This window comes from Geomonas anaerohicana (assembly GCF_016458305.1).
Taxonomy (GTDB): Bacteria; Desulfobacterota; Desulfuromonadia; order Geobacterales; family Geobacteraceae; genus Geomonas; species Geomonas anaerohicana.
The window spans coordinates 1-165226 of sequence record NZ_JAEMHL010000010.1 but is presented as its reverse complement, the minus strand read 5'-3'; the positions used below and the strand labels follow the sequence as shown (position 1 = coordinate 165226).

General features: G+C 61.5%; 161 protein-coding genes and 5 tRNA genes. 31 read left to right on the top strand and 135 right to left on the bottom strand.

Going from position 1 to position 165226, the window contains the following annotated elements; translation table 11 throughout:
• Positions 1-575: 575 nt before the first annotated feature.
• The 58 genes from tyrS to JFN91_RS17320 all read right to left on the bottom strand — a co-directional run bounded on the left by tyrS (position 576) and on the right by JFN91_RS17320 (position 44409).
• The gene (gene tyrS, locus JFN91_RS17605; RefSeq protein WP_199390468.1) at positions 576-1787 is read right to left on the bottom strand and encodes a tyrosine--tRNA ligase; all 1212 of its coding nucleotides are present in this window, start codon (positions 1785-1787) and stop codon (positions 576-578) included.
• Positions 1788-1891: 104 nt separating this feature from the next.
• Positions 1892-2680 (bottom strand): TIGR00282 family metallophosphoesterase, encoded by a 789-nt coding sequence (locus JFN91_RS17600; RefSeq protein ID WP_199390467.1) that lies wholly within the window; start codon positions 2678-2680, stop codon positions 1892-1894.
• Positions 2670-4265 carry a ribonuclease Y gene (gene rny / locus JFN91_RS17595; RefSeq protein ID WP_407932184.1) on the bottom strand — a complete coding sequence of 532 codons (1596 nt, stop codon included), beginning with the start codon at positions 4263-4265 and terminating at the stop codon, positions 2670-2672. Before rny ends, JFN91_RS17600 begins: the two co-directional genes overlap by 11 nt.
• 2 nt (positions 4266-4267) lie before the next feature.
• On the bottom strand, positions 4268-4849 hold the full coding sequence (locus JFN91_RS17590) for a 5-formyltetrahydrofolate cyclo-ligase (RefSeq protein ID WP_199390465.1): 582 nt from the start codon (positions 4847-4849) through the stop codon (positions 4268-4270).
• A 318-nt stretch (positions 4850-5167) separates the two neighbouring features.
• Positions 5168-5449, bottom strand: coding sequence for a cell division protein ZapA (locus JFN91_RS17585; protein WP_199390464.1), 282 nt, complete (start codon positions 5447-5449; stop codon positions 5168-5170).
• Positions 5450-5453: 4 nt separating this feature from the next.
• Entirely contained in the window at positions 5454-5630 is a 177-nt protein-coding gene (zapB, locus tag JFN91_RS17580; protein ID WP_199390463.1) for a cell division protein ZapB, read from the bottom strand.
• Positions 5631-5685: 55 nt separating this feature from the next.
• The gene (gene ftsY / locus JFN91_RS17575; protein WP_199390462.1) at positions 5686-6894 is read right to left on the bottom strand and encodes a signal recognition particle-docking protein FtsY; all 1209 of its coding nucleotides are present in this window, start codon (positions 6892-6894) and stop codon (positions 5686-5688) included.
• The gene (locus tag JFN91_RS17570) at positions 6894-7253 is read right to left on the bottom strand and encodes a roadblock/LC7 domain-containing protein (RefSeq protein ID WP_199390461.1); all 360 of its coding nucleotides are present in this window, start codon (positions 7251-7253) and stop codon (positions 6894-6896) included. Before JFN91_RS17570 ends, ftsY begins: the two co-directional genes overlap by 1 nt.
• 140 nt (positions 7254-7393) lie before the next feature.
• Positions 7394-10927 carry a chromosome segregation protein SMC gene (smc, locus tag JFN91_RS17565; RefSeq protein ID WP_199390460.1) on the bottom strand — a complete coding sequence of 1178 codons (3534 nt, stop codon included), beginning with the start codon at positions 10925-10927 and terminating at the stop codon, positions 7394-7396.
• Between the two features lie 277 nt (positions 10928-11204).
• Entirely contained in the window at positions 11205-11738 is a 534-nt protein-coding gene (gene rplQ / locus JFN91_RS17560) for a 50S ribosomal protein L17 (protein WP_199390459.1), read from the bottom strand.
• Between the two features lie 42 nt (positions 11739-11780).
• Positions 11781-12800: a DNA-directed RNA polymerase subunit alpha gene (locus JFN91_RS17555; protein WP_129128519.1), complete on the bottom strand. Its 1020-nt coding sequence runs from the start codon at positions 12798-12800 to the stop codon at positions 11781-11783.
• A gap of 33 nt (positions 12801-12833) precedes the next feature.
• The gene (gene rpsD / locus JFN91_RS17550; protein ID WP_183351005.1) at positions 12834-13460 is read right to left on the bottom strand and encodes a 30S ribosomal protein S4; all 627 of its coding nucleotides are present in this window, start codon (positions 13458-13460) and stop codon (positions 12834-12836) included.
• Positions 13461-13519: 59 nt separating this feature from the next.
• Positions 13520-13915, bottom strand: coding sequence for a 30S ribosomal protein S11 (gene rpsK, locus JFN91_RS17545; RefSeq protein ID WP_183351003.1), 396 nt, complete (start codon positions 13913-13915; stop codon positions 13520-13522).
• A 15-nt stretch (positions 13916-13930) separates the two neighbouring features.
• Positions 13931-14299, bottom strand: a complete 369-nt coding sequence (gene rpsM, locus JFN91_RS17540) for a 30S ribosomal protein S13 (protein WP_183351001.1) — start codon at positions 14297-14299, stop codon at positions 13931-13933.
• Between the two features lie 15 nt (positions 14300-14314).
• Positions 14315-14428 carry a 50S ribosomal protein L36 gene (gene rpmJ, locus JFN91_RS17535; RefSeq protein ID WP_012529389.1) on the bottom strand — a complete coding sequence of 38 codons (114 nt, stop codon included), beginning with the start codon at positions 14426-14428 and terminating at the stop codon, positions 14315-14317.
• Between the two features lie 32 nt (positions 14429-14460).
• Entirely contained in the window at positions 14461-15207 is a 747-nt protein-coding gene (gene map, locus JFN91_RS17530) for a type I methionyl aminopeptidase (RefSeq protein WP_199390458.1), read from the bottom strand.
• Positions 15204-15854 carry an adenylate kinase gene (locus JFN91_RS17525; RefSeq protein ID WP_199390457.1) on the bottom strand — a complete coding sequence of 217 codons (651 nt, stop codon included), beginning with the start codon at positions 15852-15854 and terminating at the stop codon, positions 15204-15206. The genes map and JFN91_RS17525 overlap by 4 nt, the downstream gene beginning before the upstream one ends.
• Positions 15855-15863: 9 nt before the next feature.
• Complete coding sequence (gene secY, locus JFN91_RS17520; RefSeq protein ID WP_199390456.1) at positions 15864-17171, bottom strand: preprotein translocase subunit SecY; 1308 nt, start codon at positions 17169-17171, stop codon at positions 15864-15866.
• Between the two features lie 2 nt (positions 17172-17173).
• A complete protein-coding gene (gene rplO, locus JFN91_RS17515; RefSeq protein ID WP_199390455.1) occupies positions 17174-17614 on the bottom strand; it encodes a 50S ribosomal protein L15 in 441 nt (146 codons plus the stop codon).
• A gap of 21 nt (positions 17615-17635) precedes the next feature.
• Complete coding sequence (rpmD, locus tag JFN91_RS17510) at positions 17636-17812, bottom strand: 50S ribosomal protein L30 (RefSeq protein ID WP_199390454.1); 177 nt, start codon at positions 17810-17812, stop codon at positions 17636-17638.
• A 17-nt stretch (positions 17813-17829) separates the two neighbouring features.
• Entirely contained in the window at positions 17830-18318 is a 489-nt protein-coding gene (gene rpsE / locus JFN91_RS17505) for a 30S ribosomal protein S5 (protein ID WP_183350990.1), read from the bottom strand.
• Between the two features lie 21 nt (positions 18319-18339).
• A complete protein-coding gene (gene rplR, locus JFN91_RS17500; protein WP_183350988.1) occupies positions 18340-18708 on the bottom strand; it encodes a 50S ribosomal protein L18 in 369 nt (122 codons plus the stop codon).
• A 21-nt stretch (positions 18709-18729) separates the two neighbouring features.
• Positions 18730-19272: a 50S ribosomal protein L6 gene (rplF, locus tag JFN91_RS17495; RefSeq protein WP_199390453.1), complete on the bottom strand. Its 543-nt coding sequence runs from the start codon at positions 19270-19272 to the stop codon at positions 18730-18732.
• 25 nt (positions 19273-19297) lie between these two features.
• Complete coding sequence (gene rpsH, locus JFN91_RS17490; protein WP_183350984.1) at positions 19298-19696, bottom strand: 30S ribosomal protein S8; 399 nt, start codon at positions 19694-19696, stop codon at positions 19298-19300.
• A gap of 35 nt (positions 19697-19731) precedes the next feature.
• Complete coding sequence (locus tag JFN91_RS17485; RefSeq protein ID WP_183350982.1) at positions 19732-19914, bottom strand: type Z 30S ribosomal protein S14; 183 nt, start codon at positions 19912-19914, stop codon at positions 19732-19734.
• A gap of 21 nt (positions 19915-19935) precedes the next feature.
• Positions 19936-20475 carry a 50S ribosomal protein L5 gene (rplE, locus tag JFN91_RS17480; RefSeq protein ID WP_183350980.1) on the bottom strand — a complete coding sequence of 180 codons (540 nt, stop codon included), beginning with the start codon at positions 20473-20475 and terminating at the stop codon, positions 19936-19938.
• Positions 20476-20489: 14 nt separating this feature from the next.
• Complete coding sequence (gene rplX, locus JFN91_RS17475) at positions 20490-20816, bottom strand: 50S ribosomal protein L24 (protein WP_183350978.1); 327 nt, start codon at positions 20814-20816, stop codon at positions 20490-20492.
• Positions 20817-20838: 22 nt separating this feature from the next.
• The gene (gene rplN, locus JFN91_RS17470; RefSeq protein ID WP_129128535.1) at positions 20839-21207 is read right to left on the bottom strand and encodes a 50S ribosomal protein L14; all 369 of its coding nucleotides are present in this window, start codon (positions 21205-21207) and stop codon (positions 20839-20841) included.
• A gap of 21 nt (positions 21208-21228) precedes the next feature.
• The gene (gene rpsQ, locus JFN91_RS17465) at positions 21229-21486 is read right to left on the bottom strand and encodes a 30S ribosomal protein S17 (protein ID WP_183350975.1); all 258 of its coding nucleotides are present in this window, start codon (positions 21484-21486) and stop codon (positions 21229-21231) included.
• Between the two features lie 9 nt (positions 21487-21495).
• Complete coding sequence (rpmC, locus tag JFN91_RS17460; protein WP_183350973.1) at positions 21496-21684, bottom strand: 50S ribosomal protein L29; 189 nt, start codon at positions 21682-21684, stop codon at positions 21496-21498.
• A complete protein-coding gene (rplP, locus tag JFN91_RS17455) occupies positions 21674-22096 on the bottom strand; it encodes a 50S ribosomal protein L16 (protein ID WP_183350971.1) in 423 nt (140 codons plus the stop codon). The genes rpmC and rplP overlap by 11 nt, the downstream gene beginning before the upstream one ends.
• A gap of 18 nt (positions 22097-22114) precedes the next feature.
• Entirely contained in the window at positions 22115-22750 is a 636-nt protein-coding gene (gene rpsC / locus JFN91_RS17450) for a 30S ribosomal protein S3 (RefSeq protein WP_012529372.1), read from the bottom strand.
• Between the two features lie 21 nt (positions 22751-22771).
• Entirely contained in the window at positions 22772-23107 is a 336-nt protein-coding gene (rplV, locus tag JFN91_RS17445) for a 50S ribosomal protein L22 (protein WP_012529371.1), read from the bottom strand.
• Between the two features lie 20 nt (positions 23108-23127).
• Positions 23128-23409 carry a 30S ribosomal protein S19 gene (gene rpsS, locus JFN91_RS17440; RefSeq protein ID WP_129128539.1) on the bottom strand — a complete coding sequence of 94 codons (282 nt, stop codon included), beginning with the start codon at positions 23407-23409 and terminating at the stop codon, positions 23128-23130.
• A gap of 26 nt (positions 23410-23435) precedes the next feature.
• Entirely contained in the window at positions 23436-24260 is an 825-nt protein-coding gene (gene rplB / locus JFN91_RS17435; protein ID WP_183350969.1) for a 50S ribosomal protein L2, read from the bottom strand.
• A 22-nt stretch (positions 24261-24282) separates the two neighbouring features.
• Positions 24283-24567: a 50S ribosomal protein L23 gene (locus JFN91_RS17430; protein WP_129128541.1), complete on the bottom strand. Its 285-nt coding sequence runs from the start codon at positions 24565-24567 to the stop codon at positions 24283-24285.
• On the bottom strand, positions 24564-25187 hold the full coding sequence (gene rplD, locus JFN91_RS17425) for a 50S ribosomal protein L4 (RefSeq protein WP_199390452.1): 624 nt from the start codon (positions 25185-25187) through the stop codon (positions 24564-24566). The genes JFN91_RS17430 and rplD overlap by 4 nt, the downstream gene beginning before the upstream one ends.
• A gap of 18 nt (positions 25188-25205) precedes the next feature.
• Positions 25206-25841 (bottom strand): 50S ribosomal protein L3, encoded by a 636-nt coding sequence (gene rplC / locus JFN91_RS17420; RefSeq protein WP_183350963.1) that lies wholly within the window; start codon positions 25839-25841, stop codon positions 25206-25208.
• Between the two features lie 21 nt (positions 25842-25862).
• Positions 25863-26171, bottom strand: coding sequence for a 30S ribosomal protein S10 (gene rpsJ, locus JFN91_RS17415; protein WP_012529365.1), 309 nt, complete (start codon positions 26169-26171; stop codon positions 25863-25865).
• A 111-nt stretch (positions 26172-26282) separates the two neighbouring features.
• A complete protein-coding gene (gene tuf / locus JFN91_RS17410; RefSeq protein ID WP_199390445.1) occupies positions 26283-27473 on the bottom strand; it encodes an elongation factor Tu in 1191 nt (396 codons plus the stop codon).
• A gap of 34 nt (positions 27474-27507) precedes the next feature.
• Complete coding sequence (gene fusA / locus JFN91_RS17405) at positions 27508-29586, bottom strand: elongation factor G (protein ID WP_199390451.1); 2079 nt, start codon at positions 29584-29586, stop codon at positions 27508-27510.
• Between the two features lie 50 nt (positions 29587-29636).
• On the bottom strand, positions 29637-30107 hold the full coding sequence (gene rpsG / locus JFN91_RS17400; protein WP_129128342.1) for a 30S ribosomal protein S7: 471 nt from the start codon (positions 30105-30107) through the stop codon (positions 29637-29639).
• 52 nt (positions 30108-30159) lie between these two features.
• The gene (gene rpsL, locus JFN91_RS17395; RefSeq protein ID WP_015719175.1) at positions 30160-30531 is read right to left on the bottom strand and encodes a 30S ribosomal protein S12; all 372 of its coding nucleotides are present in this window, start codon (positions 30529-30531) and stop codon (positions 30160-30162) included.
• A gap of 158 nt (positions 30532-30689) precedes the next feature.
• Positions 30690-34835: a DNA-directed RNA polymerase subunit beta' gene (gene rpoC / locus JFN91_RS17390; RefSeq protein WP_199390450.1), complete on the bottom strand. Its 4146-nt coding sequence runs from the start codon at positions 34833-34835 to the stop codon at positions 30690-30692.
• A gap of 122 nt (positions 34836-34957) precedes the next feature.
• Positions 34958-39073: a DNA-directed RNA polymerase subunit beta gene (gene rpoB / locus JFN91_RS17385; protein WP_199390449.1), complete on the bottom strand. Its 4116-nt coding sequence runs from the start codon at positions 39071-39073 to the stop codon at positions 34958-34960.
• A 162-nt stretch (positions 39074-39235) separates the two neighbouring features.
• Positions 39236-39616 (bottom strand): 50S ribosomal protein L7/L12, encoded by a 381-nt coding sequence (gene rplL, locus JFN91_RS17380; protein ID WP_183350953.1) that lies wholly within the window; start codon positions 39614-39616, stop codon positions 39236-39238.
• A gap of 60 nt (positions 39617-39676) precedes the next feature.
• Positions 39677-40198, bottom strand: coding sequence for a 50S ribosomal protein L10 (gene rplJ, locus JFN91_RS17375; RefSeq protein WP_199390448.1), 522 nt, complete (start codon positions 40196-40198; stop codon positions 39677-39679).
• 183 nt (positions 40199-40381) lie between these two features.
• Positions 40382-41083: a 50S ribosomal protein L1 gene (rplA, locus tag JFN91_RS17370; RefSeq protein WP_199390447.1), complete on the bottom strand. Its 702-nt coding sequence runs from the start codon at positions 41081-41083 to the stop codon at positions 40382-40384.
• 22 nt (positions 41084-41105) lie between these two features.
• A complete protein-coding gene (rplK, locus tag JFN91_RS17365) occupies positions 41106-41528 on the bottom strand; it encodes a 50S ribosomal protein L11 (protein ID WP_183350948.1) in 423 nt (140 codons plus the stop codon).
• Positions 41529-41592: 64 nt separating this feature from the next.
• A complete protein-coding gene (nusG, locus tag JFN91_RS17360) occupies positions 41593-42120 on the bottom strand; it encodes a transcription termination/antitermination protein NusG (RefSeq protein ID WP_183350946.1) in 528 nt (175 codons plus the stop codon).
• A 12-nt stretch (positions 42121-42132) separates the two neighbouring features.
• Positions 42133-42318 carry a preprotein translocase subunit SecE gene (gene secE, locus JFN91_RS17355; protein WP_199390446.1) on the bottom strand — a complete coding sequence of 62 codons (186 nt, stop codon included), beginning with the start codon at positions 42316-42318 and terminating at the stop codon, positions 42133-42135.
• 33 nt (positions 42319-42351) lie between these two features.
• Positions 42352-42428, bottom strand: a tRNA-Trp gene (locus JFN91_RS17350).
• A gap of 42 nt (positions 42429-42470) precedes the next feature.
• On the bottom strand, positions 42471-42623 hold the full coding sequence (gene rpmG / locus JFN91_RS17345; RefSeq protein ID WP_183350942.1) for a 50S ribosomal protein L33: 153 nt from the start codon (positions 42621-42623) through the stop codon (positions 42471-42473).
• A gap of 68 nt (positions 42624-42691) precedes the next feature.
• Positions 42692-43882: an elongation factor Tu gene (tuf, locus tag JFN91_RS17340; protein WP_199390445.1), complete on the bottom strand. Its 1191-nt coding sequence runs from the start codon at positions 43880-43882 to the stop codon at positions 42692-42694.
• 61 nt (positions 43883-43943) lie between these two features.
• A tRNA-Thr gene (locus JFN91_RS17335) sits at positions 43944-44019 on the bottom strand.
• 11 nt (positions 44020-44030) lie between these two features.
• A tRNA-Gly gene (locus JFN91_RS17330) sits at positions 44031-44107 on the bottom strand.
• Positions 44108-44217: 110 nt separating this feature from the next.
• A tRNA-Tyr gene (locus JFN91_RS17325) sits at positions 44218-44302 on the bottom strand.
• Positions 44303-44333: 31 nt separating this feature from the next.
• Positions 44334-44409: transfer RNA gene (locus JFN91_RS17320), tRNA-Thr, on the bottom strand.
• Between the two features lie 431 nt (positions 44410-44840).
• Between JFN91_RS17320 and JFN91_RS17315 the strand changes: the two genes are divergently transcribed.
• Positions 44841-45122 carry a DUF2917 domain-containing protein gene (locus JFN91_RS17315; protein WP_199390444.1) on the top strand — a complete coding sequence of 94 codons (282 nt, stop codon included), beginning with the start codon at positions 44841-44843 and terminating at the stop codon, positions 45120-45122.
• Between the two features lie 8 nt (positions 45123-45130).
• Here the strand turns inward: JFN91_RS17315 and JFN91_RS17310 are convergent, their stop codons facing one another.
• From JFN91_RS17310 to leuB, 9 genes are all read right to left on the bottom strand, one after another.
• Positions 45131-45430 carry a YciI-like protein gene (locus JFN91_RS17310; protein ID WP_199390443.1) on the bottom strand — a complete coding sequence of 100 codons (300 nt, stop codon included), beginning with the start codon at positions 45428-45430 and terminating at the stop codon, positions 45131-45133.
• Between the two features lie 2 nt (positions 45431-45432).
• Positions 45433-47238 (bottom strand): YgiQ family radical SAM protein, encoded by a 1806-nt coding sequence (locus tag JFN91_RS17305; RefSeq protein WP_199390442.1) that lies wholly within the window; start codon positions 47236-47238, stop codon positions 45433-45435.
• Between the two features lie 126 nt (positions 47239-47364).
• Positions 47365-48405: an N-acetyl-gamma-glutamyl-phosphate reductase gene (argC, locus tag JFN91_RS17300; RefSeq protein ID WP_199390441.1), complete on the bottom strand. Its 1041-nt coding sequence runs from the start codon at positions 48403-48405 to the stop codon at positions 47365-47367.
• 277 nt (positions 48406-48682) lie between these two features.
• The gene (rpsI, locus tag JFN91_RS17295) at positions 48683-49072 is read right to left on the bottom strand and encodes a 30S ribosomal protein S9 (protein WP_183349858.1); all 390 of its coding nucleotides are present in this window, start codon (positions 49070-49072) and stop codon (positions 48683-48685) included.
• Between the two features lie 22 nt (positions 49073-49094).
• On the bottom strand, positions 49095-49523 hold the full coding sequence (rplM, locus tag JFN91_RS17290) for a 50S ribosomal protein L13 (protein WP_183349856.1): 429 nt from the start codon (positions 49521-49523) through the stop codon (positions 49095-49097).
• Between the two features lie 123 nt (positions 49524-49646).
• The gene (gene truA / locus JFN91_RS17285; protein ID WP_199390440.1) at positions 49647-50399 is read right to left on the bottom strand and encodes a tRNA pseudouridine(38-40) synthase TruA; all 753 of its coding nucleotides are present in this window, start codon (positions 50397-50399) and stop codon (positions 49647-49649) included.
• Position 50400: 1 nt separating this feature from the next.
• The gene (locus tag JFN91_RS17280) at positions 50401-51420 is read right to left on the bottom strand and encodes an aspartate-semialdehyde dehydrogenase (RefSeq protein ID WP_199390439.1); all 1020 of its coding nucleotides are present in this window, start codon (positions 51418-51420) and stop codon (positions 50401-50403) included.
• 332 nt (positions 51421-51752) lie between these two features.
• Positions 51753-52850: an aspartate-semialdehyde dehydrogenase gene (gene asd, locus JFN91_RS17275; RefSeq protein ID WP_199390438.1), complete on the bottom strand. Its 1098-nt coding sequence runs from the start codon at positions 52848-52850 to the stop codon at positions 51753-51755.
• A gap of 198 nt (positions 52851-53048) precedes the next feature.
• Complete coding sequence (gene leuB, locus JFN91_RS17270) at positions 53049-54137, bottom strand: 3-isopropylmalate dehydrogenase (RefSeq protein WP_199390437.1); 1089 nt, start codon at positions 54135-54137, stop codon at positions 53049-53051.
• Between the two features lie 492 nt (positions 54138-54629).
• Here leuB and JFN91_RS17265 point away from each other — a divergent pair, with 492 nt between their 5' ends.
• The 3 genes from JFN91_RS17265 (at position 54630) to JFN91_RS17255 (ending at position 59405) form a co-directional block, all read left to right on the top strand.
• Positions 54630-55889 carry a ChaN family lipoprotein gene (locus JFN91_RS17265; protein ID WP_199390436.1) on the top strand — a complete coding sequence of 420 codons (1260 nt, stop codon included), beginning with the start codon at positions 54630-54632 and terminating at the stop codon, positions 55887-55889.
• A 47-nt stretch (positions 55890-55936) separates the two neighbouring features.
• Positions 55937-57178: a glucose-1-phosphate adenylyltransferase gene (gene glgC / locus JFN91_RS17260; RefSeq protein ID WP_199390435.1), complete on the top strand. Its 1242-nt coding sequence runs from the start codon at positions 55937-55939 to the stop codon at positions 57176-57178.
• 88 nt (positions 57179-57266) lie between these two features.
• Positions 57267-59405: a hybrid sensor histidine kinase/response regulator gene (locus JFN91_RS17255; protein WP_199390434.1), complete on the top strand. Its 2139-nt coding sequence runs from the start codon at positions 57267-57269 to the stop codon at positions 59403-59405.
• Between the two features lie 16 nt (positions 59406-59421).
• On the opposite strand, the gene msrA is transcribed toward JFN91_RS17255, so the two are convergent.
• Positions 59422-59976: a peptide-methionine (S)-S-oxide reductase MsrA gene (msrA, locus tag JFN91_RS17250; RefSeq protein WP_199390433.1), complete on the bottom strand. Its 555-nt coding sequence runs from the start codon at positions 59974-59976 to the stop codon at positions 59422-59424.
• Between the two features lie 99 nt (positions 59977-60075).
• Complete coding sequence (locus tag JFN91_RS17245) at positions 60076-61863, bottom strand: GspE/PulE family protein (RefSeq protein WP_199390432.1); 1788 nt, start codon at positions 61861-61863, stop codon at positions 60076-60078.
• A gap of 155 nt (positions 61864-62018) precedes the next feature.
• Here JFN91_RS17245 and JFN91_RS17240 point away from each other — a divergent pair, with 155 nt between their 5' ends.
• The 6 genes from JFN91_RS17240 (at position 62019) to JFN91_RS17215 (ending at position 71330) form a co-directional block, all read left to right on the top strand.
• Entirely contained in the window at positions 62019-62351 is a 333-nt protein-coding gene (locus tag JFN91_RS17240; RefSeq protein WP_199390431.1) for a phasin family protein, read from the top strand.
• Positions 62339-64024 (top strand): ABC1 kinase family protein, encoded by a 1686-nt coding sequence (locus JFN91_RS17235; RefSeq protein ID WP_199390430.1) that lies wholly within the window; start codon positions 62339-62341, stop codon positions 64022-64024. The genes JFN91_RS17240 and JFN91_RS17235 overlap by 13 nt, the downstream gene beginning before the upstream one ends.
• A 192-nt stretch (positions 64025-64216) precedes the next feature.
• On the top strand, positions 64217-65134 hold the full coding sequence (gene lpxC / locus JFN91_RS17230) for a UDP-3-O-acyl-N-acetylglucosamine deacetylase (RefSeq protein ID WP_199390429.1): 918 nt from the start codon (positions 64217-64219) through the stop codon (positions 65132-65134).
• A gap of 128 nt (positions 65135-65262) precedes the next feature.
• Positions 65263-67524, top strand: coding sequence for a sensor histidine kinase (locus JFN91_RS17225; protein ID WP_199390428.1), 2262 nt, complete (start codon positions 65263-65265; stop codon positions 67522-67524).
• Positions 67525-67616: 92 nt separating this feature from the next.
• The gene (locus JFN91_RS17220; protein ID WP_199390427.1) at positions 67617-70796 is read left to right on the top strand and encodes a DUF3971 domain-containing protein; all 3180 of its coding nucleotides are present in this window, start codon (positions 67617-67619) and stop codon (positions 70794-70796) included.
• A gap of 114 nt (positions 70797-70910) precedes the next feature.
• Complete coding sequence (locus tag JFN91_RS17215) at positions 70911-71330, top strand: hypothetical protein (RefSeq protein WP_199390426.1); 420 nt, start codon at positions 70911-70913, stop codon at positions 71328-71330.
• Positions 71331-71675: 345 nt separating this feature from the next.
• Here the strand turns inward: JFN91_RS17215 and JFN91_RS17210 are convergent, their stop codons facing one another.
• The 3 genes from JFN91_RS17210 to cdaA all read right to left on the bottom strand — a co-directional run bounded on the left by JFN91_RS17210 (position 71676) and on the right by cdaA (position 75776).
• Positions 71676-73391 (bottom strand): B12-binding domain-containing radical SAM protein, encoded by a 1716-nt coding sequence (locus JFN91_RS17210; protein ID WP_199390425.1) that lies wholly within the window; start codon positions 73389-73391, stop codon positions 71676-71678.
• 64 nt (positions 73392-73455) lie between these two features.
• Positions 73456-74478, bottom strand: coding sequence for a C40 family peptidase (locus tag JFN91_RS17205; protein ID WP_199390424.1), 1023 nt, complete (start codon positions 74476-74478; stop codon positions 73456-73458).
• A 128-nt stretch (positions 74479-74606) separates the two neighbouring features.
• Positions 74607-75776, bottom strand: a complete 1170-nt coding sequence (gene cdaA / locus JFN91_RS17200; protein ID WP_199390423.1) for a diadenylate cyclase CdaA — start codon at positions 75774-75776, stop codon at positions 74607-74609.
• Between the two features lie 186 nt (positions 75777-75962).
• Here cdaA and ubiE point away from each other — a divergent pair, with 186 nt between their 5' ends.
• On the top strand, positions 75963-76670 hold the full coding sequence (gene ubiE / locus JFN91_RS17195; protein WP_199390422.1) for a bifunctional demethylmenaquinone methyltransferase/2-methoxy-6-polyprenyl-1,4-benzoquinol methylase UbiE: 708 nt from the start codon (positions 75963-75965) through the stop codon (positions 76668-76670).
• A gap of 117 nt (positions 76671-76787) precedes the next feature.
• Here ubiE and JFN91_RS17190 read toward each other — a convergent pair whose 3' ends face one another.
• Positions 76788-77363, bottom strand: coding sequence for a class I SAM-dependent methyltransferase (locus tag JFN91_RS17190; RefSeq protein WP_199390421.1), 576 nt, complete (start codon positions 77361-77363; stop codon positions 76788-76790).
• Between the two features lie 309 nt (positions 77364-77672).
• Here JFN91_RS17190 and JFN91_RS17185 point away from each other — a divergent pair, with 309 nt between their 5' ends.
• The 4 genes from JFN91_RS17185 (at position 77673) to JFN91_RS17170 (ending at position 83856) form a co-directional block, all read left to right on the top strand.
• Positions 77673-77936, top strand: a complete 264-nt coding sequence (locus JFN91_RS17185) for a hypothetical protein (protein ID WP_199390420.1) — start codon at positions 77673-77675, stop codon at positions 77934-77936.
• Between the two features lie 208 nt (positions 77937-78144).
• Positions 78145-79506: an OmpP1/FadL family transporter gene (locus JFN91_RS17180; protein WP_199390419.1), complete on the top strand. Its 1362-nt coding sequence runs from the start codon at positions 78145-78147 to the stop codon at positions 79504-79506.
• 26 nt (positions 79507-79532) lie between these two features.
• Entirely contained in the window at positions 79533-81998 is a 2466-nt protein-coding gene (locus JFN91_RS17175) for an Ig-like domain-containing protein (protein WP_199390418.1), read from the top strand.
• A 232-nt stretch (positions 81999-82230) separates the two neighbouring features.
• Positions 82231-83856, top strand: a complete 1626-nt coding sequence (locus tag JFN91_RS17170; RefSeq protein WP_199390417.1) for a fumarate hydratase — start codon at positions 82231-82233, stop codon at positions 83854-83856.
• 175 nt (positions 83857-84031) lie between these two features.
• Here JFN91_RS17170 and JFN91_RS17165 read toward each other — a convergent pair whose 3' ends face one another.
• The gene (locus tag JFN91_RS17165) at positions 84032-84535 is read right to left on the bottom strand and encodes a chemotaxis protein CheX (RefSeq protein WP_224984964.1); all 504 of its coding nucleotides are present in this window, start codon (positions 84533-84535) and stop codon (positions 84032-84034) included.
• 129 nt (positions 84536-84664) lie between these two features.
• The gene (locus JFN91_RS17160) at positions 84665-84847 is read right to left on the bottom strand and encodes a helix-turn-helix domain-containing protein (RefSeq protein WP_199390416.1); all 183 of its coding nucleotides are present in this window, start codon (positions 84845-84847) and stop codon (positions 84665-84667) included.
• A gap of 257 nt (positions 84848-85104) precedes the next feature.
• Between JFN91_RS17160 and JFN91_RS17155 the strand changes: the two genes are divergently transcribed.
• Positions 85105-86082, top strand: coding sequence for an HD-GYP domain-containing protein (locus tag JFN91_RS17155; RefSeq protein ID WP_199390415.1), 978 nt, complete (start codon positions 85105-85107; stop codon positions 86080-86082).
• A gap of 400 nt (positions 86083-86482) precedes the next feature.
• Here JFN91_RS17155 and JFN91_RS17150 read toward each other — a convergent pair whose 3' ends face one another.
• Entirely contained in the window at positions 86483-86851 is a 369-nt protein-coding gene (locus JFN91_RS17150; RefSeq protein ID WP_199390414.1) for a glutaredoxin domain-containing protein, read from the bottom strand.
• Positions 86852-86853: 2 nt separating this feature from the next.
• Positions 86854-87237: a S41 family peptidase gene (locus JFN91_RS17145; RefSeq protein WP_199390413.1), complete on the bottom strand. Its 384-nt coding sequence runs from the start codon at positions 87235-87237 to the stop codon at positions 86854-86856.
• 107 nt (positions 87238-87344) lie between these two features.
• Between JFN91_RS17145 and asnS the strand changes: the two genes are divergently transcribed.
• Positions 87345-88730, top strand: coding sequence for an asparagine--tRNA ligase (asnS, locus tag JFN91_RS17140; protein WP_199390412.1), 1386 nt, complete (start codon positions 87345-87347; stop codon positions 88728-88730).
• Positions 88731-88847: 117 nt separating this feature from the next.
• Here the strand turns inward: asnS and JFN91_RS17135 are convergent, their stop codons facing one another.
• The 4 genes from JFN91_RS17135 to hpnJ all read right to left on the bottom strand — a co-directional run bounded on the left by JFN91_RS17135 (position 88848) and on the right by hpnJ (position 92557).
• Positions 88848-89603, bottom strand: coding sequence for a DUF3108 domain-containing protein (locus tag JFN91_RS17135; RefSeq protein ID WP_199390411.1), 756 nt, complete (start codon positions 89601-89603; stop codon positions 88848-88850).
• 179 nt (positions 89604-89782) lie between these two features.
• A complete protein-coding gene (locus JFN91_RS17130) occupies positions 89783-90163 on the bottom strand; it encodes an EamA family transporter (RefSeq protein ID WP_199390410.1) in 381 nt (126 codons plus the stop codon).
• On the bottom strand, positions 90156-91022 hold the full coding sequence (gene hpnK / locus JFN91_RS17125) for a hopanoid biosynthesis-associated protein HpnK (RefSeq protein ID WP_199390409.1): 867 nt from the start codon (positions 91020-91022) through the stop codon (positions 90156-90158). Before hpnK ends, JFN91_RS17130 begins: the two co-directional genes overlap by 8 nt.
• Before the next feature lie 113 nt (positions 91023-91135).
• Positions 91136-92557: a hopanoid biosynthesis associated radical SAM protein HpnJ gene (hpnJ, locus tag JFN91_RS17120; protein WP_199390408.1), complete on the bottom strand. Its 1422-nt coding sequence runs from the start codon at positions 92555-92557 to the stop codon at positions 91136-91138.
• A 154-nt stretch (positions 92558-92711) separates the two neighbouring features.
• Between hpnJ and JFN91_RS17115 the strand changes: the two genes are divergently transcribed.
• A complete protein-coding gene (locus JFN91_RS17115) occupies positions 92712-93491 on the top strand; it encodes a phosphorylase family protein (RefSeq protein ID WP_199390407.1) in 780 nt (259 codons plus the stop codon).
• Here JFN91_RS17115 and ptsP read toward each other — a convergent pair.
• From ptsP to JFN91_RS16915, 40 genes are all read right to left on the bottom strand, one after another.
• On the bottom strand, positions 93488-95248 hold the full coding sequence (gene ptsP / locus JFN91_RS17110) for a phosphoenolpyruvate--protein phosphotransferase (protein WP_199390406.1): 1761 nt from the start codon (positions 95246-95248) through the stop codon (positions 93488-93490). The two genes, JFN91_RS17115 and ptsP, sit on opposite strands and share 4 nt — an antisense overlap.
• Positions 95229-95495: an HPr family phosphocarrier protein gene (locus tag JFN91_RS17105; protein ID WP_183349776.1), complete on the bottom strand. Its 267-nt coding sequence runs from the start codon at positions 95493-95495 to the stop codon at positions 95229-95231. Before JFN91_RS17105 ends, ptsP begins: the two co-directional genes overlap by 20 nt.
• A gap of 53 nt (positions 95496-95548) precedes the next feature.
• Positions 95549-95944, bottom strand: coding sequence for a PTS sugar transporter subunit IIA (locus tag JFN91_RS17100; RefSeq protein WP_199390405.1), 396 nt, complete (start codon positions 95942-95944; stop codon positions 95549-95551).
• Positions 95941-96804, bottom strand: a complete 864-nt coding sequence (gene rapZ / locus JFN91_RS17095) for an RNase adapter RapZ (RefSeq protein WP_199390404.1) — start codon at positions 96802-96804, stop codon at positions 95941-95943. The genes JFN91_RS17100 and rapZ overlap by 4 nt, the downstream gene beginning before the upstream one ends.
• A 1-nt stretch (position 96805) precedes the next feature.
• Entirely contained in the window at positions 96806-97756 is a 951-nt protein-coding gene (gene hprK / locus JFN91_RS17090; protein WP_183349771.1) for an HPr(Ser) kinase/phosphatase, read from the bottom strand.
• A gap of 149 nt (positions 97757-97905) precedes the next feature.
• The gene (gene hpf / locus JFN91_RS17085; RefSeq protein WP_183349769.1) at positions 97906-98454 is read right to left on the bottom strand and encodes a ribosome hibernation-promoting factor, HPF/YfiA family; all 549 of its coding nucleotides are present in this window, start codon (positions 98452-98454) and stop codon (positions 97906-97908) included.
• Between the two features lie 62 nt (positions 98455-98516).
• The gene (gene rpoN, locus JFN91_RS17080; protein WP_199390403.1) at positions 98517-100064 is read right to left on the bottom strand and encodes an RNA polymerase factor sigma-54; all 1548 of its coding nucleotides are present in this window, start codon (positions 100062-100064) and stop codon (positions 98517-98519) included.
• 283 nt (positions 100065-100347) lie between these two features.
• Positions 100348-101085, bottom strand: a complete 738-nt coding sequence (gene lptB / locus JFN91_RS17075) for an LPS export ABC transporter ATP-binding protein (protein ID WP_199390402.1) — start codon at positions 101083-101085, stop codon at positions 100348-100350.
• A complete protein-coding gene (gene lptA / locus JFN91_RS17070; protein WP_199390401.1) occupies positions 101066-101557 on the bottom strand; it encodes a lipopolysaccharide transport periplasmic protein LptA in 492 nt (163 codons plus the stop codon). Before lptA ends, lptB begins: the two co-directional genes overlap by 20 nt.
• Complete coding sequence (gene lptC, locus JFN91_RS17065) at positions 101557-102129, bottom strand: LPS export ABC transporter periplasmic protein LptC (RefSeq protein WP_199390400.1); 573 nt, start codon at positions 102127-102129, stop codon at positions 101557-101559. The genes lptA and lptC overlap by 1 nt, the downstream gene beginning before the upstream one ends.
• A gap of 205 nt (positions 102130-102334) precedes the next feature.
• A complete protein-coding gene (fcl, locus tag JFN91_RS17060) occupies positions 102335-103264 on the bottom strand; it encodes a GDP-L-fucose synthase (RefSeq protein WP_199390399.1) in 930 nt (309 codons plus the stop codon).
• On the bottom strand, positions 103254-104306 hold the full coding sequence (gene gmd / locus JFN91_RS17055) for a GDP-mannose 4,6-dehydratase (protein ID WP_199390398.1): 1053 nt from the start codon (positions 104304-104306) through the stop codon (positions 103254-103256). The genes fcl and gmd overlap by 11 nt, the downstream gene beginning before the upstream one ends.
• A 73-nt stretch (positions 104307-104379) precedes the next feature.
• Positions 104380-105843, bottom strand: coding sequence for a bifunctional D-glycero-beta-D-manno-heptose-7-phosphate kinase/D-glycero-beta-D-manno-heptose 1-phosphate adenylyltransferase HldE (hldE, locus tag JFN91_RS17050; protein ID WP_199390397.1), 1464 nt, complete (start codon positions 105841-105843; stop codon positions 104380-104382).
• Between the two features lie 110 nt (positions 105844-105953).
• Positions 105954-106286, bottom strand: a complete 333-nt coding sequence (locus tag JFN91_RS17045; RefSeq protein ID WP_328747379.1) for a four helix bundle protein — start codon at positions 106284-106286, stop codon at positions 105954-105956.
• A 91-nt stretch (positions 106287-106377) separates the two neighbouring features.
• Positions 106378-107322, bottom strand: a complete 945-nt coding sequence (locus JFN91_RS17040) for a hypothetical protein (protein WP_199390396.1) — start codon at positions 107320-107322, stop codon at positions 106378-106380.
• 149 nt (positions 107323-107471) lie between these two features.
• Complete coding sequence (locus tag JFN91_RS17035; protein WP_199390395.1) at positions 107472-108482, bottom strand: NAD-dependent epimerase; 1011 nt, start codon at positions 108480-108482, stop codon at positions 107472-107474.
• A 135-nt stretch (positions 108483-108617) separates the two neighbouring features.
• Positions 108618-110096 (bottom strand): capsular polysaccharide export protein, LipB/KpsS family, encoded by a 1479-nt coding sequence (locus JFN91_RS17030; RefSeq protein WP_199390394.1) that lies wholly within the window; start codon positions 110094-110096, stop codon positions 108618-108620.
• A gap of 69 nt (positions 110097-110165) precedes the next feature.
• Positions 110166-111224, bottom strand: coding sequence for a pseudaminic acid synthase (pseI, locus tag JFN91_RS17025; RefSeq protein WP_199390393.1), 1059 nt, complete (start codon positions 111222-111224; stop codon positions 110166-110168).
• Positions 111221-111781 (bottom strand): UDP-4-amino-4,6-dideoxy-N-acetyl-beta-L-altrosamine N-acetyltransferase, encoded by a 561-nt coding sequence (pseH, locus tag JFN91_RS17020; RefSeq protein ID WP_183349744.1) that lies wholly within the window; start codon positions 111779-111781, stop codon positions 111221-111223. The genes pseI and pseH overlap by 4 nt, the downstream gene beginning before the upstream one ends.
• Before the next feature lie 17 nt (positions 111782-111798).
• The gene (gene pseF / locus JFN91_RS17015; RefSeq protein ID WP_199390392.1) at positions 111799-112494 is read right to left on the bottom strand and encodes a pseudaminic acid cytidylyltransferase; all 696 of its coding nucleotides are present in this window, start codon (positions 112492-112494) and stop codon (positions 111799-111801) included.
• The gene (gene pseC, locus JFN91_RS17010) at positions 112491-113660 is read right to left on the bottom strand and encodes a UDP-4-amino-4,6-dideoxy-N-acetyl-beta-L-altrosamine transaminase (protein WP_199390391.1); all 1170 of its coding nucleotides are present in this window, start codon (positions 113658-113660) and stop codon (positions 112491-112493) included. The genes pseF and pseC overlap by 4 nt, the downstream gene beginning before the upstream one ends.
• Before the next feature lie 10 nt (positions 113661-113670).
• Entirely contained in the window at positions 113671-114681 is a 1011-nt protein-coding gene (gene pseB / locus JFN91_RS17005; protein WP_199390390.1) for a UDP-N-acetylglucosamine 4,6-dehydratase (inverting), read from the bottom strand.
• A gap of 203 nt (positions 114682-114884) precedes the next feature.
• Positions 114885-116066, bottom strand: coding sequence for a hypothetical protein (locus tag JFN91_RS17000; RefSeq protein ID WP_199390389.1), 1182 nt, complete (start codon positions 116064-116066; stop codon positions 114885-114887).
• Positions 116067-116079: 13 nt separating this feature from the next.
• A complete protein-coding gene (locus tag JFN91_RS16995; RefSeq protein WP_199390388.1) occupies positions 116080-117531 on the bottom strand; it encodes an MBOAT family O-acyltransferase in 1452 nt (483 codons plus the stop codon).
• 5 nt (positions 117532-117536) lie between these two features.
• Positions 117537-117770 (bottom strand): acyl carrier protein, encoded by a 234-nt coding sequence (locus tag JFN91_RS16990; protein ID WP_199390387.1) that lies wholly within the window; start codon positions 117768-117770, stop codon positions 117537-117539.
• A 220-nt stretch (positions 117771-117990) separates the two neighbouring features.
• A complete protein-coding gene (gene waaC, locus JFN91_RS16985) occupies positions 117991-119061 on the bottom strand; it encodes a lipopolysaccharide heptosyltransferase I (RefSeq protein ID WP_328747371.1) in 1071 nt (356 codons plus the stop codon).
• A 97-nt stretch (positions 119062-119158) separates the two neighbouring features.
• A complete protein-coding gene (gene lpxK / locus JFN91_RS16980) occupies positions 119159-120199 on the bottom strand; it encodes a tetraacyldisaccharide 4'-kinase (protein WP_215907433.1) in 1041 nt (346 codons plus the stop codon).
• Positions 120200-120224: 25 nt separating this feature from the next.
• Complete coding sequence (locus JFN91_RS16975; RefSeq protein WP_199390385.1) at positions 120225-121532, bottom strand: 3-deoxy-D-manno-octulosonic acid transferase; 1308 nt, start codon at positions 121530-121532, stop codon at positions 120225-120227.
• Positions 121533-121594: 62 nt separating this feature from the next.
• Positions 121595-122521 (bottom strand): lysophospholipid acyltransferase family protein, encoded by a 927-nt coding sequence (locus JFN91_RS16970; RefSeq protein WP_199390384.1) that lies wholly within the window; start codon positions 122519-122521, stop codon positions 121595-121597.
• A gap of 12 nt (positions 122522-122533) precedes the next feature.
• A complete protein-coding gene (gene msbA / locus JFN91_RS16965; RefSeq protein ID WP_199390383.1) occupies positions 122534-124276 on the bottom strand; it encodes a lipid A export permease/ATP-binding protein MsbA in 1743 nt (580 codons plus the stop codon).
• The gene (gene lpxB / locus JFN91_RS16960) at positions 124273-125391 is read right to left on the bottom strand and encodes a lipid-A-disaccharide synthase (protein WP_199390470.1); all 1119 of its coding nucleotides are present in this window, start codon (positions 125389-125391) and stop codon (positions 124273-124275) included. Before lpxB ends, msbA begins: the two co-directional genes overlap by 4 nt.
• 114 nt (positions 125392-125505) lie before the next feature.
• Positions 125506-126282, bottom strand: coding sequence for an acyl-ACP--UDP-N-acetylglucosamine O-acyltransferase (gene lpxA, locus JFN91_RS16955; protein ID WP_199390382.1), 777 nt, complete (start codon positions 126280-126282; stop codon positions 125506-125508).
• Between the two features lie 15 nt (positions 126283-126297).
• Positions 126298-126732: a 3-hydroxyacyl-ACP dehydratase FabZ gene (fabZ, locus tag JFN91_RS16950; RefSeq protein ID WP_199390381.1), complete on the bottom strand. Its 435-nt coding sequence runs from the start codon at positions 126730-126732 to the stop codon at positions 126298-126300.
• 96 nt (positions 126733-126828) lie between these two features.
• Positions 126829-127869 (bottom strand): UDP-3-O-(3-hydroxymyristoyl)glucosamine N-acyltransferase, encoded by a 1041-nt coding sequence (lpxD, locus tag JFN91_RS16945; RefSeq protein WP_199390380.1) that lies wholly within the window; start codon positions 127867-127869, stop codon positions 126829-126831.
• 219 nt (positions 127870-128088) lie between these two features.
• The gene (locus JFN91_RS16940; protein ID WP_199390379.1) at positions 128089-128604 is read right to left on the bottom strand and encodes an OmpH family outer membrane protein; all 516 of its coding nucleotides are present in this window, start codon (positions 128602-128604) and stop codon (positions 128089-128091) included.
• Positions 128605-128629: 25 nt separating this feature from the next.
• The gene (bamA, locus tag JFN91_RS16935) at positions 128630-131026 is read right to left on the bottom strand and encodes an outer membrane protein assembly factor BamA (protein ID WP_236015228.1); all 2397 of its coding nucleotides are present in this window, start codon (positions 131024-131026) and stop codon (positions 128630-128632) included.
• Between the two features lie 54 nt (positions 131027-131080).
• Positions 131081-131761 (bottom strand): ABC transporter ATP-binding protein, encoded by a 681-nt coding sequence (locus JFN91_RS16930; RefSeq protein WP_199390378.1) that lies wholly within the window; start codon positions 131759-131761, stop codon positions 131081-131083.
• Positions 131754-133004, bottom strand: a complete 1251-nt coding sequence (locus tag JFN91_RS16925; RefSeq protein ID WP_199390377.1) for a lipoprotein-releasing ABC transporter permease subunit — start codon at positions 133002-133004, stop codon at positions 131754-131756. Before JFN91_RS16925 ends, JFN91_RS16930 begins: the two co-directional genes overlap by 8 nt.
• On the bottom strand, positions 133004-134482 hold the full coding sequence (gene lysS, locus JFN91_RS16920) for a lysine--tRNA ligase (RefSeq protein WP_199390376.1): 1479 nt from the start codon (positions 134480-134482) through the stop codon (positions 133004-133006). Before lysS ends, JFN91_RS16925 begins: the two co-directional genes overlap by 1 nt.
• Before the next feature lie 143 nt (positions 134483-134625).
• On the bottom strand, positions 134626-135993 hold the full coding sequence (locus JFN91_RS16915; RefSeq protein WP_199390375.1) for an RCC1 domain-containing protein: 1368 nt from the start codon (positions 135991-135993) through the stop codon (positions 134626-134628).
• Between the two features lie 170 nt (positions 135994-136163).
• Here JFN91_RS16915 and ettA point away from each other — a divergent pair, with 170 nt between their 5' ends.
• Positions 136164-137849 carry an energy-dependent translational throttle protein EttA gene (gene ettA, locus JFN91_RS16910; protein WP_199390374.1) on the top strand — a complete coding sequence of 562 codons (1686 nt, stop codon included), beginning with the start codon at positions 136164-136166 and terminating at the stop codon, positions 137847-137849.
• Between the two features lie 117 nt (positions 137850-137966).
• Here ettA and JFN91_RS16905 read toward each other — a convergent pair whose 3' ends face one another.
• The 3 genes from JFN91_RS16905 to bioF form a co-directional block, all read right to left on the bottom strand.
• Complete coding sequence (locus JFN91_RS16905) at positions 137967-138794, bottom strand: methyltransferase domain-containing protein (protein WP_199390373.1); 828 nt, start codon at positions 138792-138794, stop codon at positions 137967-137969.
• A 74-nt stretch (positions 138795-138868) separates the two neighbouring features.
• Complete coding sequence (locus tag JFN91_RS16900; RefSeq protein ID WP_199390372.1) at positions 138869-139648, bottom strand: alpha/beta fold hydrolase; 780 nt, start codon at positions 139646-139648, stop codon at positions 138869-138871.
• A gap of 36 nt (positions 139649-139684) precedes the next feature.
• Entirely contained in the window at positions 139685-140854 is a 1170-nt protein-coding gene (gene bioF, locus JFN91_RS16895; protein WP_199390371.1) for an 8-amino-7-oxononanoate synthase, read from the bottom strand.
• Positions 140855-141128: 274 nt separating this feature from the next.
• Between bioF and JFN91_RS16890 the strand changes: the two genes are divergently transcribed.
• The 3 genes from JFN91_RS16890 to JFN91_RS16880 all read left to right on the top strand — a co-directional run bounded on the left by JFN91_RS16890 (position 141129) and on the right by JFN91_RS16880 (position 143352).
• Positions 141129-142436, top strand: coding sequence for a 4Fe-4S dicluster domain-containing protein (locus tag JFN91_RS16890; RefSeq protein WP_199390370.1), 1308 nt, complete (start codon positions 141129-141131; stop codon positions 142434-142436).
• Between the two features lie 81 nt (positions 142437-142517).
• A complete protein-coding gene (locus JFN91_RS16885; RefSeq protein ID WP_199390369.1) occupies positions 142518-143030 on the top strand; it encodes a M48 metallopeptidase family protein in 513 nt (170 codons plus the stop codon).
• Positions 143031-143166: 136 nt separating this feature from the next.
• Positions 143167-143352, top strand: coding sequence for a hypothetical protein (locus JFN91_RS16880; RefSeq protein WP_199390368.1), 186 nt, complete (start codon positions 143167-143169; stop codon positions 143350-143352).
• 83 nt (positions 143353-143435) lie between these two features.
• Here JFN91_RS16880 and JFN91_RS16875 read toward each other — a convergent pair whose 3' ends face one another.
• On the bottom strand, positions 143436-144302 hold the full coding sequence (locus JFN91_RS16875; RefSeq protein ID WP_199390367.1) for a sterol desaturase family protein: 867 nt from the start codon (positions 144300-144302) through the stop codon (positions 143436-143438).
• Positions 144303-144553: 251 nt separating this feature from the next.
• On the opposite strand from JFN91_RS16875, the gene JFN91_RS16870 reads away from it, so the two are divergent.
• Together JFN91_RS16870 and JFN91_RS16865 are read left to right on the top strand one after the other, a co-directional pair.
• Positions 144554-145003, top strand: a complete 450-nt coding sequence (locus JFN91_RS16870; protein ID WP_199390366.1) for an AtaL-like protein — start codon at positions 144554-144556, stop codon at positions 145001-145003.
• Between the two features lie 3 nt (positions 145004-145006).
• Positions 145007-145435, top strand: a complete 429-nt coding sequence (locus JFN91_RS16865) for a hypothetical protein (protein ID WP_199390365.1) — start codon at positions 145007-145009, stop codon at positions 145433-145435.
• A 7-nt stretch (positions 145436-145442) separates the two neighbouring features.
• Here the strand turns inward: JFN91_RS16865 and aroC are convergent, their stop codons facing one another.
• The 5 genes from aroC to JFN91_RS16840 all read right to left on the bottom strand — a co-directional run bounded on the left by aroC (position 145443) and on the right by JFN91_RS16840 (position 151533).
• Positions 145443-146525, bottom strand: a complete 1083-nt coding sequence (gene aroC / locus JFN91_RS16860; protein ID WP_199390364.1) for a chorismate synthase — start codon at positions 146523-146525, stop codon at positions 145443-145445.
• A gap of 15 nt (positions 146526-146540) precedes the next feature.
• A complete protein-coding gene (gene glgX, locus JFN91_RS16855) occupies positions 146541-148673 on the bottom strand; it encodes a glycogen debranching protein GlgX (RefSeq protein ID WP_199390363.1) in 2133 nt (710 codons plus the stop codon).
• Positions 148674-148782: 109 nt separating this feature from the next.
• Positions 148783-150327, bottom strand: a complete 1545-nt coding sequence (gene lnt / locus JFN91_RS16850; RefSeq protein ID WP_199390362.1) for an apolipoprotein N-acyltransferase — start codon at positions 150325-150327, stop codon at positions 148783-148785.
• 278 nt (positions 150328-150605) lie between these two features.
• Entirely contained in the window at positions 150606-151133 is a 528-nt protein-coding gene (locus tag JFN91_RS16845; protein ID WP_199390361.1) for a glycine zipper family protein, read from the bottom strand.
• A gap of 1 nt (position 151134) precedes the next feature.
• Positions 151135-151533, bottom strand: coding sequence for a hypothetical protein (locus JFN91_RS16840; protein ID WP_236015227.1), 399 nt, complete (start codon positions 151531-151533; stop codon positions 151135-151137).
• A gap of 375 nt (positions 151534-151908) precedes the next feature.
• Here JFN91_RS16840 and JFN91_RS16835 point away from each other — a divergent pair, with 375 nt between their 5' ends.
• Both JFN91_RS16835 and JFN91_RS16830 read left to right on the top strand, forming a co-directional pair.
• A complete protein-coding gene (locus tag JFN91_RS16835; protein WP_199390359.1) occupies positions 151909-153447 on the top strand; it encodes a cytochrome B6 in 1539 nt (512 codons plus the stop codon).
• 235 nt (positions 153448-153682) lie between these two features.
• Positions 153683-153898: a 4-alpha-glucanotransferase gene (locus JFN91_RS16830; protein WP_328747452.1), complete on the top strand. Its 216-nt coding sequence runs from the start codon at positions 153683-153685 to the stop codon at positions 153896-153898.
• Between the two features lie 73 nt (positions 153899-153971).
• Here JFN91_RS16830 and JFN91_RS16825 read toward each other — a convergent pair whose 3' ends face one another.
• From JFN91_RS16825 to JFN91_RS16815, 3 genes are all read right to left on the bottom strand, one after another.
• Entirely contained in the window at positions 153972-154499 is a 528-nt protein-coding gene (locus JFN91_RS16825; RefSeq protein ID WP_199390357.1) for a DUF4142 domain-containing protein, read from the bottom strand.
• A 320-nt stretch (positions 154500-154819) separates the two neighbouring features.
• On the bottom strand, positions 154820-155605 hold the full coding sequence (locus tag JFN91_RS16820; protein WP_199390356.1) for a DNA-formamidopyrimidine glycosylase family protein: 786 nt from the start codon (positions 155603-155605) through the stop codon (positions 154820-154822).
• A 78-nt stretch (positions 155606-155683) separates the two neighbouring features.
• On the bottom strand, positions 155684-156610 hold the full coding sequence (locus JFN91_RS16815) for a DMT family transporter (RefSeq protein ID WP_199390355.1): 927 nt from the start codon (positions 156608-156610) through the stop codon (positions 155684-155686).
• A 218-nt stretch (positions 156611-156828) separates the two neighbouring features.
• Here JFN91_RS16815 and JFN91_RS16810 point away from each other — a divergent pair, with 218 nt between their 5' ends.
• The 3 genes from JFN91_RS16810 to JFN91_RS16800 are packed head-to-tail and all read left to right on the top strand — an operon-like array spanning position 156829 to position 160214.
• Positions 156829-157170 carry a hypothetical protein gene (locus tag JFN91_RS16810; protein WP_199390354.1) on the top strand — a complete coding sequence of 114 codons (342 nt, stop codon included), beginning with the start codon at positions 156829-156831 and terminating at the stop codon, positions 157168-157170.
• Positions 157160-158035: an HDOD domain-containing protein gene (locus JFN91_RS16805; protein ID WP_199390353.1), complete on the top strand. Its 876-nt coding sequence runs from the start codon at positions 157160-157162 to the stop codon at positions 158033-158035. Before JFN91_RS16810 ends, JFN91_RS16805 begins: the two co-directional genes overlap by 11 nt.
• Complete coding sequence (locus JFN91_RS16800) at positions 158022-160214, top strand: ATP-binding protein (RefSeq protein WP_199390352.1); 2193 nt, start codon at positions 158022-158024, stop codon at positions 160212-160214. Before JFN91_RS16805 ends, JFN91_RS16800 begins: the two co-directional genes overlap by 14 nt.
• Positions 160215-160263: 49 nt before the next feature.
• On the opposite strand, the gene JFN91_RS16795 is transcribed toward JFN91_RS16800, so the two are convergent.
• Entirely contained in the window at positions 160264-160566 is a 303-nt protein-coding gene (locus JFN91_RS16795; RefSeq protein ID WP_199390351.1) for a hypothetical protein, read from the bottom strand.
• Positions 160567-160867: 301 nt separating this feature from the next.
• On the opposite strand from JFN91_RS16795, the gene JFN91_RS16790 reads away from it, so the two are divergent.
• Positions 160868-162466: a methyl-accepting chemotaxis protein gene (locus tag JFN91_RS16790; RefSeq protein ID WP_199390350.1), complete on the top strand. Its 1599-nt coding sequence runs from the start codon at positions 160868-160870 to the stop codon at positions 162464-162466.
• Between the two features lie 82 nt (positions 162467-162548).
• Here JFN91_RS16790 and ung read toward each other — a convergent pair whose 3' ends face one another.
• Positions 162549-163241 (bottom strand): uracil-DNA glycosylase, encoded by a 693-nt coding sequence (gene ung / locus JFN91_RS16785; RefSeq protein ID WP_199390349.1) that lies wholly within the window; start codon positions 163239-163241, stop codon positions 162549-162551.
• Positions 163242-163487: 246 nt separating this feature from the next.
• On the opposite strand from ung, the gene JFN91_RS16780 reads away from it, so the two are divergent.
• Complete coding sequence (locus tag JFN91_RS16780) at positions 163488-165014, top strand: radical SAM protein (RefSeq protein WP_199390348.1); 1527 nt, start codon at positions 163488-163490, stop codon at positions 165012-165014.
• Positions 165015-165226 lie beyond the last annotated feature (212 nt).

Genomic DNA, 165226 nt, shown 5'->3' with positions numbered 1-165226 from the left:
CTCTCCAGTTTAAAATGAAACCGGAAAATCCGATTCTAGTTTGAAACAACTGACTTGTTACATTTTGAAACTCGCAATTGCTGTTTCGTCTACTATTTAGTTTTCAAAGACCAAGCCGCCGTTTGCGACAGACTCAGCACCTTACCTGAACCGTTGCTGCCTGTCAAGATTTTCTTTTCTTAAATCTTTCTCAGGTTTGCAGCGCCAGAGACTTGCGTCCACTGATACTGCCGGCTCAACTATTTGGTTGCAAAGATCGTCGTTACTGCGAAGCTCAACTTTATAGCAAAGGCCGTTTCGGCTGTCAATGCTTTTCTTGTTGGCCGCCGCCGAACAAAAGTGCCGTTCGTCAGCGGAGGGTGGTTATAGCAAATGACTTTGACTGCGTCAACGGGTTTGTTGTTTGTTTTTGTTAACAGTGACCGAAGCAGCGGCAAACGCTGAAGGTTTGGCTCTTTGGTGGACACTGTGGACCCAATGGACCTGGTGGACAAAGGTGGACCGGCGACAGTCACAAAGAAAAAAGGCGATGCATTCGCATCGCCCCCTCTTTATCGGTGTCGGCTTGTGAAACTTTAGGCGAAAGATACTTTGGCAAAACGACGCTTGCCTACCTGGATGATGTACTCGCCGTTGCAGGCAATCTCCAGGTTCTCATCAGAGATCTTCTCGCCGTTGACTTTGACGCCACCGCCCTGGATGGAACGACGGCCTTCGCTGTTGGACTTCACGAGCTGCGCCTCTGCCAGAACCCTGCAAAGCAGAACCTTCTCCCCTTCTGCCTTGAGCGCAAACTCAGGCATCTCATCCGGGGTCTCGTTGTTCTTGAAGCGCTTGACGAAGTTTTCGTCTGCCTGAGTTGCAGCCTCGGCGCCATGGTAACGGGTGACCATCTCCCGGGCCAACTGCTTCTTGGCTTCCATCGGATGCACCGCCCCGCTCTTCAGGTCGGCCTTAAGCTTCTCAAAGTCGGCCATAGTGAGGTCGCTCAGGAGCTCGTAGTAACGAATCATCAGTTCATCGGAGATGGACATCACCTTGCCATAGATCTCGTCAGCGGGCTCGTTGATGCCAATGTAGTTGCCAAGAGACTTGCTCATCTTGTTGACGCCGTCGAGACCTTCGAGGAGCGGGACGGTGACAACGCACTGCGGCGCCTGCCCCCACTCCCTCTGCAGCTCACGCCCGACCAGGAGGTTGAACTTCTGGTCGGTGCCGCCCAACTCGACGTCCGCCTTGAGCGCCACGGAGTCGTAGCCCTGCACCAGCGGGTACATGAACTCGTGGATGCTGATCGGCAACTGGTTGGAGAAGCGGTTGCTGAAGTCTTCGCGCTCGAGCATACGCGCAACGGTGTACTTGGAGGCAAGACCGATCATGTCAGATGCGGTCATTTTCCCGAGCCACTCCGAGTTGAAAACAACCTTGGTGAGCTTCGGATCGAGAACCTTGAAGACCTGCTCTTTATAGGTCTCGGCATTCTTGAGGACGTCTTCGCGGGTGAGAACCTTGCGGGTCTCGGACTTGCCGGTGGGGTCGCCGATCATGCCGGTGAAGTCGCCGATGAGAAAGTACACCTCGTGGCCGAGCTTCTGGAATTGACGCATCTTGTGCAGCAGCACGGTGTGCCCCAGATGCAGGTCCGGCGCGGTCGGATCGAAACCGGCCTTGATCTTGAGCGGTACGCCGGTCTTGGCGGATTTCTCGAGCTTCTCAACCAGCTCTTTCTCCACCAGGATTTCTACGGCGCCCCTCTTGATGATTTCCATCTGCTCTGCAACAGTCATCACTTTCCCTCCAGATTGTATTTCACAAAACAACCCTCACCCTGTCCCTCTCCCAGAGGGCGAGGGGACGCGTTGATCACGTGTCCGGAGAGGGCACCTGCGACCTAGCCGCAGGCGATATTGATTCTTTCGATGTTCAGCGCGAGCCCTGTCTTTTCGTCCACCTCGATAGCAACCGCATTGATGCGGATATCCTTTTTCGCCACCTCGAACTTCGAGGGGCGCTGGGTGACGAACTTCAGGATCGCTTCTTCCTTTTTGACGCCGATGACGGAATCGAAAGATCCGGTCATGCCGGCATCGGTCATGTAGGCGGTGCCGGCGGTCAGGATGCGCTCGTCCGCGGTCTGCACGTGGGTGTGGGTTCCAATGACCGCGGCGACCCTCCCGTCTAGGTACCACCCCAGGGAGACCTTTTCGCTGGTGGCTTCGGCATGGAAGTCGACGAAGACGATCGGAGTCTCTTCCTTGAGCTTGGCGATCTCTTTGTCGGCGCAACGGAAAGGGCAGTCCAGGTTGTTCATGAAAACACGCCCTTCCAGGTTCAGGATGCCGACCTTGACCCCGCCTGGGGTCTTGACGATGGTCGTCCCCTTCCCGGGAGTTCCTTCGGGATAGTTGGCCGGACGCACAATGCGGTCCTCGCGCTTGATGTACTCCAGCGCATCCTTCTTATCCCAGATGTGGTTGCCGGAAGTGATCATCTGGACGCCGCACTTGAACAGGTCTTGCGCGGTCTCCTCGGTGAGCCCGAAGCCGCCGGCGGCGTTCTCGCCGTTGGCAATGACGAGGTCGACCATGTGCCGGTCAACGATTCGGTGCAGCTCACGGGAGAGCGCTTCGCGACCGGGCTTGCCGATCACATCTCCTATGAAGAGAAGCTTAACGGGCATATTCGGTTGCCCTGGTTTCCCTGATCACGTTGACCTTGATCTGACCAGGGTAGGTCATTTCGGTCTCGATCTTCTTGGCGATATCCTTGGCGAGGACCAGGGCGCGGTCATCGGTTACCTGGTCGCTGGAAACCATGACGCGGATCTCGCGGCCGGCCTGAATGGCGAAGGAGGTCACGACACCGTCGAAGGAGGTGGCGATCCTCTCCAGATCGTCCAGACGCTTCACATAGGTCTCCATCATTTCGCGCCTTGCACCGGGGCGGGCACCGGAAAGGGCGTCCGCGGCCTGGACCAGAACGGCGAGGACGGTGGCCGGCTTTTCATCCTCGTGGTGCGCCATGATGGCGTGGACGATCTTGGGCGACTCGCCGTACTTCTTGGCGATGTCCGCGCCGATGACCGCATGGGAGCCCTCGATCTCGTGGTCGACGGCTTTGCCGAGGTCGTGCAGCAGACCCGCACGTTTCGCCTGTTTCACATTGATGCCGAGTTCGGCAGCCATAATCCCGCAAAGGAAGGCGACTTCCAGCGAGTGCTGGTAAACGTTTTGGCTGTAGGAGGTGCGGTACTTCAGGCGCCCGATGAGCTTCAGGATCTCCGGATGGATGCCGTGCACACCGAGGTCGAAAGCCGCCTGCTCGCCGGCTTCCTTCATGGCCTGCTCGATCTCTTCCTGGGATTTCGCCACGACTTCCTCGATGCGGCCGGGGTGGATCCTGCCGTCGGCGATGAGCTTCTGCAGCGACAGCTTCGCCACTTCCCTGCGGACCGGGTTGAAGCCGGAAAGGATGACCGCTTCCGGGGTGTCATCGATGATCAGGTCGATGCCGGTAGCTGCTTCGAGAGCCCTGATGTTGCGCCCCTCGCGGCCGATGATGCGTCCCTTCATCTCGTCGGAAGGGAGGGTCACGACGGAGACGCTGCGCTCGGCGACATACTCGCCCGCGTAGCGCTGCATCGCAAGGGCCAGTACTTCCTTGGCCTTCTTGTCCGCGGTCTCCCTGGCCTCTTCCTCCATCGCCTTGATCAGCTTGGCGACGTCGAGCTTTGCCTCATCCTCCATCGAGTCCATCAGGAACTTCTTGGCCTCGGCGGCGGTCATGCCGGCGATCTGCTCGAGCTTCGCCTTCTGCTCGCCCACCAGGGCATCCAGCTTCTCTTCCTTCTGGGTGAGCCCCTGCTCCTTGTTGGACAGAGACTGCTCGCGCTGCGCAAGCCCCTGCTCCCTCTTCAGGAAGTCGGCATCACGCTGGTCGAACAGGTTGGTCTTCTTGTCGAGGTTTTCTTCTTTCTGCTGCAGCCTCTTTTCCAGGGCCTGCAGGTCGCGACGCTTCTCGCGGCTTTCTTGTTCAAATTGCCTTTCCAGCTCTTCCTTTGCCTGGTACACCACATCCTTGGCCTGAACGGCAGCCTCCATGGCCACGACCTCGGCCTGGCGCTTGGCATCCTCGATCATCTTAGCGGCCAGCGTCTCGGCATTGGTCACCAGGGAATCCGAGAGTTTCTTGCGCAGGACGTTGCCTATCACGTAGCCGATGGCGGCCGCGACAAGCACTAGCAAAATGGCAATAGTTATGTCGATTTTCACTGTTGCTCCCCCTCACATATATGTTTATTAACGCGAACCACCCGACTCTCGGTGACGATCAAGTCCATCGTCACGTCGTGCGGCTCGCCGGCTATCTCCTGAAGCAGTTGGAAGTCGTAGCAAAACGCCACCAGCTTCCCGCTTCCTTCCAGACGGTGCAAAGACCGGTCATAGTACCCTTTGCCGTAACCTATGCGGCGCCCGCACAGGTCAAAAGCAACTCCGGGCACCACGATGAGGTCCGCTTCCGCCGGATCGCATCCCTCGCCTTCAGGCTCCGGGATGCCGTACCTGCCGGGGGCGAGCTCGGCGAGAGCGGCCACCTGGCAGAACTTCAAATCATTGCCCACCACTGCCGGATAGAGCAGTCGCTTGCCGGAGGCCAGGGCCGCCACAGCGACCGCGTCCGTATCCACTTCGTGATGGATCGGCGCATACAGCACCAGCGATCTCGCTGCCTGATACTCGGGCAGTTGGAGAAAACGCTGTTGCAGGGCCAAGCTCAGCGACGCCACCTGAGGCTTGGAGAGCTCGCGGCGTCGGGCAAGGGTCGCGGCTCTATGGGCACGCTTGGGCATAACGCTTTAGTTCCGTGTTGGTTCAGAAGGTGGACGGCAGGGGCCGCCCGTCGAGACAGGTGCTCTGGTGGGGGAGTGCTGCTGGGTGTGACGGGTGTTGCGTTGACAGGTTTTGATAGAGTGGGCCGCGTTCAAATGAAGCGCCAAATTTGAACTTTATGTAAATGCAGCCATTAACCTCTGGACATGCTGCTTAACGTCTTTAGGCTACTATCAGCAAACGCGAAGGAAACAACTCTCCACGCAGGTTCTGGCAAAGCTTTGCAACCGTACAACCAATCAGCTATATGTTGAATCTCCCGCAAGAGACCTGAAACTCTAAAACTGTTGCCGGTCCAGCCGTTCAATGAGCCCCGCTACCCGCTCACTGCAGGTGCGCTGCTCTTCTGCCAATTGCTTCCGGGCGTCCAGGCTGGCTTCAGCCAAATTCATCAACGCCAGGATCACTACCAGTTGGGTGTCGCCACCACTGACCTTGGCTTCCGCCTCCGCCAGCTTTTCGTTGACCAGAGCCTCGACCTGAGCCACGTGCTCAGGTGTCGCAACACTCTTCACCTGGAGCTCGCGCCCCAGGACCCTGATGCTGTGCGTGGCGATCAAGCGGTCAGACCCCTTCCAACTTTTTCAGTATTGCATCTATGCGGGCCTTGAAACCGACCCGTTCTTCATGAAGCCGGGAATTCTCTTTTTTCAGCCGATCGTTCTCGAGTTTCAACTCGCTCACGACATTAATTAGAGAATTTAGCCGTCCTTCTAGTTCATTAAACAGCTCATCACTCATTATTGCACCTTTTGCGGCAAAATCATATGCGATAAGTACCCAAAAGTCAAGGCTATCATTGGAAAAGGGCGTCTACAAACTGGACCGGATCGAAGGCCCGAAGGTCCTCTACCGACTCCCCCACGCCAATGAATCTAACGGGCAGAGCGTATTCATGACAAACGGCAACGACAATGCCTCCCTTGGCGCTGCCGTCGAGTTTGGTCAGCACCACGCCGGTAACGTCGGCGGCTTCCTTGAACAGCTTTGCCTGGGAGAGCGCGTTCTGCCCGGTTGCAGCGTCCAAAACCAGCAGCGTTTCGTGCGGGCCGTCCGGAATTTCGCGGGTCAGCACGCGGCGGATCTTCTTCATCTCCTCCATCAGGTTGACCTTCGTGTGCATGCGGCCGGCGGTGTCGATGATGAGGACATCGGTGCCGCGCGCGATAGCAGCCTTGCAGGCATCGAAGACCACCGCGGAAGGATCGGCCCCTTCCTTGTGACGCACGATGTCGGTACCCACGCGCTTGGCCCAGGTCTCAAGCTGCTCAGCTGCGGCGGCGCGGAACGTATCGGCAGCAGCTAAGAGTACCTTCTTCCCTTCGCCGGTGTAGCGTGCGGCGAGCTTGCCGATAGTGGTGGTTTTGCCCACCCCGTTCACGCCGATCACCATGATGACAAACGGTTTCTTGTCGGTGACTACCAGCGGCGCATGATGCTCCAGGAGGCGCAGTTGGATCTCTTCCTTCAGTGCCCTCTTCAACGCTGCGCCGTCCTGCAACTCGTCGCGCTTGAGGCGCTGCTCCAAGGTGCGGATCAGGTCGACGGTGGTCTTTACGCCCAGGTCGGCGGTGATCAGGATCTCTTCGAGTTCCTCGAGGGTATCGGTGTCGATCTGCTTCTTGCCCAGCAACAGGGTGTCCACGCGGCCGATGATGGTCTCGTGGGTCTTGCTCAGGCTGCGCTTGAGGCGATCGAAGAAGCTGGGTTTGGCCTGTTCAACGGGTTCGGATACCGGGGCCGGCGCCGGGGCGGTGGGCTCAGTCCAGACTTGGCGCGGGGACGGGGCGGAAGGTTCGGGGGCAGGGGCGGGGGTGGCCACAGGCTGTGTAGACTGCGCCTGTGTGGGAGGCGCGGCAACGGGCGGTTGCTCAGGGGCTGAGGGCTCCTGTTGCGCCTGCTGCTCCAACTCTTGGTCCGCGGTGGTCTCGCCAAACTCCTCGGCGCCCACGATGCCAAGCTTTTTGAAAAGACCTTTGAAAAAACCTTTGTTTTCCTCGGCCATTAATAAATCTCCTTATGCAAAAGCTGCGCGGTGTCCCGGAACTTCTTCAGGGCCAGCAGCGGCAGTGCTTTGCGGTCCATGGTCATAACGAGGGCATAGTCCTCGCCTATGGCACCCACGATGACGTACTGTTCGTCCGTGCTGATAACTGTTTCCTGCACGGCACCGGTGGTGAACTTCTCGTGCAATCCCTTGAGTTGGGTGAGCAGGATCCCCCAGTGCGCAGCAGTTACCTTCATCTCGAAAGGGTCGCCATGGGTGAACTGTTCGACCGCCTCCCCTTCCCAGTCAGCCAGGATGGCGCCATTGCCACCGGGCACGGATTCAACCAGTGTAGTCAACAGTCTCTTGAAGGGCACGTCAAGCTCCTACGGTGAAAATATAACGGAATGAGGGGTGGCGGCAGTATAACCCGCACACTCATCCAGCTCAGCATTGCAAGTGACGGCAAGGGCCCTCACCCCCGACCCTCTCCCGGAGGGCGAGGGGAGAAATTCTCCTAGCGGTTCAGGCGCACCGACACCAGTTTGGAAACGCCGGGCTCTTCCATGGTGACGCCGTACAGGGTATCGGCGACGGCCATGGTGGCACGGTTGTGGGTGATGATGATGAACTGGGAATTGGCACTCATCTCACGCACCATGTCGTTGAACCGGCCGATGTTGGCGTCGTCGAGCGGCGCGTCGACTTCGTCCAGCAGACAGAACGGCGATGGCTTGATCAGGAAGATGGAGAAGATGAGCGCCACGGCAGTCAGCGCTTTCTCGCCACCGGATAGAAGCGAGACATTCTGCAGCTTCTTACCCGGGGGCTGCACCACGATCTCGAGACCGGTGTTAAGGAGATCCTCTTCGTCGGTCAGGCGCAGCTCTGCATGACCGCCGCAGAACAGGCGCGGGAAGATCTGCTGGAACTTCTCGTTCACCATCTGGAAGGTCTCCAGGAAGCGCTTCCTGGTGGTGCGGTTGATGCGCTGGATCGCCTTCTGCAGGGCGTTCATGGACTCCTCGAGATCGTCCTTCTGACTGGAAAGGAAGGAAAAGCGCTCCTCCATTTCCTTGAACTCCTCGATGGCCATGAGGTTCACTTCGCCCATCTCGTTGATGGTCTTCTGCAATTCCGCCTGGCGCTTGGTGCTTTCGACCTCGTCCCACTCCACCTTGGAGTAGTTGAGCAACGCATCGGCGATTTCCATGCGGTGCTTTTCCTTGAGGGTTTCCTCCAGGTGGGCGAGCCGCATGCTCACCTCGGTGAGGCGAAGGCTTTTCGCGTTCAGTTGCTCCCTCACGGCGACGGCATCGGCACGCATGCCCTTGAGCAGCGCCTCTTCTTCCTGTACCTTGGCGGCTTCAGTCTCGTAGCGATCCTTAACCTGCAGCAGGGCCTGCTCGCTCGCCAACTGCTGCTTGACCACCGCACGCAGCGCCTCTTCACCTTCCGCAATGGCAGCCAGGAGGCGGGTACGCTCGTCGCCCGAACCTTCTAATTCAGTGGTGCGCGAGGCAATGCGGTTGGCGAGGTCGGTGCAGAGCCCTTCGACGCGGCGCAGCGCCCGCTCGGTAGACTCCCCTTTTTCCCTCAGCGCGGCGACGCGTACCTTCATGGAGGTGACCATCTCGCGGGCCTCTTCCATCTCGAAGCGGGATCCCTCAAGGCGCCCCTGCAGTGCTTCGACGGTCTTTTCCAGGGCAGCCTTGCGCTCCTCGGCCTGGGCCCTTTTGGCATCGGCCTGGGCCATCTCACCGGAGACCAGCGCCTGTTCCTCGGTCAACTGTTCTTCCTCAGCCTCGCGGACGGCACCGTTGTCCTCGATGCGGCGACACTCGGACAGCGCGGTCTGCAGGTCCTTGTCCGCATTCACGATCCGGATATCGAGTCGATGCAGGGTCTGGCGCAACTCGACGCGGTGGGCCTCCGCCTCGACGATCTCCCCTTTCCTCTTCTCGCGCTTGTCGGCCAGTTCCTGTACCTCGGCTTCGAGGCGTTCGACCTCGGCACCCAGCGCCTTGATCTCCCGTTTCTTATGGATGATCCCCTGCTGGGCGGGCTCGGCCGAACCACCGTTGACGATACCGCCGCCGTGGGCCAGGTCGCCGTCAAGGGTAACGAAGGTGGAGGCAGGAAAGGACGCGGCCAGGTCCAGTGCATGGTTCAAGTCGCGGGCGAGGTAGGCACCGGCAAGAAGGGGTTCCACCAAGTGGGCGTGCTGCTTGGGTACAGTGACCCGCTCCCAAAGCGGCGCGGCACCCGGCGGCGTTTCCTTGGCCGGTTGGCGCCAGGGGGGCGCAGTTACGAAACTGCAGCGGCCGCCGGCGCTTCCCTTGAGGTGGGCAACGGCATCCAGCGCGGTGGCGGACGATTCGCACAGGAGGTACTGCAAGCGGTCACCGAGCACCGCTTCCAGGGCAACCTCGAACTCCTCCTCGACCTCGAGCGCATCAGCGATCATGGTGAGGGAGGCATTTTTGAAAGGCTCGGCGAGGAGCAGGTTACGCACGCCCTGGCCGTACCCGGCGAACTGAGCCTCCAGCTCCTGGAGCGACTTCAGGCGGGAAGCAGCAGCCGAAAGCTGGTCGCGGCTCTGCTGAAGCAGCCTATCCCCCGCCTCCTGCGCGTGTTTGAGTTCGGCTTCGCGGCTCCCAGCCATGGTCAGCTCTTCGTCCGCCTGCGCCTTGTCCCGGGCAAGTTGCTCGCGCTCCTGCTTGAGGGCATCGACCTTGGCGTTAGCCTCAAAGAGCCGCTCGCCCAGAAGGACGCGCTCTCTCTGGCTGGCCTGAAGACGGTCGGCGAGGCCTGCCAGCCGTTTCTGCGCGGCGGCGTGCTGGTTGGCGGCCTGCGCCCCTTCGGATAGGGCGGCGAACATGGCGCGCCGGGTCTCGTCCAACTCCCGGGTAACGCCCGCCTCGCCGGCAGCCATCTCTTCCAGCAGTGACTCACGGTACTCGAGCGACTCGCTCTCACGGGTTAGGTCCTCTTGGAGCGAGACGCGCTGTGCCTGCAGGGCCCCGATCTCTTTCTCGGAGTTGGCCAATTGGTCGCGCAGCCCTTGGAGTTCCTCCTGGAAACGGGCACCGTGGCGTTCCAGGTTGACCAGTTCCTTACGCTGGAACTCGAGGCGGTTTTCGCCCCCCTGCAGTTCGCTCTTCCAGCGGAAGATCTCTTCCTGCGCTGCCGTGAGCTGGCGTTCGGTCTCCAACAGGGCGAGCCGTTTCTCCTCGACGGAGAGTTCGGCATCATTGAGCTTCGCCGTCACGTCCACGAGCTTCGACTCGAGTTCAGTGATCTCGCGCTCCAGCCCGTTGCGGTCCTTTTCTACCCCGGCATACCCCTTGGCAGCGAAGAGGAGTTCGATCTCCTTGAGTTCCTGCCTGACCTCGCGAAAACGCTCCGCCTTCTTGGCTTGGCGCTGCAAGCCGTTCATCTGGCGCTTGATCTCGGAGATGATGTCGCCGATGCGCAACAGGTTCTGGCGGGTCGCCTCCATCTTCTTCATGGCGACGACCTTGCGCGCCTTGAACTTGGTAACCCCGGCGGCCTCTTCGATCAGGAAACGGCGTTCCTCGGGCTTGGCGTGCAGGATCATGCCGATCTTGCCCTGCTCGATGATCGAGTACGCCTTGGCGCCGATGCCGGTGTCCATGAACAACTCGGCGATGTCGAGCAGACGGCAAGGGGTTTTGTTCAGAAGGTAGTCGCTCTCGCCGTCACGGTAGAGGCGGCGGGTGACCTGGATCTCGGAGAAGTTGAGGTATTTCGCGGGAACGCGGCCGTCCTCGGTGGAGAAGAAGAGGGAAACTTCGGCCATACCGAGCGGTTTGCGGAACTCGGTGCCGTTGAAGATGATGTCTTCCATCGACTTGCCGCGCAGGTTCTTGGCGGACTGCTCCCCCATGACCCAGCGGATGGCGTCGACCACATTGGACTTACCGCAACCGTTGGGACCAACCACGCCGGTGATGGGCTGGTTGAAGTCCAGAACGGCCTTATCTTGAAAGGATTTGAATCCGTGAATTTCGAGTCTTTTGATTTTCATGAGCAGCGCATCTTATCAGAGAGGGGGTTTTAATGTAAAGGGGAAAGGCGGGAGGGGCGGGGGACTTAGGTTCCGGGGAGTGGCCTCCCCCACTCTATTCTTCGATCGGCGGTGGTAGGGTTTGGCCAGTGCAAATCCCCCCTGTCCCCCCCTTTAACAAGGGGGGGAACGCCCGGCCTCGTGCAGCGCTTTTGGGGGGACGTAAACCTGACTCCAACGCAAAAAAAAGGGACACGGTTTCCCGTGTCCCTTTGTTACTCTTTGCAACCGGAAGCAATTACGCCTCGGTTTTCTCCTCAGTGGCCTCAGCTGCCGGTGCTTCTGCTACCGGGGCTTCTTCCACAACCGCAGCTTCTTCAGCAGCCGGAGCGGCCTCGACTGCCGGAGCAGCCTTCGGAGCTTTGGCGGCTTTGGGAGCCTTGACAGCCGGCTTAGCTGCTTTCTTCGGAGTCATTTCAGCTTCAACCAGCTCGATCACGGACACCGGAGCGGTGTCGCCCGGACGAATGCCGAGCTTGATGATCCTGGTGTAGCCGCCGGGACGCTCTGCGTAACGCGGTGCGATCTCGGTGAAAAGCTTGGTCACGACTTTCTTGTCGCGGATGTAGGCCGCTGCCTGCCTGGTGGCGTGAAGGTCGCCCTTCTTGCCCAGGGTGATCATCTTCTCGGCGATGGAGCGAAGCTCTTTTGCCTTGGCATCGGTCGTGGTGATCTTTTCGTGCTGGAGAAAGGAAGTCACCATGTTCCTGAACATAGCGATCCTATGGCTTGTGGTCCTACCTAATCTTCTACCCGCGCTGTTGTGACGCATATCTTTTCACTTCCTTTCGATCTATAAATGAAGTCGTATGGACTATTCTTCTTTCTGCTCGCCGCGCAGACGCCTCATGATCTCGGGATCCGGGAAGTTCTCCAGTTTCATGCCGAGGGTGAGGCCCATGTCGACCAGGATGTCCTTGATTTCGTTCAGCGATTTCCTGCCGAAGTTCTGGGTCTTCAGCATTTCTGCCTCGGTCCTGGAGACCAGCTCGCCGATCAGCTTGATGCCGGCGTTCTTGAGGCAGTTGGCGGAGCGAACCGAGAGCTCCAGCTCGTCGACCGAGCGGTAGAGGTTCTCGTTGAAGCGCTCGCGCTCTTCTTCCGGCTCCGCCTCCTCCTGGGGCTCCACGTCCTCATCGAAGTTGATGAAGATGGAGAGCTGGTCCTTGAGGATCTTGGAAGCGTAGGCAACCGCGTCCTGCGGTTTCACGCTGCCGTCGGTCCAGACTTCGATAGTAAGCTTGTCGTAGTCGGTGATCTGACCTACACGAGCGTTGGTGACGGTGAAGTTCACCTTGTGAATCGGGGAGAAGATCGCGTCGATCGGGATGGTCCCGACCGGTGCCTTCTCGTCACGGTTGCGGTCAGCCGGGACGTAACCCTTGCCGACTTTCACCATGAGGTCCATCTCCAGGTTGGCGTCCTTGGAGCAGGTTGCGATGTGATGTTCCGGGTTCAGGATCTCGACGTTGTTGTCGGTGATGATATCCTTCGCCTTGACCACCCCTTCACCCTTCTGCACGATCCGGATCATCCGGGACTCGTTGCCGTGCACCTTGAGGCGCACCCCTTTCAGGTTGAGGATGATATCCGTCATGTCCTCGGTAACGCCCGGGACAGCGGAGAATTCGTGCAGCACGCCCTTGGCCTTTACGGAGACGATGGCCGCCCCCTGCAGGCTGGAGATGAGGACCCTACGCAGCCCCGTTCCCAGGGTGGTACCGAACCCCCTTTCGAAAGGCTCGGCGTAGAACTTGCCGTATGTATTAGTCAGCGATTCTGTCTCAACCTGAAGCTTCTTCGGCCTGATCAGATCGCGCCAATTTCTATACATTTAGATCCCCCTGTATCGGTTGTTGGTCAGCCTTTACTTGGAGTAGAGCTCGACGATCAACTGCTCCTGAATCGGCATGGTGATGTCTTCGCGCACCGGGCTGGTCTTGACGGTGCCTTTGAAGGCGTCCTTGTCCAGCTCGAGCCACTGCGGGATACCGCGGCGAACCACGGCCTCGAGGGACTCGGTGATGACAGCGATCTTGCGGCTCTTCTCACGCAGCTGGATCACATCGCCCGCCTTCACCTGGATGGAGGGGATGTTAGCCTTACGCCCGTTGAGGGTGAAGTGGCTGTGACGTACCAGCTGACGTGCCTCGTCGCGCGAAGCGGCGAAACCGAGACGGTAGACGACGTTGTCGAGCCTTCTCTCCAGGAGGAAGAGGAGGTTTTCGCCGGTCACACCTTTCATCCGGTCTGCGGTCTCGAAGTACCCGCGGAACTGGTTCTCGAGGATGCCGTAGATACGACGTACCTTCTGTTTTTCGCGCAGCTGAACACCGTAATCAGAAACTTTTATGCGACCCTGCCCGTGCTGTCCCGGCGGATAGCTCCTTCTCTTGATGGCGCATTTGTCGGTGTAGCAACGCTCGCCTTTAAGAAAAAGTTCCGATCCTTCGCGCCTGCACAGCCTGCATGAGGGCCCTGTATACCTAGCCAATGAAGACCTCCTATGATCCTAACTGATAGTTCCGTAACGCCAGGTCCGTCGATACGGTCCTAGACTCTTCTTCTCTTCGGGGGACGGCAGCCGTTGTGCGGAATCGGCGTTACGTCGCGGATGAAGCTGACGGCGAAGCCGGCAGCCTGCAGTGCGCGCAGCGCGGACTCGCGGCCGGAGCCGGGGCCCTTCACGTACACTTCGATGGTGCGCATGCCATGCTCCTGGGCCTTCTTGGCGGCATCCTCGGCAGCCATCTGCGCTGCGAACGGGGTGCTCTTCCTGGAGCCCTTGAAGCCCTTGGCACCGGAGGTGCACCAGGCAACCACGTTACCGACCGGGTCGGTGATGGTGATCATGGTATTGTTGAACGTAGCCTGGATGTGCGCCACGCCAGTGGGAATATTCTTTCTCTCTTTTTTCTTCTTAACGACCTTCTTAGCCGGGCTCGCCATTATCCCTCCAGAATCTTATTTCTTCTTGCCAGCGACCGTACGAGCCGGCCCTTTCCTGGTGCGTGCATTGGTCTTGGTACGCTGCCCGCGGCAGGGAAGACCTTTCCTGTGACGAAGACCACGGTAGCAGCCGAGATCCATGAGGCGCTTGATGCTCATGGAGATGTCGCGGCGCAGGTCGCCTTCGACCTTCACGTTCTTATCGATATACTCCCTGATCTTCGAGACTTCCGCCTCGGTCAGGTTGTCGCAACGGGTGTTCATGTCCACGCCGGTTGCCGTAAGAATTTCCTGGGAGAGAGACCTGCCGATGCCGTAGATGTAGGTCAGTGCGATCTCTATTCTCTTATTCCTGGGTAAATCTACCCCTGCGATACGTGCCAATGCCAGCTCCTCCTATTAGCCCTGTCTCTGTGAATGCTTGGGGGTCTCGCAGATGACGCGGACTATGCCCTTGCGCTTGACAATCTTGCACTTTACACAGATCTTCTTAACCGATGCCCGAACCTTCATAGTTCACTTCCTTTTGAAGACGTTTTGCCAATCTAGATTTTCGTAAGTATCAGCGGACCGTTGTCCGTTATTGCTACCGTGTGCTCGAAGTGCGCCGAGAGTCCGCCGTCGACGGTAACCGCCGTCCAGCCGTCCTCCAGCACCTTCACGTCGTAACCCTTCTCGTTGATCATCGGCTCGATGGCGAGCACCATGCCGCTTTTCAACTTGGGTCCCTTGCCCGGCGCGCCGAAGTTGGGGATCTGGGGCCCCTCGTGCAACTCCTTGCCGATGCCGTGTCCCACGAAGTCGCGCACTACCGAGAAACCGCGCGCCTCGACGTGAGACTGGACCGCGTGGGCGATGTCCGACAGCCTGTGCGCAGTGTCGGCAACCTCGATGGCGCGGTAGAGCGACTCTTCGGTGGCCTTGATCAGCCTGGCTGCTGCATCGGAGACCTTGCCAACCGGAACCGTGATGGCGGAGTCACCGTAGAACCCGTTGTGCAGTACTCCGAAGTCGAGGCTGACGATATCCCCTTCGACCAGGGCGCGCTGCGTGGCGAAGCCGTGTACCACCTGCTCGTTCACCGAACAACAAAGCGAAAAGGGGAAGCCGCTGTAACCCTTGAAGGCTGGCTTCGCCTTCCTCTTCAGCGTTTCCCTCTCGGCATATGCGTCCAACTGTGCCAGGGTTACCCCCGGGGCCACCATCTCTCTCAGGCCGACAAGTATCTCGGCGACCATCCTGCCGGCGGCCGCCATCTTCTCGATCTCGGCCCGGGATTTGAGTACTATCACCGTGCGCCCTGCAGTACAGAGACGATCTCGGCCTGGATCCCTTCCACACTCCCGAGCCCGTTGACCGAACGGAGCAGCCCGGCGGTCTGGTAGTAGGAGATCAGCGGCGAGGTCTGAGCCTCATACACCGCCAGACGATTCAGAATGGTCTCTTCCTTGTCGTCCTCGCGCTGAAACAGCTCGCCGCCGCAGGCGTCGCAGATGCCTGCCACCTTGGACGGAGCGAAGTCGACGTGGTAGCCGGCGCCACACTTGGAGCAGGCACGCCTGCCGGTGAGACGCTTCAGGAGCTCGGCCTTGTCGACGGAAAGGGAGACCACGTGGTCAATCTTCTTGCCAATGCCGGTTAGCACCTGGGAGAGCGCGTCGGCCTGGGGGACGGTGCGCGGGAAACCATCCAGGATGAAACCCTTCTGGCAGTCCGGCTGCGCCAGACGCTCTTCCACGATGCCTATGACGACCTCGTCGGGAACCAGTGCGCCGGAGTCCATGAACCCCTTGGCCTTGATCCCCATCGGGGTGAGCTCTTTAACGGCAGCCCGCAGTATATCGCCTGTCGATATCTGCGGGATACCAAACCTGTCTATGAGGAGTTTCGCCTGGGTCCCCTTGCCTACGCCCGGGGGTCCAAGGAGGATGAGGTTCATCGGGGCCTCCTATTTTCTACCCTGAATGCGAACGCCTTTCATGAACCCTTCGTAGCTGCGCGTAATCAGGTGCGCCTCGATCTGGGCCAGGGTGTCCATGCCGACACCGACCGCGATCAGCAACGACGTGCCGCCGAAGTAGAAGGGAAGGTTGAACTTCCCGATCAGGATCGAGGGGAGCACACAGACCGCGGAGATGTAAATCGCACCCGCGAAGGTCAGCTTGGTGAGCACCGCGTCGAGGAAGTCGGAGGTCTCTTTGCCGGGACGGATCCCGGGCACGTAACCACCCTGCTTCTTCACGTTGTCGGCGACGTCAACCGGGTTGAAAGTCACAGCCGTGTAGAAATAGCAAAAAAAGACGATAAAGGCAACAAATAAAATCTCGTAGAGCAACTTTCCGGGAGCCAGCTGTTTAGATGCCGCCTGCACCCAGGGGATGTCGATGAAGTTGCCGACCGTGGCCGGGAACATGATGATCGACGAGGCGAAGATCGGCGGGATGACCCCGGCCATGTTCACCTTGAGGGGCAGGTGCGAGCTCTGCGCACCGACCGTCTTCAGCCCCACTACCCTTTTCGCGTAGTGGATCGGAATCCTGCGCTGGCCGCGCTCCATGAAGACCACGGCGGCGATGACCAGGAACATCACGGCGATTACCAGCAGCAGCACGAACAGGGAGAGTTCGCCGGTCTTGATGAGACGGAAGCTGTTGCCGATCGCGTTCGGGATGCGGGCCACGATGCCGGCGAAGATGATCAGGGAGATGCCGTTGCCGATCCCCTTCTCGGACATCTGCTCACCCAGCCACATGATGAAGGCGGTACCCGCGGTCAGCGTGATCACCGTCATCAGGCGGAAGCTCCAGCCCGGGTTCGGCACAACCAGCTCGCCGGCCGGTCCGCGCATCGCCTCGAGGCCGATGGAGATGCCGAAGGACTGCACCACCGACAGCACCACGGTGCCGTAGCGGGTGTACTGGATGATCTTCTTCCTGCCGGCGTCACCCTCCTTGGAGAGTTTCTCGATGGCCGGAACCACCACGGTCAGCAGTTGGAAGATGATGGAGGAGGAGATGTACGGCATGATGCCGAGGGCGAAGACGGTAAGCTTCTCGAGAGCCCCGCCAGAAAACATGTCGAACATACCGAGCAGCGTGCCCTGGGCAGCCTTGAAGAACTGCGAGAGGGCCTGGGCGTCGATACCCGGAGTAGGGATGTGACACCCTACCCGGTAGACGGCCAGCATGGCCAGCGAAAAGAGAACCTTCTTTTTAAGCTCGGGGATCTTGAAAATGTTCTGGAAGGCTTCTATCAAGACTAGATCTCCTCGATGGAACCACCTGCCGCAGTGACTTTTTCGCGAGCGGAGGCGCTGAATTTGTGAGCCTTGATGGTCAGAGCGCGGGTCAGTTCGCCGGTGCCGAGCACCTTGATGCCGTCGCGTACGCCGGAGATCAGGCCGCTCTTCAGGAGCGCCTCTGCGTCCACGACGGAGCCGGCTTCGAAGATCTCGAGCTGGCACAGGTTCACCAGTGCGTACTCCTTCTTGGAGAGCGGGGTGAAGCCACGCTTGGGAAGCCTTCTGTGCATCGGCATCTGGCCGCCCTCGAAGCCGGGCTTCACGGAACCGCCGGAGCGTGCCTTCTGGCCCTTGTGACCCTTGGTAGCGGTCTTGCCATGGCCGGAGCCGGTGCCCCTACCGATGCGCTTTCTATTCTTGGTCGACCCGATGGCCGGTTTGATGGTATTCAATTGCATGATTGTCACCTTTAGGGGGAATTACTCTTCGACGCGTACCAGGTGGGCGACCTTGGCGATCATCCCACGGACTTCCGGGGTATCCTTCAGGACCACGGTCTTCTCACGCTTGGTGAGCCCCATGCCGAGCAGGCGCCCCTTCATTTTCTCGCATTGACCGATGGAGCTCTTGACGAGCGTAACCTTCAGTTCAGACATATTCAGCTCCTTAAGTACTATTCGGTGATGCCGCGGCGCGCCATCAGCTCTTCCGCAGTCTTCAGCTGGGAAAGACCGGCGAATGCGGCCTTGACCACGTTGTGCGGGTTGTTGGAGCCCAGGCACTTGGCAAGGATGTTGTGCAGGCCGGCGGACTCGAAGACCGCGCGGGCAGCACCGCCGGCGATGACGCCGGTACCTGCGGAGGCCGGCATCATGAGCACCTTGCCTGCGCCGAAGTGGCCGAGGATCTCGAACGGGATGGTCTGGCCGGCAACGATGGGAACCCTGATCAGGTTCTTCTTGGCCTGCTCGACGCCCTTGCGGATCGCCTCGGGGACCTCGTTGGCCTTGCCCAGGCCGTAACCTACCACGCCGTTACCGTCGCCAACCACCACGAGTGCGGAGAAGGAGAACCTGCGACCGCCCTTGACAACCTTAGCTACGCGGCTGATATGGACGACCCTATCGGTAAGATTCATTTCACTGGCATTGATCTTAAGCAAACTAATTCCTCCTTACCTGCCCTAGAAGGACAGACCGTTTTCGCGTGCGGCTTCAGCCAGAGCTTTGATCCTACCGTGGTAGAGGAAACCGTTACGGTCGAAGACGACCGCTTTGATGTCCTTTTCCAGGGCCTTCTTGGCGATGGCGGCGCCAACCTTGGCGGCTGCCTCGATGTTGCCGGTGTACGAAAGCCCTTCGGCTACCTCGCCCACCAGGGTGGAGGCGGAGGCGAGCGTCGCACCAGTGGTATCGTCGATCAGCTGAGCGTATATGTGACGAGCACTCTTGAAGACGTTCAGTCTCGGGCGTGCCGGCGAACCGGTAATTTTCTTCCTGACCCTGGTCTGTCTCTTAAGACGAGCTACCTGTTTTTGGGCTAAAGAACTCAAGGCACTTCTCCTTAGCAATTGCTATTTTTTGCCGGTTTTGCCGGCTTTTCTGAGAATGGTTTCGTCAGCGTACTTGATACCCTTGCCCTTGTAGGGCTCCGGACCACGGAAATCGCGGATCTTGGCGGCGGTCTGCCCCACCAGCTCCTTGTCGATCCCCAGCACCTTCAGCTTGGTCATCTTGTCGACTTCGACGGTGATCCCGGCCGGGAGCTCGAAGTTGATCGGGTGGGAGTAACCCAGGGCCAGGTTCAGCACGTTGCCCTTCACCTCGGCACGGTAACCGACGCCGTTGATCTCGAGCGCGGTTTCGAAGCCCTTGGAGACGCCGATGACCATGTTGTTGATCAGGGTCCTGGTCAGGCCGTGGGCCGAGCGGGACTTGATGGTGTCGTCCTTGCGGGTCACGGTGACCGCGTCGCCGGCCACGTCGATGGTGACGGCGTCGCCCACGAGAGTGCGGGCGAGTTTCCCTTTCGGGCCCTCTACCTTGATCTCCGGTGCGCTGTATATGACTTTCACCCCCGCAGGGATCGCGATGGGAAGTTTTCCTATTCTAGACATGCAAAGCTCCTTAAAGCGAAAATGACTACCAGACCGTGCAAAGGACTTCGCCGCCGATGCCCAGCTCGCGCGCGGTCTTGTCGGTTACCAGCCCCTTGGAAGTCGAGAGGATGGCGACGCCCAGTCCGTTTTTCACCTGCTTGATCTTGTCGGAGTGGACATAGACCCGGCCGCCCGGCTTGCTGATCCTCTTGATCTCGTTGATGACCGGTTCCTTCTCATCGATGAACTTGAGGTATACCCGCAGAATCCCCTGCTTGCTGTCGGCGATGACCTTGAAGTTCTTGATGAACCCTTCGGCGCGCAGCACCGTGGCGAGGCTCACCTTCAGGTTCGACGAAGGGATGTCAACTTTCTGGTGTTTTGCCATACCAGCGTTCCTGATTCTGGTCAGCATGTCGGCAACTGGATCTGTCATGCACATATGAAACTACTCCTCTTTCCTAAATCGGAATCTTTTTACCAACTGGACTTTATTACACCGGGGATCTGGCCGGAGTTAGAGAACTTCCTCAGGCAGATCCTGCACATATCGAATTTCCGGTAGTATGCTCTGGGACGACCGCAGACAGCGCAACGATTGCGCTCGCGCACTTTGTACTTGGCCCTCTGAGCTTTTATGATCATAGATGTCTTAGCCACGGAATTCCTCCAAACCCTTTATTAGTTCCTGAACGGCAGGCCCATGAGCTTGAGAAGCGCCTTGCCCTCAGCGTCGGTCTTTGCCGTGGTCACGATCGTGATGTTGAGTCCCTTGATCTTGTCGACCTTATCGTAGTCGATCTCGGGGAAGATCAGCTGCTCCTTGATGCCCAGGGAGTAGTTACCCTTGCCGTCGAAGCCCTTGCCGTTGATCCCCTTGAAGTCACGCACGCGCGGCAGCGAAACGCTGATCAGGCGGTCGAGGAACTCGTACATCTTTTCGCGACGAAGCGTGACGGAGCAGCCGATCGGCATGCCCTGGCGCAGCTTGAAGCCCGCGATGGACTTCTTGGCCTTGGTGATCACCGGCTTCTGGCCGGCGATCGCGCCCAGTTCCTCGGCGGCGGAATCCAGGATCTTGACGTTCTGGATCGCCTCGCCAAGACCCATGTTCAGCACGATTTTCACGAGTTTGGGGACTTCCATGATGTTGTTGTAGTTATGGTCCTTCATCAGTTGCGGGACCATCTCTTTATTGTAAAGCTCAGCCAGCCGTGCCATTGAATCCTCCAAAACTATTTGTCAAAGGACTCGCCGCATTTGACACAGCAGCGCGCCTTCTTTCCGTCTTCCAGAACGGTGGTCCTGGTCCTTACCGGCTTGTTGCACTTCCCGCAGAGCAGCATCACGTTGGAGATGTGCACCGGTGCCTCCTTCTCCAGGATGCCCCCCTGCTCGGAACCGCGGGGCTTCACGTGGCGCTTCACCACGTTGATCCCCTCGACGATAACGCCGTCCTTCTTCGGATGGATGGAGAGCACCTTGCCGCTCTTGGAACGATCCTTACCCGTGGTGATAACGACGGTATCGTTTTTCTTTACATGTAATTTTTTGCCCAGCATCTCTATTCTCCAGGATCTAGTCTTAAAGTACCTCGGGGGCGAGGGATATGATCTTCATGAACTTCTTGGCGCGAAGTTCCCTGGCGACCGGTCCGAAGATACGAGTGCCGACCGGCTCCTTGGCGTTGTTGATGACCACGCCGGAGTTGGTGTCGAAACGGATGTAGGAGCCGTCAGGGCGCCCTACAGCCTTGGCGGTACGCACCACGACAGCCTTCACCACGTCGCCCTTCTTCACCTTCGAATTGGGGAGAGCTTCCTTGACGGAAGCGACGATGATGTCGCCAATCCCGGCGTAACGGCGCTTGGAGCCGCCGAGCACTTTAATGCAAAAGAGCTTCTTCGCGCCGGAGTTGTCCGCCACGTCCAATATGGTCTGCATCTGAATCATTGTTTAACTCCCGGCGAGCCCTTAAGCCTTGGACTCGATAATCTGTCTGATCTTCCAGCGCTTGTCCTTGGAAAGCGGACGGGTTTCCACGATAAGAACACGGTCGCCGATCTTGGCGGAGTTATCGATATCGTGCGCCTTGTACTTGGCGGAGCGCTTGATGTATTTGTTGTAGACGGGGTGCTTCACCAGGCGGTCGACCTTTACCACTGCGGTCTTGTCCATCTTGTCCGAGACGACCACGCCGATCTGAGTTTTCCTGTTGCCTCTTTCGCTCATATCTATCTCTTAGCCTCTCTTTTCGCGGAGTATGGTCTTCACGCGGGCGATGTCTTTTCTGAGATTGGCCACCTTGGCGGTGTTCTCGAGACGCCCGGTGTGAAGCTGAAACTTCACGTTGAAGAGTTCCTTGGTAAGCTCGGCGCTCTTGGTCTCAAGCTCTGCTGCCGTCGCGTTTTTCAGTTCGTTAGCCTTCATTGATTTCCGCCCTCGTGATGTACTTGGTGGCTACGGGGAGCTTGTGCGCCGCAAGCCTGAATGCCTCGCGCGCCACTTCCTCGGTGACCCCTTCCATTTCATACAGGACGCGGCCAGGCTTGATGACGCAGACCCACGAGTCCGGGGAGCCTTTCCCCTTACCCATACGAGTCTCGGCGGGTTTCGCGGTGAGCGGCTTGTCGGGGAAGATGCGGATCCAGATCTTGCCGCCCCTCTTGATATAACGGGTCATGGCGATACGAGCAGCTTCGATCTGGCGGGAATCCAGCCAGCCGCACTCGGTAGCCTGCAGACCGAAGTCACCGAAAGCGAGCGATACGCCGCGCTCCGGGGTGCCGGTCATGCGCCCTTTCATCTGTTTTCTATGCTTAACTTTCTTGGGCATTAACATCGCAAAAAACTCCTGTTCCTATTTTTTAGCGGAGAGCACTTCACCCTTGAAGAGGAGCACTTTTACGCCGATGATACCGTAGGTGGTCTTCGCCTCGGCGAAACCGTAGTCGATGTCAGCGCGCAGCGTGTGCAGCGGCACCCGACCTTCGCGATACCATTCGGTCCTCGACATCTCTGCCCCACCCAGACGACCGGAGCAGGTGATCCTGATCCCCTTGGCGCCGAACTTCAGCGTCGAGGTGACGCTCTTCTTCATGGCGCGGCGGAAAGCGATACGGCGCTCGAGCTGCATGGCCACGTTCTCGGCTACCAGCTGTGCGTCCAGCTCCGGCTTCCTGACTTCCTGTATGTTAAGGTAGACCTCTTTGTCGGTGAGCTTGGCCAGCTCCTTCTTAAGAGTCTCAACCTCGGAGCCCTTCTTGCCGATGATCAGGCCCGGACGAGCGGTGAAGATGTTGATCTTCGCCTTGCCCGCAGCGCGCTCGATCTCGATCTTGGAGACGCCGGAATGATACAGCCTTTTCTTAAGGAAATTGCGCAGCTTCAGGTCTTCGTGAAGAAGCTTTGCATAATCTTTCTCTGCGTACCATTTGGAATCCCAGGTTTTGATAACCCCGAGCCTGAAACCTATAGGATTTACTTTCTGACCCAAAACATCACCTCCGACCCGTTCTTATTTCTTTTCCGCAAGGACCACGGTAATGTGGCTCGTCGGTTTTCTGATCTTGCTAGCCCGGCCCATGGCGCGGGGGGTGAAGCGCTTAAGCACTGCGCCGCCGTCGACGAAAATCGTCTTGACGAAGAGCTTGTCCACATCGGAGCAGCCCTTCTGCTCGGCGTTGGCAACGGCCGAGGAGAGCAGCTTCGAGATAAGCTTCGCCGACGGTTGCGGCGAGAAACGCAGGGTGTTAAGCGCAGTCTGAATGCCCTTGCCCCTGACGAGGTCCACGACCAGGCGTGTTTTCCTCGGGGAGAGGCGGACAGAGGATAATTTAGCGGATGATTCCATTACAAAACTCCTTTAGGACCTTACTTCTTCTTGAGCTTGCTCTTCTTGTCAGCAGCGTGGCCGTAGAAGGTTCTGGTAGGTGAGAACTCGCCCATCTTGTGGCCGACCATGTTCTCAGTGACGAACACAGGGATGAACTTCTTGCCGTTGTGCACCGCGAAGGTGAGCCCGATGAAATCCGGGGTGATGGTCGAGCGACGCGACCAGGTCTTGATCACCTTCTTGCTGCCGGCCTGTTCTGCCTGGGCTTTCGCTTCCAGATGTGCGTCAACGAAAGGCCCCTTCTTTATAGATCTTGCCATCTTTTAAAATCCTCTATCCAGATGAGTTATTTGCTGCGCTTCTTCACGATGAAGGCGGTGGACCGCTTGTTGGTGCGCGTCTTGTAGCCCTTGGTGGGGATACCCCACGGGGTTACCGGGTGACGACCACCGGAGGTCCTGCCCTCGCCACCGCCGTGCGGGTGGTCGACCGGGTTCATCGCGACGCCCCTTACGTGCGGGCGGACGCCGAGCCAGCGGGAACGACCGGCCTTGCCGATGGAGACGTTCTCGTGATCCACGTTGCCCACCTGGCCGATAGTGGCCTTGCAGTCCATGAGGATCATGCGGACTTCCGAAGAAGGAAGCTTCACCTGGGCGTACTTGCCTTCCTTGGACATGAGCTGTGCGAAGGTGCCGGCGGAGCGGGCCAGCTGTGCGCCCTTGCCGATCTTCAGCTCGATGTTGTGGATGATGGTACCCAGCGGGATGCACCTGATGGGGAGCGTGTTGCCCGGCTTGATGTCGGCCTGCTCACTGGAGATAACGGTGTCACCCACTTTCAGGGAGAGCGGAGCCAGGATGTAGCGCTTCTCGCCGTCGGCGTAGTTGAGGAGCGCGATGCGTGCGCTGCGGCACGGGTCGTACTCGATGGTGGCAACCTTGGCCGGGATGTCGGTCTTGTCGCGGCGGAAGTCGATGATCCTGTACTTCTGCTTGTGACCGCCACCGACGTTCCTGGAAGTGACGCGGCCGTTCGAGTTCCTGCCGCCGCTCTTCTTGAGGTTCTCAACAAGAGATTTCTCAGGCTTGCAGGCAGTGATCTCCTCGAAGGTCGAGCAGGTCTGAGCCCTTCTACCCGGAGAAGTAGGTTTGTAAGTTTTGATAGCCATTATCTAAATCCCCACAGAATTTTTATGCTTCGAAGAAGTCGACGTTGGAGCCCTCTTTCAGGGTCACGTACGCTTTCTTCCAGTTGGAACGCTTGCCGATGCCCCTCACGGTGCGCTTGGTCTTACCGGCCACGTTGACGGTGTTAACGGCGGCAACCTGCGCGTTGAAGAGCTGCTCGACGGCGGCCTTGATCTCGATCTTGTTGGCGGCGCCGTTCACCACGAAAGCGATGACGTTCTTGTCGTCCTTCTCTACCGTGGTCTTCTCAGTGATGAGCGGTTTCTTTATGACGTCATAGATGTTCATGACTGTAATGCTCCTTCAACACGACGAACGGCGGCCTCGGTAAAGACGACGCTCTGGTATTTCATGATGTCGAAAATATTGAGACCTTCGGGACCCAGCACCTTGACGTTTTTCACATTGCGGGCGGAAAGCTCCAAAACAAGATTCGCAGTATCTGTGATAACGAGCGTCTTGTCAAGGTTAAAAGCATTTAGTACCTCTACAAATGCTTTAGTCTTGATGGAAGGAAGCTCAAAGCTATTGAGAACTGTGATCGCCTCTTTCTTATAGAGCATGGAGAGTGCGCTTCTGAGAGCAGCTTTCCTCGCCTTCTTGTTCATGGAGAGGTTGTATGTCTTCGGTTGCGGACCGAAGGCAACACCGCCGCCCGGGTACTGGGGAGCGCGGCTGCAGCCCTGACGGGCCTGGCCGGTACCCTTCTGCTTGAAGGGCTTCTTGCCGGAGCCGGAAACCGCGGCGCGGTTCTTTACGGCGACGGTGCCCTGCCTGCGGTTAGCGAGCTGGATCTTGACGGCCTCGTGGATCAGGTACTCGCGCACGTCGTCGTTGAAGACGGCGTCGGAGACTTCGATCTCACCGACCTTTGCTTTTTTGATGTCAAATACGTCTAACTTTGCCATGTCTATCTCCAGCCCCCGTTATCTCGTCGCCTTGACGGAGTCCTTGATCAGGACCACGCCGTTGGCGGAACCGGGGATCGCTCCACCGAGCAGAATCAGATTGTCAGCAGCGTCCACGCGTACAACTTTCAGGCGCTGCACGGTCACCTTCTCGTTACCGAGCTGGCCCGGCATCTTCTTGTTCTTGAAAACCCTGGAGGGGGTTGCAGAACAGCCGATGGAGCCCGGGGCGCGGTGGAAACGGGAGCCGTGGCTCGACCGACCGCCTTTGAAGCCCCAGCGCTTGATAACGCCGGCAAAACCCTTACCGATGGAGGTGCCGGTCACGTCGACCAGGTCGCCCTCTGCGAACACGCCGGCTTCGATCACGTCGCCCACGTTGTACGCGCTGGTATCGTCCATGCGCAGTTCGCGGTAGGTGGTGAACACGCCCGCGCCGGCGCCCTTGCAGTGGCCCACCTGGGCCGCGTTGGCCTTGGAGGCGTCCTTCGCACCGAAACCGACCTGGATGGCGCTGTAGCCGTCCTTCTCAACGGTCTTCTTCTGCAGGACGACGCACGGCCCAGCCTCGACGACGGTCACGGCGATGCGCCTGCCGTCCTCGGCAAATATCTGGGTCATGCCCAGTTTTTTCCCAATCAATCCCTTATTCATGGTCGACTTCCTATCCTTGTATTAAAGCTTGATCTCGACGTCCACACCGGCGGAGAGGTCGAGTTTCATCAGAGCGTCGACAGTCTGCTGAGTCGGCTCGAGAATGTCGATCAGGCGCTTGTGGGTCCTGATTTCGAACTGCTCGCGCGACTTCTTGTCGACGTGCGGTCCACGCAGCACGCAGTACTTGTTGATGACGGTCGGCAGCGGAATCGGGCCGGCAACGCGTGCGCCGGTCCTCTTAGCGGTGTCGACGATCTCGCCAACGGAAGTATCAAGGAGCTTGTGGTCGTATGCTTTCAAGCGGATTCTAATTTTCTGACTAGGCATCTCTTCCTCGTGATGAAACAAGTTTTTCAGTTTACAGCCGAAGATTTCCGGGAGGGACACTCGCGTGCCCGCCCGGAAACCCGGACCTGAAAACCGTATGTTTTTCTATTCTTACTCGATGATGGAGGCGACGACCCCTGCACCGACGGTACGGCCGCCTTCGCGGATAGCGAAACGCAGGCCTTCGTCCATTGCGATCGGGGTGATCAGGTTGACGGTTACCGAGACGTTGTCGCCCGGCATAACCATCTCGACACCGGCTTCGAGGTCAACCACGCCGGTAACGTCGGTGGTCCTGAAGTAGAACTGCGGACGGTAGCCGTTGAAGAACGGGGTGTGACGGCCGCCCTCTTCCTTGGACAGGATGTAGGCTTCGGCTTTGAACTTGGTGTGCGGGGTGATGGAGCCCGGCTTGGCGAGAACCTGGCCACGCTCGATCTCCTCACGCTTCACGCCGCGGAGCAGTGCGCCGATGTTGTCGCCGGCACGCCCCTCGTCGAGGAGCTTACGGAACATCTCGACGCCGGTAACGGTGGTCTTGGTGGTGGCCTTGATGCCGACAACCTCGACCTCCTCGCCGACCTTGATGATGCCGCGCTCAACACGACCGGTAGCGACGGTACCACGACCGGAGATGGAGAACACGTCCTCGACCGGCATGAGGAACGGCTTGTCGATAGCGCGCTGCGGCTCCGGGATGTAGGCGTCGACGGCGTCCATCAGCTTCATGATGGCCTGCTCGCCCAGCTCGCCTGCGTCGCCCTCGAGGCCTTTCAGAGCGGAACCCTTGATGATCGGGATATCGTCGCCCGGGAAGTCGTAGGAGGAGAGCAGTTCGCGCACTTCCAGCTCGACCAGCTCGAGGAGCTCCTCGTCGTCCACCATGTCGGCCTTGTTCAGGAACACGACGATGTAGGGGACGCCGACCTGACGTGCGAGCAGGATGTGCTCGCGGGTCTGCGGCATCGGGCCGTCAGCTGCGGAAACAACCAGGATCGCGCCGTCCATCTGCGCTGCACCGGTGATCATGTTCTTTACGTAGTCGGCGTGGCCCGGGCAGTCGACGTGAGCGTAGTGACGCTTGTCGGTCTCGTACTCGACGTGTGCGGTAGCGATGGTGATACCACGCTCGCGCTCTTCCGGTGCGTTGTCGATCTGGTCGAACGCCTTGAACTCGGCCTGGCCTTTGCCTGCGAGCACCTTGGTGATAGCAGCGGTCAGGGTGGTCTTGCCGTGGTCGACGTGGCCGATGGTGCCGATGTTTACATGCGGCTTAGTTCTTTCAAATTTAGCTTTTGCCATTTCGGAATCCTCCTAGTAGGGAAATTGAATTATCTTAGCCTTTGGCCTTCGCAACTATTTCCTCGGCGACCGACTTCGGTACCGGCTCGTAATGATCGAAGGTCATGGAGTAGGTAGCACGACCCTGGGTTGCGGAACGCAGGTCGGTGGAGTAACCGAACATCTGCGCCAGCGGAACCATCGCGGTGACGACCTGGGCGCCTGCGCGGCCTTCCATGCCCATGATGCGGCCACGGCGGGAGTTCAGGTCGCCGATGACGTCGCCCATGTACTCTTCCGGAACCACGACCTCGACGGACATGATCGGCTCGAGGATGATCGGGGCAGCCTTGGCGCAACCCTCTTTGAAGCCCATGGAGCCTGCGATCTTGAACGCCATCTCCGAGGAGTCAACCTCGTGGTAGGAACCGTCGACCAGGGTGACCTTGACGTCGACCACCGGGAAGCCGGCCATGACGCCGTTGTCCAGCGACTCTCTGATACCCTTGTCAACCGCCGGGATGTACTCGCGGGGAACGACGCCGCCCTTGATGGCGTCGACGAACTCGTAGCCCTTGCCGGCCTCCTGCGGCTCAATCTCGAGCCAGACGTGACCGAACTGACCGCGGCCGCCGGACTGACGTACGAACTTCCCTTCAGCCTTGACCTTCTTGGTGATGGTCTCGCGGTAAGCAACCTGCGGCTTGCCGACGTTCGCCTCAACCTTGAACTCGCGGAACAGACGGTCCACGATGATCTCGAGGTGCAGCTCGCCCATGCCGGAGATGATGGTCTGGCCGGTTTCCTCGTCGGTCTTGACGCGGAAGGACGGGTCCTCGGAAGCGAGCTTGCCGAGGGACAGGCCCAGTTTCTCCTGGTCGGCCTTGGTTTTCGGCTCGATGGCGATGGAGATAACCGGCTCCGGGAACTCGATGGACTCGAGGATTACTGCGTGGTCCTCGTCGCACAGGGTGTCGCCGGTGGTGGTGTATTTAAGGCCTACCGCGGCGGCGATGTCGCCGGCGTAGACTTCTTTGATCTCTTCACGCTTGTTGGCGTGCATCTTGAGGATACGGCCGATCCTTTCGCGCTTGCCCTTGGTGGCGTTGTACACGTAGGAACCGGACTGGATCACACCGGAGTAGACGCGGAAGAAGCAGAGCTGCCCCACGAACGGGTCGGTCATGATCTTGAAGCCCAGGGCCGAGAACGGCTCGGAATCGGAAGCGTGGCGCTCGATGGGAGCCTCGGTGTTGGCGTCGACGCCCTGGATAGCCGGGATGTCGGTCGGGGCCGGCATGTAGTCGAGGACCGCGTCGAGCAGGTGCTGCACGCCCTTGTTCTTGAAAGCGGAGCCGCAGATGACCGGGCAGATCTTGATGTCGAGGGTCGCCTGACGAATGGCGGCCTTCAGTTCGGCGTTGGAGATCTCCTCGCCGCCCAGGTATTTCTCCATGAGGGCGTCGTCGTGGGAAGAAACTTCCTCGATCAGGAGTTCACGGTACTCGTTGGCCTGGTCCACGAGATCAGCCGGGATCTCGACCACGTCGTACACGGCACCCATGGTCTCGTCGTTGAAGACGATCCCTTTCATTTCGATCAGGTCGACGAGGCCTTTGTAGTTCTCTTCGGAACCGATCGGGATCTGCAGGGCGACCGGGTTCGCCTTGAGGCGATCCTTGATCATGGCGATGCCACGGAAGAAGTCTGCGCCGATACGGTCCATCTTGTTGATGAACGCGATACGCGGAACGCGGTACTTGTCGGCCTGGCGCCAAACGGTCTCGGACTGGGGCTCAACGCCGCCGACCGAGCAGAACACGGCGACAGCGCCGTCGAGAACACGCAGGGAACGCTCGACCTCGATGGTGAAGTCGACGTGACCCGGGGTGTCGATGATGTTGATGCGGTGCTCTTTCCAGTTGCAGGTGGTAGCAGCGGAGGTGATGGTGATACCACGCTCCTGCTCCTGAGCCATCCAGTCCATGGTAGCGGCGCCGTCATGAACTTCGCCGATCTTATGGGAAACACCGGTGTAGTAGAGAATACGCTCCGTAGTGGTGGTCTTCCCTGCATCTATGTGAGCCATGATCCCGATATTACGGGTCATTTCCAACGAAACCTGACGTGCCACTTACTGTTCCTCCGAGTTGCTTTCTAAGCCTTAAAGGGTGCCGCCTGAAACTACCAGCGGTAATGGGCGAAGGCGCGGTTGGCCTCTGCCATCTTGTGGGTGTCCTCACGCTTCTTCACCGCGGAACCGCGGTTGTTGTAAGCGTCGAGGATCTCGCCGGCGAGTTTGTCAGTGACAGTCTTCTCGCTGCGGGCGTTGGAGTACTTCACCAGCCAGCGCATGGCCAGAGACATGCGGCGCTCCGGACGGACTTCGACCGGAACCTGGTAGGTGGAGCCGCCGACCCTGCGGGACTTGACTTCCAGCATCGGCTTGATGTTGTCGAGGCACTTCTTGAGCACCTTGACCGGCTCGTCGCCGGCCTTGCCGGCCGCGATCTCGAGGGCACCGTAGAGAGCTTTCTCGGCGGTGGACTTCTTGCCGTCCAGCATGATTATATTGATCAGCTTGGCAACCACCCTGTCACCGTATTTCGGATCCGGGAGGATCACCCGCTTTGCTACTTCTCTTCTTCTTGGCATGTCTTAACCTCTCACTTAAAATCGGTTACTTGGGTCTTTCTGCACCGTACGGTTACTTGGGCCTCTTCGCACCGTACTTGGAACGGCTCTTCATACGACCCTTGACGCCGACAGAGTCGAGCGTACCGCGGACGATGTGGTAACGAACACCCGGAAGGTCCTTTACCCTGCCGCCCCTGATCAGGACGACGGAGTGTTCCTGGAGGTTGTGACCAACACCCGGAATGTAGGAGGTCACCTCGACGCCGTTGGTAAGCCTTACCCTGGCGACTTTACGAAGCGCGGAGTTCGGTTTCTTCGGGGTTGTGGTGTAAACCCTGGTGCAAACGCCCCTCTTCTGCGGGCAGCTCCTGAGTGCCGGAGCAGTGGATTTTTCACCCTTTGACTCCCGACCATGACGAATAAGCTGATTAATAGTTGGCATACATTCCTCTCACGCGTTTCTTCTCCGCACGCAGACGTACCCCGCGCGCGGAAGCGACGAAAATAGCAACAACGTACGTGCTTGTCAAGTTTTATTTGATAAAAGTGAGACGCCGGCCAGTGAAGCGAGGAACCCGCTCTCACTGGCCGGATACTGGACTAGGCTTCTTCTTCGTAGATCTCTTCATCTTCCGGTTCAACTGGCTCCGGAATGATTACTGGCTCCTCAGCAACCATGCGCAGGTTGCGGTAAAGAGCCAATCCCGTACCCGCCGGGATCAGGCGGCCCATGATCACGTTTTCCTTCAGACCACGCAGACTGTCGACCTTACCTTCAATTGATGCCTGTGTCAAGACTTTTGTTGTTTCCTGGAAGGAAGCAGCAGAAATAAATGACTCAGTCGAGAGCGATGCCTTGGTTATGCCAAGGAGCAGGGACTCTGCAGTGGCAGGACGCCCGCCTTTCTCCATCGCCTTCTCGTTCTCTTCCTCAAAGACCCAACGCTCGATCTGATCATCGATCAGCAGGTTGGTATCGCCCACATCCTTGACCCTGACGCGGCGCAGCATCTGACGTACGATGGTCTCGATGTGCTTGTCGTTGATCTTGACGCCCTGGAGACGGTAGACCTCCTGGACCTCGTCGACCAGGTACTTGGCCAGTTCTTTCTGACCCAGTACGCGCAGGATGTCGTGCGGGTTGGAGGAGCCGTCCATGAGCGCCTCGCCGGCGCGGACATGGTCCCCTTCGTGGACGCTGATGTGCTTCCCTTTGGGGATGAGGTATTCCTTCGGCTCGCCCACTTCCGGGGTGACGATGACCTTGCGCTTGCCCTTGGCGTCCTTGCCGAAGGCGACCACGCCGTCGATCTCGGTGATGACCGCAAAGTCTTTCGGCTTCCTGGCCTCGAAGAGCTCGGCGACGCGCGGCAGACCACCGGTGATGTCCTTGGTCTTGGTCGTTTCGCGCGGGATCTTGGCGATTACGTCACCCGCAGCGACCACGGTGTCTTCCAGCACGTTGATGTTGGAGCCCACCGGCAGGTAGTAGCGCGCCATGCTCTCGCCGATCTTGGCGGTCTTGCCGGACTCGTCCTTGATGGTGATGCGCGGACGCTTGTCGGCGTCGCGGGTTTCGATGATGACCTTCCTGGAGAGACCGGTGACTTCGTCGACCTGCTCCTCCATTGTGACGCCCTCGATGACATCGCCGAACTTGATGCGGCCGGAGATCTCGGTGAGGATCGGCATGGTGTACGGGTCCCACTCTGCCAGCGACTGCCCCTGGGTGACCTTCTCTTCCGGGCTGACCTTGATCTTGGCGCCGTAGACGATGCCGTACTTCTCGCGCTCGCGCCCGGTCTCGTCCACGATGGCCAGCTCACCGTTACGGTTCATAACGATGTGGTGCCCCTCGGAGTTGGTTACGTAGTGCAGGTTGATGAACTTGGCGTAACCCTCGTTCCTCGCATCCATGGAGGTCTGCTCGGCGCGACGGGATGCGGTACCACCGATGTGGAAGGTACGCATGGTCAGCTGGGTGCCCGGCTCGCCGATGGACTGGGCGGCGATGACGCCGACCGCCTCGCCGCGGTTCACCAGGTGGCCGCGTGCCAGGTCACGACCGTAGCACTTGGCGCAGATGCCGCGACGGCTCTCGCAGGTGAGCACCGAACGGATCTTGACCTTCTCGAGGCCTGCCGCTTCGATCTTGGAAACCAGGGTCTCGTCGATCTCCTGGTTCGCCGCCACCAGCACGTCGCCGGTGACCGGGTCGAGGATGTCGTCCAGGGCCACGCGGCCGAGGATACGGTCGCCGATGTGCTCGATGACCTCGCCACCCTCGGTGAGGGAGGAGACGGTCAGGCCGTCGATGGTGCCGCAATCCTCCTCGGTGATGATGGCGTCCTGGGCGACGTCGACCAGACGGCGGGTGAGGTAACCGGAGTTTGCCGTCTTGAGCGCGGTATCGGCCAGACCTTTACGTGCACCGTGGGTCGAGATGAAGTACTGGAGCACGGTGAGGCCTTCGCGGAAGTTCGCGGTGATCGGGGTCTCGATGATCTCGCCGGACGGCTTGGCCATGAGTCCCCTCATCCCCGCCAGCTGGCGGATCTGCTGGGCGCTACCCCTTGCGCCGGAGTCGGCCATCATGTGGATCGCGTTGAAGGACGGCACCTTCACTTCGTTACCCTGCGGATCGGTGATGGTATCGCGGGAGAGGTTGTCCAGCATCTCTTTCGCGATGTCCTCGGTCGATTTCGCCCAGATGTCGATGACCTTGTTGTAACGCTCGCCGTCGGTGATGAGACCCTCGGTGTACTGGTTCTGGATCTCCTGCACCTCTTCGGTGGCGCGGTTGATGATGGCGGACTTCCCTTCCGGGATGACCATGTCGTTGATGGAGATGGAGATACCCGCCTTCGCCGCGTAGCGGAAGCCGATCGACTTCAGCTTGTCGGCGAGGATGACGGTCTCCTTGTTGCCGGCCAGACGGTAGCAGGTGTCGACCAGGTTGGAGAGCTCCTTCTTGGTCATGACCTTGTTGATGGCCGAGAACGGTACCGCGTCCGGCAGGATCTCGCGCAAGAGCACGCGCCCGACCGTCGTTTCGATGATGGCCGGTTTCTCGTCGCTGACGAGGTTCTTCATCCTTACCTTGATGCGGGCCTGGAGGTGCACCTCGGCCGCGTCCCAGGCGATGGAGACCTCGTCCGGGGAGGCGAATACCTTCCCGTCGCCCTGCGCGAAGTGCTTCTCGCGGGTCATGTAGTAGATGCCGAGGACCATGTCCTGCGACGGCACGATGATCGGCTTGCCGTGCGCCGGCGACAGGATGTTGTTGGTCGACATCATGAGCACGCGTGCCTCCACCTGGCTCTCAACGGAGAGCGGGAGGTGGACGGCCATCTGGTCACCGTCGAAGTCAGCGTTGAAGGCGGTGCAGACCAGCGGGTGGAGTTGGATCGCCTTGCCCTCGATGAGCACCGGCTCGAAGGCCTGGATGCCGAGGCGGTGCAGGGTCGGGGCGCGGTTCAAGAGAACCGGGTGCTCCTTGATGACCTCCTCGAGTACGTCCCAGACTTCCGGCTTCTCTTTCTCCACCATCTTCTTCGCGCTCTTGATGGTGGTGACGAAACCGCGCTCCTCGAGCTTGTTGTAGATGAACGGCTTGAAGAGTTCGAGAGCCATCTTCTTGGGCAGACCGCACTGGTGCAGCCTGAGTTCCGGACCGACGACGATAACGGAACGACCGGAGTAGTCGACGCGCTTACCGAGCAGGTTCTGGCGGAAGCGGCCCGACTTGCCTTTGAGCATGTCGGAGAGCGACTTGAGCGGACGCTTGTTGGGGCCGGCGATGGCGCGGCCGCGGCGGCCGTTGTCGAACAGTGCGTCGACCGCCTCCTGCAGCATGCGCTTCTCGTTCCTGATGATGACCTCGGGGGCCTGCAGTTCCATCAGGCGCTTCAAGCGGTTGTTACGGTTGATGACGCGACGGTACAGGTCGTTCAGGTCGGAAGTCGCGAAGCGGCCGCCGTCGAGCGGTACCAGCGGGCGCAGTTCCGGCGGCAGCACCGGGATGCACTCGAGGATCATCCACTCCGGCTTGTTGCCCGAGTTCTTGAAGGCCTCGATGACCTTGAGGCGCTTGGCGGTCTTCTTGCGCTTGGCCTCGGAGGTCGCCTCCTGCATCTCGATACGGAGCTGCTCGGAGAGCTGATCCAGGTCCATGGAGGTCAGGCAGGTGCGGATTGCCGCGGCGCCCATGCCGGCCTCGAAGCCGTAGTTGTACTCCTCGAGCGCCTTCTGGTACTGGTCCTCGGAGAGCACGGTGCCGAACGGCATGCCGGTTTCCTTCGGATCGGTAACCACGTAGGCCTCGAAGTAGAGCACCTTCTCGAGGTCCTTCAGGGTGATGTCCATCAGGTTGCCGATACGGGACGGCAGGGACTTGAGGAACCAGATGTGCGCCACCGGGGTGGCCAGGTCGATGTGGCCCAGGCGCTCGCGGCGCACCTTGGACGGGATGACCTCGACGCCGCACTTCTCGCAGACGATGCCGCGGTGCTTCATGCGCTTGTACTTGCCGCAGTTGCACTCGTAGTCCTTGGTCGGTCCGAAGATCTTGGCGCAGAAAAGGCCATCGCGCTCCGGCTTGAAGGTGCGGTAGTTGATGGTTTCCGGCTTCTTCACTTCCCCGAAGGAACGCTCGCGGATCTTGTCCGGCGAGGAGATCGAGATCTTGATGGACGAGAAGTGGAGCGGATCTTTCGGCTTATCAAAAAAATTGAAAATATCTTCCAAAGTATTTTCCTCCTTGGCGGTAGGAGTTACGTTATCTGTTTCAAGCTGCGTCGGACGGTCGGACTGTCTGACTCGGACCGGTCGGACTAGTCAGACTAGTCGGACCGGTCCGACAAACAAACCTAGTCCTCTTCGGTCTCCAGGAGTTCCACGTCGAGACCAAGGGACTGCAGTTCCTTGATGAGGACGTTGAACGACTCGGGCAGACCCGGCTCCAGGGTGTGCTTCCCTTTGACGATGGCCTCGTACATCCTGGTGCGGCCGGCAACGTCGTCGGACTTGACGGTGAGGAATTCCTGCAGCGCGTACGCGGCGCCGTAGGCCTCCATCGCCCAGACCTCCATCTCCCCGAGTCGCTGGCCACCGAACTGCGCCTTGCCGCCCAGCGGCTGCTGGGTGACCAGGGAGTAGGGACCGATGCTCCTGGCGTGGATCTTGTCATCGACCAGGTGGTGCAGCTTCAGGAAGTACATGATGCCGACGGTGACCTGGTGCATGAACTTGTCGCCGCTCTTGCCGTCGTACAGGGTGACCTGGCCGGTGGTACTGAAGCCGGCGTGGGTCAGCATCGACTGGATCGACTCCTCGCTCGCCCCCTCGAAGACCGGCGACGACATCGGGATGCCGCGCTTGAGGCGCCGCGCCACGTTGAGAAGCTCCTCCCCTTCCAGGGTGTCGAGGAAGCGGTCCATTTCCGGGTTGTCGTAGACGCCCTTCAGGAACCTCTTGATCTCGTCGTGCGGAGTGTTCTTCTCGAGGAATTCCTCGATCTTCCAGCCAAGACCCTTGGCGCCCCAACCGAGGTGCATCTCGAGGATCTGCCCCACGTTCATACGGGAAGGTACGCCGAGCGGGTTCAGCACGATCTCGACCGGACGGCCGTCTTCCATGTACGGCATGTCCTCTTCCGGAAGGATCCTGGAAACGACACCCTTGTTACCGTGACGGCCTGCCATCTTGTCGCCCACCTGGAGCTTACGCTTGATGGCGATGTAGACCTTGACCATCTTGATGACGCCCGGCGGCAGGTCGTCGCCGCGACGCAGCTTCTGCACCTTGTCGTCGAAGACGTACTTGATGATGTCGATCTGCTGGTTCAGCGTGGACAGGGTCTGGGCCACTTTCTCGTCGATGGTATCGTCATCGGCGATGGAGATCTCGTCCCAGCGGTCCATGGAGAACGACTTCAGCATCTCTTCGGTGATGACTGCCCCTTTCGGGATCAGCACCTTGCCGTCGCTGCCCTCTATCTTCACGGCGGCGGTCTTGCCCACCAGGAGTTTTTTCAGCTTGCCGATGGCCGAGTCGCGGATGATGCGGATCTCGTCCTGCTCGTCCTTCCTGAGACGCTGCTCTTCGGCCTTCTCGATGATCTCGGTACGAGCGTCCTTGTCGGCACCCTTCCTGGAGAAGATCTTGGCGCCGATGACGGTGCCCTCGACCCCCGGCGGAACGCGCAGCGAGGTGTCGCGCACGTCGCCGGCCTTTTCGCCGAAGATGGCGCGCAGCAGCTTCTCTTCCGGAGAAAGCTGGGTCTCGCCTTTCGGGGTGATCTTACCGACCAGGATGTCGCCCGGACGAACCTCGGCGCCGATCCTGATGATGCCCGACTCGTCGAGGTCCTTGAGGGTCTCCTCGCCGAGGTTCGGGATGTCGGAGGTGATCTCTTCCTTGCCGAGCTTGGTGTCGCGGGCCACGGCCTCGAACTCCTCGATGTGGATCGAGGTGTAGCGGTCGTCTTTTACCAGGCGCTCCGAGATGAGGATGGAGTCCTCGTAGTTGTAGCCGCCCCACGGCATGAACGCGATCAGCACGTTCTGGCCCAGGGCCAGTTCGCCCATGTCGGTGGAGGGGCCGTCGGCGATGATGTCGCCGGCCTTGACATGGTCGCCCACCTTCACCACCGGCCTCTGGTTGATGCAGGTGTTCTGGTTGGAACGGGCGAACTTGATCAGGTTGTAGATGTCGACACCGGTGCCGGTGGCATCGTACTGGTCCTCGTCGATCTTGACGACGATGCGGGAAGCATCGACGCTTTCGACCACGCCGTTGTGGCGGGCGACCGAGGAAACCCCGGAGTCACGTGCCACGACGCGCTCCATGCCGGTACCAACCAGCGGGGAGTCGGCACGCAGCAGAGGCACCGCCTGACGCTGCATGTTGGAGCCCATGAGTGCGCGGTTCGCGTCGTCGTTCTCGAGGAACGGGATCAGCGATGCTGCAACCGAGACCAGCTGCATCGGGGCGACGTCCATGAGCTCCAGCTCGTCGCGGCCGACCAGCACGAACTCGCCGGACTTCCTGGCGGAGATGTAGTCGGCGACGAAGCGGCCGGTTTCATCCACGTCGGCGTTGGCCTGGGCGATGGCGTGGCCTTCCTCCTCCAGAGCGGAGAAGAAGCGGACCTCGTCGGTCACCTTGCCTTCGCGGACCACGCGGTACGGCGTCTCGACGAAGCCGTGCTCGTTGATGCGCGCGTAGGTGGAGAGCGACGCGATCAGACCGATGTTCGGACCCTCCGGGGTCTCGATCGGGCAGACGCGGCCGTAGTGAGTCGGGTGTACGTCGCGGACCTCGAAGCCCGCGCGCTCGCGGGTAAGACCGCCCGGTCCAAGGGCCGAGAGACGACGCTTGTGCGTGACCTCGGAGAGCGGGTTGGTCTGGTCCATGAACTGGGACAGCTGCGAGGAACCGAAGAACTCCTTGACCACGGCCGAAACCGGCTTGGAGTTGATCAGGTCGTGCGGCATCAGGTTCTCGACTTCCTGGAGGCTCATGCGCTCTTTGATGGCGCGCTCCATCCTGACCAGGCCGATGCGGTACTGGTTCTCGAGGAGCTCACCAACGGCGCGCACGCGGCGGTTGCCCAGGTGGTCGATGTCGTCGATGTTGCCCTTGCCGTTTTTCAGCTCGATCAGGTAGCGCACCACCTCGAGGATGTCCTCGCGGGTGAGCGTCATGCAGTCAAGCGGCACGTCCACGCCCAGCTTGTAGTTGAGCTTGAGGCGGCCGACGGCGGAGAGGTCGTAACGCTCCGCGTTGAAGAACAGGTTCTCGAACAGAACCAGCGCGCTCTTCAGGGTCGGCGGATCGCCCGGACGCAGACGACGGTAGATCTCGATCAGCGCCTCGTCGGTGGAGCCGATCTTGTCGATCAGGATGGTGTCGCGGAAGCTGGAGGTGACGTGCAGGTTGTCGATGAAGAGCACCTGGAAGGAGGTGATCCCCTTCTGGGTCATTTCCTCGAGCTTGGCCTGGGTGATCTCCTCGTTGCACTCGACCACGATCTCGCCGGTAGCGGGGTCGTAGATGTCGTGGGAAGCGACCTTGCCGACCACTTCCTCCTCGGAAATCGGGATCTCTTTGATGCCGTGCTCCGCCATCTTCCTGAGGGCAGCCTTGGTGAACTTGCGGTTCGCCTTGAGGATGACCTCGGCGGTGCCCGGGTCCACGATGTCCGCGGTGGCCTTCTGGTTGGACAAAAGTTCCGCGTCCACCAGTTTGGTCATGGCGCCGTTCTCGCCGACCTTCACTTCCTCGGACTTGTAGAAGTAATTGATCAGCGCGTCGTTGGAGTAACCAAGTGCCTTGAGCAGCACGGTGGCCGGCATCTTGCGACGCCTGTCTATGCGAACATAAAGGATGTCTTTATGGTCAAATTCAAAGTCAAGCCACGAACCGCGGTACGGGATCACGCGGGCCGAGTAGAGCACCTTGCCACTGGAGTGGGTCTTGCCCTTGTCGTGGTCGTAGAACACGCCCGGCGAGCGGTGCAGCTGGCTCACGATAACGCGCTCGGTGCCGTTTATGATAAAGGTCCCGTTGTCGGTCATCAGCGGGATTTCGCCGAAATAAACCTCCTGCTCCTTGATGTCGCGGATCGATCTGGTACCGGGATCCTTCGCCACGTCCCACACAACCAGCCTTACCTTCACCTTCATCGGTGCGGCAAAGGTCATCCCCCTCTGGTGGCACTCCTCCACGTCGTACTTCGGCGCGCCCAGCGAATACGAAACGTACTCAAGCGAGGCGGTGTCGCTGAAGTCTCTGATCGGGAACACGCTGCGGAACACGGCTTCCAGGCCGGAGTTCTTGCGTGCGTCTACGGGAGTGTCGAGCTGGAGGAATCTCTTGTAGGAATTTTTCTGGATGTCGATGAGGTTCGGTATGTCGATGATCTTGTGGATCTTGGCGAAGTTCTTGCGCAACAGGGGGTTATTCGCGATTGAATAAGCCATATCTTCTCCTTGTGGTGAACGCCTTGGAAGACCTCCACCCCCTTGAATTTCCTGCTGTTCTGGTCGGACGGGGCTGCGGGGTGAAGCGGCCTCAAACTAAAATAGAACAGCCAAGGCCGCAAAAAGCGACCTTGGCTTTGGTAAAGATCGGTGCGAAGCTGCTTACTTAACTTCCACTTCTGCGCCAGCCTCGACCAGCTGCTTCTGTGCGTCGGCAGCTTCTTCTTTGGAGATGCCAGTCTTGACCGGCTGCGGAGCGCCGTCGACCAGGTCCTTGGCTTCTTTGAGGCCCAGGGAGGTCAGGCCGCGAACGACCTTGATGACGCCGATCTTGTTGGCGCCAGCGGACTTCAGGATGACGTCGAACTCGGTCTTCTCTTCAGCAGCTTCAGCAGCGGCAGCCGGAGCGCCAGCAGCAGCAACAGCAACCGGAGCGGCTGCGGATACGCCGAACTTTTCTTCGAGCTCTTTCACGAGGCCGGCAAGTTCGAGGACGGACATGTTCTCAATGAAGCTGATTACTTCTTCTTTGGTGATAGCCATTTCTTTCTCCTCCAGAGAATATTGTTAGATGTTTAAAGCGAAAATTGTCGGTGACTGCGACTAGGCAGCCTTCTGGATCCTGATCTGCTCGAGCGCGCGTACGAAACCGCCCGGAACAGCCGCGAGAACGCGTACGAAGTTGCTTGCCGGTGCCTGCATGCTGCCCAGCATCTTGGCAATAAGCACTTCGCGGCTCGGCAGGTCTGCCAGAGCCTGGATCTCAGCCACGTTGATGGTCTTGCCGGTGAGCACGCCAGCTTTCAAGGTAAACGGGTTAGTGTTTTCCTTGTTGAAGCGGGACAGCACCTTGGCCGCCGCGACGGGATCGTCGTAGCAAAGGGCGATAGCGGTGGGGCCTGCGTAGTACTGCGACAGACCTTCCTTGTCGGTCCCCTTGGAAGCGATCTCGAGCAGGGTGTTCTTGACGACCTTGTACTCCGCGTTGGCTTTCCTAAGCTCGTTTCTGAGCTCGGTGGCCTGGCCGACGTTCATCCCGCGGAAATCCGCGAGGAATACCGCCTGCGCCTTGAGGAGCTTGTCGTGCATTTCGGCAACAAGTTCTTGCTTGTTTTCCTTATTCAAGCGCCTTCCTCCTTTCTTTTGGTATACGGGTACGGAACCCCGCCAAAGTCAGGAAGTTGCGGAACGTGCATTTTCGCGCAACATCTGCAAGTCTCGGTTGGCCGCCCGGAAGCGTTTAAGCGCCGACGATACAACTGGCACACCCACTGTCTTTGACTTTGGCTTTACAGCTAGTACTGCTCTTTATTTCAAGATCGCGCTGATGTCAGCGAGATCGATGGTGACGCCCGGGCCCATGGTGGAGGACACGGCAACCTTCTTCATGTAGGTCCCTTTTGCAGCAGCCGGCTTTGCCTTCTGGAGTGCTTCCACCAGGGCAACCACGTTCTGCCTCAGGGTCTCGGCGGTGAAGGAGACCTTGCCCACCGGGGCATGGATGATACCAGCCTTCTCAACGCGGAACTCGACCTTACCGGACTTGGACTCCTTGATGGCGCGGGCCAGGTCGAAGGTCACGGTGCCGACCTTCGGGTTCGGCATCAGGCCGCGGGGTCCGAGGAGCTTACCGATCTTACCGACCACACCCATCATGTCCGGGGTAGCGATGGCGGTGTCGAACTCGAACCAGCCTTCCTGAATCTTGGCGACCAGGTCGTCGGCACCGACGTAATCGGCACCGGCCTCACGGGCCTCCTTCTCCTTCTCACCCTTGGCGAAGACCAGGACGCGCACGTCCTTGCCGAGACCGTTGGGGAGCACCACGGCGCCGCGGACCATCTGGTCGGCGTGACGCGGGTCAACGCCCAGCTTCACCACCAGGTCGACGGTCTCGTCGAACTTCGCATAAGCCGCGCTCTTCACGAGCTCAAGGCCGTCGGTCAGGGGATAGGTTTTGGTCCTGTCGACCTTGGCGCGAGCCTCTTTAAGCTTTTTTGTCATAGACATTTCTGATAACCCTCTCTTTAACTTAAGCTATTTCAACGCCCATGCTGCGCGCGGTACCTTCGATGGTCTTCATGGCAGCCTCAAGGCTCGCGGCATTGAGGTCGGGCATCTTCTTGGTAGCGATCTCGCGTACCTGCTCCTTGGTCAGCTTGCCCACCTTGGTCTTGTTGGGGGTAGCGGAACCGCTCTGGAGGCCGAGAGCTTTCTTGATGAGAACCGGAGCCGGCGGAGTCTTGGTGATGAAGGTGAAGGACCTGTCGGCGTAGACAGTGATGACGACCGGAGTGATGGTCCCTTCGTCTGCCTGGGTCTTCGCATTGAAGGCCTTGCAGAATTCCATGATGTTGACGCCGTGCTGACCGAGTGCGGGACCGATCGGGGGAGACGGGTTTGCCTTCCCTGCGGGTACCTGCAGCTTTATGTAACCGGTGATCTTTTTCGCCATTTTCCTACTCCTTTTTCATTCCTTCGAACTGCCGGAAGCTTCTATCAATAACAGAGGGTCGCCCCTACTGCTTTTCTACCTGCATAAACTCGAGCTCGACCGGAGTCGCGCGCCCGAAGATGCTTACCATGACCTTGAGTTTCCCCTTGTCCGGCTTGACGTCCTCGACCACACCCGAGAAGTTGAGGAAAGGACCGTCGATGACCCTGACCGTCTCGCCCACTTCGAAGAGAACCTTGGGACGGGGCTTTTCAGCACCCTCTTCCATCCTCTTGGTGATCTTGTTGACTTCGTCGTCCGGGATCGGGAAGGGATTATTGCCACCGACGAACCCGGTAACCTTCGCGGTCTCTTTGACCACGTGCCAGGTGTCGTCGTTCAGTTCCATGTTCACCAGGATGTATCCGGGGAAGAACTTCCTGGAAGAAGTCTTCTTCTCCCCCTTCTTAAGTTCGACGACGGTTTCGCACGGGATCAGGATCTCGCCGAAGAACTCCTCCATCTCGAGATTCTTGATGCGCTCTGCCAGAGAGAGTCGCACCTTGTTCTCGAAGCCGGAGTAGGTATGTACGCCGTACCATTTGTGTGCCATTTGATGAGTCCTCTAGCGGAGAATCGACTTGATAAGCTTAGTAAGGACCACGTCGCAGACGCCAAGGTAAAGTGAGATGATCACGATGATGACGACAACTACCTGAGCAGTAGAGAAGGTCTCTTTACGGGTCGGCCAAGTTACCTTGGCGAGCTCCGCCTGTACATCCTCAAAAAAAGTCTTGGCTTTCGCGAGCACTTGTCACTCCTCACTTCGTGAAGATAAAAAAAATGGCAGGCCAGGAGGGATTCGAACCCCCAACACCCGGTTTTGGAGACCGGTGCTCTAGCCGTTAGAGCTACTGGCCTGCGGCGGGGGTTCCCTGACAGTTCAGGGAACCCCAAGTCAAATTATTTGGTTTCCTTGTGCGGCGTGTGCTTCTGGCAGAAGCGGCAGTACTTGTTGAACTCCAGCTTCTGAGGCGTATTCTTCTTGTTCTTCGTGGTGGTATAGTTACGCTGTTTGCACTCGGTGCAGCCAAGGGTGATGATGTCTCTAGGCATTTTCTTTCGTCCTTTTCAAACTATTTTCTTGTCCCGATACTTCCGGAACTCAAAGAACCCGTCAGGTCCTACTCGATGATGGAGGCGACGACGCCTGCACCGACGGTACGGCCGCCTTCGCGGATAGCGAAACGCAGGCCTTCGTCCATTGCGATCGGGGTGATCAGGTTGACGGTTACCGAGACGTTGTCGCCCGGCATAACCATCTCGACACCGGCTTCGAGGTCAACCACGCCGGTAACGTCGGTGGTCCTGAAGTAGAACTGCGGACGGTAGCCGTTGAAGAACGGGGTGTGACGGCCGCCCTCTTCCTTGGACAGGATGTAGGCTTCGGCTTTGAACTTGGTGTGCGGGGTGATGGAGCCCGGCTTGGCGAGAACCTGGCCACGCTCGATCTCTTCACGCTTCACGCCGCGGAGCAGTGCGCCGATGTTGTCGCCTGCACGCCCCTCGTCGAGGAGCTTACGGAACATCTCGACGCCGGTAACGGTGGTCTTGGTGGTGGCCTTGATGCCGACAACCTCGACCTCTTCGCCGACCTTGATGATGCCGCGCTCAACACGACCGGTGGCAACGGTACCACGACCGGAGATGGAGAACACGTCCTCGACCGGCATCAGGAACGGCTTGTCGATAGCACGCTGCGGCTCCGGGATGTAGGCGTCGACGGCGTCCATCAGCTTCATGATGGCCTGCTCGCCCAGCTCGCCTGCATCGCCCTCGAGGCCTTTCAGAGCGGAACCCTTGATGATCGGGATATCGTCGCCCGGGAAGTCGTAGGAGGAGAGCAGTTCGCGCACTTCCAGCTCGACCAGCTCGAGGAGCTCCTCGTCGTCCACCATGTCGGCCTTGTTCAGGAACACGACGATGTAGGGGACGCCGACCTGACGCGCGAGCAGGATGTGCTCACGGGTCTGCGGCATCGGGCCGTCAGCTGCGGAAACAACCAGGATCGCGCCGTCCATCTGCGCTGCACCGGTGATCATGTTCTTTACGTAGTCGGCGTGGCCCGGGCAGTCGACGTGTGCGTAGTGACGCTTGTCGGTCTCGTACTCGACGTGTGCGGTAGCGATGGTGATACCACGCTCACGCTCTTCCGGTGCGTTGTCGATCTGGTCGAACGCCTTGAACTCGGCCTGGCCTTTGCCGGCGAGCACCTTGGTGATAGCTGCGGTCAGGGTGGTCTTGCCGTGGTCGACGTGACCGATGGTCCCTATGTTCACATGCGGTTTAGTTCTTTCGAATTTAGCTTTAGCCATGAGGAATCCTCCCTGATGTTTCTACTACAGCTGTTATGTGAATGCTTTTTCTAGAAGGGGATGGAGCCCACAACCGGATTCGAACCGGTGACCTCTTCCTTACCAAGGAAGTGCTCTACCTACTGAGCTATGTGGGCGTATTCTGTTTTGGAGCGGGAAACGGGACTCGAACCCGCGACCCTCAGCTTGGAAGGCTGATGCTCTAGCCAACTGAGCTATTCCCGCCAATTCCCTGCTCTGAAGTTTTTTGACTCGATTTGCACTCCACTCAACCAGTACCAGCGACCGTCAGGTCTCCTGATTTGAGCAGATGCTCATCTCATCTGAAGTTTGTATGGTGGAGGGAGGAGGATTCGAACCTCCGAAGTCGATGACGACAGATTTACAGTCTGTTCCCTTTGGCCGCTCGGGAATCCCTCCAGACAGAAGTGAGGCTATTAACTTTTCAATCTGGAGCTGACGATGGGACTCGAACCCGCAACCTGCTGATTACAAGTCAGCTGCTCTACCAATTGAGCTACGCCAGCTGATTCGCTACCATCCGCTACCAATCTCGCTGCGCACCCAGTGTTGCGAAGCGAATCCCTGTTCTAAAGCAAAAGGGTCTCGGTGTCAACATCTTTTTTTCAGCGTGCGAATTATTTTTCAAAGGGCAGCGTATACGGCTGAAGCACTCCATCGACTTGCCGCCGTGGCGGGCAAGAGTCCGACACTATAGCAACACTTCATTCTCAATGCAACCTCATTTTTGCATCAACTTGCCGCCGCAGCATTTTTTTCGCCCTTTACCGGCTACGCCTCCCCCACTACACCAGACACGGGTACAGTTCCCCCGGTTTGCGGCAGTTACAGCGACAGTTTCCAGCAATTGTCATGGTTACAAATCACTTTTCCTGTGTCTGTACTCATCGATGAGGCACCGCTATAGTTGACTCACCTAAAGAAAAGGGAGGACGCTATGGAATGCTCGCTAGGGAAAGGGGAACTGTTGAGTCTGACAGGTGGGCCGCACGGTCTCACGCTGCGCTGTCTCACCGGAACCATCTGGCTCACCAAGGGAGACGGCAGGGATTATCTCGTGCGCAGGGGGAACAGCTTCGTGTTGGCCAAGGGGGAATCGGCCCTGGCGGAAGCCCTGGAAGCGGCGGAACTGCAGATGAAAGCAGCGGGCGTGATGCAGGAAAGCAGGTCCGCGCTGGCCGCGCAGCCGGCCGGACCATTCCTGCCGCGACTTCTCTAAAGAAAATACTACAGGTGGACCGGTGCGCAGGCCTGCTCGCCGACCACGGTATGCCAGCCGCGCACCGTCCACTTGGCCACCAGCCCGTTCAGCACATACGGGTCTGCCTTGGCAAAGGCCGCCGGGACTTCGTGGGAATCGGCCTTAAAGAGGAGAACGGCGCCGTCAGCCGGATCGGTGAGCGCGCCACCGAGAATCAACTCGCCGCGCTGCGCGGACTCCCAGGCCATGGCCAGGTGCTCCCCGCGAAACTCGCCCCTGCGCTCCAGGTAATCCGGAGCAACTTCATACAGCAGCAGATAATGCATGACTACCTCCTGTTGTTTTGCCCGAACAATTCGGCCGCGGCATCCTCACGGCCGCATTCCTTCAATGCCGCCAGGCAGTTCTTCCTTTCCTCAGGCACGTGGTAAAGAAGCAGCGACTTTTGCAGCCCCTTTTCCCGATCCGTCCTCGCCACGTAAACCTTCTCCCCGGTAAAGGGATCCACACCCGTGTGATAGATGCAGGTGGACAGCGTCCCCGGGGTGGGAGTGAAATCCTGCACCTGCTCAACCCGCATGCCCCAGCGCTTCAGCATCAGTGCGAGATCCACCATATCCGACAGCGTGCAGCCGGGGTGCCCGGAAATGAAGTACGGGACGACGTACTGCCTCTTACCGGCCTTGGCACTTTCCTTCTGGAAGGCGTCCCGGAAGCGATCGAAACAGTCGTGACCGGGCTTGCGCATCACCGAGGTGACGCGATCGGTCAGATGTTCCGGTGCCACCTTCAAGAGGCCGCTCACGTGGTGCGAGACCAATTCGCGCAGGTACCGGGGCTGGCGCTCCATCAGGTCGTAACGAACACCCGACGAGACCGCGACGTTCTTCACGCCTGAAATCCGGCGCGCCTTGGCGAGGAGCCTGGAACTGGCAGCATCGTCGGTGACCAGGTTCTTGCAGATTTTAGGGAACAGGCAGCTGTCGCGGCGACACTTGGCGCCCGCCTCCGCGTTGCCGCAGGAGAGCCCGAACATGTTTGCGGTCGGCCCGCCCAGGTCGCTCACGCTGCCGCGGAACCACGGCAACGCCGCCAGGCGCTCCAACTCGTGAAGCACACTTTGCTCACTGCGCGACTGGATCGTCTTGCCTTGGTGATGGGTGATGGCGCAGAAGGCGCAGCCGCCGAAACAACCGCGGTGCGTGGTGATGGAGTTGCGTATCTGTTCGTAGGCCGGGATCGTTTCCTTATAGCTCGGGTGCGGAGCCTTGACGAAGGGGAGCGCGTAGATCGCGTCCAGCGCCTGCTCGTCAAGCGGCCACGCCGGAGGGTTGCAGACCAGGTAACGCTGGGCGTGGCGCTGAACCACAGTCTTGGCACAACCGGGATTCTGTTCCCCCGACAGCAGGCGGAACGAGCGCGCATAGGCGGCCTTGTCCGTCGAAACGTCCTCGTAGCTCGGGAGTTCCACCAGGTCGGCGCCGGGCTCAGGCGCGGTCGAAGAAGGGTATGCCGTACCGCGGATGTCGCGGATGGAAGCGAAGGCTTCACCCTGCTGCAGTCTCTGCACCAGTTCCAGCAGCGGACTCTCACCCATGCCGTAGACCAGCAGGTCCGCCTTGGCGTCGAAGAGCGCGGAGCGGCGCACCTTGTCTTCCCAGAAATCATAGTGGGCGAAGCGTCTGAGGCTCACCTCGATGCCGCCGATCACCACCGGAACGTCGCGGTAGGCTTCCTTGAGGCGCGAGGTGTAGATGATGGTGGCGCGGTTGGGGCGTGCACCGTGGCGGTTGCCGGGAGTGTAGGCGTCGTCGCGGCGCAGTTTCCTGGCCGGCGTGTAGTGCGCCACCATGGAATCCATGGCACCGGCGGCTACCGCAAAGAAAAGACGCGGGCGCCCGAGAGCCATGAAAGGCTCCTTGCTGCGCCAATCCGGCTGAGGGATGATGCCCACGCGGAGCCCCTTCGATTCCAGCAGCCGCGCCAGGAGCGGGACGCCGAAAGAGGGATGGTCCACGTAAGCGTCGCCGGAGACAAAGATGACGTCGAGCTCGTTCCAGCCGCGAGCCTTTGCTTCGGAAAGTGAGATGGGGAGGAAACGGGAAGGAGACTGCTTGGGGTGTGCGTGTTTCATAAAAACCCTAAAACCATTGGCCACGGAGAAAATCTGAGGACATCTGGGAAAGTCAAAACCAAAAGGCTTCTGTCTTTGTTTCCCTCAGGTTTTCTCCGAAGTTCTCCGTGGCTAATGGTTTTGACTTTACGGGAAGATCCCCAGGAAATCGAGCCCGAGTGTCTCGGGCAGCCCGCACATGAGGTTCATGTTCTGAACCGCCTGCCCGGACGCGCCTTTCACCAGGTTGTCGATGGCGGAGACGACGATGATCCTGCCGGTCCTTTCATCGACCACGACACCGATGTCGCAGAAGTTGGAGCCTCTGACGTGCGCCGTCGACGGGAGCACTCCCTCGGGCAGCACCCTGACGAAGGGTTCGCCCTCGTAGAAGGTCTCGTACAGGGTAATCAGCTCGGACGCCCTCACCTTCCCGTTCGGGACGCTGTAGATGGTGGAAAGGATGCCGCGGTCCATCGGGACCAGGTGCGGCGTGAACGAGATGGTGAGCGGAGTGCCGGCCAGCAGCGCGAGTTCCTGCTCGATCTCGGGGATGTGACGATGCACGCCTCCCACTCCGTAGGCTTTGAAGCCCTCATTCACCTCGCAGTAGAGGTTGTCCACCTTGGCGCTGCGCCCGGCGCCGGAAGTACCGGACTTGGCATCGACGATGATGCTCTTCGGGTCGATCACCTTACCCTTCAGCAGCGGGGCCAGGCCGAGGATTACGCTGGTTGGGTAGCAGCCGGGGTTGGCAATCAGGTTCGCCTCCCGGATCTTGTCACGACGCAGTTCGGGAATGCCGTAGACCGCCTGGGGGAGCAGCTCCGGGGTCAGGTGCTTTTCGTACCACTTGCCGTAGACGTCCGCGTCGTGCAACCGGTAGTCGGCCGAGAGATCGACCACGTCCTTGCCCATCTTGAGGAAGGTCGGCACCACCGCCATGGCCGCCTTGTGCGGCAGCGCGGTGAAGACCACGTCCACCTGCTCTGCGATGCCGACCGGCTCGAGGTTCTGAAGCACCAAGTCGCACCTGCCACGCAGGGAGGGAAATACGTCGCTCACCGGCCGCCCGGCGCTCTGCTCGGAAGTGACGCAGGTAACGGCGACCTCGGGGTGGGCATGGAGGATACGGATAAGTTCGACGCCGGTATAGCCGCTGGCTCCGACGATGGCAACCTTGATCATGAAAAGCCTCCCTTCTCACAACGGAAAAAATGGAAGCCTGATGTTAGCACAGCTCCCATACAGTTGACACGCAGAAACATTAAAACCATTAGCCACGGAGAACTTCAGAGAAAATCTGAGAGAAACAAAACCTTTTTGTTTTTGGTTTTCTCAGATGTCCTCAGATTTTCTCCGTGGCCAATGGTTTTGCTTCTAGGGTTTTTGAAACAGCAAAAGGAGGAACCCTGACGGATTCCCCCTTTGCAATACTGAGACAGCAATTGTCTCCAGCAGCGGATTAACGCTTGGAGAACTGGAAGCTGGCGCGTGCCGCCTTCTTGCCGTACTTCTTTCTTTCCTTGATGCGCGAGTCGCGGGTGATGAACCCGGCCTTTTTCAGGGTGCCGCGCAGGTCGGCATCGGCCTCGATGAGGGCCTTGGTGATGCCGTGCTTGATGGCGCCGGCCTGGCCGGAGTCGCCACCGCCCTTGACGGTGCAGAAGATGTCGAACTTGCCGACATTCTCGGTCAGCTCGAGGGGCTGCATGACCACCATCTTGGAGGTCTCGCGGCCGAAGTAGCTGTCAAGAGTCTTGGTATTTACAATGATCTCACCATTGCCCGGCTTGATCCAAACCCTGGCGATGGAAGACTTCCTTTTCCCGGTTGCGTAAAAGCTTGCTGCCATTTTCTATCTCCTGATGAACGAATTAAATGTTCAGATCTTTCGGATTCTGAGCCGCATGCGGATGAGCGCTGCCGCTGTAGATCTTCAGCTTCTTGATCATGTGGCGGGCAAGCTTGTTCTTGGGCAGCATGCCTTTCACGGCTTTCTTGATCAGATCTTCCGGCTTCTTATCGAGGAGCTTGCCGGCAGAGATCTCTTTCAGGCCGCCCGGGAAAGCAGAGTGGCTGTAGTAGGTCTTGTCGGAAAGCTTCTTGCCGGTGAGGGCGATCTTCTCTGCGTTCACGACGATGACGAAGTCGCCGGTGTCAACGCTCGGGGTAAAGGTCGGCTTGTTCTTGCCACGCAGCACGTTGGCGATCTCGGTCGCTACACGGCCGAGGACCTTATTATCCACATCAACCAGGTACCAATCCCTGGTCACTTCTTCTTTTTTGGCAACTTGCGTCTTCATTGAAACCTCACAGCTATCTGGAATTAGCACATTAACTTACAGAAGATTGAGAATTTAATCGATTCGTCCGTTCATGTCAAGACAAAAAACCGCGGAGAGAATTAACGCTCTATTAAAGATGCATCATTCGCCGCTCTGGGGCGGGTAGAAAACCTGCATGAGACAGAGCCCTTGCGGCGGCACTGTCATTCCCGCGTTCTGCCGGTCGCCCCCCTTGAGCAGGTGCGCCACGTCTGCCGCGCTCAACCTGCCCTGCCCCACTTCGATGAGCGTCCCGGTGATGATGCGCACCATGTTCTTCAGGAAACCGCTGCCGTTGATGTCGAGGTGCAGCAGGCGCCCCTCCTGCGCCAGCTCCATGCTGTAGATACGGCGCACGGTGGTCTTGGCGGCGCAGTTGGCGCCGCGGAAGGCGGCGAAGTCGTGCTCGCCGACGAAGAGCTTGCAGGCCGCGCGCATCGCCTCGATGTCGAGCTTCCCCTTGACGCGCCAGGCGGTGTGGCGCACCAGCGGCGAGCGGAGGTCGTCGAGCAGCATGGTGTAGCGGTAGTGCTTTGCCTGCGCGTTGAAGCGCGCGTGGAAGTCGAGCGGCACCTCGGCCGCCTCGCGCACCGCGATGTCGCTGGGGAGCAGCGAGTTCAGCCCCTCGCGGAAGGCGCGTAGCGGCATGGTGCGCTCGGTCTTGAAGCAGGCCACCATGCCGCGGGCATGCACCCCGGCGTCGGTGCGGCCGGAGGCGTGCAGGGTGGCATGCTCCCCGAGCATCTTGGCCAGCGCCTTTTCCATGACCTCTTGGATGGTCAGCCCGTTGGGCTGTACCTGCCACCCGGCGTAGGCGGTGCCGTCGTACTCTATGATCAGCTTGATATTGCGCATACTACTTAAGGTACTGCTCCACCAGGATCTCGGCGATCTGCACGGCGTTGGTGGCGGCGCCTTTCCTGAGGTTGTCGGCCACGATCCAGAGGTTCAGACCGTTCTTGATAGAGGCATCCTCGCGGATACGACCGACCAGGGTCAGGTCCTCGCCGGCCACATCCATGGCCATCGGGTACTCGCCGTTGGCCGGATTGTCCACCAGTTCCACGCCCGGCGCGTCCTCCAGGAGCTCGCGCGCTTTGGCCACGGTGATCTTCTTCTCGGTCTCGATGTTCACCGACTCGGAGTGACCGTAGAAGACGGGAACACGGACGCAGGTCGCGGTGGTGGCGATGTCCGCCTCCATGATCTTCCTGGTCTCGTTCACCATCTTCATCTCTTCCTTGGTGTAGCCGTTGTCGCAGAAGGAATCGATCTGCGGCAGGCAGTTGAACGCGATACGGTGCGGATAGACCTCGTTCTTGGGCGGGCGGCCGTTCAGAAGCTCGCCGGTCTGGATGCGCAGTTCGTCGATCGCCTTGTTGCCGGTGCCGGAGACCGCCTGGTAGGTGGAGACCACGATCCTCTTGATGGTGCCGAAGTCGTGCAGGGGCTTGAGCGCCACCACCATCTGGATGGTGGAGCAGTTCGGGTTGGCAATGATCCCCTTCTTGCGGTAGTCGGCGATGGCGTGCGGGTTCACCTCGGGGACCACCAGCGGCACGTCCTTGTCCATACGCCACGCGCTGGAGTTGTCGATGCAGACCGCTCCGGCCTTGGCCGCGGAAGGACAGAACTCCTCGGAGCGCGCGCCCCCTGCCGAGAAGAGGGCGATATCGATCCCCTCGAAGGAATCGTGCGTCAACTCCTCCACGGTCACCGGCTTTCCGTTGAACTCCAGCACCTGCCCGGCGCTCCTCGCGCTGGCGAGGAACTTGATGTTGCCCACCGGGAACTTGCGTTCCTCGAGGCACTCGATCATCTGGGTCCCGACTGCGCCGGTTGCGCCCACCACTGCTACATTCCACGTCTTCTTCATGCTTTTACATCTCCTCAAGACAAAAACGGGAGCGCGCCCCCTGGCTGCCGGGGACGCGCTCCGCTTCTCGCTGCATAAAATTCAGAAACTATGTCAACGGCATCTCACACGGAACAACACGGAGAAGACGGAAAGAGCACGGATCTAAAGCCATGGGTTTCCCCAAAATGCTTTTGCCTTATCTGCCTTTATCCGTGCGTTCCCGTAAAATCCGTGTGCGACCGGAAAGAGCACGGATCTAAAGCTTTGGGTTTCCCCAAAATGCTTTTGCCTTATCTGCCTTTATCCGTACGTTCCCGTAAAATCCGTGTGCGACGCCTTTGACCTTGACCTTACCGCTCCTTCAGAATCTGCAGCATGCGGCGCAGCGGCTCGGCGGCGCCCCACAGCAGCTGATCGCCGCAGGTGAAGGCGGAGAGGTACTGCGGTCCCATCTTCATCTTGCGCACGCGGCCGACCGGGACGGTGAGCGACCCGGAAACGGCTGCCGGGGTGAGCCCGGCCAGGGAGTCGGCCTTGTTGTTGGGGATGAACTTGACCCACTGGTTGTCGTTCTTGATCATATCCTCGATCTCGGCGATCGGGATATCCTTGGTCAGCTTCATGGTGATCGCCTGGCTGTGGCAGCGCATAGCGCCCACGCGAACACAGATGCCATCCACCGGGATCGGGTTGGTGGCACCGAGGATCTTATTGGTCTCGGCGTAGCCTTTCCACTCCTCGCGGCTCTGACCGTCCTCAACCTCGCGATCGATCCACGGCAGCACGCTGCCAGCCAGCGGGAAGCCGAACTCCTTGGTCGGCATTTCGCCGCTTCTCAGGGTGTCGGTGACCTTCTTGTCGATCTCGAGGATCGCCGAACCCGGGGTGGCCAGCTGCTGGGCGACGGAGCCGTGCAGCACACCCATCTGGGACAGGAGCTCGCGCATGTTCGGCGCACCGGCACCGGAGGCTGCCTGGTAGGTCATGGAGGAGAGCCACTCGACCACGCCCGCCTTGAACAGCCCGCCCAGGCCCATGAGCATGAGGCTCACGGTGCAGTTGCCGCCGATGTAGTCCTTGATCCCCCTGGAGAGGGCCGCGTCGATGACGTTGCGGTTGATCGGGTCGAGGATGATGACCGCGTCGTCTTCCATGCGCAGGGTGCTCGCCGCGTCGATCCAGTAGCCGTTCCAGCCTGCCTTCTTCAGTTCCGGGCGGACCGCCTTGGTGTAATCGCCCCCCTGGCAGGTGATGATTACGTCCAGCTTCTTCAGCTCGTTGATGTCCGATGCATCCTTCAGCGTCCCCGCGTTCAGCGGTGCGGGCTGCCCCACCTGCGAAGTAGTGAAGAATACCGGCTCAACACCTGCGAAATCGTTCTCTTCCTGCATGCGCTGCATGAGAACCGAGCCAACCATGCCACGCCAACCGACCATACCGACTTTCATAGGCGACCTTCCTTTCTTGAAGTTTTTATGTTCACCGGCGGCTTCCCGCCTCGAACTATGCGCGTCCTCGTTCACAAGCTCCTGCTTGGGAACGCACATCAGGTGAAAGCTCCAGCTTCTGGTTTTGGCGAAGCGAAGCTTCGTCGGGGTGAACTTTGGGTTCCCAAGCTGGAGCTTGGGAACCAGTTGTTCACCTGACTACAGGTTGGCGATGATGGCGTCGCCGATTTCCTTGGTGTTGACCAGCTTCTCGCCGGCCTTCTCCTGGTAGATGTCGCGGGTGCGGTAGCCCTTATCCAGCACCTTGGCGACGGCGTTGTCGATGGCGTCGGCCGCCTCGATCATGCCGAAGGAGTAGCGCAGCATCATCCCCGCGGAGAGGATCTGGGCGATCGGGTTGGCGATGCCCTGGCCCGCGATGTCCGGGGCGCTGCCGCCGGAGGGCTCGTACATGCCGAAGGTCCCCTCGGCCAGCGATGCGGAGGGGAGCATCCCCAGCGAGCCGGTCAGCATGGCGGCCTCGTCGGAGAGGATGTCGCCGAACATGTTCTCGCACAGGATCACGTCAAACTGCTTGGGCCACCTTACCAGCTGCATGGCGGCGTTGTCCACATACATGTGGGACAGCTCGACATCCGGGTACTCCTTGGCGATGTTGATCACGATCTCGCGCCAGAGCACGGAGGTGGAGAGAACGTTGGCCTTGTCGATGGAGCAGACCTTCTTGCCGCGCTTTTGGGCCGCCTGGAAGGCGACGTGCGCGATGCGCTCGATCTCCGGCACGCTGTAGCGCATGGTGTCCACGCCGACGCGGTCACGGCCGGCACCGTCGATTCCCTTGGGCTGGGAGAAGTAGATGCCGCCGGTCAGCTCGCGGATCACCAGGATGTCGAAACCGCCGGCAATCACCTCTTCCTTCAGGGAGGAGGCGCTGGTCAGCGACGGGAAGATGATGGCGGGACGGAGGTTGGCGTAGAGGCCGAAGATTTTTCTCAGCGGCAACAGGGCGCCGCGCTCGGGCTGCTCGTCCGGGGGGAGGGTTTCCCACTTGGGACCGCCCACGGAACCGAACAGGATGGCGTCGGCAGCCTTGCATATATTTACCGTAGTCTCGGGAAGAGCACGCCCTTCCAGATCGATGCCCGCACCGCCTACATTGGCGTGGGTTCGCTCGAATTTCACGTCGTAACGTTTCTCAACTGCATCCAGCACTTTCAGTGCTTCGGCCATAACCTCCGGACCGATGCCGTCACCCGGCAGCACCGCCACTTTAAAAAGCTGTCCCATTGCACAACCTCCGATATGTATTAAATTAGCGATTCTATTTGCGAGACAGTGATATTGTCAACATAAAAAAGGCCGTCAAACATACGTTTAGCGCCCCAAACCATGGCTATGACTTAATGCCTCGCCGGCTGGTTCAGTTCCGCGATAAGATGAGGGTTGGCTCGAGACTTTTATTAGAGAATCATAAAACTTTCAGTTTATCTTCATGAGGTGTTGTGCTACATTCTCAACACACCGGCCAAGCTGATCCGGCAACAGAAGTGCCCTCGCGTGCGCTTTCCGGCAAAGAAGTCTTAACGAGAGGCGGCGACTGGACAAATTCATTAGAGTAGGTATCCTTCTTTGACCAGCGAAAGCCCCCCATCGCGCAAAAGAAGAACCCCCTGCGGAGCCGAGCCAGCAAAGGGGACATGCACCTTCGGAGCCAGTCCCGGGAGCCGTGACCGACATGACCATATCCCCCGTGGGAACATCATATTTTCAGGAGAAAGAATGCTATCCATCGCTCGCCTCGCACAGTATGCCGCTGTGCTGTCCCTGCTCACCATGACCGCTTGCTCGACGACCCGGGCCGGCAGGCAGGTGCTTGGCAACCCGGAAAACCCGTACCCCCAGCAGAAGACTCCGGAGATCGGCGAGGTCCTGCACCTCCCCACCGGCACCCAGGTGACGCCGCAGCAGATGTTCGACGTGGTGACGGACGCCCGCGTAGTGTACGTCGGCGAAACCCATGACAACCCCGCCGCGCACCGCCTGGAACTGGACACCCTGAAGGCGCTGGAGCAGCGCTACCCCGGCAAGGTCGCGCTGGGGATGGAAATGTTCGTCAAGTCGCAGCAGCCGATCCTGGACCGCTGGGTGGCGGGCGAACTCGACGAGAAGGCCTTCCTGAAGGCTTCGCGATGGTACGACAACTGGAAGATGGACTTCGCCTACTACCGCGACCTGCTCCTCTATGCCAAGGAGAAGCGCATCCCGATCGTCGCGCTCAATGCGGAGAAGGACCTGGTGCAGGCGGTGCGCAGCACCCCCCTGGAGGAACTCACACCTGAGCAGAAGGCCCAGCTGCCGCAGATGGACCTCGCCGACCCGTACCAACGCGCTCAGACGGAAAGCATCTTCTCCGGCCACAACAGCCACGGCAAGATGGCCATCGACGGTTTCATCCGGGCGCAGACGTTGTGGGACGAGACCATGGCGGAATCGGCGGTGCGCTACCTCACCAGCCCCGAGGGGAAAGAGCGCCACCTGCTGGTGGTGGCCGGCGGCAACCATATCGGCTACGGCTTCGGCATCCCGCGCCGCGTCTTCCGCCGCCTCCCCACCTCCTACGCCACCATCGGCGGCCGGGAGCTAGCGGTACAGCGCGCCGACAAGCCGGTGACCATGGACGTGACGCTTCCCGATTTCCCGATGGTATCCTTCGACTTCCTGGTGAGCTACGCCTACGAGGGGCTCCCCAAACCGAGCGTGCTGCTCGGCGTCATGTTCGAGCCGGACCCGAAAGGGCGCGGCCTGGTGGTCAACACGGTGGTCCCGGACTCCAACGCCGCCCGGGCCGGGGTGCAGAAGGGAGACCTGCTGCTGGCCCTGGACAACGAGCCGCTGAAGGACAGCCTCGACCTCATCTACGGCGTGAAACAGAAGCACGTGGGGGACAAGTCCACGCTGAAGCTGGAGAGAAAGGGAGAGGTCATCGACCTCGAAGTGATATTTAAAATAGGAGAGGCGCCCAAACACGGCAAGCCCTGACACCGGCCGGGCAGGACCCGACCGTGATCCCGGAGGACTAAGACTGTATGTATGCCATGAGTAATGCCGGCAACACCATCGCCATGGTGCTGGCCGGCGGCAAGGGGGAGCGCCTGAGCCCCCTCACCATCAGAAGGGCCAAGCCGAGCGTCATGTTCGGCGGCAAGTACAAGATCATCGATTTCGTTTTGAGCAACCTGTTCAACTCCGGGATCAAGAAGGTCTACATCCTGACCCAGTACCGCGCCTACTCCCTCAACAAGCACATCAGGGAGTCGTGGGGCAAATGGACCGGCCTGGGCGAGTTCTTCGTCGCCATCTCGCCGGAGACCAGTTCGGAGAACGAGGATTGGTTCAAGGGGACAGCCGACGCCATCCTGCAGTACCTGCGCTTCGTGGAGTCTTCGGACGCGGACTACGTCGCCATCTTCGGCGGCGACCACATCTACAAGATGGACGTGAGCCAGATGATCGACTACCACCGCAGAAACCGCGCCGACCTGACCGTTGCGGCGCTGGAGGTGCCGGTCCAGGAAGCGAGCCGCTTCGGGGTCTTCTCGGTTGACGACGACTACAAGATCACCGCCTTCACCGAAAAACCGAAAAACCCGGAAAGCATCCCCGGCCGTGACACCTGCTTCGCTTCCATGGGGAACTACATCTTCTCCACCAAGAAACTGATCGAGGTGCTGCAGGAGGGGAAGAAGATGTACGAGGACCTCGACTTCGGCAAGCACGTCATCCCGATGATGCTGGAGAAGAAAGACAAGGTGTTCGCCTACAACTTCAACGACAACATTATCCCCGGCATGAAGACGGAGGAGAAAGGCTATTGGAAGGACGTGGGGACCATCGAGAGCTACTACGAGGCCAACATGGACCTGATCCACGTCTCCCCGCAGTTGAACTTGTACAACTACAAGTGGCCCATTCTGACCAACCAGGGCAACCTGCCGCCGGCCAAGACCGTGTTCGATGAGGAAGGTCGCCGCGGCATGAACATCGACTCCTACGTCTGCGCCGGCTGCATCACCAGCGGGGCCACGGTGCGCCGCACCATCCTGGGGCCGCGCTGCAAGGTGAACAGCTACAGCGAGGTGGACGATTCCATCCTCTTCGAAAACGTCGCCGTCGGGCGCCACGTGAAGATCAAGCGGGCCATCATCGACAAGAACGTCGTCATCCCGGACGGCACCCAGATCGGCTACAACCACGATGAAGACCGGGCCAAAGGATACCGGGTCACCGAATCGGGGATCGTCGTCGTATCGATGGCTGAAGCGAAGTAAGGGGGCGGCCATGCGCCGCCCTAAAAATCGTAACGGCAGCAACCACATCGGCCACCGCAGCCAGACGCCCTGAAGGGCGGGAGCACGCATGCGGGCAGCATCGAAGCGCAATCAAAGACGCGAGATCAACAAGATCGTCGGGGTCTACGCCCTGTTTGGCAGTGCCTGGATCTATCTCTCGGGCTACGCACTGGTCTGGCTGGTCTCCGACCGCCACATCGCCGAGCAGATTGAGGTCTACAAGGGGCTCATGTTCATCATGGTGACCTCGGCGCTGCTCTACCAGCTGATCTCACGCTTTGCCGGTCGCCTGGCGGAGTCGGTAGACCGGCTGGAGCAAAGCGAGGCCCGCTTCCAGGCCATCTACCACAACGTCAACGACGCCCTCTTCATCCATGATGCGGTCACCGGCGAACTGGTGGACGTGAACCGCACCATGTGCGAGATGTACGGGTATACCGCGGAGGAAGCCCGCGCCCTCACCGTGGAGGAGTTGAGCCTGGGAGAACCGCCTTACACGGAGGCGGACGCGCGGCATCTTTTGCAGCAGGCGGCGGCGGGTCCCCCGATGACGGTGAGGTGGCGCAGCAAGAAGAAGGACGGCTCGCGGTTTTGGTCCGAGATCAACCTGCGCCGGGCCGAAATCGGCGGCAACGACCGCATCATCGTCATGGTGCGGGACATCACGGCGCGCCACGAGATTGAGGAAGCCCTGCAGCAAAACGAGGAGATACTCAAGGTCCTCATGGAGGAGATGCCGGCAGGGGTGGGCTGGGCCGACGAGAGCGGCAGGATCCAGTACCTCAACAGCTACGTCAGCGACTGGCTGGGCTACCTGTCCGACGACCAGCCGACCCTGGAACAGCTGATGGAGCGCGCCCTCCCCGATCCCGCCTACCGCGACCAGATCCTGGCGCTATGGCGCGAAGAGCTCGGCAAGACGCTGGAGAGCGGCGTCCCGGTCACCCCGCAGGAGGCGAAGATCTCCTGCGTCGACGGCTCCTCAAAGCACATCATCCTGAACACCCGCCTGGTCCACCACCGCATACTCTTCACCCTGACCGACATCACCAAGTGGGAAGCGATGCAAAGGGAACTGCTGAAGGCCCAGAAGCTGGAATCCCTCGGCGTCCTCGCTGGCGGCATCGCCCACGACTTCAACAACATCCTCACCGGCATCCTGGGCAACCTCTCCTTTGCCGAGCTGCTGCTCGACCCCGACCACCCCGCGCAAGCCCCGGTGAAAAACGCGGAGAAGGCGTCGCAGCGCGCCGCCGAACTGGCGCATCAACTGCTGACCTTCTCCAAGGGAGGACAGCCCATCAAGAAGGTGGTCCCGCTGGGGAGGCTCTTGCAGGAATCGCTCTCCCTCGCCCTGCACGGCACCAAGGTGCAGACCCGGCTGGAACTGCAGGACGGGCTGCATGCCATCGAGGCGGACGAGGGGCAGATGAACCAGGCCTTCAGCAACGTCATCATCAACGCCTGCCAGGCGATGCCGGGGGGAGGGGTGCTGACGGTAACCGCGCAGAACGCACCGCTGCCTGCCAGTAACGAACTCGGGCTTCCTCCCGGGGACTACGTCAAGATATCCTTCATCGACCAGGGGTGCGGCATCCCCTACGAGGACCAGAAGCTCGTCTTCGATCCCTACTACAGCACCAAGCCCGGCGGGAGCGGTCTGGGGCTCGCCTCGGTGCATTCCATCGTCATCAAACATGGCGGGAGAGTCGAGGTGACGTCCACCCCCGGCGCAGGGACCACCCTCACCTTCTACCTCCCCTCCGCGGGGGAAGCCGTACTCGAAGAGGAGGCGCCGCAACCGGAACGTCCGGGGAAGCCGGGGGAAGGGACGGTACTGGTGATGGACGATGAGGAGGCAATCAGGACGCTGACGCGGGACATGCTGCAGTATCTGGGCTACCAGGTGGTGACCTGCGCCGACGGGGAAGAGGCAGTGCGGCTGTACCGGGAGGCCGCCCAGGCCGGGAAACCTTTCGCGGTGGCCATCATGGACCTGACCATTCCGGCCGGGATGGGGGGGAAGGAGGCGGCGCAGCTGATCCTGGCGCTCGACCCGACCGCCCGGCTCATCGTATCGAGCGGCTATTCCAACGACCCGGTCATGGCGGAGCATGGCGACTACGGCTTCTGCGCCGCGGTGGTCAAGCCTTACCGCTGCGACGAGCTGCAACAGGCCTTGGAGCGGGTGCTCTCCAAGCCCTGACCGGCGCAGGTGCCGGCTACTCCGGTTCCCGCCCCCACAGTTCCTTCAAGCGCCAGTTGCGGCCACAGCCATCGTGGTAGCGCTGGTAGTGGTAGGGCTCCTTCTTGTAGTACTGCCGGTGGTACTCCTCGGCCGGGTAGAATTGCGACGCCGGCAGTATCTGGGTGACCACGGCGGCGCCGAGCTGGTTGCTGCGCTCCGCTTCCTCCCTGCTCTCTTCCGCTTCCCTTTTCTGTTGCTCATCCAGGTAGAAGACGGCGGTCTGGTACTGGCTGCCGTAGTCGCAAAACTGGCGGTTCTTGGTGGTGGGGTCGATGTTGCGCCAGAACACCTGCAGCAGTTCTCGGTAGCTCACCCGCGCCGGGTCGAAGACGATCTGTACCGCCTCGACGTGCCCGGTCTCCCCTTCGCAGACCTCGCGGTAGCTCGGGTTGGGCGTGGTGCCGCCGGTATAGCCGGGGAGCACCGAGAGCACCCCCGGCATCTTGTCGAAGACCGGCTCCATGCACCAGAAGCACCCCCCGGCAAAGATGGCGGTTTGGGTGGTGGCGTCGGTGGCATTGTTTTCCATGGTTCCTCCCTTGGCGCCAAGCGTCCGGCGGGCGTTGAGGGGGACCGGCACCTGGCGGAGCCAGTCCCCTTCAGGACGCGTCCGACTGGTCCGCCTGGCTCAGCCTGTCACCGCAATGACTTCTTCGTAGGTGGTTATCCCCTCCAGCATCTTGCGCACAGCCTGCTCCCTGAGCGTCACCAGGCCATCTTTGCGGGCGACAGACTGCAGCTCGGCCAGGTCGACCCGCTCGCCTATGACGGCCTTGATGGCCTCGTTCACGTCCAAGACCTCGAAGATCCCGGTCCTCCCCTTGTAGCCGGTGCCGCGGCACTCGGCACACCCCTCCCCGGCCCAGACCCGCGCCGACCGCTTCAGCCCCAGGTACTCCAACTCCTCCGCGCTCAACTGGCTCTCCCGCTTGCAGTTGGGGCAGATCCTGCGCAACAGCCTCTGGGCGATGATGCCGATCACGGTCGAGGAGATCAGGAACGAGGGCACTCCCAGGTCGATCAACCGGGTCACCGAGGATGGGGCGTCGTTGGTGTGCAGCGTGGAAAGCACCAGGTGACCGGTGAGGGCGGCCTGCACCGCGTTCTCGGCGGTCTCCTTGTCGCGGATCTCGCCCACCATGATGATGTCCGGATCCTGCCGCAGCACATTTCTCAGCACCTTGTCGAAGGTGACCCCGATGCCGCTTTGCACCCCCACCTGGTTGAACTCCTCCATCACCATCTCGATGGGGTCCTCGACGGTGACGATGTTTACCTCCGGCGAGGAAAGGGTCCGAAGGGACGAATAGAGCGTGGTGGTCTTGCCGCTGCCGGTGGGGCCGGTGACCAGGATGATGCCGTTGGGGCGGCGCAGGAAGGAACTGTAGAGCTGGTACTCGCGCGGGTAAAAGCCGATGCTGTCCAGCTCCTGCATCAGGACGTCGGGATCGAAGATCCTGATCACCACCTTCTCCCCGAAGGCGACCGGCAGGGTGGAGACGCGCAACTCGACCTCGCGCCCGTCGTGGCTGGTCTTGATCCTGCCGTCCTGGGGACGCCGCTTCTCGGCCAGGTCCATGCGGGAGAGCATCTTGATGCGGGAGACGATGGGGGGATGCAGCTGTTTGGGGACCACGTGCACGTTGTGCAGCACCCCGTCCACCCGCAGCCGCACCAGCGTTTTCTCCCGCTTGGGCTCGATGTGGATGTCGCTGGCCCGCTGGTCGAAGGCGTACTGCAGCAGGAAGTCCACGGCCGAAATGATATTGCGGTCGGTCCCCTCGATCTCGTGCCCGCTTTTCAGGCGCACGAATTGCTCCAGGTTGCCCAGGTCCACCGCGGTGGCCACCTCGCTCTCGGCGGCCTGCACCGAGGCGCGGAACCCGAAGAACTCCCTCAGGATCTTGAGGATGTCGTTGCGCGAGGCCAGCACCCGCTGAAACTCCATCCTCTTCACGGCCTTCAGTTCTTCGATCACCTCGTCGTTGAAGGGATCGGCGACGGCGAGCGTAACCACCCCGTCTTCGTACCCCACCGGGACGATCAGGTGCCTCAGCGCAAAGGGACGGGAGATGTGGGCGGTGACCAGGTCGAGGTCGAGCTTCATCGGGTTGATCTTCAGGTAGGGCAGCCCCACCGCGGCGGCGAGCACCTCGGTGATGGCGTCTTCGGTGAGGAGCTTGCCGCCGGAACCGGCGATTTCCAGGTTGAGGGAGGCGATGATCTCGGCGGGGGACGGCTTTTCCGGGGTCTGCTGCAGCCGCCGGCCATACCCCGCCTGCTGGGCGCCCGCCAGCCGGTGGGCCTGCGCCTCCCCCTTAGCCAGCAGTTCGTCGAACTGCCTCTGGTCGATCAGTCCCCGCTGCAGGAGGATCTGGGCCACGTTCTTGATGGTCACCATCTTCTTTTTCTGCATGGCGCAACCTTTTAATGGGAAGAAGTATGCGATTATCGGTGAGAAACATAGTGATGTCAAGGAGGTGCGAGTTTGACAACGGACGCCTCGCCAGTATCATTAAATAGCGCCTATAATGGAGGCGTGCCACTACCGTTTGAAGGAGGAGGGATACCATGTTCGAACTGTTCGAGAAGGCTGTGCTCACGGCGCTCGGTGCGGCCGCGCTTACCCAGAAAAAAGGTGAGGAGCTGATCCAGGAAATGAAGTCCCGCTACAAGATCAGCGAGGAGGAAGGGCGTGCCTTTCTGGACCGGATCCAGGAGATGGCGCGCACCGGGCAGCAAAAGACCGCCGAAGTGGCCGAGGCCGAGGTGAAGAAGGCCTTCGATCGGATGGGCATGGTGTCGCGCGACGACTACGACAGGCTGGAACGGCGCGTGAGGGCTCTGGAGGCGCTTGCCGCCGAAAGCGTCACCTCCCAGCCGGAGGATGAGTGCTTAGGATAGTAAACATAAACCGCAACGTCAGGAGCATCCGGCGCTACCGCCAGATCATCACGGTGCTGGGGGGGTACGGGCTCGGGCACCTGCTGGAGTACCTGAACTTCGGGCAGGTGGTCGATTTCTCGCGCCGGGTCTTCCGCCCCAGGAGCGCCAAGGCCGAGCACCTGACGCCGCCGGAGCGCCTGCGCCTCGCCCTGGAGGAGTTGGGCACCACCTTCATCAAGCTGGGGCAGCTCCTCTCCACCCGCGCCGACATCATCCCCGCCTCCTTCGTCCAGGAACTGGCCCACCTGCAGGACAAGATCCCCTGCCTTCCCTTCGAGGAGATCAAGGCACAGATCGAGCACGAGTTGGGGGTGCCCCTGGGGCAGCGCTTCCTGTACGTCGAACCGGAGGCGATCGCGGGGGCATCCATCGCGCAGGTGCACCGCGCCCGCCTCATCACCGGCGAGGACGTGGTAGTCAAGGTGCGCCGCCCCGGCGTGGTGGAGGCGGTGGAGACCGATATCGACATCCTCATGGGGGTGGCGCTCCTTTTGGAGCGCCACATGGCCAGAAGCGACATCTACGACCCGGTCGGGGTGGTGCGCGAATTCTCCTACACCATCAGGCGCGAGATGGACCTGACCCGCGAGGGGCACGCCATCGAGAAGATCCGGGACAACTTCAAGGGGGACCCCAACCTCTACTTCCCGCGGGTCTACTGGGAGGCGACGGCGAAGGGGGTGCTCACCACCGAGTACGTGGAGGGAATCAAGGTCAGCGACATCTGCGCCATCGAGGCGGCCGGGCTGGACCGGCGCGAGATCGCCCGGCGCGGCGCCCGCGCCTTTTTAAAGATGGTGCTGGAGCACGGCTTCTTCCACGGGGACCCCCACCCGGGCAACGTGCTGATCTTCAAGGACAACGTCATCTGCCTGCTCGACTTCGGCATGGTGGGAAGGCTCGATCCTGCGGTGAAACGCTACCTGACCGACGTCCTGGTGGCGGTGATCAACCGCGACGTGGAGGGGCTCGCCCACATCATCGTGGAAGCGGGCGACGCGGGCGAAACGGTGAACATGCAGGCCCTGAAGAAGGCGCTGGCCGAGTTCATGGACAGCTACCTGGAGATCCCGCTCAAGGAGATCGAGGTGGGGCGCATGCTCCTGGAGTTCATCGACCTGATCTCCACCCACCGCATCAAGGTGCACCCCGACCTGACCATGCTGGTGAAGGTGCTGGTGGTGGTGGAGGGGATGGGGAGAAAGCTCGACCCCGACTTCGACATGGTCGGGCACCTGCGCCCCTTCCTGGAGCGCGAGTTCCGCCAGCAGCACTCCCCGGGACGCCTGTTCCGCGAGGCGGAGCAAGGACTCGAGGGCTACCTTACCCTGGCGCGCAACCTGCCGCGCGACATCAGGGAAATCCTCAACAAGATCAACCGCAACAAGTTCCGCATCGACCTGGAGCACCGCGGCCTGGACCGCTTCTCAAAGGAACTGGATCGCTCCGCCAACAGGCTCTGCCTCTCCCTGATCATCGCCGCGCTCCTGATCGGCTCCTCCATCGCCATGCAGGGCAACCGCGGCCCCATGCTCTGGGGATTCCCCGCCTTCGCCTTTTTCGGCTTCAGCTGCGCCGGCATCGTCGGCGTCTGGTGGATGGTGGCCATCCTCCGCTCCGGCAGACTGTAGCAAAAAAGCCACACCCCCCGTTGCACTGGCACCACAGCGGTAAATTTGCCACACCCCCGCCCAGCCCCTTTCCAGCAGACGATACCGTCTACACACCCGAAGCAGCACGCTTTTTTCCAATGAGAAGTATGCGGCCGCCGTTGGCGCATTATTTGCTTGATAGTAAGCATACTGATTATCAGGAGCAAGCAGATGATATTCCAACAGACTTTGGGCAACAAGGTAACCTTCAGCGGCATCGGCCTGCACACCGGCAAGACGATCACCATTACGCTGCGTCCGGCAGAGCCCGGCACCGGCGTCGTCTTCCACAGGGTTGACCTCACCCCGGCTGTTTCTATCGAAGCGCACGCACAAAACGTGGTCAACACCAGGCTCTCCACCACCATCGGCCGCGGCGATGCAAGCGTCTCCACCATCGAGCACCTCATGGCGGCCCTGTACGGCTGCGGCATCGACAACGCACACGTCGACATCAACGGCCCGGAAGTGCCGATCATGGACGGCAGCGCGGCCCCCTTCGTGGCAGCCATCGTCAAGGCCGGCATCAAGGAGTCCAAGAAGCCGCGCAAATACCTGGTGATCAAGAAGCCGGTTTCCGTGACCGAGGGTGACAAGAAGGCGTCCATCATCCCGTCGCGCCACTACAAGATCTCCTTCGACATGCAGTTCGCCCACCCGGCGGTGAAAAGCCAGTTCCGCTCTTTCGAGTACAGCCAGGCCAGCTTCACCGACGAGTTTGCCGCCGCCCGCACCTTCGGCTTCCTGGCCGAAGTCGAGATGATGAAGTCGCACGGCCTGGCCCTGGGCGGTTCGCTGGACAACGCGGTGGTCATCGGCGACCAGGGCGTAATCAACCCCGAGGGGCTCAGGTTCCAGGACGAGTTCGTGCGCCACAAGATCCTCGACTCCGTGGGCGACCTGTCCCTCGCCGGTCACCGCCTGATCGGGCACGTCAAAGCCACCAAGTCCGGCCACGACCTGAACCACAAGCTGGTCATGGAGCTTCTGAAGCGCCCGGATTGCTACACCCTGATCGAGTTCACCCCGCAGGCGTTCAACACCCCCTTCAACCTCTCCATGCCGGAACTGGCTTGGCTGGAGGCTTAAGAGGCAGATTAAGACTGAGGTTGAGGTTGAGAGAAAAACCAAAGCAGCTCCTCCGGGGGCTGCTTTTTTCGTTGCCACACAGCATGGAAGTGCTTGAAACTGCTCATCCGTTCGTATAGAGTGGCCTGATGCCGATGTCCGACGAAAAAGGGGGGCTCCCCCCGCACATCCAGGGCACTGAGTTGCCCGCCGGAGAGATCAGAAAACGCAAGCGCGAGGCGATCATCGTCTGCGTGTCGCTGCTCTCGATCGTGCTCCTCACCTACCTCGAGCTCCACCTGTCGCGCCTCTCTTCCGAGGTGCCGATGGGGAGCAACATCGTCATCTTCGCCATCATCAACGTCATCATCCTGCTCATCATCCTCCTGGTCTACCTGGTGTTCAGGAACATCACCAAGCTCTTCCTGGAACGACGCAAGAACACCCCCGGCGCGAAGCTGCGTACCAAGCTGGTACTCGCCTTCGTCACCCTGTCGCTGGTGCCGACCATGCTGCTGTTCTTCGTCTCCGCCGGTTTCATCACCAACAGCATCCAGAACTGGTTCAACAAACAGGTGGAGACCTCCCTGAACGAGTCGATGGAGGTGGCGCAGGTCTACTACAAGACATCTGCCACCAACGCGCTCTACTACGGCGGGCAGATCAGCGAAGCCATCAAGGAGAGAAAGCTCCTCAACGAGGAGAACCTGCCCCAGTTGAAGGCCCTGGTGCGCCAGAAGCAAAAGGAATACAACCTGGGCGTGGTGGAGGTCTTCTCCGCGCAGCGCGAGGAACTGTTCCGCGCCGGCAACCCCAAGCTCCCCCTGGGCGAGTTCACCAACCCCTCCTCCGAGGACATCAACGTGGGACTCGCCGGCCAGCAGTTGACCCGGGTCAACGCCATCGGCAAGGCCGACCTGATCCGCGGCATCGTCCCGATCCGGAGCAATTTCAACGGCAACGACGTCGTCGGCGTCATCGTGGTCAACTACTACGTCCCCTACTCCCTGGTCTCCAAGATGCGCGAGATCTCCGCGTCCTACCACGAGTTCCGCCAGCTGAAGATCATGAAGCACCCGATCGCCACCGGCTACATCCTGACCCTGTTCCTGATCACCATGGTGATCGTCTTCCTCGCCGTCTGGTTCGGCGTCTACCTGGCCCGCAGCCTCACCATCCCGATCCAGGAACTGGCCGAGGCGACCCGCCAGGTCGCCGAGGGGAACCTGGACGTGCACTTGGGCGAAGGGGGGGGCGACGAGATCGGCATGCTGATCGCCTCGTTCAACCGGATGACCGAGGACCTGCGCGAGAACCAGCTCGCCCTGCAGCACACCAACGAGGAGTTGCAGAAGAGCAACATGGAACTGGAGCAGCGGCGCCGCTACATGGAGGCGGTGCTGGCTAACGTCACCGCCGGCATCATTTCGGTGGACAAGGGGGGGCTGCTCACCACGGTCAACAAGTCGGCCGAAAAGCTCCTGCTCATCAACAGCGACAAGGTAACCGGCAAGAACTTCCGCGAGGTGCTGCAGGCCGAGCACCTGGACATCGTCAAGGGGCTGTTGCGCGACATGGTGCTCGACAAGCACGACGCCATCGTGCGCCAGGTGACCATCCCGATGCGGGACGGCGAACTCACCCTGCTCACCAACCTCACCGTCCTCAAGGACGAGAACGACGCTTTCATGGGTATGGTGGTGGTGCTGGACGACCTCACCTCGCTGATCAAGGCGCAGAGGATGGCGGCCTGGCGCGAGGTGGCACGCAGAATCGCCCACGAGATCAAGAACCCGCTCACGCCGATCCAGCTCTCGGCGCAGCGGCTGAGAAAGCGCTACCTGTCGCGCTTCGAGGGCGAGGAAGAGGTCTTCGACCAGTGCACCAACATGATCATCAAGTCGGTGGACGAGTTGAAGGGGCTGGTGAACGAGTTCTCCAACTTCGCCCGCATGCCGGCCTCCGTGCCCAAGCCCAACGACCTGAACGACATCCTCAAGGAGGCGCTCACCCTGTACGTGGAGGCGCACCGCCACATCCGCTTCACGTTGAACGCAGACGAGCAGATGCCGGCCATCATGCTGGACCGTGACCAGATCAAGCGCGTGGTGATCAACCTCCTGGACAACGCGGTAGCCGCCATCGAGGGAGAGGGGGAGATCGAGCTGGCCACCCGCTACGACAGCACGCTCAAGATGGCCACCTTCACCGTCTCCGACACCGGACACGGCATCGCCGCGGAGGACCGCCCCCGGCTCTTCGAGCCCTACTTCTCCCGGAAGAAGAGCGGCACCGGCCTGGGCCTTGCCATCGTCAACACCATCATCTCCGACCACCACGGCTTCATCCGTGCCAAGGAGAACCACCCCAAGGGGAGCCGCTTCATCATCGAACTCCCCGCCGACGCTTGAGAAGCAGGTTGAGACTGAGATTAAGATTAAGATAAGCAGGTTCAGCCCGCCGTGTGCTGCACCGGCGCCTGGACCTGCTTCGAGATCCTGCTATGCCGTTTAAAAAAATACGGGCCTGGCTGCTGCCGCTTCTGGCCACCATACTGACCATCGTCGTCCTCGGAGTGAGCCTCCTCCCCCGCCTGCTCGACCTCGACACCTACAAGGCGGACATCCTGGCCCAGGTGAAGAGCTCGCTTAAGCGGGACCTGCAGTACCAGACCGGCGCCTTCACCATGCGGCTTACCCCCGCCTTCACCTTCACCGGCGTCACCATCAAGGAGAAGGACGGCAGCACCGATTTTGCCACCGCGGACCGGCTCACCGTCAAAATTGCCATCCTCCCGCTTTTGCGCCGGGAAATCGTACTCTCCCGGATCGAACTGGACCGCCCGACCCTGCGGTTGTGGCGCGACCGCCAGGGTGTGTTCAACATCTCCGACCTGCTCACCCCCAGCGGCGGCGAGGCCCCGGGGATCCGCGGCGTCGAGCTCAAGAAGGCCCTGATCCATTTCACCGACTACGCCTTCTCCGAGCAGCCGGTGGTTACGGAACTTTCGGACACCGACCTGTTCCTGAGCCGGATCACCCGAGGCAGGGATTGCGACTTCAAGCTCAACGGCCAGCTCGCCTCGGGGCGGAGCAAGGTCCCCATCCACCTCTCCGGTGTGGCGGGCATACCGGCGGCCGGGGTCCCTTTCACCTCGATGGCGGTACACGGCAAGGTGAAGACCGGCCCCATCGATGTCGGCCATTTCTGGCCCTACTACAGCCGCTTCGTCCCCTTTAAAAGCCTCTCGGGCCAGTTGGAGCTCGACGCCAGCATCAAGGGGCACCTGAACGCCTTCAAAGGGAAAACCGAGTTCCGCTTCACCAGGATGAACCTCGACTATCCCCAGGTGTTCCACGCCAGGCTCACGCCGAAGTCCTTCAAGGGCTCCTGTTCGCTGGAACTGACGCAGCGCGACCTCGACATCGACCACGTCAAGGTGGATCTGGACGGTTACAAGGTGAGCGGCAAGGTGAAGCTCTCGGACCTGCACTCCGGTGACCTGCGCATCACCGCCACCGCCAGCAGCAACAGCTTCAACCTGCGCGACTACCACCAGTACATCCCGTACGGCATCATCGTCGACGACACGGCACACTTCATCGAACAGAAGATCACCGGCGGCGTCTATCGGCTGGACCAGGGACGGCTGGACGGGCGGGTGAGCCAGATCCTGCACATGGAGCGGGGACAAAACTACAACATCCTCTACGTGAAGGCGCACGTCGAGGACGGCGTGGTCAATTACGGCTCGGGCATACCGATCTTCACCGGCATCAAGGGGCAGCTGGAACTTGCCGGCAAGGATTTCTTCCTGAAAGGGATGACCGGCAGATTCGGCACCTCGCCGCTCACGCTCGAGGGGCGCATCACCGACTATCCGCTCGATCGCCCGTGCCAGTATCCCTTCACCGCCAAGGTGCAGCCCAGGCAGCCCGAGGTGGTCTGGCTCCTGGGAAAGGGGATCAGCTCCTTCACCACCAACTCCATCCTCAACCTGAAGGGCGAGGGAGGCACCTCCCTCTACAAGCTCTCCGGCGACAGCGACCTCGCCACCGCCGCCTACGGCTTCAAGGATCTGGTAGCCAAACCGGCGGGGCGAACCAACAGCGTCTCCTTCGCAATGGAGTTCGACAAGGAACAGTTCCGGATCACCTCGCTGCACTACCTGCTCCCCCCCGCTGCCCTCTCCGCCACCGCGGCGAGCCGGTACGACGGACCGGTCACCTTCGACATCAAGACCAACCAGTTCCAGAGCACGGAGGTGGGCCAACTGGTCCCCATGGTGAAGAAGTACCACCCCACCGGCCTGGTCCAGCTCCTGCTGCACGCCGCCGGTCCCGACATGGACCGGCTCACCTGGAGCGGCAGCGTGGGGCTCGCCGGCGTGACGCTGAAGCCGGGGGACAAGATCAAGCCGCTGACCGGGGTGAACGGCACCGTGAAGGTGAACGGCGAGACCTTCGAGACTTCGCAACTCCAGGTCAGGCTCGGCAATACCAGCATCAATGGGCGGGGCGTCCTGACCGGAACGCAGAACCCGAGCTGGCAGCTCACCTTCAGCTCGCCCTCGGTCGACCCCGCCGACCTGGGCTTCGCCACCGGCGGCGCACCGGTACGGGTGGAGCGGGTACAGGGGAACCTCACCTACCAAAAGGACAACCTGCAGATCACCTCGCTCTCGGGCTCCCTCGGCAAGTCCTCGCTCCAGGTCAAGGGGAGTGTGAAAGAGCTGCAACAGCATCCGCTGGCGGAACTGGTGGTGGGGGCGTCGTACCTGAACCCGGACGACCTGATGCCGCTTTTCGGGGGACCGGGGGGGGACGGGCAACTGACCGTGAGGGCACACGTCACCGCTACCGAGGGGAAAATAAAGGATTTCCCGTTCCAGCACCTGAGGACCAGCGTTTTCTACGAGAACCACGTGCTGCAATTGCTTCCCTTCGAGTTCAACTCCTTCGAGGGGGAGGTCACCGGGAGGCTGCGCAGCGACCTCACCGCGCCGGCGCGGCACACCCTGTCATGCACCGTGCAGAAGGTTTCGGCAGCGGCGCTCCTGCACTCGCTGGGGGTGAAGAAGCAGGAGGTCACCGGGGCGATATCGCTGCAAGGCGATTTGAACGTGCGCGGGGAGACCGCGGCAGATTTCAAGCGGAGCATCCAGGGTAACGTGAAGCTCAGGATCGAGCGCGGCAGCATCCGGAAGTTCTCCACGCTCTCGAAGATCTTCTCCATCCTCAACGTGTCGCAGCTCTTCAAGGGGCAGCTCCCCGACATGGTCTCGGGCGGGATGCCCTTCAACAAGATCACCGGGGACATCGCCTTCAGCAACGGGGTCGCCACGACCCAGAACCTGTTTGTGGACAGTAACGCCATGAACATCTCGGCGGTAGGCAAGGTGGACCTGGTCAAGGACGAGCTCGACCTGAACGTCGGTGTGCAGCCGCTGCAGACAGTGGACAAGGTGGTGAGCAAGATCCCCATCTTCGGGTGGATCCTGACCGGAAAAGACAAGTCACTGATCACCACCTACTTCGAAGCCAAGGGGCGCATCGAGGATCCGCAGGTGACTGCGGTGCCCGTCAAGTCGCTGGCCAAGGGGGTTTTCAACATCTTCAAGCGGGTCTTCGAGCTTCCGGCGCGCCTGATTACCGACACCGGTGAGGTCATCATCGGGCGTTGAGGCCGTTCGGCGCCCCGCGTATACCAGACTTTTTTTAGTTGTAAAGTCCGTTAGTGTTGTGCTATTTTTCGTAACCGTTGTGATTCCTTAATTTCATCCAACACGGAGGAAACTGTGAAGAAGACTTTGGTTGTATTGTTGGCAATCGTTGCCGTGGCAGCTGCCGGCTGCAAGAAGAAAGATGAAGCTCCGCAGGCACCTGCACAGCAGGCACCGGCTGCAGCCCCCGCATCCCAGATGCCCGCAGCAGCTCCGGGCACCGATCCGCACGCTGGTCTGAAGCCGCAGGAAGTAAAGCCGGGCGCTGGCCACAAAGGCAAGGTCCTCGAGACCATGGACTCCGGCGGGTACACCTACGTCCTGATCGAGGAGAAAGGTGAGAAGCTGTGGGTTGCAGCAATGCAGACCCAGGTGAAAGTCGGCGACACCGTTGAATTCCCGGATTCCCCGCCGATGATCAACTTCCAGAGCAAGACTCTGAAGCGCACCTTCGACAAGATCATCTTCGCACCGGGCCTGGCTGTCAACAAGTAAGCCGCTCCCCGCAGCAAGGATAAAAAAAGGCGCCCCCCGCAAGGGAGGCGCTTTTTTTTATTGTTCATCCGGGAACTGCGACGGGAGGGGACTGGCTCCGCCAGGTGCCTGTCCCCTTTCCTGGTTCCCAAGCTCCAGCTTGGGAACCCCATATGGCGCCAAGCTCCAGCTTTGCATCCAAGGGAAGTTGGAGATTCGGAAGGCTTTGCGTTTCCAAGGTGGACCTTGGGAACGAGATCATGCCCATCCCCCTCTCCCTCCGGGAGAGGGCTGGGGTGAGGGCGCTGCAATAGGCGATGACCCCGCTTCGTGGCACCTCCCACACCCGCCCTTCAGGCACCCTTTTTATCGCTTCGTAGGCTTTTGCGCACGCCCGGCTTTCCCACCGGCCTTGCCGACGCCCCCCGCCTGCGCGGCGCCCTCGAGGGCGGCCTCGTCACACGGGTCGAGCTCCAGCGCCCGCTGGTAGTGGCGCGCCGCTGCGGCACGGTCCCCCTGCGCCAGGGCCAACTCCCCCAGGGCCACGAAGGCGGGCAGGTGGTTGGGCACGAGCTGCGCCAGCTTCTGGTAGGAACGCGTGGCGCCGGCCAGGTCGCCGACGCGCTCCTGCACCCCCGCCATCTGCAGCCATCCCCAGGGGTTGTCCGGTTCCTGCCGCGTCATGCCGCGGCAGAGCCTGACGGCTCCCTCCCAGTCCCCCTCCTGCTCCAGCGCTTCAGCCTGCAGCAATTCGGTCACGAAGCTGTAGCCCACCAGTTGCCGCTGCGCCGCGAAATCGGCCCGGGTGAAGCGGGCCTTCTCCCCCGCCTTTTGCAGCGCCTTCAACATCGACTGGCGCGAGCGCTCCACGAACGGGTCGCGGCGTACCAGGAACCCTTCCCCTTCCTTTTTCTCGAACAGGTCCGCCGGCACCTCGTGCCGCCGCACGGCGCCATACAGCAGTTCGGTTCCCGGGTAGTACACCAGGGGCGAGACCTGTCCGTCCTGGGGACGGATCCTCTCGATGAGGCGCACGGTCTGCTGCAGATCCTGGTCCCCTTCGCCGGGGATGCCGGTGATCAGGTAGACCGAGAGATTGATCCCCACCTTGCGCGCCGCTGCCGCCGCACGCTCCACGTCCGCAGGCAGGATCTTCTTCCCGAGCGCCTTGAGCATCTCCGGAGAGCCGGACTCGACCCCGAACTGGATGCACTCGCACCCGGCGCGCTTCATCGCGACCAGCATCTCCTCGTCCACCGCATTGACGCGGGACTGGCAGTTCCACAGGATGTGCAGCCGCTGCTCCTCGATCAGGCGGCAGATCTCCAGGACCCGGGTGCGATTGGCGGTAAAGGTGTCGTCGCGGAAGGAGAAGTAGATAAGGCCGTAGCGTTCCTTCAACAGGCGCAGCTCCTCCACCACCGAGGCGGGGGAGCGGAAACGGACGCCGCGCCCCCAGAACAGCGGAGACGAGCAGAACAGGCAGCTGGCAGGGCAGCCGCGTGAGGTGATCACGAACTCGAGTTGGCGGCGCAGATCGACGCCGATGGTCTCGCCCGGGTCCTCACCCGGCAGTGGGAGCCGGTCCAGGTCCGCTACTGCGCCCCGCGGGGCTCCCGGCACGATCTCTTTCCCTTCCCGGCAGGCAACACCGGCTACCTGGGCCAAGGGGCGCCCCTCCGCACGCGCCTGCACCAGCTCCAGCAGGGTCTGCTCCCCTTCCCCCAGCACGATGGCATCCACCTCGCTATGCCGCTCCAGTTGCTCCTGCCAGGAGTGGGTCGCGTGCGGACCGCCCAGGACGACGCAGCAGGCGGGGGCGTTTTCCTTGGCAAGCGATGCCAGACGGATCGATTCCGACCGATTATGGGTGAACTGGGAGATGCCGACCAAGTCGGGAGAGAGCCGCTGCAGCAGCTCGCGGCACTGCGCCCACGAGGAACGGGAGAGGTTGGCCAGGGTGACCCGGTGTCCCGCCTGCCTGAGCACCGCGTTCAGCGAGAGCAGGCCGACCGGTAACAGCGAGGTGAAGGGGTCCTTGGCACCTTGGGGGTGACACTTGTACGCCAGGAGAATCTTCATGCGGAGCCCATAAAAAAATCCGGCCCGAGGGCCGGATTCGTTGACGATAGGTGGGGAAGGGGGCCTAGTTGCTGGTCAGGCCGTCCTCTTCCATCGAGTTTTCCGAGTTGTCCTCCTCGACACCGAGGATCAGGTCGTCGAGCTTGAAGACATCCGGGTTGACCTTGGCGATGCGCTTGGCACCCAGGAAGCGCGAACGGTAATAGGAGGTGTTCAGCGAGGAGATCACCACCCTGCGGTCACGCGAGGAGGCGTGGATCATCTTGTTGTTGCCGAGGTAGATGCCGACGTGGGAAGGGTAGGAGGCATAGGTGGCGAAAAAGATCAGGTCGCCCCTCTGCAGGTCGCCCGGCGCCACGGCGTTGCCGACTTCGAACTGCTCGCGCGCGGTGCGCGGCAGGGAGACTTCCAGTTCCTTGAAGACGTGCTGTACGAAGCTGGAACAGTCGATACCGGAGCGCGAGCTGCCGCCGAAGCGGTAGCGGGTCCCGAGGAAACCATAGGCGGATTTCTTCAGCTCCTTGATGCTGTCTGCCTTGAGCTCGGTGTTCTTGGAAAGATCGACCTGGTGCTCCGGCTCGAGCGAGGCAAGTTCCTGGATGCTCTGTTCGTAATCCTTCTCATTGAAGAGATCGGGGTGACGCAACTGCAGCTTCTTGGTAACCTTGACCTTCGGCTCGTCCGCGGGCTCGCTTTCCTTAAGTACCAGCACCTTCCCCGCCTTAACCCTGCTGCCACTGAGGCCGTTCAGCCTCTTCAGCTCGGCGACCGAAACACCGGTCTTCTTGGCGATACGGGAAAGGGTCTCGCTCTTCTTGACCTTGTACACCTTGGTGTCGGCGGCGGCCGACGCGCTCTTCCCCTCGGAAACGGAACGGGGCGGAATGACCAGGAGCACGCGCGGCTTGACGCTGTTGCCGACCAGGTTGTTGGCAGCCTTCAGCTCTTCGACGGTGACGTTATATTTTTTGGCGAGTGAGTATAAGGTTTCGTGCTTTTTGACACGATGGGTCTTTGCGGCGAAGGCGAGCGAAGGTATGGAGAGCATGACGATGCACAGGGTAAAGAGCTTCAGGCTTTTTATCATGAGTCCTCCTTCATTGTTTTAGAAAAAAAAGCGGGTGCGTCAATTTATATAACAAAAGACGCACCCTGTCAACTTCAATGACCTTCCGGGAAGGCAACACAAGCAAAGAATCCTCTGATTTCGCTGCGTTAGCGCTTGCGACCTGGCGGCCTCGGTTGTTTCTTTTCCACGGTTACCCGCACCAGGGACCGGTCCAGGTTCACCACCACCACGCCGGGCGGGAGGCGGATCAGGTCCTTGCTGATCTGGATGTTGTTGTTCCCCTCCTTGGCCTTGGACAGGTCAAGGTCCACCACGACGTCGAGGTTCTTCGGCGATGCCACCAGGTTGGAGAAGGACTTCAGTTGCAGGTCCACCTCGTCCGGATAGCTTCTGGTCAGGGTGAGGTTGTCGGGGAGGTTATGGAAGGTGACCGGAGCGGTCACGGTGAGGATCTCCCCCTGCCGGTAGGTGATCAGAAGCCAGCTCGCCACCACGACGCAGAAGATGCCGACCTTGGGCCAGAAGTTGGAGAAGAGCCGCTTGAATACCCCCACGCGCTGCTCCTCGCGGGAAAGCGGCTGCAGCAGCGAAGTAAGCCGCTCGTGCAGTTGCGCCTGCGATGCCATCACCTCCAGTTCCCCCTGCAACGACAGGGAAACCTGGCCCCGTTCCTCGGAAACGACCACGATGACCGCGTCGGAGCGCTCGGACAGGCCGAGAGCGGCGCGGTGGCGGGTGCCCAGGTGCTGCGGCACCTCGGTGCTCACCGACAGCGGCAGGTGGCAGGAGGCCAGTGCGACCCTGCCGTCTTTGACCAGGACCGCCCCGTCGTGCAGCGGCGAACCGGGCATGAAGATGCTTGTTACCAGGGAACCGCTGACCAGCGAGTCCATGGGCACACCGTGCAGGATCAGGTCGTCCAGCAGTTCCTCGCGCTGGAACACTACCAGGGCGCCGATACGCTGCGAGGCGAGCGAGAAGGTCGTGGCGGAGAATTCCAACAGGTCGAGCCGCACCACGCTCTCCTGGTGCTCGAAGAGGTTGCGCAACAGACTCAGGCGGTACAGGGCCTGCCGGATCTCGGACTGGAAGACCACGATCAGGAGGACCAGGAGCACCGTTCCCAGCTCCTGCAGTATCCAACTGGTCATGAAGAGCCCGAAACTCTTGGTGACGAAGTAGATGACGCCCAGGAACAAGAGCCCCAACACCACCTGGAGCGCCTTGGAGTTCTTGAACCAGCTGTAGAGCTGGTAGAGCAGGAAGGTCATGATCAGGATATCGGCGATATCCTGCGGCCTGATTTGCGGGAACAACGGTGCCTCCTTGGGGGACGGCGCGGGCGGGGAGCCGGAAGCGGACGGCGTTAAAACGTGGCAGGGCCGCTTTTTGCTGGCAAGCCGTGGCGCTTTATGCTAAAAATCAAGCCTTGCAAAACGGCTTCCCGACTAGGGAAGCGGTCAAATTTTATAGCATTTCAGGCGCCAAAAAGGTAGGAAAATATGTACGCATTGTCGGAAAAGGGTGAGCGCATCCGCGCCATGTTCGGGAGCATAGCTCCGCGCTACGATCTTTTGAACAGGCTGCTGTCGCTCGGCATCGATCGCCGCTGGCGCCGTTTTGCCGTGGGCAAGATCGGCCTGCGCGGTCCCGGGCTGGTCCTGGACGTGGCTACCGGCACCGGCGACGTGGCCCTGGAGATAGCATCCCAGACACCTGCTTCCGTGAACATCGTCGGCATCGACTTCACACCCGAGATGATCGACCTGGGCCGCGTCAAGGTACAGGAGTCGCGTCACGCCGGCCGCATCAAGCTCGAGGTGGCCCCCTGCGAGGACATCCCGTACCAGGACGGCTGCTTCGACGCCGCCACCATATCCTTCGGCATCAGGAACGTCGTCGACCGCGTCAAGGGTCTGACTGAGATGCGCCGGGTGCTCAAGGACGGCGGCAAGATCGTCATCCTCGAGTTCTCCACGCCGACCATGCCGGTGTTCAAGGACATCTACCACTTCTACTTCCTGAAGGTGCTCCCCAAGATCGGCGGCGCCTTCTCCCGGTTCAGCGCCTACCAGTACCTCCCCGATTCCGTCCTCGAGTTCCCCTCGCGCGAGGTGTTCAAGGGGATGATGGAGCAGGTCGGTTTCAAGGACGTGCACCACTTCGACCTCACCGGCGGCATCGCCACGGTCTACGTCGGAACTAAATAAGCAGATGAAGACAAAGATTTAGATAAAGAAAAAAATGAGGTCAAGGCTTGAGCTTCTCCGCTCAAACCTTGGCCTCATCTGTTTCAGCCCCGGGCCTTTCTTAGTCTTACTCTTAGTCTATACCTGCTTCTGAAACATGACCCGCGCCACCGGCATCTCCGGCGCATCGACCTCTTCCTCCAGAAGTAAAATCCTCCCCGCATACCCGCCGAAGATACGTCCCAACTCCCCCGGTTGCAGCAGGAAATCCTTGCGATGCTCCCCCGGCATCCCCGGTGCGTCCAGTATGGTCTCCATGAGCAGCACCCCACCCGGGGCCAGCGCCTCCACCAGCGAAGGGATCAGGTCCCGCATCAGGAAGTTGAAGTTGAGGACCAGGTGATACTCGCCTTGCGGCCGCCACGACTCCAGGTCGGCCTCGATCAGATCCACGGCGACGCCGACCTCCGCCGCCCGTCTCCTGGCCCGCTCCAGTCCCCGCGGCGAGATATCCACCCCGGTCGCCTCGAAGCCGTGCTGCGCGAGGTAAATGCAGTTGCGCCCCTCGCCGCAGGCCAGGTCGAGAGCCCGCCGTCCTGGAACCAGGGACATGATGCGCTCCAGGGAGTCCGCCAACAGCCGAGAGGGGGTAAACGAAAAGAAGTGTTCCGGACCGCTGTAACGCTGGTCCCATTTGACGCGATCGGACTCCATACCCTCCCCCTCCCCCTCCCCTGCCTTTCTCCAAGCCGTGCCCAAAAATCCGCATTTCTGCATCGATTGTCAAGCCTTTCCACTCTACAGCGGAGGGGACTGGCTCCGCCATGCGCCTGTCCCCTTTTCTTTTCGGAACCTGCGGGGAGACAGGATGTGCTCCATCAAAGGACAGGACGTGGCCATTACGTCCCCCCCCTTTTGCGAAGGGGGGACAGGGGGGATTTAGCCACCGCCACCCCACGGCCACAATAGCGACATTACCTGTCGCACACCTATGGTTTCCTGTAGAAAAACAGGAGGTGCACCATGATCTACTTAACCAACGATGCGCTGGATCAGGCGGTTTACTTCGAAATGCGGGGCAAGGAAGCGCTGCGCACCGGCAAGTCCTTCCAGCAGGTCTACCACGGGCTCCTGGGCAACGGGGTGCACGAAGTCGAAGTCACCCTGAAAAAAAGAAGGGGCTCCGTCGAGGTTGCCTTCGGCAACAGCGCCCTCTTCTGCTTCGTGGAAGAGGATGCCCTGCGCCGGATGCTGGAAGGGATGATGAAGGAAAAGACCGTGCACTGAGCCCCGGCTCCCCTGCTTGACTTCAACCTCATGGACGGTAGCATTAGCGGATGCTAATTATTGCCGATCCCTCGGGGTTCAAATGCAGGCTATCGTTTCACGGCGCACTGCTCCCCTCGGGCGAAAATCCTCCGGATGACGGGACCTTGCCACCTGCGGCAAAACCGGGTCCGGCCGGTTACCAGCAGGATCGGCAGGGGGGAAATCAATGAGAAAGTGGCTGTGGTGCGTTGTGATGCTCTGCGCCCTTCCCGGGCTGCGCGGTGTTTGTCACGGAGCGGGCTTCAAGGTCAGCGAGCAGGGAGCCAAGGCCATGGCGATGGGGAACGCCTTCGCCGCCCAGGCCGACGACCCCAGTGCCCTGTACTTCAATCCCGCCGGGATCGCCTTTCTGACCGGGGTCCAGGTGAACCTCGGAGCATTGGGGATCATCGTGCCCCAGACAGAGTTCCGGGGGACTACCCCCCTCTCCGGTACTCCCCCCCTGGATACCGGGAGCACCACTGCCATCGAGCACTCCCGGCGCGACATCGTCATCGCCCCCACCCTGTACGCGACCTACGCGCTCGACACCCTTCCCCTTTCCTTCGGCTTCGGCGTCAACGCGACCTACCCGCTGTCCAAGTCCTGGAGCGACTCCAGCGTCTTCCGCAACCAGGTCCAGATCGCGTCGATCAAGCCGGTCAATTTCCAGCCCACCGTCGCCTACCGCTTCGACGACTTGAACCTCGGGGTCGCCGCCGGCATCGACGTCACCTACGCCGTCGTCTCCCTGCAGAAGTCCCTCTACTCGCCGACCATCGACCCCACCGCGCCGGCGCCCCCATTCGGGGCGTACGAGCTGGGCTCGCTCGGCGTGGACGGCACGGCCACCGACGTGGGGTACAATCTCGGGCTCCTGTGGAAGCCGCGCAGCGACCTGAGTCTGGGCCTCGCCTACCGGAGCAAGATCACGCTCGACATCGAGGGAGACGCCAATTACCTCGCCACCACCCCGACGGGAATGGGCGCCATAGGGCTCGCCGACTCGGCCCCCTTCCCCTACACCAGGGCCCGGGCCAGCAGCAGGGCCTCCACCAGCATCCCCCTCCCCGACACCTTCGACCTCGCGGTCGCCTGGCGCCCCACGGAAAAACTCACCCTCGAATTCGACGCCACCCGCACCGGTTGGAGCAGCTTCAAGAAGCTCGAACTTCACTTCGACTCCCCGCAGTTCGCCGCCTTCAACAACCTGCCCGACCCCAAGAACTGGCGCGACGTCTGGGGCTACAAGTTCGGCGCCCAGTACCAGATGAATCCGCGCCTGGCCCTGCGCGCCGGGTATTCCTTCGACGAATCGCCGGTCCCCAACGAGATGGTGGACCCGCTGCTCCCGGACGCCGACCGGCACAGCTTCTCGGTGGGCGCCGGCATCGGCAATGCCCTGGGCACAATCGACCTCGCTTACATGTGGGTGCACTTCGTGGACCGTGCGGTGCACAACCAGGACATGACCACCCTGCGTGGCGCCAACGGCGTCTTCAAAAGCGACGCCTACCTGCTGGCCGCCAACCTGAACCTCAAGTTCTGACGCCTAAACGGCTGCGGAGGAAAACCATGACCCAGCACCTGCTACGCCTGTTCGGCATCCTGCTATTCCTGCTCACCCTGGCCGGCTGCGGTTCCGACTCGGGCATGAGCCAGTCGGTAAGTCCTAATACCGCCCTTTTCGACCCCAGCACCAGCGAGGTGCCGCTCCCCAACGTGCTGGCCACCGCCGCCGCCCGAGACCCGATCACCCAGTACACCGACCCGGTCACCGGAACGGTCGGCCCGAGGCCCGCCAACCGCCCCATGAACCCGCTGGAGGCCTTGGCCTACGTGAACCGGTACGAGGTCGGCGGCACCAACGCCGTGGCCGGGGTCAACGCCCCCATCTACCTCCGTTTCGCCCGGCCGCTGCAGCCCGCCTCGGTGAACGGGGACAACATCAAGGTGTTCCGGATCGGGGCCGACAACGCGGCCCCCAACGCGACGGAGAACAACCGGCTTACCTTCAGCGATGTGACAGCCAATTTCAGCTTCAGCTATACCGCTGGGCGCAGCGACGTCTCCCTCTTCCCCAGGTTCCCGCTCCAGCCCGGGAGCCGCTACCTGTACCTGGTGACGAACCGCGTCAAGGACGCGGCCACCGGCGGCTCGGTGAGCAGTTCGGTCTACTTCGCGGCCCTGAAGTCCGAGCTTCCCTTGCTGGGCCCCTTCGCACCGCTGGAACAGATCCGGTCCAACACCGTCGACGGCAGCGGCAACGTGCTCTTCTCCGGCTATGCCAAGGTCATGAACGACCTGACCGCAACGCCTGCCGTGACCAGTGTCTCGAGCCGCAGCCAGATCGCCCTCCTGGGGCGCTTCAACACCACGGCGGCGGGGTTTGTGGCCACCGACCCCGCCGATCCCGTCGGTAGCCTGGTCCCGGTGGAGAGCGCGCTGCGCGCCTTTGCCGCCGGCAGCGATCTCCCCGGCGGCCTGCCCGGCAAGACCTGGCTCGGCGCCGGCCTGAACATCGCAACCGTTACCGCCACGCTGGCGCCGGCAGCGTACTGGAGCGCGGTCTTGGCCGGCACCGGCATCCCGGCGGTAGCGCCGCCCAGCGTCGGGGCGGTGGTGACCGGAACCATCGCCACTGCCGACATCTCGATGAACCCGGTGGTGGCCCGGGGCAACGCGGTCATGAACCAGAACCTCGCCTTCGGCAGTTACAGCGCGGCGAGCGCGGTGCTGCTCCCCTTCCGTGACGCGGGCACCGGCAGACTCACCGGGTTCTACTACAGTGACCGCCGCATCCCCTTCGTCTACTTCGCCCCTGCGGGGACTCCCCCCGCAGGCGGGTGGCCCCTGGCCATTTATCAGCACGCCATCAACGGCAGCAAGGAGCAGGCGATCGCCGTGGCCGGCACCCTCACCGCCGCGGGGTACGCGGTGGTCGCCATCGATCTCCCGCTGCACGGCGCCCTCGCCCTGCCGGGGCACGTAACCGGCACCGTCTGGGGAGAGGACTTCATCGCGCTGGGAGCGCCGCTTGCGGCACGGACCAACGTCCAGCAGGCCGCCTTCAACCTGGACCGGCTGGAGCTGGTAGCTGCGACGCAGGGATTCGCGCCGCTGGGGGGCAACGCGCCCAACCCGGCGCTGAAACCGAAGTACGTCGGCGTAAGCCTGGGCGCCATCGTCGGGGCCTACTACCTGGCCGGCAACACCACCCTCGCCGCAGCGCCGGGCACCCCTCCTTACACCCAGGCCACCCTCGACGCAGACATGAAGGGGCTCCTGAGCGTCCCCGGGGCGCGCATCGCCTACCTGCTGCGTGACAGCGTCGATTTCGGCCCCGGCATCAACGCCGGCCTCGCCCGCGCCGGGATCACCGCCGGCACGCCGACCTACGAGAAGTTCTTCCAGCTCACCCAGTCGGTATTCGACCCGGTCGACCCCGCAACCATGACCACACCGCTGCCCGACCTGCGCACCGGGAGCGCGCTGCCGTCGAGGCTTTCCGGCAGGGTGTTGATTCAGGAGGCGACCAGCACCGCCTTCGACGCCAACGGGCGCCCGACCAACGGCGACAAGGTCATTCCCAACCGGAGCACCCGTTACCTGGGCAATGCCTTGGGGGGGCGCGGCGCACTGGGGACACCGGAGGCTCGCGACATAGCCCCCGGCTTCGACCAACTGAGCTATCTTTCCGGCCGTGTCCCCGTTCCGTTCATGATGACGGTGTCCGGCGGCGCCGTGGTCCCCAAGATCGCTTCCGCCGCAGGAGACGCTACCGCTAGCGGACCACGCGAAGGGTATTTCCAGTTCGACCAGCCCGACGTGAGCCACGGCTTCCTCATCGACCCGGTCACCTCGCCGCAGAGCTTCCCGCTCGGCCAGCGGCAGATGTTCTACTTCGTCAAAACCGGGCTGGTGATCGATCCCACCGTCGTCTCAGCCTCGCTTCCCAAGGCAAGCCGCGCCCTGCCGTCACTGCCGCCCTATCGGGTGATCCCGGCGCCGGTCTCGCGGCTCTTCGCCTCCCCGTCCTGATCCACCTCGGGGCCCCGCCATCCCAGGCGGGGCCCGCCACCCTTCGGCACCACACACACCACGTACCCCCTCCCAAATTCCTTTGCAGGCCCTCTCCACCTAAACTTAGCTCTCGACAAAATTGGCCGTTTGCAATATATTCCGCGAATCGTGTATACATTTTTTGCCGTGCCGTCCGCACGGTTACGGATACCAGTCACCATCACATCCCACGCAAAGGAGAACAGAACCGATGGCAACTCCAGAGTTCAAGTACCAGGAAGCTTTCCCGCTCGGGCCGGACACCACCAAGTACCGCCTCATCCCGGACTCCCAGCAGTACGTTTCGGTCGCCAACTTCGAAGGACAGGAGGTGCTCAAGGTAGCTCCGGAGGCCCTTACCGTGGTGGCCAATGCCGCCATGAAAGATCTCTCCTTCCTGCTGCGCCCTGAGCACAATGAGATGGTCGCCAAGATCCTGACCGATCCGGAAGCCTCCCAGAACGACAAGGGTGTTGCCCTCGCCTTCCTGAGAAACGCCGAGGTTGCCGCCAACTTCGAGCTCCCCATCTGCCAGGACACCGGCACCGCCATCGTCATGGGCAAGAAGGGGCAGCAGGTCTGGACCGGCGCCAACGACGAGGAGTACCTCTCCAAGGGGGTCTACAAGACCTACACCGAGGAGAACCTGCGCTACTCGCAAACTGTCGCCCTCGACATGTACAAGGAGACCAACACCGGGACCAACCTCCCGGCCCAGATCGACCTGTACGCCACCAAGGGCGCCGAGTACAAGTTCCTGTTCATGGCCAAGGGCGGCGGCTCCGCCAACAAGACCTACCTGTACCAGGAGACCAAGGCGCTCCTTAACCCGGACAGCCTGATCAAGTTCCTGGTAGCCAAGATGAAGACCCTGGGCACCGCGGCCTGTCCGCCGTACCACTTGGCCTTCGCCATCGGCGGCACCAGCGCCGAAACCTGCCTGAAGACCGTGAAGCTCGCCAGCGCCAAGTACCTCGACGCGCTGCCGACCAGCGGCAATGAGCACGGCCAGGCCTTCCGCGACCTCGCCCTCGAAGCGGAGCTCTTGAAGGCGGCCCAGGAGTCCGGCATCGGCGCGCAGTTCGGCGGCAAGTACTTCGCCCACGACGTGCGCATCATCCGCCTGCCGCGCCACGGCGCCTCCTGCCCGGTCGGCATGGGCGTGTCCTGCTCCGCGGACCGCAACATCAAGGCCAAGATCAACAAGGAAGGGATCTGGATCGAGCAGATGGACGAGAACCCGGGGCGCCTCATCCCCGAGCGTTTCCGCGGCAAGCACGAGCACGGCGTCAGGGTCAACCTGAACCAGCCCATGAAGGACATCCTGGCCGAGCTCTCCAAGCACCCGGTCTCCACCCCGCTGCTGCTCTCCGGCACCATCGTGGTCGGCCGTGACATCGCTCACGCCAAGTTCAAGGAGATCCTCGACTCCGGCAAGCCGCTTCCGGAGTACCTGAAGAACCACCCGATCTACTACGCGGGCCCGGCCAAGACCCCGGCTGGCAAACCCTCCGGCTCCTTCGGCCCCACCACCGCCGGCCGCATGGATTCCTACGTTGACCTGTTGCAGGCCAACGGCGGTTCCATGGTCATGATCGCCAAGGGTAACCGCTCGCAGCAGGTAACCGATGCCTGCAAGAAGCACGGCGGCTTCTACCTCGGCTCCATCGGCGGCCCCGCCGCGATCCTCGCCGAGGAGAACATCAAGAAGGTCGAGTGCATCGACTTCCCCGAACTGGGGATGGAGGCGGTCTGGAAGATCGAGGTCGAGGACTTCCCGGCGTTCATCCTGGTGGACGACAAGGGGAACGACTTCTTCAAGCAGTTGGGAATTTAATTGCAGGAGAGGGAGGGGGCGAATGATTATTCGTCCCTACAACATCAGTTGGAATGCAAAAGCCCCCGTTGCCGTCATGGCAGCGGGGGCTTTTGCTTTACGGTGTCACATGGTGCCGGCCAGGTTGAGTCGGGAGGTTTTTCCAGCCCCTAGTCCCCCCCCCTAGCCCCTGCCTTTACATATACACCATGACCCGGAAGTGGAGCCTGCCGTCCATGGTGGTGAAGGGGATGGTGACGCCCTTGCACTGCACGCTCATGCTCCCGTCCATGGTGGACTGCTCGGGAGGATCGGTCATCGGCCGCAGGCGCCCGGAGAGGACCAGCGGGAGCCCCAGGGCGACGCTGCCGTACTGCTCGTGGTACTTGGTCTTGAAGACACCGGCGATGTTGTTGGCCACTTCGCCCACCGCATCGTTGATGGCTTCGTCATCCGCCTCGTCCAGCATCAGGAGGTCCTTGGCAATCTGTTCGGCCGGCCCTTTCTCGGTGGCGAAGATGATGTAGCCGACACGATCTCCGGCGACGCCCACGATCCCGACCACGTCACTGTGCAGCGGGTTGATCTTCTTCTCCACCTTCCCTGCATAGATGTCGGTATTCATGTAGCTCTTGAAGGTGTCCTGCGTGGCGGACATGATGGTGAACATGATCTCTTCGAACGTTATGCTGTTGCTCAAGGCAACCCCCTTCACTCAATGGATGATTGACTATGGATGATTGACAATGAGAACCTGAATCACGTGCAGGTTCCAGTCTCTCTCTTCGTCACTTTCTCCGCCGGCTTTAGGGCCTGTGCCAAAAAACGCCTAGATGCCCGTCAGTTCCTCAATCTTGAGTTCCAGGTCGTCGCCGTTCACCCGCACCACCTGCCCGTTGTCTTCCTCGGTCCGTATCACGCCCTCGTCGATCCATACCTGCAGACGTTCCATCTCGACGCCGAACTTTTCACAGGCCTCGGCGGGGGTGTACCAAGTCTTGGATATCAGCATGATCGATCCCTCCTTTGCTTCGGTCCCACCCGGAGCAGAGGCGTCCGCTGTTAAAAAAGAACGCGGCTGCCTCGGTTTTAATTACAGTTTCACCGTTGTGATGGTATCGCTTATGCCTACCATGTCAAGCGTGGGTGCGCCGTAGCACCGCAAAACGATTAACTTTTTCCTGATGCTTCTTTTTTCCCTTGTCTTCACGGGAGTTGTGCCGATAAGTGTACGGCGGTTACTTAATGAGTAGCCCTTGGAGAGGACACATGCAAAGCAAGGAACAACAACGCGAAACCGTCCTGTTCGTGGACGACGAGAAAAGCTACCTTGCCTATACCAGCGACCTGTTCGAGAACAGGGGCCTCAACATCCTGACTGCGTCTTCTGCCATGGAGGCGTTGCAGATCGTTGAGCACCAGTCGGTGGCCGTGGTGGTCTCGGACAACGAGATGCCCGGGATGAGGGGCATCGAGCTTCTTGCACGAATCAAGGAGGTCTCGCCCCACACGGTAAAAATCATGATGACCGGAAGCGCCGACCTTTCCACGACGCTGGCCGCCATCAACAGCGGCGAGGTATTCCGATTCGTCCTGAAACCGTGGAAGAAGGCGGAGATGCTGCGGGCCGTGAAGGACGGTATTCGCCGCTACCGCGTGCTGCAGGCCATCAAGCGGGAAGACGAGTTCATCCTGCACTCGCTGGCGCAGACCATCGAACTGAAGGACGCCTGCACCAAGGGGCATTGCGACCGGGTTGCCACCCTGGCCCTGAGGCTGGCGGCGAAGCTCGGCGTCCCGGAGGATGTCCAGCAGGAGATCAGGTACGGCAGCTGGCTGCACGACTGCGGCAAGATCGGGGTGCCCGAGGCGATCCTCAACGCGGAGCGCGCACTGACCCCGGAGGAATTCAAGATCGTCATGAAGCATCCCGAGTGGGGGTGCGAAGTGGTGAGAAAGGCAAACCTCTCCAAGACGGTGCAGAACATCGTGCTCTACCACCACGAGCGGTTCGACGGCAAGGGATATCCGTACGGGCTGGAGGGAAGCAATATTCCGATCGAGGCCCAGATCGTTGCCACTGCCGACATCTGCGATGCGCTGACCATGGATCGCCCCTACCGCAAAGGATTCAACCGGGACGAGGTGATGTGGACCATGAAGGGGATGAGCGGCAGTAACCTCGACCCAAAGCTGGTGCAGACGCTCTTCTTCCTGCTCGCCGAGGATCAACCGACGGAGATTTAACAACATCCCCCCAAAGGTCCCGCGACGCGGTCTGCTTTCACCTGGAACCACGCTGCTTTTTGGAAAACGAGACTCGTTTATGGAAAGGCAAACTGGAAGTTTTGAAAAACCAGATTCGTTCTTCTGAAAACCAAACTTGATTTTTTGAAAATCAAACTTGTTTTTTCTTTATCCAACCCATCGAAATCATTCAACTCCACCCCAAGCCGCAAAAACCAGGTTTGTTTTCGCCTTGAAACAGTGAAGAAAACGCCCGGATAACATCCTTCTTTCAGGAGTGACCCCGGTGGGGTAACATGGCCACCTGAGCCCATTCCGGAACGCGACCATCACTGCAAAAAAAAAGGAAGCACCGTTGCGCTTCCCCTTTCCTTTTCTCCCGCGGCAGGTATATGTGCCGCTATTTCTTCTTGCGGACCTCGTCGAGCGCCTTTTCAAAGCGGAGTTGATCAAACCCTTTCAGCACTTTAGCATCGTCTCCGATCACGATGACCGGAACACCCTGGCTCTTGTACTTGCCGGTGACTAATTCCATGGCGGCACTGTCGATTTCAACGTCCCGGTTGATGAAGGGGATGTTGTTCCTGGTGAAGTACTCCTTGGCGGCCCGGCAATGGGGGCACCAGGAGGTGGAGAAGAGGACGATCTTGGGATACTTGGTCTGCACGCTGTGGCTCCCCAGCGGGCTCTGCGGGAGTTGCTCGGCGCCGACCCCGGCTGCCGGGGCCAGCAGGGAAACGGCCAGGATTGCGGTCAACAGGATGCGCATGTTCACTCCCCCTTTGCTTCTTTTTTGGCGGTGCCGCCAACCTTCAATTGCCGGCGGACCATCTTGAACGTGAGTGTCTTCGGGTTGCCGGGTCGCCGCACCAGGATCAGGACCGGGGTCCCGGCCCGCCCGCGCAGGCGCCGCTCGACGATGAACTTGAAGTCGCTGCCGGCGGTCGGGGTGCCGTCGACCTGGGTGATGATGTCGCCGGCCTTGATACCGGCCAAATGGGCCGGTCCCCCTGCCACCAGTTGCCGCACGACGATGGTGCCGTCGCTCTTGGGTACGCCGTCGATGCCGACCCCACCAAAGAGAGCGGCAGTCTGGGCATGGGCCGGAAGGGTGATCAGGGCGAAAAGCAGTATGGCGCACAGGGTCTTGATCATGGCCAGTGAAGTTATACGAGAGCCTAACGGCTGTCAACTATGCTTTTGCCGAGTCTCCCCCTCTATGCTATAAGTGATGCTTTAAAATCCACCACTGGGGTGTTCACATGACTGCTAGAACCAAGGTGAAACAGGCGCTGGAAACAGGTAAAGCCGGCAGCACCATCCTCGTCAAAGGGTGGGCACGCACGGTCAGAAACAGCAAGGAGGTAACCTTCATCTCCTTGAACGATGGTTCCTGCCTCTCCGGGATCCAGGTGGTTGTCGAGCCGGATCTCGCGAATTACGAGGTGATCACCGGCATCGGCACCGGCAGCGCCCTTGCGGTCACCGGGCTGCTGCAGGAATCGCCGGCAGCAGGCCAGGCTCTGGAGCTGAAGGCGCAGCAGATCGAGGTGGTTGGTGGCGCGGACCAGGAGTACCCGATGCAGAAGAAGCGGCACACCTTCGAGTACCTGCGCACCATCGCGCATCTCAGGGTGCGCAGCAACACCTTCGGCGCGGTGTTCCGGGTGCGCTCGGCACTGGCCCAGGAGGTGCACCGTTTCTTCGCCGAACGCGGCTTCCTCTACGTGCACACCCCGATCATTACCGGTAACGACTGCGAGGGAGCCGGGGAACTGTTCCGGGTCACCACGCTCGACCTCGCCCACCCGCCGCTGGTGGATGGCGCAATCGATTTCTCCCGGGACTTCTTCGCCACCGCCACCGGGCTCACCGTGAGCGGCCAGTTGGAGGGGGAACTGTTCGCACAGGCCTTCTCCGACATCTACACCTTCGGGCCGACCTTTCGCGCCGAGAACTCCAACACCGCCCGGCATGCGGCCGAATTCTGGATGATCGAACCGGAGATGGCCTTTGCCGACCTCGCCGACGACGCCGACCTGGCCGAGGCCTTTTTCAAGAGGCTGTGCCGCTTCGCGCTGGACAACTGCGGCGAAGACATGAACTTCTTCAATACCCAGATCGACAAGGGGCTGATCCAGCGCATCGAGGCGGTCGCCCAGGCCTCCTTCGCCCGCATGGACTACGGCGAGGCGATCGAACGGCTCAAGAAGGCGCCGGTATCGTTCCAGTTCCCGGTGGAATGGGGGCTCGACCTGCAATCCGAGCACGAGCGGTACCTGACCGAGCAGGTGGTGGGCGGGCCGGTCTTCATCATCAACTACCCGAAGGACATCAAAGCCTTCTACATGCGGCAGAACGACGACGGCAAGACGGTCGCCGCCATGGACCTGCTGGTGCCCAAGGTGGGCGAGATAATCGGCGGGAGTCAGCGCGAGGAGCGCCTGGAGCTTTTGGAGCAGCGCATGCTGGAGACGGGCATCGCACCGGAATCGCTCTCCTGGTATCTCGACACCAGGCGCTGGGGCTCGACACCGCACGCGGGTTTCGGGCTCGGCTTCGAGCGGCTGATCATGTACCTCACCGGGATGGAGAACATCAGGGACGTGATCCCGTTCCCCAGGACACCGCGCCATGCGGAGTTTTAGCCCCCCCCCTTCCGGCCTTCGCTGGTAAGGGAGGGATTCAGCTGGGAGCAGCAACAAAAAGAGGCAAGGGCCATGTGGCGCCTTGCCTCTCTCTTTTTCTAAATCTTTATCTTGGTCTTAATCTGCCTTTGTGGTCGCCTGCGGCCAGTAACTCCCGCCGGTCAGGACGGCCTTTATCTTGCCTATCTTCACCTTGGTCGAGACCATCACCGGTATCTTGAGGGCATCATCGGTGAGCCAGACTTTGACCTCACCAGTCCGGGCGAAGAAACCGTCGGCCTTCATCATGGGCTGTACCACGATGGTCTTGAACCGCCCCACCGGCGTCTCGATCTCCTCCCGCTTGAGCACCTTCACCTCGGTGTTCCACAGCTTCTTGCAGTCGTAGATGTCCACGAACAGGGAGCGCCCGGGGACCAGGTCGAGGGTGCGGACGTAGTAGACGATGGAAAGCGGATCATAGGTGGTGGCGCTGATGTCGTCGACGCGCTGGGTCTTGTGCAGGAGATCCTTCGATTCGACCTTGAGCTTCTGCTGGTCGAACCTGGCCTCCTTCAGGCGCCGGTGGTTTCCCTCGCTGATCTTGTTGCGGAAATACTTGGGAAAGCCGAAGCGGTCGCCGCTGCCGCGCACCACCACGGACTCGGCACGGTCCTCCACCCGGAAGAAGGTGTCCAGCCACGGCGTGGAGCGGGTAGTGGTGACGATGTGGAGTTCGCTTCCCTTGGTGCTGAGCTCCTGGGTCGTGACCCCCGCCTTGATCCCGGTCCAACTGACGTCGTAGACCAGCTTTTCGTTGGGGTTCATGGCGTAGGCAGGAAGGGCGGAAAGTATCAGAAGTGCGAAAAAGGACAATAAGGCTGAAATTTTCATGTCCACAGATTAGCCCCTCGCGATATTTTTTTTCAAGAGAAAAAAGTTAGGGATTACCTAATGTTAGCCATTTCACACGCGATGCAGTCGGAATCGGGGCAGTCGACGGGGGAGGTTGTCGTGGAGCGAGGGGATTGGGCGAATGATTATTCGCCCCTACAGGTGGACGATACGGAGGTTTAGGCGCCGCTGCTCTTGGTGATCATGATTACGCCGATGGCGACCAGCACGGTCCCCGCCCAGCGCAGCGGACTCACCACCTCGTGCAGAAAGTACTGGGACAGGAAAGCGACCAGTATGTAGTTCAGGGCCTGCATGGGGAGGGCCACCGACAGGTCTTCCCAGGAGAGGACGGCGAGCCAGAGGAAGAAGAAGACGGCCAGCATCGCGGTGCCGAACACCAGCTTGGGGGTGGTGAGCGCCTGCACGGCGACCCTCATGATCCCCCTCAGGTTCATGGTGGAGATGTCGCCCAGTTCCTTCATGCCGCTGGCCAGCAGCAGGTCCCCTATGGTACCGGCCGTGACCGCCGCCAGCATGACCACTACGGTCTTAAACATACGTCTTTTCCTCTCCGCGATAGTTTCTCAATCTGATCCCGCCTGCCGCCAGTTTCTCCCTTACCCGCGGGCTGGTCAGGGCCGCCAGTTCCGCTTCGTGCTGGTAATCGGGCATGCGACGCTTCAGCGTGGTGCAGGGATGGCAGCCGGGATGGAAGTAGATCTCGGTAAGCCCTTCCCCCACACCGTCCAATGCCTGCAGCAGGTACGCCTCGGTCATGTGGCCGGAACTGAGCAGCCCCTTCACCTCGCGCGCGTAGCCGATGCCGAGCCGCTCCAGCCGCGGACGGCAACGGTCGGCCAGACGGGCGAAGATGAAGGCGTCGGCGCACTTTCCTACCAGTCGCGTCTTGTCCAGGGCGAGGTTCGCCGGCAGGTTCTCCCTGGTGAGGCGAAAGCTTTTGATGCCGTAGCCTGGCATCAGCTCGCAGAGGATGTCGAACACCACCGGGTGCATGTGGATGTTGAGATGGCCGTCGACGTGGGAAAGCTCGACGCCGGCATCCCGGCACCTGGCCAGTTGCGCGTCGATCTCCAGGCGCAGCTTTTTCCTCAGGCCCTTGAGGAAGAAGTAGCGCATCCCCGCCAGCACCGGGTCGTCGGTGAACTCCCCTGCCGCGTCGGTCAGCGCAGGCAATCCCCCCTGCTCCAGGACCGCGCTCCCCTGGACCAGGGTGAGGTGCAGCCCCACCTGCAGGGCAGGGTTGGCCCGGGCGAAGGCGGCCGCCTCCTCGAAGGCGTCGCCCCCCACCATGAGCGAGGTGCTGGTGAGCATCCCTTCCTGCCAGGCCTTGATGATGCCGCGGTTGGCCCCGGCGCTCAGGCCGAAGTCGTCGGCGTTAAGGATTATCTCTTTCATACGGAACCCGGGTACCTTCTCCCCCCGGAGGGGGGAGGTCGGGAGGGGGGGAAATTCAGGCAGCAGCACAGCTTCCCCCTCCCCGCCCCTCCCCCTCCGGGGGAGGGAGGACATTAGCAGGCGGCCTGCTTGCGCTTTCTCATGTAGCTCAGGTACTGGGCGCCTTCCTTGAGTAGCTTGCGACGCACCTGGGAATCAACCAGCATGCTGAAAATGCTGCGCGCTATGTAGCGGGGACGGAAGTAGAACTTGTTGTAGAACAGCTCCACGGCGTCGAAGATCTCCTGGTTGGTGAGATCGGGGTAGTTGATGACGCACTTCTGGTGCCCGGTCTCGTCGAGGAAGCTGTCGGAGGCGATCCAGCCGTTCTCCTTGGCCATCTGGTAGAACTCGGTACCGGGATACGGGGAGGCCAGGGACACCTGGATCGAGGTCAGGTCGAGGTCGATGGCGTAGGCGATGGTTTCCTTGATGGTCTCCTTGGTCTCGCCGGGAAGCCCCAAGACGAAGGCGCCGTGCACGGTGATGCCCAGCTTCTTGCAGTTCCTGGTGAACTCGATCGCCTGCGCCTTGGTGACCCCCTTCTTGATGTTCTTGAGGATCAGCTCGTTGCCGGACTCGTAGCCGACCACCACGTGGTGCATGCCGGCGTCGCGCAGCTCCTTCAGGGTCTCGTAGTCGCAGTTGGCGCGGGCGTTGATCACCCAGGAGACGTTCAGGGGCTTGATCAGCCTGGCGATGGCGATGGCGTGCTGCTTGTCCGCGGTGAAGGTGTCGTCGTCGAAGGAGATGTCCTTCACGTAGGGGAGGTTCTCCTTGATCCACTTCACCTCTTCGTACACGTTCTGCGGGCTTCTTTTTCTCAGGGTGCGCCCGGAGAAGGTCTGCGGCCACAGGCAGTAGATGCAGCGCGAGGGGCAGCCGCGGCTGGCATAGATGGAGACGTAGGGATGCCGGAAATGCGGGATCACGTATTCGTCGATGGGGAGGTCGCGTAGGTAGACCTTGCTGGCGAAGGGAAGCGCGTCCAGGTCGGCGATGGGAGCGCGGTCTTTGGTGTGCACCACCTTGCCCTCTTTGACAAAGCTGATGCCTTCCACCTCTTCCCACGGTTTGCCTTCGCACAACTCCTTGGTGGAATAGTCGAACTCGCCGCGGCAGACGATGTCGACCGCGCCGGCGGCGAAACGGAGGCTCTCCTCGGGGAGGATGCTCACGTGGGGGCCGGTCAGCACCGTCACCGTGCCGGGCTTCTGCGCCTTGACCCGGCGCGCGGTCTCCACGTCGATGGCCAGCGTCGGGGTGGAGGTGTACATCACCACCATGTCGTAATCTTTGGCTATATCGAGGCAGGCATCGAGGTCCAGGCGCTGCACCGGCGCGTCGACGACGCGGGACCCTTCGATCATCCCGGCCGGATAGGTGAGCCAGCCGGGGAACCAGAAAGAGGTTACCTCGCGCGAGGCCTGGTAGCGCGCACCGGCACCTCCGTCAAAATCTTCGAAGGTCGGCGGGTTCAAAAACAACGGCTTCATACACCCTCCAGATTAATATCGTCACACCCAAAAAAGAAGCCTGACTATAAGACGGCGCCCCCCTTTTGTCAAGGTGAACCGGCCTTTAGCCCGGGAAAGCGTTGCGGTGGCGGCTCCCCTCTGATAAAGTGACCGGTCGAAAGGGAGAACCAAAATGGCCAAGGAAAACAAAAGCCTGGGTGTCGTGGCTGCCATGCCCCAGGAGATTGCGCCGGTGTTGGCGCGCATAAAAGGGTATGCCCGGGGCAACATCGACGGGCGCAACCTGTACCGCTTCCCCGTGAACGGCAGCCTGGTCTACCTGATCGAGTCCGGCATGGGACCGGCGCAGGCTGCGGCGGCGACCAGGGCGCTGATCAGGCACGCCGCACCGGACGCCATCCTCAACTTCGGTTTCGGCGGTGCGGTCCTGGCCGGCCTGGAGGTCGGCGAACTGGTGCTGGCGGACCGCGTCTTCCGCCTGGACCAGGCGACTCTACATGAGCTCCCGCAGCCCGACGCCGCCCTGGCGTCCCTGGTGCAGGACCACTGCGCCAAGGTGGGTCTGCAGCTGCGGCGCGGCGGTTTCATCACCGCCTGCGGCATCAGGAGCAAGACCGAGATGGGGAGCCGGCTGGGGGGGAGCACGCCGCTGCCGCTGCTCGAAATGGAGACGGCGGCGGTACTCGAACAGGCACAGTCTGCGGGGATACCGCTGGTGGCGATCCGGGGGGTGAGCGACGCGGCCGACGAGGAGCTCGGGTTTGCCATCGAGGAGTTCTGCGACGCCGACCTGCACCTGGTCCCGTGGCGGGTGGCCTGGACCATCGCAAAGCGGCCGTTCTTGATTCCGCAACTGATCAGGCTGGCAGGGAATACACGCAGGGCGGGCAAGCGGCTGGCGCTGGCGGTCGAACTGGCGCTGCAGGCGCTGTCGCGGCAGCCACAGCCCTAGTCGAAGCTCTCGGAGAACCGGGCGGCGATCTCCCCCTTCACATAGGCATCGGCCTCGGCGGCGGTGGCAAAGCTCAGGGCCTTCAGGGCCACCTCGCGCGCCTCCTGCACGGTGCAGCGCCGCAGGATCTTCTTTACTCGCGGGATGGAGACGGCGTTCATGGACAGTTCGTCATAGCCAAGCCCCAAAAGGATCGGCAGGTACTCAGGGTCCGCCGCCATCTCGCCGCAGATGGAGGCCTCGATCCCCGCTTCGTGCGCCGCGTCGACGATGGTCTTCAGCGAGCGGAGCACGGCCGGGTGCAGCGGCTGGAACAGCGAGGAGAGGTGCTCGTTGGTGCGGTCGATGGCCAGCGTGTACTGGATCAGGTCGTTGGTGCCGACGCTGAAGAAGTCGACCTCCGCCGCCAGCAGGTCGGCGATGACCACCGCCGACGGAATCTCGATCATGATCCCCACCTGCACCTTTTCGTCGAAGGGGTGCTTGCCGCGCAGCTCCTCTTTCACCTCTTCCAGGATCGCCTTGGCGGCCCGCACTTCGGCCACGCCCGACACCATCGGAAAGAAGAGCTTCACCTCGCCGAAGGCGCTCGCCCTCAGGATGGCGCGCAACTGCGCCTTGAAGGCCTCGGGCTGGCGCAGCGAAAGGCGGATCGCCCGCACCCCCAGCGCCGGGTTCATCTCGTCGGAGAGGTCCAGGTCGGTGAGGCACTTGTCGCCGCCGATGTCGAGGGTCCTGATGGTCACCGGCTGCGGCGCCATTTTCTTTACCAGCGCCGAGTAGGCCTCGAACTGCTCCTCCTCGGTGGGAAGCTTGCTGCGGTTGAAAAAGAGCATCTCGGTGCGGTACAGGCCGATCCCCTCGCCGCCGTGCTTGTGCACCGAGGCGACCTCCTCGATGAACTCCACGTTCCCCTTGAGGCGCATGCGGTGGCCGTCCAGGGTCTGCGCGGGCAGGTCGCGCAGCTTCAAAAGCTCCCGCTCCACGTACTCGTAACGCTGCTTCTTCTGCAGGTACTCCTTGAATTCCTCGGCCGTGGGGTTGATGATCACCACACCGGTGGCGCCGTCGATGATCAGGGTGTCGCCTTCGCGGACCTCCGCCGTGACGCGCTCCAGCCCCACCACCGCGGGGACCTCGAAGGCCCGCGCCAGGATGGAGGAGTGGGAGGTCTTCCCCCCGAGGTCGGTGATGAAGCCCATCACCTTGCTCTTGTCGATCTGCAGGATGTCGGCCGGGGAGAGGTCGTGGGCCACCACGATCACCTTCCCCTGGATGTTGTCCAGGGGCTCCTGTTTCTGCCCCACCATGTGGCGCAGCACGCGCTCGACCACGGTCTCGACGTCGGCACCGCGCTCGCGCAGGTACTCGTCGTCCACGCCGTCGAAGAAGGCCTTGAAGCGCCCCACGGTCCTTTTCAGGGCACCCTCGGCGTTGATGCCGAGCCGCTCGATGTACTGCGTGGTCTCACCCACCAGCATGGTGTCGTCGAGCAGCATGAGGTGGGCGTCGATGACGCAGAGGTGCTCGGGGCCGTGGGTGCTGGAAAGCTGCTCACGCAGGGCGAAAAGTTCCCCCTTGGCGCGCTCGATCGCCTTGGTGAAGCGGTCCAGTTCCCCCGGAATTTCCTCGTTGGCCACCAGCACCTCGGTCACCGCCACGCGGCGCCGGTCGGTGATGCGGACCTGGCCGATGGCGATGCCGGCGGAGGCGCCGATGCCCTTCAGCTGTCTCGACTCACTCTTCTCCGAATCCATTCCGGATCAGCTCCCCGATTGCGGCGTAGGCCTCGACCTCGTCCGCGCCCTCGACCTTGAGGGTGATGGTGCTCCCCTTGGCCGCCGCCAGCATCATGATCCCCATGATGCTCTTGCCGTTCACCTCGACCCCCTCGCGCTCGATCCTGATCTCGGAGGAGAAGCCGCTGGAGGTCTTCACCAGGAGCGCGGAGGCCCTGGCGTGCAGCCCCAGTTTGTTCGGTATTACGAATTCGCCTTCTATCATATGTGCAGTCACCCGCCTGCGCCCGAGGCCCCGGCGGGCAAATCCTCCTTTGCTTACTTTTTAAGGAAGTCCCCGGCTACCGTGATCCCTTCCTGCGCGCTCTCCTTGAGCTTCAGGGCCAGTTCCGCGACCCCGCAGCGGTTGCGCTCCTGGGTAAAGCGGATCAGCATCGGGAGGTTTACCCCGGTCAGCACCTCGACCTTCCCTTCCTGCAGAAAGGAGATGCTCATGTTGGACGGAGTGCCGCCGAACATGTCGGTCATGATGATGGCCCCGTCGCCGGAAACCCGCGCCACGGCCTCCTTGATGGCGTTCATGACGTCCGCAGCCGATGCGTCGTGAGCGATGCCCACCGCCTCGGCCAGTTCCAGCTTTCCTACTATCATCTCCGCCGCGGTCAAAAGCTCACTGGCCACGCCGGCGTGTGCTACCAAAAGCAGTCCTATCATCCCAGCCCCTTCTCTATATCCCTGTGGGAAATTTTTATGTTCACGTTCCGCTGCCGGAAGTAGTGGTACAGCTCTTCTGCGATGGCCACCGAGCGGTGCCTGCCGCCGGTGCAGCCGATGGAAACCGACAGGTAGGACTTCCCTTCCCTGCGGTATCCCGGCAGCAGGAACTCCAGCATGTCCCGGAAACGCTCCAGGAACACGACGGTCTCCTTCTGCTTGAGTACGTAATCGCGCACCCCCGGCTCCAGGCCGGAGAAGTGGCGCAGTTCGGGCACGAAGTACGGGTTGGGGAGAAAGCGCACATCCATGACCAGGTCGCTCTCCAGGGGAAGCCCGTAGCGGAAGCCGAAGGACTGCAGGTTCACCTGCATCTCCAGGGCCCCCTCGCCCCCCTTGACCAGCCCGATCACCACCTCTTTGAGGCGGTGCACGTTCATCTCCGAGGTGTCGATGATGGCGGTGGCGATGCGCCTGAGGCCGGCCAACTGGTCGCGCTCGAAGCGGATCCCCTCCGGGACGCTCGCCCCTTCCAGCGCGGGATGGCGGCGGCGGGTCTCGGAGAAGCGCCGGATCAGCACCTCGTCGGTGGCGTCGAAGTAGAAGATCTTGACGCTGTGCCCGGCCGAGGCGATGGCCTGGAACACCTGGTCGTACCCCTTGATGAAGTCGCGGCTTCTGATGTCCATCACCAGGGCCACGTCCTTGATGTCCTCGCGGGAGTGCTCCACCAGCTCGGTGAAGGTCGTCACCAGCGAGACCGGCAGGTTGTCCAGGCAGAAGAAGCCCTCGTCCTCGAGCGCCTTCACCGCCGTCGATTTTCCCGAGCCGGAGAGGCCGGTTATGATGACGATGCGCATGCTATTCCACCTCGTTGCCCAGGGGGCGGAACTCAAGGCGGGCCAGGAGCTTCTCGTGGAACTCGCGGGCGGAATGGTATCCCATCCCCTTCAGGAGGAAGTTCCTGGCGGCCACCTCGATGATCGAGGTCAGGTTGCGGCCCGGGCGGACCGGTATCTTCACGTGCGGCAGGTCCACGCCCAGGATGGTCTTGACCGGCTCGTCGATCCCCAGCCGCTCGTATTCCTGGTTCGCGTCCCACTCCATGAGTTCCAGGACCATGTCGATGATCTTCTTCTCGCGGATGGAGGAGACCCCGTACAGGTCCTTGATGTTGATGATGCCCAGGCCGCGGATCTCCATGTGGTACTGGATGGTCTCCCCCGCCTGTCCCACCAGCGCCGCCGGCATCTTCTTCTTGATGTGGATCACGTCGTCGGCGACCAGGCGGTGCCCGCGGATGACGAGGTCGAGCGCGCACTCGCTCTTGCCGATGCCGCTCTTGCCCAGAAGGAGCACGCCCACGCCGAGGACGTCCACCAGCACGCCGTGGATATGGGTCGAGGGGAGCAGGCTCTCTTCGAGGAACTTGGTGATCAGGCTGATGAAGGTGGAGGACTGGTGGTGGGTCACCAAAAGCGGGATGCCGGCTGCCTGGGCGCTGCGCTTCAGGAACTCGGGGGGATCCAGCCCCTTGGTGACGATGAAGCAGGCGATAGGATAGCTGCACAGCTTCTCTATGTGCCGTGCGCCGACCTCTTCGGGGATCTGGCTTAAGTAGGAGATCTCGGTGTTGCCCAGCACCTGGACCCGGTCCGGATGCAGGTGCTCCGTATAGCCGGTGAGGGCCAGGCCCGGCTTCTGGATGCGGGAGCTGTAGAGCCGGTTACTCAGGCCCTCTTCACCGCACAGAAGCTGCAGGTCCAGGCCGTAGGCCTTGTCTTCCAACAGGTCCTTGATGCTGAGGCTCATGCTTGTCAATGCTGCGACCTTTCCCCCGTGCACGCGAACAGCCCCAAAAGGGGCCGTTATCACGATGGGAGGCGCCACGGGGACGCCTCCCATCCGCTTTTTCAACCCGGGACTGGGGCTCCGGGTCCTTTTTTCAGCTCAAAAGAGCGTTACGGGTTCTCCGGGGAGATCAGGCCGTAGTTGCCGTCTTTCCTGCGGTACACCACGTTGATGGTCTCGGTGGAGGACTCGGTGTAGACCAGGAAGTCCTTGTGCAAAAGTTCCATCTGCATTACCGCTTCCTCGACGGACATCGGTTTCATGGTGAAGCTCTTGGTCTTGATGATGACCGGGGCCTGGGTCCCTTCCTCGATGCCCTGGGCCTGGACGATCGCCTTCTGCACCTGGCGCTCGCGTGCGTCGGAGGCCGGCTTGTGGGCCTTGATGCGCTCCTTGAAGCGGCGCAGCTGACGCTCGATCTTGTCGGATACGGCGTCGATGGAGGCGTACATGTCGTTGGTCTCTTCCGCGGCCTTGATGGTGATCCCCTTGGCGTTGATGGTCACCTCGGCCATGTGACGGATCTTCTCAACGGTCAAAAATACCTGGACGACAATCGGCTCGTCTATATATTTCTTAACCCGGTCCAGCTTCTCCTCTGCGTAGCTTTTCAGCGCTTCGCTCGGTTCCATGTGCCTGAAAGTCGTGGTTATCTGCATACGAAGTACCTCCCTTTATTGTCAATACACGCGAAGCGCCCGCCGCACGGCGGTGTTCGCGTTTAGAAATGCTTCTTGCGCTCCGAGGACGAACCGATGCGGAGCATCTCGCGGTACTTGGTGACGGTGCGCCGCGCGATGACGATGTTGTGGTCGGACAGGAGCTCCGCCAGGCGCTGGTCCGAGTAGGGGCGCTTGGAGTCCTCGTTGTCCACCAGTTCCTTGATCTTGCTCTTGACGCTCTCGGAAGCGATGAAATCCCCCTCGCCGGTGGAGATCCCCGAGTTGAAGAAGTACTTCAGCTCGAAGAGCCCCTGGGGGGTCTGCATGTACTTGTTGGTGGTGACGCGGCTGATGGTGGACTCGTGCATGCCGATGTCCTCGGCGATGTCGCGCAGAACCAGCGGGCGCAGGTGCTCGATGCCGCGGTCCAGGAAGTCGCGCTGGAACTTGACGATGCTTTTGGCCACCTTGAAGATGGTGCGCTGGCGCTGCTGGATGCTCTTGATGAGCCAGATGGCGGAGCGCATCTTCTCGCCGATGTAGTCCTCGGCCACCTTGTCCACCTGGCGGGTGCTCTTGGTGTCGGGGGCGTAGATCGGGTTGATCCTGAGGTTGGGCATACCCTCGTCGTTCAACATCACCACGTACTCGTCGCCCACCTTGTGCACGAAGATGTCGGCGGAGATGTACTGCACGTCGTCGCTGCCGAAGACCCGGCCCGGCTTGGGGTCGAGTTCGGCGATGATGCGGGTGGCCGCCAGGATGTCGTTCACGTCCACCCCGAGCACCTTGGCCGCCTGCTTGTACTTGTGGCTCTCCAGGTCCTTCAGGTGGTCGCGCAGAAGCGCCTCGACCAGGCTCCCGGACATCCCCAGGCTCGCCACCTGGATCAGCAGGCATTCGCGCAGATCACGGGCGCCGACGCCGACCGGGTCGAATTCCTGGATCCGCTTCAGGACCCCTTCCACCAGCGGCGTCAGCACGCTCTCGGCGAAACCGTCCGCCGCTTCTGCGCTCTGCTCCTCGGGGGCGTCGGCGGCAAGTCCCGCCCACTCCAGGGCCTCCTCGCGGAAGGGGCTGGCCTGGACGCAGGCCGAAGCGATGTCCTCCAGCGTCGCGCGCAGGTAGCCGTCCTCGTCGATGTTGCCGATGATCTCGGCCCCGACCGCCATCTCGCGCTCGGTGAGACGGGTGAGGCTCAGCTGCCAGAGCAGGTGGTCGAACAGGGTGGATTTCTTGGTGAGGAGGTTTTCAAAAGAGGGGCGATCCTCGTCGTCGTAGTACTGCTCGCCGGAACTGTAGTTGTAGCCGTCGATGTAGGAATCCCAGTCGGTGTCCCGGGTCTCTTCGCCGGCACGGACCTCCTGGAAGTCGCTGGCGGCCGTCTCCGGCTCCGCTTCCTTCTCGCGCAGTTCGAGCTGCTCGGGCTCGCGGATCTCCTCCTGTTCGATCACCTCGTCCAGGATGGGGTTTTCCTCCAGCTCCTGCCGCACTACGTCCTGCAGCTCCAGCCGGGAGAGCTGAAGCAGCTTGATGGCCTGCTGCAACTGGGGGGTCATCACCAGTTGCTGACTCATTTTCATCTGCTGGCGCATCTCTATTGCCATAAGTCCTCACAAACCCTTGAAAACCGTAAAAGCTTTAAACCCGTTCTACGTTCTACGTTCTATGTTCTACGTTAAAAGCGGAAAACCTTTGAAAAACCGTGTAATTGATGAGGGCGCGTGCTGTGTGAGAAATGAGCTGTTCTGATGTTCATTGAGCAGCTGTACTCTTTGTTCTCATTATAGCGCAAGCCAAGAACTTTGGCGACCTGCAGTTTGCATTTTAACGTAGAACGTAGAACCTAGAACATAGAACGTCTTTTTTCACGTAGAACGTCTTTTTTCTTTACAGCCTGAACTTGTCGCCCAAATAGATTTCCCGCGCCTTTTTGCTTTGGGAAATCTGTACCGGGTCGCCCACCTCGAGCACCTCGCCGGCGTTCATGATGTACGCCTTGTCGCAGACCCCGAGGGTCTCACGCACGTTGTGGTCGGAGATCAGCACCCCCAGCCCCTTCTCCTTCAGCGCCCTAATGATGTTCTGAATATCGATCACCGCTATCGGGTCGATGCCGGCAAAGGGCTCGTCCAGCAGGATGAAGCTCGGGTCGGTGGCCAGGGCGCGGGCGATCTCGACGCGGCGCCTCTCCCCGCCGGAAAGGGCGTAGCCGCGGCTCCCGGCGATATGCTCGACGCGGAATTCGGCCAGGAGTTCCTCCACCCGCTCCCTGCGCCGCACCGGCTCCAGGTCCATGGTCTCCAGCACGGCAAGGAGGTTTTCCCTTACGGTGAGGCGGCGGAATACCGACGGTTCCTGCGGCAGGTAGCTGATGCCGCGGCGCGCCCTCTGGTACATGGGAAGCCCCGTAATCGGCTCGCCGTTCAGGAAGACCTGCCCCAGGTCGGGACGGGTCAACCCCACCACCATGTAGAAGGTGGTGGTCTTGCCGGCGCCGTTGGGGCCGAGCAGCCCGATCACCTCTCCCGAGGAGATCTCCAGGTCCACCCCCTTCACCACCATGCGCTTGTTGTAGCCCTTCTGAAGCCCCTTGGTGTAGAGGGTGCTACGGCTTGGCACCGACATTCTTTCCTCCCGGATGGATGACCGCTTCCACCCGTTCCTTCGGGCCGCTGGTAACCACGCTCTTCTGCTCGTTGACGTAGTAGGTGATGATCCTGCCGGTCACCACGTCCTCGCCCGAAACCACCTTGGGGTTGCCGTCCAGGATGATGCGCGCCAGCTTGGGATCGTAGATCCCGTGGGCGCCGGTCGCCTGGCGTTCTTCCTGCACGATGCGCACGTTGCCGAACGCCTCCACCTGCGACACCTCGTTGTTGGGGCCGCTGTAGGTGACCACCAGACGGTCCGTGTACAGGGTCATGTCACCCTGGCGGGCGACCACCTTCCCCTCGAACGTTGCCGTCTTCTTCTCGTTATCGGTATTTAGCGTGTCCGACTTTATCTTTAAAGGCTCTTTGTTGTTCGAGCCCTGTGCGGCGTAGCCAGCCGTCGCCAAGGCGAGCAGCAGAGCAAGACAGGAGACGATACGGCGCATCACTTCCCCCCCTGCCGGTACACGGCGCTTACATCCTTCAACAACCTGAACTTCCGAGTCTGCGTGTAGTACTCCATACCTGTCCCTTCCAACTCGCTTCCGATGTCCGTCAACCTGGCCCGCTCCGATGTCTGCAACATGCTGCGCGCCGCGACGTAGTTGACGCGAGGGGCAGAAAAACCGTACCCCTTGCTGCTTTTCCCCTGCACGTTGCCGATGAGGGCGATGTCCCGGGTCCCGTTGTGGTACTGGCCGCTATCGGCCGTTATCACCAACTCGCCGAGCCCCCCCGCCCCATGCACGACCATCCGGACGCGGGAGAGGTAGGAGATGTCGGCCTGCTTGTTATAGTCGGCCCGCTCGGCGGTGAGCTCCCAGTGCTTGATGCCCTGTTTGGTTTCCGTGTAATGGAAATTGTGCAGGGAAACATCCACCTGGAGCGGAAGCTTGCGCACCGACAAGACCGGGGCCACTTCCTGCTGCATACGGAAGACTATGGTGGCAATCACCAACAGGGATGCAACAACTGCCAGGACGCCGAGGAATCGCTTGAAATTATTGAAGTTATGCATGATTTCGCAGGAAGTATAGCATCTAAGAATTTCACTGTAAAGCGCATTTTGGTGCAGTTCTAAAATTTTGGCATAGAGATTGAAGAAGGCGCAAAATCATGGTTGACAGAGTTATTCATGAGAATTCGGGAGCTTAAATGCGCCGCCGGTCACGGAGCGAAAACGGGAGCGGCGGCGCGTGGATGTGTCGGGAAAGGAAACAGAATCAGCAGCGGTTGGCGAGGTACCAGGCATAGGTGTCTTTGAGCCCCTGGTCGAGCTCGATCTTATGGCGCCACCCCAGCTCGTGGATGCGGCTCACGTCGCTGAGCTTTCTGGGGGTGCCGTCGGGCTTGGAGGTGTCGAAGAGAACCTCTCCGGCAAAGCCGACCACTGCAGCGATCCGGCGGGCGAGGTCGGCGATGGTGAGCTCCTGGCCGCTGCCGACGTTGACCGGGTCCCACCCCTCGTACTGCTGCATCAGGAAGAAGGCGGCGCCGGCGACGTCATCCACGTGGACGAACTCGCGGAACGGCGTTCCGGTGCCCCAGATGGTGACGTTTTCCGCCCCGGCCTCCTTGGCCTCGTGGAACCTGCGGATCAGGGCAGGAAGGACGTGGGACGTGGTGAGGTCAAAGTTGTCGTTGGGACCATAGAGGTTGGTGGGCATGGCGCTGATGAAGCGGGTCCCGTACTGGCGGTTGTAGGACTGGCACATCTTGATGCCGGCGATCTTGGCGATGGCGTAGGGTTCGTTGGTCGGCTCCAGCGGGCCGGTGAGCAGCGCCTCCTCCTTGATCGGCTGCGGCGCGAGCTTCGGATAGATGCAGGTGGACCCGAGGAGGAGCAGCTTTTTGACGCCGACCAGGTAACTCGAATGCAGCACGTTGTTCTGGATCATCAGGTTGTCGTAGATGAAGTCGGCGGGGAAGCTGTTGTTGGCGACGATGCCCCCCACCTTGGCGGCAGCCAAAAAGACGTACTCCGGCCGCTCGGCTTCGAAAAACGCGCGCGTCGCCGCCTGGTCGCGCAGGTCGAGTTCGGAACTTTTGCGCAGCACCAGGTTGTGGTAACCCTGGCGCTCCAGCTCCCGCACCAGGGCCGAGCCGACCAGACCGCGATGCCCGGCGACGAAGATCTTGGCGTTACTTTCCATCGGCTCTCAGCTCCCGTTCGGCGATGGCGAGGTCGGACTGGGTCATCATCTTGACCAGCTGTGCGAAGCTGGTCTTTGGCTCCCAGCCGAGTTCGCGCCGCGCCTTGGTGGCATCCCCCAGCAGCAGGTCGACCTCCGCGGGACGGAAGTAGCGCGGGTCGATTTCGATCAGCACCTTGCCCGATTTGGTATCGACGCCCTGCTCCTGTTCCCCCTTCCCTTTCCAGGAAAGCTCCATGCCCAGACTACCGAAGACCTGCTCGGCGAACTCCCTGACGCTGTGGGTCTCGCCGGTCGCCACCACGTAGTCGTCGGGGCGGTCCGCCTGGAGCATGCGCCACATCGCCTCGACGTAATCGCCGGCAAAGCCCCAGTCCCTCTTGGCATCCAGGTTGCCCAGGTAGAGCCGGTCCTGCAGCCCGAGCTTGATGCGCGCGGCGGCGCGGGTGATCTTCCTGGTTACGAAGGTCTCGCCGCGGCGCGGGGACTCGTGGTTGAAGAGGATGCCGTTGCAGGCGAACATGTTGTAGCTTTCGCGGTAGTTCACCGTGATGTAGAAGGCGTAGGCCTTGGCGCAAGCGTAGGGGGAACGGGGGTAGAAGGGAGTGGTCTCCCTCTGGGGGGTCTCCAGCACCTTGCCGTAGAGCTCGGAAGAGGAGGCCTGGTAGAAGCGGGTGGTGATCCCCGCCTCCTGGATCCCCTCCAGGATGCGCACCGCCCCCAGGGCGTCCACCTCGCCGGTGTACTCCGGGACGTCGAAGGAGACGCGGACATGGCTCTGGGCGCCCAGGTTGTAGATCTCGTCGGGATGGATCTCGCGCAGCAGGCGGTTGATGGAGCTCGCGTCGTTGAGGTCGCCGTAATGGAGGAAAAGCCTCGTGTCCGCCTCGTGCGGATCGCGGTAGATGTGGTCGATGCGGCCGGTATTGAAGGAGGAGGAGCGGCGGATCATGCCGTGTACCTCGTACCCCTTGGAAAGCAGGAATTCCGCAAGGTAGGAGCCGTCCTGGCCGGTGATGCCGGTGATAAATGCCTTCTTCATGAGGCCTCCATTAAATTTGATCCAATAATGAATAGCATGCGGCGGCCGTATGGCAACCGGGGGCGCCGAAACTTTATTTGGAAGAGAGGATCTTGTCGATGATGCGACTAGTGGAGCGGCCATCGACGAACTCGATCAACTCGACCCGCCCCCCCATCGATTCGACCAGTTCGCGTCCCACCACCTGGTCCATGCTGTAGTCCCCCCCTTTGACCAGGATGGACGGGCGGAGCGCTTCGATGAGCCGGAGCGGGGTGTCCTCGTCGAAGAGCGCCACGTAGTCCACGCACCCGAGGGCGGCCAGGATGTGCGCCCGTTCCTTCTCCTCGATGAGCGGCCTCCCCTCCCCCTTGAGCCGGCGCACCGAGTCGTCGGTGTTGAGTCCCACCACCAGGAGGTCGCCCAACTCCCGCGCCTTCTGCAGGTACTTCACGTGCCCCACGTGCAACAGGTCGAAGCAGCCGTTGGTGAAGACAACCTTTTTGCCGCGGGCACGCTCGCGGGCCATCAGGTGAGCCAGGACGTCGAGATTCTTGATCTTGGAGTCGCTGTCGCGCAGGGAGTGGCCGACCTCCGCGATGATCTCGCGGGGGGAAACCGTCGAGGTGCCCAGCTTGCCGACCACGATGCCGGCGGCCACATTGGCCACCCAGGCCGCATCCGCGAGAGGCAGCCCGCAGGCAAGCCCCAGGGAGAGGACCGAGATCACGGTATCCCCGGCGCCGGTCACGTCGAAGACCTCGCGGGCCACGGTGGGGATGTGCACCGCCTCCCCCTGTGCCGGGAAGAGCGACATGCCCGCCTCGCTGCGGGTGATGAGGAGGGCGTCCAGTTCCAGGCTGGAGAGGATTTTTCCGGCGGCCAGTTCCAGCGAGGCCTGGTCGGTGATGGCGGTTCCCGAGGCAACCTCCGCCTCCTTGCGGTTGGGGGTGAGCACCGTGGCGCCGCGGTACTTGGCGAAGTCGTCGCCCTTTGGGTCGACCACCACCGGCACGCCCAGTTCGCGCCCCTTGCGGCAGAGCGCGTCGAGCAGAGGCGGGGTGAGCACGCCCTTCAGGTAGTCCGAGACCACCACCACGTCGAACTCGGAGAGGTGCTTGAGGAGGTAGTCGAGCAGTGCCTTTTCGCTGGCGGCGCCGATCGAGGAGCGCATCTCCCGGTCGATCCGGACGATCTGCTGGTTGGCTGCGATCACGCGCGTCTTCTTGCTGGTGGTGCGCTGAGGGTCCTCCACCAGCCCGTCCACCCCGGCCCCCTTCTCCTCCAGGGCGTGGCGCAAGAGTTGGCCGTCTTCATCGGTGCCGATCACCGAACCGACCGAGACCCGGCAGCCGAGGGCGGCGAGGTTATTGACCACGTTGCCCGCGCCCCCTAAGCGCAGGTCCTCTCGCGCCACCTCGACCACCTGCACCGGCGCCTCCGGCGAGATCCGTTCCGCGCGCCCCCACAGGTATTCGTCCAGCATCAGGTCGCCGACGACAAGGGCACGCACGGTGGCGGCGCGTTCGAAAAAGGATTCTACTTCTCTACGATCCATGCAGTCTCCTAAAGCCGTTCAACGTTCAACATTCAATGTTCAATCGGCATCTCTGGCTAAAGTTTTACTGCAAAATACGTTGTACCATTGAAAAACCGACAATACCAATCCTAGGCCTTACGCTGGCTGCTCTTCAAGAACCTGATGAACCCGTTTAGGATATTGCTTATTCTGTTACAGCGCTTCATTACTGCCTCGAAGTTTTTTTGATCAAGATGTCCGATGTCGAGCCCGGCATACGCTAGACTTTTGACTTCTGAGAGAGAGCCACGAGAGATAATGAGGTATTGGACAAACTCTTTGTTACTGCCTCGATCAAAGCCTTCTGCAATGTTGGACATCACCGAAACAGCAGCTCTTTGAATCTGGTCGCGAAATCCGTAGTCCCTGCACCCGCCAAGATGCAGATAGATTTCGCTTACCAACAGCCGTGCTTCTTCCACGAATCAACATCTTCGAACCGCTGTATTCTCACGTCGCCACCTCCGGTACAGGTAAAGCAGTGTAGAAGTTAACGTTGAACGTTGAACGGCCTTAGATTCTATCCAGGATTGCCGCCGCCAGCAGCGGCAGCATGATCTCATGGTGCCCCGTGACCGTGTACCCGCGGCTGTCACCGGAGGTGGGGCGCTTGACGACGTTGACCAACGGCCGGTAGTGCTGCTGCATGTCGAAATTGGCGGTGGTGAAACGGTCGACGTGGTGCCCCAGATTCTGGGCTATGGAAAGGGCCTTCAGGAACACTTCGGGCAACAATACGGCACTGCCGATGTTGAGATAGACGCCGCCGTCACCAAGCTCGGAGACGACGGAGGCGAAGATCTGGAAATCGGTGAAGCTGGCGGCTCCGAATACGGCGCCGTCGGCTGAGGGATGCTGGTGGGTGATGTCGGTGCCGATGGCGACATGCACGGTGACCGGAATCCCCTTCTGCACGCACGCCGCCATCAGGCTCTGTTCACGATAGGGCAACTCGCGCTCAAGTATCATCCGCCCCAACGACTCGCCGTGCCCGAGCCCCTGCGCGACACCCTGCTTGAGCGCCTCGTTGATCTGGGCACCAGTTTCCTCGGCCATGCCGAAGCTGCCGGCGTGCAGCACGGCACCGACATCCTCGCTGGTGGCGCCGATCAGCGCGATCTCGAAGTCGTGGATGGAACCTGAGCCGTTCAGCGCCACGGCGGTGATGACATCTGCGTCGATGAGAGATTTGAGCACCGGTTGCAGGCCGCACTTGATGACGTGCCCCCCCATCGCCATGACCACGGGCTTCCCCTTGGCGCGTGCCGCGACGACGGCATCGATGACACCGTTCAAAGCCTGGGAGCCTAGCTGGTCGGGCATGGCGGCAAGGAGCTCGGCTACGGTCATGCCGGACCTGACGGGCTTGGCGAAGTGCTCCTGCACGTTCATCTTGTTCTTACGGGAGGCTATCGGGTAGGTGCTGACACCAGAAAAATCGAGTGGCCGGTATTTCACAGCGATCCTTTCTGCAGCTTTGATGAGAGATTGGCTCTTGATGATGCTGAGGCAGCGTCGTCCCCTCCCCGGAGGGGGAGGGACGGGGAGGGAGCAATCAGAACACCCCCCTCCCAACCTCCCCCCGCTGGGGGGAGGAGCGGTCGGTATTAAAGCCCGTAGAACTCGCGATACCAGGCGACGAAGCGGTTGATGCCGTCCTCGATGGAGGTGGCGGGACGGAACCCGACATCCCGCATCAGGTCGTCGACGTCGGCATAGGTGGCCGGAACGTCGCCAGCCTGGATCGGGAGCAGGTTCTTCTGCGCTTCCTTGCCCAGGGCCTTTTCCAACACTTCAATAAAGCGCAACAGCTCAACCGGGTTGTTGTTGCCGATGTTGTAGATCTTGTACGGGGCGTAGCTGGTGCCCGGGTCGGGATGGGCGCCACTCCAAGTGGAGTCCTTTGCCGGCACGTTGTCGATGACGCGGGTGACCCCCTCGACGATGTCGTCGACGTAGGTGAAGTCGCGCTGCATCTTGCCGTAGTTGAAGACGTCGATGGGGCGCCCTTCCAGAATGGCCTTGGTGAACAGGAAGAGCGCCATGTCCGGGCGCCCCCACGGTCCATAGACGGTGAAGAAGCGCAGGCCGGTCGTGGGGATGCCGTACAGGCTCGAGTAGGTGTGGGCCATCAGCTCGTTGGCCTTCTTGGTGGCGGCGTAGAGCGAGACCGGGTGGTCGACGTTGTGATGCACGGAGAAGGGCATGGTGGTGTTGGCGCCGTACACCGAACTGGAGGAGGCGTACACGAGGTGCTTGACCCCGTGGTGGCGGCACCCTTCCAGAATGTTCATGAACCCGGAGAGGTTGCTGTCCACGTAGGCGTAGGGATTGATCAGGGAGTAGCGCACCCCGGCCTGGGCAGCGAGGTTGACCACGACGTCGAACTGCTCGCGCTTGAAAAGATCGGCCATGCCTTCCCGGTCGGAGAGCTCCATCTTGACGAAGCGGAAGCCGGGGGTCTCTTCGAGCTGCTTCAGGCGTCCGTACTTCAGGTTGACGTCGTAGTAGTCGTTCAGGTTGTCCAGGCCGACCACTTCGACGCCGGCGGCCAAAAGTCTCTTGCTCAGGTGAAAGCCGATGAAACCGGCGGCACCGGTAACCAGCATCTTCCTCATGACTCCTCCTATGCCGCGGGGGGCGGCCAGATTTCTGGGATGGCAAATATCTACTGGCTGCAACAGGAGGCCGGCATCCGGCGCCGGCTTTGGGCATCGAAGCACCGCGCGCACAGCGGCGGTGCCTGTTTCCCCCTATGCGGAGCGGGGGGTGAAGGTGAACTCGGCCTTGCCCCTCAGCAGGTCCATCAGGAGCGGGCAGACGCCTTCGTCGTTTTTCTCGGCATTGTAGTCGGAGACCAGCTTGGTGTAGTGCCGGTCCACCACGCCGTCGTGGCACTTATAGAGCAGCGCCCCGAAGGCCTGCTCCAGCTCGGCGTGGTCGATCTGGTAGTTGATGATGTCGTCGTAGCTGGTAGCGTCCCCGTACTTGAACACGCCCGGGAAGGACTGGTACCAGGTGTTGCCGAAGATGAGCGCCTTCTTCCCCTTGACGAGCGCCTCCCACCCCACGGTCCCGGTGATGGTGCAGACGAAGAGGGAGCGGTCGGTCAGGGTGTGGGTGTTGGCGAACGAGGGGAGCACCACCACGTTCTTGATGCGCCGCAGGCGGTGGTAGAAGAGCGGCCCCCTGTTGTAGGCCCCCTGCTTCGGGTTCTCCTTGACGTAGATCTTCACGTTGTCCGGCAGGATGCTGGCCAGGCATTCGATGGCGAGCGCCTGGTCCCGGAAGTATCCCCCCAGCGCCGAGGTGGTCATCTCCGGCTGCAGCTGCAGCGGGAAGTAGACGAAGGGGACGTCCAGGTCGTACTCGGCCTTCTCGTACTGGATGATGTGCTCGAAGTACTCCAACTCGTTGACATGGAAGAACCGTGCGAAAGGATCGCGCCACTTGGGCAGCCGCCGGTAAATGTCGTTGGTGCGCTTCAGGATATCGAACAGCTTGACTGGGTTCAACAGGTACGACGGCTTCTTGATGGCCAGGAAGGAGAGGATGTGGCCGATGGCCTTGGCAGTGATCTTGCCGGTCTCCCCCTGCTCCTGCTTCACGTTCTTCATGTAAAAGAGGTCGATTTCCTTGTTCTTCTCGATGTGCGCCGGCGGCGCCTGGTGCTTCTTGGGCTCGAAGCCGCCGTAGGCGTCCATGGACGGCATGGAGAAGAACTTGTTCGGGAACAGCGACTGGGTGACGATGACGATCTTCAGCCCGAGGCTCTTGCCGATCTGGTACAGGATGGTGTCGTAGGCCAGGTGCGGCACGTTGAAGAACAGCATGTGGGTGATGTTGTTCTCGATGACCTTTTCCGCCATGACGTCGAACAGGATGTAGTAGTAATCCAGGTAATCCTGCATGCATGCCAGGTTGTGAGATTTATAGCAGAACTTTTCGTCCCTGCGATGCAGGTGGTCGATGAAAATGGAGATGTCCTTCTCGAAGTCGTCCCGGGTGATCACCGAGTGCAGCAGGCCGTTGAACTTCTGCCCGTCCATGACATGGGTCTTGCCGACCGCCCTGGTCCTCGTCATCCTGGTCATGGACGAGGCCTTGAGATCGGAGTCCTTGTCGCCGACGTGCAGCAGGAACTCGATCTCGTCCTTGTACTGGTCCATGATCTTCTGCAAGATCACGCTGGTGTTCTTAGATGTGGAGACGCACAGGAGCCTCATTGCCATATTCTCAAAACCCTTTCTGAAAGTTGCATCGTCCGCGACGCCACGCCGCAGAGGGAAAAACGACCGGCGCTAGAGCCCGCCCAGGAGATCGAAGGAAAGCGGTGTGCCCCTGCGGATGTCGACCGCGGCGCGCTTGCCCAGGAACGTTTCCAGGTACTTGGTGGGGAGGCCGTTGCCGGGCCTGATGGCACGGACGTTCTTTTCGGTGAACGGCTCGCCTGCCTTGACGTCCTCGACCACGTAGAGCGAGCGCCGGAACACCAGCGACTTCTTCTCCTTCTCGGTCGGGCCGTAGCTGATCCTTCCCAGCGACTGCCAGGCGCGCTCGGTCTCGACCACCAGGCTCTTCAGCTCTTCCGGCTCCAGCGAGAAGGTGGAATCGACCCCGCCGTCGGCGCGGCGCAGGGTGAAGTGCTTCTCGATCACGGTGGCGCCGAGTGCCACCGCCGCCACCGAGACCCCCACCCCCATGGAGTGGTCGGAGAGCCCGATCTCACAGTCGAAAAGATCGCGCAGGTGCGGGATGGTGCGGGCGTTGGTGTTTTCCGGGGTGCTCGGGTAGGTGCTGGTGCACTTCAGGAGCACCAGGTCGCGGCAGCCCGCCTCGCGGGCCGCGCGCACCGTCTCGTCCAGCTCGGCGAGGCTCGCCATGCCGGTGGAGATGATGACCGGCTTCCCGGTCGCCGCCACCCTGCGGATCAGCGGCAGGTCGGTGTTCTCGAAGGAAGCGATCTTGTAGCAGGGCGCGTCCAGCTCTTCCAGAAAGTCGACGCTGGTGGCGTCAAACGGGGTACTGAAGCAGATAAGCCCAAGCTCGCGGCAGCGGTCGAAGATCGGCTTATGCCACTCCCAGGGGGTGTGCGCCTCCTGGTACAGGTCGTAGAGGGAGCGCCCCTTCCAGAGGCTCTTGGGGTCCTCGATGAAGAACTCCCCTTCCTTGATGTCGAGCGTCATGGTGTCGGCGGTGTAGGTCTGCAGCTTCAGGGCGTGCGCGCCGGACGCGGCCGCGGCCTCGACGATCTCCAGGGCCCGCTCCAGGGACTGGTTGTGGTTGCCCGACATCTCCGCGATGATGAACGGCGCGTGGTCGGGACCGATGGACCTGCCCCCGATCTGGATAGAACTCATTGTGCTGCGTCCTCCCGGAATATCTTTGCCGCCAACGCTTCCTTGTTGGCGAGCCAGTTCTCTTTGAAAGTGCCGAAAACAACCACGTCCTCGTAGCGCCCGTTCTTCAGCACGTGCTGCACCAGGCGCCCCTCCTGCGCGAAGCCCAGGCGGGTGTGGTACTTGATGCTCCCCTCGTTGAAGGCGAAGGCCTCGGCGCAGAGCTTCCTGAAGCCCTGCTGCTCGAAGATGTACTCCTGGGCGAGAAAGCCCATCACCGTGCCGCAGCCGCGCGGCAGCTCCACGTCGCCCAGGTAGAAGCCCCAGTGGCAGCGGTTGGAGTGGCGGTCGATCTGGTTGAAGCTCTTCAGCCCGACCGGACGGCCCTGGTATTCGAAGATGAGGGTGGCGGGGAATTCCGCGTCGCGGGTACGGGCGAACCAGGCCCGGTGCTCCTCGGGAGCGATCAGGTGGTCCGTGTACATGTAGGAGCGCACGCGCTCGGAGTTGCGCCAGGAGAGGACCAGATCGAGGTCACGCTCTTCGATGGGGCGCAGGTTGAACTCTTCAGGGCGCATCTGTCACCTCGATGTTTTTACTTCTTCTCTTCCCGCCAGGCCCGGAACATCAGCTCCGCGCGGTGCCAATCTTCCAGGGTGTCGATGTCCTGCACCTGGTGGCGCGGCAGAAGGACGGGAACCGCCTTTTCTGAAAAAATCTTCTCCTCGGCGATCCAGGCCTCCGCGCTTCCCCAGTAGAACTGCCCCGCGTCGTGGAAGGCCTCCTCGAGGTCCTGGGAGCGGGTGCCGAACTGGGCGGGGTCGAACATGCCGACGCGGCCGTTGCCGTCGATCCTGATGGCGCGCTGGATCGGGAAGGGGTAGCTGGTCACCGAGAAGGCGTAGGAGCAGCCGGCGTTCGTGATCAGGTCCAGGCCGCGCTTCAGATCCGCCGAGGTCACGAAGGGGGCGGTGGCGTAGATGCAGCAGGCGTACTCGGGGCGCTCCCCCTCGTTGGCCACCCACTCGACGGCGTGCCGGATCACCGGGATGGTGCCGGTATGGTCGTCGGAAAGCTCCGCGGGGCGCAGGAAAGGAACCTCCGCCCCGAACTTTTTGGCCACCTCGGCAATCTCGGCATCGTCGGTGGAAACCAGCACCCGGCTGAAGCAGCCGCTTTCAAGCGCCGCCTCGATGGACCAGGCGATCATCGGCTTGCCGCAGAACTCCTTGATGTTCTTGCGGGGGATGCGCTTGCTGCCGCCCCGGGCCGGGATGATGGCGATGTTCACGACAGCGCCTCTTTGAGCGCCGCGACCACCCTATCCTGCTGCTCGTCGGAGAGGCTGGAGAACATGGGGAGGCTGATCGCCTCGGCGTAGTAGCGCTCGGACTCGGGGAAGTCGCCCGGCTTGAAGCCCAGGCGCCGGTAGTAGGGCTGGGTGTGCACCGGGATGTAGTGCAGGTTGACCAGGATTCCCTGGCCGCGCAGCGATTCGAACACCTCGCGGTGACTCTTGGAGATCTGGTCCAGCTTGAGCCGGATCACGAAGAGGTGCAGACCGGAGTAGCTGTCCGGGTGCTGGTAAGGGGTCACCACCGGGAGCTGAGCCAGCAGTTCGTCGTAGCGCGCCGCCAGGCGGTGCCGCGCCGCCACGAACTCGTCCAGGCGGCTCATCTGGCTAAGGCCGAGTGCCGCCTGCAGGTCGGTGATGCGGTAGTTGAAGCCGAGCTCTATCTGCTGGTAATACCAGGGGCCGTCGCTTTCCCATTCCATGAAGGCGGGGTCGCGGGTGATGCCGTGGCTTCTCAGGCGGATCAGGCGGTCGTAGAGGTCCTTCCTGTTGGTGAGCACCATGCCCCCTTCCGCCGTGGTGATGATCTTCACCGGGTGGAAGCTGAACACGGTCATGTCGGAGAAGCGGCAGCCGCCGATCGCCTCGCCCTTATACTTGCCGCCGATGGCGTGGGAGGCGTCCTCGATGACGGCAAAACCGTACTCGCGGGAGAGCGCGGCGATCTTGTCCATCTCGCAGGGCTGCCCGGAGAAGTGCACCGGGACCACCACCCTGGGGAGCGTCCCCTCCGCCTTGGCCTGGACCAGCTTCTTTTCCAGTTCCGACGCGGAGAGGTTGTAGGTGCGGGGATCGATATCCACGAAGTCGACACCCGCGCCGCAGTACAGGCCGCAGTTGGCCGAGGCGACGAAGGTGTTGGGGGTGGTCCAGAGGGTGTCCCCCTCGCCCAGTTCGGCGGCGAGGCAGGCGATGTGCAGCGCGGAGGTGGCGCTGTTCACGGCCACCGCGTACTTCGCGCCGCAATACTGCGCCACCGCCTGTTCGAAGCGCTCGATGGACGGCCCTTGCGTCAGCCAGTCGGAACGCAGGACGTCAACAACCGCCTGGATGTCGGCCTCGGAGATGGACTGCCGGCCGTAGGGGATCGGTGCCTGTTTCACGCCCAGCCTCCTAGTAGGTGAAGTTCGGATCGACGTGGGCCTTGATCAGCTCGCGCAGTTCCTCGACGTTGAGCCACTCGCTGTTGGTGCCGGAGTTGTAGCAGAAGCCGTCCTGGCACAGCTTGCCGTTGAAGGCGGCGGCGAACTTGTCCACGTCCCAAAGCGGGATGGAGGGGAGGATGACGAAGTACTTCTCGAACTCGACGGTGGAGATGGCGTCGGTCATGGTGATCATCTCTTCGTGCAGCTTCTCGCCCGGGCGGATGCCGACGACCTCGCGCTTGCAGTTGGGGCCGATCGCCTCGGCGATGTCGTTGATGCGGTAGCTCGGGATCTTGGGGACGAAGATCTCGCCGCCCCACATGTTCTCCAGCGCGTAGAGCACCAGCTTGACGCCGTCCTCGAGGGTGATGTTGAAGCGGGTCATGCGCTCGTCGGTAATGGGGAGGACGCCGGTGCTCCTCTTGTTCATGAAGAAGGGAATGACGGAACCGCGGCTCCCCATGACGTTGCCGTAGCGAACCACGGAGAACTTGATGTCGTGCTTGCCCTTGAAGTTGTTGCCGGCGACGAAGAGCTTGTCGGAGCAGAGCTTGGTGGCGCCGTAGAGGTTGATCGGTGCGGCGGCCTTGTCGGTGGAAAGGGCAACGACCTGCTTCACGCCGCGCTCGATGGCGGCCTCGATGACGTTCTGCGCGCCGTGGATGTTGGTCTTGATCGCCTCGAACGGGTTGTACTCGCAGGCCGGGACCTGCTTCAAGGCCGCGGCGTGGATGACGATGTCGATCCCTTCCATGGCCTTGGAGAGACGCTCGCGGTCACGCACGTCGCCGATGAAGTAGCGGATCTGCTTGTACTTGTCGTGGGAAAACTGCTGCGACATCTCGAACTGCTTCAGTTCGTCGCGGGAATACACCACGACCCGCTCGATCTCCGGGTAAGCGGTGAGAATGGTTTCCACGAACTTCTTGCCAAACGACCCGGTGCCACCGGTAACCAGAATGCTGCGATTTTTTAACACGTTCGTCCCTCGCTTGTTTATTTCGATTAATATCTTTCAGGCCGGACGGCAGCGCCGTCCCCGCCTACTACTTTGACTCTGGCCCGAGCCCTGTCGACAGGCTCCGGGCAAAACAACGCACAACATAGCAGAAACGCCACAAAAAAGCGAGTAAGGACAGCATCCCCCTCGCCATTTGTTAAAGCTTTCCTTCCCAAGGCGTTTCAGTACATGTCGTAGACCAGGTATCTGTTCTTCTTGTGCGCGGCCGACTCGCGCAAAGCCTTGAGGTCGCAGACCTCGTTCAAGGCCGAGCCGGCTTCGAGCATCCTGATCAACATGTTGAGATACACCGATTGGCTGCCATGAAATCCATCTATGGCCTCAACGTCGCTTGATCCGGCTGCACCCATGCTACTGAAGTCGTAGAACTCATAGCCGTAGTCACGGAGCACCGACGCCAGCAGGGGGGACAATTCCTTAAGGTACTGGAACTTACCGCCTTCCTGCATTTTGCGGTACGCGGTGTCAGAAAACGGCGGTAAAAATGCCACCACGTGGATCTTCTTCTTGTGGCAGAAATCTAGGAATGGTTTGAGTTGGCGCACCGCCTCGCCGTTAACGTGGTCGCCATAACTGAAAATGGTGTCGCCCTTCTCGATCCTCTTCACTGTGTTCTTGAACTGGTAGTCGTCCGCAGACTTGGCTCCAGCAAGGAGTCTCTCGATCTGCCCACCGTAGTGCATACTGCCGTCATTCAAGAAGCCGGTCTTGTTGGCAAAGGCGTTGAAACCGACTTTCTCTAGCGGAGCCGATCCCTTCCCGGCACTACAGACTACGCCTCTGCCGGCAAGAAGGACATCATCAGGGGCAAGGGAACCATCAAATATTTTCCTATAGACGTTGCCCGATGCCCTGACTGCGGAGAAGAAATCCATCTGCTTGTAGGCTGTGAAGTCCACCTTCGCCGGCGCACCATCGACGGGGGTGGCTTTCTTGTTGAACATCCACTGGTCGAACCCGACAACCAGCACTTTCGGCAACCGGTCCGCCGGAAGCGCGGACAGGAAAGCAAGATAATGAGGCACCGAAGTGACGGTGTAGCCCGCGTTGTAGAAACTGCCTCGAACAAACATCTTGTCACGGAACTGCAGCACTCGCGACGAGCCAAGGGCGACGACGTCCCTTCGTGGGAGGGTACTCAGGGTTTTCAGCTTTAGGTACTTGTACGGAGACTCGTTAAAGCGGAACCCCACCTGCTGCGGGACGCCACGCACCGTGTTACTAACCATGCGATCGACGTCAAAACGGAACTCGCCGGTGCCAAGCAGCACCCAGAACGGGATGGCTAGGTACAGGGCGTAGGGCAAAGCGAGAAAAACTATTTTCTTGAGCAACCGTTTCATCGAAGCCTTTGCTTTAGAAGTTGAAGTAGATGAAATGCCCTTGGGACTCGCCCCCTAGGAGGATAAGCGCCAACAACAGAGCGTTGTAACAGAGCCACCTGAGCGCGCAGTAGCGGTTCCAGATGATCAGCGCCTGCTCGTTACGCGCCAACACCCCATAAGCCGCCACCACGACACCGGCAACTAGAACAACTCCTGCTTTCTGGGCATGAAAGCCGTGCACCAACACCTTGTGCAGCCCGTTGTCGGCTGAAACAAACGGGAAGCGGCAGATGTACAACGCGTCGCTCAGGCTGTTGACGCGGAAGAAGACCCAGGCGAAGCAGACCAGGTGGAAGGTGACCAGCATCTGCCAGTACTTCAGGTACGGGCTCTTCTGGATGCCGAGCTTCTGGTAGAGCTTTTTCTGGTACGGCTTATAGAAGACGGAGCAGGCCATGTAGAGGCCGTGGAGGCCGCCCCAGATGACGAAGCCCCAGCTCGCGCCGTGCCAGATGCCGGAGACCAGGAAGGCGGCGACCAGGGCCAGGGCGGTGCCCCAGGTCCTCCAGTCCCGCCACTGCATCTGCAGCGGCTTGAAGATGTAGTCCAGGATCCAGCGCGAGAAGCTGATGTGCCAGCGGCGCCAGAAGTCGGCGACCGAGGTGGCGAGGTAGGGGCTGTTGAAGTTCTGGGTCAGGTTGATATTGAAGAGCCGCGCCGTCCCCAGCGCCATATCGGTGTAGCCGGAGAAGTCCATGAAGATCTGGAAGGCGTAGGCGTAGGTGCCGAGCAGCAGTTGCATTCCGTTCGCGGCGTGAATGTCGTTGTACACGGCGTCGGCGTAGATGCCGAGCCGGTCCGCGAGGACCATCTTCTTGAACAGGCCCCAGGCGAAGAGCAGCATGCCGTAGCGCATGTTGTCGTAGTCGAAGCGGTACGGGGTCTTCAGTTGCGGCAGCAGGTCGCCGGTCCGCTCGATGGGCCCCTGCAGCAGTTTCGGGAAGAAGGAGAGGTAAAGGGCGAAGTACCCGAAATGCGGCTCGGGCTCCTCGATTTCGAAATAGATGTCGATGAGGTAGGAAATCGCCTGGAAGACGTAGTACGAGACGCCTATGGCCACCAGCGCACGGACCGCCGGAACCTGCAACTCAAGGGAGAAGAACTGGGTGACTGCTCTCAGGTTCTCCGAGAGGAAGGGAAGGTACTTCATCGCCACCAGCACCAAGACGTTGGCCGCGATCCCGCCCCAGAGGAGCATGCGCTTCGTCCCCGGCGCCTGGGCCCGGTGCAGCCAGATCCCGAAGCAGTAGGTGGTCACCGCCACCAGTGCCAGGACCGCCGGCAGATAGGGGACCTTGAGGGCAGCGTAGAACCCGAAGCTTGCCGCCAGCAGCACGCCCCAGCGCGCCCTATCGCCCACCAGGTAGAAGACGAGGTACACCGCCGGCAGGAAGAGAAAATAGTCCAGCGAGTTGAAAGGCATCCAGGTTACTGCACTTTCGCCGCGATGCAGTTCAGCAGGTCGCCGATGTTCTTGAAGGTGAGCACCTCTTTGTGGGTAAAGCGGATACCGAAGGTGGTTTCCACCGCCACGATGAGGTTCACATGGGACAGAGAATCCCAGCCGTCGATGTCGTCGGCGGTCATCTCGGGGGCGATGCGGATGTCTTCATCGTCAAATACCTGGCAAAAAACCTCGTTCAGCCTCTCCTGCAGTTCCATTTCAAATCTCCATTTCAATAGATTAGCCAGAATCTTCCGCGACTTCCCTCTCCCTCTGGGAGAGGGTGCCCGAAGGGCGGGTGAGGGAGGTGCCCCGAAGCGGGATCATTGCCTATTACAGCGCCCTCACCCCGCCCTCTCCCGGAGGGAGAGGGGGATGGGCATCTTGGCGGAAGATAGTCGCTAATCGGTTTTATATGGCGGCCCGGGCCGCCCTTGCTCAAACGTTTGCGGAAGGTGCCAGCAGGCGCAGTACGCCAGCCAGCATCGCCTCAACCTTGATGCTGTCGCGGCACTTGGCGTCCTTGTCGCAGTGCGCCCGGAGACACCCGGCGCAGTGCATGGGCGACTGCAGGGCCACGTGGGCATCGCCGCGCGGTGCGCTCCTCTTGGCGAGCGTGCCGCGGTAGAACGACACCGTCGGCGTGCCGAGAGTTGCGGCCATCTGTACCAGGCCGGCGTCCCCCCCGACGACAAGATCGACCTTCTTCAAGAGTGCGGCCATCCCCTTCAGGGACAGGCGGTCCAGCACCCGGCACCCCGTTCCGATGGCGGCGGCCAGGGAGAAGGCGGCCTGACGCTCCGCCTCGCTCTCCCAGGGGAGCAAAATGGTGGCGTCGTGGAAGCGGTCCAGCACCTCCCGCCCCAGTTCGGTCCATCCCTTTTCGCTCCAGGCCTCGGTCGGCTGCGTAGCGCCGTGGTGGAAAACAAAAACCAGCCCGTCCGCCAGCGTGGCGAGCAGCGCCTCTGCGTTGGCCTCGTCCTCGGGAGAGTTGACCAGGTGGCCGGAAAGCTCCATGGTGCGGAAATCCTTGGCAAATGGGATGCTGGCCAGGCGCAGGCAGCGGTCGATGTTGTGGTACTCCTGCCGGCGCACCGGGATCAGGCGCGTGTTGCACCAGGTGTTCAGCGGCTCGAGGACGGCATCACGCTCGAAGCCGAGCCGGTCCGCGCAGCCGGAGTACCGGGAGATCACCCCGCTGACCAGATCCCCCTGAAGGTCGAAGACCATGTCGTAGGCCCGCTCGCACAGGGTCTTGCGCAGGGCCGACACGCCGCGCCAGGTCTTAGCCGAGAAGCGTTGTTTGCGCCACTGCGCCGCCGGGACCGGGTGCACCTGGCTCAGCTGCGGATGCCCCGCCAGCAGTCCCTGGAGGCTTTCCTCGATCACCCAGTCGATCTCGACACCGGGCACCGCCTGGTGCAGAAAGTCGAGCACCGGCAGGGTCTGGATGACGTCTCCCAGGGAGGATGGTTTTATGATCAGTACGCGCATTTCTCTTTCACTCACACAAAGTGTTTCCCGAAGTGTTCCCTCTCCCTCCGGGATAGGGAGATGAAGGCACTTCCGCTTGCCCATGCACCGAAGGAGAGGGGGCTGGACAGGTCTAGGGCAGCGCTGCCAGAGCGGCTTCTAACGCACTCGAGTCCTCGAACTCCAGTTCCAGCACCACCGCGAAGCAGCCGGCAAGCTGGTCGGCGTGCGGCAGCAGCTTCACGGCGTCCTTCTGGGTGGTGAGGAGCACCGTGGAACGCGAAGCGGTCTTCAGCCGGAGAATGGCGGCGATCTCGGGTTCGCCGTAGCTCACGTGATCCGGGAAGGAGAGCGTGGTCACCGGCCTCACCCCTACCGCTTCCAAACCATCGAAGAAGGCCGCCGGGTTGGCTATCCCGGAGAAGGCCATGACTCGTGGTCCCTGCGCCGCCTCGAAGCCGGTTGCGGGGCCGCCGCCGAGCGGGATCATGCCAGAAAGACGATGCTTTGTCCAGCAGATCGGCTTGCCGGGAACAGGGGCAGTCCTCGTCTTCCCTTCGGTGGCCCGGGTGCAGATTACCAGGTCCGCCCGGCCTGCCGCCGCAGGCGCCTCGCGCAGGAATCCTCCCGGCAGGGTCAGGCCGTTGTCAAACGGCGTGGTCGCATCCAAGAGCAGGATGTTCAGGTCCCTTTTCAGCTTCAGGTGCTGATAGCCGTCGTCCAGGATGAAGACGTCCGGGTTCAGCTTTTCCAGGGCGTGCAGCCCGGCGCGGTAGCGGTTGGAGCCGATCACCACCATGAGCCCCGGCAGCATCCCGGCCAACTGGCACGGCTCGTCGCCGGCCTCTTCCGGAGTGAGCAGCAGCTTTTCGCCGTCGCAGACGATGCGGATCTCGCCCTCGGCGCTGCCGCCGTAGCCGCGGGACAGCACGCAGACCCGCTTGCCCTGTTTCATCAGGTGCGCCGCGAGCCAAGCCACCGTCGGCGTCTTGCCGGTGCCCCCCAGGACCAGGTTGCCGACCGAGATCACCGGGCGCGGCAGCCGGTGCGCCGGGATGAGCCCGAGCCGGTAACCGAGCGCCCGCAGGCGCAGGATGGCCGCGTAGGGGCGCGACGCGAGCCGCAAAAGGCCGAGCAGGGCCTTGTCGCCCACGCCGCCGCGCTTACCCGCCATCAGGTCGCGGTAATAGGTTTCCGGGTCAGCCACGCTTTCCTCCTTGTCCCAGCAGGGAGGCCATCACATCCAGGTGCCGGCCGGTGGCACCGGCGCTCTCCAGCAGGATCCCGGCGCCGCGGCGCCCGAGGTCTTCACGAAGCGAGGCATCGGCGGAGAGCCGCAGCAGCTCGGCCTTCAGCCCGGCCAGGTCTGTGGGCTGCACCTCCGCACCGCAGTGCTTGACGAAGAGCGCGGCGATCTCGCGGAAGTTCTGCATATGTGGCCCGAACAGCACCGGCACCTGACAGGCGGCCGGCTCCAGCGGGTTGTGACCGCCGGTCGGGACCAGGCTCCCCCCGACGAATACGAGGTCGGAGGCACGGTAGAGGCCGGCCAGTTCGCCCACGGTGTCCAGCAGGAGAATCCCCCCCGCCGGCAGCGCTCGGGAGCCGTCCAGCGCGGAGCGGGACTGGAAGGGGAACCCTTCCTTCTTGATCAGTTCGGCAACACCGGGAGCGCGTTCAGGGTGGCGCGGCGCCAGGATCAGGAAACTCTGCGCATCGCGCGCCAGCAGGTCGCGGTAGGCGGACAGGACCTGCGCCTCCTCACCCTCGTGGGTGCTCGCCGCCGTGAAGACGAAGCTGTCCGTGGGGACCTGGTATTTCGCCTTGATCTCGGCCACCTGCTCGGGCGTTGCCTTGACCACCGGGATGTCGTACTTCAGGTTGCCGCCGACGTGCACCGCCGCAGCCGGAGCCCCGATCGCCGCGATGCGCTCCGCGTCCACGGGCGTCTGCATGCAAAGCGCGGAGAGGCGCTGCAGCACCGGGCGGAAGAACCAGGACAGGCGCAGGTAGCGGCCGAAGGAGCGATCCGAGATGCGACCGTTGGCCAAAAGCACCGGGATGCCCATTTCGCGCGCCACGCCGATGAAGTTGGGCCAGATTTCGGTTTCCATGATGACCACGACCTCCGGCCGGATGCTTTCCAGCACGGAGCGGACGGCGAAGGGAAAGTCGAAGGGGAAGTAGATGCAGAGGTCGGCGGCCTTGCTCTTCTGGGCGACGCTGCGGCCGGTTTCGGTGACGTTGGAGATGACGATCTTCTTGCCAGGGAAGCGCTGGCGGATCCCCTTCAGTAGCGGCAAGGCGGCGTTGGTCTCGCCCACCGATACGGCATGAACGAAGACGACGCCCCCGTCGCCGATCAGATCCAGTTCCTCGGCCGGGATGCGGCCGAAGCGTTCCAGGAAGGCGGTCCGGCGCCCGCGGGAGAGCGACCGGTAAGCGTGGTAGGGAACAAGCAGCGGCAGGATGAGCCACAGGAGCAGGTTGTAGATGATGTTGATCATTGCAGAAACATCCTTGGTCAAAACTCCTCCCTCCGGGGGAGGGAATGTTGCCCCAAAGGCGGCTAGTTGGTCTGGCTGGAGGCGGCCGGCGGCGCGTTCTTCCAGCGCTTGTGCACCCAGTACCACTGCTCGGGATGCTGCGCCACGTACTCCTCTATGTAGCGGTTCAGCCCGTTGGCGTCCTCGGCGGCGGCAGCCTCCGGGTCCTCGGCAACGGAGAGCCGGTACTCGGGATGAATGGTGATGATACTCTTGTTCCCCTCGCGGTGGATGAAGGCGGGCACCAGCGGCGCCCCGCTCTTCCTGGCAATCAGGGAGGGCATGCGCATGGTCCAGGCGGGACGGCCCAGAAAGTCAGCGAGGATGCCCCAGTCGGACTGCACCGCCTGGTCGATCAGCAACCCGACCACCTCGCGCTTCTTGAGCGCGGAAAACATCGCCCGCAGCGCCCCGTCCTTGTAGATGAGCCCGTTGCCGTAGCTTTTGCGGATGCGCTCGATCATCCGGTTCAGGTAGGGGTTGTCCTGGGGTCTGGCCACCACGGAGAGCTCGTGCTTGTGCACCCCGAAGGCAAGCGCCAACAGCTCCCAATTGCCGCTGTGGGCCGTGATGAAGATAAGCCCCTTCCCCTTGGCGAAGGCGGCGTCGAAATGCTCCGCCCCGCGGATCTCGACCGTGTCGATCAGTTGCTGACCGCGCCCCCCGTAGATCTTGCAGACCTCGACGATGCAGCAGCCCAGGTTCTCGAAGACACCCCGCGCCAGTTCCCGCGCGCTCCCCCCCTGCCACCCGGGCTGGCGCTCCAGGAAGGGGAGGCTCGCCTCGAAGTTGGCGATGGCGATCTTGCGCCTTCTGCCCAACAGGCGGAAGGCGATGCGCCCAAGGAACCGCCCCGCCGCCAGGGCGATGCTATTGGGGAGCCGCGCGATCGTGGAGGAAATCACCACGAAAAACGCCATCTCCAGATACCAGCGGATCTGCTTCAACATGCCCGCCCCCGCTTACGCCCTGAACTGCATCCCGTGCAGGCGGCTGTAGATCCCTTCTGCCTGGAGCAGGTCGTCGTGGCTGCCCATCTCGGCCACCACGCCTTTCTCCAGCACCACGATCCTGTCGGCGTGGGTGATGGTGGAGAGCCGGTGGGCGATGACGAAGGTGGTGCGGTTCTGCATCAGGTTGTTGAGGGCCTTCTGCACCATCTGCTCGCTCTCGGTGTCCAGCGCGCTGGTGGCCTCGTCGAGGATCAGGATGGGCGCGTCCTTGAGTATCGCGCGGGCGATGCAAAGCCTCTGGCGCTGTCCGCCGGAGAGGCGCACGCCGCGGTCACCGATGTTGGTCAGATACCCCTCGGGCAGTTCCTGGATGAACTCGTGGGCGAAGGCTGCCTGCGCCGCGGCCTCGACCTCGGCGTCGGTCGCGGTCATCCTGCCGTAGCGGATGTTGTTGGCAATGGTGTCGTTGAACAGGATCGTTTCCTGGTCGACCAGCGCGATCTGTTCCAGGAGGCTCTTCATGGTGCGCTCGCGGATGTCTACGCCGTCCATGAGCACCTGCCCGCCGGTCGGGTCGTAGAAGCGGGTGATCAGCGAGACCAGCGTAGTCTTGCCGCCGCCGGAGGGGCCGACGAGGGCGATCACCTCGCCCCGCTTGGCCGTCAGGTTCACCCCCTGCAGCACGTAGTCGTCCTCGTACTTGAAGCGAACGTCGCGGAATTCCACCTCGCCGCGCGCCTTGCCGAGGTCCCGGGCGCTGGGTGCGTCGACGATCTCCGGCTTCTCGTCCATGACCTCGAAGACACGCTCGGCGGCGCCCATGGAGCGCTGCAGGTTGTTGAACGCAGTCAGGAGCCTCTTAATCGGGTTGAACACCAGCACCATAGCGGTGATGAAGGAGAAGAACTCCGAGGCGCTCTTGGTGCCGTGCATGACGTTTGAGCCGCCGACCCAGATCACCGCCGCGATACCGAAGGAGGTGATGAACTCCATGATCGGGGTGGACAGCCCCTCGTACTTGATGTTCTTGCGAGTGAAGTGGTAGAAGTCGCGGTTGCGCGCCCGGAAGCGCTCAATCTCGCGATTCTCCAAGCCGAACGCCTTGACCACCTTGATACCGGAATAGGTCTCCTGCAGGATGCTGGCGAGATCGCCCATCTTCTCCTGCCCCTGGCGCGCGACGCGCTTGATCCTCTTGCCGATCTTCCTGGCCGGGACCACGGTGAGCGGAATGACCACGAAGGAGATCAGTGCAAGCTGCCAGTCGCGGTAGAAGATGACGCCCAGAAGCGCCACGGCGGAGAGGCCGTCGCGGAACAGGCCGGTGATCACCTGCCCCACCCCTTCCTGCATCATGCTTACGTCGGAGAGGACGCGCGACATGAGCGTGCCGGTCTCGTGGCGGTGGAAGTAGCCGATGCTGAGCCGCATGTTCTTTTCGTACAGGTCGTTGCGCACGTCCTGGACCGCGAGCTGACCGGCACTGCGGATGAAATAGTCGTTGGTATAGCGGCACAGGCCGCGCAGCGCGTAGAGGAAGACGATCCCCAGCGGCAGCAGTACGAAGATCGCCGTCTCCTTGCCGGAGAAGATCCTTCTCAGGACCGGCTCCACCAGGTAGGCCATGGCGCCGTCCATGCCGCCCACGCCGACCGAGCCGAGCGCGGCCAGTGCGATGCGCCAGCCGTAGGGGCGGCTGTAGCTTAACAGGCGTTGGAATACATTGGGTTTTACGGGTGCTGCACTGCTCATTTCATCATCTCCAAGGCGAGTCGGGCCACACGGCCCAGGGCCCCGCCGTTACCAAGCTTCACTCTCATGGCCGCGAAATCCTCGCGCATCTGCGCGGCATACCCCGGCCGGTTCAGCAGGGCGTCGATTTCGTCTGCGATCGGCACCGGCTCCGCCTCGTGCTGGAGCAGTTCCTGGACCATGCGTTTTTCCGCGACGATATTGCTGATGCCGATGTGCGGCACGTTGATCACCCTCTTCCCTATCTCGTAGGTGAGGGTGGACATCTTGTAGATGATCACGTGGGGGACTCCCACCAGGGCGAGTTCCATGACCACGGTCCCCGAGGCGGCGATGACCGCGTCGCAGCCGCTCATCACGTCGTGGTTTCTGCCGGCCACCACCTTCACCTCGAGCCGGGTGCCGGCAAGGTACGGTGCCAGGTCCTCGTCCTTCAGCGAGGTCGCGCGCGGCAGCACGAACTGCAGGTCCGGCATGCGCTCCTTGAGGATCCGGGCCGACTCCAGGATGATGGGGAGGAGCTTCTGCAGCTCCGAACGGCGGCTCCCCGGGAAGAGGCCGACGCAGCGCCGCTGCGGGTCGAGCCCCAGCGAGGCAAGCGCCTCGTCCCGCTTCATGGTCGGCTTGACCAGGTCCAGCAGGGGATGCCCCACGAAGGTGACCGGTACGCCCGCCTTCTGGTAGAAGGGGACTTCGAACGGGAAGAGCACCGCCATCATATCGACGACGCGGCCGATGCCGTGCACACGGTGACTCCTCCAGGCCCAGACCTGCGGCGAGATGAAGTAGAGCACCTTGACGCCTGCTTTCTTGGCCACCTTGGCGAGCCGCAGATTGAAGTCGGGGTAGTCGATCAGGATCAACAGGTCGGGGGGATCGGAGCGGAGCTTTTTCTTCAGGGTGGTGAAGCCGCGCACGATGGTGGGGAGATGGGCCACCACCTCGACCAGTCCCATCACGGCCATCACGTTGGCGTCGACCAGGGTCTCGACCCCGGCCTCGCGCATGCAGTTGCCCCCCATGCCGAAGAAGCGGGTTTCGGGGGCCAGCGCGCGGATGGCGGAGGCGATCTGCGCGCCGTACATCTCGCCGGAAGCCTCCCCGGCGACGATCATCACTGATTGTTTCTTCTCTTGCAAAAGAACCTCTGAAAAACAGGTTGAGGCTGAGGTTAAGGTTGAGAAAAAGCACTTCCTTAACCTCAACCTCGACCTTGACCTGCTTCTTTCTTACCTGGTGACCCCTCTCTTGGCGCCTTCGATGAATGCGATGAAGTGGTCGACTTCGGGGCAGCTGGGGAGTTCGGTCTTCATCTTCTCGACGGCCTCGGTGAGCTTGAGACCCGACATGGAGAGGAGCTTGTACGCCTTCTTCAGGCTGGAGATGCTCTCTTCGGAGAAGCCCCGCCTTTTCAGCCCGACCAGGTTCAGCCCGCGCAACCTCGACTCGGAGCGGTCGCCGGTGACGATGGTGTAGGGAGGAATGTCGAGGGTGATCGAGGTCATGCCGCCCACCATGACGTGCGCGCCGATCCGGGTGAACTGCAGGACTGCGGAAAGCCCCCCCATGATGGCGTAGTCCTCAACGGTGACGTGCCCGGCAAGCGTCGCCGAGTTGGCCATGATCACGTTGTTGCCGATGTGGCAGTCATGGGCCACGTGCGAGTAGGCCATGAACAGGTTGTTATCCCCGACGGTGGTCTCGCCGTCACCGGTCACCGTCCCCAGGTGCAGGCTGGCAAACTCGCGGATGGTGTTGCCGTTGCCGATTTTGAGCCAGGTCTTCTCCCCGTGATACTTCAGGTCCTGCGGCACGGCCCCAACCGAGGCCATGTGGAAGATGGTGTTGTCCTCGCCGATCTCGGTCCAGCCGTCGACGACGGTATGGGGGCCGATCTTGGTCCCCTTGCCTATGCTGACGTTTTCGCCGATCACGACGTACGGGCCGATCTCGACCCCCTCGGCGATCTTGGCGCCCGGGTGGATTATTGCGGTGCTGTGGATCATAAAATTCTCCGTGTACTACTTGTCGCCCAGCGTTGCCTTCAGTTCCGCTTCGGTCATCAGGGTCTCGCCGACGTAGGCCTTGGCGCCGCAGCTCCAGATGCCGCGCTTGTTGAACAGGGTCTCCACCTCGATCCTCAGGGTGTCGCCCGGCTTCACCGGCTTTCTGAAACGTGCGTTGTCGATGGCCATGAAGTAGCTGACCTTCTCCTTGGCTTCCGCGCCCATGGCGGTGTAAGCCAGGATGGCGGCGGCCTGCGCCATGGCCTCGATGATGAGGACGCCCGGCATGACCGGGAAGCCCGGGAAGTGCCCCTGGAAGAAGGGCTCGTTCATGGTGACGTTCTTGATTGCGACCACGCGCTTGCCCGGCTCCAGTTCGAGCACCTTGTCGATCAGGAGGAACGGGTAACGGTGGGGCAGGATTTCCATAATCTGTACTATGTCGAGCATGCTGATTCTCTCCTCGCATCGGCCTCACGCCCCGTGGGCTTGAGCCGAAGTAATTGCATTCTAGTAACTCCTCCCACAATGGGAGTCCCCCCTCCCCTACTCCCCTTTTGCCGCCAGCTTTTCCTCGAGCTCGGCGACCCGTTTCTCCAGGGCCGACAGCGTCTTCCTGAACTCGGGGAGCTTGGGGACCAGGGTGGAGCTCTTCAGCCATTCGCGGTGCGGCATGACCGGGGTCCCGGAAAGGACCTGGTTCGGCTCCACGTTACCCGGGACGCCGGACTGGGCGCCGATCATCACGTTGTCGCCGATCTTGATGTGGCCCGCAACGCCGACCTGGCCGCCCAGGATGACGTGCTTGCCGAGCTGGCTGCTGCCGGAGATGCCCACCTGGGACACGATCATGCAGTCTTCGCCGATCACGCAGTTGTGGCCGATCTGGACCAGGTTGTCGATCTTGGTGCCGCGTTTGATGCGGGTCACTTCCAGGGCGGCGCGGTCGATGACGGTGTTGGAGCCGATTTCGACGTCGTCCTCTATGACCACGATGCCGATCTGCGGGATCTTGTACCAGGAGCTGCCGTCGGGCGCGTAGCCGAAGCCGTCCGAGCCGACCACGGTGCCATCGTGGATGGTGACGCGGTTGCCGATGCGGCAGCGCTCGCGGACGCTGACGTTGGCGTAGAGGGTCACGTCGTCGCCCACGCTGGCGCCGGGGTAGAGCACCACGCCCGGGTAGAGGGTGACGCGGTCGCCGACGGTGACGCCGGGACCGACGCTGGCGCCGGGATAGATGGTGACGTCCGCCCCGATCTTGGCGCCGGGAGCCACGAAGGAGCCGGGCAGCACGCCCAACCGCGGCGGCGGTGCGGTGTAGAACAGGGTCAGCAGTTTCGCGAAGGCCAGGTAGGGGTTGGCGTGGAAGATGGCGTTCTTGCCGTGGGTGTTCCCCCCGATGCCCATGAGCACCGCCGAAGCGTTGGTGGTGGCCACCTTGCCGGCGTACTTCGGGTTGGCGAGGAAGGTGAGCTGCCCCTCCCCTGCGTCATCCAGGGTGGCCAGCCCGCCGATCAGGATCTCGCCGTCCCCGGAGACGGTGCCGCCCAGGTGCTCTGCGATCTCACGAAGTGTCTTTTTCATGCAAACCTCAAAAAAACGTTCAACGTTCAACGTTCAACGTTCGTAAAGTGTGTGCCGTCGGGCAGCATCCAGCGTGACGTGTACCGTCTCAAAAACGACAATTCCCCCGAGCTCGTAAGGGCAGGAAGACTGCGCCGCATCACTGCGCGGTTGCAGCCCCTGCCCCCCTTTGGCAAGGGGGGAGGGTCTTAACGTCGAACGTCGAACGTTGAACGGGTGTTATTTCTTTCTGCTCTCGTTGAACGCCTTCAGCACCGCGTCGGTGACGTCGGCGGACGGGTCGATGTAGACCATGGTCTCCCTGCTGAAGATCGCGGTGTAGCCGCTCTTGCGACCGAAGTCCTGCACCACCTTGCCGATCTCGTCCAGGATCTTGTTGGTGTACTCACCGTTCTTCAGCTGCAGGTCGTCCTGGGCATCCTTCAGGAAACGCTGGTACTCCTTCATCCCCTTCTGGTAGTCGCGATCCTTGGCGCTGCGGGCGGACTCGTTCAGAAGCGCGGTCCCCTGGCTCTCCAGTTCGCCCTTGAGCTTGAGCAACTCGGCTTCCTTGGCGGCCTTCTCAGCCTCGTACTTGGAAGCCTTCTGCATCAGTTGGTCCTTCGCCTCTTTGCCGGCGTCGGATTGCGACAGCACTTTCTGGATGTCCACGGAACCGATCTTGGAACCGTCAGCAGCCATTACCGAAAGCGGAAGTGCCAGAACCAGCGAAATTGCCACGATGAAACGTTTCATGACTTGCTCCTTGCCGTACATGGATTTAGAAAATGCTGCCGATCGAGAATTCGAGTTTGCCGCCTTTGTTGTCGATCCCTTCCCTGGGGTTGATGGGTACCCCGTACTCCAGCCTCAAGGGGCCGATCGGGGAGTACCACCTGATGCCGCCGCCGTAGCTGGTCAGCACGGTGCCGAAGGTCTTGTCGAAACTGTTGTCGCAGTTGCCGGCGTCGAAGAAGAGCACCCCTTTGAGCCCGGCCTCCTTCAACAGCGGGAAGGTCCATTCCACGTTGGCCACCGCCTCGACGGAACCGCCCAGATAGACGCGGTTGTCCTTGGGCTTGTCTGCATTGCCGTTAGCGTCCTTGTCGAAGACGGTGGTGGTCTTGAAAGGGCTCACCGTCCTGGAGGAGAAGCCGCGCAGCGAACTGATGCCGCCCAAGTAGAACTTCTCGTCGATGGGGATCTCTTTGCCGCCGTAGGACTGGACGTAGCCCAGGGTGCCGCGCACGGAGCCCACGCCGTAGAACAGCGGCTGGAACAGGGTGTGCTCGGTGATGTACTTCACGTACCGGTTGCTGCCGCCCAGACCGGCGAACTCTATCGACAGCGAGTTCAGCATCCCGGTGGAGGGGTCGAGGCGGTAGTCGGTGGTGTTCCTGGAGATGCTGGCGATGATGGCGCTGGTGGTGGACTGCTTCTCCGGCTCCAGCACGGCGCCGTCGTTGATGCTCTTTCTCAGCTCCGGCGACTCGTCGAAGATGTCCTTGATCTCGTACTTGTAGAGCCAGAAGGTGCTCACCGTGTCGGAGAGGGGGTAGCCCGCCTTGATGTCGCCGCCGGTCGCCCTGCGGGTGTAGTCCAGGTACTGCCGCTCGTTTCTGTAGATGTCGGCACCCAGGGTCCACTTGGTGTCCATGAAGTACGGATCGGTGAGGCCCAGGTTGTAGGTCTGCGACTTGCTACCCAGCGAGGCCGCCGCGGTCATCTTGAGGCCCAGGCCCAGGAAGTTCGCCTGCTGCACGGAGCCCTGCCCGATGATGCCGTCCAGCGAGCTGTAGCCGGCGCCGATGCTGAAGGTCCCGGTCGGTTTCTCCTTGACCTCGACGTTCAGGTCGAGCTTGTCGGGGGCGCTCCCCTTGGCGGTGGCCACGTTGGCCTCCTCGAAGAAGCCGGTGTTCATCAGGTTCTGTTTGCTCTTCTTGAGCGCGGTGGAACTGTACTGGTCACCCTCGTCGAGCCTCAGCTCGCGGCGCACCACCTTGTCGCGGCTCTTCACGTTGCCGGAGATGTTGATCCGGTCGATGGTGACCTTCTGCCCCTTCTCCATGTCGAAGGTGATGTCGATGGTGTGGCTCTCGGGGTTCAGCTTGGTGAGCGGGTTGGCATTGGCGAAGGCGTACCCCTTGTCGGCGTACAGGTCGGTCAGCCCGAAAACGTCGGTGCGCAGGTCGGCGCGGCTGAAGAGCTGGCCCGGCTTCTCCTTGAGCTTGCCGTTCAGCACGCTCTCCGTTTCCAGCAGCTCGCCCTTGAAGCCCAGTTTGCCGACGCGGTACTGCTCGCCTTCGGTGATGCCGATGCTCACCCTGAGCCCCTTGCGGTCGGGGAGCAGTTCCACCTTGGGCTCGCCGATCTTCACGTTGACGTAGCCGTTGTTCATGTAGTGTTCGGTGAGGAGGTTGACGTCGTTTTTCAGCACCTCTTCCTTGTAGGTCCCCGCGCCGGTAAGCCAGGACAGGAACCACTTCTCGCCGGTCTCCATGGTCTTCTTCAGCTTCTTGTCCGTAAAGGCGTGGTTCCCCTCGAACTCGATCTTCTGGATCAGGACCTTGTCCCCTTCCTTGATGCGGAAGATGACGTGGACCTCGGTATCGGAGCGGATGCTCAGGTCGCCGTTGACCTCGGCGAGGTAGTATCCCTCGTCGGCGTAGAGCTTCTTCACCTTCTTGACGCTCTTTTGCAGGTCTTTCTGGGAGAAGACGGTGTTGGGCTTGATCTCGATGGCCTCGCGCACCTTGTCGGTGGAGAGTTCCTTGGCCCCCTCGATCTTCACCTCGCGCACGATGGGCTTTTCGGTGACCACGTACTCGAGGACGACGCCCCCGTCCTTGGCCTCGCTCTGCGCCTTGACGTCGGTGAAGTGGCCGAGCTTGTAGATGGCCCGGATGTCGGCATCGACCTTGTCGGCGGTGGCGACGTCGCCGGCCTTCAGGCGCAGCGCCGGGAGGATGGCTGCCGTCTCGATGCGGTGGTTGCCGCTGATCTTGACCGCCACGATCTTGTCGCCGGCCGTCTGCTCGGCAGCCTTGTCGGCCGCGGCCTTGTCAGCGGAGGTGGTATCGGTGGCCTTCCCGGCAGCAGCCTGCTGGGCCTGGGCGGAAACCGTAAGACAGAGCATCAGCTGTGCGGCAAGCAGGGTAGATAACGATTTACGCAGCAAAGGGTCCCCCGAAAAAGCCAAAGAAAATAATCATCAATGAAAACGAAGGCGGGCTCAGGCCGCCTCGACTACCTTACCGTCGACCATCCTGACGGTGCGCGCCATGCCGGCCGCGAGTTGTTCGTTGTGGGTCACGATCACCAGCGAGATGCCGGTGTTGCGCTGGATCTCGTACAAGAGCGCATGCACCTCTTCGCTGGTCTTCATGTCCAGGTTGCCGGTCGGCTCGTCGGCCAGAAGGAGCTTCGGCTCACGCACCAGGGCGCGCGCGATGGCCACCCTCTGCTGCTCCCCGCCGGAAAGCTCGCCCGGCCGGTGGGTCACCCGGTGGGACAGCCCCACGTCCTTCAAAAGCTTGAGCGCCCGCCCTTCGCAGCGGGAGCGCTTCTCCCCGCCGATCAGAAGCGGCATCATCACGTTTTCCAGCGCCGAGAACTCCGGCAGCAGGTGGTGAAACTGGAACACGAAGCCGATGGAACGATTGCGGAAGGAAGCCAGCGGCTGATCGGCCAGATTGAAGATCTTCTCGCCGTCAAAGAGCACCTCACCGGAGGTGGGACGGTCGATGGTCCCCATCACGTGCAGAAGGGTACTCTTGCCGGCGCCGGAGGGTCCCACCAGTGCGATGGTGTCACCCGCAGCCACGGTGAGATCGATCCCCTTCAACACCTCGACCCTGGCCTCGCCGGTCCCGTAGGACTTGAACAGGTTCTTTACCTCGAGCAAGCTACTCATAGCGCAGCGCCTCGGCGGGAGCCATGCGCGAAGCGGCCCAGGAGGGGTACAGCGTCGCGGCGAAGGAGATGAGCACGGCGGTGACGCTGATCAGCACCACGTCGGAGGCCACCACCTGGGACGGGAAGTGGTCCAGGTAGTAGATGTCCTTGCTGAACAGTTCGAAGCCGGTCAGCTTCTGGATCACCGAGACGATCGGCTCCAGGTTGAGGGCGACCAGCAGTCCCCCCAGGACACCGATGATGGTGCCGAACACGCCGATGATGAGCCCCTCGAAGACGAAGATGCGCATGATGCTGCGGCTGGTCGCACCCATGGATTTGAGTATCGCGATGTCGCGGGTCTTTTCCATGACCACCATGAACAGCGTGGAGGCGATGCCGAAGGCGGCCACCAGCACGATCAGGGTCAGGATGATGAACATGACGCTCTTCTCGGTCTTCAGTGCGAACAGGATGTTCTTGTTCATCTGCATCCAGTCGCGGGCATGGTAAGGGGGGCCCAGTTCGCGGTCGATCTTGCGGGCCAGCTCACCGGTCTTGTACACGTCGCGCACCTTCAGCTGGATGCCGGTCACCACGTCTCCCAGCCCCAGGAACTGCTGGGCTTCCTGCAGGGAAACGTAGGCGAGGGTCGAGTCGTACTCGAACATGCCCGTGTTGAAGATGCCGGTGATGCGGAAGCGGTTCAGCTTGGGCATCATGCCGAGCGGGGTGATGTTTCCCATCGGGGAGATCACGTCCACCGTGTCCCCCAGGAAGAGCCCCAGGTTCTTGGCGAGCTCCTTGCCGATCACCACCCCGGGGGTCTTGCCCACCTCGGTTTCCAGCGATTTCAGGTCCCCCTCCACCATCGACTTGTGCAGGTTGGTGACCTTGGCGTCGGTGGCGACATCGATGCCGCGCAGCACCACCCCGGAGACGTTCTTGCCGGTGGAGAGCATGACCTGGTTGTAGATGAACGGTGTCGATGCGACGACGCCGTCTATGCTTTCGATCTTCTTCATCACCTGCGGGTAGTCCTGCACCGCGCCCACACTGTTCAGGACCACGATGTGCGCGTTGGTCCCCAGGATCTTGTCCTTGAGGTCCTCCTCGAAGCCGGTCATCACGGCCAGCACGATGATGAGGGCCATGACGCCCAGGGCCACCCCCGCGACCGAGATCAGCGTGATCAGCGAGATGAAGGTCGATTTGCGCTTCGCCTTCAGGTAGCGCAGCCCTATGAAGAGCTCGAAGGGCATTATTTGCCCTCTTTCCTGAGCTGCGGGAACAGGATGACGTCGCGGATGGACGGCGAATCGGTGAGGAGCATGACCAGGCGGTCGATGCCGATCCCCTCGCCGGCGGTCGGCGGCAGGCCGTACTCCAGGGCGCGGATGTAATCCTCGTCCATGTAGTGCGCCTCTTCGTCACCCTTGTCCTTGGCGGCCACCTGGGCCAGGAAGCGCTCCTTCTGGTCGCGCGGGTCGTTCAACTCGGAGAAGGCGTTGGCCATCTCGCGGCCGGCGCAGAAGAACTCGAAGCGGTCCACGTAGTCGGGATCGTGGTCGTTCTTCCTGGACAGCGGCGACACCTCGGTCGGGTAGTTGGTGATGAAGGTCGGCTGGATCAGCTTGGTCTCGGCGACCTCTTCGAAAATCTCGGTGATCAGCTTGCCGTAGCCGATGTCTTCGGGAAGCTCCAGCCCGATTTTCTGGGCGTAGGCGTAGGCGAGGTCGCGATCCTCGAGGCTCTTGGCGTCGATGTCGCCGTACTCGAGGATGGCCTCCTTCACGGTGAACCTCTTCCAGGGGCGCTGGAAGCTGATCGGCTCGCCGCCGTAGGTGAAGTCGAGCGTGCCCAGAAGTTCCTGGGCCACGTGGCAGAGCAGTTCCTCGGTGAAGTTCATCAGGTCTTCGAAGGTTGCGTAGGCCTGGTAGAACTCCATCATGGTGAACTCGGGGTTGTGACGTACCGAGATACCTTCGTTACGGAAGTTGCGGTTGATCTCGAAGACGCGCTCGAAGCCGCCCACGACCAGGCGCTTCAGGTAGAGCTCCGGGGCGATGCGCAGGAACAGTTCCATGTCCAGCGCGTTGTGGTGGGTCACGAACGGTTTCGCGGTGGCGCCACCCGGGATCGGGTGCATCATCGGGGTCTCGACCTCGAGGAAGTCGTTTTTGGTCATGAACTCACGGATGAGGTGCACGACCTTGGAGCGCTTGTAGAAGACTTCGCGCACTTCCGGGGAGACGATCAGGTCGACGTAGCGCTGGCGGTAACGGGTCTCCACGTCGGTAAGACCGTGGAACTTCTCCGGCAGAGGCAGCAGCGATTTGGTAAGCAGGCGCACGGTGGAGACGGCTAGGGACAGCTCCCCGGTCTTGGTGCGGAACGGGGTGCCGGTGGCGCCGATGATGTCGCCGATGTCGTAGTTTTCGAACTCGGCGAAGAGCTCCTCGCCCAGGGTGTCCTTCTTCAGGTAAAGCTGCATGCGGCCCTTGCGGTCCTGTACCTGCACGAAGGCCGCCTTGCCGAAAGAGCGGCGCATGATGATACGGCCGGCAACCACGAAGGTCTGCGGGTCGTCCTCGATCACTTCCTTGTCGCCGTAGGCGTCGCGCACGTCGGCGGAGGTATGCTGAGGCTTATAATCGTTCGGGTACGGGTTGATCCCCGCCTCCCACAATGCATCTACCTTGCGTCTTCTCTGCAGCAGCAGTTCGCTCAACTCTTCCATGTTATCTGCAACCTTTCTTTACCGCGGTGGGCTGTGAAACAATCCGTCAAACTAAACTATTTGCGTCAACCAAGTCAAGGGAAAAGGGGTACGGCTCAGCCTGGTGATGCAAGGCTAAAGCCGTATCCCTTCTGACAAATGTGCTACTGGAACTTGACGGTGACCGGGAGCTGGAAGTACGTGATGGTGTCAGTGGCTACCTTGTTCCCGACTTGCCCGTTGCCGTTGTCTCCCCAGGCATACCAGGTCCCGTTGACGAGGGCAAAGGAACTGGTCCCGAAGGCAGCGATGTCGGTGACGCCGGTGAGGGTGCCGGTCCCCGCCGTGTTCAGGGCATAGACGAACTCGAAGCTGCTGAGCGAGGTGTCCTTGCTGGTGAGGCTCGGCCTCTGGCTATTGCCCAGTTGGGCCTTGTCGTTGTAGCCGACGGCCTGGACGAAGTTGCCGGCGTCACTGCCGCGCGGCCCCATCAGGAGCAGCAGATGGTTTATGCCGGTGGCGATCTTCTTGATGACGTTGTCGTCCGTGGCGGCAATGGAAAGCACCGCGACGGGGACGGCAGTTTGCTGCAGCACCGCCGGATCTTGCGCCAGCTCCCCACCGGTTGTCTTTTTGGGGTTAGTGGGGTCAGTAGCATCCTTGTAGCCGTTGTAGCCCCAGCCCCAAAGCGTCTGGGTGAGTACACCATTCCCGTCGACTTTTTCCTCGAGCGCGTAGCTGGTCCTCGACGAGGCGGCGATCTTCGTGATCGCGCCGCCGTTGCCCGGCAACCCGAGAACCTTCCTCGGGCTTGAAATGGCCGACGAATAGGTGTCGAGCACGACGTGCCCAGCCTGGCCTTTGCGGTTGTCCCCCCAGGCGTAGACCGACCCGTCGCCCATGAGGGCAAGCGAGTGGTAGCCGCCGGCGGCGACCTGGACCGTCTTCAGCGCGGTCAGGTCCTCATCAGCGTGCCCCCGCTTGATCTCGACGGGGACCGTTTTTTTGATTATGGTGCTGTCGCCGAGTTGGCGGTTCGCGTTGTCGCCCCAGGCGTAGAGCGCGTCGTTGCCGACGGCGAGGGAGTGATACGCTCCTGCGGCGATATCGGTCACAGTGGTGACGGTGTTGGGGAACGTAACCGGCACCGGCGAGGATTTAAAGGCATCCGGATAGGTGGTCAAGGCGGTGCTATTGCCGAGCTGGCCGTAGAGGTTGTAGCCCCAGGCCCATACCTTGGTGCCGTCGGTCACCATGGTGTGGGCGACGCCGCCAACGGCCTTGGTCATGTTCACCATCCCCGGCACCGGAACGGCGATCTCACGGGTCTTGAGGGTCCCGTCGCCCAACTGGCCGAAACCGTTGTACCCCATGGTGAAGGTAGTGTGGTTCCTGAAGAGGACGCTGTGCTCGTAGAAGATGGAGACAGTAGAAGGGATGTGGTCTTTGGAGGAAGAACCGCCGCAACCGGAAAGGGCGGCAGTAAGAAGCCCGGCGCAGATCAAAAGCCTGAAACGCCTGCAATTTTGCATATGAGAGACCCCTTGATGGTGAATTCGATCCGGCGGATTTAACTATACATAAAAGGGAATGTCAAGGACGGACTCCGGGGGATGGCAGTTGACATGCTGCGGTAGTTGCATGTAATAATGGCCCTTTTACAAAACGATACAAAGGTTAATAAAACAATACGGAGGAAGTCATGGCTATCGAGCCGAACAAGGTCATCTACTCGATGATCGGTGTGAGCAAGTTTTACGACAAGAAACCGGTGCTGAAAGACATCTACCTCTCCTATTTCTACGGCGCCAAGATCGGCGTGCTCGGTCTGAACGGCTCCGGCAAGAGTTCGCTCCTGAAGATCCTTGCCGGCACGGACAAGGAGTTCAACGGCAAGACCATCCTCTCCCCGGGTTACACCGTCGGATTCCTGGAGCAGGAGCCGACCCTCGATCCGTCGAAGACGGTGCGCCAGTGCGTCGAGGAAGGCGTGCAGGAAGTGGTGGATCTGGTCAACGAGTTCAACGAGATAAACATGAAGTTCGGCGAGGAGATGACCGACGCCGAGATGGAGAAGCTCTGCGACCGCCAGGCCAAGGTGCAGGAAAAGCTGGACCACCTGGACGCCTGGGACCTGGACAGCCGACTGGAGCTGGCCATGGACGCGCTGCGCTGCCCCCCTCCCGAGACCAACGTCGCCAACCTCTCCGGTGGTGAGAAGCGCCGCGTCGCCCTGTGCCGCCTGTTGCTGCAGAAGCCGGACATCCTGCTCCTGGACGAGCCGACCAACCACCTGGACGCCGAGAGCGTCGCCTGGCTGGAGCAGCACCTGCAGCGCTACGCCGGCACGGTCATCGCCGTCACCCACGACCGCTACTTCCTGGACAACGTGGCCGGCTGGATCCTCGAGCTGGACCGCGGCCAGGGGATCCCGTGGCAGGGGAACTACTCTTCGTGGCTGGAGCAGAAGGAGAAACGCCTGGCCCAGGAGGAGAAGACCGAGAGCGAGCGCCAGAAGACTTTGAAGCGCGAGTTGGAGTGGATCAGGATGAGCCCGAAGGGGCGCCACGCCAAGGGTAAGGCGCGCATCAACTCCTACGAGGAGATGCTCAACACCGAGAGCGAGCAGCGCGCCAAGGACCTGGAGATCTTCATCCCGCCCGGGCCGCGTCTGGGTGGCGTCGTCGTCGAGGCGGACAAAGTCAGCAAGGGGTACGGCGACAAGCTCCTCATCGAGGGGATGGAATTCAGGCTCCCGCCGGGCGGCATCGTCGGCGTGATCGGCCCCAACGGCGCCGGCAAGACCACCCTGTTCCGCATGATCACCGGCGAAGAGAAGCCCGATTCCGGCACCTTCAAGACCGGCGAGACCGTGAAACTCGCCTACGTGGACCAGAGCAGGGACGCACTCGATCCGGACAAGACCATCTGGGAAGTGATCTCCGAAGGCCAGGAGCAGCTGCAGCTCGGCAAGCAGCTGGTCAATTCCCGCGCCTACGTGGCCCGTTTCAACTTCTCCGGCGCCGACCAGCAGAAGAAAGTGGGCATGCTCTCCGGCGGCGAGCGTAACCGTGTGCACCTCGCCAAGATGCTCAAGGACGGCGGCAACGTCATCCTGCTTGACGAGCCGACCAACGACCTCGACGTCAACACCATGCGTGCCCTCGAGGAAGCGCTGGAGAACTTCGCCGGCTGCGCCGTGGTCATCTCCCACGACCGTTGGTTCCTGGACAGGATCGCCACCCACATCCTCGCCTTTGAGGGGGACAGCAAGGTGGTCTGGTTCGAGGGGAACTACTCCGAGTACGAGGAAGACCGTCACGCGCGTCTCGGCACCGCGGCCGACCAGCCGCACCGCATCAGGTATCGCCAGCTCACCCGCGCCTAGGCGAGCCAGCAACGGAAAAGGGGGCGGCCGAAAAATCGGCCGCCCCCTTCTTTTTTTGTCCGACTGGTCCGACTGGTCCGACTGGTCCGACTGGTCCGACTGGTCCGACTGGTCTGACTAGTCAGACTGGTTCGAGTCCGACCGCCTTTTCTTCCTTGCAACGCCGTACACCACCTCGTACGTCGCCGGCACCCCGTCCTCGCTGCCGAACCTCTTGCGGTAGCTGGCCATCATCTCCAGCATCACCCGCCGCTCCGAGAGCCCCTTGCCGCTCGCCGGCGCCGTGCTCCCCGCCCCGATGTTCTTCAAGGAACGCAGCAGCTCCGGCACGTCCGGGTGCATTTCCACCTCCAGCTCCGAACTGACCCGCGGACCACAGAACCCCGCCCGCATCAGCGCGCCCGACACTTCTTCGGCGGGGAAAAAGCTATGGGTGCGGTCGGCGCCCCCTTCGAGCACCGCACGGTACGACTCCCGCAACTCGAACAGGGTGTGCTCCCCGAACAAGGCGAAGCAGAACACGCCGCCAGGCTTCAGCACGCGCAGTGCCTCGGCGAAAGCCTGGTCCAGCGTCGCCAACCATTGATAGGTCGAGGTGGACACGACCACGTCGAAGGTCTCGGCTTCGAAGGGGAGCGACTCCGCATCGGCGTTCACCATGCGCACCCGCCTGCCGGCCAGGTTGCGGGCGGCTGCCTCGCACATCCCCGGCGCGAGGTCCGCGCCGACGGCATCCATCTCCGGGTAAAGCTCGGTCAGCCGGGTCAGCAGCCTCCCGGTCCCGGCACCGATGTCGAGCAGCGACGCGGGCGCCACCTGCTCCGCCTGCAGCAGCGCGAGCACCTTTTCCACCACGCGCCCCTGCACCACCGCATGCCGGTCGTAATCGGTCGCCTGCCGGTGGAACGACTCGCGCACCTTATCTCTGTCTATCTCTGCCGCCATCTACACCTTCTAAGTCCCCTCCCCCGGAGGGGGAGGGTAAGGGAGGGGGAAAGGAGATCTTGCCCCGCCTGAAGTTACAGCCCCGCGATGAACTCGCGGAGCACCGCGTTGAACCGCTCGGGCCTGGTCATGAAAGGCGCGTGACCGCACCCCTCGAATATCTCCAGCCGCGCCATCGGGAGGTGCTGCGCCAGGTATTCCGAGGCAGTAACGGTGCAGACAGTATCCTGGTCGCCATGGATCACCAGCACCGGCCGGTCCACCTGCGGCAGTTGCGCCCTCAGGTCCGCCGTGGAGAGGATGTTCAGCGATTGCATCACCGCCTCGCGGTCGGCGGAGCGCCCCCCCAGCACGATCTCGTGCACGATGCGCTGGTAGAGGTCGTGGTCCAGTTCCCCTTCGGCGAACATCCCCTTGAAGAAGTCGCCCATGGTCTTCTGGTGGTCGCGCCGCAGGCGCAGCCCCATCCCCTTCACTTCAACCGGCGCCTTGCCATGCGGGTAGTCGTCACAGCTGGCGTACCTGGCGTTGCCACCGACTAGCACCATCCCGGCCAGCCGGGAGCGCAGTGCCGGGAAAGCCTGCAGCGCCACCTGCACCCCCATCGACCACCCCACCAGCACCGCGTCCTGCAGGGCCAGCTCCTCGAAGAAGGTGCCCAGGTCCGAGGCATAGTCGTCGATGCTGTAGGACGAGGCCGGCGCCGAATGGCCGTGACCGCGCAGGTCGAGGAAGATGAGCCGTCCGGCGTCCTGCAGCTCCTGCTGGAAACGCCAGGCCCGGCCCGACATGGCCCAGCCGTGGACAAACACCACCGGCCGCCCGGCGCCTATTTCCTGGTAATGCAAAGTCATAAATAAGTCCCAGTCAAAAGCTCAACACAGAGGTTTTTAAATTACCCCGAGCTTCTTCCCCAGCCGCTCGATGGTGTCGGCGGCGGCTTCCAGGTCCGCGGCCTCGTGGGTCGCCATGATGGTGCAGCGCAACCGGCAGCTTCCGGCGGGAACGGTGGGCGGACGGATCCCCTGCACGAAGATCCCCTCGTCCAGCAGTTCCTTGCTGAACCGCATGGTCGCCTCGGCCGGCCCCACGAAGATCGGGACGATCTGGGTCTCGCTTCCCATGGTATCGAAGCCGGCGGCCGCCAGCCTCCCCTTGAAGAGGGCGACGTTTGCCGCAAGTCTGTCCCGCAGCTCCTTCCCCTCCCGGGAGTCGACCAGGTCCAGCGCCGCGACGGACGGGGCCAGCACCGCCGGCGGCAGCGAGGTCGAAAAGATGAAACTGCGCGCCTTGTTCACCAGGTAGTCGCAGATCTCCGTCGATGCGGCCGCATATGCGCCGCAGCTCCCCAGCCCCTTGCCCAGCGTTCCCATGTGAATATCTACGCCGTCCATCACCCCCAAGAGCTCGGCCGTGCCGCGTCCGGTCGCCCCGAGGACGCCGGTGCCGTGGGCATCGTCGACCATGAGCAGAGCATCATACTGCCGGGCGAGTTGCACCATCTGCTGCAATGGGGCGATGTCGCCGTCCATGCTGAAGACCCCGTCGGTGACGATCAGACGCCTTCCGCTGCCGGGCTTTTCCCGCAGCAGCCGCTCCAGGGCCGCCATGTCCCGGTGCGGGTAACGGTGGAAATCAGCCCGCGACAACAGGGCGCCGTCGACGATGCTGGCATGGTTCAACTTGTCCGAGTAGATGGCGTCGCCACGGCCGACCAGGGCGGAAATAATGCCGGTGTTGGCGGCATAGCCGGAGTTGAAGACCAGCGCCTTTTCGGTCCCCTTGAAACGGGCGATACGCTCCTCCAGTTCCACGTGCAGCGCCATGGTGCCGGAAACCAGCCGCGAGGCGCCGCTCCCTGTCCCCAAAGCCGCACCGAAGACCGCGGCCCTGCGCAGTGCGGGATGATCGGCCAAGCCGAGATAGTTGTTGGAACAGAGCAGGAGCACACGTTTCCCGTCCAGCTCGACGTGGCTCCCCTGCGCCCCGTTTATTACCCTCATGCTGCGGTACAGCCCTTGGGAACGCAACAGGTCCAGTTCTTCTGCGAATGTCTGCACAGCCTCTCCTTTCCATGCCGGGGTGAACGCGGAGCCATTGTTATTAGCACAGGCGCTCCGGTTCGTCAACCTGACAACCATCTGCGGTTGACAAATACATACACCTTATCCTATGCACTTGATTTAGCAAGATAAACCTGCCATACCATGAGCGACAGGTCACCGCCACCAGAATTGCACCCCATCCGAAGCGGGATATACTCTTAAAGTTTTTTCATCAAACATCCTGCCTCAACCTGCTACTGACACCCGCAGCACTATCAGGAGAGCCGCCATGCCGCATCTCCAAAACCGCAACGGATACACCTCGTTGATGGAGCGCCTGGAAAGATTCCCTCAGGGAGCTCCCCCCTCTGAATTGCTCGCCAAGATACTCGCCCTGCTCTTCACCGAGCAGGAGGCCAAGCTCGTGGGTCAGCTCCCAATGCACCCGTTCTCGCCGGCACGCGCAGCCCACGTCTGGGGTGTAAGGGAGGTCGAGGCCTACCGCACGTTGGAAGGGCTGGCGGAGCGGGGCTTGTTGCTGGACACGGAACACGAAGGGGAGAAGCTCTACATCCTGCCGCCTCCCATGGCGGGGTTCCTCGATTTCGTGCTGATGCGGGTCCGAAAGGATGTGGACCAACCGGCCCTCAGCCGTCTGCTCGACCAGTACCTGAACCAGGAAGAGGAGTACATCCGCGACCTTTACACTGACGGCAACACCGCCAGCACCAGGATCATGGTGGACGAAGAGCAGGTCCCGTCCTCCAACCTGGCGCACCTGTTCAACTACGAACGCGCCTCCGAGGTAATCCAGGGGGCCAGGCGCATCGGCGTCGGTACCTGCAGCTGCCGCCACAAGATGAGGCACGTGGGCAGGGCATGTTCGGCACCGCTGGAGACCTGCATGGTGTTCGACGACCTGGCCGATTCCCTGATCCGACACGAGCACGCCCGGGAGATCAGCGCGGAACAATGCCTGGAGCTGCTGCAGCAGAGCAGGGAGCAGAACCTGATCCAGGTCGCTGACAACGCCCAGTTCGGCGTCAGCTCCATCTGCAACTGCTGCAGTTGCTGCTGCGAAACTCTGATCCGGGCTCGCAAGTTCTGCAATCTGCAGCCCGTCTGCAGCACCAACTACCTCGCCGAACTCAGGCCGCAGCGCTGCAGCGGTTGCGGGCGCTGCGTGGACGCCTGCCCCGCCGAAGCGATGCGTCTGGTCTCCGCCAATGACCCGCAGCACCCCTGGCAGCGCAGGTGCGTGCAGGACCAGGAGCGCTGCCTCGGCTGCGGCGTCTGCGTGCGGGTGTGCCGCACCAACTCCCTGGTGCTCATTTCCAAGGCGGAGCGGGTGGCGACCCCGGTGGACAACGCGCACCGGCTGGTGCTGATGGCCCTGGAGCACGGCAAGCTGCAACACCTTATCTGGGACAACCCGGCCATGCTCAATCACCGTGCCATGGCGGCCCTGGTCGGGGCCATCCTCAGGCTCCCCGCGGTGAAACAGAAGCTGGCCGCCAGTGAGCTTGGCTCGCGCTACCTGGGCGGCATCATGCAGAGGGTGGCCGAGCGCTCCAGCCGGATGCCCCTGCGGTTGTGACACCCGTGTCACGGTTTGCACTTCCCCCCGGGATATGCTACTTTCGCGACTGGTCGTACCACACCGTCCCGGGAAAAAGATATGCGCGGATTGAAATACCTGGCTGGATATTCAGAACAAGTCATTTCGAAGGTGGAGCGCCTCCTGGCGAGCAACGAGTTGGGGGGCGTTTTGCTGGCCAAGTACCCTACCCCGCACCAGGTCAGGACCGACCGGGCTCTCTACGACTTCACCGTCAACCTCAAGAACGAATTCCTGCGCAAGTCGCAGCCGCTCAGCAAGGTGAGCTACGACCCAAAGATCAGCGTCATCAACCACGCCCTCGGCCTGCACTCCTTCGTGTCGCGCGTCCAGGGAGCGAAGCTGACCGCCAAGCACGAGATCCGGATCGCCACGGTGTTCAAGACCGCACCCGTCGAGTTCCTGCGCATGATCGTGGTGCACGAGCTGGCCCACCTCAAGGAGAAGGAGCACAACAAGGCTTTCTACCAGCTCTGCGAGTACATGGAACCCGGCTACCACCAACTCGAGTTCGACATGAGGTTGTACCTGACCCACCTGGACGCCTTCGGCCCGCTGTACCAGGAAGCCTGAACAGCATCCCCTCAGCGCCGCACCTCGCCGTTCCCCGCCATTGACAACAGCACCCCTGCCGCTAGCATTTACCTTGCCTCAAATTAACAAACGCCAACGCTTCACCACCCGTCCAACCTGGCACAAGGAGGATCCCATGTCGTTCGCGCTCTACATCATCGGATTCATGCTGGTTATCTCCGGCATCGCCTGGGCCCTGGTCACGGCAGGTGTGGCCATGTTCAAGATCGCCATCGTGTCGATCATCCTGCTCGGCATCGGCATTCTGACCGGCGTCGTCAAGACCCGCCCCAAAGACCCGCCGCGGGGCCCGCTGGCCTGAGCCGCCCGAAGTAGCTGCCGGACAAAAAAACGAGACCCACCAGCAATTGCTGATGGGTCTCTTCGTTTCGGTTGCAAAAGGAGTCAGACCGCCAGCACGGTCGGCGGCACCGGCAGCGCTTCGCGTTTGGGTCCTTCCACTTCCGGCTGGGGAGTGAAGGGCATTGCCAGCACCCTGCCCAGGGTCAGCTGCTTCGGGTCCTGGCAACCGGCGACGCCGATGTCCACCGAGTCCTGCAGCACGTTGAGGCGAATGGTGCCGTGCAGGTAGTCGGGCCAAGAGAAGATGGTGGACCAGTTGGAGTCCCGCTCCTCCCTCACCACGGAATGATGGATCCCGTGCATGCGCGGGGTGACGATGATGCGGCACAGACGCTGCTCGACCCGGTGCGGGAGCCTCAGGTTGGAGTGATGGAACAGGATCTCCATCAAGGTGAGGGTTTGCCATAAGGCAAGGCCAAAGGGGGAGACTCCGATCAGACGGACCTGCGCCGCGCGCCAGGGGACCGAAAGGATAAGTTCGCCGAAATGGAAACGGAGCGCGGTGCTGGCATCGAGATCGAGATCGACGTGGTGCGGCCTGTGGAAGCGCCAGAGCAAGGGGACCTTGTGGGTCAGCACATGCCAGATGAACAGCGTGTAGTCGAGGAGCAGCACCGACAGCGCCACCTCGGCCCAGGCGGGAAGCCCGAAGAGCTTCAGCAGTCCCAGGCGCTTTGACTGCACCTGCAGCGCAAGCGGCCCCACCACCGGCTTCTCGGCAACTGCGACGGTGGCGGCGGCCAAGGCCGCGAAAGCGGCGTTACGGGTGTTGCGCCGCAGCTTGTCATCCTTGTCTTTCCTGAGCGGGCGCCTGAACTCCATGGCTGCAACCACGGCCACGGTTCCGCAGATCAGCACCGCGTTGAGCCAGCCAGGCATCTGTCCACTTCCGTCTCTTCGGTGTGACATGCATCTGCTCCTGTTTCGCGCCGAACGCCTACTTCCGCAACCTGGCGCCAGGGGCGGCGGAGTGTTTGATTTTGCCGCGGGGGCCGAACAATTTTCAGATTGTAACCCGCGCGTCTTAGCTGTCAATTTGGCCGCAACCACCATGAAAGCCCGACTCCGCTCCGATCGGGCTGCTTGACCAAGTGATGGAGCGTTTTATAATTGCTCGGCCGATCCCCGGCGACAACGCGACCAAACATCAGGAGGCTCCCATGCTGGTCCGCACCCTGCAGGTGGTGGTACATTGCGAGCACAAGACGCTGTGGAACATGCTGATGGACAGGCTGCAACACCCGGAGCGCTACATGCTGGGGGTGGCCGAGGCACGGGTCACCGAGGAAAGCCGCGACGTTTATATCTGCGAGATGACGCTCCATGGCGAACGGGTCAAGGAGCGGGTCCTGGCGCGCCCCTACGACGGGGAGTTGCGCCACGAGCTGATCGAGCATCCCCAGTTCACCGGGTTCATCGTCAGAAAGATTGTTAAATCGGCGCGGCAGAGCCCGGTCGCCCCGCTCTATCTCGAGTACGACCTGGACCTGTTGCGCAAGTCGTTGAAGGTCCAGGGCGTGGTACGTGGGGAAGAAGAAATCCTCACCGACCTGGAGACGGAAATGCAGAAGGTGAAGATGCGGGCGGAGGAATCGGACTCGAGGGGGTAAGAGATGCGAAGCTTCTTTCTTGCCACGGTATGCGCCTGCTCCCTTTTCTCGACGGCGGCCTGGTGCGCTGCGCCGGACTGGTTTCTCCTGGACGAGAACCGGGAGTCCAGCTTCTTCTACGACCGAAGCGGCGGCAACAAGACTAGCGAAGGGGTGATCCAGATCAGGACGCGAGTGGTCTACAGTGAGGAGGGGAAGAAGGAGGCCGTCAAGGTGCTCAAAGGATTGCCGCAACCGGCCATGCTGCATGAAACCCTCTACAGCTACGAGCTCAACTGTGAGGAACGGGAGGGACACCTGCTGGCCGCGACCCACCTGGACAACAACGGCAACATCTTGAAGTCGAGCGACCTCGCCGCCGCCACCCAGTGGCAATACCTCCCACCCGACACGCGCATGGGCCTGGTACTCCAGCAGGCCTGCCAGCCCTAGCAAGTTCCTACCTCCTGCGGTACTCCTGCCGCAACAACAGGTCCATCAGTACCAGCGCCGCCATCGCCTCCACGACCGGCACCGCCCGCGGCACGATGCAGGGGTCGTGGCGCCCCTTGGCCTCCAGGACGGTCTCGCTGCCGTCGAAGCGCGCGGTCTTCTGCGCCAGGGCCACGGTCGCCGGCGGTTTGAAGGCCACCCGGAAGTACACCGGCTCCCCGTTGGAGATCCCCCCCTGCACGCCTCCCGAGTGATTGGTCGCCGTCCCCAGCCGTCCCCCCTTGTCCACGAAGGGATCGTTGTGGGCGCTGCCCAGCATGCGACTGCCGCTGAACCCGGACCCGATCTCGAATCCCTTGCTGGCGGGAATAGAGAGCATGGCATGGGCGAGGAGCGCGTCCAGCTTGTCGAAGGCAGGCTCACCCAGCCCGGCGGGAAGGTTGCGGCAGACGCAGCAGACGGTCCCGCCGACCGAGTCGTCCCGGCTTTTCACCTGGGCGATCAGGTCGGCCATGGCCTGGCTCATGGCGGGGTTGCCGCAGCGGACCGGGTGCTGATCCACCTGCTGCCGCGTGATCCGCTCCAGGTCGACGCTCCCTGCGTCCAGTGCTCCCACGCTATCCACCCAGGCCACGATCTCCACGCCGTGGCGCTCGGCCAGGAACTTTTCCGCGATGGCGCCGGCCGCGACGCGTGCAATGGTCTCGCGGGCGGAGGAGCGCCCGCCGCCGCTGGAGGCGCGGACGCCGTATTTAACCTGGTAGGTGTAATCAGCGTGCGAAGGGCGCGGGACCTGGGACATTTCCTGGTAGTCCCCCGGGCGCTGGTCCTTGTTGTGGACCATGAGCCCGATGGGGGTGCCCAGGGTGATGCCGTCCTCGACGCCGGAGAGGATGGTGACCAGGTCCTCTTCCTCGCGCAGGGTGCTCAGCGCACTCTGGCCGGGACGGCGGCGGTCCAGTTGGGGCTGGATGTCCGACTCGGCAAGGCGCATACCGGCCGGTGCGCCGTCGACGATGGCGCCTACCGCCGGGCAGTGGCTCTCGCCGAAGGTGGAGACTCTGAACAGGGTGCCGAAAACGGAGGACATATCAGCTCCTTCCTCTCACGGGGCGGACGGATCAGCCGGCCGGGAGGAATTTCTTGAGTGCCGCTTGGCCACCAGCACCACCAGGCTGCGCGGCGGCAGCCGGTAGCTGTCGGAGCCGAGCTCCGGCACGCTCTCCCAGGGGGAGATGTCGTCGGGGGACGCCAGCGAGGTGTCGATCCAGCGGTGCCAGGCACCGCCCGGAAGCCTTCTCGGCGGCGGCAGCGTGAAGGTGAGCGGCTCCCAGTAGGCGTTGACCATGTAATGGAACACGAGGTGTTTCGAGGCGCTCCACACGGTGAGGGCGATACTGTGGGACTGGTAGCTCCAGTCCGGGGTGCCGAGGTGGACGCCGTGCCACTCCAGGCGCGCCTGCCCCAGGAGCTGATTCAAGGTCAGCGTCTCCACCGGGGTGTCGCTCTGCCTGAGCCGCGCCCGGATCAGCTCCCGCGTGAAGCGGTACACGTCCGGGTGCACAGCGAGCCGGTCCCAGTCGAACCACCCCAACTCGTTGTCCTGGCAGTAGGCGTTGTTGTTGCCGCGCTGGGTGCGGCGCATCTCGTCGCCCATGAGGATCATCGGGGTCCCCAGCGCGAGCAGGGTGACTGCCATGAAGTTCTTCACCTGACGGTTGCGCAGCGCCTCGATGGCGGGATCGGAGGTGCCCCCCTCGACGCCGCAGTTCCAGCTCAGGTTGGCATCGGAGCCGTCGCGGTTCTGCTCCCCGTTGGCCTCGTTGTGCTTGTCGTTGTAGCTCACCAGGTCGTTGAGCGTAAAGCCGTCGTGGCAGGTGACGAAATTGATGCTCTGCTCGGGTTCGCGCTCCTGGTGCCCGTAGATGTCGGGGCTCGCCAGCATCCGGGCGGCGAAGCGGGAAACCACCCCCTCGTCCCCCTTCAGGAAGCGGCGCACGTCGTCGCGGAACTCGCCGTTCCATTCCTTCCAGCTGTCGCCGATGAAGCTCCCCACCTGGTACAGGCCGCCGGCGTCCCAGGCCTCGGCGATCAGCTTGATGCCGGCCAGCGCTGGATCGGACTCGATGTCCCAGAGGATGGGCGGGTTCTTGAGCGGGCGTCCCTGCCCGTCGCGGGAAAGGATGGAGGCGAGATCGAAGCGGAAGCCGTCGACGTGCATCTCCTTGACCCAGTAGTGCAGGGAGTCGATGATCAGCCGGCGCACGACGTGGTGGTTCGCGTTCAGCGTGTTGCCGCAGCCGGTGTGGTTGATGTAGCTGCCGTCAGCGTCGAGGGAGTAGTAGACGTCGTTGGCGAAGCCGCGGAAGCAGAAGGTGGGACCGTTGTGGTCCCCCTCCGAGGTGTGGTTGTAGACCACGTCCAGGATCACCTCGATCCCCGCCTTGTGCAGCGCCTTGACCATGTCGCGGAACTCATCCAGCGGTCCCAACGGTCCCTTGCGGGAGCTGTAGGCGGCATGCGGCGCGAAGAAGGAGACCGGGCTGTAGCCCCAGAAGTTGCGCAGCCCAAGGGGGGCGTCGAGCGGGTCGAACTGGAATATCGGCAGGAGTTCGACAGCGGTGATGCCCAGGTCTTTCAGGTACGGGATCTTCTCCACCAGGCCGGCGTAGGTGCCGCGCTTCTCTTCGGCGACGCCGGAGGAGGGGTGCTTGGTAAAGCCGGCGACGTGCATCTCGTAGATGACCGTCTTGGAGTAGGGGCGCTTGAGGGGCAGGTCGCCCTCCCAGTCGTAGCCGCGCGGGTCCGCCACCACGCTCTTCATGGCGCTCACCGCGTTGTCGCCGGGAAGGCAGGCGTCGCCGCGGCAGTACCCGTCGGGGACGGAGATGGCGCGGCCATAGGGATCGATGAGCACCTTGCCGGGATCGAAACGGCGCCCCCGCTGCGGCTCGAAGGGACCGGCGACGCGGTAGCCGTAGAGCTGGCCGGCGCCGATACCGGGAACGAAGACGTGCCAGTAGTGATAGGTGCGGTTGCGCTTGGGATCGAGCGTGATGACGCGGGAGGGGGAGGTGTCGTCGGCGTGGTCGAAGAGGAGCAGTTCGACCCCGGTGCAGTCCCGGGCGAAGACGCTGAAGTTCACCCCGCCCCGGGTCACGGTGGCGCCCAAGGGGGAGGTGTTCCCTTTGGGAAGTTCCCCGTTTTTCGTGCCTGCTTTTCCAGTCGATCTCGTCATAATTTCCTTCCGATCGATCACACAGACTGAAGCGCTCTCTGTGAGGGTTAGGCTGTAACTTCGCCTTTTACCCTGTGAGACTATAGATGATTATGCTTTTCAGTCAAACTCAGGTGCGTGCTTTTTTAGAAAGAGTCACAGCGGCGATTCCGCACGCCGAGATGGCGGCGCAGAGCCAGCCGATCCAGTCACCCGCCGCGCCGTACAGCGTCCTCCCTTCCCAAAGCGGTACCCGGCCCACCAGGATTTCGCGGGTCCAGACCCCGGTACGGCTGACGATGCGGCCGGCCGGATCGACGAAGGCCGAGATGCCGGTATTGGTGCCGCGCACCAGCGCACGGCGGTTTTCGATGGAGCGAAAGCTGGCCAGGGCCAGGTGCTCCATCGGCTCGACAGAGTTGCCGTACCAGGAGTCATTGGTGATGTTGACCATGACCTCGGGCTTGCGCCCCGTGCTCCCGCCTGCCATCAGTTTCCTGATGTGGGTGGGGAAGATGTCCTCGTAGCAGATGCTGACCGAGAGGAGGCGATCCCCGAGCTTGAGCGGTTCCACGCTCCGCCCCGAGAAGAACTTGGCGCTGTAGGGAGACCAGGCATAGAGCTGCGGGAAGGTGTCGCCGAAGGGGATGTACTCGCCGAAGGGGACAAGCACCGTCTTGTCGTAGATTCCCAGGATGCGCCCGGAGGGGTCGGCCAGGAGGGCGCTGTTGCAGAAGCGGGTCTCCCCCTCTTCCTTGATCTGCAGACAGGTCCCGAAGAGGAGCGGAGTGCGCAGGTCGCCCAGCGCCCAGGTGGGGAGGCTCCCCTGGCGGGAGTCGAGGGCGACGCTCAACACCCCCTCGGGCCAGACCACCAGGTCGGGCTTGTGCGTAGCTACCAGCTGCTGCGACATCTCGCGGTGTTCCTTCTGCATCAGGTCGACCGCCAGGTGGTTGTCGGCCGCTCCCCGGTTGGTCTGCACCAGCCCCACGCTCATCGTCCGAGCCGTGGCCAGTTTGCGGTCCACCTCCCTGAGGCGCAGTTCCCCGTATCCCGCCACCAGCACAAGCGTCACGGCGAGCGCGGCCACGGCACGCCACGGCACCTTCCTCTGCTCGCGCCAGCGCAGCGCCACCCAGTACAGGGTGGCGTTGATGTAGACCACCAGGAAGGAGACGCCGAGGATGCCGGTGACGTCGGCAATCTGGGTGAGGTGCGAGATGCGGTACTGGCTTGCCCCGAGGTAGTTGGGGAAGACCTCAGGCCAGAGCTTCTCGATCGCGGTCCACAGCACCGGTGCGGCCCAGAGCACGTACCATTGCCTGTCCCGGGTCAGCAGCCGGGTTCCCAGCGCCCAGAGTGCCAGCACCATGCCGTTGGCGGCGGCGAGCAGGATGAGGCCGAATACACCGGCAATCCAGGGGGCTCCGGCGAACTGCTGGAACATCTGGATGATCCAGTAGAAGCCGCCGCCGTGGCCGACGATGCCGGCCAGCCAGCCGAGCCAGAAGGCGCGCGCCGGTCGCTGGTCCTGCAGCGCCCAGAGCAGGGGGACCAGGAAGACCCATTCCAGGTAGAAATGGTCGAAGCCGGCGTATCCCAGGAACATGAGCACGCCGGTGGCCACAGCGGCACACCACGGCAGCAGGAACTTGAAGTTTGTGGAAGTAGTCAAGGGTGGACCTCTTTCTGAATAACTGCAGCGGCAGGCAGCGCAGCCGCTGACTGCGCAGGCTGGCACGATAGCACAGCCGCTTAATAATCACAATCTAACAGGGCAATCTAACAGGGGAGCTGGCGGCGAGGGGAATGGCTCCGACAGGTGCCTGTCCCCTTAGCAGTTGGGAGCTGGCTGAGCTGAAAAGGGCGTTCCGCTAGAGGGACAGGCACCTTGCGGAGCCTGTCCCTTCTACCAACAAAGAAAGGGCGCCCGGGAAGGCGCCCCTAACTCTTCTAACGCTCCGGATAGTAATCCGGCGGAACGGAGTACATGTCCGGCGGAGGGGGCGGGGTGTAGGGCCGTGCCCGGCGCACCTTGCGCACCGAACCCGGGATCTGGTTCCCCTTGGCGTACATGCACTGCACGTAGGTGTTGTCGTAGCGCCGCTGGGCCTCGTAGCCGTAGACCCGGCCCGCCTCGGAACCGCTCGCCGCGCCGAAGAGGAGCCCAGTACCGCCGCCTATTGCCGCGCCGGCACCCGCATTGCCGCCAGCCGCGCCCAACAGGGCCCCGACCCCGGCCCCGACGGCGCCGCCAACCACCGCGCTGGTGGCCGTATTCTGGTTTGCCGTGTCCTGCGGGCTCATGCCCAGGCTTTGCTCGGCGTACCTGCGGCACAACCCGTCTTCAGCCATGAATTGCTCGAAGGATTTCCCGGGGGTCGGCAGCACCCTGACGCTTGGGCCCGTGGGCATGGTGGCGCAACCGCCAAGCACCAGGAAGGCTAGCAACGACCACACTGTTGTCCTGGTTGTTCTCATGTCAATCCTCCTTGTCTTCATCTGACTGGGACGGTGGCGTGGTGTTGGGCACCACCTTCATCCAGCCGCTCGGGCAGCGCTCCACGTATGGGTAGTACCCTTCCGGCTTGCGGCAGTAATACCAGTATCCGGTTTGCTCTGAGCCGGTCCCGGTGTCGGGGGAGATGTATTCCTGCGGTTCCTGCGGCACCACGACCGTCGGCGGCGTGTAGTAATACGGATAGCTTGGGTAGCTGTAATAGTACGGGTAGTAGAAAGGATCCCAGCCCCAGCCCCAGCCCCACCCCGGACCGATATAGACGCTCCCCGAGAAGTGCCCGCCGTCCCTGTGGCCGCCGTAGTACCCGCCGCGGCTGTAGCCGCCGCGTGCCACGACCCCACCGCCGCCTCGACCAGCCACGCGAGTGAACGCTTCCCCGCGTGCTCCCGAATCGGCATGGCTGGTGGTAACTGAGCCGGTCACTGACACAGCGATCAGAAACAACGGAAGTAAAAGGGCGCTAATCCGGATCTTCTTCATGACGTAGCCCTCCTTTGAGGGATGTTTGCAACAATTTCAGTATACTACCGGCGTCAAATATCTGCAAAAGCTAACCCTGAGACAACATACCGTGAGGCGTCTTCCCTGTCAATGTGCAGCCGCCAGCGCAGACGGTGTGGTTGATACAGCACCGAGCACCGCCGACGCTACCTCCCGCCCAAGCAGTTTGACTTCCCTGCCGGCTATGTAAAAATTAGCGGGTTCAAATATTCCCAGCATAAGAGGAGCTAACGTATGAGAAAAGATGCAACGATCGTCTCGTCCCTTTTTCTTGCAGCAGCTCTGATCTTTCCCGCCGTGAACTCGTGGACTGCCGAGCGTCACACGCCCCCCAAGGCACCGCCGGACGCCGTCATGGATGCGCAGACCCCGAGGGCGGTGCCGCAAAACCGGCCGGAGCAGCAAAGGGGAAGCCACGACCAATCGGACATCTTCCACGCGACCAAGGCGGACCCGTCCTCTACTGCCTTCAAGAACCAGCCTGACGAAGGGAAGATCCTTGGCTTCGAGTTTTATCGCGACCCCCTGGACGCCAAGAAGCCGATGATGACCTTTCAGGAGGTCTACCAGAAAGACGTGGCGGAAAAGCCCACGGTGATGGAGACCCAGCGGCGCCTCCTGGAATCCCGCTACGACCTGCGCCCCAGGTTGTCACCGGACGTGAAGATGTCGCGCGGCAAACCGATCGCGGTAGGTCCGACGGCGCGGCTGGCCCAGGGGATTTCCTGGGAGAGGCTGGCTGCCATGTCCCCCGGCGACATCAGATCCAAGAACCTGTTCCCCTACCCGCCACTCCCCCACCCGAAACAGGTCAACGGTGGCCAGGTATTCCCGCAGGTGCAGATAGACATGTTCCCGCGGCTGCAGCGCTTCGACGTTGACTTCGACATCCCCGACGCGTTCCTGCCGGAATTCCCCCCGGCGATCTTCCTGCAGAACCGACCTGAACTCGGTGACGTCTCCCGCGGCGAGGTGGTCTCCATCAACAACTACTACCGCCTCTTCAAGGACCTGCTCACGCCGGTGCAGTTGGACGGTCTGCGCATGCTGCTGACCCCGTTCCCCCAGGAGGAGTTCAACCCGACCGACGACCGTAAATCTGCCCAGCCAAGCCTGGGCGTCGCCTGCCTGGACTGCCATGTCAACGGACACACCACGGCCCAGTTTCACCTGAGCCCGGACATCCGCCCCCAGGAGCGGCGCTTCCGGCTCGATACGGTGAGCCTCAGGGGGCTCTTCAACCAGCAGATCCACGCCTCGAAGCGCAGCCTGCGCTCGGTGGAGGACTTCTCAGAGTTCGAGCAGCGCACCGCCTACTTCAACGGCGACGAGATCCACGCCGCCAAGAAGGGGATGAACGTGATCAGCCGCGTCCAGGTGGCCCACATGGCCCAGATGCAGAACATGTTCGACGTTCCGCCGGCACCCAAGCTCGACCCGGCCGGTTTCCTGGTCCCCGAGCGCGCGACCCAGGCGGAGCTTGCCGGGCAGCAGATCTTTTTCGGCAAGGGAAGGTGCGGCCTGTGCCACCCGGCCCCGTTCTACCTGGACCAACAGATGCACGACCTGCAGCTTGACCGCTTCACCAGGGAGCCCGGCGACGGCCCCATCAAGGCCTTCACCCTGCGCGGCATCAAGGAGAGCCCGCCCTACCTGCACGACGGCCGTTGTCTGACCCTAGAGGACACGGTGAAGTTCTTCGACCTCGTGCTGGGCTTAAGGCTCAACCAACAGGAGCAGGACAACCTGGTCGCCTTCCTGCGCGTGCTCTAGCCTCGTCACGGTGCAGCCATCACCTTGCAGCCAAAGCCCCACTTTATACGAAGTGGGGCTTTTTTTACGGAGGAGATATGAAGAAGCGCTCCAGCGGCATCCTCTGCCACATCACCTCGCTCCCCTCCCCTTTCGGCATAGGCGACCTCGGCCCGGACGCCCGGAGTGGCCGGCCGCGATCAGGAGCAGGGACGCGGAGGAGATCACACGTCTGCGCGAGGAGCTGCATGAGTAGATCGAGCGCGAGAAGTTCCGCCTTGCCCTGACGTCGGTGGCACAGACGGCGATCATCCAGATGCAGGACCTGCTGGGAGGTGGGAAGGAATCGAGGATGAACACCCCGGGGCGCACCGAGGGGAATTGGCAGTGGCGGCTGCCACCGTCAAGCGACCTGACCGAGATTGCCGCGCGCCTCGCCGACATGACGGTCCGCTACGACAGGGCACGCTGAAGCAAAGAGGGGCTTCGTCCTGCGACGAAGCCCCTCCCTGTTCCACCCCTATGCGGCCCACGCCGCATGGTTGTTATTTCTCGGCCACGCCCAGCTTGTGGGCCATGTCCTTGGCATGCTGTAGGTGTTGCTCCAGTACCGGCAAGGTCTTGTCGACCCACCCCTTCAGTTGCGGGTCCTTGACCTTCTTGCTTTCCTTCCTGAATTTCTCCACGTCCTTCTTGTGGTCTTTCAGCATGGCCTCGGCGTACTTCTTGTCGAACTCGTCGGCAGAGGCGTTGGCAAGCTTGTCGACGGTCGCCTTGTGCTTCAACTCCAGCTTGGTCGGCAGCTTCACCCGGTTATCCACCAGGCTCTTGAGCTCGTCGTTGGCCTTGCCATGGTCGGTCACCATGCGTTGCCCGAAATCCTTCACCTCCTGCGACTTGCCCCTCTCCTTGGCCATCTGCCCCAGTTCGACCTCCATCATCCCCGAACTGGCCGCTTCCTTCACGAACGATTTCTCGCCCATGGTCAGCTTGTCGGCCGCCAGCGCCGGGAGCACCAGGCTGCACACCGCGAACAGGGAAACCACCGCCATCCACACCAGTTTACTCTTCATGTTGCCTCCTTTTTGTGGCCGAAGCCGATGATATGTCAGATTAGCAAAATCTAACCATCTAAAAGTAGCGGCCTTCGCCCTGTTGTCAACCGGGACTGAGCCGGTAGCCGGGCGGCGACTGGTAGGAGCAACAAAAAAGCGCCCTTGCGGGGCGCTTCGCGTGCGGGTAAACGGAGCAGAAGGGACTGGCTCCGTTAGGTGCCTGTCCCTCTAGCGGAACGCTGCAGTCCGCGCAGCCCCCCTTACCCAAGTCCTAAGGGGACAGGCACCTGGCGGAGCCAGTCCCCTCCTTCGCTGAACGGCTCAGAATCGGCGTGCCGTTACTGGTACAACTGCTGCTCGTCCGTGTAGTAGGTACGCTTTGACTGCACGTTTTCCTTGATGATCTTCGCGCCGGTGGGCGAAGCCTTCAGCTCGGGACGGTGCACCTTCAGAAATTCCCGGTATTCGCCGGACACCATGTCCGGGTGCCGCTTGCGCAGTTCGGCTATGGCATCTTTGAGCACCTGCGGGATGGCGGCCGCCAGGGCCCCGATCGCCTCGGCAGGAAGCTTGCCGGCGGGGGACTTGGGGGAGATGCGCGCGGTCCAGAGTATCTCGTCTGCGTAGGCGTTGCCGATTCCGCCGATCAGGGCCTGGTCGAGCAGCAGCGGCTTGATCAGGGTCTTCGGCTTCTTCCGGCACAACTGCTCCAACTGCTCGGCGGTGACGGCAAGTGCATCGGGCGCGTTCTTCTCGTCGCCGGGGTTGAGCGCCACGCTGGCCCACCCCTTTTCGTCGGTGACGGCAAGGACGGAACCGTCGGAGAAGGTGACGGTGAGCACCGGGTAACGCAGACGGCTCAACTGACCGGAGTCGGTCAGGACGAAGCCGCCGGTCAGCATCAGGTGCACCCGCAGGACGTTGCCGTTGCCAAACCGGAAGGCAACCTGTTTGCCGGCTCGCTCGACGCCGGCCACCGCGGTTCCCGTCACGGCCTGGGCGAGTTCCGCCTCGGCGACGTTCAGTTTTCCCCTCTGGTGGTAGGCCACCGCGCTGACCTTCTTCCCGGTCAGGGCCTTGGCAAGATTTTCAGCGTAGATGGTGAGGTCGGGAAGTTCCGGCATACGTTCCTCCTGGACGGCACAAGATTACTGGGTGAGCGTAGCCTGCAGCGGTGCGATGTCAACGCCGGGGCGGTGTGGTCAATCGGCGGCAGCGCCCTCGGCACGGTAATCGATGCCCAGTTGCCGCTCGCGCAGGCGCTTCACGGACAGGGGGAGCACCACCGCCGCAAAGATCAGGGCACAGCCGACCCACTCATCGCTAGTCAGCCGCTCGCCCAAAAGCAGGGTCCCCCCCAGCATGCTCCAGACCGGATCCAAGGTGTAGATGAGCCCCGCCTTGGTCGGAGTGGTATAGCGCTGGTAGGTGTTCTGCAGGGTGAAGCAGATCACGGTCGGGAAGATGGCGCAGTAGATGAGCGACCCCAGCGAGACCCAGGTGACCGGTAGGTGCGGTGAGGGAAAGAACAGGTCCAGTGCCCCTCCCACCACGGCCACCGTGGCGAACTGGACGAAACTCAGCAGGTAGATGTCCTCGTCACGCAAAAGCTTAGACACCGAGATGATCTGCAGCGCGATGAACAGCGCGCAGAGGGTCGACAGCAGGTCTCCCTTGTTGAAGCCGTCCACGCCCCCGCGGGCCAAAAGCCACAGCCCCACCAGTGCCAGCACCAGGCCGACCCCGCTCAGGCGGTCCAGCCGCTCGCGCCAAAAAGCGAAGCAAAGCAGCGGAATCAGGAGCACAAACAGGTTGTTCAGGAATCCGGCGCGGGAAACGCTGGTGCCACTCACCCCGAGGACGAAGGAGACGTTAGTAGCGGCAAGGGCGATGCCGACGATGAGACCGGTCCTGAAGGTGCGCCCGTTGAAACGCTTGAGCCGCGGCAGGCACAGTATCCCCATGAGCAGCGTCGCCAGGGCGAAGCGGTAAAACAGGAAGGGGATCGGGGGGATTTCGCGAAAGCCGATCTTGTTGAAGATGAAACTGCCGCCCCAAAAGACGGTGGTCAGTATCAGCCAGAAGGTCGCTTTAGATGAACGGTAGTCGTGTTGAATGGATTTGTGCATCCGCATATTAAAGACAGGGGCGGCTCCAGATGTCAACAGTCGTGACACAGCAAGCACGTTGGCTTAAACCATTTTAACCGTGCAACGGTGATCCGGCATGGACTCCTGTCAGCGCTTGGGTGCTTCACTATCTTCCCTAAAGTAATACCACCCCTCTACCGATACAATCCAAGCAGGCTCTTTTTGCAGCCCTCGCCCGAAAAACAGGAGGCTTTGCCTTGGCAGTAGTCCATATCGACAACCTCACCCCCGGCATGGTCCTAAGTCGCAATGTCTGCGACCGCAGCGGCCGCATGCTCCTTCCCGTCGGTGCCGAGCTTACCGAAAAGCATTTTTCCATCTTCCGCATGTGGGGCGTCCTGGAGGTGGAGGTGGCCGGGGAGGCCGTCGTCGAGGATGCCGAGACGGCGCCACCGCTGAACCAGGAGATCGACCCGGAACTCCTCGCCGAGGCCCGGGCGGAAATGGAACGGCTCTTCATCTACAACGACCCCGAACACCCCGCCATCAAGGAACTGATGCGCATCTGCACCGAGAGGAGGGCTACCCGTGCTGCGTAAGCCCCAACTGTCGGTGGAGCACATGGTGGAGGATGTCTCCACCATCCACTCTCTCCCTTTATTCTATTCGCAGCTGTCGGAGGCGATCGATCATCCCCGCAGCTCCATCGGCGACATCGCGAAGATCATCGCCGAGGATCAGGGGCTCACCGCCCGTATCCTGAAGCTCGCCAACAGTCCGCTGTTCGGCTACTTCTCCAAGATCGACACCATCACCCAGGCGGTCACCATCATCGGAGTGCTCCAGGTGCGCGACCTGGCCCTCGCGCTATCGGTCATGGACGTGTTCAAGGGGATTCCAGAGGACCTGGTGAACATGGAGCAGTTCTGGAAGCACAGCATCGCCACCGGTCTCGCCTCCAGGCTCCTGGCCACCAGTCAGCGCGAGTCCAACCTGGAGCGCTTTTTTGTTGCCGGGATCCTGCACGACGTGGGGAGGCTGGTGATGTACGTCAAGGTGCCCCAGGTCTGCCTGGAACTGCTCGAGGAGTGCCGTGCGACCGGAGCCCTGCTGCACCGCGCCGAGCGCGAGAGGCTCGGCTTCGACCACGCCGAGGTGGGGAGCGCCCTGCTCAAGCGCTGGAAGATCCCGCCGCGGGTTGCGGAGCCGGTCGGCACCCACCACGACAGCAGCAAGGGGGACCAATACCCGAGGGAGGGGGCCATCCTGCACTTCGCCGACCTGATCGCCCACGCGCTGCAGATAGGCAACAGCGGCGAGGTATTCGTACCGGAGCTCGACCACGGGGTGTGGGACCGGCTGCAGATCTCCAGCTTCTATCTGCCCACGCTGGTGAAGCAGGTCGATGCCACCTACGAGCAGACCGTCTCCGCACTCTTCGGGGGTGACGATGCCACCCGATGACCCCCGCGACCTGCAGATCCACAAGCTCCAGGAGAGGGTGAGCTTCCTCGAAGAAAGCAACCTCAACTACCTGAAGACTCTCGACGTCCTCACCGCCTGCAGCGACTTCCAGTCGGACATCTACCGCGTCAAGGAATCCTCCTTCGTCATCAAGGCCGTCTTCGGGCAACTGCGGCGCCTGATTCCGTTCGCCACCCTTGCCATGTTCGGCATCGACGAGGACTCCTCGTTCGACGTGACGGTCTGCGAACCGGAGCCAGCCAGGTCGGCGGTCCGCAAAGAGGTCGAGGCACGGGTACAGGACGGCACCTTCGCGTGGGCCCTGAACCAGAACCACCCGGTCGTCGTCCCCACCATCTCCGGCGCCGAAACGCTCGTGCTGCACGTTCTGGCCACCAACAGCCGCATCAGGGGGATGTTCGTCGGCATCATGCCGGGCAATCACCTGAACACCGAGGTGTCCACGCTGAACGCCCTCAGCAGCATCCTGATCAACACCGCCTACGCGGTGGAGAACTCCGAGCTCTACGAGATGCTCCAGGAACACATGCAGAACCTGGAGCTGAAGGTGCAGCAGCGCACCACCGAACTCGAGCACGCGCTGGTGCAGGCCGAGGCTGCCACGGCCGCCAAAAGCATCTTCCTGGCCAACATGAGCCACGAGATCCGCACCCCGATGAACGGGGTCATCGGACTGGCCCGGCTGCTCATGGATACGCACCTGGACCAGGTGCAGCAGGACTACCTCGGCTCGTTGTCCGACTGCGCGGAAAGCCTGCTCACCATCATCAACGAAATCCTGGACATATCCAAGGTGGAAGCCGGTATGATCACGCTGGAGCGGATCGTCTTCGACCTGCACCGCTTCCTGACCCGTTCCCTGCAGCCCTTCATACTGCGCGGCCAGGAAAAAGGCGTGCAGGTCGAGCTGGAGATGGGACAGGGGCTGCCGCAACTCATCGAGGGGGACCAGGTGCGCATCGGCCAGGTGCTCGGGAACCTGGTGGGCAACGCCCTTAAGTTCACCCACAAAGGGACCATCACGGTGAGCTGCCGCCTGCTGGAACACACGGCGGGGGGAGTGCTGCTCAAGTTTGCCGTCGCGGACACCGGGATCGGCATCTCCCCCCAGGCCCTCGATGTCATCTTCGAGAAATTCTCCCAGGCCGACAGTTCCACCACCCGGCTTTACGGCGGCACCGGCCTCGGCCTCTCCATCAGCCGGAGCCTCGTGGAACTCATGGGAGGCTCCCTCGGGGTGGAAAGCCGCCTCGGCGAGGGGAGCGTGTTCAGCTTCACCCTGCAGGCCCGGCTCCCGCTGCCCGGCGAGATGCCGGCCGAAGACGGTGAGGAGCCGGGCATCACTCCCCTGAGCCCACTGCGCATACTCCTGGTGGACGACGTAGCGATCAACCAGCTCATCTCCTTGAAGCTCATTGCCAAAACCGGCAACCACCAGGTTGATTGCGCCGCAAACGGTGAGGAAGCGCTGGAGCAGTGGGGACAGTGGCCTTACGACCTCATTTTCATGGACGTGCAGATGCCGGTCATGGATGGGCTGGAAGCAACCAGAATCATCCGCTGCCGCGAAAAGGGAACCGGGCAGAGGGTACACATCTGCGCCATGACCGCCAACGCGATGAAGGAAGATGTGGAGGTGTGCCGCCAGGCCGGGATGGACAGCCACATATCGAAGCCGGTGCGGGAAAAGGAACTCAACGCCGTCATCAGGAAGATCAGCAGCGAAGTGGCGCGCGATGGGTTGCAGCCACCGGGCGTCACTGCCATGGCGCCCCCGCCGCCCCAGGAAACCGGCGCGGAACCCGACTTCGACCTGGGAGATCTCCTGGCACGCCTGGGTGGTGACGAGGCCTTGGTAGGGTTCTTCGTAACCAAGTTCGTCGAAGCGGTAACCGAGCACCTGCGCCTGATGCAAGAGGCGCTACAGCAAGGGGACCACCAGACCTGCTACTTCAAGGCTCATACTATCGCGGGGACGGCTGCCAACATGGGCGCCACGCGGGTGCGCACTATTGCGGCGCAGATGGAAAAGATGGCAAAGGCCGGAGAAATGTCCCCGCTGCCCGACCTTTTTGAACGGTTACAGGAAGCATTTGCCGCATTTGTGGCGGTCGCAGCTCCCTCACAGCAGAAAGATGCAACGAAAATGGAGGCTTAAACAGCAGCCCCCATCTTCGTCCAACGCACCGTTTTTAGGAAAGACGCGGCTATGCCCCGCCCCTGGTCAGGACCTCCATGTTCTGGATGGCATCCCTGAGCTGGAATTCCAGGCTATTGAGTTCTTCTTTCGTGTACACGCTGGTTCCCTTACCGATCTCACGCTCAAGCCTCTCGATCCTTTGCTGCAGGGAATCAACGCTGTCTCGGCAGGTCTGCGCTACCAGCAGGCACTGGTCTTTCTGGACATTATCTCCCCCGCTCATCCCCATACCTGTCTCAGCAGCGACCGGGAGGGCGGATATGATGGTAACCGTGGCTAGGAAACCCAGTTTCCTGACAATACCTTTCATGACAAACCTCCTTTTTAAGCGACAATCCAGGATATCATGAGTATAGGAAACGCCATTATCATTTGCAAGTGAATTTCTTTATCAGTACCAGACACCGACATCCGACCGCAATGTCTCCTCTTGAGTATTCTCCGCCCCATCTATGACAGTCCCGCCGTATCAATCAGTCAGAGCGCAGCTTTCGGTATACTGTATACAAAAATTCCATCAATTTCCCTAAATAATCTAGCGGCTAAGCCGAAGTGTATTACAAATCGACGGGACCATCACGTCCACCATCAGCGACAAGAGGTGTGTATTAATGAACATCAGCAAAAAGATTTTCATCGCCAACGTGGCCATCGTTCTGATAGCCACCATCACGACATCGGCAGTGACGCTCTACGTGATCAAGAAGGAGATCACGCGGCAGGTCACCGTGGGCCTCACTGCGCGAACCAAGGCGTTCCGCGAGCTGGTTGCCCCTAACGGATCCGGATTCGCGATGGTGGACGGGAGGCTGCAGGCAAACGGGACGGTCCTGGATGGTCGCAACGATTTGACCGATAAGATGAAGGAAATTTTCGGAGGCGAGGCCACCATCTTCCGGGGCGATGTCCGCGTCGCCACCACCATCAAGAAGGACGACGGCAGCCGGGCGATAGGCACCTCGCTGCAGGGCGCTGCACGGGAAGCGGTTATAGACCGGGCCGCCACCTACGTGGGCGAGGCCAAGATCCTGGGCACCCCCCACTTCGCCTCGTATCTGCCCCTTCTGGACAACCAGGGCAAAGTCATCGGCGCCCTCTTCGTCGGGGAAAAGAAGTCGCAGTTTCTCGCAGTGTTCGACGACCTGAAATACCTGAGCCTGGGCATCTCCGTTCTGCTGGCGGGGCTTTTGGCGCTGATCGCCTTCCTGGTGATGCACCGCGCGCTCGAGCCGATGCGGGCACTGATCGCGACACTGAAGCATGTCGCCGAGGGCGACGGAGACCTCACCCGCCGCCTGGCTGAGTCCGACGATGAAATCGGAACGGCAAGCCGCTACTTCAACCTCTTCATCGAGCGCGTGCACGCCATCGTCCAGACCGTCGCCGACAACGCCAACTCGGTCACCGAGGCCAGTTCGGAACTGCACCGCAGCACCGAACAGTTGGCGCGCACCACTGAGGAAGTTGCGGAACAGACGGAAACCGTCTCCACTGCCGGCGAAGAGATGGCGGCCACCTCCGCCGACATCTCCAAAAACTGCCTCCAGGCAGTCGCAAGCGCGGAACGCGCCTGCGACATGGCCACCATCGGTTCCGCCGACGTGGAGCGGAGCATCCGCGGCATGCAACTCATCAATGACAAGGTTCGCCTTACCTCCGAAAGCGTCAGCAGCCTCGGCGCCATGTCCCAGCAGATCGGTGAGATCATCAACACCATCCAGGACATCGCCGACCAGACCAACCTGCTCGCGCTCAACGCAGCCATCGAGGCAGCCCGCGCCGGCGAGCAGGGACGCGGTTTTGCCGTGGTCGCCGATGAGGTGCGCAGTCTGGCCGAGCGGACCACGCACGCCACCAAGGAGATCGAGGCTAACATCCGCTCCATCCAGGACGAGACCACGCGTGCAGTACAGGTAATGCAGGAAAGCGCCAGGGAAGCGGCCAAGGGAGCGGAGGATTCGGTGAAATCAGGGCAGAGCCTGGAAGGGATCCTGAAGCAGATCAGCGAGGTGACCCAGCAGATAGGACAGATCGCCACGGCAGCCGAGGAGCAAAGCGCCACCAGCCGCGAGATCAGCAACAACGTGCATCAGATTACCGGGATCATCCAGGGAACGGCACGGGCCAACCGCGAGTCCATGGCCACGGCCGACAAGCTCAATTCGCTGTCGGCCAACCTCAAGGGACAGATCAGCCGGTTCAGCTATTAGCCGAAAGATCGAGCCAGCTACAAGGACGGCCCGGGTGATGCCCGGGCCGTTTTTTTTTAAACGTCATTCTCTACAGTTGGGTTCAGGGCAGGCGCCAGTCGATGGGCGCCAGGCCGTGCCGGGCCAGGTAGGCATTGGCCTGCGAGAAATGGCGGCACCCCAGGAAGCCCCGGTGCGCCGAAAGCGGTGACGGATGCGGGGCGCGCAGTACCAGGTGCCGGCTCTCGTCGATGACTGCCCCCTTTTTTTGAGCGTACGCCCCCCACAACATGAAGACCACGTGCTCCTTCTTTTCGTTCAAGACGGCGATGACATGGTCCGTAAAAATCTCCCACCCCTTTCCCTGGTGCGAAGCCGCCTTGCCCGCCTCAACCGTGAGCACGCTGTTGAGCAGCAACACGCCCTGGTCGGCCCATGCCCCCAGGTGGCCGTGCCTGAAGTCAGCCGGAGCCAGCCCCAGGTCGCTCTGAATCTCCTTGAAAATGTTCACCAGTGAAGGAGGGATGTCTATGCCGTGCTGCACGGAGAAGCACAGACCGTGGGCCTGATCCGGCCCGTGATAGGGATCCTGCCCCAAGATGACCACCCGCACCCGGTCGAAGGAGGTTGAGTTCAGGGCATTGAAGTATTCACTCCCTTTGGGATAGATCATCTTGCGCCTGGACATCTCCTGGCGCAGGAACTCTCTGAGATCCCGCATGTAGGGCTTCTCGAACTCGTCCAGGAGGTGATTTTTCCAGCTCGTTTCCAGACGTACCTGTGATTCAGTCGACATCGTGCCAGCTCCGCATGCCTCATCCATGGAATAGGCAGAAATTACCATACCCTCCCCTGAACAGCCAAGCCGAATCTACGCCCTCCTACTCCAACTGTCACCAGCAAGACATCACCGCTGTCAGTAGCGGCCCGGAGCAACGTTTGTTGCAGGTAAGCGCTGAAGACAACTCACATTGACAGTTTTTAATGCCGAAGTAGACTGTTGGAGTTGAAAAAGAGGCGTAATCCGAAGGAGGAGGAGACCATGCCACTAGAATGTTCCGTTTTGGGCAAGGACATAGCTATCACCGAAACCACAATTCCCGTTATATCTCCTTATTGGCGCCTGAAACGAAATGGTCATTGGGCCCTGCTGTGCCGCTACGAGCAGGAGCAGGTACGCTACTCGATGCTGTCCCCCAAGATGGGCGCCACGCTGGCCCTGATGGACGGCAGACTGACCTTACGGCACCTGTCCATGATCGCGCAGTACGCGTTCGATCTGGAATCGCAGGAGGTGTCCCAGGAATTTGTCACCGATGTGATCATGGCGGCAAACAGGGAGGATGACGCCGTCATCAACATGACCGCCGAGCTCGAACCTTACGTCAAACGCATCGATCCTTTCGAGTTCGCGGTGAAGGCGTCGAAATGGAAGGCACAGGACAGGCCGGCAGCTCCGCTGGCGCTGAACCTCATGTTTTCCAATGACTGTCACACCAACTGTTCGTACTGCTTCGCCAAGGGGCATTGCGTTCCCGAGAGCAAGCTGCTATCGACCGAGCGCTGGAAAGAACTGCTGCGCGAAGCCAAGGCACTGGGGATAGAACAGGTCTCCCTCTCCGGCGGGGATCCCCTGGTCCGGAAAGACGCCCTGAAGCTGATCGAGGAACTGGTCAATCTCGAGATGCTCTTCGTTCTTTCCACCAAGTGCTATATCACCGAGGAAATAGCAGATCGCCTGGTCTCCATCGGGATGACGCAGCCGGTCAACCAGTACGTACGTGAGATCCAGTTGAACATGGACCCCAACGAGCCGACTGCAGACAACCTTGCGGGAAGTCCCGGATACTACCACAGGGCGGTACACAGCATCAGAAACCTGTTGAAACGGGGCTTCAACGTCCGGGTCAAGGCAGTGGTCACTGCCCTGACGGTTCAGCACATCTACGACTGGGTCGAAGAACTCCAGGACATGGGGGTACGTCAGATCTCTGTGGCGGCATACAACCGAAGCCTTGACGGCAAAAACGAAGGCTTGTTTCTGAGCAAGGAGGACAGGACATCCATCATCGAACAGTGTCGCCGGGCTAGGATCGACTTCCCGGAGATCGACCTGAGGACCATAGGATGCGGGCCCGCCCAGGACACTGTTGCGTTGCAGAAACGGGTTGCAGAACTTGTGAATGCTCTACCGGGTGAGGACTCAGAAATTCACGAAAAAATTAGGCGTTGGAAGGAAGGGGATCATTCGTTCGGCGCGCAAAGCAGCATGACCATCACCCCCGACGGCAAGGTGATGCTCTACGACACCGTCCCGCAGGACGAAGCACTATTTGTAGGCGACGTATCAACAAATTCAATCCTCGAAGTGTGGAACAGCGAGCCGTTGCTGAACTACCCGTTCCCGAAGACGGAGCAGTTCAAGGGGGCAGCGTGTTACGACTGCAAGAACCTGGCACAGTGTCAGAGCAAGGCAGGATACTGTTTCCGCGACGCCTATTTCCACTCGGGAAGCGTGCTGGTGCCGCCAGCACAGTGCCCGATGGTGCAAGGCGAGAGCGCGCAGTAACGATACTCCAGCTTTAGCCAGGACCACCCTGAACTTCCCCCCCCTCTCCCCCCGGGAGAGGGGCGGGGGTGAGGGCGCTGCCACAGCGGCGAGGAATAGCCACAGCAACAAGCTCGACGAGCAAGCCAGAAGCCTAAACGCGAAAAAGCCCCGTCCGGTAATCAGACGGGGCTTTCTCTATTAAATTCCCTGCGGCGACCTACTCTCCCACA

Coding starts and splice junctions, on each gene's coding strand:
- tyrS (WP_199390468.1), bottom strand. CDS start 1,787: ATGACTGTTGCAGAGCAGATGGAAATCATCAAGAGGGGCGCCGTAGAA.
- JFN91_RS17600 (WP_199390467.1), bottom strand. CDS start 2,680: ATGCCCGTTAAGCTTCTCTTCATAGGAGATGTGATCGGCAAGCCCGGT.
- JFN91_RS17590 (WP_199390465.1), bottom strand. CDS start 4,849: ATGCCCAAGCGTGCCCATAGAGCCGCGACCCTTGCCCGACGCCGCGAG.
- zapB (WP_199390463.1), bottom strand. CDS start 5,630: ATGAGTGATGAGCTGTTTAATGAACTAGAAGGACGGCTAAATTCTCTA.
- ftsY (WP_199390462.1), bottom strand. CDS start 6,894: ATGGCCGAGGAAAACAAAGGTTTTTTCAAAGGTCTTTTCAAAAAGCTT.
- smc (WP_199390460.1), bottom strand. CDS start 10,927: ATGAAAATCAAAAGACTCGAAATTCACGGATTCAAATCCTTTCAAGAT.
- rplQ (WP_199390459.1), bottom strand. CDS start 11,738: ATGCGTCACAACAGCGCGGGTAGAAGATTAGGTAGGACCACAAGCCAT.
- JFN91_RS17555 (WP_129128519.1), bottom strand. CDS start 12,800: ATGTATAGAAATTGGCGCGATCTGATCAGGCCGAAGAAGCTTCAGGTT.
- rpsK (WP_183351003.1), bottom strand. CDS start 13,915: ATGGCGAGCCCGGCTAAGAAGGTCGTTAAGAAGAAAAAAGAGAGAAAG.
- rpmJ (WP_012529389.1), bottom strand. CDS start 14,428: ATGAAGGTTCGGGCATCGGTTAAGAAGATCTGTGTAAAGTGCAAGATT.
- JFN91_RS17525 (WP_199390457.1), bottom strand. CDS start 15,854: ATGAACCTCATCCTCCTTGGACCCCCGGGCGTAGGCAAGGGGACCCAG.
- rplO (WP_199390455.1), bottom strand. CDS start 17,614: ATGCAATTGAATACCATCAAACCGGCCATCGGGTCGACCAAGAATAGA.
- rpmD (WP_199390454.1), bottom strand. CDS start 17,812: ATGTCTGAACTGAAGGTTACGCTCGTCAAGAGCTCCATCGGTCAATGC.
- rplF (WP_199390453.1), bottom strand. CDS start 19,272: ATGTCTAGAATAGGAAAACTTCCCATCGCGATCCCTGCGGGGGTGAAA.
- rpsH (WP_183350984.1), bottom strand. CDS start 19,696: ATGTGCATGACAGATCCAGTTGCCGACATGCTGACCAGAATCAGGAAC.
- rplE (WP_183350980.1), bottom strand. CDS start 20,475: ATGGCACGGCTGGCTGAGCTTTACAATAAAGAGATGGTCCCGCAACTG.
- rplX (WP_183350978.1), bottom strand. CDS start 20,816: ATGCTGGGCAAAAAATTACATGTAAAGAAAAACGATACCGTCGTTATC.
- rplN (WP_129128535.1), bottom strand. CDS start 21,207: ATGATTCAGATGCAGACCATATTGGACGTGGCGGACAACTCCGGCGCG.
- rpsQ (WP_183350975.1), bottom strand. CDS start 21,486: ATGAGCGAAAGAGGCAACAGGAAAACTCAGATCGGCGTGGTCGTCTCG.
- rpmC (WP_183350973.1), bottom strand. CDS start 21,684: ATGAAGGCTAACGAACTGAAAAACGCGACGGCAGCAGAGCTTGAGACC.
- rplP (WP_183350971.1), bottom strand. CDS start 22,096: ATGTTAATGCCCAAGAAAGTTAAGCATAGAAAACAGATGAAAGGGCGC.
- rplV (WP_012529371.1), bottom strand. CDS start 23,107: ATGGAATCATCCGCTAAATTATCCTCTGTCCGCCTCTCCCCGAGGAAA.
- rpsS (WP_129128539.1), bottom strand. CDS start 23,409: ATGGCAAGATCTATAAAGAAGGGGCCTTTCGTTGACGCACATCTGGAA.
- rplB (WP_183350969.1), bottom strand. CDS start 24,260: ATGGCTATCAAAACTTACAAACCTACTTCTCCGGGTAGAAGGGCTCAG.
- JFN91_RS17430 (WP_129128541.1), bottom strand. CDS start 24,567: ATGAACATCTATGACGTCATAAAGAAACCGCTCATCACTGAGAAGACC.
- rplD (WP_199390452.1), bottom strand. CDS start 25,187: ATGGCAAAGTTAGACGTATTTGACATCAAAAAAGCAAAGGTCGGTGAG.
- rplC (WP_183350963.1), bottom strand. CDS start 25,841: ATGAATAAGGGATTGATTGGGAAAAAACTGGGCATGACCCAGATATTT.
- rpsJ (WP_012529365.1), bottom strand. CDS start 26,171: ATGCCTAGTCAGAAAATTAGAATCCGCTTGAAAGCATACGACCACAAG.
- tuf (WP_199390445.1), bottom strand. CDS start 27,473: ATGGCAAAAGCTAAATTTGAAAGAACTAAGCCGCATGTAAACATCGGC.
- rpsG (WP_129128342.1), bottom strand. CDS start 30,107: ATGCCAAGAAGAAGAGAAGTAGCAAAGCGGGTGATCCTCCCGGATCCG.
- rpsL (WP_015719175.1), bottom strand. CDS start 30,531: ATGCCAACTATTAATCAGCTTATTCGTCATGGTCGGGAGTCAAAGGGT.
- rpoB (WP_199390449.1), bottom strand. CDS start 39,073: ATGGCTTATTCAATCGCGAATAACCCCCTGTTGCGCAAGAACTTCGCC.
- rplL (WP_183350953.1), bottom strand. CDS start 39,616: ATGGCTATCACCAAAGAAGAAGTAATCAGCTTCATTGAGAACATGTCC.
- rplA (WP_199390447.1), bottom strand. CDS start 41,083: ATGTCTATGACAAAAAAGCTTAAAGAGGCTCGCGCCAAGGTCGACAGG.
- rplK (WP_183350948.1), bottom strand. CDS start 41,528: ATGGCGAAAAAGATCACCGGTTACATAAAGCTGCAGGTACCCGCAGGG.
- nusG (WP_183350946.1), bottom strand. CDS start 42,120: ATGGCACACAAATGGTACGGCGTACATACCTACTCCGGCTTCGAGAAC.
- rpmG (WP_183350942.1), bottom strand. CDS start 42,623: ATGCCTAGAGACATCATCACCCTTGGCTGCACCGAGTGCAAACAGCGT.
- tuf (WP_199390445.1), bottom strand. CDS start 43,882: ATGGCTAAAGCTAAATTCGAAAGAACTAAACCGCATGTGAACATAGGG.
- JFN91_RS17315 (WP_199390444.1), top strand. CDS start 44,841: ATGGAATGCTCGCTAGGGAAAGGGGAACTGTTGAGTCTGACAGGTGGG.
- JFN91_RS17310 (WP_199390443.1), bottom strand. CDS start 45,430: ATGCATTATCTGCTGCTGTATGAAGTTGCTCCGGATTACCTGGAGCGC.
- JFN91_RS17305 (WP_199390442.1), bottom strand. CDS start 47,238: ATGAAACACGCACACCCCAAGCAGTCTCCTTCCCGTTTCCTCCCCATC.
- argC (WP_199390441.1), bottom strand. CDS start 48,405: ATGATCAAGGTTGCCATCGTCGGAGCCAGCGGCTATACCGGCGTCGAA.
- rpsI (WP_183349858.1), bottom strand. CDS start 49,072: ATGGCAGCAAGCTTTTACGCAACCGGGAAAAGGAAGTCTTCCATCGCC.
- rplM (WP_183349856.1), bottom strand. CDS start 49,523: ATGAAGACGCAAGTTGCCAAAAAAGAAGAAGTGACCAGGGATTGGTAC.
- truA (WP_199390440.1), bottom strand. CDS start 50,399: ATGCGCAATATCAAGCTGATCATAGAGTACGACGGCACCGCCTACGCC.
- JFN91_RS17280 (WP_199390439.1), bottom strand. CDS start 51,420: ATGAAGAAGACGTGGAATGTAGCAGTGGTGGGCGCAACCGGCGCAGTC.
- asd (WP_199390438.1), bottom strand. CDS start 52,850: ATGAAAGTCGGTATGGTCGGTTGGCGTGGCATGGTTGGCTCGGTTCTC.
- leuB (WP_199390437.1), bottom strand. CDS start 54,137: ATGGGACAGCTTTTTAAAGTGGCGGTGCTGCCGGGTGACGGCATCGGT.
- JFN91_RS17265 (WP_199390436.1), top strand. CDS start 54,630: ATGCTATCCATCGCTCGCCTCGCACAGTATGCCGCTGTGCTGTCCCTG.
- glgC (WP_199390435.1), top strand. CDS start 55,937: ATGTATGCCATGAGTAATGCCGGCAACACCATCGCCATGGTGCTGGCC.
- JFN91_RS17255 (WP_199390434.1), top strand. CDS start 57,267: ATGCGGGCAGCATCGAAGCGCAATCAAAGACGCGAGATCAACAAGATC.
- msrA (WP_199390433.1), bottom strand. CDS start 59,976: ATGGAAAACAATGCCACCGACGCCACCACCCAAACCGCCATCTTTGCC.
- JFN91_RS17245 (WP_199390432.1), bottom strand. CDS start 61,863: ATGCAGAAAAAGAAGATGGTGACCATCAAGAACGTGGCCCAGATCCTC.
- JFN91_RS17240 (WP_199390431.1), top strand. CDS start 62,019: ATGTTCGAACTGTTCGAGAAGGCTGTGCTCACGGCGCTCGGTGCGGCC.
- lpxC (WP_199390429.1), top strand. CDS start 64,217: ATGATATTCCAACAGACTTTGGGCAACAAGGTAACCTTCAGCGGCATC.
- JFN91_RS17225 (WP_199390428.1), top strand. CDS start 65,263: ATGCCGATGTCCGACGAAAAAGGGGGGCTCCCCCCGCACATCCAGGGC.
- JFN91_RS17220 (WP_199390427.1), top strand. CDS start 67,617: ATGCCGTTTAAAAAAATACGGGCCTGGCTGCTGCCGCTTCTGGCCACC.
- JFN91_RS17210 (WP_199390425.1), bottom strand. CDS start 73,391: ATGAAGATTCTCCTGGCGTACAAGTGTCACCCCCAAGGTGCCAAGGAC.
- JFN91_RS17205 (WP_199390424.1), bottom strand. CDS start 74,478: ATGATAAAAAGCCTGAAGCTCTTTACCCTGTGCATCGTCATGCTCTCC.
- ubiE (WP_199390422.1), top strand. CDS start 75,963: ATGTACGCATTGTCGGAAAAGGGTGAGCGCATCCGCGCCATGTTCGGG.
- JFN91_RS17190 (WP_199390421.1), bottom strand. CDS start 77,363: ATGGAGTCCGATCGCGTCAAATGGGACCAGCGTTACAGCGGTCCGGAA.
- JFN91_RS17185 (WP_199390420.1), top strand. CDS start 77,673: ATGATCTACTTAACCAACGATGCGCTGGATCAGGCGGTTTACTTCGAA.
- JFN91_RS17180 (WP_199390419.1), top strand. CDS start 78,145: ATGAGAAAGTGGCTGTGGTGCGTTGTGATGCTCTGCGCCCTTCCCGGG.
- JFN91_RS17175 (WP_199390418.1), top strand. CDS start 79,533: ATGACCCAGCACCTGCTACGCCTGTTCGGCATCCTGCTATTCCTGCTC.
- JFN91_RS17170 (WP_199390417.1), top strand. CDS start 82,231: ATGGCAACTCCAGAGTTCAAGTACCAGGAAGCTTTCCCGCTCGGGCCG.
- JFN91_RS17160 (WP_199390416.1), bottom strand. CDS start 84,847: ATGCTGATATCCAAGACTTGGTACACCCCCGCCGAGGCCTGTGAAAAG.
- JFN91_RS17155 (WP_199390415.1), top strand. CDS start 85,105: ATGCAAAGCAAGGAACAACAACGCGAAACCGTCCTGTTCGTGGACGAC.
- JFN91_RS17150 (WP_199390414.1), bottom strand. CDS start 86,851: ATGCGCATCCTGTTGACCGCAATCCTGGCCGTTTCCCTGCTGGCCCCG.
- JFN91_RS17145 (WP_199390413.1), bottom strand. CDS start 87,237: ATGATCAAGACCCTGTGCGCCATACTGCTTTTCGCCCTGATCACCCTT.
- asnS (WP_199390412.1), top strand. CDS start 87,345: ATGACTGCTAGAACCAAGGTGAAACAGGCGCTGGAAACAGGTAAAGCC.
- JFN91_RS17135 (WP_199390411.1), bottom strand. CDS start 89,603: ATGAAAATTTCAGCCTTATTGTCCTTTTTCGCACTTCTGATACTTTCC.
- JFN91_RS17130 (WP_199390410.1), bottom strand. CDS start 90,163: ATGTTTAAGACCGTAGTGGTCATGCTGGCGGCGGTCACGGCCGGTACC.
- hpnK (WP_199390409.1), bottom strand. CDS start 91,022: ATGAAAGAGATAATCCTTAACGCCGACGACTTCGGCCTGAGCGCCGGG.
- hpnJ (WP_199390408.1), bottom strand. CDS start 92,557: ATGAAGCCGTTGTTTTTGAACCCGCCGACCTTCGAAGATTTTGACGGA.
- JFN91_RS17115 (WP_199390407.1), top strand. CDS start 92,712: ATGGCCAAGGAAAACAAAAGCCTGGGTGTCGTGGCTGCCATGCCCCAG.
- ptsP (WP_199390406.1), bottom strand. CDS start 95,248: ATGGATTCGGAGAAGAGTGAGTCGAGACAGCTGAAGGGCATCGGCGCC.
- JFN91_RS17105 (WP_183349776.1), bottom strand. CDS start 95,495: ATGATAGAAGGCGAATTCGTAATACCGAACAAACTGGGGCTGCACGCC.
- JFN91_RS17100 (WP_199390405.1), bottom strand. CDS start 95,944: ATGATAGGACTGCTTTTGGTAGCACACGCCGGCGTGGCCAGTGAGCTT.
- rapZ (WP_199390404.1), bottom strand. CDS start 96,804: ATGCGCATCGTCATCATAACCGGCCTCTCCGGCTCGGGAAAATCGACG.
- hprK (WP_183349771.1), bottom strand. CDS start 97,756: ATGAGCCTCAGCATCAAGGACCTGTTGGAAGACAAGGCCTACGGCCTG.
- hpf (WP_183349769.1), bottom strand. CDS start 98,454: ATGCAGATAACCACGACTTTCAGGCACATGGAACCGAGCGAAGCGCTG.
- rpoN (WP_199390403.1), bottom strand. CDS start 100,064: ATGGCAATAGAGATGCGCCAGCAGATGAAAATGAGTCAGCAACTGGTG.
- lptB (WP_199390402.1), bottom strand. CDS start 101,085: ATGTCGGTGCCAAGCCGTAGCACCCTCTACACCAAGGGGCTTCAGAAG.
- lptA (WP_199390401.1), bottom strand. CDS start 101,557: ATGCGCCGTATCGTCTCCTGTCTTGCTCTGCTGCTCGCCTTGGCGACG.
- lptC (WP_199390400.1), bottom strand. CDS start 102,129: ATGCATAACTTCAATAATTTCAAGCGATTCCTCGGCGTCCTGGCAGTT.
- fcl (WP_199390399.1), bottom strand. CDS start 103,264: ATGGAAAGTAACGCCAAGATCTTCGTCGCCGGGCATCGCGGTCTGGTC.
- gmd (WP_199390398.1), bottom strand. CDS start 104,306: ATGAAGAAGGCATTTATCACCGGCATCACCGGCCAGGACGGCTCCTAC.
- hldE (WP_199390397.1), bottom strand. CDS start 105,843: ATGGATCGTAGAGAAGTAGAATCCTTTTTCGAACGCGCCGCCACCGTG.
- JFN91_RS17035 (WP_199390395.1), bottom strand. CDS start 108,482: ATGAGGAAGATGCTGGTTACCGGTGCCGCCGGTTTCATCGGCTTTCAC.
- JFN91_RS17030 (WP_199390394.1), bottom strand. CDS start 110,096: ATGGCAATGAGGCTCCTGTGCGTCTCCACATCTAAGAACACCAGCGTG.
- pseI (WP_199390393.1), bottom strand. CDS start 111,224: ATGAGTTCTATCCAGATCGGGGGCAGGTCCATCGGTCCCGACCACGCG.
- pseH (WP_183349744.1), bottom strand. CDS start 111,781: ATGCGCCCTGAAGAGTTCAACCTGCGCCCCATCGAAGAGCGTGACCTC.
- JFN91_RS17000 (WP_199390389.1), bottom strand. CDS start 116,066: ATGAAACGGTTGCTCAAGAAAATAGTTTTTCTCGCTTTGCCCTACGCC.
- JFN91_RS16995 (WP_199390388.1), bottom strand. CDS start 117,531: ATGCCTTTCAACTCGCTGGACTATTTTCTCTTCCTGCCGGCGGTGTAC.
- JFN91_RS16990 (WP_199390387.1), bottom strand. CDS start 117,770: ATGGAACTGCAGGAGAGGCTGAACGAGGTTTTTTGCCAGGTATTTGAC.
- lpxK (WP_215907433.1), bottom strand. CDS start 120,199: ATGGCGGGTAAGCGCGGCGGCGTGGGCGACAAGGCCCTGCTCGGCCTT.
- JFN91_RS16975 (WP_199390385.1), bottom strand. CDS start 121,532: ATGATCAACATCATCTACAACCTGCTCCTGTGGCTCATCCTGCCGCTG.
- JFN91_RS16970 (WP_199390384.1), bottom strand. CDS start 122,521: ATGTTGAAGCAGATCCGCTGGTATCTGGAGATGGCGTTTTTCGTGGTG.
- msbA (WP_199390383.1), bottom strand. CDS start 124,276: ATGAGCAGTGCAGCACCCGTAAAACCCAATGTATTCCAACGCCTGTTA.
- lpxB (WP_199390470.1), bottom strand. CDS start 125,391: ATGATCGTCGCCGGGGAGGCTTCCGGCGAGATGTACGGCGCGCAGATC.
- lpxA (WP_199390382.1), bottom strand. CDS start 126,282: ATGATCCACAGCACCGCAATAATCCACCCGGGCGCCAAGATCGCCGAG.
- fabZ (WP_199390381.1), bottom strand. CDS start 126,732: ATGCTCGACATAGTACAGATTATGGAAATCCTGCCCCACCGTTACCCG.
- lpxD (WP_199390380.1), bottom strand. CDS start 127,869: ATGAAAAAGACACTTCGTGAGATCGCAGAGCACCTGGGCGGCACCGTC.
- JFN91_RS16940 (WP_199390379.1), bottom strand. CDS start 128,604: ATGAAACGTTTCATCGTGGCAATTTCGCTGGTTCTGGCACTTCCGCTT.
- JFN91_RS16930 (WP_199390378.1), bottom strand. CDS start 131,761: ATGAGTAGCTTGCTCGAGGTAAAGAACCTGTTCAAGTCCTACGGGACC.
- JFN91_RS16925 (WP_199390377.1), bottom strand. CDS start 133,004: ATGCCCTTCGAGCTCTTCATAGGGCTGCGCTACCTGAAGGCGAAGCGC.
- lysS (WP_199390376.1), bottom strand. CDS start 134,482: ATGGAAGAGTTGAGCGAACTGCTGCTGCAGAGAAGACGCAAGGTAGAT.
- JFN91_RS16915 (WP_199390375.1), bottom strand. CDS start 135,993: ATGCAAAATTGCAGGCGTTTCAGGCTTTTGATCTGCGCCGGGCTTCTT.
- ettA (WP_199390374.1), top strand. CDS start 136,164: ATGGCTATCGAGCCGAACAAGGTCATCTACTCGATGATCGGTGTGAGC.
- JFN91_RS16905 (WP_199390373.1), bottom strand. CDS start 138,794: ATGGCGGCAGAGATAGACAGAGATAAGGTGCGCGAGTCGTTCCACCGG.
- JFN91_RS16900 (WP_199390372.1), bottom strand. CDS start 139,648: ATGACTTTGCATTACCAGGAAATAGGCGCCGGGCGGCCGGTGGTGTTT.
- JFN91_RS16890 (WP_199390370.1), top strand. CDS start 141,129: ATGCCGCATCTCCAAAACCGCAACGGATACACCTCGTTGATGGAGCGC.
- JFN91_RS16885 (WP_199390369.1), top strand. CDS start 142,518: ATGCGCGGATTGAAATACCTGGCTGGATATTCAGAACAAGTCATTTCG.
- JFN91_RS16880 (WP_199390368.1), top strand. CDS start 143,167: ATGTCGTTCGCGCTCTACATCATCGGATTCATGCTGGTTATCTCCGGC.
- JFN91_RS16875 (WP_199390367.1), bottom strand. CDS start 144,302: ATGTCACACCGAAGAGACGGAAGTGGACAGATGCCTGGCTGGCTCAAC.
- JFN91_RS16870 (WP_199390366.1), top strand. CDS start 144,554: ATGCTGGTCCGCACCCTGCAGGTGGTGGTACATTGCGAGCACAAGACG.
- JFN91_RS16865 (WP_199390365.1), top strand. CDS start 145,007: ATGCGAAGCTTCTTTCTTGCCACGGTATGCGCCTGCTCCCTTTTCTCG.
- aroC (WP_199390364.1), bottom strand. CDS start 146,525: ATGTCCTCCGTTTTCGGCACCCTGTTCAGAGTCTCCACCTTCGGCGAG.
- glgX (WP_199390363.1), bottom strand. CDS start 148,673: ATGACGAGATCGACTGGAAAAGCAGGCACGAAAAACGGGGAACTTCCC.
- JFN91_RS16845 (WP_199390361.1), bottom strand. CDS start 151,133: ATGAGAACAACCAGGACAACAGTGTGGTCGTTGCTAGCCTTCCTGGTG.
- JFN91_RS16835 (WP_199390359.1), top strand. CDS start 151,909: ATGAGAAAAGATGCAACGATCGTCTCGTCCCTTTTTCTTGCAGCAGCT.
- JFN91_RS16825 (WP_199390357.1), bottom strand. CDS start 154,499: ATGAAGAGTAAACTGGTGTGGATGGCGGTGGTTTCCCTGTTCGCGGTG.
- JFN91_RS16820 (WP_199390356.1), bottom strand. CDS start 155,605: ATGCCGGAACTTCCCGACCTCACCATCTACGCTGAAAATCTTGCCAAG.
- JFN91_RS16815 (WP_199390355.1), bottom strand. CDS start 156,610: ATGCACAAATCCATTCAACACGACTACCGTTCATCTAAAGCGACCTTC.
- JFN91_RS16800 (WP_199390352.1), top strand. CDS start 158,022: ATGCCACCCGATGACCCCCGCGACCTGCAGATCCACAAGCTCCAGGAG.
- JFN91_RS16795 (WP_199390351.1), bottom strand. CDS start 160,566: ATGAAAGGTATTGTCAGGAAACTGGGTTTCCTAGCCACGGTTACCATC.
- JFN91_RS16790 (WP_199390350.1), top strand. CDS start 160,868: ATGAACATCAGCAAAAAGATTTTCATCGCCAACGTGGCCATCGTTCTG.
- ung (WP_199390349.1), bottom strand. CDS start 163,241: ATGTCGACTGAATCACAGGTACGTCTGGAAACGAGCTGGAAAAATCAC.
- JFN91_RS16780 (WP_199390348.1), top strand. CDS start 163,488: ATGCCACTAGAATGTTCCGTTTTGGGCAAGGACATAGCTATCACCGAA.